This window comes from Ornithinimicrobium humiphilum (genome assembly GCF_006716885.1).
GTDB classification, from domain to species: Bacteria; Actinomycetota; Actinomycetes; order Actinomycetales; family Dermatophilaceae; genus Ornithinicoccus; species Ornithinicoccus humiphilus.
Genome location: NZ_VFPU01000002.1, coordinates 1 through 221,590 on the forward strand (window position 1 = coordinate 1; position 221,590 = coordinate 221,590).

At 72.8% G+C, this 221,590-nt stretch carries 211 protein-coding genes, 10 tRNA genes, 1 other RNA gene and 5 pseudogenes (1 of these 227 cut by a window edge); 101 read left to right on the forward strand and 126 right to left on the reverse strand.

Features of this window, described 5'->3' with window-relative positions; all coding sequences use genetic code 11:
• The 4 genes and pseudogenes from FB476_RS13570 to FB476_RS13585 all read right to left on the reverse strand — a co-directional run.
• Positions 1-264, reverse strand: a pseudogene (locus FB476_RS13570) (23S rRNA (guanosine(2251)-2'-O)-methyltransferase RlmB); the annotation flags it as partial.
• A 26-nt stretch (positions 265-290) separates the two neighbouring features.
• The gene (cysS, locus tag FB476_RS13575; protein WP_141820332.1) at positions 291-1,751 is read right to left on the reverse strand and encodes a cysteine--tRNA ligase; all 1,461 of its coding nucleotides are present in this window, start codon (positions 1,749-1,751) and stop codon (positions 291-293) included.
• Between the two features lie 53 nt (positions 1,752-1,804).
• Positions 1,805-2,659: a membrane protein insertase YidC gene (yidC, locus tag FB476_RS13580; RefSeq protein ID WP_141820334.1), complete on the reverse strand. Its 855-nt coding sequence runs from the start codon at positions 2,657-2,659 to the stop codon at positions 1,805-1,807.
• Between the two features lie 66 nt (positions 2,660-2,725).
• Positions 2,726-3,004 carry a hypothetical protein gene (locus tag FB476_RS13585; protein WP_141820336.1) on the reverse strand — a complete coding sequence of 93 codons (279 nt, stop codon included), beginning with the start codon at positions 3,002-3,004 and terminating at the stop codon, positions 2,726-2,728.
• A gap of 129 nt (positions 3,005-3,133) precedes the next feature.
• Between FB476_RS13585 and FB476_RS13590 the strand changes: the two genes are divergently transcribed.
• Complete coding sequence (locus FB476_RS13590; RefSeq protein ID WP_141820339.1) at positions 3,134-3,796, forward strand: GOLPH3/VPS74 family protein; 663 nt, start codon at positions 3,134-3,136, stop codon at positions 3,794-3,796.
• A gap of 109 nt (positions 3,797-3,905) precedes the next feature.
• Here the strand turns inward: FB476_RS13590 and FB476_RS13595 are convergent, their stop codons facing one another.
• Positions 3,906-4,532 (reverse strand): MBL fold metallo-hydrolase, encoded by a 627-nt coding sequence (locus FB476_RS13595; RefSeq protein WP_141820341.1) that lies wholly within the window; start codon positions 4,530-4,532, stop codon positions 3,906-3,908.
• Positions 4,529-5,659 carry an S-(hydroxymethyl)mycothiol dehydrogenase gene (locus FB476_RS13600; protein WP_141820343.1) on the reverse strand — a complete coding sequence of 377 codons (1,131 nt, stop codon included), beginning with the start codon at positions 5,657-5,659 and terminating at the stop codon, positions 4,529-4,531. Before FB476_RS13600 ends, FB476_RS13595 begins: the two co-directional genes overlap by 4 nt.
• 151 nt (positions 5,660-5,810) lie before the next feature.
• On the opposite strand from FB476_RS13600, the gene FB476_RS13605 reads away from it, so the two are divergent.
• Positions 5,811-7,604 carry an AMP-binding protein gene (locus tag FB476_RS13605; protein ID WP_141820345.1) on the forward strand — a complete coding sequence of 598 codons (1,794 nt, stop codon included), beginning with the start codon at positions 5,811-5,813 and terminating at the stop codon, positions 7,602-7,604.
• A 167-nt stretch (positions 7,605-7,771) separates the two neighbouring features.
• Here FB476_RS13605 and ispF read toward each other — a convergent pair whose 3' ends face one another.
• The 3 genes from ispF to FB476_RS13620 are packed head-to-tail and all read right to left on the reverse strand — an operon-like array spanning position 7,772 to position 10,094.
• Positions 7,772-8,257: a 2-C-methyl-D-erythritol 2,4-cyclodiphosphate synthase gene (gene ispF, locus FB476_RS13610; protein ID WP_141820347.1), complete on the reverse strand. Its 486-nt coding sequence runs from the start codon at positions 8,255-8,257 to the stop codon at positions 7,772-7,774.
• Complete coding sequence (gene ispD / locus FB476_RS17190) at positions 8,254-9,555, reverse strand: 2-C-methyl-D-erythritol 4-phosphate cytidylyltransferase (RefSeq protein ID WP_141820349.1); 1,302 nt, start codon at positions 9,553-9,555, stop codon at positions 8,254-8,256. The genes ispF and ispD overlap by 4 nt, the downstream gene beginning before the upstream one ends.
• A gap of 56 nt (positions 9,556-9,611) precedes the next feature.
• Positions 9,612-10,094 carry a CarD family transcriptional regulator gene (locus tag FB476_RS13620; protein WP_141820351.1) on the reverse strand — a complete coding sequence of 161 codons (483 nt, stop codon included), beginning with the start codon at positions 10,092-10,094 and terminating at the stop codon, positions 9,612-9,614.
• A 255-nt stretch (positions 10,095-10,349) separates the two neighbouring features.
• Here FB476_RS13620 and FB476_RS13625 point away from each other — a divergent pair, with 255 nt between their 5' ends.
• A complete protein-coding gene (locus FB476_RS13625; protein WP_141820353.1) occupies positions 10,350-10,901 on the forward strand; it encodes a hypothetical protein in 552 nt (183 codons plus the stop codon).
• A gap of 91 nt (positions 10,902-10,992) precedes the next feature.
• Here the strand turns inward: FB476_RS13625 and phoU are convergent, their stop codons facing one another.
• The gene (gene phoU / locus FB476_RS13630) at positions 10,993-11,685 is read right to left on the reverse strand and encodes a phosphate signaling complex protein PhoU (RefSeq protein ID WP_141820355.1); all 693 of its coding nucleotides are present in this window, start codon (positions 11,683-11,685) and stop codon (positions 10,993-10,995) included.
• A 194-nt stretch (positions 11,686-11,879) separates the two neighbouring features.
• On the opposite strand from phoU, the gene FB476_RS13635 reads away from it, so the two are divergent.
• Together FB476_RS13635 and FB476_RS13640 are read left to right on the forward strand one after the other, a co-directional pair.
• The gene (locus tag FB476_RS13635; RefSeq protein WP_141820357.1) at positions 11,880-13,148 is read left to right on the forward strand and encodes a sensor histidine kinase; all 1,269 of its coding nucleotides are present in this window, start codon (positions 11,880-11,882) and stop codon (positions 13,146-13,148) included.
• Positions 13,145-13,828 (forward strand): response regulator transcription factor, encoded by a 684-nt coding sequence (locus FB476_RS13640; protein ID WP_141820359.1) that lies wholly within the window; start codon positions 13,145-13,147, stop codon positions 13,826-13,828. The genes FB476_RS13635 and FB476_RS13640 overlap by 4 nt, the downstream gene beginning before the upstream one ends.
• Before the next feature lie 25 nt (positions 13,829-13,853).
• Here FB476_RS13640 and FB476_RS13645 read toward each other — a convergent pair whose 3' ends face one another.
• From FB476_RS13645 to mshA, 3 genes are read right to left on the reverse strand one after another with little or no spacing between them, the layout of a single operon-like run.
• Entirely contained in the window at positions 13,854-14,609 is a 756-nt protein-coding gene (locus FB476_RS13645) for a phosphoglyceromutase (protein ID WP_141820361.1), read from the reverse strand.
• Positions 14,610-14,619: 10 nt separating this feature from the next.
• Positions 14,620-15,195: a YbjN domain-containing protein gene (locus FB476_RS13650; protein ID WP_141820363.1), complete on the reverse strand. Its 576-nt coding sequence runs from the start codon at positions 15,193-15,195 to the stop codon at positions 14,620-14,622.
• The gene (mshA, locus tag FB476_RS13655; protein WP_141820875.1) at positions 15,192-16,472 is read right to left on the reverse strand and encodes a D-inositol-3-phosphate glycosyltransferase; all 1,281 of its coding nucleotides are present in this window, start codon (positions 16,470-16,472) and stop codon (positions 15,192-15,194) included. Before mshA ends, FB476_RS13650 begins: the two co-directional genes overlap by 4 nt.
• A 112-nt stretch (positions 16,473-16,584) precedes the next feature.
• Here mshA and FB476_RS13660 point away from each other — a divergent pair, with 112 nt between their 5' ends.
• Positions 16,585-17,421, forward strand: coding sequence for a class I SAM-dependent methyltransferase (locus FB476_RS13660; protein WP_141820365.1), 837 nt, complete (start codon positions 16,585-16,587; stop codon positions 17,419-17,421).
• Positions 17,422-17,471: 50 nt separating this feature from the next.
• On the opposite strand, the gene FB476_RS13665 is transcribed toward FB476_RS13660, so the two are convergent.
• The 7 genes from FB476_RS13665 to ygfZ form a co-directional block, all read right to left on the reverse strand.
• Positions 17,472-17,894 carry a phosphomannose isomerase type II C-terminal cupin domain gene (locus tag FB476_RS13665; RefSeq protein ID WP_141820367.1) on the reverse strand — a complete coding sequence of 141 codons (423 nt, stop codon included), beginning with the start codon at positions 17,892-17,894 and terminating at the stop codon, positions 17,472-17,474.
• A gap of 60 nt (positions 17,895-17,954) precedes the next feature.
• Entirely contained in the window at positions 17,955-18,761 is an 807-nt protein-coding gene (locus tag FB476_RS13670) for an alpha/beta fold hydrolase (RefSeq protein ID WP_238329794.1), read from the reverse strand.
• Complete coding sequence (locus FB476_RS13675) at positions 18,758-19,087, reverse strand: DUF2516 family protein (RefSeq protein WP_141820369.1); 330 nt, start codon at positions 19,085-19,087, stop codon at positions 18,758-18,760. The genes FB476_RS13670 and FB476_RS13675 overlap by 4 nt, the downstream gene beginning before the upstream one ends.
• A gap of 83 nt (positions 19,088-19,170) precedes the next feature.
• Positions 19,171-19,593 (reverse strand): D-aminoacyl-tRNA deacylase, encoded by a 423-nt coding sequence (dtd, locus tag FB476_RS13680; RefSeq protein ID WP_141820371.1) that lies wholly within the window; start codon positions 19,591-19,593, stop codon positions 19,171-19,173.
• Positions 19,590-20,591 carry an asparaginase gene (locus FB476_RS13685; RefSeq protein ID WP_141820373.1) on the reverse strand — a complete coding sequence of 334 codons (1,002 nt, stop codon included), beginning with the start codon at positions 20,589-20,591 and terminating at the stop codon, positions 19,590-19,592. The genes dtd and FB476_RS13685 overlap by 4 nt, the downstream gene beginning before the upstream one ends.
• Positions 20,588-21,430 (reverse strand): beta-keto acid cleavage family enzyme, encoded by an 843-nt coding sequence (locus tag FB476_RS13690; protein WP_141820376.1) that lies wholly within the window; start codon positions 21,428-21,430, stop codon positions 20,588-20,590. The genes FB476_RS13685 and FB476_RS13690 overlap by 4 nt, the downstream gene beginning before the upstream one ends.
• A 106-nt stretch (positions 21,431-21,536) precedes the next feature.
• Positions 21,537-22,586, reverse strand: coding sequence for a CAF17-like 4Fe-4S cluster assembly/insertion protein YgfZ (ygfZ, locus tag FB476_RS13695; protein WP_141820378.1), 1,050 nt, complete (start codon positions 22,584-22,586; stop codon positions 21,537-21,539).
• A gap of 117 nt (positions 22,587-22,703) precedes the next feature.
• Between ygfZ and FB476_RS13700 the strand changes: the two genes are divergently transcribed.
• Positions 22,704-23,897 carry an LCP family protein gene (locus FB476_RS13700; RefSeq protein WP_141820380.1) on the forward strand — a complete coding sequence of 398 codons (1,194 nt, stop codon included), beginning with the start codon at positions 22,704-22,706 and terminating at the stop codon, positions 23,895-23,897.
• 81 nt (positions 23,898-23,978) lie between these two features.
• Here FB476_RS13700 and FB476_RS13705 read toward each other — a convergent pair whose 3' ends face one another.
• Entirely contained in the window at positions 23,979-24,473 is a 495-nt protein-coding gene (locus tag FB476_RS13705) for a heme-binding beta-barrel domain-containing protein (RefSeq protein WP_141820382.1), read from the reverse strand.
• Positions 24,474-24,520: 47 nt separating this feature from the next.
• A complete protein-coding gene (locus FB476_RS13710) occupies positions 24,521-25,309 on the reverse strand; it encodes a hypothetical protein (protein WP_141820384.1) in 789 nt (262 codons plus the stop codon).
• Between the two features lie 36 nt (positions 25,310-25,345).
• Between FB476_RS13710 and FB476_RS13715 the strand changes: the two genes are divergently transcribed.
• The 3 genes from FB476_RS13715 to FB476_RS13725 are packed head-to-tail and all read left to right on the forward strand — an operon-like array spanning position 25,346 to position 28,009.
• On the forward strand, positions 25,346-26,065 hold the full coding sequence (locus FB476_RS13715; RefSeq protein ID WP_141820386.1) for a winged helix-turn-helix transcriptional regulator: 720 nt from the start codon (positions 25,346-25,348) through the stop codon (positions 26,063-26,065).
• Positions 26,066-26,087: 22 nt separating this feature from the next.
• Entirely contained in the window at positions 26,088-27,065 is a 978-nt protein-coding gene (gene mshD / locus FB476_RS13720; protein ID WP_141820388.1) for a mycothiol synthase, read from the forward strand.
• Positions 27,062-28,009, forward strand: coding sequence for an NUDIX hydrolase (locus FB476_RS13725; RefSeq protein WP_238329795.1), 948 nt, complete (start codon positions 27,062-27,064; stop codon positions 28,007-28,009). Before mshD ends, FB476_RS13725 begins: the two co-directional genes overlap by 4 nt.
• A gap of 367 nt (positions 28,010-28,376) precedes the next feature.
• Here the strand turns inward: FB476_RS13725 and FB476_RS13730 are convergent, their stop codons facing one another.
• The 9 genes from FB476_RS13730 to FB476_RS13770 all read right to left on the reverse strand — a co-directional run bounded on the left by FB476_RS13730 (position 28,377) and on the right by FB476_RS13770 (position 38,323).
• Positions 28,377-29,000 carry a hypothetical protein gene (locus tag FB476_RS13730; RefSeq protein ID WP_238329796.1) on the reverse strand — a complete coding sequence of 208 codons (624 nt, stop codon included), beginning with the start codon at positions 28,998-29,000 and terminating at the stop codon, positions 28,377-28,379.
• Positions 28,997-30,751, reverse strand: a complete 1,755-nt coding sequence (gene treZ, locus FB476_RS13735) for a malto-oligosyltrehalose trehalohydrolase (protein WP_141820391.1) — start codon at positions 30,749-30,751, stop codon at positions 28,997-28,999. The genes FB476_RS13730 and treZ overlap by 4 nt, the downstream gene beginning before the upstream one ends.
• Positions 30,748-33,213 carry a malto-oligosyltrehalose synthase gene (gene treY / locus FB476_RS13740; protein WP_141820393.1) on the reverse strand — a complete coding sequence of 822 codons (2,466 nt, stop codon included), beginning with the start codon at positions 33,211-33,213 and terminating at the stop codon, positions 30,748-30,750. Before treY ends, treZ begins: the two co-directional genes overlap by 4 nt.
• 114 nt (positions 33,214-33,327) lie before the next feature.
• On the reverse strand, positions 33,328-33,561 hold the full coding sequence (locus FB476_RS13745) for a lipoyl domain-containing protein (RefSeq protein ID WP_141820395.1): 234 nt from the start codon (positions 33,559-33,561) through the stop codon (positions 33,328-33,330).
• Positions 33,558-34,583, reverse strand: coding sequence for an alpha-ketoacid dehydrogenase subunit beta (locus FB476_RS13750; protein WP_141820398.1), 1,026 nt, complete (start codon positions 34,581-34,583; stop codon positions 33,558-33,560). The genes FB476_RS13745 and FB476_RS13750 overlap by 4 nt, the downstream gene beginning before the upstream one ends.
• On the reverse strand, positions 34,580-35,605 hold the full coding sequence (locus FB476_RS13755) for a thiamine pyrophosphate-dependent dehydrogenase E1 component subunit alpha (protein ID WP_141820400.1): 1,026 nt from the start codon (positions 35,603-35,605) through the stop codon (positions 34,580-34,582). The genes FB476_RS13750 and FB476_RS13755 overlap by 4 nt, the downstream gene beginning before the upstream one ends.
• Positions 35,606-35,698: 93 nt before the next feature.
• Positions 35,699-36,466, reverse strand: coding sequence for an IclR family transcriptional regulator (locus FB476_RS13760; protein WP_141820402.1), 768 nt, complete (start codon positions 36,464-36,466; stop codon positions 35,699-35,701).
• Positions 36,467-36,607: 141 nt separating this feature from the next.
• Complete coding sequence (locus tag FB476_RS13765; protein WP_141820404.1) at positions 36,608-36,895, reverse strand: hypothetical protein; 288 nt, start codon at positions 36,893-36,895, stop codon at positions 36,608-36,610.
• 168 nt (positions 36,896-37,063) lie between these two features.
• Positions 37,064-38,323 carry a hypothetical protein gene (locus FB476_RS13770; RefSeq protein WP_141820407.1) on the reverse strand — a complete coding sequence of 420 codons (1,260 nt, stop codon included), beginning with the start codon at positions 38,321-38,323 and terminating at the stop codon, positions 37,064-37,066.
• A 57-nt stretch (positions 38,324-38,380) separates the two neighbouring features.
• Between FB476_RS13770 and FB476_RS16520 the strand changes: the two genes are divergently transcribed.
• Complete coding sequence (locus FB476_RS16520; protein ID WP_170233660.1) at positions 38,381-38,521, forward strand: hypothetical protein; 141 nt, start codon at positions 38,381-38,383, stop codon at positions 38,519-38,521.
• A 54-nt stretch (positions 38,522-38,575) separates the two neighbouring features.
• Here FB476_RS16520 and FB476_RS13775 read toward each other — a convergent pair whose 3' ends face one another.
• Complete coding sequence (locus FB476_RS13775) at positions 38,576-40,387, reverse strand: LVIVD repeat-containing protein (RefSeq protein WP_170233661.1); 1,812 nt, start codon at positions 40,385-40,387, stop codon at positions 38,576-38,578.
• A gap of 170 nt (positions 40,388-40,557) precedes the next feature.
• Between FB476_RS13775 and metH the strand changes: the two genes are divergently transcribed.
• The 6 genes from metH (at position 40,558) to FB476_RS13805 (ending at position 49,089) form a co-directional block, all read left to right on the forward strand.
• Complete coding sequence (gene metH, locus FB476_RS13780; RefSeq protein WP_202877040.1) at positions 40,558-44,292, forward strand: methionine synthase; 3,735 nt, start codon at positions 40,558-40,560, stop codon at positions 44,290-44,292.
• Between the two features lie 222 nt (positions 44,293-44,514).
• On the forward strand, positions 44,515-45,765 hold the full coding sequence (locus FB476_RS13785) for a quaternary amine ABC transporter ATP-binding protein (protein ID WP_141820409.1): 1,251 nt from the start codon (positions 44,515-44,517) through the stop codon (positions 45,763-45,765).
• Positions 45,762-46,700, forward strand: coding sequence for an ABC transporter permease (locus FB476_RS13790; protein WP_141820411.1), 939 nt, complete (start codon positions 45,762-45,764; stop codon positions 46,698-46,700). The genes FB476_RS13785 and FB476_RS13790 overlap by 4 nt, the downstream gene beginning before the upstream one ends.
• Before the next feature lie 56 nt (positions 46,701-46,756).
• Entirely contained in the window at positions 46,757-47,689 is a 933-nt protein-coding gene (locus tag FB476_RS13795) for a glycine betaine ABC transporter substrate-binding protein (RefSeq protein ID WP_141820413.1), read from the forward strand.
• A 142-nt stretch (positions 47,690-47,831) separates the two neighbouring features.
• On the forward strand, positions 47,832-48,623 hold the full coding sequence (locus FB476_RS13800; RefSeq protein ID WP_141820415.1) for a methylenetetrahydrofolate reductase: 792 nt from the start codon (positions 47,832-47,834) through the stop codon (positions 48,621-48,623).
• 37 nt (positions 48,624-48,660) lie between these two features.
• On the forward strand, positions 48,661-49,089 hold the full coding sequence (locus tag FB476_RS13805) for an SRPBCC family protein (RefSeq protein WP_141820417.1): 429 nt from the start codon (positions 48,661-48,663) through the stop codon (positions 49,087-49,089).
• Positions 49,090-49,123: 34 nt separating this feature from the next.
• Here the strand turns inward: FB476_RS13805 and FB476_RS13810 are convergent, their stop codons facing one another.
• The gene (locus FB476_RS13810) at positions 49,124-51,799 is read right to left on the reverse strand and encodes a DEAD/DEAH box helicase (RefSeq protein WP_141820419.1); all 2,676 of its coding nucleotides are present in this window, start codon (positions 51,797-51,799) and stop codon (positions 49,124-49,126) included.
• A gap of 122 nt (positions 51,800-51,921) precedes the next feature.
• Here FB476_RS13810 and FB476_RS13815 point away from each other — a divergent pair, with 122 nt between their 5' ends.
• On the forward strand, positions 51,922-52,353 hold the full coding sequence (locus tag FB476_RS13815) for an aromatic ring-opening dioxygenase LigA (RefSeq protein ID WP_141820421.1): 432 nt from the start codon (positions 51,922-51,924) through the stop codon (positions 52,351-52,353).
• A 64-nt stretch (positions 52,354-52,417) separates the two neighbouring features.
• Positions 52,418-52,822 carry a hypothetical protein gene (locus FB476_RS13820; protein WP_141820423.1) on the forward strand — a complete coding sequence of 135 codons (405 nt, stop codon included), beginning with the start codon at positions 52,418-52,420 and terminating at the stop codon, positions 52,820-52,822.
• Between the two features lie 6 nt (positions 52,823-52,828).
• On the opposite strand, the gene FB476_RS13825 is transcribed toward FB476_RS13820, so the two are convergent.
• The 5 genes from FB476_RS13825 to FB476_RS13845 all read right to left on the reverse strand — a co-directional run bounded on the left by FB476_RS13825 (position 52,829) and on the right by FB476_RS13845 (position 56,901).
• A complete protein-coding gene (locus FB476_RS13825) occupies positions 52,829-53,236 on the reverse strand; it encodes a DUF3349 domain-containing protein (protein WP_170233662.1) in 408 nt (135 codons plus the stop codon).
• A 5-nt stretch (positions 53,237-53,241) separates the two neighbouring features.
• Positions 53,242-53,544 (reverse strand): hypothetical protein, encoded by a 303-nt coding sequence (locus FB476_RS13830; RefSeq protein WP_202877041.1) that lies wholly within the window; start codon positions 53,542-53,544, stop codon positions 53,242-53,244.
• Positions 53,541-54,782 (reverse strand): inorganic phosphate transporter, encoded by a 1,242-nt coding sequence (locus FB476_RS13835; RefSeq protein WP_141820427.1) that lies wholly within the window; start codon positions 54,780-54,782, stop codon positions 53,541-53,543. Before FB476_RS13835 ends, FB476_RS13830 begins: the two co-directional genes overlap by 4 nt.
• Positions 54,783-54,862: 80 nt before the next feature.
• Positions 54,863-55,393 carry a cysteine hydrolase family protein gene (locus FB476_RS13840; RefSeq protein WP_141820429.1) on the reverse strand — a complete coding sequence of 177 codons (531 nt, stop codon included), beginning with the start codon at positions 55,391-55,393 and terminating at the stop codon, positions 54,863-54,865.
• On the reverse strand, positions 55,390-56,901 hold the full coding sequence (locus tag FB476_RS13845) for a purine-cytosine permease family protein (RefSeq protein WP_420359368.1): 1,512 nt from the start codon (positions 56,899-56,901) through the stop codon (positions 55,390-55,392). The genes FB476_RS13840 and FB476_RS13845 overlap by 4 nt, the downstream gene beginning before the upstream one ends.
• Positions 56,902-56,989: 88 nt before the next feature.
• Here FB476_RS13845 and FB476_RS13850 point away from each other — a divergent pair, with 88 nt between their 5' ends.
• The 3 genes from FB476_RS13850 to FB476_RS13860 all read left to right on the forward strand — a co-directional run bounded on the left by FB476_RS13850 (position 56,990) and on the right by FB476_RS13860 (position 59,001).
• A complete protein-coding gene (locus FB476_RS13850) occupies positions 56,990-58,216 on the forward strand; it encodes an endonuclease/exonuclease/phosphatase family protein (protein WP_141820433.1) in 1,227 nt (408 codons plus the stop codon).
• Positions 58,217-58,283: 67 nt separating this feature from the next.
• Positions 58,284-58,865, forward strand: a complete 582-nt coding sequence (locus FB476_RS13855; RefSeq protein WP_141820435.1) for a hypothetical protein — start codon at positions 58,284-58,286, stop codon at positions 58,863-58,865.
• A gap of 63 nt (positions 58,866-58,928) precedes the next feature.
• Positions 58,929-59,001: transfer RNA gene (locus tag FB476_RS13860), tRNA-Lys, on the forward strand.
• A gap of 17 nt (positions 59,002-59,018) precedes the next feature.
• On the opposite strand, the gene FB476_RS13865 is transcribed toward FB476_RS13860, so the two are convergent.
• Both FB476_RS13865 and FB476_RS13870 read right to left on the reverse strand, forming a co-directional pair.
• Complete coding sequence (locus tag FB476_RS13865) at positions 59,019-59,222, reverse strand: site-specific integrase (RefSeq protein ID WP_141820438.1); 204 nt, start codon at positions 59,220-59,222, stop codon at positions 59,019-59,021.
• The gene (locus FB476_RS13870; RefSeq protein WP_238329798.1) at positions 59,219-60,472 is read right to left on the reverse strand and encodes an MFS transporter; all 1,254 of its coding nucleotides are present in this window, start codon (positions 60,470-60,472) and stop codon (positions 59,219-59,221) included. Before FB476_RS13870 ends, FB476_RS13865 begins: the two co-directional genes overlap by 4 nt.
• A gap of 27 nt (positions 60,473-60,499) precedes the next feature.
• Between FB476_RS13870 and FB476_RS13875 the strand changes: the two genes are divergently transcribed.
• Both FB476_RS13875 and FB476_RS13880 read left to right on the forward strand, forming a co-directional pair.
• Positions 60,500-61,303 (forward strand): IclR family transcriptional regulator, encoded by an 804-nt coding sequence (locus tag FB476_RS13875; RefSeq protein WP_141820440.1) that lies wholly within the window; start codon positions 60,500-60,502, stop codon positions 61,301-61,303.
• Between the two features lie 89 nt (positions 61,304-61,392).
• The gene (locus FB476_RS13880; protein WP_141820891.1) at positions 61,393-62,070 is read left to right on the forward strand and encodes a response regulator; all 678 of its coding nucleotides are present in this window, start codon (positions 61,393-61,395) and stop codon (positions 62,068-62,070) included.
• A gap of 322 nt (positions 62,071-62,392) precedes the next feature.
• Here the strand turns inward: FB476_RS13880 and FB476_RS13885 are convergent.
• Positions 62,393-63,807: pseudogene (locus tag FB476_RS13885) on the reverse strand (IS1380 family transposase).
• 16 nt (positions 63,808-63,823) lie between these two features.
• On the opposite strand from FB476_RS13885, the gene FB476_RS13890 reads away from it, so the two are divergent.
• Positions 63,824-65,013 (forward strand): IS3 family transposase gene (locus FB476_RS13890; RefSeq protein WP_141820442.1). Its coding sequence is split into 2 segments (ribosomal slippage): positions 63,824-64,102 and positions 64,105-65,013, totalling 1,188 coding nucleotides; the frame shifts between segments, so codons are not numbered across the junction.
• A gap of 82 nt (positions 65,014-65,095) precedes the next feature.
• Positions 65,096-65,191 (forward strand): annotated as a pseudogene (locus tag FB476_RS13895) (integrase core domain-containing protein); the annotation flags it as partial.
• Positions 65,192-65,204: 13 nt separating this feature from the next.
• On the opposite strand, the gene FB476_RS13900 reads toward FB476_RS13895, so the two are convergent.
• Positions 65,205-66,101 (reverse strand): isocitrate lyase/PEP mutase family protein, encoded by an 897-nt coding sequence (locus tag FB476_RS13900; RefSeq protein ID WP_170233663.1) that lies wholly within the window; start codon positions 66,099-66,101, stop codon positions 65,205-65,207.
• Between the two features lie 84 nt (positions 66,102-66,185).
• A complete protein-coding gene (locus FB476_RS13905) occupies positions 66,186-67,766 on the reverse strand; it encodes a sensor histidine kinase (protein WP_141820446.1) in 1,581 nt (526 codons plus the stop codon).
• A gap of 146 nt (positions 67,767-67,912) precedes the next feature.
• Between FB476_RS13905 and FB476_RS13910 the strand changes: the two genes are divergently transcribed.
• The 3 genes from FB476_RS13910 to FB476_RS13920 are packed head-to-tail and all read left to right on the forward strand — an operon-like array spanning position 67,913 to position 70,892.
• Positions 67,913-68,881: a Bug family tripartite tricarboxylate transporter substrate binding protein gene (locus tag FB476_RS13910; RefSeq protein WP_141820448.1), complete on the forward strand. Its 969-nt coding sequence runs from the start codon at positions 67,913-67,915 to the stop codon at positions 68,879-68,881.
• Entirely contained in the window at positions 68,878-69,393 is a 516-nt protein-coding gene (locus tag FB476_RS13915; protein WP_141820450.1) for a tripartite tricarboxylate transporter TctB family protein, read from the forward strand. Before FB476_RS13910 ends, FB476_RS13915 begins: the two co-directional genes overlap by 4 nt.
• A gap of 2 nt (positions 69,394-69,395) precedes the next feature.
• Positions 69,396-70,892: a tripartite tricarboxylate transporter permease gene (locus tag FB476_RS13920; protein ID WP_141820452.1), complete on the forward strand. Its 1,497-nt coding sequence runs from the start codon at positions 69,396-69,398 to the stop codon at positions 70,890-70,892.
• Between the two features lie 268 nt (positions 70,893-71,160).
• Here FB476_RS13920 and arsB read toward each other — a convergent pair.
• The 5 genes and pseudogenes from arsB to FB476_RS13940 all read right to left on the reverse strand — a co-directional run bounded on the left by arsB (position 71,161) and on the right by FB476_RS13940 (position 75,244).
• Positions 71,161-72,230, reverse strand: a pseudogene (arsB, locus tag FB476_RS13925) (ACR3 family arsenite efflux transporter).
• A gap of 93 nt (positions 72,231-72,323) precedes the next feature.
• Positions 72,324-72,590: a metal-sensitive transcriptional regulator gene (locus FB476_RS13930; protein ID WP_170233664.1), complete on the reverse strand. Its 267-nt coding sequence runs from the start codon at positions 72,588-72,590 to the stop codon at positions 72,324-72,326.
• Between the two features lie 109 nt (positions 72,591-72,699).
• Positions 72,700-72,876 (reverse strand): hypothetical protein, encoded by a 177-nt coding sequence (locus FB476_RS16525; protein WP_170233665.1) that lies wholly within the window; start codon positions 72,874-72,876, stop codon positions 72,700-72,702.
• A 56-nt stretch (positions 72,877-72,932) separates the two neighbouring features.
• A complete protein-coding gene (locus FB476_RS13935) occupies positions 72,933-73,796 on the reverse strand; it encodes a sulfite exporter TauE/SafE family protein (protein ID WP_141820895.1) in 864 nt (287 codons plus the stop codon).
• A 41-nt stretch (positions 73,797-73,837) separates the two neighbouring features.
• On the reverse strand, positions 73,838-75,244 hold the full coding sequence (locus FB476_RS13940) for an MBL fold metallo-hydrolase (protein ID WP_141820454.1): 1,407 nt from the start codon (positions 75,242-75,244) through the stop codon (positions 73,838-73,840).
• 187 nt (positions 75,245-75,431) lie between these two features.
• Between FB476_RS13940 and FB476_RS13945 the strand changes: the two genes are divergently transcribed.
• Both FB476_RS13945 and FB476_RS13950 read left to right on the forward strand, forming a co-directional pair.
• Complete coding sequence (locus FB476_RS13945) at positions 75,432-76,139, forward strand: GAP family protein (protein WP_141820456.1); 708 nt, start codon at positions 75,432-75,434, stop codon at positions 76,137-76,139.
• A gap of 58 nt (positions 76,140-76,197) precedes the next feature.
• Positions 76,198-76,773: a hypothetical protein gene (locus FB476_RS13950; RefSeq protein ID WP_141820458.1), complete on the forward strand. Its 576-nt coding sequence runs from the start codon at positions 76,198-76,200 to the stop codon at positions 76,771-76,773.
• A 48-nt stretch (positions 76,774-76,821) separates the two neighbouring features.
• Here the strand turns inward: FB476_RS13950 and FB476_RS13955 are convergent, their stop codons facing one another.
• From FB476_RS13955 to FB476_RS13975, 5 genes are all read right to left on the reverse strand, one after another.
• Positions 76,822-77,604 (reverse strand): YcnI family copper-binding membrane protein, encoded by a 783-nt coding sequence (locus FB476_RS13955; RefSeq protein WP_141820460.1) that lies wholly within the window; start codon positions 77,602-77,604, stop codon positions 76,822-76,824.
• Between the two features lie 195 nt (positions 77,605-77,799).
• Complete coding sequence (locus tag FB476_RS13960; RefSeq protein WP_141820462.1) at positions 77,800-78,837, reverse strand: glycosyltransferase family 4 protein; 1,038 nt, start codon at positions 78,835-78,837, stop codon at positions 77,800-77,802.
• Positions 78,834-79,517 (reverse strand): TVP38/TMEM64 family protein, encoded by a 684-nt coding sequence (locus tag FB476_RS13965; protein ID WP_141820464.1) that lies wholly within the window; start codon positions 79,515-79,517, stop codon positions 78,834-78,836. The genes FB476_RS13960 and FB476_RS13965 overlap by 4 nt, the downstream gene beginning before the upstream one ends.
• A complete protein-coding gene (locus tag FB476_RS13970; protein ID WP_141820466.1) occupies positions 79,514-80,725 on the reverse strand; it encodes a glycosyltransferase in 1,212 nt (403 codons plus the stop codon). Before FB476_RS13970 ends, FB476_RS13965 begins: the two co-directional genes overlap by 4 nt.
• 281 nt (positions 80,726-81,006) lie before the next feature.
• The gene (locus FB476_RS13975; protein ID WP_141820468.1) at positions 81,007-81,192 is read right to left on the reverse strand and encodes a hypothetical protein; all 186 of its coding nucleotides are present in this window, start codon (positions 81,190-81,192) and stop codon (positions 81,007-81,009) included.
• 285 nt (positions 81,193-81,477) lie between these two features.
• Here FB476_RS13975 and FB476_RS13980 point away from each other — a divergent pair, with 285 nt between their 5' ends.
• Entirely contained in the window at positions 81,478-83,286 is a 1,809-nt protein-coding gene (locus tag FB476_RS13980) for an LVIVD repeat-containing protein (RefSeq protein WP_141820470.1), read from the forward strand.
• Between the two features lie 112 nt (positions 83,287-83,398).
• Here FB476_RS13980 and FB476_RS13985 read toward each other — a convergent pair whose 3' ends face one another.
• Complete coding sequence (locus FB476_RS13985; RefSeq protein ID WP_141820472.1) at positions 83,399-84,067, reverse strand: DUF305 domain-containing protein; 669 nt, start codon at positions 84,065-84,067, stop codon at positions 83,399-83,401.
• 167 nt (positions 84,068-84,234) lie between these two features.
• The gene (locus FB476_RS13990; RefSeq protein ID WP_238329806.1) at positions 84,235-84,696 is read right to left on the reverse strand and encodes a MarR family winged helix-turn-helix transcriptional regulator; all 462 of its coding nucleotides are present in this window, start codon (positions 84,694-84,696) and stop codon (positions 84,235-84,237) included.
• A 93-nt stretch (positions 84,697-84,789) separates the two neighbouring features.
• Between FB476_RS13990 and FB476_RS13995 the strand changes: the two genes are divergently transcribed.
• Entirely contained in the window at positions 84,790-85,356 is a 567-nt protein-coding gene (locus FB476_RS13995) for a YceI family protein (protein ID WP_141820474.1), read from the forward strand.
• Between the two features lie 100 nt (positions 85,357-85,456).
• Here the strand turns inward: FB476_RS13995 and FB476_RS14000 are convergent, their stop codons facing one another.
• A complete protein-coding gene (locus tag FB476_RS14000; RefSeq protein WP_141820476.1) occupies positions 85,457-86,296 on the reverse strand; it encodes an aldo/keto reductase in 840 nt (279 codons plus the stop codon).
• 29 nt (positions 86,297-86,325) lie between these two features.
• Between FB476_RS14000 and FB476_RS14005 the strand changes: the two genes are divergently transcribed.
• A complete protein-coding gene (locus FB476_RS14005) occupies positions 86,326-86,682 on the forward strand; it encodes a hypothetical protein (protein WP_141820478.1) in 357 nt (118 codons plus the stop codon).
• A gap of 21 nt (positions 86,683-86,703) precedes the next feature.
• Here the strand turns inward: FB476_RS14005 and pabB are convergent, their stop codons facing one another.
• Together pabB and FB476_RS14015 are read right to left on the reverse strand one after the other, a co-directional pair.
• The gene (gene pabB / locus FB476_RS14010; RefSeq protein WP_141820480.1) at positions 86,704-88,779 is read right to left on the reverse strand and encodes an aminodeoxychorismate synthase component I; all 2,076 of its coding nucleotides are present in this window, start codon (positions 88,777-88,779) and stop codon (positions 86,704-86,706) included.
• 13 nt (positions 88,780-88,792) lie between these two features.
• Positions 88,793-89,785 (reverse strand): pirin family protein, encoded by a 993-nt coding sequence (locus FB476_RS14015; RefSeq protein WP_141820482.1) that lies wholly within the window; start codon positions 89,783-89,785, stop codon positions 88,793-88,795.
• A gap of 100 nt (positions 89,786-89,885) precedes the next feature.
• Here FB476_RS14015 and FB476_RS14020 point away from each other — a divergent pair, with 100 nt between their 5' ends.
• Complete coding sequence (locus FB476_RS14020) at positions 89,886-91,322, forward strand: NAD(P)/FAD-dependent oxidoreductase (RefSeq protein ID WP_141820484.1); 1,437 nt, start codon at positions 89,886-89,888, stop codon at positions 91,320-91,322.
• A 1-nt stretch (position 91,323) separates the two neighbouring features.
• On the opposite strand, the gene FB476_RS14025 is transcribed toward FB476_RS14020, so the two are convergent.
• Positions 91,324-91,761, reverse strand: a complete 438-nt coding sequence (locus FB476_RS14025) for a GNAT family N-acetyltransferase (RefSeq protein WP_141820486.1) — start codon at positions 91,759-91,761, stop codon at positions 91,324-91,326.
• A 36-nt stretch (positions 91,762-91,797) separates the two neighbouring features.
• On the opposite strand from FB476_RS14025, the gene FB476_RS14030 reads away from it, so the two are divergent.
• The 7 genes from FB476_RS14030 to fgd all read left to right on the forward strand — a co-directional run bounded on the left by FB476_RS14030 (position 91,798) and on the right by fgd (position 97,853).
• Positions 91,798-92,859, forward strand: coding sequence for a PHP domain-containing protein (locus FB476_RS14030; protein ID WP_141820489.1), 1,062 nt, complete (start codon positions 91,798-91,800; stop codon positions 92,857-92,859).
• An 83-nt stretch (positions 92,860-92,942) separates the two neighbouring features.
• A tRNA-Glu gene (locus FB476_RS14035) sits at positions 92,943-93,015 on the forward strand.
• A gap of 22 nt (positions 93,016-93,037) precedes the next feature.
• Positions 93,038-93,111: transfer RNA gene (locus FB476_RS14040), tRNA-Asp, on the forward strand.
• Between the two features lie 56 nt (positions 93,112-93,167).
• Positions 93,168-93,241, forward strand: a tRNA-Phe gene (locus FB476_RS14045).
• Between the two features lie 118 nt (positions 93,242-93,359).
• Positions 93,360-94,553 carry an acyl-CoA dehydrogenase family protein gene (locus FB476_RS14050; protein ID WP_238329808.1) on the forward strand — a complete coding sequence of 398 codons (1,194 nt, stop codon included), beginning with the start codon at positions 93,360-93,362 and terminating at the stop codon, positions 94,551-94,553.
• Between the two features lie 13 nt (positions 94,554-94,566).
• The gene (locus tag FB476_RS14055; protein ID WP_238329809.1) at positions 94,567-96,741 is read left to right on the forward strand and encodes a thiamine pyrophosphate-dependent enzyme; all 2,175 of its coding nucleotides are present in this window, start codon (positions 94,567-94,569) and stop codon (positions 96,739-96,741) included.
• 83 nt (positions 96,742-96,824) lie between these two features.
• Positions 96,825-97,853: a glucose-6-phosphate dehydrogenase (coenzyme-F420) gene (gene fgd / locus FB476_RS14060; RefSeq protein ID WP_141820491.1), complete on the forward strand. Its 1,029-nt coding sequence runs from the start codon at positions 96,825-96,827 to the stop codon at positions 97,851-97,853.
• Positions 97,854-97,886: 33 nt separating this feature from the next.
• On the opposite strand, the gene FB476_RS14065 is transcribed toward fgd, so the two are convergent.
• The gene (locus tag FB476_RS14065) at positions 97,887-98,405 is read right to left on the reverse strand and encodes a ferritin (RefSeq protein ID WP_141820493.1); all 519 of its coding nucleotides are present in this window, start codon (positions 98,403-98,405) and stop codon (positions 97,887-97,889) included.
• 27 nt (positions 98,406-98,432) lie between these two features.
• Here FB476_RS14065 and FB476_RS14070 point away from each other — a divergent pair, with 27 nt between their 5' ends.
• On the forward strand, positions 98,433-98,969 hold the full coding sequence (locus tag FB476_RS14070; RefSeq protein WP_141820495.1) for a DUF4442 domain-containing protein: 537 nt from the start codon (positions 98,433-98,435) through the stop codon (positions 98,967-98,969).
• 33 nt (positions 98,970-99,002) lie between these two features.
• Here FB476_RS14070 and FB476_RS14075 read toward each other — a convergent pair whose 3' ends face one another.
• Complete coding sequence (locus FB476_RS14075) at positions 99,003-100,874, reverse strand: chorismate-binding protein (RefSeq protein WP_141820497.1); 1,872 nt, start codon at positions 100,872-100,874, stop codon at positions 99,003-99,005.
• A gap of 46 nt (positions 100,875-100,920) precedes the next feature.
• A complete protein-coding gene (locus FB476_RS14080; protein ID WP_141820499.1) occupies positions 100,921-101,700 on the reverse strand; it encodes an endonuclease/exonuclease/phosphatase family protein in 780 nt (259 codons plus the stop codon).
• A 72-nt stretch (positions 101,701-101,772) separates the two neighbouring features.
• Here FB476_RS14080 and FB476_RS14085 point away from each other — a divergent pair, with 72 nt between their 5' ends.
• Positions 101,773-102,204: a Fur family transcriptional regulator gene (locus FB476_RS14085; RefSeq protein ID WP_141820502.1), complete on the forward strand. Its 432-nt coding sequence runs from the start codon at positions 101,773-101,775 to the stop codon at positions 102,202-102,204.
• A 22-nt stretch (positions 102,205-102,226) separates the two neighbouring features.
• Positions 102,227-104,497, forward strand: a complete 2,271-nt coding sequence (katG, locus tag FB476_RS14090) for a catalase/peroxidase HPI (RefSeq protein ID WP_141820504.1) — start codon at positions 102,227-102,229, stop codon at positions 104,495-104,497.
• A 90-nt stretch (positions 104,498-104,587) separates the two neighbouring features.
• Here the strand turns inward: katG and nagA are convergent, their stop codons facing one another.
• The 9 genes from nagA to FB476_RS14135 all read right to left on the reverse strand — a co-directional run bounded on the left by nagA (position 104,588) and on the right by FB476_RS14135 (position 114,672).
• Positions 104,588-105,763: an N-acetylglucosamine-6-phosphate deacetylase gene (nagA, locus tag FB476_RS14095; RefSeq protein WP_141820506.1), complete on the reverse strand. Its 1,176-nt coding sequence runs from the start codon at positions 105,761-105,763 to the stop codon at positions 104,588-104,590.
• A gap of 1 nt (position 105,764) precedes the next feature.
• Positions 105,765-106,550: a glucosamine-6-phosphate deaminase gene (gene nagB / locus FB476_RS14100; RefSeq protein ID WP_141820509.1), complete on the reverse strand. Its 786-nt coding sequence runs from the start codon at positions 106,548-106,550 to the stop codon at positions 105,765-105,767.
• Positions 106,550-107,245: an N-acetylmannosamine-6-phosphate 2-epimerase gene (locus tag FB476_RS14105; protein ID WP_141820511.1), complete on the reverse strand. Its 696-nt coding sequence runs from the start codon at positions 107,243-107,245 to the stop codon at positions 106,550-106,552. Before FB476_RS14105 ends, nagB begins: the two co-directional genes overlap by 1 nt.
• A gap of 28 nt (positions 107,246-107,273) precedes the next feature.
• Positions 107,274-108,224, reverse strand: a complete 951-nt coding sequence (locus tag FB476_RS14110; RefSeq protein WP_141820513.1) for an ROK family protein — start codon at positions 108,222-108,224, stop codon at positions 107,274-107,276.
• Between the two features lies 1 nt (position 108,225).
• Positions 108,226-109,143 carry a dihydrodipicolinate synthase family protein gene (locus FB476_RS14115; protein ID WP_141820515.1) on the reverse strand — a complete coding sequence of 306 codons (918 nt, stop codon included), beginning with the start codon at positions 109,141-109,143 and terminating at the stop codon, positions 108,226-108,228.
• Positions 109,144-109,169: 26 nt separating this feature from the next.
• Positions 109,170-109,985, reverse strand: a complete 816-nt coding sequence (locus FB476_RS14120; RefSeq protein ID WP_141820517.1) for an ABC transporter ATP-binding protein — start codon at positions 109,983-109,985, stop codon at positions 109,170-109,172.
• Complete coding sequence (locus FB476_RS14125; protein WP_141820519.1) at positions 109,982-111,991, reverse strand: dipeptide/oligopeptide/nickel ABC transporter permease/ATP-binding protein; 2,010 nt, start codon at positions 111,989-111,991, stop codon at positions 109,982-109,984. The genes FB476_RS14120 and FB476_RS14125 overlap by 4 nt, the downstream gene beginning before the upstream one ends.
• The gene (locus tag FB476_RS14130; protein WP_141820521.1) at positions 111,991-112,956 is read right to left on the reverse strand and encodes an ABC transporter permease; all 966 of its coding nucleotides are present in this window, start codon (positions 112,954-112,956) and stop codon (positions 111,991-111,993) included. Before FB476_RS14130 ends, FB476_RS14125 begins: the two co-directional genes overlap by 1 nt.
• An 84-nt stretch (positions 112,957-113,040) precedes the next feature.
• Positions 113,041-114,672, reverse strand: coding sequence for an ABC transporter substrate-binding protein (locus FB476_RS14135; RefSeq protein WP_141820523.1), 1,632 nt, complete (start codon positions 114,670-114,672; stop codon positions 113,041-113,043).
• A gap of 146 nt (positions 114,673-114,818) precedes the next feature.
• Between FB476_RS14135 and FB476_RS14140 the strand changes: the two genes are divergently transcribed.
• Positions 114,819-115,574, forward strand: a complete 756-nt coding sequence (locus FB476_RS14140) for a FadR/GntR family transcriptional regulator (RefSeq protein ID WP_141820525.1) — start codon at positions 114,819-114,821, stop codon at positions 115,572-115,574.
• A 52-nt stretch (positions 115,575-115,626) separates the two neighbouring features.
• On the opposite strand, the gene ilvD is transcribed toward FB476_RS14140, so the two are convergent.
• From ilvD to FB476_RS14160, 4 genes are all read right to left on the reverse strand, one after another.
• Positions 115,627-117,339: a dihydroxy-acid dehydratase gene (gene ilvD, locus FB476_RS14145; RefSeq protein WP_238329825.1), complete on the reverse strand. Its 1,713-nt coding sequence runs from the start codon at positions 117,337-117,339 to the stop codon at positions 115,627-115,629.
• A gap of 1 nt (position 117,340) precedes the next feature.
• Positions 117,341-118,372: a ketol-acid reductoisomerase gene (gene ilvC / locus FB476_RS14150; protein ID WP_141820528.1), complete on the reverse strand. Its 1,032-nt coding sequence runs from the start codon at positions 118,370-118,372 to the stop codon at positions 117,341-117,343.
• A gap of 61 nt (positions 118,373-118,433) precedes the next feature.
• Positions 118,434-118,775, reverse strand: coding sequence for an acetolactate synthase small subunit (gene ilvN, locus FB476_RS14155; protein ID WP_141820530.1), 342 nt, complete (start codon positions 118,773-118,775; stop codon positions 118,434-118,436).
• Between the two features lie 101 nt (positions 118,776-118,876).
• Positions 118,877-120,688 (reverse strand): acetolactate synthase large subunit, encoded by a 1,812-nt coding sequence (locus FB476_RS14160; protein ID WP_141820532.1) that lies wholly within the window; start codon positions 120,686-120,688, stop codon positions 118,877-118,879.
• 371 nt (positions 120,689-121,059) lie between these two features.
• On the opposite strand from FB476_RS14160, the gene FB476_RS14165 reads away from it, so the two are divergent.
• The 6 genes from FB476_RS14165 to FB476_RS14190 all read left to right on the forward strand — a co-directional run bounded on the left by FB476_RS14165 (position 121,060) and on the right by FB476_RS14190 (position 127,105).
• Positions 121,060-121,866, forward strand: a complete 807-nt coding sequence (locus tag FB476_RS14165) for a PadR family transcriptional regulator (RefSeq protein ID WP_238329810.1) — start codon at positions 121,060-121,062, stop codon at positions 121,864-121,866.
• 107 nt (positions 121,867-121,973) lie between these two features.
• Positions 121,974-123,368, forward strand: coding sequence for a dihydrolipoyl dehydrogenase (gene lpdA / locus FB476_RS14170; RefSeq protein ID WP_141820536.1), 1,395 nt, complete (start codon positions 121,974-121,976; stop codon positions 123,366-123,368).
• Positions 123,369-123,554: 186 nt separating this feature from the next.
• Positions 123,555-124,133 carry a PspC domain-containing protein gene (locus tag FB476_RS14175; RefSeq protein ID WP_141820538.1) on the forward strand — a complete coding sequence of 193 codons (579 nt, stop codon included), beginning with the start codon at positions 123,555-123,557 and terminating at the stop codon, positions 124,131-124,133.
• A gap of 137 nt (positions 124,134-124,270) precedes the next feature.
• Positions 124,271-124,744, forward strand: a complete 474-nt coding sequence (locus FB476_RS14180; protein WP_141820540.1) for a hypothetical protein — start codon at positions 124,271-124,273, stop codon at positions 124,742-124,744.
• Positions 124,741-126,321 (forward strand): multicopper oxidase family protein, encoded by a 1,581-nt coding sequence (locus FB476_RS14185; protein WP_141820542.1) that lies wholly within the window; start codon positions 124,741-124,743, stop codon positions 126,319-126,321. Before FB476_RS14180 ends, FB476_RS14185 begins: the two co-directional genes overlap by 4 nt.
• A gap of 106 nt (positions 126,322-126,427) precedes the next feature.
• Positions 126,428-127,105: a PspC domain-containing protein gene (locus tag FB476_RS14190; RefSeq protein ID WP_141820544.1), complete on the forward strand. Its 678-nt coding sequence runs from the start codon at positions 126,428-126,430 to the stop codon at positions 127,103-127,105.
• 32 nt (positions 127,106-127,137) lie between these two features.
• Here FB476_RS14190 and FB476_RS14195 read toward each other — a convergent pair whose 3' ends face one another.
• Positions 127,138-128,043, reverse strand: coding sequence for a hypothetical protein (locus FB476_RS14195; RefSeq protein WP_141820546.1), 906 nt, complete (start codon positions 128,041-128,043; stop codon positions 127,138-127,140).
• A 109-nt stretch (positions 128,044-128,152) separates the two neighbouring features.
• On the opposite strand from FB476_RS14195, the gene FB476_RS14200 reads away from it, so the two are divergent.
• The 8 genes from FB476_RS14200 to FB476_RS14235 all read left to right on the forward strand — a co-directional run bounded on the left by FB476_RS14200 (position 128,153) and on the right by FB476_RS14235 (position 138,454).
• Positions 128,153-130,177 carry a beta-propeller domain-containing protein gene (locus tag FB476_RS14200; protein ID WP_141820548.1) on the forward strand — a complete coding sequence of 675 codons (2,025 nt, stop codon included), beginning with the start codon at positions 128,153-128,155 and terminating at the stop codon, positions 130,175-130,177.
• Between the two features lie 394 nt (positions 130,178-130,571).
• Positions 130,572-131,915: a bifunctional o-acetylhomoserine/o-acetylserine sulfhydrylase gene (locus tag FB476_RS14205; RefSeq protein ID WP_141820550.1), complete on the forward strand. Its 1,344-nt coding sequence runs from the start codon at positions 130,572-130,574 to the stop codon at positions 131,913-131,915.
• Positions 131,916-131,918: 3 nt separating this feature from the next.
• Positions 131,919-133,106 carry a homoserine O-acetyltransferase MetX gene (gene metX / locus FB476_RS14210; RefSeq protein ID WP_141820552.1) on the forward strand — a complete coding sequence of 396 codons (1,188 nt, stop codon included), beginning with the start codon at positions 131,919-131,921 and terminating at the stop codon, positions 133,104-133,106.
• A 76-nt stretch (positions 133,107-133,182) separates the two neighbouring features.
• Complete coding sequence (locus tag FB476_RS14215; RefSeq protein WP_141820554.1) at positions 133,183-133,701, forward strand: nucleoside deaminase; 519 nt, start codon at positions 133,183-133,185, stop codon at positions 133,699-133,701.
• An 86-nt stretch (positions 133,702-133,787) separates the two neighbouring features.
• Positions 133,788-134,285: an NfeD family protein gene (locus tag FB476_RS14220; protein WP_141820556.1), complete on the forward strand. Its 498-nt coding sequence runs from the start codon at positions 133,788-133,790 to the stop codon at positions 134,283-134,285.
• A 92-nt stretch (positions 134,286-134,377) separates the two neighbouring features.
• Positions 134,378-135,679 carry an SPFH domain-containing protein gene (locus FB476_RS14225; RefSeq protein ID WP_141820558.1) on the forward strand — a complete coding sequence of 434 codons (1,302 nt, stop codon included), beginning with the start codon at positions 134,378-134,380 and terminating at the stop codon, positions 135,677-135,679.
• A gap of 139 nt (positions 135,680-135,818) precedes the next feature.
• The gene (locus FB476_RS14230) at positions 135,819-137,498 is read left to right on the forward strand and encodes an alpha-amylase family protein (protein WP_141820560.1); all 1,680 of its coding nucleotides are present in this window, start codon (positions 135,819-135,821) and stop codon (positions 137,496-137,498) included.
• The gene (locus FB476_RS14235) at positions 137,495-138,454 is read left to right on the forward strand and encodes a TIGR03885 family FMN-dependent LLM class oxidoreductase (RefSeq protein WP_141820562.1); all 960 of its coding nucleotides are present in this window, start codon (positions 137,495-137,497) and stop codon (positions 138,452-138,454) included. The genes FB476_RS14230 and FB476_RS14235 overlap by 4 nt, the downstream gene beginning before the upstream one ends.
• On the opposite strand, the gene FB476_RS14240 is transcribed toward FB476_RS14235, so the two are convergent.
• The 7 genes from FB476_RS14240 to FB476_RS14270 all read right to left on the reverse strand — a co-directional run bounded on the left by FB476_RS14240 (position 138,443) and on the right by FB476_RS14270 (position 146,398).
• Positions 138,443-140,170 carry an alpha-glucosidase gene (locus tag FB476_RS14240; RefSeq protein ID WP_141820564.1) on the reverse strand — a complete coding sequence of 576 codons (1,728 nt, stop codon included), beginning with the start codon at positions 140,168-140,170 and terminating at the stop codon, positions 138,443-138,445. The genes FB476_RS14235 and FB476_RS14240 overlap by 12 nt on opposite strands.
• Positions 140,171-140,207: 37 nt before the next feature.
• Complete coding sequence (locus tag FB476_RS14245) at positions 140,208-141,572, reverse strand: hypothetical protein (protein WP_141820566.1); 1,365 nt, start codon at positions 141,570-141,572, stop codon at positions 140,208-140,210.
• 88 nt (positions 141,573-141,660) lie between these two features.
• Entirely contained in the window at positions 141,661-142,200 is a 540-nt protein-coding gene (locus FB476_RS14250) for a gluconokinase (RefSeq protein WP_141820568.1), read from the reverse strand.
• Positions 142,201-142,225: 25 nt separating this feature from the next.
• Positions 142,226-143,662, reverse strand: a complete 1,437-nt coding sequence (locus tag FB476_RS14255; protein ID WP_141820569.1) for a GntP family permease — start codon at positions 143,660-143,662, stop codon at positions 142,226-142,228.
• Between the two features lie 65 nt (positions 143,663-143,727).
• A complete protein-coding gene (locus tag FB476_RS14260) occupies positions 143,728-144,471 on the reverse strand; it encodes an aspartate/glutamate racemase family protein (RefSeq protein WP_141820571.1) in 744 nt (247 codons plus the stop codon).
• Positions 144,468-145,727 carry a carboxylate--amine ligase gene (locus tag FB476_RS14265; protein WP_141820573.1) on the reverse strand — a complete coding sequence of 420 codons (1,260 nt, stop codon included), beginning with the start codon at positions 145,725-145,727 and terminating at the stop codon, positions 144,468-144,470. Before FB476_RS14265 ends, FB476_RS14260 begins: the two co-directional genes overlap by 4 nt.
• A gap of 29 nt (positions 145,728-145,756) precedes the next feature.
• Positions 145,757-146,398: an IMPACT family protein gene (locus tag FB476_RS14270; protein WP_141820574.1), complete on the reverse strand. Its 642-nt coding sequence runs from the start codon at positions 146,396-146,398 to the stop codon at positions 145,757-145,759.
• A 36-nt stretch (positions 146,399-146,434) separates the two neighbouring features.
• Between FB476_RS14270 and FB476_RS14275 the strand changes: the two genes are divergently transcribed.
• The 5 genes from FB476_RS14275 to FB476_RS14295 all read left to right on the forward strand — a co-directional run bounded on the left by FB476_RS14275 (position 146,435) and on the right by FB476_RS14295 (position 152,733).
• Positions 146,435-147,091, forward strand: a complete 657-nt coding sequence (locus FB476_RS14275) for a copper resistance CopC family protein (RefSeq protein WP_141820576.1) — start codon at positions 146,435-146,437, stop codon at positions 147,089-147,091.
• 191 nt (positions 147,092-147,282) lie between these two features.
• Positions 147,283-147,519 (forward strand): DUF3073 domain-containing protein, encoded by a 237-nt coding sequence (locus FB476_RS14280; protein WP_141820579.1) that lies wholly within the window; start codon positions 147,283-147,285, stop codon positions 147,517-147,519.
• A 91-nt stretch (positions 147,520-147,610) separates the two neighbouring features.
• Positions 147,611-149,320 (forward strand): ABC transporter ATP-binding protein, encoded by a 1,710-nt coding sequence (locus FB476_RS14285; RefSeq protein WP_238329811.1) that lies wholly within the window; start codon positions 147,611-147,613, stop codon positions 149,318-149,320.
• 117 nt (positions 149,321-149,437) lie between these two features.
• The gene (locus tag FB476_RS14290) at positions 149,438-149,971 is read left to right on the forward strand and encodes a hypothetical protein (RefSeq protein WP_141820583.1); all 534 of its coding nucleotides are present in this window, start codon (positions 149,438-149,440) and stop codon (positions 149,969-149,971) included.
• Positions 149,972-150,393: 422 nt separating this feature from the next.
• The gene (locus FB476_RS14295; protein ID WP_141820585.1) at positions 150,394-152,733 is read left to right on the forward strand and encodes an HNH endonuclease signature motif containing protein; all 2,340 of its coding nucleotides are present in this window, start codon (positions 150,394-150,396) and stop codon (positions 152,731-152,733) included.
• Between the two features lie 46 nt (positions 152,734-152,779).
• Here FB476_RS14295 and purM read toward each other — a convergent pair whose 3' ends face one another.
• Positions 152,780-153,901: a phosphoribosylformylglycinamidine cyclo-ligase gene (purM, locus tag FB476_RS14300; RefSeq protein WP_141820587.1), complete on the reverse strand. Its 1,122-nt coding sequence runs from the start codon at positions 153,899-153,901 to the stop codon at positions 152,780-152,782.
• Positions 153,902-153,991: 90 nt separating this feature from the next.
• Here purM and FB476_RS14305 point away from each other — a divergent pair, with 90 nt between their 5' ends.
• Entirely contained in the window at positions 153,992-154,633 is a 642-nt protein-coding gene (locus tag FB476_RS14305) for an AMIN-like domain-containing (lipo)protein (RefSeq protein ID WP_141820589.1), read from the forward strand.
• A gap of 4 nt (positions 154,634-154,637) precedes the next feature.
• Here FB476_RS14305 and purF read toward each other — a convergent pair whose 3' ends face one another.
• Positions 154,638-156,215, reverse strand: coding sequence for an amidophosphoribosyltransferase (gene purF / locus FB476_RS14310; RefSeq protein WP_202877042.1), 1,578 nt, complete (start codon positions 156,213-156,215; stop codon positions 154,638-154,640).
• Positions 156,216-156,297: 82 nt separating this feature from the next.
• Between purF and FB476_RS14315 the strand changes: the two genes are divergently transcribed.
• Entirely contained in the window at positions 156,298-157,029 is a 732-nt protein-coding gene (locus FB476_RS14315; RefSeq protein WP_141820593.1) for a DsbA family oxidoreductase, read from the forward strand.
• Between the two features lie 81 nt (positions 157,030-157,110).
• Here FB476_RS14315 and FB476_RS14320 read toward each other — a convergent pair whose 3' ends face one another.
• The 3 genes from FB476_RS14320 to FB476_RS14330 all read right to left on the reverse strand — a co-directional run bounded on the left by FB476_RS14320 (position 157,111) and on the right by FB476_RS14330 (position 159,052).
• Positions 157,111-157,377 carry a hypothetical protein gene (locus tag FB476_RS14320; RefSeq protein ID WP_141820595.1) on the reverse strand — a complete coding sequence of 89 codons (267 nt, stop codon included), beginning with the start codon at positions 157,375-157,377 and terminating at the stop codon, positions 157,111-157,113.
• Between the two features lie 70 nt (positions 157,378-157,447).
• Positions 157,448-157,813, reverse strand: coding sequence for a sterol carrier family protein (locus FB476_RS14325; RefSeq protein ID WP_141820597.1), 366 nt, complete (start codon positions 157,811-157,813; stop codon positions 157,448-157,450).
• A 3-nt stretch (positions 157,814-157,816) separates the two neighbouring features.
• Positions 157,817-159,052 carry an arginine deiminase gene (locus tag FB476_RS14330; RefSeq protein ID WP_141820599.1) on the reverse strand — a complete coding sequence of 412 codons (1,236 nt, stop codon included), beginning with the start codon at positions 159,050-159,052 and terminating at the stop codon, positions 157,817-157,819.
• A 177-nt stretch (positions 159,053-159,229) separates the two neighbouring features.
• Between FB476_RS14330 and FB476_RS14335 the strand changes: the two genes are divergently transcribed.
• Positions 159,230-160,279: a zinc-dependent alcohol dehydrogenase family protein gene (locus FB476_RS14335; protein WP_141820601.1), complete on the forward strand. Its 1,050-nt coding sequence runs from the start codon at positions 159,230-159,232 to the stop codon at positions 160,277-160,279.
• Here the strand turns inward: FB476_RS14335 and FB476_RS14340 are convergent.
• The gene (locus FB476_RS14340; protein WP_141820603.1) at positions 160,263-160,550 is read right to left on the reverse strand and encodes a hypothetical protein; all 288 of its coding nucleotides are present in this window, start codon (positions 160,548-160,550) and stop codon (positions 160,263-160,265) included. The genes FB476_RS14335 and FB476_RS14340 overlap by 17 nt on opposite strands.
• Between FB476_RS14340 and FB476_RS16530 the strand changes: the two genes are divergently transcribed.
• Positions 160,549-161,025 (forward strand): helix-turn-helix domain-containing protein, encoded by a 477-nt coding sequence (locus FB476_RS16530; protein ID WP_170233666.1) that lies wholly within the window; start codon positions 160,549-160,551, stop codon positions 161,023-161,025. The two genes, FB476_RS14340 and FB476_RS16530, sit on opposite strands and share 2 nt — an antisense overlap.
• Here the strand turns inward: FB476_RS16530 and ffs are convergent.
• From ffs to FB476_RS14375, 5 genes are all read right to left on the reverse strand, one after another.
• Positions 161,023-161,119, reverse strand: an RNA gene (ffs, locus tag FB476_RS14355) — signal recognition particle sRNA small type. The two genes, FB476_RS16530 and ffs, sit on opposite strands and share 3 nt — an antisense overlap.
• A gap of 46 nt (positions 161,120-161,165) precedes the next feature.
• Positions 161,166-161,849 (reverse strand): hypothetical protein, encoded by a 684-nt coding sequence (locus FB476_RS14360; protein WP_238329812.1) that lies wholly within the window; start codon positions 161,847-161,849, stop codon positions 161,166-161,168.
• Positions 161,849-163,276: a selenium-binding protein SBP56-related protein gene (locus FB476_RS14365; protein ID WP_141820608.1), complete on the reverse strand. Its 1,428-nt coding sequence runs from the start codon at positions 163,274-163,276 to the stop codon at positions 161,849-161,851. Before FB476_RS14365 ends, FB476_RS14360 begins: the two co-directional genes overlap by 1 nt.
• Positions 163,277-163,506: 230 nt before the next feature.
• Positions 163,507-163,591: transfer RNA gene (locus FB476_RS14370), tRNA-Ser, on the reverse strand.
• Between the two features lie 78 nt (positions 163,592-163,669).
• Positions 163,670-165,307: a helicase HerA-like domain-containing protein gene (locus FB476_RS14375; protein ID WP_141820610.1), complete on the reverse strand. Its 1,638-nt coding sequence runs from the start codon at positions 165,305-165,307 to the stop codon at positions 163,670-163,672.
• Here FB476_RS14375 and FB476_RS14380 point away from each other — a divergent pair.
• The 3 genes from FB476_RS14380 to FB476_RS14390 are packed head-to-tail and all read left to right on the forward strand — an operon-like array spanning position 165,306 to position 166,651.
• Positions 165,306-165,617, forward strand: a complete 312-nt coding sequence (locus FB476_RS14380) for a type II toxin-antitoxin system VapB family antitoxin (protein WP_141820612.1) — start codon at positions 165,306-165,308, stop codon at positions 165,615-165,617. The two genes, FB476_RS14375 and FB476_RS14380, sit on opposite strands and share 2 nt — an antisense overlap.
• 27 nt (positions 165,618-165,644) lie before the next feature.
• Positions 165,645-166,172 carry a LytR C-terminal domain-containing protein gene (locus FB476_RS14385; RefSeq protein WP_141820614.1) on the forward strand — a complete coding sequence of 176 codons (528 nt, stop codon included), beginning with the start codon at positions 165,645-165,647 and terminating at the stop codon, positions 166,170-166,172.
• A gap of 5 nt (positions 166,173-166,177) precedes the next feature.
• Complete coding sequence (locus FB476_RS14390; protein ID WP_141820616.1) at positions 166,178-166,651, forward strand: SRPBCC family protein; 474 nt, start codon at positions 166,178-166,180, stop codon at positions 166,649-166,651.
• Positions 166,652-166,665: 14 nt separating this feature from the next.
• Here FB476_RS14390 and FB476_RS14395 read toward each other — a convergent pair whose 3' ends face one another.
• Complete coding sequence (locus FB476_RS14395; RefSeq protein WP_141820907.1) at positions 166,666-166,998, reverse strand: MerR family transcriptional regulator; 333 nt, start codon at positions 166,996-166,998, stop codon at positions 166,666-166,668.
• Between the two features lie 179 nt (positions 166,999-167,177).
• On the opposite strand from FB476_RS14395, the gene FB476_RS14400 reads away from it, so the two are divergent.
• Both FB476_RS14400 and FB476_RS14405 read left to right on the forward strand, forming a co-directional pair.
• A complete protein-coding gene (locus tag FB476_RS14400) occupies positions 167,178-167,684 on the forward strand; it encodes an Hsp20/alpha crystallin family protein (RefSeq protein ID WP_141820909.1) in 507 nt (168 codons plus the stop codon).
• A gap of 689 nt (positions 167,685-168,373) precedes the next feature.
• Positions 168,374-168,757, forward strand: coding sequence for a hypothetical protein (locus FB476_RS14405; protein ID WP_202877043.1), 384 nt, complete (start codon positions 168,374-168,376; stop codon positions 168,755-168,757).
• Between the two features lie 7 nt (positions 168,758-168,764).
• Here FB476_RS14405 and FB476_RS14410 read toward each other — a convergent pair whose 3' ends face one another.
• Both FB476_RS14410 and FB476_RS14415 read right to left on the reverse strand, forming a co-directional pair.
• Positions 168,765-170,549 carry a lipase family protein gene (locus tag FB476_RS14410; RefSeq protein WP_238329814.1) on the reverse strand — a complete coding sequence of 595 codons (1,785 nt, stop codon included), beginning with the start codon at positions 170,547-170,549 and terminating at the stop codon, positions 168,765-168,767.
• 138 nt (positions 170,550-170,687) lie between these two features.
• Entirely contained in the window at positions 170,688-172,478 is a 1,791-nt protein-coding gene (locus FB476_RS14415) for an LVIVD repeat-containing protein (RefSeq protein ID WP_170233667.1), read from the reverse strand.
• Positions 172,479-172,703: 225 nt separating this feature from the next.
• Here FB476_RS14415 and FB476_RS14420 point away from each other — a divergent pair, with 225 nt between their 5' ends.
• Entirely contained in the window at positions 172,704-173,228 is a 525-nt protein-coding gene (locus FB476_RS14420; RefSeq protein ID WP_238329815.1) for a YdeI/OmpD-associated family protein, read from the forward strand.
• 95 nt (positions 173,229-173,323) lie between these two features.
• Here the strand turns inward: FB476_RS14420 and FB476_RS14425 are convergent.
• Together FB476_RS14425 and FB476_RS14430 are read right to left on the reverse strand one after the other, a co-directional pair.
• A tRNA-Ser gene (locus FB476_RS14425) sits at positions 173,324-173,410 on the reverse strand.
• A 90-nt stretch (positions 173,411-173,500) separates the two neighbouring features.
• Positions 173,501-173,935 carry a nucleoside deaminase gene (locus tag FB476_RS14430; protein WP_141820915.1) on the reverse strand — a complete coding sequence of 145 codons (435 nt, stop codon included), beginning with the start codon at positions 173,933-173,935 and terminating at the stop codon, positions 173,501-173,503.
• 95 nt (positions 173,936-174,030) lie between these two features.
• Here FB476_RS14430 and upp point away from each other — a divergent pair, with 95 nt between their 5' ends.
• The 4 genes from upp to FB476_RS14445 all read left to right on the forward strand — a co-directional run bounded on the left by upp (position 174,031) and on the right by FB476_RS14445 (position 176,979).
• On the forward strand, positions 174,031-174,669 hold the full coding sequence (upp, locus tag FB476_RS14435) for a uracil phosphoribosyltransferase (protein WP_141820622.1): 639 nt from the start codon (positions 174,031-174,033) through the stop codon (positions 174,667-174,669).
• Between the two features lie 8 nt (positions 174,670-174,677).
• Positions 174,678-175,841: an aminotransferase class I/II-fold pyridoxal phosphate-dependent enzyme gene (locus FB476_RS14440; RefSeq protein WP_141820624.1), complete on the forward strand. Its 1,164-nt coding sequence runs from the start codon at positions 174,678-174,680 to the stop codon at positions 175,839-175,841.
• A gap of 129 nt (positions 175,842-175,970) precedes the next feature.
• Positions 175,971-176,141: a hypothetical protein gene (locus FB476_RS16535; protein WP_170233668.1), complete on the forward strand. Its 171-nt coding sequence runs from the start codon at positions 175,971-175,973 to the stop codon at positions 176,139-176,141.
• A gap of 13 nt (positions 176,142-176,154) precedes the next feature.
• Positions 176,155-176,979, forward strand: coding sequence for a PH domain-containing protein (locus tag FB476_RS14445; RefSeq protein WP_141820627.1), 825 nt, complete (start codon positions 176,155-176,157; stop codon positions 176,977-176,979).
• Positions 176,980-177,010: 31 nt separating this feature from the next.
• Here the strand turns inward: FB476_RS14445 and FB476_RS14450 are convergent, their stop codons facing one another.
• Complete coding sequence (locus FB476_RS14450) at positions 177,011-177,631, reverse strand: YgjV family protein (RefSeq protein ID WP_141820629.1); 621 nt, start codon at positions 177,629-177,631, stop codon at positions 177,011-177,013.
• Positions 177,632-177,679: 48 nt separating this feature from the next.
• Between FB476_RS14450 and def the strand changes: the two genes are divergently transcribed.
• Entirely contained in the window at positions 177,680-178,249 is a 570-nt protein-coding gene (gene def, locus FB476_RS14455) for a peptide deformylase (protein ID WP_141820631.1), read from the forward strand.
• Positions 178,250-178,291: 42 nt separating this feature from the next.
• Here the strand turns inward: def and FB476_RS14460 are convergent, their stop codons facing one another.
• A complete protein-coding gene (locus FB476_RS14460) occupies positions 178,292-179,698 on the reverse strand; it encodes a sugar porter family MFS transporter (protein ID WP_141820633.1) in 1,407 nt (468 codons plus the stop codon).
• 157 nt (positions 179,699-179,855) lie between these two features.
• Here FB476_RS14460 and FB476_RS14465 point away from each other — a divergent pair, with 157 nt between their 5' ends.
• The 7 genes from FB476_RS14465 (at position 179,856) to FB476_RS16540 (ending at position 186,496) form a co-directional block, all read left to right on the forward strand.
• Positions 179,856-180,821 carry a 2-hydroxyacid dehydrogenase gene (locus tag FB476_RS14465; protein WP_141820635.1) on the forward strand — a complete coding sequence of 322 codons (966 nt, stop codon included), beginning with the start codon at positions 179,856-179,858 and terminating at the stop codon, positions 180,819-180,821.
• Positions 180,822-180,972: 151 nt separating this feature from the next.
• On the forward strand, positions 180,973-182,163 hold the full coding sequence (locus FB476_RS14470) for a sensor histidine kinase (RefSeq protein ID WP_170233669.1): 1,191 nt from the start codon (positions 180,973-180,975) through the stop codon (positions 182,161-182,163).
• 179 nt (positions 182,164-182,342) lie between these two features.
• Positions 182,343-182,873, forward strand: coding sequence for a TasA family protein (locus FB476_RS14475; protein WP_141820639.1), 531 nt, complete (start codon positions 182,343-182,345; stop codon positions 182,871-182,873).
• A 154-nt stretch (positions 182,874-183,027) separates the two neighbouring features.
• Positions 183,028-183,615: a signal peptidase I gene (locus tag FB476_RS14480; protein WP_141820641.1), complete on the forward strand. Its 588-nt coding sequence runs from the start codon at positions 183,028-183,030 to the stop codon at positions 183,613-183,615.
• A 94-nt stretch (positions 183,616-183,709) separates the two neighbouring features.
• Positions 183,710-184,450: an Ig-like domain-containing protein gene (locus FB476_RS14485; protein WP_141820643.1), complete on the forward strand. Its 741-nt coding sequence runs from the start codon at positions 183,710-183,712 to the stop codon at positions 184,448-184,450.
• 41 nt (positions 184,451-184,491) lie between these two features.
• Positions 184,492-185,250, forward strand: coding sequence for a response regulator transcription factor (locus tag FB476_RS14490; protein WP_141820645.1), 759 nt, complete (start codon positions 184,492-184,494; stop codon positions 185,248-185,250).
• Positions 185,243-186,496: an ATP-binding protein gene (locus tag FB476_RS16540; RefSeq protein ID WP_170233670.1), complete on the forward strand. Its 1,254-nt coding sequence runs from the start codon at positions 185,243-185,245 to the stop codon at positions 186,494-186,496. The genes FB476_RS14490 and FB476_RS16540 overlap by 8 nt, the downstream gene beginning before the upstream one ends.
• Before the next feature lie 105 nt (positions 186,497-186,601).
• Here FB476_RS16540 and FB476_RS14500 read toward each other — a convergent pair.
• A tRNA-Arg gene (locus tag FB476_RS14500) sits at positions 186,602-186,674 on the reverse strand.
• Positions 186,675-186,860: 186 nt separating this feature from the next.
• Here FB476_RS14500 and FB476_RS14505 point away from each other — a divergent pair.
• Positions 186,861-188,687: a phosphoenolpyruvate carboxykinase (GTP) gene (locus tag FB476_RS14505; protein WP_141820647.1), complete on the forward strand. Its 1,827-nt coding sequence runs from the start codon at positions 186,861-186,863 to the stop codon at positions 188,685-188,687.
• The gene (locus FB476_RS14510; RefSeq protein ID WP_141820649.1) at positions 188,688-189,020 is read left to right on the forward strand and encodes a hypothetical protein; all 333 of its coding nucleotides are present in this window, start codon (positions 188,688-188,690) and stop codon (positions 189,018-189,020) included.
• A gap of 64 nt (positions 189,021-189,084) precedes the next feature.
• Here the strand turns inward: FB476_RS14510 and FB476_RS14515 are convergent.
• Positions 189,085-189,179: transfer RNA gene (locus FB476_RS14515), tRNA-Ser, on the reverse strand.
• Positions 189,180-189,300: 121 nt separating this feature from the next.
• Between FB476_RS14515 and FB476_RS14520 the strand changes: the two genes are divergently transcribed.
• Positions 189,301-190,932, forward strand: a complete 1,632-nt coding sequence (locus FB476_RS14520; protein WP_141820651.1) for an LCP family protein — start codon at positions 189,301-189,303, stop codon at positions 190,930-190,932.
• Between the two features lie 642 nt (positions 190,933-191,574).
• On the opposite strand, the gene FB476_RS14525 is transcribed toward FB476_RS14520, so the two are convergent.
• A complete protein-coding gene (locus tag FB476_RS14525; RefSeq protein ID WP_141820653.1) occupies positions 191,575-191,778 on the reverse strand; it encodes a cold-shock protein in 204 nt (67 codons plus the stop codon).
• Between the two features lie 271 nt (positions 191,779-192,049).
• On the opposite strand from FB476_RS14525, the gene FB476_RS14530 reads away from it, so the two are divergent.
• Positions 192,050-192,137, forward strand: a tRNA-Ser gene (locus FB476_RS14530).
• 109 nt (positions 192,138-192,246) lie between these two features.
• Positions 192,247-192,651 (forward strand): YtxH domain-containing protein, encoded by a 405-nt coding sequence (locus FB476_RS14535; protein WP_202877044.1) that lies wholly within the window; start codon positions 192,247-192,249, stop codon positions 192,649-192,651.
• Positions 192,652-192,731: 80 nt separating this feature from the next.
• Here FB476_RS14535 and epsC read toward each other — a convergent pair whose 3' ends face one another.
• Both epsC and cysK read right to left on the reverse strand, forming a co-directional pair.
• Entirely contained in the window at positions 192,732-193,337 is a 606-nt protein-coding gene (epsC, locus tag FB476_RS14540) for a serine O-acetyltransferase EpsC (RefSeq protein WP_202877051.1), read from the reverse strand.
• Positions 193,338-193,351: 14 nt separating this feature from the next.
• Positions 193,352-194,287, reverse strand: coding sequence for a cysteine synthase A (cysK, locus tag FB476_RS14545; RefSeq protein WP_141820655.1), 936 nt, complete (start codon positions 194,285-194,287; stop codon positions 193,352-193,354).
• Positions 194,288-194,449: 162 nt separating this feature from the next.
• Here cysK and FB476_RS14550 point away from each other — a divergent pair, with 162 nt between their 5' ends.
• Positions 194,450-196,783, forward strand: a complete 2,334-nt coding sequence (locus FB476_RS14550) for a (Fe-S)-binding protein (RefSeq protein ID WP_141820658.1) — start codon at positions 194,450-194,452, stop codon at positions 196,781-196,783.
• A 100-nt stretch (positions 196,784-196,883) separates the two neighbouring features.
• On the opposite strand, the gene dcd is transcribed toward FB476_RS14550, so the two are convergent.
• Positions 196,884-197,465 (reverse strand): dCTP deaminase, encoded by a 582-nt coding sequence (gene dcd / locus FB476_RS14555; RefSeq protein ID WP_141820660.1) that lies wholly within the window; start codon positions 197,463-197,465, stop codon positions 196,884-196,886.
• A gap of 79 nt (positions 197,466-197,544) precedes the next feature.
• Between dcd and FB476_RS14560 the strand changes: the two genes are divergently transcribed.
• A tRNA-Gly gene (locus FB476_RS14560) sits at positions 197,545-197,618 on the forward strand.
• A gap of 50 nt (positions 197,619-197,668) precedes the next feature.
• On the opposite strand, the gene cutA is transcribed toward FB476_RS14560, so the two are convergent.
• The 3 genes from cutA to FB476_RS14575 all read right to left on the reverse strand — a co-directional run bounded on the left by cutA (position 197,669) and on the right by FB476_RS14575 (position 200,265).
• Positions 197,669-198,076: a divalent-cation tolerance protein CutA gene (gene cutA / locus FB476_RS14565; protein WP_238329816.1), complete on the reverse strand. Its 408-nt coding sequence runs from the start codon at positions 198,074-198,076 to the stop codon at positions 197,669-197,671.
• Complete coding sequence (locus tag FB476_RS14570; RefSeq protein ID WP_141820662.1) at positions 198,073-199,401, reverse strand: aspartate aminotransferase family protein; 1,329 nt, start codon at positions 199,399-199,401, stop codon at positions 198,073-198,075. Before FB476_RS14570 ends, cutA begins: the two co-directional genes overlap by 4 nt.
• Positions 199,402-199,473: 72 nt before the next feature.
• A complete protein-coding gene (locus FB476_RS14575; protein ID WP_141820664.1) occupies positions 199,474-200,265 on the reverse strand; it encodes an SDR family NAD(P)-dependent oxidoreductase in 792 nt (263 codons plus the stop codon).
• 168 nt (positions 200,266-200,433) lie between these two features.
• Between FB476_RS14575 and FB476_RS17005 the strand changes: the two are divergent.
• Positions 200,434-200,532, forward strand: a pseudogene (locus FB476_RS17005) (arginine deiminase family protein); the annotation flags it as partial.
• 9 nt (positions 200,533-200,541) lie between these two features.
• Here the strand turns inward: FB476_RS17005 and FB476_RS14585 are convergent.
• The gene (locus FB476_RS14585; RefSeq protein WP_202877045.1) at positions 200,542-201,651 is read right to left on the reverse strand and encodes a P1 family peptidase; all 1,110 of its coding nucleotides are present in this window, start codon (positions 201,649-201,651) and stop codon (positions 200,542-200,544) included.
• A gap of 93 nt (positions 201,652-201,744) precedes the next feature.
• On the opposite strand from FB476_RS14585, the gene FB476_RS14590 reads away from it, so the two are divergent.
• Entirely contained in the window at positions 201,745-202,635 is an 891-nt protein-coding gene (locus FB476_RS14590; RefSeq protein WP_141820670.1) for a DMT family transporter, read from the forward strand.
• A 21-nt stretch (positions 202,636-202,656) separates the two neighbouring features.
• Here the strand turns inward: FB476_RS14590 and FB476_RS14595 are convergent, their stop codons facing one another.
• Positions 202,657-203,310: a response regulator gene (locus FB476_RS14595; protein ID WP_141820672.1), complete on the reverse strand. Its 654-nt coding sequence runs from the start codon at positions 203,308-203,310 to the stop codon at positions 202,657-202,659.
• Positions 203,307-204,518, reverse strand: coding sequence for a sensor histidine kinase (locus FB476_RS14600; protein ID WP_141820674.1), 1,212 nt, complete (start codon positions 204,516-204,518; stop codon positions 203,307-203,309). The genes FB476_RS14595 and FB476_RS14600 overlap by 4 nt, the downstream gene beginning before the upstream one ends.
• Before the next feature lie 164 nt (positions 204,519-204,682).
• On the opposite strand from FB476_RS14600, the gene FB476_RS14605 reads away from it, so the two are divergent.
• Together FB476_RS14605 and FB476_RS14610 are read left to right on the forward strand one after the other, a co-directional pair.
• Positions 204,683-205,660 (forward strand): ABC transporter ATP-binding protein, encoded by a 978-nt coding sequence (locus FB476_RS14605; protein ID WP_141820676.1) that lies wholly within the window; start codon positions 204,683-204,685, stop codon positions 205,658-205,660.
• Complete coding sequence (locus FB476_RS14610) at positions 205,657-206,502, forward strand: ABC transporter permease (RefSeq protein ID WP_141820678.1); 846 nt, start codon at positions 205,657-205,659, stop codon at positions 206,500-206,502. The genes FB476_RS14605 and FB476_RS14610 overlap by 4 nt, the downstream gene beginning before the upstream one ends.
• Here FB476_RS14610 and FB476_RS14615 read toward each other — a convergent pair.
• Positions 206,469-207,155, reverse strand: a complete 687-nt coding sequence (locus FB476_RS14615) for an ArsR/SmtB family transcription factor (protein WP_141820680.1) — start codon at positions 207,153-207,155, stop codon at positions 206,469-206,471. The genes FB476_RS14610 and FB476_RS14615 overlap by 34 nt on opposite strands.
• Before the next feature lie 81 nt (positions 207,156-207,236).
• On the opposite strand from FB476_RS14615, the gene FB476_RS14620 reads away from it, so the two are divergent.
• Positions 207,237-208,556 carry an MFS transporter gene (locus FB476_RS14620; RefSeq protein WP_141820682.1) on the forward strand — a complete coding sequence of 440 codons (1,320 nt, stop codon included), beginning with the start codon at positions 207,237-207,239 and terminating at the stop codon, positions 208,554-208,556.
• 165 nt (positions 208,557-208,721) lie between these two features.
• Here FB476_RS14620 and FB476_RS14625 read toward each other — a convergent pair whose 3' ends face one another.
• Genes FB476_RS14625 through FB476_RS14650 form a run of 6 tightly spaced genes read right to left on the reverse strand, consistent with a single transcriptional unit; the run spans position 208,722 to position 214,457 of the window.
• A complete protein-coding gene (locus FB476_RS14625; protein ID WP_141820684.1) occupies positions 208,722-209,147 on the reverse strand; it encodes a methyltransferase family protein in 426 nt (141 codons plus the stop codon).
• The gene (locus FB476_RS17195) at positions 209,144-210,013 is read right to left on the reverse strand and encodes an ATP-binding cassette domain-containing protein (RefSeq protein ID WP_141820686.1); all 870 of its coding nucleotides are present in this window, start codon (positions 210,011-210,013) and stop codon (positions 209,144-209,146) included. Before FB476_RS17195 ends, FB476_RS14625 begins: the two co-directional genes overlap by 4 nt.
• Positions 210,006-211,025: an ABC transporter ATP-binding protein gene (locus tag FB476_RS17200; protein ID WP_141820688.1), complete on the reverse strand. Its 1,020-nt coding sequence runs from the start codon at positions 211,023-211,025 to the stop codon at positions 210,006-210,008. Before FB476_RS17200 ends, FB476_RS17195 begins: the two co-directional genes overlap by 8 nt.
• On the reverse strand, positions 211,022-211,903 hold the full coding sequence (locus tag FB476_RS14640; RefSeq protein ID WP_141820690.1) for an ABC transporter permease: 882 nt from the start codon (positions 211,901-211,903) through the stop codon (positions 211,022-211,024). Before FB476_RS14640 ends, FB476_RS17200 begins: the two co-directional genes overlap by 4 nt.
• Positions 211,900-212,847, reverse strand: coding sequence for an ABC transporter permease (locus FB476_RS14645; RefSeq protein WP_141820692.1), 948 nt, complete (start codon positions 212,845-212,847; stop codon positions 211,900-211,902). Before FB476_RS14645 ends, FB476_RS14640 begins: the two co-directional genes overlap by 4 nt.
• A gap of 29 nt (positions 212,848-212,876) precedes the next feature.
• Positions 212,877-214,457: an ABC transporter substrate-binding protein gene (locus FB476_RS14650; RefSeq protein WP_141820694.1), complete on the reverse strand. Its 1,581-nt coding sequence runs from the start codon at positions 214,455-214,457 to the stop codon at positions 212,877-212,879.
• Between the two features lie 69 nt (positions 214,458-214,526).
• Here FB476_RS14650 and FB476_RS14655 point away from each other — a divergent pair, with 69 nt between their 5' ends.
• On the forward strand, positions 214,527-215,456 hold the full coding sequence (locus FB476_RS14655; RefSeq protein ID WP_141820696.1) for an LLM class F420-dependent oxidoreductase: 930 nt from the start codon (positions 214,527-214,529) through the stop codon (positions 215,454-215,456).
• A gap of 54 nt (positions 215,457-215,510) precedes the next feature.
• Here the strand turns inward: FB476_RS14655 and FB476_RS14660 are convergent, their stop codons facing one another.
• A complete protein-coding gene (locus tag FB476_RS14660) occupies positions 215,511-215,939 on the reverse strand; it encodes a universal stress protein (RefSeq protein WP_141820698.1) in 429 nt (142 codons plus the stop codon).
• A 238-nt stretch (positions 215,940-216,177) separates the two neighbouring features.
• Here FB476_RS14660 and FB476_RS14665 point away from each other — a divergent pair, with 238 nt between their 5' ends.
• Positions 216,178-218,037, forward strand: coding sequence for an acyl-CoA dehydrogenase (locus FB476_RS14665; RefSeq protein WP_141820700.1), 1,860 nt, complete (start codon positions 216,178-216,180; stop codon positions 218,035-218,037).
• A gap of 77 nt (positions 218,038-218,114) precedes the next feature.
• On the opposite strand, the gene FB476_RS14670 is transcribed toward FB476_RS14665, so the two are convergent.
• The 5 genes from FB476_RS14670 to pdhA all read right to left on the reverse strand — a co-directional run.
• Positions 218,115-218,645 carry a GtrA family protein gene (locus tag FB476_RS14670; protein WP_141820702.1) on the reverse strand — a complete coding sequence of 177 codons (531 nt, stop codon included), beginning with the start codon at positions 218,643-218,645 and terminating at the stop codon, positions 218,115-218,117.
• Between the two features lie 129 nt (positions 218,646-218,774).
• Positions 218,775-219,014: a DUF6458 family protein gene (locus FB476_RS14675; RefSeq protein ID WP_141820704.1), complete on the reverse strand. Its 240-nt coding sequence runs from the start codon at positions 219,012-219,014 to the stop codon at positions 218,775-218,777.
• Positions 219,015-219,110: 96 nt separating this feature from the next.
• Complete coding sequence (locus tag FB476_RS14680) at positions 219,111-219,785, reverse strand: biotin/lipoyl-containing protein (RefSeq protein ID WP_141820706.1); 675 nt, start codon at positions 219,783-219,785, stop codon at positions 219,111-219,113.
• Positions 219,786-219,833: 48 nt separating this feature from the next.
• On the reverse strand, positions 219,834-220,868 hold the full coding sequence (locus tag FB476_RS14685; RefSeq protein ID WP_141820708.1) for an alpha-ketoacid dehydrogenase subunit beta: 1,035 nt from the start codon (positions 220,866-220,868) through the stop codon (positions 219,834-219,836).
• 14 nt (positions 220,869-220,882) lie between these two features.
• Positions 220,883-221,590: the 3' portion of a pyruvate dehydrogenase (acetyl-transferring) E1 component subunit alpha gene (gene pdhA / locus FB476_RS14690; protein ID WP_420359369.1), read on the reverse strand. Its footprint extends 522 nt past the window's final position; the window shows 708 of its 1,230 coding nt (coding positions 523-1,230); its start codon lies beyond the right edge, outside the window; its stop codon occupies positions 220,883-220,885.

Here is a 221,590-nt window from a genome sequence, read left to right on the forward strand (position 1 = left end):
GTGGGTGCGCAGCGCCTCCAGGACGCTGTTGCGCCCGGCGACGACCTCCGAGGACGCCTTGCCGGCGCGGCGGGAGCCGCCGCGCGGGTCCTTGGCCTTCTCGGCGCGGGCGGCACGGCGCGCGGCCGGGTGACCGACGCGCTCCTCCGCCTTGGGCGTGGGGCCCTTGCCCTTGAGCTGCTTGCGGCGCTGTCCGCCGGAGCCGACGAGCATGCCCTTCTTGTTGCTGGTGCGCGCGTTGCGGCGCTGCTGGTTACCGGCCATGGGCCTTCAGTCCTCCTGGTCGACCCTCATCGCAGCGCCCACCGGGCGCCGGACGGGGTGTCCTCGATGACGACGCCGAGCGCCGTCAGCTGGTCGCGGATGGCGTCGGCCGTCGCGAAGTCCTTGTCGGCCCGGGCCCGGGCGCGGGCGTCGAGACGCTCCTGCACCAGGGCCGCGAGCACCGTGCTGGTGCGGTTGTCGGTCGCGCCGGCGCTGCCGCCCCACCGCGGGTCGAGCGGGTTGACCCCGAGCACGTCGAGCATCGCGACGAGCTGCAGCACCGTGCGGCGCGTCCCCTCGCGGTCGCCCGCGTCGGGCGCCGCCTCGAGCGCCTTGTTGCCCTCGCGGACCGCGCCGAAGACGACCGCCAGCGCGCCGGGCACGTTGACGTCGTCGTCCAGCGCCTCGCGGAAGGCGGCCGGGAAGGCCTCGTCGACGGACAGCGCGCGGGACGCCTCGAGCAGCGCGTCGGCGGGCTCGCCAACGACCTCCAGGGCGCGGGAGAGGAAGCCCTCGATGCGCTCCACCGCGGCGAGCGCCTCCTCGAGCGAACCCTCGCCGTACTCGACGGTCGAGCGGTAGTGGGCGGCGCCGAGGTAGTAGCGCAGCACCAGCGGGCGCACCGTGCGGGTGAGCTCGGTGACCGCGAGCGCGTTGCCGAGCGACTTGCCCATCTTGGCGCCCTTGACCGTCACCCAGGCGTTGTGCAGCCAGAAGTTGGCGAAGTCGAGACCGGCAGCACGCGACTGGGCCTGCTCGTTCTCGTGGTGCGGGAAGCGCAGGTCGACGCCACCGCCGTGGATGTCGAAGGCGTCGCCGAGATACTTGCGCGCCATCGCCGAGCACTCCAGGTGCCAGCCGGGGCGGCCACGGCCGTAGGGCGTGGGCCACGAGGCGGTCTCGGGCTCGCCGGGCTTGTGCCCCTTCCACAGCGCGAAGTCGCGGGGGTCGCGCTTGCCGCGCGGGTCGGCGTCGCCGGCCGGCTCCATGTCCTCGAGCTTCTGGCGGGTCAGCTCGCCGTAGGCCGGCCAGGAGCGCACGTCGAAGTAGACGTCGCCGGAGCCGTCCTCGGCGACGTAGGCGTGGCCCTTCTCGAGAAGGATCTCGATGAGCTCGAGCTGCTCGGTGATGTGGCCGGTCGCGCGCGGCTCGTAGGTCGGCGGCAGCACGCCCAGCAGGTCGAGGGCGTGGGCGGTCTCGCGCTCGTGCAGGTAGGACCACGCCCACCACGGCCGCCCGGCCTCGGCCGACTTGGCGAGGATCTTGTCGTCGATGTCGGTGACGTTGCGGACCAGCGTGACGTCGTAGCCGTGCCCGCGCTCCAGCCACCGCCGCAGCACGTCGAAGGCAACCGCGAAGCGGACGTGCCCGATGTGCGGGCTGCCCTGCGTGGTGAGCCCGCAGATGTACATGCCGACCCTTCCGGGCTCGAGCGGCTCGAAGGGCCGCAGGGTCCGGGAGGCGGTGTCGAACAGGTGCAGGCTCACCCGACAAGGTTACCGGGGGCATGGGGTGCCGCCGGACCGCGCGACCGTGCCGGTCAGGCGGCCTCCGGGGTGCGGTGCCGGATGCGGCGCAGGCTGGCCCGCTCGAGGAGCCCCCAGCTGGTGCTGGTGACGAGGTAGAGACCGGCCGCCAGCGGCAGCGAGGCGACCGCGAGCACGGTGAAGAACGACATCATCGGCAGCACCTTGGTGACCTGCTCCATGCTCTCGGCCACCGCCTGCTGCTGGGCCGAGACCTTGGCGGACGAGGGCCGGGAGGCCTGCAGCCGCTTGGCCACCTCGCGGTCCTCGGCCATGTGCCGGCGCACCTGCCAGGCCGAGAAGGCGGCGACCGCCACGGTCAGGCCGACGAGGACGAGGAACACCCAGCGATCGCCCGCGGCGGCTCCGACGAGGTGCTGCGAGAGCGGCGTGCCGAGGAAGGTGTGGTCGAGCAGCCGGTTGTGCAGGCCGTCGATCTCGGGGGCGTTGAACAGCCGGTAGACGAGCCCGAAGACCGGCAGCTGCACGAGGACCGACAGGCAGCCGGGCGCGAGCGGCACGCCCTCCTCGCGGTGCAGCATGAGGATCGCCCGCTGCATGGCCTGCGGGTCGTCGGCGTGCTGGGCGCGCAGCTCGGCCAGTCGCGGCTCGAGGTCCCGGCGCCGCACCGCCTGGTGCGCGGCCCGGCGGTTGAGGGGGTGGAGCGCGAGCCGCAGCAGGAGGGTGAGGAGGACGACGGCGATCCCGGCCGGGATGACCGGTGAGAACGCGTCGAGGAGGTCGTGGAGGGGCAGGAGCAGAGGGTCGAGGAAGGCGAACACGGCGATCGGTCCTTGGCGTGCGGGCATCCGCGGCAGGCGCGGGTATGCGGCGGGCTGGGTCGGCAGGTCGACCCGGCCGGGCGGCACGCGCGTCCACGTCCGATCACCGCAGGACGGTGGTGCGGTCGGCGCGCTGCCGGGCGGCGGGTCGGCTCAGCCCAGCCCGGGTGCGCGCGGACGGACCTGGCCCGGGCGGTCCGGGTCGGCGGCCCGCACGCCGGTGGCACGGCATACCTCGCTGCGGTGGAGGACCGAGCCCGCGCGCACGGCCACGGGGACCGCGGTGGAGCGGGAGGCCAGCGCGGCCACGCCGGCGAGGGCGAGACCCAGCAGCAGGTGGTCGGGCGTCGAGAGCGCCGACAGCAGCGCCACGGTGGTGAGCAGCGGCAGCAGCAGGCCCAGGAGGGGCAGGTGCTCGGTGCGGGTGCTCACGTCGGTCAGGTTACCCTGGCAGGGCCTGGGAGGTCCTCCGCCTCGCGTCGGAGATCGGCCTCGCACCGCCGGCCGGACCTCCACCCGCGGTCGGATGTGGCCCCGCCGCCGCGGCCCTAGCGTGGGGTCATGCTCATCGCCGAAGAACTGCTCCTGGTCGGCACCGCCCCCGACGGCCGCAACCTGCTCGGCACGCAGCGGCAGATCGTCGTCGCCGGCGCCCTGCTCACCGAGCTCGTGCTCCGGGAGCGCCTCGACGTCGACGACCGGTCCCGCCTGCGGATGGTGGCCGGCGGGACGATCGGGGAGCCGTTGCTCGACGACGCCCTGGTGCGCTTCGGCGAGCGTCAGGGGAAGAAGCCCAAGGACGTCCTCGGGTCGATAGGCCGGAAGGTCGAGAAGCCGGTCTTCGAAAGCCTGGTGCGCCGCGAGCTCGTCCGGCCGGAGCCGGTGCGCGCCCTGGGGATGACGTGGATGACGCGCTGGCCGGTGCTCGAGGGCGGGCCGCGCGACACGATCGTGGCCGACCTGCTCCGGGTGGTGTGCCGGATGGAGGAGCCGAACTCCCGCACGGGCGCCCTGGTCTCGCTGCTCCAGGCCGTCGACGCGCTGCCCCGGGTGCTGCCCAAGGAGATGCGCCCGGGCGTGCCCAACCGCGACGTCCGGCGCCGCGGCAAGGAGATCACCAAGGGCCGCTGGGCCAGCGAGGCGGTCGTCAAGGCCGTCCAGGAGGCGACCGCGGCGACGATGGCGGCCGTCGGGGCCGCCACGGCGGCGAGCTCGTCGAGCTGAGCCCACCCGCCCCGACGACGCCGAGAGCCCCACCTCGGACCGCCAGATCTGCAGATCCGGGTCCCGGGGTGGGGCTCTCGGTGAGTTCCCCGCAGGGGTATGCCGTGGCTCAGTGGCCGCGGTCGATCCACTCCTGGCGGTGCGGCTTCTCCGTGCCGATCGTGGTGCTGCCGCCGTGGCCGGTCCGCACGACCGTCTCCTCGGGAAGCGTCAGCAGCTTGTCGGTGATCGAGGCGATGATCGTCGGGAAGTCGCTGAACGAGCGCCCGGTCGCCCCCGGCCCGCCCTCGAAGAGGGTGTCGCCGCTGAAGACCGTGCCCAGCTCGGGGCTGTAGAGGCTGCACGCCCCGGGCGTGTGGCCCGGCGTGTGCAGCACCCGCAGCGTGACCCCGGCGACGGAGATCTCCATACCGTCGGAGAGCTCGCCGGTCGGCGCCTCCTCGTGAACGCGGTCCCAGAGCATGCGGTCCTCGGGGTGCAGGTAGGTCGGGGCGCCGGTGCGGCGGGCGACCTCGAGCGCGGCGTCGACGTGGTCGTCGTGGCCGTGCGTGAGGACGAGGGCGGTCACCGTCCGGTCACCGACGACCTCCAGGATCGCGTCGGGGTCGTGCGGGGCGTCGATGACGACGCACTCGCTGTCGTCGCCGACGACCCAGACGTTGTTGTCGACCTCCCAGGTGCCGCCGTCGAGGCTGAAGGTGCCGGTCGTGACCGCGTGGTCGATCCGCGCGCTCATGCCGCCCCCTCCTCCGAGCCGGCGCCGTCGATCACGACGACCGAGCGCAGCACCTCGCCGGCGTGCATCTTGTCGAAGGCGGCCTCGACGTCGCCGAGCCCGATCGTCTCGGTGACGAAGCCGTCGAGATCGAAGCGGCCCTGGCGGTAGAGGTCGATGAGCATCGGGAAGTCGCGGCTGGGCAGGCAGTCGCCGTACCAGCTCGACTTCAGCGCGCCGCCGCGACCGAAGACGTCGAGCAGCGGGAGCGTGATCTCCATGTCCGGGGTGGGCACGCCGACGAGGACGACCGTGCCCGCGAGGTCGCGGGCGTAGAACGCCTGCTTGTAGGTCTCGGGGCGGCCGACCGCGTCGATGACGACGTCGGCGCCGACCCCTCCGGTGAGCTCCTGGATCGCCTGCACCGGGTCGGTGCCCGAGCTGTTGACGGTGTGGGTGGCGCCGAAGTCGCGGGCGCGCTCGAGCTTTCGGTCGTCGATGTCGACGGCGATGATCTTCGTCGCCCCCGCGATGGCCGCACCGGCGATCGCGGCGTCACCGACGCCGCCGCAGCCGATGACCGCCACGGAGTCGCCGCGGGTGACGTTGCCGGTGTTGACGGCCGCGCCGAAGCCGGCCATCACGCCGCAGCCGAGCAGGCCGGCGGCGACGGCGGAGGCCTCGCGGTCGACCTTGGTGCACTGACCGGCGTGGACCAGGGTCTTCTCGATGAACGCGCCGATGCCCAGCGCCGGGCTCAGCTCGGTGCCGGCCATCGGGTCGCCCTCGGCGAGCGTCATCTTCTGGGTGGCGTTGTGGGTGTTGAAGCAGTACCAGGGCTCGCCCTTGGCGCACGCGCGGCAGTGCCCGCAGACGGCGCGCCAGTTGAGGATGACGAAGTCGCCCGGCGCCACGTCGGTCACGCCCTCGCCGACGGCCTCCACGGTGCCAGCGGCCTCGTGGCCGAGCAGGAACGGGAACTCGTCGTTGATCCCGCCCTCGCGGTAGTGCAGGTCGGTGTGGCACACGCCGCACGCCTCGACGCGCACGACGGCCTCGCCCGGACCCGGGTCGGGCACCACGATGTCGACGACCTCGACGTCCGCACCCTTGCTGCGGGCGATGACACCCTTGACGATCTGGGACACGATAGACCCTCCTCGGTCGGTTGGTTGACCCTCACCGTATGCGGTGCGGCGCAGCGGGTCAGCCCGGGGGTGCGTCGCCGTCGGCCCGGGTTGTCGGGTGGTGGCGGGACCGACGCCCACCGCCCGACCTACGGAGGCGTAGGTTTGAGGCGTGCAGCCGAACCGTTCCGCACCGACGCCCCTGACCGTGGAGCCCGCCCCGACCACCTCGGCGCTGCTGGCCGGGGCCGCCCGCCGCTGGCCCGAGCGGGTCGCCATGGACTTCCTCGGCGCGACCACGACCTACGCGGAGCTGGCGGCCCAGGTCGACGCCGCCGCCCGCGTGCTCGCCGACCTCGGCGTCGGCCCCGGCGACCGGGTCGCCCTCGTGCTGCCCAACTGCCCGCAGCACGTCGTCGCCTTCTACGCCACGCACGCGCTCGGGGCAACCGTCGCCGAGCACAACCCGCTGGCGGCCCCCGAGGAGGTGCGCGCCCAGCTCGACCGGCACGGGGCGAAGGTCGTCGTCGCGTGGGAGCACTCCGTGGCCACGGTCGCCCCGGAGGGCGACACCCTCGGGCGGACCGTGCTGGCGGTCGACCTCACCGCGGCGATGCCGCGCCGCAGCCGCTTCCTGCTCCGTCTGCCGCTCAAGGCGGCCCGGGCGCAGCGGGCCGTGCTACGGGCATCGGTGCCCGAGACGGTCGGCTCGTGGGACGGCCTCGTGGCCGCGGCCCTGAAGAACGCGCCGGCGCAGCCCGCGGGCGCGCGGCCGGGACCGTCGCCCGAGGACGTGGCGGTCCTGCTGCCGACCGGCGGCACGACCGGCACCCCCAAGCTGGTGCCGCTCACCCACGCCAACCTCACCGCCAACGTCGCTCAGGGCCGCCAGTGGGTGCCCGGCCTGGAGGAGGGCGAGGAGACCTTCGGCTCGGTGCTGCCCTTCTTCCACGCCTTCGGCCTGACGCTGTGCCTGACCTTCGCCGTGTCGATGGGCGCGACGCAGGTGATCCTGCCCCGCTTCGACGTCGACCTGGTGCTCGCGGCGACCAAGCGGCGGCCCCTGACCTTCCTCGCCGGGGTGCCGCCGATGCTCGACCGGCTGGAGGCCGCGGCCCGCGAGCGCGACCCCGACCGGCTGCGCACCATCCGCTTCGCCATCTCCGGAGCGATGGCCCTCGACCCCGAGGTCGCCGCCCGCTGGGAGGCGACCACCGGAGGCCTGGTCATCGAGGGCTACGGCATGACCGAGTCCTCGCCGGTGCTGCTGGGCAATCCCTTCGGCGCCGAGCGCCGGCCCGGTGCCCTCGGACTGCCGTTCCCCGGCACCGAGATCCGCATCGTCGACCCCGAGGCCGTCGAGGAGGATCCCGACGCCCCGGACGTGCCCGACGGCGAGGTCGGCGAGCTGCTGGCCCGCGGCCCGCAGGTCTTCGGCGGCTACCTCGAGGACCCGGAGGATTCGGCCCAGGTGCTGCTGCCCGGCGGGTGGCTGCGCACCGGTGACCTGGTGCGGCGCGACCCGGAGGACGGCTTCGTCGTGCTCGCCGACCGCCGCAAGGAGCTCATCGTCTCCGGCGGCTTCAACGTCTACCCCTCGCAGGTCGAGGACGCCGTGCGGGAGATGCCCGGTGTCGTCGACGTCGCGGTCGTGGGCCTGCCCGACAGCTCGCTCGGAGAGCGGGCCGTCGCGGCGCTGGTGCTCGAGCCCGGCGCGACCGTCGAGCTCGAGGCGCTGCGGACCTGGCTGTACGGCAAGGTGTCGCGCTACGCCCTCCCCAACGCCGTGCACGTGCTCGAGGAGCTGCCCCGCAGCCAGCTCGGCAAGGTGCTGCGCCGCCACGTGCGCGAGCACCTGCTCGAGCGGGGGCGCGGTGGCAACGTCGGCGGCGGTGAGGCCGGTGCGGGCGCCGAGCCCACCGGGGCGGGCGTCGAGACCACCACCGAAGCCACCGACGAGCACTGACGGCGGGACCCGTCCCGCCGACACGCCCGACCTGACCGGCTCCAGCGAGCACGTGCTCGCTCCAGCCGGTCGCGACCGGCGAGTCGCCCGGACGTGCTCGGCGGTCGGACGAGAGGTCGGCGCACCACTCGGCGATCGGGCGGTGAGCGGCTGGGCTGTGAGTCCCTCTACACCCTCGCGACGAGCGCGGTGGCGAAGCCCGCGAGGCCCTCGGTCCGGCCCACGAAGCCGAGGCCGTCGGTGGTGGCCGCGGCGAGGGACACGGCCGCCCCGCCCAACGCGGCGGACATCGCCGCCTCCATCTCGGCGCGGCGCGGCCCGATGCGGGGGCGGCGGGCCACGACCTGGAGCGCGACGTTGCCGATGGTCCAGCCGTCTGCGTCGAGGAGGCTGCGCACGTGGCCGAGCAGCTGCGCGCCGGAGGCGCCGGCGAGCTCGGGACGGTCGGTGCCGAAGATCGCGCCGAGGTCGCCGAGGCCGGCGGCGGAGAGCAGGGCGTTGCAGGCGGCGTGGGCCGCGACGTCGCCGTCGCTGTGCCCGAGAATGCCGCGCTCCCCCGGCCAGGACACGCAGCCGAGCCAGAGGGTCCGGTCGTCGCCCTCGGGCGCCCAGGCGTGGACGTCGATCCCGATGCCGGTGCGGGGCAGGGTCATCGCAGGGCCTCCTCGATGCGTCGGACGGCGTCGTCGACGCTGTCCGTGGCGGTGTCGACGCGCATCTCGGCCTCGGGCCAGGGCGCGACGAAGCGGGTGCGGGTCTCCTCCCAGTCGGGCAGCCGGTGCCCGGGGATGTCGGCGGCGCGACCCTCGACGCGGCGGCGGTGCTCCTCGGGGTCCGAGCAGGTCACGACGACCCGGACCAGTCGGGCGCCGGCCTCGGACGCGACCCGCTCCCACTCCTCGCGGGCCTCGGGCACGCCGTTGACCATGTCGGCGACCACCGTCAGCCCGACCGCCAGCTGGTCGGCGGCCAGCGTCCAGCAGGCGCCGTAGCCCTGGGCGAACAGCTGGTCCTCGGGCAGCCCGCCGCGCATGAGCCCCTGCTCGACGGTGTCGACCCGGAGGTGCACGGCGCCGAGGCGGCGGCAGAGGGCGCGGGAGATCGTGGTCTTGCCGACCGCGGGGTGCCCGGTGAGCACGACCAGCGCGGGTGCCGCAGCACCAGAGCCCCCTGCCCCCGCGGCGGTCGAGACCCCTGCGTCCCGGCCAGCAGAGCCCTCCTCCTCGGCGAGCCACGCCGCGGCGACCGTGAGGTCGGCCGGGGTCGTCACCTTCATGGCGCGCGGGGAGCCGGGCACGACGGACACCGCACCTCCCGCGGCCTCGACCAGGCTGCAGTCGTCGGTGGCCAGGGCCGCAGCCGGCGCGGCTGCGTGCGCCCGCTCAAGGGTCGCCCGGTCGAAGCCCTGCGGCGTCTGCACGGCTCGGAGTCGGGACCGGTCCAGGGTGGCCACGACCGTCTCGACCCCGTCGGACGGACCCGGCCCGACCTCCTTGACGGTGTCGGTGACGGGCAGCGCGGGCGTGACCGCGGGCGAGCCCGCCCGGACGGCGGCCACCACGCGGTCGAAGACCTCGACGGGCGTGAGCGCGCGGGCCGCGTCGTGCACGAGGACGACGTCCACCTCGGGGGGTAGGGCGCGCAGCCCGAGGGCGACCGAGTCGGCGCGCTCCGCGCCGCCGGGCACCACGGTCAGCGGCACCGGGTCGCGACCCTCGACCTCGACGGCGCCCGAGCCGGCCCCGGGAAGGGCGACCTCCAGGGCCGCGGCGAGCTGCGCCATACCCTCCGCGTCGGGCGGGGCGACCACGACGGCGTGGGTGATGGAGTGGCAGCGCAGCGCGCCACGCAGGGCGTGCACGACGACCGGCTCCCCGTGCGGGGCCGCACCCAGCGGCACGAGGGCCTTGGGACGGCCGACACCCAGGCGGGTGCCACGACCGGCGGCCACCAGGACGAGCCCGGTGCCCGACCCGGCGTCGCTGCCGGACCGGTCTGGTGCGGTGCTCAGGAGGCGAGGACCTCGTCGAGGGTGGCCTCGGCGGTGTCCTCGTTGGTCTTCTCGGCGAGCGCGAGCTCGGAGACCAGGATCTGACGCGCCTTGCTCAGCAGCCGCTTCTCGCCCGTGGACAGGCCACGGTCCTTGTCACGGCGCCAGAGGTCGCGGACGACCTCGGCGACCTTGATCACGTCGCCCGAGGCGAGCTTCTCGAGGTTGGCCTTGTAGCGGCGCGACCAGTTGGTCGGCTCCTCGGTGTGCTCGGCGCGCAGCACGGAGAAGACCTTGTCCAGGCCCTCCTTGCCGACGACGTCACGAACACCGACGAGGTCGCAGTTCTCCGCAGGCACTTCGATGGTGAGATCGCCCTGGGCCACCTTGAGCTTCAGGTAGAGCTTCTCCTCGCCCTTGATGGTGCGTGTCTTCATCTCTTCGATGAGAGCGGCTCCGTGATGCGGGTACACGACCGTCTCGCCGACCTTGAACGTCATCTTGAGTTAGCCCCTTTCGCGGACCTCCAAGATATCACGTGTGGCCAGCGTCACGGAAGCACTTGCTTGACATTTGTGCAGGTCAGGGACTTGCAATCGGCTCCGGAGTATGCATCGAGGGCCCTTCTCCGACCCTCTCGAGATGCCGGAGAAGCGCCTGACGTGCAGGTCAGGCACGGTCCTACGGAATGTCGGACCCCGCGCGCGACACGCCTGCCCGGCCCGCCCGCGCGAGGCCCCGCTAGGCTGTGCCCCGTGATCACCGCACGCTCTTCCCGCACCCGCCGCCGCGCGACGATCCTCACCGCCACCGCCGTGGGCGTCCTGGCCCTCTCCGGCTGCCAGGTCACCAACCCGACCACGACGATGCTGCGCTACGCGCCCGCCGACGGCATCGAGCTGGACGGCGACAGCGTCGACGTGCGCGACCTGCTGGTCGTCAGCCACGGCGACGGTGCCCCGGCCGTGGTCTCCGGCTCGGTGGTCAACTCCGGCACCGAGGCGATCACCGTCACGGTGAGCGTCGAGGGCCAGGAGCTCTCCCCGCAGCTCACCGTCGATCCCGGCACCGCAGTGCGCCTCGACGGCACCCAGCCCGACGGCACCGAGGGCGAGCGGCTGATCCTCCCGGCCCTGGAGTCCCCGTCCGGGCAGAGCGTCGAGGTCCGCATCACCACCGACAGCGGCGAGACCCTCGGCGGTCGCGCTCCCGTCCTGCTGCCGCAGGGCCACTACGAGCAGTTCGCCGACGACGCGGGCGGCACCGTCGAGCCGCGGCAGGCCGAGGACCACGGCGAGGACCACTGACCTCCCGACCCCGATCACGCGAGAGCGCCGGCACCCCTGGAGGGGCGCCGGCGCTCTCGCGTTCCCGGACGAGCCGGGGGTGTGCCGTGCCTCAGGGCTCGGCGCGGTGCAGCCGGCCGGCGTCGGAGAGCGGCACCTGCTCGTCGTGCCAGCTGCCGGTGACGAGAAAGACCACCCGGATCGCGACCGAGACGGCGTGGTCGGCGAAGCGCTCGTAGTAGCGGCCGAGCAGCGTCATGTCGACGGCCTCGCGGGTCGGCCGGGTCGTGCCCTCGTCGAGCAGCAGGCGGAAGACCTCGCGGTGCAACCGGTCCATGACGTCGTCGCGCGACTGCAGCTCGGCGGCCCCGCTCGGGTCGTGGGCGGCGACGACCTCGCCGGCGCGGACGATCATCTGGGTCGCCAGCTCGGACATCTCGAGGATGACCGGGCGCAGGTCCTCGGGGACCGCGACGTGCGGGTAGCGCATGCGGGCGAGCTTGGCGACGTGCCGTGCGAGGTCGCCGCTGCGCTCCAGGTCCGAGCTCATCCGCAGCGCCGTGACGAGCTGTCGCAGGTCGGTGGCGACCGGCTGCTGGCGGGCCAGCACGTCGATCGCGCGGTTCTCCAGGTCGCGCCGCAGCGCGTCGATCTGCTCGTCGTCGGTGATGACCTGCTCGGCGAGGGCGAGGTCGGCCTCCATGAGCGACCTCGTGGCCCGCTCCAGGGCCTCCGCCGCGAGCCGGCTCATCTGCACCAGCTGGTCGGAGATGAACTCCAGCTCCTCGTGGAAGAGACTGCGCACCGGGCGTTCCCCTTTCGTCTCGCGTGCTCCGGTCCCGGGCCGTCCCGGGACACCGTCCCCGAGCCTGGCAGCGCCGGGTGAACGGAGGACGACCCCGGCGTGAACCCGTCGTACCTCCCGGGTGGCCGTCCGTCCACGGCGCCCACGTGCCGACCGGTGGTCCCGCCGGGGCACTGGCAGCCTAGTCTGAGCACGTGGATCCCGTCATCGCGGCACTCCTGGGCGCGCTCGCCGGCGCCGCCCTCATCGTGCTCGCGGTCCGGCTGCGCCGCCGGGGCTCGGCGGCCCCCGCCGCCCCCACCACCGCGCCACCACCCGGGGAGGTGCCGGTGCCCGACGGCGTCGGCGACGTCCTCGCGGTGCTGCGCGCGGGCGCGATCGTCGTCGACCGCAGCGCGCGCGTGCGCCTCGCCAGCGCCTCGGTCGCCCCCTTCGGGCTGGTCCGGGGCGACATGCTGGTGCGCCCCGAGCTCCGCGAGCTGGTCGAGGCGGTCCACCGCGACGGCATGGTGCGCGAGCGCGAGCTCGAGATCGCCCGCGGCCCGATCGGCGAGGGCCGGCTGGTGCTCGCCGCCCGGGTGGCCCCGATCCGCCCCGGCCTGGTGCTCGTCCTCGTCGACGACCGCACCCAGGCCCGCCGCGTCGAGGAGGTCCGCCGCGACTTCGTCGTCAACGTCAGCCACGAGCTCAAGACCCCCGTCGGCGGGCTGGCGCTGCTGGCCGAGGCCGTCCAGGGCGCGGCCAACGACCCGGAGGCCATCGCGCGCTTCGCCGGCCGCATGAAGACCGAGACCGAGCGCCTGACCCGGCTGGTCAGCGAGATCGTCGACCTCTCCCGCCTGCAGGCCAGCGACCTGCTCGCCGACATGACCGTCGTCGACGTCGCCGCCTGCGCCGAGGAGGCCGTGGACCAGGCGCACCTGCTGGCGGGCAACCGCGAGGTGCTGGCCGCCACCGCCGGCGACCCTGCCCGGCTGCGGGTCTACGGCGACAAGGACCTCATCACGACCGCCATCCGCAACCTGGTGACCAACGCGATCGCCTACTCCGAGGACAGCACCCGCGTCAGCGTCGTCACGCGCCGGACCGGCGACCTCGTCGAGGTCGCCGTCACCGACCAGGGTCGCGGCATCTCCCCCACCGACCAGGAGCGGATCTTCGAGCGCTTCTACCGGGTCGACGCCGCGCGCTCGCGCAGCACGGGCGGCACCGGCCTCGGACTCTCGATCGTCAAGCACATCTGCGACAACCACGGCGGCGACGTCACGGTCTGGAGCCAGGAGGGCGAGGGCTCGACCTTCACCATCCGGCTCCCCGCCGCGGACGACGACGCCCTCCCCGTCGGCGCCCTGGCCCCGCACCGTCCCGGCCAGCCGTCGAAGGTCGCCGACCCCGCGCACGGCGACTCCCCACCCTCGGAGGCGTCGGTCGCCTCCCCGTCCCGGAAAGGCAGGCACGCATGACGAGGATCCTCGTGGTCGAGGACGAGGAGTCCTTCTCCGATCCCCTCTCCTACCTCCTCGAGCGTGAGGGGTATGACGTGGCCGTCGCCGCGACCGGCCCGGACGCGATCGCCGAGTTCGACCGCAACGGCGCCGACCTCGTGCTGCTCGATCTCATGCTGCCGGGACTGCCGGGCGTCGACGTGCTGCGCGCGCTGCGCCAGCGCTCGGGGGTCCCGGTCATCATGCTCACCGCCAAGGACTCCGAGATCGACAAGGTCGTCGGCCTGGAGGTCGGGGCCGACGACTACGTCACCAAGCCCTACTCCGGGCGCGAGCTGCTCGCCCGCATCAAGGCGGTGCTGCGCCGGCTGGCCGAGCCCGAGGAGCTGGTGCCCTCGACGGTGGAGTCCGGCCCGGTCCGCATGGACGTCGAGCGGCACACCGTGCAGGTGCACGGCGAGCCGGTGTCGATGCCGCTCAAGGAGTTCGAGCTGCTCGAGATGCTGCTGCGCAACGCCGGCCGGGTGCTGACCCGGGGTCAGCTCATCGACCGGGTCTGGGGCAGCGACTACGTCGGCGACACCAAGACCCTCGACGTCCACATCAAGCGGCTGCGCGCCAAGATCGAGCCCGACCCGGGCAAGCCGGTGCACATCGTCACCGTGCGCGGCCTGGGCTACAAGTTCGACGCCGAGTAGCGGCCGCCACCACCCGCCGGCGCGCCTACTTCTTGCCCTGGTTGGCGACCTGCTCGATGGCCGCCGCCGCGGCGTCGGGGTCGAGGTAGCGGCCGCCGGCGGTGACCGGACGCAGGTCCGCGTCCAGCTCGTAGAGCAGCGGGATGCCGGTGGGGATGTTGAGGCCGACGATGTCGTCGTCGGAGATGCCGTCGAGGTGCTTGACGAGGGCGCGCAGGCTGTTGCCGTGCGCCGCCACGAGAACGGTCCTCCCGGCCCGCAGGTCGGGCACGATGCCGGACTCCCAGTAGGGCAGCATCCGGGCGATGACGTCCTTGAGGCACTCGGTGCGGGGCATCTCGTCGCCGAGGTCGGCGTAGCGGGGGTCGCCCGCCTGCGAGAACTCGTTGTCGTCGTCGATGGGCGGCGGGGGCGTGTCGAAGCTGCGGCGCCAGAGCATGAACTGCTCCTCGCCGTACTTCTCGCGGGTCGCGGCCTTGTCCAGACCCTGCAGGGCGCCATAGTGACGCTCGTTGAGGCGCCAGGAGCGGTGCACCGGGATCCAGTGCCGGTCGGCGACATCGAGGGCGGTGTGGGCGGTGGTGATGGCGCGGCGCAGCAGGGAGGTGTGGAGCACGTCCGGCAGCAGCTGCTCGGCCGCCATCAGCTCCCCGGCGCGCACGGCCTCCGCCCGGCCCTTGTCCGTCAGGTCGACGTCGACCCATCCGGTGAACAGGTTCTTGGCGTTCCAGTCGCTCTCGCCGTGGCGGAGCAGGATCAGGGTGTGGGCGGCTTCGCTCATGCCACCCAGCCTACCCAGCGCGGTCCGGCCCGTCCCCGGGGGCGAGCGCGCCGCCGGCGGGCTCCGTCGTCGCGGGGTCGACACCCTCCCCCGCCGCGTCGAGCGCCTCGAGCTCGGCCCGGAAGGCCTCCAGGTTGCGGGTCGACTCGCCATGCGTGCGGCGCCAGGTCCACTCGCGGCGGATCGAGGTCCAGAAGCCGAGCCGCAGCAGCTCGTCGAAGGGCTCGTCGCAGGCTGCGAGGACCGCACCCAGCAGCTCGTCGACAGCGCGGTCGTCCAGGCCCGCGAGGAGCACCCGGCCTGTGAGGAAGACGTCGCCGGAGCCGTCGATGGCGTAGGCCAGGCCCGGGAGCCGCAGGTTGCGGCGCAGCAGGCGGCGGTAGACCTCCTCGTGGTTCTCGTCGGGGTTGCGCACGACGAACGCCCGCACGTCGACCGCCCGGTCGCCCACGACGAGCGAGACCACGGTGCGCAGCTTGCGCTCGCCCGGCAGGGTGACGACCAGCTCGCCGTCACGGGCGCCGTCCTCGACCGGCACCTCGAGGGCCAGCAGCTGCCCGCGCAGCCGTTCCGCGGCGGCGCTCACGTGCCCGCCCCCGGCCCGCCGCCCGGCACGCCGACCGGCCCGGGCGAACCCAGCCGTCGCGCCGCGACGGCGCCGGAGTAGACCTCGACCAGCCGGTCGACCGTGTGCTCCCAGGAGAACTGCTCGGCGTGGGCGACCGCCCGGGTGCTCCAGGCCGCGCGCTCGGCAGGGTCCTCGAGCCGCTGCAGGGTGGCGGCGAGCTCGTCGGCCCAGACCTCGGGGTCGTGCCCGTCGACGAGGACGCCGGCACGGCCGACCGCCACCGGCAGTCCGCCCACGCGGGCCGCGACGACCGGGGTGCCGCTGGCCAGGGCCTCGACGGCGACCAGGCCGAAGGACTCGTTGTAGGAGGGAACGGCGACGAGGTCCGCGGCGCGGAACCACGTCGCCAGCTCCTCGCGCGAGACCGGGGGACGGATCTGCACGAGGTCCTCCAGACCCTCCTGGACGACCACCTTGCGCAGCGCCTTCGGGCGCGTCAGACCGGATCCGGACAGCCCGCCCAGCACGACCACCCGCAGCCGGTCGCGCAGCGCGGGGTCGCGGCGCACCAGCTCGCCGGCGGCGCGGACGAGCACGTCCGGGGCCTTGAGCGGCTGGATGCGGCCGACGAAGAGCAGCACGACGGCGTCGGGGTCGAGGCCCACCTCGGCCCGCGCCTCGTCCTGCGGGCCGGGCCGGAAGGTCTCCAGCGCCACGCCGGGCGGCACCACGTGCACGGCGGCGGGGTCGGCGCCGTAGAGGTCCACGAGCTCGCGTGCCTCCTCGGGGGTGTTGGCGACCAGGGCGTCGGCGCGGGCCACCACCTGCTCCTCGCCGATCTCCCGGCCCCGCGGCTCCGGCTGGTCGCCCTCGGCGAGCGCCCGGTTCTTGACCTTGGCCATCGTGTGCATGGTCTGCACGAGCGGGACGTCGAAGCGGTCGGAGGCGATCCAGCCGACCTGGCCGGAGAGCCAGTAGTGGGCGTGGATGAGGTCGAAGTGGCCCTCGGGGCGGCCGGCGAGGTGCGAGGAGAAGTCGGCCGCGAAGGCGCACAGCTGGCCCGGCAGGTCCTCCTTGCCGAGGCCCTCCAGGGGCCCGGCCGTCACGTGGTGCACGGTCACCCCCGGCGCCAGGGGCACGCTGCCGCCCTGCGACCCGGAGGTCGCCCGCGTGAAGACGTCGACGAGGACGCCGCGGCGCGCGAGCCGGGTCGCCGTCTCGACGACGTAGACGTTGAGGCCTCCGGCGTCGCCGGTGCCGGGCCGCTCCAGCGGCGAGGTGTGGACCGACACCATCGCCACGTGCCGCAGGCCACCGTTCGGCCGCTCGAGGCTGTCCGTGCTGGTCACCGCACCAGTCTGGCACGGGCCGCACGAGGTCTCCCCCGGGCCCGCCTACCCTGGACCGGTGACCCCACGACCCGGCCGCGCCGGTGGCCGGCCGCTCGGCACGGTCACCCGTGGCACGACCAACCCCAACCGGCTCCGCCGGGTGGACCGGTGGATGGCCTGGGCGCTGCGGGACGTGCTGCGGGCCCCGGCCGGCTCGCCGGTCGTCGTCGACCTCGGCTACGGCGCCTCGCCGGTCACCGTCCTCGAGCTCGCCGACCGCCTCCGGCAGGTGCGGCCCGACATCCGCCTCGTGGGGGTCGAGATCGAGCCGGAGCGGGTGGCCCGTGGCACCGCGGTGGCCGACCCGCCGGCGGTCGACTTCGTGCTGGGCGGCTTCGAGGTGCCGGTGCCCACGACCAGCGGCACGGACCCGGTCGTGGTGCGCGCCCTCAACGTGCTGCGCCAGTACGCCGAGGACGAGGTCGCCGACGCCTGGGCCCGCATGGTCGCGCGGCTGGCCCCGGGCGGTGCGCTCGTCGAGGGCACCTGCGACGAGGTGGGCCGGCTCGCGACCTGGGTCGACGTGCGGCGCGGCGCCGACGGCTCCCCCGACCCGCGGACCCTCACGCTGGCCTGGCGGCTCGCCGGCCTCGAGCGCCCCTCGGTCGTCGCGGAACGGCTGCCCAAGGTGCTCATCCACCGCAACGTCCCCGGCGAGGGCGTCCACGCCCTGCTGTCCGACCTCGACCGCGCGTGGGCGCGGCACGCCCCGCTCGCCTCCTACGGCGCGCGCCAGCGGCTGGTCGCCTGCGCCGAGGAGCTCCGAGGGGCGGGCTGGCCCGTGCGGCACGGGCCAACGCGCTGGCGCGAGGGCGAGCTGACGGTCGACTGGGCCGCCGTCGCACCTCACTAGCGTCACCCTCCCGGGTCAGCCTCGGTGCGAATAGGGGGCCGGACGAGACCTCAGGCCTCGAGGTCGTCCTCGTCCTCGCAGCGGGCGTAGTCGTCCTGGAGCCGGATGATGTCCGCCTCGTCGAAGGCGCCGAAGGCCAGCTCGAGGATCCGGACCGGCCGGTCGCCGGAGTTGCCGAGGCGGTGCACGGCGCCCGGCGGCACCCACACCATGTCACCCACGGAGGCGGTCCACGCGCGGTCGTCGACCTGGACGTCGGCGGTGCCGTCGAGCACGTGCCACATCTCGGCCCGGTGGCCGTGAGTCTGCAGCGACAGCCGCCGGCCGGGCTCGACCGTGATGGTCTTGACCGTCACCGGCTCGTTGGTCGTGAACTGCTGGAACCGGCCCCAGGGGCGCTCGACGACGAACACGTCCTGGGTGCGGTCACGCTGCTGCGCCTCGAACGAGGTGTCCTCGACGGACTGAGCCATGAAACTTCCTCCTCGCCGGGCGCCCTGCGCGCCCGGTCTGTGCGAACCCCCCAAACCCCCTCACGGTGCGGAGAGGAACTCCCCGACGAGCTCACGGGTGGCGCGCCGGTGCTCCCACATGATGCCACCCGGGGGCAGGATGCGCACCGTGACCGAGGACAGCACCTCCCCCAGCTCGCGGGCCACCGGGGCGGGGTGCAGGTCGTCGTCCTCCTGCCCGACCACGAGCACGGGGCAGGTGACCCGGGCGAGCACCGACCGGTCGATCACCGGGACGCGGTCGGGCAGCACGCGCAGCACGCCGGCGACCCCGGTGGTGACCAGGTGCTCGGCCTGCTCGCGGCACCAGGCCACGACCCTCGGGTCGGTGCGCACGGCGGCGGGCTGCTCGCCGAGGAGGTGGCGCGCCACCGGGCCGGGGTCGCCGGCCTCGACCCGGGCCGCGAGGCTCCCGAGACGGCGCATGGCCTCGTCGCCCCGCGGCCGGTCGATCAGGGCCGGCAGCACGAGCACGACCCGCTCGAACCGGTCGGGATCCTCGGCCAGCAGCGCCAGCAGGGCTCCGGCACCCATGCTGACGCCCAGGGCGCGGTCGGCCCCGAGCTGGTCGGCGACCGCGCGCACGTCCGCCGCGAGCTCGGCATACCCCCAGTCCTCGGTGGCCGGGGTGAAGGAGCGGCCGTGGCCGCGCTGGTGCACGAAGCTGCACGTGCCCCGGACCGCCGAGGCGTAGGGGCGGGTGGTGCTGATGGAGCCGGCCAGCCCGTGCACGAAGAGGGAGTGCGGGTCGCCCTTGCCGGTCGTCAGGACCTCGAGGTCGCCGCCGGGGGCCGCCAGCAGGCTGGTGCGCGGGCCGCTCAGGCTCACCACGGGCCGTAGGGGCCCATGTGGGTGCCCTGGCCTCCCCGTCCCTGGACCGCGCGCAGCGCCGGGCGGACGTCGGCGTGGTAGACCCCGGCCGCGACGATCGCCAGCAGGTTGAACAGGTTGAAGGGCGACATCACGAAGATGAAGCCGATCACGGTGGCGACGCCGGTGAGCGCCAGCCAGAAGCCCTTGGTCCGCTTCCCCGCCGCGACGAAGGCGTCGGGCCGGGTCCGGAGGCAGTCGACCAGCGCCCAGACCATCATCGCCAGGACACCGACGCCGATCGCCAGCTGCAGCAGGCTCTGGGCCTCGTAGATCGCGGACATGCGCCCCAGGGTATGCCGTGCCGCTGGCAGTCGCCCCCGGCACCGGGCGGGTGGCACCCGGCGCCGGGCGGGAACCCCCGCGGTCAGGTGTCGATGATCACCGTGAACGGACCGTCGTTGACGAGCTCGACCTGCATGGCCGCCCCGAACCGCCCGGTGGCGACCTCGATGCCGCGCGCCCGGAGCGCGTCGGCCACCGCGTCGACGAGCGGCTCGGCCACCTCGCCCGGCGCGGCCCGGCTCCACGAGGGCCGCCGCCCCTTGCGGGTCTCGCCGTAGAGCGTGAACTGGCTGACGACGAGGACGGCGGCGCCGGTCTCGACGACCGAGGTCTCCCCCGGCAGGATGCGCAGCTCGGCGATCTTGCGGGCCGTCGTCCCGACGTCGGTCGGTCCGTCGTCGTGGGTCGCGGCGACGAGCGCGAGCAGGCCGGGGCCGATGGCCCCGACGACCTCGCCCTCGACGGTGACGCTCGCGCGCGTCACCCGTTGCAGGACCGCCCTCATGCCGGGTCGGGCAACGGCAGCGCGTGGACGGCGCCGACCGGCTCGCCGTGGCCGCGGACGACCGCGCGGGCGTCGAGCCCGTCCAGCACGGCGGCGACGTCGGGGCCCAGCCCGGTCGCGCCCAGCCGGCGCAGCACGGCGGTGGTCAGCACCACACGCGCCCGGTCGGAGCCGTCGACGATCTTGACGGTGACGCCGCTGCCGTCGGGGAGGCCGACGGCGTAGACCGCCTCGGCCCCATCCTTGGCGATGAGCCCGGGCACGCCGCGCATGAGGTCGGTGACGTCGCGGCCCGTGCCGCCGACGTAGTCGGGGTGGGCGGACATGGCCGCGGCCACCCGGCCCTCGGGGGTGCCGGGGTCGGCCGAGGCGATCCGGCCGAAGGCGCGGGCCAGCCCGGCCGCGGAGACGGCGAGCGCGGGGGCGCCGCACCCGTCCACGGTGACCGTCGCCACGGGCTCGCCGGTCAGCTCCTCCACCGTCTCGACGACGAGCCGCTGGAGCGGGTGGTCGGGGTCGCGGTAGGTCGCGGTCTCCCAGCCCGCGGCGACGCACGCGGCGAGCATCGCGGAGTGCTTGCCCGAGCAGTTCTGCCCCAGGGACGACGGTGCGAGGCCCTCGGCGATCCAGCGGGCCCGCTCGGCCTCGTCGATCGGGCGGTCGGGGGTGTTCTGGAGCGCGGACTCGTCGAGCCCGACGGAGGCCAGGATGCGCCGCGAGCCGTCGAGGTGGAAGGGCTCGCCGGAGTGGCTCGCGCAGGCCAGGGCCAGCAGCTCGCCGGACAGGTCGGCACCGGCCCGCAGCATCGCGACCGCCTGCAGCGGCTTGAGCGAGGACCGCGGCAGGATCGGGGCGTCGACCGGGCCGACGGAGACGACCAGCTCGCCGTCGGCGCCGACCCCGGCGGCCACGCCGGCGTGCACGGACTCGACGAAGCCGCTGCGCACGACGTGCGCGACGACGGGGGCGGTGGCCAGCGGACTCTGCGCAGCGCTCATCGGGTGCGACGGTCCTTGACCGCCAGCAGCTCGCGCGCCTCGGTGGTGGTCATCGGCGGACGCTGCATGGTCGTGGCGAGCCCGGCGGCCCGCTCGACGAGCTCGGCGTTGTGCTGGACCTGCTGGCCGCGCGCCATCATGAGGTTGTCCTCCATGCCCACGCGCAGGTGGCCGCCCATCGCCAGCGCCGCGGCCGCGATCGGCAGGTGCGCCCGGCCGATGCCGGTGGCCGACCAGCTCGTCACCTCCGCCGGCAGCATCTGCACGCCCGCGACGAGGGCCTCGACGGTGCCGGGCATGGCGCCGGGCACGTTGGTGACGAAGTCGACGTGGACCTTGCCGCCGAAGGGCAGGCCGTGGGCGTCGATGAGCCTGCTCAGCGCCGCGAGGTGGCCCAGCTCGAAGATCTCGAACTCCGGCACGACCTCCTTCTCCTGCGCCTGCACGTAGAGGTCGCTCATGAAGCCGTGCGGGTTGAGGAAGACGTCGTCGCCGAAGTTCACGGTGCCGCAGGTCAGCGAGCACGAGTCGGGCTCGGCCTCGAGCACGGTCAGGCGCTTCTCCAGCGGGTCCTTGACCGAGCCTCCCGTGGAGAGCTGGACGACCAGGTCGGTCGCCTCGCGCAGGGCCTGAACGGTGTCGCGCAGCCGCACCGGGTCCAGCGTGGGCACGTGGCCGTTCTCGGGGTCGCGCACGTGCACGTGGATCAGCCCGGCCCCGACCTGCTCGCACCGCACCGCGGTCTCGACGAGCTCCTCCAGGGTCGTGGGCAGCTGCGGGAAGTCAGCCTTGGCCGTCTCGGCGCCCGTCGGCGCCACGGTGATGAGGGTCGAAGCCATGGCCCCGATCCTGCCAGCCCGGCCCGGGTATGCCGTCACGCACCCCTGCGGTCCCGCTCCGGCTCGCGTCCGGCACGGGCACCGCGGCCGGGCGCGGCAGGCGTCCCTACAGCCGCGGGCGGGAGGGGCGCTCGGTGCTGACCGGCACGATCGCCGTCTGCGAGGCCGCGACGTCGCCGGCGAGCAGCACGGCCTGCGGGTCGGTCGTGTACTTCACGACGGCCAGCGCGACCGGGCCGTCCTCGTGGTGCAGGGCCACGCTCGTGAGCTGCCCCACCGGGCGACCACCGTCGACGGGCGCCAGCTCGGTGCCGGGCTCGGGCAGGACGTGCCCCGACCCGTCGAGGTGCAGGAAGACGACGCGGCGCGGCGGGCGGCCGAGGTTCTTGACGCGCGCGACCGTCTCCTGGCCGCGGTAGCAGCCCTTGGCGAGGTGGACGGCGGTGCGGAGCCAGTCGAGCTCGTGCGGGATCGAGCGGTGGTCGGTGTCAACGCCGGCCCGCGGCCGCCAGGCGGCGATCCGCAGCGCCTCCGCGGCCCAGGTGCCCGCCAGCGGCCGGTCGCCGACGGCCGCCTCGAGCCGGTCGCGCGGCACGATCAGCTCGCGCCAGGCGCGGCCGGTGCCGGGGTGCTCGTCGCCCACGGGGCCGTAGGCATGGGTCTGCGGGCCGACCGGGCGGGGCCACGGGTCGACCCAGGAGAGGTCCTCGCCCTCGGCCGACTCGCTGCCGATCGGCTCGCCGAGCACGGCATACCCCTCGGTGACGTCGGCGACCTCGACGCGGAGCATGAACCGCATGCTGTCGAGCCAGCCGGCGACCTCCGGGGCGGCCCCGGGCTCGGTGGTGATCCACGTGGTGGTGCCGTCGTCGACGACGTGCAGCGCGTGCTCGACGTGCCCCTTGGGCGAGAGGATGAGCGCCTCCACCGACGTGCGCGGCGGCAGGTCGGCGAGCTGCTGGGTGGTGAGCGAGTGCAGCCAGGTGAGCCGGTCGGGGCCGGTGATCGTGACGACGCCGCGGTGCGAGAGGTCCACCACGGCCAGGCCCTCGGAGAGCAGCACCTGCTCCTTGTGCGGGGCGCCGTAGTGCGCGGCGACACCGGCGTCGACGCCGGTGCCGGCGACGGCTCCGGGACGGTCCAGCAGGACGCTCATGGGCAGCTCGCTCCTCGGGGGCGGGTGGAGATCGGTCCTTCCACGGTACGTCACCCCTGGTGCGCCGGCGCCGCGCTCACGGGAAGGGCGCAGTCCGGGCGCCTACACTGCGCTCCCATGGGGTACCAGGAGCACGGGAACGAGCAGGCCCGACCCGCGACGCGGCGCGAGCAGCGGCGTGCCCGACGGCACCGCCCGGTGCGCATCGCCGCGTGGACCGTCGGCGCCCTCGTGCTCGCCGCCGTGGTGGTCGTCGCGGGCTACGCCTTCATGCTGCAGCGCACTGTGGCGGACAACATCACCCACGAGGACCTCAAGGCCGACCGCGACGGCGTCATCACCATCGGACCCGACGGCGCCAACCAGCCCGGCGACGGCCAGGACGAGGGCGAGGGCGACCCGATCGAGGCCGACGACGAGGAGGCCGCACCGATCGTCGGCGAGGACGGCGAGCCCATCGACATCAGCGGGGTCGAGATCCCGGTCACCACGCCCGAGCGCGACGCCGCCGCGGGCGACGCCCTCAACTTCCTCGTCATCGGCAGCGACAGCCGCGACCTGTCGGTCGAGCGCGGCCGCTCCGACGTCATCGTGCTCATGCACATCAGCGACGAGCGCGACCGGGTCGACCTCATCCACTTCCCGCGCGACCTCTTCGTGCCGATCGCCGGCACGGGCGGCAGCTCGAAGATCAACGCCGCCTACTCCTACGGCGGCGCCCCGCTGCTGCTGCAGACCCTGCAGCCGCTCGTGGACGTGCCGATCGACCACGTCGTCATCGTCAACTTCGAGAGCTTCAAGGCGATGACCGATGCCATCGGCGGTGTCGACGTGCAGGTGACCGAGGGCGGTGGGGGCTTCGAGGCCGGCGTGCACCACATGAACGGCGAGCAGGGCCTGAAGTTCGTCCGCGAGCGCTACAGCCTGTCCCAGGGCGACATCTCCCGCGGCGAGCGGCAGATGCAGTTCGTCAAGGCCGTGATGCTCAAGGCGCTCTCGCGCGAGACGCTGACCAACCCCGGCCGGCTGGCGTCCTTCATCGACGCCGCGACGACCAACCTCACCGTGGACGAGAGCCTCCAGGTCTCCGACATGCGCAACCTCGGCTTCTCCATGCGCAACATCCGCGGCGGCGACGTGCACTTCTGGAGCGGCCCGTGGTGCGGCATCGACATGCACCCGGTCGCCGGCTCCATCGTCGTCATGGCCGAGCAGCAGATGCGGACGCTCAGCGAGCACCTGCGCAACGACACCATGGAGAACTACGCCGACGAGGTGTCGCCCCGGCAGGGCTTCGGCGGCAGCTGCTGAAGAGACGGGGTATGCCGTGGCCGGCGCGGGCACGGATCGCCCGGCCCCACCGCATACCCGGGGAGGGCGGAGCGCCGCCGGTCAGACGCGCCTGAGCTCGGCGGAGACGTGCGACTGGAGGGGGTGGCCGGTGGCCGCCATGTCCATGACCCACATCATCGCGCCGTTGACGTAGCCGTAGAGACGGTGCGCCGCGGAGTACTCCTTGGCGTGCGGGCTGCGGATGACGCCGTCGGTGCGCACCTCGACCTTCGCCGGGCTGGTGCGGCCGTGGTACATCTCGACGATCCCCGTGGGGTGCGTGAGCAGCAGCTCCACCTCGCCGTCGGGCAGGGGGCGCCAGAAGCCGGTCTCGATCGCCGCCTCGCGCTGCTTCTGGCCGTTCTCGTCGAGCAGCCAGGTGCGGGAGGTCCACTGCAGGAACGGTCGCCCGTCGTGCGTGACGTCGATCTCCTGGCCGAAGTGGCGCGACTCGATGGAGGGATAGCCGACGACGCCGGCGCCCGCCCACGAGCCGATCATCCACGCCAGGGGCGCGTTGTCGGGGTGCATGGTCGGATCGATCGTGATGGGCACGGGTCCATCGTAGGGGCCGAGGGGCGGGCGCCCGGCGGGAAGCGGGCTCAGCCGAGCAGTGCCCCGGGCTCGAAGGCCCGCGCGACGAGGTAGGGCACGGCGCCGACGACGAGGACCGAGGCCAGCGCCGCGACCAGGCGCGGGCGGGCCAGGGCGAGCGTCGGCAGCGGGGCCATCACGGTGCGCATCGCGTGGCTGAGCGCGCCCGCCGCGACGCCGACGAGGAGCCAGGTCGTCCAGACGTTGCCGCTGAGCAGCGCGACGACGACCGAGGCGAGGCCGCCCGCGGCCATGGCGAAGGCCGTGAGCCAGGGCTGCAGCGCGGGACGGCGCCCGAGCAGGTCGGTGGCGGCCGACGCGGCAGCCGCCGCCAGCGCGCCGACGATCAGCCAGACGCCCACGCGGGTGTGCGACGGCGGCACGAGCAGGACGCCGCTCGCGATCAGCGTCAGGGCGAGCACGACCGAGCTGACCGACTGCACCAGGCGGGGGCGGCCGTCGACGCGGAAGAGCTGGTGGGCGAAGGCCGCGATCATCGAGATGGCCAGGGCCGCCGGCACCCAGACCAGCCAGGGCTCGCCGGTCCGGAAGGCCACGCTGAGCACGAGGGCCAGGCCGCCCACGACGATCACGGTCAACGACCCGCGCGGGCTCGGCAGCGCGAGCGCCCCGGCCCAGCCCCAGGCCAGCACCGCCGCACCGGCCGCCAGCGCGAAGGCCAGCAGGCCCGGCGCGGTGAACGCGGCCACCCCCAGGACGACCACGACCGCGACCACCGACCCCGTCACGTAGGCCGACGGTGCGAGACGCGGGAGCAGCCGGGACGACGGGGACATGCGAGCAGTATCCCAGGCCGGACGTATCCTGTGGCGGTGGCCGACCTGGTCCTCCTCACCCCCCGCACCCCGGCCGACACCGCGGTGCCCGAGGTAGCGCCCAGTCTCGGCCTCCTGCCCCATACCGTCACGGCCCGCCCGATGGACGTCGGGCCCCTCGCCACCGGCGTCGAGCCGGACCTCGTCGTCGTCGACGCGGTCACCGATCTCGTCGCCGCCCGCGGCACGGTGCGCTCGCTGGAGACGGTCGGCCTGTCCTGCCCCGTGCTCGTCGTCGTCTCCGTCGACGGCCTGTCGGTGATCGACGAGCGCTGGCCGATGGACGACCTCGTGCTCTGCACGGCCGGCCCTGCGGAGATCTCGGCGCGGGTGCGCCTGCTGCTGGCCCGGCCCCGCCCGGGCGCGCCCGGCACGCAGGGTGCCGCCGAGGACGGCGCCGAGCCGGAGACCATCCGGGTCGCCGACGTCGTGGTCGACGAGGCCAGCTGGAGCGTGCGCGCCGGTGGCGTGCCGCTGGACCTGACGTTCAAGGAGTTCGAGCTGCTGCGCTACCTCGTGCAGCGCCCGGGACGCGTGGTCACGCGCGACATCCTCCTGCAGGAGGTCTGGGGGCTGGACTACTACGGCGGCACGCGCACCGTGGACGTCCACATCCGGCGGCTGCGGGCCAAGCTCGGGCCGGAGCGCGAGTCCCTCATCGGCACCATCCGCGGCGTGGGCTACCGCTTCAGCGGGCCACGCGGCGACGAGTCCTGACCTCCGTGCCAGACTGACCCCCATGTCTGGCCAGAGCCCCACCGTCGAGGAGCTGACCGCCCTCCCGCCCCGTCTCTCCGGAGACATCCTCGCGCTGGCCGTCCGGGCCGCGCAGCACGACGGGGTGCGCCCGCTGTCCGAACAGACGGTGCTGCAGGCCAGACGTCTGCCCGGCGAGGAGCTCGTGCCCACGTCCACCCACCTGGTGGTGCTCGACCGCCCGGGCGAGATCAACGCGCGGGTGCTGGCCTACGGCCACGTCGACGAGTCGGACCCGGACGCCCCGTCCGGCGAGATCGTCGTCGACCCCGAGCACCGCCGCCACGGCCTCGGCGGGCTGCTGCTCGACCACGTCCTCGAGCGCTGGCCGAACGTCCGGCTCTGGTCCCACGGGGACCTCCCCGACGCCCGTCGGCTCTACGAGTCGCGCCGCCTGACGGTCGTCCGCGAGCTGTGGCAGATGAGCCGCCCGCTCGCCGGCGAGTGGGCCGAGCTGCCCGAGGAGGTCTCGGTGCCGGAGGGCTTCGCCGTGCGCACCTTCCGCGTGGGCGAGGACGAGGAGGCCTGGCTCGCGGTCAACGCCCGCTCCTTCGCCTCCCACGCCGAACAGGGCCGGATGACCCTGACGGACCTCAAGGAGCGCCAGCAGGAGCCGTGGTTCGACCCCAACGGCTTCCTCCTCGTCGAGGACACCACCGACGTCGACCCCGACGGCCGGGCCCGCCTCGCCGCCTTCCACTGGACCAAGGTCGAGCAGGCCAACGGCGGCCCGCTCACCGGCGAGGTCTACGTCGTCGGCGTCGACCCCGACTACCAGGGCCGCGGGCTCGGACGGGCCGTCACCGTCCTCGGCCTGCAGCACCTGCGCAACGTGGGCGTCGACACGGCCACCCTCTACGTCGACGGCGACAACGCCGCCGCCATCGCCACCTACGGACGGATCGGCTTCGAGCGCTCCGCCGTGGACGTCATGTACGCCGCGGGGACGCCAGGGTCGTGAGCTCGCCGCCGCACGTGGTGAGGGCCGCCGGGGTCCTGCCCTACCGCCAGGTCGACGGCGTCCTGCAGGTCGCGCTGGTGCACCGGCCGAAGTACGACGACTGGTCCTGGCCCAAGGGCAAGCTCGACGCCGGCGAGGACTGGGCGGCGGCCGCCGCCAGGGAGACGCTGGAGGAGACCGGGCTCCGGGTCCGTCTGGGTATGCCGCTGCCCGAGTCCTGCTACCCGCTCTCCGGCGGCCAGACCAAGCAGGTCCGCTACTGGGCCGGCGAGGTCGTCGGGGGGAACGGCAAGCTCGAGCACGAGGTCGACGACGTCGCCTGGCTCTCCCCCACGCCGGCCGGGCGCCGGCTCTCGCACCGCCGCGACCAGGAGCAGCTCGAGGCGCTGGTGGGCCTGCACGACGCGGGGCTGCTGGCCACGTGGCCGCTGCTGGTCGTCCGGCACGCGCACGCCATACCCCGTGGGTCGTGGGGCCGGCCGGACCCGCTGCGCCCGCTCACCGACGTGGGCCGCCGTCGGGCGCGGCGGATGCAGGGCCTCCTCGACGCCTACGCCCCCACCCGGGTGCTGACCAGCCCGTCCGTGCGCTGCGTCGACACGGTCGCCCCCTGGGCGACCTCCCGCGGTGTGCGGCTGGTGGCCAAGAGGGGACTCTCCGAGGAGGGCCACGCCGAGGCGCCGGAGAAGGTGCTGCGCCACCTCGACCGGATCTGCCGGTCGGCCCAGCCCACGGCCCTGTGCACGCACGGCCCCGTCCTCGGCCCGCTGCTGGAGGGCCTGGCGGAGCGGGCTGCCCCGGACCTCTCCCGCGGCTCCAAGCGGCTGCTCGCGCGCCTGGTCGACGTCAAGCTCGACAAGGGTGAGGTGCTGGCCTGCACGATGCACGGCGTCGGCGCGGACGCCCGTGTGGTCGCGGTCGAGCGGCACCGCCCTCCGCGCTGAGGCCGAGCCGGCGGTAGTCGCCCGTGCTGCCGGGACCGTCCGGGCCTGGACGCACGAACGCCCGGACGCACGAATCCCCCGGGCGGGCGAGCCGCGCCGGGGGAAGTTGCGTGCCGGGCCGGGAGCGCCTCTCGGCGCGAGGCCGCTCGTAGCGGCGAATGTTGGAGCCCGGGGCTACCGCGGCCCGGCACGCGATGTGGTCCAACGAGGAACCACCCGGTCATTGTTCCTCATCGACGCCGATGTGGTCGTCCTCACAGCCAGAGGGTGTGGACGGTGGTCGTGGGCAGCCGTCGCAAGACTGGGACCGGTTTGTGTCGTCATGGCGACACGAAGTCGTCCCGGTATGCGGTGGGTCGGGTGGCCCCTAGTGCAGGTCGCCCTTGCGCCACAGCCGGGCGCAGGCCGTGAGGTCGTCGGCGGTGTCGCGCATGCGCCCGCCGCGACGCACCTGCTCGCCAGGCACGTCCTCGGCGCCGGGCTCGCTCAGGCCGACCGCCATGACGTGGCAGAACGCCGACGCACGCTCCAGCGCCACGGCCAGGTCGCCGGTGAAGACGCCGGTGAGGATCTGCTCGGTCATACGGCGCAGCCCCTCGGGGTCCGGCGGCTCGGCCACGCCGGCGATCGCCCGGTAGACCTCGGTGTGGCCGGCGCCCTCGGTCCAGAGCCGTCCGACCTCGTCGGGACGCCGCTGCACCCACTCGTGCAGGAGGTAGAGCCGCCAGAGCGCCCCCGGCAGCGTGCGCGCCGGGCGGTCGGACCACATCTCGGCGACGGTCGCCAGGCCCACCTCGCGGACCAGCCCCACCAACCGGGCGGTCAGCTCTGGGTCATCGGTGTCGCGGCCGCGGCCCACGACGAGCTCGGCCGTGCGGTGCGCCGCCTCGACGGCCTCCAGCGGGTCGATGCCTCCGGCGGCGTTCTCGAGCGCCTCGGTCGGGCGGTAGACGGGCCGGTGGAAGATCCGGCCCTCGTCGGGGCCGGTCACGGACGGACCTGCAGGATCGCCGCCGAGTCGGGGCCGACGACCAGCGTGCCGTCGCCCAGCGCCACCTCGCCGAAGGACGCGCGCAGGTGACCCTCCGCGGGTCGCTCCAGCCGTCCGTCACCCAGCACCACCACGACCTCCACGTCTCCTCGCCTCACCGTCACCACCTCGCCGTCGCCGGCAGGCTCGCGTCGCACCTCGCCCTCGCCGAGCGGCCCGCGCAGGGCGGGCAGCTCGCGCCGCAGCCGCAGCAGCGTGCGGTACCAGTCCAGCATCGTCGCGTGCGGCTCCCGCCGCACCTCGTCCCAGTCCAGCGTCGACGCCCGCACCGTCGACTCCGCCTGCGGGTCGGGCACCTCCTGCGACCAGCCGTGGGAGGCGAACTCGCGCCGCCGCCCCTCGCGGATCGCCGTCGCCAGCTCCTCCTCCTCGTGGTCGGTGAAGTACTGCCACGGCGTAGAGGCGCCCCACTCCTCCCCCATGAAGAGCATCGGGGTCCAGGGAGACGTCAGCAGCAGCGCGGCACCGGCCGCTTGCCGGCCCGGGGGTATGCCGTGCCCGATGCGGTCGCCCGCGGCACGGTTGCCGACCTGGTCGTGGGTCTGGAGCGCGGCGACGTAGCGCCAGCCGGGGGTGACCGCCGGGTCCACCGGCCGCCCGTGCACCCGTCCGCGGAAGGAGGAGTAGGTGCCGGCGTGCAGGAAGGGGCTGCTGCCCAGCACGGTGACCAGCGCGTCCGGGTCGGCTGCGAAGTCGCCGTAGTAGCCCTGGGACTCGCCCGTCAGCGCCGTGTGCAGCGCGTGGTGGACGTCGTCGGCCCACTGCCCGTGCAGCCCGAGCCCACCCGCGCCGCCGGTCGCGCGCGGCGTCACGGTCGCGGGGTCGTTGCGGTCGGACTCGGCCACGAGCATCCGGGGCACACCGGTGCGCCCGGAGATCTCGTCGGCGAGCGCCGCCATCTCCTCGAGCAGGTGGATCGCCCGGTCGTCGTGCAGCTCGTGGACGGCGTCGAGCCGCAGCCCGTCGAGGTGGTAGTCCTCCAGCCACATCCGCACGTTGTCGAGCAGGTAGGCGCGCACCTCGTCCGAGAGCGGCCCGTCGAGGTTGACGGCCTGCCCCCACGGCGTGTGGCGGCGGTCGGTGAAGTAGGGCCCCGCGAGCGAGAGGTAGTTGCCGCTTGGACCCAGGTGGTTGTGGACCACGTCGAGCCACACGGCCAGACCCGCCGCGTGCGCCGCGTCGACGAGCCGGGCGAGACCCTCGGGGCCGCCGTAGGGCTCGTGCACGGCATACGGTGCGACGCCGTCGTAGCCCCAGCCGTGCCGCCCGGGGAAGGCCGCGACCGGCATCAGCTCGATCACCGTGACCCCGAGGTCGCGGAGGTGGTCGAGGTGCTCGACGATCCCGTCGAAGGTCCCCTCGGGGCTGAAGGTGCCGACGTGCAGCTCGTAGACGACCGCGCCCTCGAGCTCCACCCCGCGCCAGCCCGAGTCGGTCCAGGAGAAGGCGGAGGTGTCGACGAGCGCGCTCGGCGCGTGCACCCCGTCGGGCTGCCGCCGCGAGCGCGGGTCCGGGATGGCGATGCCGTCGTCGACGCGGAAGGCGTAGCGCCCGTCGCCCGGGTCGGCCTCCGCCGTCCACCACCCGTCGGCCCCGCGCGTCATCGGCACCGTCGTCGAGGCGTCCGCCCCGAGCAGCAGCTCCACTCCCCCCGCGAGCGGCGACCAGAGCCGGTAGTGGTGCTGGTTCACCGTGGTCCCTCCTCCAGATCGGTGGCCCGCACGAGCACCGCGGCCGGTGCGGTGGCGAAGACGTCGACGGCGAGCACGCCCTCGTCTCCCACGTGGTGGTCGGCCCCGCTGAGCGCGTCGCGCCAGTGGCCCGGCGGCAGCAGGACGCGGGTCTGCCCCAGCCCGCCCGCGGCGCCCAGCGCCCGGGGTGCCCGCAGCGTCAGCGTGGCGGCGACCCCGCCCCGCAGGAAGCCCAGGACGTGCGGCGACGGGTCGGCCGCCACCGGCTCGTAGGAGGCGCCGGGCCCGTAGGCCTGGGGCAGCCAGCTGCGCAGCCGCAGGACCCGCGAGGTCACCCACAGCACCTCGTCGGAGAGGTCGGTGCGGTCGCCGGTCTCGTCCAGGCGGCGCAGCCGCTCGACCCGCTCGGCGTAGTCCACCGGCCGCCGGTTGTCGGGGTCGACCAGGCTGAGGTCGACGAGGCCGGTGCCCTGGTAGGTGTCGGGCACGCCGGGCAGCGTGAGCTGGATGACCTTCTGCGCCAGGGTGAGCGTGCGGATCGTCGGGTAGTTGTCGCGGACCGCGGCACCGATCGCCGTGCTCACCTCGCCGTCCTCGCCGACCATCTCGTCGGCGAGCGCGAGCACCCGCGCCTCGTAGTCCTCGTCGGGCTCGATCCAGGTGCTGTGGAGCTTGGCCTCGCGCACCGCCTTGATCAGGTAGTCGTGCAGCCGGTCGTGGGCGACCCGGCCGGCCCCGACCAGGGTCTGCCACACCAGGTGCGCGGTGGGTGCGTCGACGCCGTGCCGCGAGGCGGCCGCGGCCGAGGCGGCCGACAGCTCGCGCCAGGCGTCGGCGTCGCCGGCGACGGCGAGGATGCGTGCCCGCACGTCCTCGCTGCGCTTGGTGTCGTGGGTGGACAGCGTGGTCATGCCGAGGGGCCAGTGCTCGGCCTGGTGGCGGGCCCAGGTATGCAGTCGCTCGACCGCGTCCTCCGGGTGCTCCCCCACCGCGGGGTCGGCCCCGACCTCGTTGAGGGCGACCAGGCGGTGCCAGCGGTAGAAGGCGGTGTCCTCGATGCCCTTGGCCATGACCGGCCCGGTGGTCTGCTGGAAGCGGACGCACAGGTCCCGCGCGGCGCCCGAGCCCGGGCGGCGCAGCACCTCCGCGAGGTCGACCAGCTCGGTGTCGAGGTCGGGCCGGGTCAGGCGCGCCCGCGACAACGCCTCGAGCAGCGGGCGCTCGGGGTCGTCGGACGACGTCCGGTCGGCGGGGTCGTCGGGCCGGACGTAGGCGCGGTAGACGTGCACGCCGACGAGCAGCTCGCCCAGCGCGGCCCGCAGCCGGTGCTCGTCGTGGCCGGGCAGCGCCTCGCGGGCGCGGCGCACGAGCCGACCCACCTCCGGGCGCAAGAGCGTCTCCACGGCCAGGCGCTTGCAGCGCTCCACCTCGACCTCGAGGTCGGGCTCGCCGCCGGTGGCGAACCACGCGGTGCTCACGGCGGAGGCGGTCGTGGGGTCGACCATCGCCCCGAGCACGGCGGCGTTCGCGTCATACCCGGTCGTGCCGTGGCAGGCCCAGTCGGACGGCAGCCGCTCGGTGCCCTCGAGGATCTTCTCGACCCAGACGGGGCTGCCGGGGCGCAGCCGGTCGCGCAGCATCGCCAGGTAGCCCTGCGGGTCGGCAAGGCCGTCGGGGTGGTCGATGCGGAAGCCATCGACGACGCCCGCGTGGTGCAGGTCGAGCAGCTCGGCGTGGGTGGCCTCGAAGACGTCCGGCTCCTCGACCCGGACGCCGAGCAGGCTGCTCACCTCGAAGAACCGGCGGTAGTTGAGCACCTCGGGCGCCTCCAGCCAGCAGGCGAGCTGCCAGTGCTGGGCCTCGAGGAGTGCGGGCAGGTCGTCGGCGAGGTCGGCGGTGCCGGGCGCGAGCGGGAGCACGTGCTCGTAGTAGCGGAGCACCGGGGTCCCCGCGGCCGGGCCCTCGTCGTCCCGCCCGGTGCCGACCGTCAGCTCGCCGTCGGCGAGCACCTCCTCCAGCGGGCGACCGAGCACCGGCAGGCCGAAGCGACCGCCGAGGTGGTCCCAGTCGACGTCGAACCAGTGCGCCCGCGGCGCGTGACGGCCCCGGGAGAGCACCTCCCAGAGGGGGGCGTTGCGCCAGACCTCGGGCACGATCGCCATGTGGTTGGGGACGATGTCGACCACGACCCCCATGCCTCGGGCGTGGGTCTCGGCGGCGAGGCGCTCGAGCCCGGCGCGGCCGCCCAGCTCGGGGCTCACGGTGGTGTGGTCGAGGACGTCGTAGCCGTGCTCGGAGCCGGGCGTGGCGGTGAGCACCGGCGAGAGGTAGACGTGGCTGACGCCCAGCGCCTCGACGTAGGGCAGCACGCCGAGGGCGTCGGTGAAGGGAAAGCCGGAGTGCAGCTGCATCCGGTAGGTCGCGGTCAGCGGGCGGCGCCCGCTCGGGTCAGGATGCGTCATCGTCGTCCATCTTCCCAGGCTGGGCGCCCGACGCACCCCGACCCGGCAGGGCAGCGCCGCCCCGGGGAGCGGGACAGGGGGAGTCCCCGGGGCGGCGTCGGTGGCGGGCCGGACCTACGTGATCTCGGCGATCCGGGAGCCCTGGGCCACCTCCTCCCCTTCGGGGACCAGCAGCCGGATGGTCCCGGAGGCGGGGGCGAGCACCTCCGCGTCGACCTTGTCCAGCTGCACCTCGGCGACGAGCTGACCCTCGGCCACGGCATCGCCGTCGGCGGCGTACCAGGTGGCCAGGACCCCGGTGGCGTCCGGGCGCTCGGCGCTGAGCTGGGGGAAGTGCAGGTCGGTCACGCCAGCACCTCGCGGATCGCGGCCGTGATCCGGTCGTGCAGCGGCAGCACGGCCTGCTCCAGCCCGTGCGCGTAGGGGATCGGCGCGTCCGGGGTGGTGACGCGGCGTGGCGCGGCCCTGAGCAGGCCCGGGTCGGCCTCGACGACCGAGGCCAGGATCTCGCCCGAGAGCCCGAACGAGTGGTAGTCCTCGTCCACGACCACGAGCCGCCCGGTCTTCGCCACGGACGCCAGCACGGTCTCCCGGTCCAGCGGCACCAGCGAGCGCAGGTCGATCACCTCGACCGAGACGCCCTCGCCCTCGAGCTGCTCGGCCACGTCGAGCGTGTGGTGGACCGACAGCGAGAGGGTGACGACCGTGACGTCGCCGCCCTCGCGGGCGACGGCGGCCTTGCCGATCGGCACGACGTGCTCGCCCTCGGGGACGACGTCGATCGAGCGGCGGTTCTTGGCCATCCACGGCAGGCCCATGACGCCCTTGTGGAACATGTAGACGACGGGCGCGTCGTCCCGGATCGCCGAGGTCATCAGACCCTTGGCGTCGGCGGGGTTGGACGGCACGACGACCTTCATGCCCGGCAGGTGGGCGAAGGTGCCCCAGAGGGTCTGGGAGTGCTGGCAGCCGTCGGAATAGCCGCCGCCCACAGCGGTGGTGAGCACCATCGGGACCGTCACGTTGCCGCCGGACTCGAAGTGGATCTTGGCCATGTGGTTGTAGATCTGGTCCAGGCAGACGCCCATGAAGTCGGCGAACATCAGCTCGACGATCGGGCGCATGCCCTCGACGGCGGCGCCGATCCCCAGACCGATGAAGGCCGTCTCCGAGATCGGGGTGTCGATGATCCGCGACGGGCCGAACTCCTCGAAGAGCCCCGTGGTGGAGCCGAAGATGCCGCCGTAGGGCCCGACGTCCTCGCCCAGGTAGAAGACCTCGGGGTTGGCACGCATCTCCTGGGCGATCGCCTCGGCCATCGCCTTGGCGGTGTTGAGCCGGCGGGTGGTGGGTGCGGCGGTGGTCGTCATCGGGAGCCCTCCTCGGGGAAGACGTAGCGGGTGGCCTCGGCGGGATCGGGCAGCGGGCTGTCCTTGGCGAAGGCGATGGCGGCCTCGACGCGCTCCTCGGCCTCGCGGGCGACCTCGTCGCGGAGGGCGTCGTCGAGCAGGCCGGCCTCGCGCAGCCGGGCCTCGTAGCGCGGGATGGGGTCGTGCTCGTTCACCTCGTCGAGGTCGGTGCGGTAGCCCTGCGCGTCACCCTCGAAGTGCCCGAGGAGGCGCAGGGTCGAGACCTCCAGCAGCGAGGGGCCCTCGCCGCGTCGGGCCCGGGCGACGAGCTCGCCCGCGGCCTCGAAGACCGCGTCGACGTCGTTGTCCTCCACCCGCACCCCGGGTATGCCGTAGGCCGCGGCGCGGTCGGCGTTGGACGGGACCGCCGTCGAGGCGCTGCGCGGCACCGAGATGCCCCACTGGTTGTCCTCGACGACGAAGACCACGGGCAGGTGCCAGAGGGCCGCCAGGTTGAGCGACTCGTGGAAGGCACCCTGGTTGGCGGCACCCTCGCCGGTCACCGCGACGGCGATCCGGTCGGTGCCCCGGCGGGAGAAGGCGAAGGCCTGGCCCAGGGCCGGCGGGTAGCCCTCGGCGATGATGCCGGAGCAGGAGAAGTGGGTCTTCGGGTCGAACAGGTGCATGTGCCCGCCGCGGCCCCTGCCCAGCCCGGTCTCGCGGCCGAAGATCTCGGCGGTCATCGCCTCCAGGTCGATGCCGTGGGCGATCGCGAAGTGGTGCGGCCGGTGGGTCGCGGTCACGGCGTCGTCCTCGGTCAGGTGGGCGCAGACGCCCGCGGCGACCGGCTCCTGGCCGGCCGACAGGTGCATCTCGCCCGGGACCAGACCCTTGCCGATGTCGAAGCCCGGCCCCTTGTCCGCGTGGTACTCCCGCAGGATCGCCATCTCGTAGGTGCGGACCAGGACCATGGTCCGGTACAGGTCCAGGCGCACCCCGGACGAGGTGTCGTGGTCCTGCGGCGGTGTGACGGTGGTCGTCATGCCAACCTCCTCGTTGTCTCGACGTGATCCCACTCTCGGTGGCGTCGCGGAGGGGCACCAGCCCGCGCTTTTCAGATGGTGATAGAGGTCCGCTCAGGCCTCCGCCAGGTCCTCGGCGCGGGCCGGTCCGGCCCAGGCCAGGGCGACGCGGGAGGCGGCGCGGGTGAGGCGGTGGACCTCGCCGAGGACCTTCGGCAGCCGCTCGGCGGGCACCGACACCGCGACCGCGCCGAGCACGCCCGGCCCCTGGAAGGGCACGGCCACGCAGCCGGTGCCGAGGGCGTACTCCTGGCTGTCGACGACGACGCCCGGGTCGTCCTCGAGCTCGGCCAGGAGCGCCCGCACGTCGGTGTGGGTGCGCGGGGTCAGGTCGACCATCGGGTGGCGGGCGAGGTAGTCGCGGCGCGAGTCGTCGGGCAGCGCGCCGATGATGGCCTTGCCCAGGGCGGTGGCGTGGGCGGCGTCGTGCAGCCCCACCCACAGGTCGGTGCGGGGCGCCGCCGGCGAGTCGACGATGTCCGCCAGCTCGATCTCGCCGTCGGAGAGGACGGCCAGGTAGGTCGCGGCGCGCAGGTCCTCGTGCAGGGTGCGCAGCACCCGGCGGGCGCGCAGCGCGCCCGACCCCTCCTCGCCCGCGGAGGCGAGGTGGGCGGGCAGGTCCCCCACGACATACCCCTCGGCGGTGCGGACCAGGTAGCCCTCGTGGACGAGGGTGCGCAGCAGGTGGTAGGTCGTGGGCAGCGGGATGTCCGTCAGGCGCGCGAGCGCCTTCGCCTGGACCGGCCGTCCGTGCTCCGCCACCGCCTCCAGCAGGCTGAGCGCGCGCACGACCGATCCGATGAGCGTGGGACCGCCGGGCATCGTGGCACCTTTCACGGGCAGGTGGCTGGGACGCTAGCCCCCGCCGCTGCGGAGGGTCAAGGGCCTGGGGTATGCCGAAGCCCCGGCCCGCCGACCTGGGTCAGGTGCGGCGGGGCCGGGGCGTGCGGGGCAGGTGCGCCGTCAGCCGACGGGCTGCTGCGCCTGCAGGGTGAAGCCGACACCCTGCGGGGTCTGCGCGGCGTCGAGGGTCTGGTCGGCGAGGGTGCCGACGGTCTCCTGGGCCAGGTAGACGGGGGCCTCGGTGCCGGCGACGGTCTCGTCGGTCGGCTCGGGCTGCGGCACCAGGGCGACCTGCAGCTCGGTCTGGTCGGGGCTCAGCGACAGGCGCAGGCCCGCACTCTCGGGCATCCCCTGCTCGGCGGTGAGGCCCTTGACGACGGCCTGGGCGTTCTCGGTCACGGTCAGCATGCGGTGGTCTCCTGAAAAGGTCGAGGGGACCGGCAGCGGGGTGCCGGCCTCGACGCCCACGAGGGCGTCTCGGACTCCCCCACCCTCACCCAGGGACCGGGGGGTCTGGCAAACCGAGGCGCGTCGTCGCAGGTCAGGCGGTGCGGACGACGACCTCCTCGCCGGAGGTCACCACGGCCGCCAGGTCCGCGAGGCGCACGGAGACCCCGGCCCGGCGGTAGGGGTTGTCGAGGCTCTGCAGGGCCAGGTCCTCCCCTCCCGCCCGGACCGACTCCACCCCGTGCCCGAGGGGCCCCGCCTCCAGCCGCAGCCGGAGCGCGCCGAGCTTGGTGGGCACGGTGGCGCGCACCACGCCCGCCGCGGGGTCGAGCACCGGGTCGAGCTCGAGCAGCTCGCCCACGTGCCGCACGCCGAGGAGACGCTGCGTGAGGATCTCGAGGAAGAGCCCCGGACCGCTGGAGTAGACCGCCAGCCCGCCTCGAGCGGCACCTCGCCGGCGAGCGCCCGGTCGTAGTCCCGGGAGGCCTCGTAGCGGTCGGCGAAGGCCCCGTCCGAGGAGGAGCTGTAGGTGTTGGCCTGCCGGGGCGCGGCCGAGGGCACCAGCTCGGACAGGCCGACGGGCACCGCCCGGGCCAGCGCGCGCAGCAGCCCGGGGCCGTCGCCGACGCGGGCTAGCGCCTCGGCGTGGCGGAGGTGGGCGTGGACGTACATGATCCCGATCTCGCGCCCGAAGAAGCTGCTCGCCTCGGCCCGCTGGAAGATCTCGGTGGGGCCGCCGCGGTAGGCCACCGGGCGGTCGAAGAGCCGCGCCCCGTCCGGGCCGGTGAGGTGCTCGTCGACCAGCCGCAGGTGGGCGGCGGCCTCGCCCGGGGACAGCAGGTCGCCGGCGACGGCGTGGATCATCGGCAGCAGCGAGTAGCGCAGCCCGGTGCGACTGTCGCGGGGGTGGATCATCGGGGTGACGGTGCCGTCGTCACCGACGACGCCGTAGCCGCAGAGCACGCCGTCGACGAGCAGGTGACGCCGCAGGTCGGCGGTTCCACGCGCCGCCAGGTCGGCGGCCCGCTCCGCGAGGGAGGGCAGGGCCGGTCGGACGCCGTCGGCCAGCCGGTCCAGCGCCTCGGCCTGGAGGACGACGGTCCAGGTGGAGACCATGCGCCGGGCGAGGGCGGGGTCCGCGGGCTGCAGCGAGTCGTTCCAGTCGCCGTGGCCGTAAGCGGGCAGGGCCAGTCCGGGCACGAAGGACGCCTCGACCGCGGAGAGCGCCCGCTCGACGTGCTCGACGAGAGGAGCGACGGCGCCGGGCCGACCGTCCCCGGTGAAGGCGACCTCCTCGCGGAGCAGGTCGGTGTCCCCGGTCGCGGCGAGGTACTGGCCGAGGGCGAGCAGCGGCCAGTAGACGACGTCCCCGTGGGCCGAGGCCACCACGTCCCGGCGGAAGGAGGGCAGGAAGTCGAAGGCCTGCGGCCAGTCGCCACGCTCGTGTTGACCGCGGAAGACCTGGCCCGCGGGCGGCTGCCCTTCGACCTGCCGCGCTCGATGGACGACGTCCGCGCCCACGCCCCCGACCGGCCCGGTCTCGACGACCCCCTGCTCCCCTGCGGATACCGCTGGAACGACGAGTGAGGGGGGCGGCCCGAAGGCCGCCCCCCTCACCGGGACGTTCGCCGGATCAGGCGATCAGCGCAGCGAGCCCGCCAGGTCGGTCAGCGCCTGGTGCAGCGCGGCCTGGCTGGCGTTCTTCGTGTCGAGCTGGTTGCTCGCGGCCTGCAGCTGGGCCGCGGCCGCAGCGGTCTTGCCGGACGCCTGGAAGTCCCGGGCCTTCTCGACCATCTTCTCGACGTTGGCGGCCTTGTTCTTGGCCAGACCCTCGGTCAGCTCCCAGCGGTAGTCGACCATCTCGAAGGAGGCCGGCCACTCGATCTTGGGCTGGTGCTGGGGGTTGAAGGTCTCCAACGTGACCGTCTTCGCGACGGCCAGGGCGGCCGCGCTCAGGTCCGCGCTCGGGGTGAGCTCGAAGGTGTCGAAGCCACGACCGATCTCCGAGCCGTAGACGTAGCCGTTGTGCCAGTAGGTGGACCAGAACCCACTGGCCTGGAGGGACGTCCCGCTCATCGGGCCGCGGTCGAAGAACGCGATCTCACGCGGGTTCTCGGAGTCGGTGAAGTCGAAGACCGAGGAACCGCCCTGGTACCACGCCTGGACCATGATGTCGCGGTCCGGGACGGGGATCAGCGAGCCGTTGTGGGCGACGCAGTTCTCCGTGGTGGTCTGCGGGACCGGGAGCTTGTAGTAGCTCTTCCACTCCATCTTGCGGTCGACGATGTCGAAGATCGCGTTGGCGCCCCACTGCGGACGGTCGGTGACCCGGCAGCGCGCGCTGGTGCCGCCGCCCCACTCGTCGGTGAAGATCACCTTGGTGCCGTCGTTGTTGAAGGTGGCGGAGTGCCAGTAGGCGAAGTTGTAGTCCTCGACCGCGTCGATGCGCTTGGGGTTGACCGGGTCGCTGATGTCGAGCAGCAAACCCCAGCCCTGGCACGCGCCGGCGCCCAGGCCGATCTCCGGGTAGAGCGTGATGTCGTGGCAGCGGCTGGCCTGCGAGCGGGACTGGCCGCCCGGCGCGCGCGGGTCGTCGACCGGGTAGGTCGGCTGGAGGCCGCTGCCCGGGAGGCCGTTGAGCGCACCGGCGGCGTAGTCGCCCTCGCAGCTGTTGTCACCGCACACCGAGAAGATGCGGGAGTTGTTGACGACGCGAGCGGTCTCGGGCGCGGCGAGCGGGACCTCGATCACCTGGATGGCGAAGTTGGTCGTCGTCGGGTCCACAAGGCTGCTGTTGCCGTTGCAGCCCGCCAGCTCGCTGGCGGAGCGAATGCCCGCGGTGCCGGAGTTGTAGACGTAGATCGTCTCCGGGTCCTCCACCGGCGGGACCAGCAGGCTGTGCGTGTGCGAGCCGGCGCAGGTCTGCACGCCGGGCAGCTGCACAGGCTGCAGCGGGTTGCTGATGTCGAAGATGCGGACGCCGCGGAAACGGGAGGCGGCGTCCGGGGCCGCGGTGCCGCAGTCGATCCGGCCGCGGGTCTCCTCGACCGACATGAAGAGCAGGTTGCCGTAGACGGACAGGTCACCCTGGCCGCCGGGGCAGACGTAGGACAGCTCCAGCGACGGGGCGGCCGGGTCGGAGACGTCGTAGACCTGGAAGCCCTGGAAGTTGCCGACGAAGGCGTAGTCGCCCTGGTAGGCCATGTCCGAGTTGGCGTAGGACAGGCTGCCGGGGTTGGTCGGGCTGTAGAAGCCGTCGGGCTTCTGGCTGTGGGACAGCAGGGTCATGTTGCTGCTGGCCTCACCGGCGTTCTGGAAGCCGGGAGCCAGACCCTCACGAGGGTCGGTGTCGGCGACGGCCGAGGTGGCCGTCAGACCCGGGACGAGAAGCGCTGCGGCGACGATGCCGAGCCACTTCCCGGGGCGGCGGAGCCGCTGCGTCCGAGTGGACATCGATCACTACCTTTCGGGCACTGGGCAGGAGAAGACCGACGACCGCCCGGACCCCGGCGGCGGTGCCGGCTGTCGTGACACTAGTGGTCGTGCACCGAGCCTGTACATAGCCTGAGAAGAAAAAACGGACCAGTTCTCGGGACTCCTCGGCCGCCACCTACAGTGGTGAGGTGCAGCCCACCACCCTGGCCACCGAAGCATCCACCGACCTCCACCCCCTGCGCCGCGAGGCGCAGCGAAGGATCCTCGTCCTCGACGGCGGATACGGCTCGATGCTTCAGCAGGTCGAGCTGCACGAGGAGGACTTCCACGGGGTCGGGCCCGGGTGGGAGAAGCACCGGGACACCGCGCTCAAGGGCAACTTCGACCTGCTCGCCCTGACCCGCCCGGAGGTCCTCGCCGACGTGCACCGCGCCTACCTCGAGGCCGGGGCCGACATCCTCACGACCAACACCTTCAGCGCCACCGCGGTGGCGCAGGCCGACTACGGCACCCAGGACCTCGTGCCCGCGATGAACGTCGCGGCGGCACGCGTGGCCCGTCAGGTCGCCGACGAGGTCGCCGCGGCCACCGGCCGGCCCCGGTTCGTCGCCGGCTCGCTCGGCCCGACCAACCGCACGGCCTCCCTCTCCCCGGACGTCGAGCGTCCCGAGCACCGCACGATCACCTACGACCAGCTGCGGCAGGCCTACGCCGAGCAGGCGGCCGCGCTGCTGGAGGGTGGCGTCGACCTGCTCCTTGTCGAGACCGTCTTCGACACCCTCAACGCCAAGGCGGCGCTGCACGCCATCAACGACGTGCAGGCCGCCCGGGCCGCCGAGGGCGCCGTCCCGGTGCCGGTCATGCTCTCAGGCACGATCACCGACGCCTCCGGGCGCACGCTGTCGGGCCAGACGCCGGAGGCCTTCGCGGTCTCGACCGAGCACGTCGACCTCTTCTCGGTCGGCCTCAACTGCGCCCTCGGCGCCGAGGCGATGCGCCCGCACCTGCGCGAGCTGGGCGCGGCCGTCCCGACCCTGACCTCCGTGCACCCCAACGCCGGCCTGCCCAACGCCTTCGGCGGCTACGACGACACCCCCGAGCAGATGGCCGAGGTCCTCGGGTCGATGGCCGAGGAGGGGTTGCTCAACATCGTCGGCGGCTGCTGCGGCACCACCCCCGACCACATCCGCGCGATCTCCGCCGCGGTGGCGGGCGCGGCTCCGCGCACCCCGGCCGAGCCCACGCCATACCTGCGGACGAGCGGGCTGGAGGCCTTCACGCTCACGCCCGACGTCAACTTCGTCAACGTCGGCGAGCGCACCAACATCACCGGCTCGCCCCGCTTCGCCCGGGCCGTGCGGGAGGGCGACTGGGACGCTGCGGTGGCGATCGCCCGCCAGCAGGTCGAGGCCGGTGCCCAGCTCATCGACGTCAACGTCGACGAGGGCATGCTCGACGGCCCGGCGACGATGACGCACTTCCTCAACCTGCTCGCCGGGGAGCCCGACGTCGCCCGCGTGCCGGTGATGATCGACTCCTCCCGCTGGGAGGTGCTCGAGGCCGGGCTGCGCTGCGTCCAGGGCAAGGGCGTGGTCAACAGCATCTCGCTCAAGGACGGCGAGGAGGAGTTCCTGCGCCGAGCCGCGGTCGTGCGCCGCTACGGCGCCGCGGTCGTCGTCATGGCCTTCGACGAGCAGGGGCAGGCCGACACCTACGAGCGCCGGATCGCGGTCTGCGAGCGCGCCTACCGTCTGCTGACCACGCCGTCACCCGCCCTGCCGCACCCGTTCCCGGCGCACGACATCATCTTCGACCCCAACATCCTCACGGTCGCCACGGGCATGCCCGAGCACGACCGCTACGCGCTGGACTTCATCGAGGCGACCCGCTGGATCAAGGAGCACCTGCCCGGCGCACTGGTCTCCGGCGGCGTCTCCAACGTGTCCTTCAGCTTCCGCGGCAACAACGTCGTCCGCGAGGCGATGCACACCGTCTTCCTCTTCCACGCCATCCGCGCCGGCCTGGACATGGGCATCGTCAACGCCGGCATGCTCGGGGTCTACGAGGACATCGAGCCCGAGCTGCGCGAGGCGGTCGAGGACGTCGTCCTGGCGCGGCGCGAGGACGCCACCGAGCGCCTCATCACGCTGGCGGAGCGGATCAAGGCCGAGACCACCGACGGCCCGTCCGCGGCGGCCGGCGAGCGCGCGGCCAAGGCCCTCGCCTGGCGGGACCAGCCCGTCGCCGACCGGCTCCGGCACGCCCTCGTGCACGGCATCGACGCCTACGTCGTCGAGGACGCCGAGGAGGCCTACACCGAGCTCGGGTCCGCGCTGCAGGTCATCGAGGGGCCGCTCATGGCGGGTATGGACGTGGTCGGTGACCTCTTCGGCGCCGGCAAGATGTTCCTGCCCCAGGTGGTGAAGTCGGCGCGGGTCATGAAGCGCGCCGTGGCCCACCTCACCCCCTACCTGGAGGCCGCCAAGGCCGAGCAGGGGCTCGGCTCCGGCAAGGGCCGCATCGTGATGGCCACCGTCAAGGGCGACGTCCACGACATCGGCAAGAACATCGTCGGGGTCGTCCTCGGCTGCAACGGCTACGAGGTGCACGACCTCGGGGTGATGGTCCCCGCCGAGCGGATCCTCGACGCGGCCGCGGAGCTGGGCGCCGACCTCGTCGGCGTCTCCGGCCTCATCACGCCGAGCCTGGACGAGATGGTCTCGCTGGCCGCCGAGATGCAACGGCGAGGCCTGAGCACGCCCCTGCTCGTCGGCGGGGCCACGACCTCGGTCGCGCACACCGCGGTGAAGATCGACCCGGCCTACGACGGCACCGTCGTGCACGTCACCGACGCCTCGCGCGCCGTGGGGGTGGCGGCCGACGCCATCAACCACGAGGAGAAGCTGCGCGAGCGGATCGCCTCGGACTACGCCTCGCTGCGGGAGCGCCACGGCGAGAAGAACGTCCGGCTCGTCCCGCTCGAGGAGGCGCGCTCCCGCTCCCGGGCCGTCACCGAGCCCGTGCCGGTCGCCCCGTCCCTCGTCGGGACCCGCGTGGTCGAGCCCCCGCTGGAGGAGCTCGTCGAGATCGTCGACTGGACGCCCTTCTTCACCGCCTGGGAGCTCCGCGGCACCTACCCCCGCATCCTGGAGGACCCCCGGATCGGGGAGCAGGCCCGCACCACCTTCGAGGACGGCCGGCGCTGGCTGCGACGACTGATCGACGAGGGTGCGCTGCGCGCCCGCGGCGTCGTCGGCCTGTGGCCCGCGCACCGGGCGGACAACGGCGACGACATCGTGCTCGAGGGGCCCGTCGACGCCGACGGCCGGCCCGTGGTCCTGCACGGCCTGCGCCAGCAGCGCGAGCGCAGCCAGGGAGGCTACGCCTCCATCGCCGACTTCGTCGCGCCCGAGGGCGACCACGTCGGGGCGTTCGCCGTCTCCGTCCACGGCGCGGAGGAGCTCACCGCCCGGCTCCGCGACGAGGAGCACGACGACTACGGCGCGATCATGGTGCAGGTGCTCGCCGACCGCCTCGCCGAGGCCTTCGCCGAGTGGCTCCACCGGGAGGTGCGCCGCGACCTGTGGGGCTACGCCGCCGACGAGGACCTGCCGCTCGAGCAGCTCATCCGCGAGCGCTACCAGGGCATCCGTCCGGCGCCGGGCTATCCGGCCCAGCCCGACCACACCGAGAAGCAGACGCTCTGGCGGCTGCTCGACGCCGAGGCGCAGGCGGGCATGACGTTGACCGAGCACGGCGCCATGCGGCCCGGCTCGGCGGTGTCCGGCCTGCTGCTGGGGCACCCTGACGCACGCTACTTCTCGGTGGGCCGCATCGACCGCGACCAGGTCGCCGACTACGCGGCCCGGAAGGGCTGGTCGGTCGAGGAGGCCGAGCGTTGGCTGGGTCCGCTGCTGGCCTGATTCGTCGTTGTTGAAGCGTCACGTCATATAACGAAGTGATCACGGTGTGATCACGAAATGCATCTGGATTGGATTTTCCACGTCCCGTCTGTCTACTGTCGAGGACGACTCCTCCGCGCTTCCAGCGCCCTCCCACCGGGTCTGCTCCCGGCTGGGAAGGCGCAGTTCCGTGCTGCCCGGGGACCGTCGAGCCCGTGACCGACGACGGAGGGAATCCGTTTCGTGCCCGTCCTTTCCGCAGACCATCTCTACAAGATCTTCGGCCGCCGACCCGCCCGCGGCGTCGAGGCCCTCCGCGCCGGCGCCACTCGTGAGGAGCTGCGCGCCCAGGGCCTGACGCCGGCCGTGGTCGACGCCTCCTTCGACGTGCACGCCGGCGAGATCTTCGTCGTCATGGGCCTGTCCGGGTCGGGCAAGTCGACCCTGATCCGGATGCTCAACGGCCTTCACCCGGCCACCGCCGGCGACGTCGTGATCGACGGCCAGAACCTGGCGGGCCTCCGTGGGGAGGCGCTGCGCCGGGTGCGGCGCGAGAAGATCTCGATGGTCTTCCAGCACTTCGCCCTCCTTCCCCACCGCACCGTCGGCGAGAACGCCGCCTACGGCCTGCAGGTGCGCGGGGTCAACCGCTCCGAGCGCGAGGCGCGGGCGGCCAAGGCCCTGGCGATGGTCGGGCTCGAGGGCTGGGGCGGCTCGCTGCCCGGCGAGCTCTCCGGGGGTATGCAGCAGCGCGTCGGCCTGGCCCGCGCCCTCGCCGCCGGCACCGACGTGCTGCTCATGGACGAGGCCTTCAGCGCGCTCGACCCACTCATCCGCCGCGAGATGCAGGACCAGCTCGTCGACCTGCAGCAGCGCCTCGACAAGACCGTCGTCTTCATCACCCACGACCTCAACGAGGCGATGCGGCTGGGCGACCGGGTCGCGATGATGCGCGACGGCCGGATCGAGCAGATCGGCACCGCGCAGCAGATCCTCGACGACCCGAAGAACAACTACGTGGCGCAGTTCGTGCAGGACGTCGACCGCGCCAAGGTGCTGACCGCCGGTGCGGTGATGGAGCCCCCGGCCGTGACGATCGGGCCCGACCAGGGACCCCAGCTGGCGCACAAGCTCATCCGCGAGCACCAGCTCGACGCGCTCCCGGTCGTCCGTCGGGACCGCACCCCGGTCGGGGTCGTGCTCCCGGGCGAGGTGGCCGCCGCCGTCCGCGCGGGCCGTGACCGGCTCCCGCTGACCGAGCGCAGCGCGACGACCGTGACGGTCGGCACGCCGCTGGCCGACCTGCTCGCCGACGCCGCCCGCCGCCAGAGCCCGCTGCTCGTCGTCGACGACGAGGGTCGCCTCGCCGGGCTCATCCCCCAGGTCACCCTGCTCGCCGCGCTCTCGGGCGAGCCCACCGACGAGGTGCTGGCGCACGACATACCCGACTCCCCCGAAGAGCTGACCGACGACAGCAAGGTGGTGGCGCCGTGAGCTCGACCGACGCCCTGCTCCCCCGGATCCCGGTCGGCACCTGGGTCGACACCGCCTTCGACTGGGTCGACGACAACCTCGGCGTGCTGCTGGACCTCTTCCGCGACGTGATGACGGTGGTGGTCGAGGGCCTGGTGGACCTGCTCATGTGGCCCCCGCCGCTCGTCCTGGTCGCGGTGCTGGCGCTGCTCGCCTGGGTGGTCGCCTCCTGGCGGCTGGCCGTGGGCACCGCGCTCGGCCTGGCCCTGGTCGTCTCGATGGGCATCTGGCTGCCGGCGATGCAGACCCTGGCCCTGGTCGCCGTCGCGACGGTCGTCGCGGTGGCGATCGCGATCCCCGTCGGCGTGCTCGCCGCGCGCAACGACGCGGTGAGCGCGGTGGTCCGCCCGGTGCTCGACCTCATGCAGACGATGCCCGGCTTCGTCTACCTCATCCCGGCGGTGACCTTCTTCTCGATCGGGCTGGTGCCCGGCATCTTCGCCACGATCATCTTCGCGCTGCCCCCGGGCGTGCGGCTCACCGAGCTCGGCATCCGCCAGGTCGACCGCGAGACGGTCGAGGCGGGCGAGTCCTTCGGCGCCTCGCCCTGGCAGATCCTGCGCGGCGTCCAGCTGCCGCTGGCGGTGCCGACCATCATGGCCGGCGTCAACCAGGTGATCATGCTCGCGCTGTCGATGGCCGTCATCGCCGGCTTCACCGGTGCCGACGGGCTGGGCAAGCTCGTGGTCGAGTCCATCGCCCGCCTCAACACCCCGCTCGGGGTCGAGGCCGGGCTGGGCGTGGTGATCCTCGCGATCTACCTCGACCGCGTCACCGCCGCCCTCGGCGACCCCGGCAGGCACCCCCGCTCGCTGCTGGCGCTGGCGCGCGCCCGCCGGGCGGCCGCCACGCCGGCCCCGACCACGACCACCGCTCCCGCGGCGACCCCGCGGTGACCCCCCATCGCCCGCTGACCCACCCGTTTGATCCCCACCGAGAGGAACCCCGAACGATGAGGACCCACCCCCGCACTCCCCGCACCCGCGCCGGAGCGGTCGTCGCCAGCCTGGCCGGCGCCGCCCTCGTGCTCACCGCCTGCGGCGACGGCGGCTCCGACGACACCTCCGGCTCCGAGGGCTCCGGCGGCGACGCCGGCACCATCACCCTCGGCTTCCTGCCGTCCTGGACCGACGGCCTGTCGATGGCGCACCTGCTCGAGCACCAGCTCGGCGAGATGGGCTACACCGTCGAGATGGAGACGCTCACCGAGGCCGCGCCGCTCTACACCGGCCTGGCCAACGGCGACGTCGACATGTATCCCTCGGCCTGGCCGGAGGTGACCCACGCCGACTACATGGAGGAGTACGGCGACCGCATCGAGGACCTCGGCGCCTACTACGACGGCGCGGTCCTGACGATCGCGGTGCCGGAGTACGTCGACATCGACTCGATGGAGGAGCTCAAGGACAACGCCGACCGGTTCGGCAACCGCATCGTGGGCATCGAGCCCGGCGCCGGCCTGACCGGGGTGACGCAGGACAGCATGATGCCCGCCTACGGCCTCGAGGACTGGGAGCTCGTGACCTCCTCGACGACCGCGATGCTGAGCGAGCTGAGCAGCGCGGTGGCCGACGAGGAGGACATCGTCGTCACCCTGTGGCGCCCGTTCTGGGCCTACACCGAGTTCCCGATGAAGGACCTCGAGGACCCCGAGGGCGCCATGGGCGATCCCGAGGGCCTGCACTTCCTCGGCACCGACGGCTTCGCCGAGGAGCACCCCGAGGTCGCCGAGTGGCTCGGCCAGCTGACGCTGACCGACGAGGAGTACGGCTCCCTGGAGGACATGGTCGTCAACGAGTACGGCGAGGGCCGCGAGTCCGAGGCCGTCGAGGCCTGGCTCGAGGCCAACCCGGACGTGCTGCCGGAGCTGCCCGCGACCCGCTGACCAGCAGTCCCGGCGCCCGGCGCCTGCTCCCGTCCCGTGAACGTCCGTCGTGACGTCCATGGGACGGGTGCTTTCATCGAAGCATCTTCGACCGTGCGGCTGATTTCGCGACCCGCGTCGAAGGTTGACACACTGTACGTCGATGACGACACCCCAGCCCCGCACCGCCGAGACCCGCATCTCGGTCGAGCTCGTCCCCCGCAGCGCGGAGTCGCTCACCGCCGAGATGGCCGAGATCGCCCAGCGGCTGCCCGGGGTGACGACCATCAACGTCCCCGACCTGCTCAAGTTCCCCCTGCGCAGCTGGGACGCCTGCGGGGTGGTCCGGGGCGCTCCCGCCCGGGCCGACGGCACGGCATACCCCGTCATCCCGCACGTGCGCGCGGCCGACGTGGACCCCGACGCCCCGCTCCCGATGGCCGAGGCGATCCGTGCGCACGGGATCACGGAGGTGCTGGTGGTCTCCGGCGACGACGCCGACTACTTCACCCACCACACCTATCCCGTCGACGCGGTCGACGTCATCCGCCGCTTCCGCGCAGAGCTGCCCGAGGTGCGCGTCTACGCCGGTCTCGACCCCTACCGCAGCGGCATCGCCACCGAGATGCGCTATCTCGAGCGCAAGCTGTCGGCCGGTGCCGTCGGCGTCTTCACCCAGCCCTTCTTCGACACCTCCTACATGGCGACCTGGGGTCGGGTGCTGCCCTCCGACATCGAGGTGTGGTGGGGCGCGACGACCGTCACCACCCAGGCCTCGATCGGCTACTGGCGGCGCCGCAACCTGGTCGCCTTCCCCCGCGACTTCGAGCCCACGCTGGCGTGGCAGCGCGACTACGCTCGGCGCGCGATCGACGCGGCGGGGGAGCAGGGGCAGAACATCTACCTCATGCCGGTGCGCACCTCCGTGCTCGACTACCTGGAGGGCGTCATCTAGTCCGTCGGTCCGTGGCAGAGTGGCTCGAGGAGGTCTCATGGACGACACCGCAGAGCTCGTGGTCACCCAGCAGGTCGCCGCGCCCCGGGAGGAGGTGTGGGCGCTCTGGACGGACGCCGAGGTCTGGGCCCGGTGGTGGTGGCCGCACTGGCCCGACAGCAGGTATGCCGTGGACGCCCGGCCCGGCGGGGCCTACCACGCCCGCAGCGTGCAGGGGCAGGCCGGCGTGGAGGGCACCTTCGTCGCGGTCGAGGCGCCCCGCGCGCTCGAGCTGACGTGGCGCTGGGACGGGGCCGGGACCGAGGACGCGGTGATCGTCACGCTGGAGCCTGAGGGCGACGGCACGCTCGTCACCGTCCGACATCGCACGGACCCGACGAGCACCGACGACTACCGGACGGGCTGGGAGTTCGTGCTGGGCAACCTCGCGAGGGTGGTGGCCGAGGGCCGGGACGGGCACCACTAGGGCGCACCGGGGCAGCTCCCCCGAGGTCGGGGCCTCAGAGCCGTCGCATCGCGGTGGCCAGCAGCACCGGCTCGCCGACCTCGTCGGAGGCGTCCAGGTCGCACTCGGCCTCGATCACCCAGTCGAGGTCGCCCTCGGGGTCGGAGATCGTCTGCACGACGCGCCACACCCGGCCGGGGCGGCCCTCGGTGATCGCCGAGTGCTCGCCCGCGAGGGGCTCCACGCGCAGCCGCTGCGGCCCGCGGGCGTCGGCGTCGAGCAGCACCTCGTCGTGGTCCTCGTAGTAGGTCTCCAGCGCGTCGTCCCAGTCCGAGCTCGACATGAGCGGCTCCCGCGGCGGCTCGGGCAGGGCGGCGACCTGGGCCTCGAGCTCGCCCAGCGCGTTCCAGCCGTCGTCGGCGACCAGCTCGACCCGGCGCCAGGCGGCGTTGCGCACCATGACGCGGAAGGCCCGCTCGTTGCTCGTGATCGGACGGGCCGGTGGAGCCGGCGCACCGGAGGCCGCGCGCGCGGCGGCGGCCGCGACGAGCTCGGGGTCGGTGAGCGCCTCCCACTCCTCCAGCAGCGAGGAGTCGGTCTGGCGGATGGTCTCGCCGAGCCAGTGCACCAGGTCCTCCAGGTCCTCGGTCATCGCCGAGGAGGGCAGCGTCTGCCGGATCGTCCGGTAGCAGTCGGTGAGGTAGCGCAGCAGCACGCCCTCGGACCGGGAGAGCTGGTAGTAGCCGACGTACTCGGTGAAGCTCATCGCGCGCTCCCACATGTCGCGCACGACGGCCTTGGGCGACAGCGCGTCCAGCGGCACCCACGGGTGGCTCTGGCGGTAGGTCGCCAGCGCCTCCTCGAGCAGCTCGGCGTGCGGCCGCGGCCACGTGACGTCCTCGAGCAGCGTCATCCGCTCGTCGTAGTCGATGCCGTCGGCCTTCATCTGCCCGACGGCCTCGCCCCGGGCACGGTAGCGCTGGGCGAGCAGCACCGGCATCGGATCGTCGAGCACGGCCTCGACCACGGACAGCACGTCGAGGGGGTAGGCCGGGTCGTCGCGGTCGAAGAGCTCGACGGCGGCGAGCGCGAAGGGCGCCAGCGGCTGGTTGAGGGCGAAGTTGTCCTGCACCCCGGGGGCCAGGTCGAGGGTCCGCCCGTCCGGGCCCGGAGTCTCCCGGCGCACCAGGATGCCGCTGTCGAGCATCGAGCGGCCGAGCGCGATCGCCTTCCTGGCCAGTCGCGCCTGGGCCTTCGGCTGCTCGTGGTTGTCGCGGAGCAGCCTCGCCAGGTTGGTCACCGGGTCACCGGCGCGGGCGACGGTGTTGATGATCACCGAGTGGTCGACCTTCATCCGGGAGACCAGCGGCTCCGGGGCGGAGGCGACGAGCTTGTCGTAGGTCTCCTCGGTCCAGGAGACGAAGCCCTCCGGCGGCTTCTTCTTCTGGATCTTGCGCTGCTTCTTCGGGTCGTCCCCCGCACGCTCCACGGCACGCGCGTTCTCGATGACGTGCTCGGGCGCCTGCACCACGACATACCCCACGGTGTCGTAGCCCGCGCGCCCCGCCCGCCCGGCGATCTGGTGGAACTCGCGGGCACGCAGGATACGCGAGCGCGAGCCGTCGTACTTGGCCAGCCCGGTGAAGAGCACCGTGCGGATCGGCACGTTGATGCCGACGCCGAGGGTGTCGGTGCCGCAGATGACCTTGAGCAGGCCGTCCTGGGCGAGCTGCTCGACGAGCCGGCGGTAGCGGGGCAGCATGCCCGCGTGGTGCACGCCCACCCCGTGGCGGACCAGCTTGGACAGCGTCCGTCCGAAGCCCGCGGTGAACCGGAACGCCCCGATGCGCTCCCGCACCGCCTCCTTCTCGTCCTTGGTCAGCAGCTGCACCGACATCAGCGACTGCGCCCGCTCGAGGGCGTCCTTCTGGGTGAAGTGCACGACGTAGACGGGGGCCTGGCGCTCCTGGAGCAGGTCGGTCACGGTCTCGGGCACCGGGGTCATCGCCCAGCTGAAGTGCAGCGGGACGGGCCGCTCCACGCCGGTGACCTGCGCGGTCTCCCGGCCGGTCCGCCGGGTGAGGTCCTCGGCGATCCCCGAGACGTCGCCGAGGGTGGCCGACATCAGCACGAACTGCGCCTGCGGGAGCGTGAGCAGCGGCACCTGCCAGGCCCAGCCCCGGTCGGGCTCGGCGTAGTAGTGGAACTCGTCCATGACGACCATGCCCACGTCGGCCTGCTCGCCCTCGCGCAGCGCGATGTTGGCGAGCACCTCGGCGGTGCACACGATGATCGGGGCGTCGGCGTTGACGGAGGCGTCGCCGGTGAGCATGCCCACGTTGTCGGCGCCGAAGACGCGGCAGAGGTCGAAGAACTTCTCGCTCACGAGCGCCTTGATCGGCGCGGTGTAGAAGGTCACGCGCGGCTCGGCCGCTCCCCCGCCCGCACGGGTGCCGTCCTGACCCGCCAGGGCGAGGTATGCCGCGGCCGTCGCCACCAGCGACTTGCCGCTGCCGGTCGGCGTCGAGAGCACGAGGTTGGAGCCCTCGAGCAGGTGCAGGACCGACTCCTCCTGGTGCGGGTAGAGCGGTGTCCCCCGCTCCTGGGCCCACTCCGCGAAGACCTCGTAGAGGGCGTCGGGGTCACCGGCGGCCCGGCCCGGCGGGATGCGGTCGGTCAGCGTCCGGGGGTCGGTGGCGGGCGGGTGGGCGGCGGCGGGCTCGGCAGGCATCCCGTCCATTGTCCGTCATCGCGGCGTCGCGCGGGTCGACTCCGGGACCACCGGTGGCGACTTGGCAGGAACGGCCCCTCGGCCCTACTCTATTTCTGTCTCCGACGAAAGGTAGTAGGAAAATGCGCACCAGCCGCACCATGGGAACGATCCTCGCGATCCTCGGTCTCGTCTTCATCGTCGCGGGTGGTGTGACCTACGTGATGGTGAGCCAGGAGCTGAGCCGGGCCAACGTCACGGTGGCCGACGACGCCGCCTTCCTGGCGGGCGACCACGTGGACGGCCCGTTCTCGGCCTTCGCCCAGGCCCAGATCATCGACAAGCACGCGCTGGACTCGACCGGAGGCAAGACCTACGCCGAGCTCGACCGTGAGGACCCGCTGCGGGCCGTCGCGATGAACGCCTCGTTCCTGCGCGCCTCGCTCTTCACCTCGGTCGTCGCCTTCGGTGTCGCGACGATGGCCATGGGCGTCGGGGCCGGCATGATCGTCGGCGGCATCGGGCTGCGCGCCCGTCCCGCCGCGGTGCGCGACGAGGTCGCCGCGACCGTCTGACCTTCCCCCAGCACCCGCGAAGGGCCGGCCTGCTCACGGGCCGGCCCTTCGTCATACTGGGACGATGCTGTCGACCGACCTGGCCCGCCGCCTGCTCGCCGCGGGCCTGAACTGGTCACCGATGCCCGGCGACCGCTTCGTGGTCGACCGGCCGGGCCTGGCCGAGGAGGTCTTCTACCTGGCCGACATGACCGTCGAGGTCCACGAGTTCGTCGGCGGCAGCGTCATCGGCTTCAACGGCGTCGCCGAGTGGGCGCTCGACTCGGTCGCCCTCGAGGAGACGGTGTGGCTGCCGCGGGAGGACCAGCTGCGCGCGGTGCTCGGGCACGACTTCGTCGGGCTCGGCCGCACCGAGGAGGGGTATGCCGTGGTGGCGCTGGTCGGGGGGACACCCACGACGCTCGTCCACCGGGACGCCGAGGAGGCCTACGGCCTCGCGGTGCTCGAGGTGCTGCGCTCGCGCATCTGAGCGGGACTACGGCCGGTCGGCCCCGTCGGGGCCGGGCTCCTGCAGGTCGACCTCCGAGGTCTCGGCGTCGGGCTCGTCGTCGGGCTCGTCGTCCTCGGGGAACTCCTCGCCGTCGACCGGGTAGCCGGCCTCCCGCAGCAGCGCGGTGACGCGCTCCACGTCGGCCTCGTAGGGGTCCTGGAGGGAGTACTCGCGGATGAGCTCGCGGATGCGCTCGGAGGTCACGCCCAGCTCGCGCTGCTGGGCGAGCAGCTCGACGATCTCGGCGATCTCGTCCTCGTGCAGGCGGCGGCGGAGCACACCGAGCAGCGCGACGTAGTCACCGGTGGGGATGCCCTCGGGATAACCGGCGCGAAGCCACGTCACGACCCGGCCGATGACCCCTGGGCGACGACCCTGCCCCGTCTGCTCCACAGACCTCACTCCTCCCTCCGGACCGTGGGCACCATGCCCTCCAGCCCGAGCTCGACCCCGAACCCACCGCCGACGATGACCGCCAGCCCGAGCAGGACACCCAGACCCACCAGCGCGAAGCAGACGTAGGCCAGCAGGCGTCCCATCGGCTGGGGGCGACCCTGGACCACCTCGGCGTCGCCGCCGTCGCCCCACGCCAGCGCGCGGATGCCCAGCGCGAAGACGGCGGGCAGTCCCGCTCCCAGCAGTAGTCCGACGAAGAGTACCTGGGCCGCCCCCTCGAGGGCGTGACCGACCAGCGCGCTCACCGCTCCACCTCCGTCCGGGTCGCGGCGGACGACTCCTGGGCCAGACCGTCGGCGGTCCCGTCCTCCCACTCGGCGTTGACGTTGTGGCGGTTGACCGGACGGCGGCGCGAGTGCAGGAACATCCAGCCGCACGCGGCCACGAGGATGGCCGTCATGACGACGGCCGCCAGACCGCCCCCGCCGAAGAGCCGGCCGACCCACCAGGTGATGGCGCCCGCGATGGCGGCCATCGGCAGCGTGATGAGCCAGGCGATGACCATGCGGCCGGCGACGCCCCAGCGCACGTCGGCGCGACGCCCCACGCCCGAGCCGAGGATCGAGCCGGTCGCGACGTGGGTGGTGGAGATGGCGAAGCCCATGTGGCTGGCCGTGAGGATGACTGCGGCGGAGGCGGACTCGGCCGCCATGCCCTGCGGCGAGGAGATCTCCACGAGGCCCTTGCCCAGGGTCCGGATGATCCGCCAGCCGCCGAGGTAGGTGCCGAGGGCGATGGCCATCGCGCAGGAGGCCTTGACCCAGAAGGGGACGTTGCCGGTGTCGGCCCAGTGGCCCGTGGCGATCAGCGCCAGGGTGATGATGCCCATCGTCTTCTGGGCGTCGTTGGTGCCGTGCGCGAGCGAGACCAGGGAGGCCGAGCCGATCTGGCCCCAGCGGAAGCCGCGCTCACGGTAGCGCTTCGCGACGCCCTGGGTGATCTTGTAGACGAGCGCCGTGCCGACCGCGGCGACGATGATCGCGATCGCCGGGGACATCACCGCCGGGAGCACGACCTTGCCGACCACGCCGTCGAGGCCGGAGCCGTCACCGACCCACTTCACCCCGTCCCACCCGAGGGAGGCCACGGTCGCGCCGATAAGGCCTCCGAAGAGCGCGTGGGAGGACGAGGACGGCAGCCCGAGCAGCCACGTCACGACGTTCCACAGGATCGCGCCGACGAGGCCGGCCAGGATGACGACGAGGAGCGACAACCCCCCGTCGCCGATCAGCTCCGGGCGTGGGGATCCGTCCGGTGCCTGGATGTCGATGACCGAGTTGGTGACGGTCAGGGCCACCTCGATCGACAGGAAGGCGCCGACGAGGTTGAGGACAGCCGACAGGGCCACCGCCCTCCGCGGGGTCAGTGCCCCCGTGGCGATGGACGTGGCCATGGCGTTGGCGGTGTCGTGGAAACCGTTGGTGAAGTCGAAGGCCAGGGCCACGACGATCACCAGCACCAGGACGATCAGCTCGGCGCTCACGGGGCACCATTGTGCACCGTCCGGCGCCTCTTCCTGGCACGCCGACGGAAGCGCCCCCCGTCAGGGCGTGAAACCGCCGGTCAGCTGCGGACGACGATCTGCGGCGCGTAGAGACGCATCGCCGCCAGCGCCCGCTCGTGCGCCTCGTCGGTCGACCCGGCGCACGCTTGCGGCACGACCTCGACGAAGCAGCCTGCGTCGGCGGCCGCGAGGGCCGTCGAGAGCACGCAGCAGTCGGTGGCGACCCCGGCGAGCACCAGGTGGGCGTGCTCGCCGGTGACCGCAGCCAGGCCGGGGCCCCACTTGCCGAAGGTCGGCTCCGAGACCACGTGAGGGATCCCGAGGGAGGCCACCTCGGGCACCAGGTCGAAGATCGGGTCGTCGGGGTCGCGGTCGGCGAACGGGAAGGTCTCGAAGTAGGGCACCCACGAGCCCTGCTTCACCCGCGGGGGCACCCACCGGGTGGCTACCGCACGCTCGCCGTGCTCGGCGACGAGCTCGCGGACCGGATCCACGGTCTCGGCGAAGCGCGGGGCCACCCACTCCGAGGCGGGGTCGGCGAAGATCGCCTGGGCGTCGATGACGACCAGCCAGGGGTCGGGGGAGGTCACCGCGAGACCGCCGGGGCCTGCTCGTCGGCGGCGCGGGTCGGGCCGTCCTGCTCCTGTCGACGGACCGTGCCTCGGCGCGCCAGGAGGGTGACGACGAACCCGAGGACGAGGGCGACCAGGACGCCGATGTTGGCGAAGGCCCAGGTGCCGTCCTTGCCGCCCAGCGGGCCGAGCAGGTAGCCCTGCCAGTTGTTCCAGGCTGCGTCCTCGGCGAAGAGGTTGATGACCAGGCCCCACCCGATGACCGAGGCCACCGCCATCGTGCCGACCGAGGTCCAGTCCCAGGCGCCGTAGCGGCCGCGGGCGTCGAAGAGCGCGCGCTCGTCGTAGTCCTTGCGGCGCAGGGCGATGTCGGCCATGAGGATGCCGGCCCAGGCGGCGAGCGGCACGCCGAGGGTGATGAGGAAGCTCTGGAAGGGACCGAGGAAGCTCTCGGCGAAGAAGACGACCCAGATCGTGCCGACGGTGAGGATGACCCCGTCGATGCCGGCGGCAGCCGGGCGCGGGATGTCGATGCCGAGCGAGAGCAGCGTCAGGCCCGAGGAGTAGATGCCGAGCACGGCACCGCTGACGAGGGCGAGGACGGCGGCGACGAGGAAGGGCACGAGGAACCAGTTGGGCAGGATCGTGGCCAGCGTGCCGATCGGGTCGTTGGCGATGCCCTCCTCGAGGTCGGGACGGGAGCCGACGAGGAGCAGGCCGTAGCCGACGAGGAGCACCACGGGCAGCGCGCCGCCGAGGGTGTTCCAGAAGACGATCCGGCTGCCGGGCGTGCTGCGGCGCTGGTAGCGCGACCAGTCGGCGGCGATGTTGATCCAGCCCAGGCCGAAGCCGGTCATGACCATGACGAGGGCGCCGATGACCGACTCGGTCGAGCCGCCCTCGCGCAGGGTCACCGTCGACAGGTCGACGAGGTGGAAGGTCATCGCGATGTAGACGATCGTGATGACGCCCGTCACCCACGTCAGGATCGACTGCAGCCGCATGATCGTGTGGTAGCCGGCGACCGAGGCCAGCACGATGAGCGCGGTGACCACGAGGGTCGCGATGACCTTGGTCGAGGTGCCGCTGGCCCAGCCCAGCTCGCGGAAGACGGTGGCGGTCGCGAGCACGGCCATGATGGCGAGGAAGGTCTCCCAGCCGATCGAGACCAGCCAGGACACCACGCCGGGCACCTTCTGCCCCTGCACGCCGAAGGCGGCGCGCGAGAGCACCATCGTCGGTGCCGAGCCGCGCTTGCCGGCGATCGCGATGATGCCGCAGAAGAAGAAGGACAGCACGATGCCGACCACCGCGACGACGAGGGCCTGGCCGAAGGAGATGCCGAAGCCGTAGACGAAGGCGGCGTAGCTCATTCCGAAGACCGAGACGTTGGCGGCGAACCACGGCCAGAAGAGGTCCGCGGGGCGGGCGGTGCGTTCCGCCTCGTCGATCACCTCGATGCCGTTGGTCTCGACCAGGGCGCGCTCGGCTCTGGTGAGGGTGGTGCCGGCAGATTGTTCACTCATGAGCATAAGCGTGCCACAGGGGTGGTGGGCCGCGGTCGGCGCCGCGCGGAGGTGGCGCGGTGCGTCATACCGTGCCTAGGGTGCCGGGATGACGCACCCCACCCGCCGTGCCGTCGGGGCCGCCGCCATGGCCCTCACCCTCGCCGCCGCTCTCGGGGCGGCCCCCACCTCGGCCGCGCCCGGCCGACCCGAACCGCCGGGGAGGCCCGACATGGACGTCCGCTTCGCGACCTTCAACGCCAGCCTCAACCGGGAGGTGGAGGGCGAGCTGACGCAGCGGCTGCAGGCCGGGGACGACCAGCAGATCCGCAATGCGGCCGAGACCCTCCAGCGGGCGCGGCCGGACGTGGTGCTCATCAACGAGTTCGACCAGGCCCCCGGCAACGCCGAGCTCTTCCACGACAACTACCTGGCCGTGCCGCAGAACGGCGCCGAGCCCCTCGACTATCCCTACACCTACGTGGCGCCGGTCAACACCGGCGTGCCGAGCGGCCACGACCTCAACGGCGACGGCGTGGTCGGCGGCCCGGACGACGCCTGGGGCTTCGGGCTCTTCCCGGGGCAGTACGGCATGGTCGTCTACTCGCGCTACCCGATCGACGTCGACGCCGTCCGCACCTTCCAGCTGTTCCGCTGGGCGGACATGCCGGGCAACGTCATCCCCGAGGGCTTCTACGACGACGACGCACGGGAGGCGCTGCGGCTCTCGAGCAAGTCCCACTGGGACGTGCCGGTGACCATCGGCGGGCACACCGTCCACGTGCTGGCGGCGCACCCGACCCCGCCCACCTTCGACGGGCCGGAGGACCGCAACGGCCGCCGCAACCACGACGAGATCCGGTTCTGGGCCGACTACGTCTCGCCCGGGCAGCGCAGCTCCTACATCTACGACGACGAGGGAGGCCGCGGCGGGCTGGAGCCCGGCGCCCGCTTCGTCATCGTGGGTGACTACAACGCCGACCCCTTCGACGGCGACTCCCTCGACGGGGCGATCAACCAGCTCCTCGACCACCCCCGGATCAGCACGAAGGTCACCCCGCGCAGCCCCGGCGGGCCGGAGCAGGCGCTCGTGCAGGGCGGCGTCAACCTCGAGCACCGGGGCGACCCGGCCTTCGACACCGCCGACTTCTCCGAGCCACCGGGCAACCTCCGGGTGGACTACGTGCTGCCGAGCACGTCGCTGCCGGTCCTGGACGCCCAGGTGTTCTGGCCGCTGGCGAGCGACCCGCTCTTCCGGCTGGTTGGCACCTATCCGTTCCCGACCAGCGACCACCGGCTGGTCTGGGCCGACGTGCGGCTGCCCCACCGGCCCTGAGGCCGGCGACGGCCCCTCCCGGGAACTCTTTCGCACCGCAGGCGGCGCTGGCTCTAGGTTGGGACCCATGACCGGAGCACCTGACCACGCCCCCCGGCCGGACGAGCGCTGGGCCGGCGGCCCGGTGGAGGACACCACCGGAATGCGCCCGATCCTGCCCGACGCCGGCCTGCGCGGCCCCGCGGAGGACACGCCGGGGTGGTCACCCGCCCCCGTCGAGCCCACGGCGGTGCAGCCCGCGTCCACCCCCGCTCCCCCGGCGACGTCCGGCACCGCCGGCGCGTCGGTGGCGGGCTTCTTCAGCTCGGTCCGCCGCGCGGGCCGCTGGGAGGTCCCGCCGGTGCTCACCGTGACGCAGGGCTTCTCCGACGCCGTCCTCGACCTGCGCGAGGCGGTCGTGCGCTCGGGCACCGTCGAGCTGCGGATCTACGGCGGCTTCTCCGAGACGCGCGTCATCGTGCCGCCGGGCGTGGCCGTGGACATGGAGGGCGGCGTGGCGATCTTCGCCGACCAGAAGGTGCGGGTCGGCGAGGTCGACCCGTCCGCCTACCGGGTCCGCATCGTCAACTACGGCGTCTTCTCCTCGCTGCGCGTCGTCTCGATGGCGGTCGGCGAGGAGCCGAAGAAGTGGTGGAAGGGCCTGACCTGAGGCGCTGCCCCGGGTGCACCGGTGCCGCGGAGTACCCTGTGGGCTCGCGCGGTGCGCCGTGCAGGGCCTCTAGCTCAATGGTCAGAGCTGCGGACTTTTAATCCGTAGGTTGTGGGTTCGAGTCCCACGGGGCCCACCGACGGTCGTCGCAGGTCAAGCGCTGTCCCCCGGAGGATGTCTCACGGCGGCCATGCCGTCCAGCGCCTCGGGCAGTAGGTGCGTGTAGAGGTTGAGCGTCGTCGCCGGCGTGCTCTGACCCAGGATGCGCTGCACCTCCACGGGCGTCACGCCGACCTGGACACCGACCGACTCGGCGGCCCGGGACCACTCGACCCGGGCCCACGCGCGAGAGGTCACCCGACCGCTATGCCGGCGCGTCGTCGAGTGGCCCGGTTGGCGTGCTCGGAGTAGCGGGGCACCCAGCGACCAAGTCCCGCTGCGGCACCCAGACCCATCGCCCCGGTGACCCAGATGCCCGCAGCCAGCGAGCCGGCTGCCGCTCCTCCCGCGATGATGAGAGGGCCCACTGCGTCGCCACAGTCCTGGAGGAGACGCCAGACCCCGAGGAAGGCTGAGCGCTCGTCCGCCGGAGCGACGTCGGCGCCGAGGGTCATCATGAGCCCGGACCCGAGACCGTTGCCGATGCCGAGGAGCACGGCCACGAAGGCCGTCGTGGACGCTGTCGTGGCGGCCGGCAGCAGCACCATCGAGAGGGCCAGCAGGAGCATCGAGGGCACAGCGATCCACAGGCGGCCGAAGCGGTCCATGATCTTGCCCGAAGGGTAGAAGAGCAGCATGTCCAGGCCGCCCGAGATCCCGAAGATCACGGAGATCAGCTCGGCGTCCAGGCCCAGGTGTTCACCCCACAGAGGCAGCACGGTCGTGCGCGCGCCACGCACCGCACCGACGAGGACGGTCGTGACGCCGAGGGTCATGACGAGGGGGCGGTGTCGCCGGAGCAGGGACGACAGGGACACGGGGGCGCGCGGCGGTGCTGGCTGCCCCTCCCGCGCAGGATGAGTCCCGGCGCGGACCGCCAGGACGACGAGCGCCGATACGAAGGCGCACCCGGCAGCCAGCCAGTACGCGGGCCTCATGCTGTTGCCGATGAGGACGGCTGCGCCGAGGAACGGGCCGACGAAGTAGCCGACCCGGTGCATGCCACCGAGGGTCGAGAGAACCCGTGCCCGGTGGGCCGGCGGCGTGATCTCGGTCAGGTACGACTGTCGGGCGAGGTTGAACACCGCGATGGCCGTCCCCATCGTCAGGGTTGCGGCGCCGAGCACCCACAGTCCTGGCGCCCACGCCAGGGCGCAGGCAGACACGGCACCCAGCAGGGCGCCGACGAACATAGCCCTGCGGTCGCCGACACGGGCAGCGAAGAGGCCGGCAGGGACGTCGGCCAGGACCCGCCCCACAGGCATCAGGGCGGCGGCGAACCCTGCGACGGCAAGGCTGCCGCCGAGCCTCGTGGCGCTCAGTGGGATGAGCGGGAGGACCACGCCGATGGCGACACCGAAGAGCAGTGCCGGGGCGAAGGTGCCGATCAGCACCGTTCGCAGCGGAAACATCGTCTCGCGCCGACCGCCGGCCTGCTTGACACCCATCTGTACGCTCCCTACTCTGTTCACATCGTGAACAGTAACGATCGTTATATGAACGACTTTACACCGCCGGCGTTGCAGTCACTCCAGCGCGCGACGGACGTGCTGTTCGCCCTGGAAGGTGGGGTGGAGGCACAGACGCCCGCCCAGCTCGCGGCGCGCCTGGGTCTCAACCGGACCACCGTGTGGCGCTACCTGGTCACCCTCGCCGCTTCTGGGCTGGCGCGGGAGGTTCCCGGTGGCAGGTTCGCGCTGGGGCCTCGCACCCTGGGCTTGGCCGGGGCCTACGCCGCGCAGTGGGGTCGATTCGGCACCGCAGGGGGCGTGGTGCTGGAGCGTCTGCGGGACGCGACGGGCGAGACCGCCGGCCTGCACCTGCGGGAGGGATGGGCGCGCGTCCCCATCAGGCAGGCCGAGTCGCACCACGAGCTACGACGGACCTACGGGGACCTGGGCGCGTCCGTGCCGCTCCATGTCGGCTCGCCCTCCTTGGTCATCCTGGCTCATCTCGAGCCGCAGGAGCAGGACGCCTTTCTCGACTCGCGCACCGAATTCGCACCGCCCGAGCGCGAGCGGCTCTCCGGCGTCCTGGCCGAGATCCGTGCGCAGGGCTATGCCAGCTCGCAGGGGGCGCGGGTCGGCAACACCTGGTCGATCGCCGCCCCGGTGCGCGACCCGACGGGCCAGGTGGTGGGAGCGATCAACATCACCGGACCCGAGCAACGGTTCACTGCTAGCACCGTGCCCGGATTCATCGACGAGGTCGTCGGCGCGTCTCGCTGGCTGGAGGGACAACTGGGCGCCGGGGCGGCCTCACAGGCGCGTCCGCAATAGGTGGAATCCTCACTGGTAGGTTGCCATCACCCCTCGCAAGAACGTCAACACCTATCGCTACAGTCTCGATGCAGAGAAATAAGGAAAATATGGTAGATGTCCTTGTTGTCGACGATGATTTTATGATCGCCAACGTCCACGCAAAATTCGTCTCCTCGATCGCTGGATTTCGCGTCGTTGGGACCGCGAACACCGGTATGGACGCCATCGAGCAGGTCGCGAACAAGGGGCCCCAACTGATCCTCCTCGACGTCCACCTGCCGGACATCGACGGCCTCGAGGTGCTCCGCCGGCTCAGGCAGGCGGGGCACGACGTCGACGCGATCGTCATCACGGCCGAGCGGGACGCCGGATACGTGAAGACAGCGCTTCGGTGGGGCGTCTCGCAGTATTTGGTCAAACCCTTCGACCTGGTCGAGCTGGGAGACCGGATGTCCTACTACCGGGACTCGCTCCAGGTCATGTCGCCGGGCGGCCTGGACCAGGAATTCATCGACACCATCTTCCCCGCGCCCCATCAGAGGCGTCCCGCAAGCCCCTTGCCCAAAGGCCTGAGCAGGGAGAGTGCAGAAGTTGTTCGTGAAGTGGTGAGGGGGCGAGGTGAGATATCGGCTCAAGAATGCGCCGAGGCGACCGGAATGGCCCGTACCAGCGCTCGGCGATATCTCGAGCACCTGGCTCATATCGGGGAGCTCAGGGTCCGCCTCCAGTACGGCGCCGGACGGCCCACCCGGCTCTACTCGCTCCCGTCGACGACCGACGGGTGACCTTCGCGCCGTGGGACACCCCGGCGCGAAGGCGCCGCGAGCCTCACCCCGCGGGTGAACGCCCGCGGCGCCTGCCGGATGACGGGTGTCCGTAGGTGTACCCAGCCAGGACGTTGGTAGCGGCGAGCCTGGCTGAACGAAGGAGAACCTCCGAGTGGGATGTGGCTTGTCTAAGCCTCGCTCCACCGATGGACGTCGCTGAGCAGCGCGTTGCGGAGCGCGTAGGCGATTCGCGGAGGTGGGCGTAGGAGATCTCCCGACCTCGCTGTCGGGGTGTTCCACGTACAGGTTTCCTGGGGTCGCGCCGTCGCCGGCTGGGTGGTCAGGTCGTGGCCGGTAGGGGCGGTCCGCAGACGCTGGCGAACAGTGGCTTCCAGGCCTGCTGCCAGGGCCAGTTCGTGGGCAGGTGCAGGCGGAGTCGCCGCGCTGAGGACGCTGCCCGGGCGGGCACGGTGACCAGGGTCCGGCGGATGGTGGCGGTGGTCGCTCGGGCCAGCTGGGGGCCGGTCAGCGTGGCGGCGGCACGGGTGAGGTTGAACGCGGTAACCGCGAGCACGAGCCAGGCAGCGTTCGCGGCGAACTTGCCGGAAGGCAGGTGTGCCAGCGCAGAGTTCTTCAGGTCGGCGTGGACGTTCTCGATGACCGCGTGAGCGCGGTGGGTCTTGTCCGCCGCGACGGTGTCCAGGACGGCGGGTTCGGTGGTGGTGAAGAACGCGTGGAAGCGCCAGGTGTCGAACAACTGGTCCTGACCATCACCGTTCTTGGGGTTCAGGTCGGGGATGCGGCGCACGACCAGGCGGCCGGGCACGTGGCGCGAACGGGCCTGGGCGGTGAACGCGGTGAACGGGATCTCGGCGACCTCAGCGCGGGAGATCCACGCCCCTGTGGCCTCGTCCCGGATGGCGTCGGTGTACTCGATCGGCGTCCACGCGTCCTCGTCGATGGTGGCGATCGCGGCCCGGACGTCGCTGCTCAGGCGGACGGTGACCGAGACGTCCGCGCCGGCGCGGACGGCGGCACCGATGGTGGGGTGGCCGTAGAACGCCGAGTCAGCGCGCACCAGCACCGGCCGGCTGGCCCGGGTGCTGCGCATCCTGGCCACCGTCGCCAGGGCGTCGGTGACCAGCCGGCTCGCCCCGCGCGGGGAGCCGACCGAGCCCTTGCGCAGCCGCTGGCCACGATCACCGGAGCTGCCTGCTCGGTGGTCACGGTCGCCAGCAGCGCGTTCAGCCCGCGCACCCGGGTGTAGCCGAACCCGGCGCCCTGCTTGGCGTACCCGTGGACCTCGATGATCGTGTCGTCGACGTCCCCCACCGCGTACTCGTCCAGGCCCTTGACCACCGGGGTGGCGTGGGCCAGGTTGGTCAGCACCCGGGAGGCAACGGCATCCAGCTGGCGGACGTGGCCGAAGGTGAACGCCCGCAGGAACGAGCCCAGCGTCGAGGGTGCGTAGCAGGCGGAGAAGACCTTCTTCATCGCGCCGTGGCGCAGCAGCGCCATGTCGTCGATGCTGTCCGCGCCGGCGACCATGCCGCCCACCAGCGCGCACACCTTCGCTCCTGCGTTGGCGCCCTTGTCGGTGGGCACGCTGAGCCGCTGCTGCGCGAGCTCACCGAGCCCGGCCTGCTCGGCCAGTGCGATCACTGGCACCAGGCCCGCGGCCGACACCAGGTTCGGGTCGTCGAAGGGACTGCCCCGCGTTTGGTTGACACCTGACTTCTGAGGTTTCGGCCTCAGGCGGAAGGATGTCCCCGTGACAAAGCCCTACCCCAAGGAGTTCCGCGACGACGTCGTGGCCGTGGCCCGTCAGGGCCAGGCACCTCTGTCGCAGATCGCGAAGGACTTCGGCATCTCCGAAGGCTCGTTGACGAACTGGCTGAAGCGGGCCGACGTCGAGGACGGTCGGCGTCCCGGCCTGACCGATGCCGACCGCGCCGAGCTGCGCGAAGCGAAGAAGCGGATCCGGCTGCTCGAGCAGGAGAACGAGGTCCTGCGGCGGGCCGCTGCCTACCTGTCGCAGGCGAACCTGCCGGGAAAATAGCCTTCCCGCTCGTCCGTGAGATGGCCGCGGCCGGTGCCCTGATTCAGGTGCCGGTCGCGGTGGCGTGCAGGGTCCTGGGTCTTTCGACCCAGGGGTACTACAAGTGGCTCAAGGACCCCGTGTCCCAACGGGACTGGGACGACGCCCACCTCATCGACGTGCTGTACGAGGCACACGCCGACGACCCCACGCTCGGGTACAGGTTCCTCACCGACGAGCTGAACATCGAGTACGGCATCAACGTCGGGGAGAACCGCGTTCACCGGCTGTGCCACATCGCCGGCATCACCGCCTCCCATCACAAGAAGCGCTCCAAGGCCGGCACCGCTGGCCCGCCGCCGCACGATGACCTGCTCACCGTGGTCGATGAGCACGGCGTGGTCCGGCACGAGTTCAAGGCCGATGCCCCGAACAAGGTCTGGCTCTGGGATATCTCCGAGCACCCCACACGAGAGGGCAAGCTCTACCTCTGCGCGATCAAGGACGTCTTCTCCAACAAGATCGTCGGATACTCGATCGACTCTCGGATGAGGGGCAGCCTTGCCCGGGCCGCGATGCGCAACGCGATCGCGCTCCGCTCACCGCTGGGCACGATCTGTCACTCCGACAGGGGCGGTCAATTTCGTGCCAAACGCACCCAGCGGCTCCTCGTGAACAACGGCCTGGTCGGCTCGATGGGCCGCTCCTATGGCGCCGGCGACAACGCCAGCATGGAGTCCTTCTTCGCGCTGTTGCAAAAGAACGTCCTCAACACCAGGCGCTGGGATACCCGCGAGGAGTTACGACTGGCGATGGTCACCTGGATCGAGACGAAGTACAACCGGCGTCGTCGCCAACGGGGCCTCGGCAGACTCACCCCCGTCGAGTTTGAGATGATCTACACGACCGCACCCGCGGCCTGATCACCACAAACCCCGAGTGTCAACCAGACCGAGGGCAGTCCCTAGCCCGAAGCCCTCCACGATCTGGGGGGAACCGCACACCGCCGCCCTTGGGCCATGGCTCGAGCACTACAACACTGAACGCCGCCACAGCGCACTCGGAGGCAACCCACCCATCAGCCGCCTGTCACCAACGTGATGGCCGGGTACACCTAGGGGCGGGCCGTCTCGGCCTGGCCCTCACCCCTGACGAACCGACGCTCCACCTCGAAGTACTCCTCCAGGCCCATGAGCTGGTTCCACTCGTCCGGCGTGGCCATCAGGGGCCGCACGCTGGTGCTCTGGCCCTCGTCCTTGAGGGTGGCGAGGGCGCGGCGGGCAGCCCCGACCATGGAGTACCGGATGACGCCCGGGTAGAGGGCCAGAGCGAAGCCGAACTCCCCGATCTGCGAGACGTCCATGGTCGACAGGGGTCCCTTCTCCTCCACCAGGGTGAGCAGGGGCGCGTCCACCGTGTCCATGACGATCTTGATGTCGCTGGGCTCGCGCACACCGACCACCAACGCTGCGTCGGCGCCGAGCTCGATCGCGCGCTGCGCCCGCTGCGCGGCCGCGGCCACGCCGAGAGTGCTGGCGGCGTCGGTCCGGGCGATGATCGCGAAGTCGTCGTCCTTGCGGGCCCACAGCGCTGCTTCGATCTTGCCGAGGTACTCCCTCTCGGTCACCACCGGGATCGGTACATCCAGCACGCCGCACCGCTTGGGGGTGACCTGGTCCTCGAGCTTGATGCCCGCAACCCCGGCGCCCTCCATCTCCACGACCGTGCGGGTGACGTTGATGGCGCTTCCGTAGCCGGTATCGGCGTCGAAGATGACCGGGATGCTGATGGCGTTCGCGATGTTGTGCGCGACCTGGGCGCTCTCGGCCAGGGAGACGAGACCGATGTCAGGTTTACCCAGAAGGCTTGCGGAGACACCGTTGCCGGTCACGCTGACCGCCTCGAAGCCGGCGTCCTGAGCGAGCCGAGCGGTCAGTCCGTCGTAGACCGAGGGCACCTGCGTCACAGGGCCGTTGTGGAGGAGATACTTCAGCTTCTGGCGGGCGTTCACGGCGCTCCTTCTGCGTTGTCCGAGACTTGGGCACACCTTGGCCCAGGTCGGTGGCGCGGCGCGACCTTGAGGCGGCAACTAGCGTTATGGCCGTTGTGGCCACGGCAGTCGCGCCGTGAAGACGGCCCCCTCCTCGTTATGGGCTGAGATCTCCCCACCGCGCAGCACGCACACGTGGCGCGCAAGCGCTAGTCCGATGCCACGTGAGTCGTCGCTCGCTTTGGTGCTGATGCCGGCCTCGAACAGCGAGTTCGCGATGTGCCCGGGGATCCCCGGCCCCGAGTCCCGCACCTGCGTCAGGACGTGGTCGTCGTCCATCCGAAGCTCGAGCTCGACCCACGGATCCCGGCTCCCGGACACGGCGTCGAGGGCGTTGTCGACGAAGTTGCCGATGATGGTCTCGAGGTCGGCGGCGAGGTCCAAGGGGATCTCGTCGAGGTGTGTCGCGGGGGCAACCTGGAAGGGGACCCCCCTCTCCGACGCCAGGCTGCCCTTCGCGATGATCAGGGCCGCCAGGGTGGGGTCGAGTATCCGTGACGTGACGTCGTGGAGGAGCTGGTTGTGGGCTGCCCTGATCTTCGTCACGTAGTCCTGCGCCCGCTCCGGCTCCCCGATGGCCAGGAGGCCGGCGATCGTGTGGAGACGGTTGCTGAACTCGTGCGTCTGCGCCCGGAGCGCCTCAGCGGTATGCCGGGTGGTGTCCAGCTCCTGGCGGAGGGTGGTGAGCTCCGTCCGATCCCTGAGGGTCGTGACGGAGCCGATCAGGACTTCCCGCGCCATGACGGGCATCTGGCTCATGACGACGATGCGGGGACCGACGCTCAGCACCTGGTCCGTCACGCTGGTGCGGTCGGTGAAGGCACGAGCCACCGTCTCGGGCAGGCCGAGGTCGGCGACGTCCTTGCCGATGGCGTCCACGTCCAGGTCAAGCAGTTCGACCGCCTTGTTGTTGATCAGCGTGACCCGGTTGTTGGTGTCCAGACCGACGACGCCCTCGCGGATGCCGTAGAGGAACGCCTCACGGTTATCGATCAGGCCGACGATCTCGTGCGGCTCCAGGCCGAGCGTCTGACGCTTGATGCGTCGGGCGAGGAGGAACGAACCGATGACGCCGAGGGACGCGGCCAGGCCAAGGTAGAGGAAGATGTTGGGGACATAGGCCCGGATCTGGGAGCTGAAGCTCGGATACTCCTGGCCGACCACGACGTAGCCGAGGCGTTCGACCCGGTCTGCGGACAGCACGGGGACATGCGCCTGGACGGTGGGCTGGCCGTCGAGAGGATGCACCCCGACCCAGGCACGGCCCTCCCTGACAGTACTTCTCTCCAGGTCCCAGGGCTTGCCCAGATGGTCTGGCATCTGGGTGGCCGCCACTGTTCCTGCGTCCGTCAGGACCACCACGAAGTCTGCCCCCGAGACGGACTGGACACGCGTTGCTGCCGGGTTCAGGGCACCCTCGGGGATCACGCCTTCGAGCACGCCACGGACGGTCGAGTCGGTCGCGAAGGTCTCGGCCAGGTTCAGGACCCTGTTCCCGGCGGTCCGACGGGAGTCGGACGTCGACTGGACGTAAAGTGCGGGCGCAACCATGCCCAGGGTCACCACGGTCAGGATGACCTGGAGGACCAGGAGCTGTCTGGCCAGCGAGAGCCTGGGTAGCCGCACGGCCAGCGACTGTACCGGCAGGCTGACGGTTGGAGCGGCCCTCCTGAAGCCACAAGCAACACAAGGTGCATTGGTGACGCAAGCGTGACGTCCCGCCCCCTGGGGCCCCAGGATCCCGGCAACACACGACGACTGGAGGTCCAAAGATGAATCTTCGCTACATCCGCATCGCGGCGGCGCTCAGCGCCGTGGCACTTCTCGGCACGGCGTGCGGGGGAGAAAGCGGTGACGGGGCCCTGACCGAGCTGCGGTACATGGTGCCCAATGCGGCAGGGAGTGGGTGGGACATGACCGCCCGGACCGCTGCCCAGGCCATGGAGAAGGAGGGCATCGTGGAGCGCGTCGACGTCTTCAACGTCGATGGGGCCAACGGTGCTGTGGGGCTCGCGCGCCTCATCGAAGAGGACGGCAACGGTGAGCTCATCATGCAAATGGGCTTCGGCCTCGTGGCAGCGACCGTCTCCCAGGACTCTACCGTCACCTTCGACGACACGACACCGATCGCGAAGCTGATCGACGACTACCTCGCCGTCATCGTCCCCATGGACTCGCCCTACCAGAACCTCGACGACCTCATCGCGGACTGGCAGGCCAACCCAGGTCTCAATGTCGGCGGCGGTTCTGCCATCGGAGGGGCCGACCACCTGGCTCCGCTGCTGATCGCGGAGGCGAACGGCATCGACCGCGCGGCCGTGAAGTACGTGACCTTCGGAGGGAGCGGAGTCATCCCCGCCGTGCTCGGCGGTCAGGTCGACTTCGCCTTCACCAGTGCCGCGGACGTCCCCGAGCTCGCCGAGGCCGGCGAGCTCCGGGTCCTGGCCACGACGGGCCCGGAGCGCTTCGAGGGTTTGCCTGAGGTCCCTACCCTCACCGAGGAGGGCACCGACGTCGAGGTGGCGAACTGGCGCGGCGTGGTCGCACCCCCCGAGCTCTCCGAGGACCAGGTGAACGCTATCATCGAGGCCTTCGACCAGGTGTACGCGTCTGCCCCGTGGAAGGAAGCGCTGGAGCGGAACGGCTGGATCGACGCCTACATGACCGGTGACGAGTTTGGCGACTATCTGAACAACCAGCGGGAGCAGATCAGCAAGGCGCTGGAGGGGCTGGACTCGTGACCTTGGAGCGCTGCGAAAACACGTCGCGGTGGAAGGGCGCGTCCGAGTTCTGGGTCGCCGCGCTCCTGCTCGTGTGCGGCTGTGTCTCACTCTGGCAGGCGTCGACCCTGACGACCAACGCGGCGACCCAGGGCCCGCTGGGCTCGGGGGTCATGCCAGCGGCCGTCGGGCTCCTCCTGGTCGGGTGCGGCATCGCGCTCGCGATCGACGTATACCGGGGTGGGCGCGGAGAGGTCGAGGGCGGCGAGGACATCGACCTGGACACCCCGTCCGACTGGCGAGCCTTCGTCGGTGTGGCGGGTGCGTTCCTCTCCAACGCCGTCCTGATCGAGCCCCTGGGGTGGCCGATCTCCGGTGCCATCCTGTTCTGGGGAGCGGCGACCGCCCTCGGCAACCGGCACTACGCGCGTAACGCGGTGCTCTCCCTGGCACTCTCCTTCGTGAGCTACTTCCTGTTCGTCGAGCTGATGAGGATCCACCTGCCGGCCGGGATCCTGTCGGGGGTGCTCTGACCATGGAGTCGCTGTCTGCCCTCTTGGACGGTTTCCAGGCGCTGACGCCGATGTACCTCCTCTTCGCGCTCATCGGCGTGATCCTCGGCACAGCGGTGGGTGTCCTCCCCGGCATCGGTCCCGCCATGAGCGTCGCGCTGCTCCTGCCGGTCACCTTCTCGCTGGACCCGACGGGGTCCATCATCATGTTCGCGGGGATCTACTACGGCGCCATGTACGGCGGGTCCACCACGTCCATCCTGCTGAAGACACCGGGCGAGGCCTCGGCCGTCATGACCGCCATCGAGGGCAACAAGATGGCCAAGGCGGGCCGGGCCCCGCAGGCGCTGGCCACCGCCGCCATCGGTTCCTTCGTCGCAGGCACCATCGCTACGGCCCTTCTGGTCCTGGTGGCCCCGATCGTGGTCGACTTCGCGATCTCGATCACGCCCGCCGACTACTTCGCGCTGATGATCGTCGCCTTCGCCGCGGTCACGATGGTCCTTGGCAGCTCACGGATCAGAGGGCTGGCCTCCCTCGGCCTCGGCCTGCTCATCGGGCTCGTCGGCCTCGACATCACCACCGGCCAGGACCGCCTGACCTTCGGTGCGCCTGGTCTGCTCGACGGGGTCGACGTCGTGATCGTCGCGGTCGGCATCTTCGCCGTGGGAGAAACGCTCTGGATCGCGATGCATCTTCGTCAGAAGCCTGTCGAGGTCATCCCGGTCGGACGTCCGTGGATGAGCAAGGAGGACTGGCAGAGGTCGTGGAAACCGTGGCTACGGGGGGCCGGCATCGGATTCCCGTTCGGGGCTATGCCCGCCGGTGGGGCGGAGATCCCGACCTACCTGTCCTTCGTGACCGAGAAGCGGCTGTCCAAGAAGCCCGAGGACTTCGGGCACGGGGCGATCGAGGGCGTCGCCGGCCCCGAGGCGGCAAACAATGCGTCCGCCGCAGGAGTCCTCGTCCCGCTGCTCACCCTGGGCCTGCCCACGTCCGCGACTGCGGCGGTCCTCCTGGCGGCCTTCCAGCAGTTCGGCATCCAACCGGGGCCGCTCCTGTTCAACAACGAGCCGCAGCTGGTGTGGGCGCTGATCGCCAGCCTCTTCGTCGGCAACACCCTCCTGCTACTGCTCAACCTCCCCCTGGCACCGGTCTGGGCAAAGCTCCTGCGCATCCCCAGGCCCTACCTCTACGCCGGGATCCTGTTCTTCGCGGCCATCGGGTCCTACGCCGCGGACGGGACGACCATCGGCCTCTACACCCTCTTCGTGATGGGACTGCTGGGCCTCGTGATGCGACGCTACGGGCTGTCCGTCGTGCCGCTGATCATCGGTGTCATCCTGGGGCCGAGGGCGGAGATGCAGCTGCGGAGGGCGCTCCAGCTCTCGGACGGTGACGTCTCGGTGCTCGTCGCCACACCTCTGTCGATCGTGCTCTACTCCTTCGTCGCCCTCGCCGTCGCCGTGCCACTCGTGTGGAAGTGGTGGCGCGTCTCTCGGCCAGCCGCCTCGGTGTGACACCACAGACCCCCATCTAGACGTCACCCCGGTGCCACGAGGCACCGGGGTGACGCGTCTCCACCTGCTGTTCGACAGGTCTTCGGCCACGCATGCTTGTCGGGCCTCTCCTCCCCTGCAGCGGGATGCCGTCCGTGGCCCTGGCCGGTCGCCTCTGGAATGGCCGCGCGGAGTGCACTTCGTGGCGTCACGAGCGGGGTTTCCCCCACAGGGCCTGGGGTGGACGCACCCGCCGAGGCCTTCGACCTGGTCAGGTTCGCCTTCGCGCTCAGACGAAGCGGGAGCGCAGGGCGAGGGAGACGTAGACGAGGCCGACCAGGACCGGCACCTCGATGAGCGGTCCGACGATGGCGGCGACCGCCTCCCCGGAGGTGATGCCGAAGGTGGCGATCGCGACGGCGATGGCGAGCTCGAAGTTGTTGCCGGCTGCGGTGAAGGCGAGCGTCGTGGTGCGCTCGTACGACATACCCAGGACCGCGCCGAGCGCGAAGCCTGCACTCCACATCAGGCCGAAGTAGAGCAGCAGCGGCACCGCCAGGCGCGCGACGTCCAACGGCTGGGAGGTGATGCGGTCGCCCTGCAGGGCGAACAGCAGCACGATGGTGAACAGCAGGCCGCGCAGCGCCCAGGGGCTGACAGCCGGGAGGAAGCGCCCCTCGTACCAGGCCCGGCCACGGGCCCGCTCGCCCCAGACGCGCGAGAGCGCCCCGGCCAGCAGCGGGATGCCGAGGAAGATCAGCACCGAGGTGGCGATCTGCCAGGGGGACACGTCCAGCACCGCCTGGTCCAGGCCGAGCCAGCCGGGCAGGACGGAGAGGTAGAACCAGCTCAGGCCCGCGAAGGCGAGGACCTGGAAGAGCGAGTTGAGGGCGACCAGGACGGCAGCGGCCTCGCGGTCGCCGCAGGCCAGGTCGTTCCAGATGACGACCATCGCGATGCACCGGGCCAGGCCGACGATGATCAGCCCGGTGCGGTATGCCGGCAGGTCGGCCAGGAAGACCCAGGCCAGGGCGAACATCAGCGCCGGTCCGACCAGCCAGTTGAGGACCAACGAGCTGAGCAGGAGGCGGCGGTCGGAGACGACGGAGCCGAGCCGGTCGTAGCGGACCTTGGCCAGCACCGGGTACATCATCACGAGCAGCCCGAGAGCGATCGGCAGCGAGATGCCGTCGACCTCCACGGCCCCCAGCCAGGCACCCAGGCCGGGGACGAGTCGGCCGAGCAGCAGTCCCCCACCATCGCCGCACCGATCCACACCGGGAGGTACTTGTCGGTGGTGGACAGGTGCGTGACAGGAGCCGCTGCGGGCGACTCGGTGCCCGGTGCGCGGGAGCTCATGCCGATCCGATCCATAGACGAACGTCGATGGGAGCATTCTGACGGTCGGCCCCGCTCGAAGCCAATCTGGCCCGACCGGGACGGCGTCCCGGCTCATGCGAGCGTCAGGAAGAGCTTCTCCATCACCGCCTGGTCCTCGGGCTGCACGCCCTCCGGCGAGCTCAGGCACTGCTTGAGGCCCGAGGACACGATCGCGAAGCCGGCCCGGTCGAGGGCCTTGCTGGCGGCCGCGAGCTGGGTGACGACGTCCTTGCAGTCGCGTCCCTCCTCGATGAGGCGGATGACGCCGCCGATCTGCCCCTGGGCGCGGCGGAGCCGGTTGATCACGGGGGCCATCTCGTCCTCATTCAGCGTGACCATGGGTCTCCTTCGGTGGTCGAGGCGGCCCCTGTCGGAGCGACCTGCTCGCCAGGATACCGCCAGGGGTATGCCGTGGTGCGGCCCACGCACGGGGCTGAGCCGGGCACGGTCAGCGACGGCCCATGAGCCGCGAGAGGAACGAGCCGCTGCTCGCGGGCGCAGGGGTCTCGACGTGACCGGGGCAGCGCTGGCCCGCTGGCACGTTCTTCATCACCTCGTCGACGTGCTGGCCGCATCCGGCCCAGGTCGTCTTGCCGCAGCTCCTGCAGGTGGTGGGACGGCACATCGGAGTTCTCCTTCGGTGGTGGTGGTGGTGGGGTCGAGGGGATCGGACGGGAGCGTTCAGGCGGTGCGGGCGACGAGGCGGCGCAGGGGGCAGGCGGGCACGACAAACCAGCACGCCGCCGCCAGGGCCAGCACGGCCGCACCGGCGAGGGCGGCCGGCCAGAGCGGGACGCCGAGCTCCTGGACGAGCACGACGGCACCCATGGCGAGGACGAAGAGGCCGAAGCCGGCGCGCAGGGCCCGCTCGGGGACGACGCCGGCGAGGCGGGCCCCGAGGAAGGAGCCGACGACCGCGGCGGCGGTCACGCCGAGCACCAGCGGCCAGTGGAGCTGCACCGAGGCGAGGTAGCCGACCAGCCCGGCGAACGACTTCAGCGCGATGACGAGCAGGGAGGTGGCCACGGCGGCGGACATCGGCAGCCCGCCGAGCAGGACGAGCGCCGGGACGACGAGGAATCCCCCGCCGGCGCCGACGACGCCGGTCACGAGACCGATCACGAGGCCCTCGAGCACCACCGTGGGCACCGGCAGCTCCCGGACGACGGACTCGGGAGCACTCCGGCGCCCGCGGATCATCGCGACGGCCGTGGCGAGCATCATGAGCGCGAAGGCGATCATGAGCAGCGTCCCCGGGAGGTGGCCCCCGATCAGCCCGCCCAGGAAGGCGCCGGCCATGCCCGCGGCACCGAAGACCAGGCCGGTCCGCCACCGCACGCGGCGGGCCCGGGCGTGGGCGAGGACGCTCACGGCCGACGTCACGCCGACGACGAAGAGCGAGGCGGCGATGGCCTCCTTGGCCTCCAGCCCGGCGACGTAGGTCAGGATCGGGACGGTCAGGATCGAGCCTCCCCCGCCGAGCAGGCCGAGGGCGACCCCGACCAGGACGGCCAGCAGCAGCGTGAGTCCGAGGGTCAGGGACAGGGTCACGGGAGCTCTCCTCGTCGATCGAGCGCGTCGGCCGGTCAGCCGGCCGCGCCGGCGCGGCCCGCCGTCTCCTGCAGCCACCCGGCGTAGCTGCCCTCGAGCTCGACGACGTCGAGGCCGGCGCGGCGCAGCGCAGACGCGGCGACGCTGTTGCGGACGCCGGACTGGCAGAAGGTCACGATCTGGCCGTCGCGCGGCAGCCGGTCGGTGTGCCACAGCACGCGGCCGGCGGAGAGCTGCTCGGCGCCGGGGATGGTGCCGGCGGCATGCTCGGTCCTGGTGCGGACGTCGAGGAGGAGGGCGCGCTCCATACCCTCGAGGTCGGCGGGCGGGACGGTCGCGGGCCTCTCCAACGGGAGCCCGTCGAACGAGGTGACGTAGCCGGTCACGTCGTCCACGCCGACGCGCACCAGGTGGTCCCGGAGGTCCTGGGCGCTCGCTCGATCAGGAGCGAGGAGCACCAACGGGCGGTCGTCCGCCTCCGGGTCGTAGGCCCAGGCGCCGTAGGTGGCGGCCTTGTCGGGCACCGGGATCGACAGCGAGCCGGGGACGGTGCCCGCGTGCACCTCGTCGACCGGGCGGGTGTCCACGACGGTGATCGTGTCGGCCTCGAGGGCGGACCGGACCGCGGCGGGGGCCAGCTCGGTCAGCGGGTCACGCTGGCCCAGGACGGTCGGGCCGAGCTTGTTCTGCCGCTTCATGCGGGCGAAGTAGGCGTGCGCGTCGGGCTGCCCGTCGAGCAGCTCGGCCACGAAACCCTCCTCGTCGCCGGCGGCGAGGTAGGGCGCCCACCAGGCGTGGCGGCGCTCGTAGCCGACGGTCGTGGAGGGCAGCGCACCCAGGGCCTTGCCGCAGGCCGAGCCCGCGCCGTGCGCCGGGAAGACCTGGACGTGGTCGGGCAGCGTGAGGAAGGACTCCTGCAGCGAGCGGAACAGCTGCGTCGCGCCCAGGAACCGCGTGTCGACGCCCCCGGCCGCCTCGTCGAGGAGGTCGGGGCGACCCAGGTCGCCGGAGAAGACGAGGTCCCCGGAGAGCAGGTAGCCGGGCTCGGAGCTGAAGGCGCCGTCGGTCACGAGGAAGACGAGGTGCTCGGGGGTGTGGCCCGGGGTGTGGACGGCCTGCAGGGCGACGTTGCCGAGGGTGATGGTGTCGCCGTGGTGGAGGCGGGTCCCCTCGAAGCCGTACTGCCAGTCCTCGCCGCCCTCGCCCGAGACGTAGATCCGGGCGCCGGTGGCGGCGGCCAGCTCGCGGGTGCCGGAGAGGTAGTCGGCGTGGATGTGGGTCTCGGTGACCGCGACGATCCGCATCCCGTGCCTGGCGGCGAGGTCGAGGTAGGGCTGGACGTCACGGCGGGGGTCGACGACGACCGCCTCGCCCTGCGCCTGGCAGCCGATGACGTAGCTGGCCTGGGCGAGGTCCTCGTCGTAGATGCGCTCGAGAAGCATGCGGGTCGCTCCTGGTGGTGGGAGATGGGAGGTCCTGAGCCCGAAGATATACCCCCCAGGGTATATGGAACAAGTCCGGGTGCATCCCCCACCCCGGCCCACGCCCCTACCAAGGTCGGAGCCCCACGGGGCCGGTCGACCCGATCGGCCGATGTGCGGGTGGGTCCGTCCGGCCCAGCCTGGAGGTATGACGTTCGCCCTCGCCGCCACCCTGCTCGTCCTCGCCCTGGTCGACTCGACGAGCTTCGGCACGCTGCTGATCCCGGTGTGGCTGCTGCTCGCACCCGGCCGGGTGCGGGCCGGACGCGTGCTGCTCTTCCTGGGCACCGTCGCCGCCTTCTACCTGCTCGTGGGGCTCGCCCTGCTGCTCGGGCTGGGCGCAGCCCTGGCCGGTCTCGTCGACCTGCTCGAGACGCCGTGGGCCGTGCGGGCGCAGCTGGCGCTGGGGATCGGGATGCTCGTGCTGAGCCTCCTCCCGGGTCGTCGCAGGCAGGACTCGGGCCCCGGCCGGCTGACCCGGTGGCGCGAGCGGGCGACGGGCGGCGCCGGGGCGGGGGGGCTCGTCGCGCTCGCCCTCACGGCCGCGCTGGTGGAGGTCGCCACGATGCTCCCCTACCTCGGGGCGATCGGGCTGCTGCTGACCAGCGACCTGGCGCCGTGGGCACGCGTCACCACCCTGGCCGGCTACTGCCTGGTGATGGTGCTCCCTGCGCTCGTCCTCCTCGCCGCGCGGGTCCTCGCGCACCGGTTCGTGCAGCCCGTCCTCGAGCGCCTCTCGCGCTCGTTCGAGCGGACGGGCCCCGAGCTGACGGCCTGGGTCGTCGGCATCGTCGGCTTCCTGCTGGCGCGGGACGCCGTGGCCCGGATGCCCGAGCTGCTCGACCTGCTCGGCTGACGGGGCCGGGACCGGAGAGGGTTCGGCCGGTCGCGCCCCGGCGTGCGAGGGTGGGTCGATGAGCAGCGACGACGCCGCCCTGGTCCGCCCCATCTCCGTGCCCGGCCACCCGGTGGTCGTCGGCGGCCTCGTGGGGCTGTCGGGCGCCACCGCCTTCGTGCTGGTCAACGCCCCCGGCCTTCCCGACGTCTGGGCCCTGCTGGCCCGCGTCGCCTGGGCGCTGGCCCTGGTCGTGGCCGTCTGGCAGATGCTCCTCCGCCGCCGTCGGCTGACACCCGCCTCTCCCCCTACCCGCACGGGCGGGCTCGTCTACGTCGCGTCGGTGCTGGGCATGGTCGCGGCCATCGTGCTGGGCGCCCGGCTGCTGGTCGGGATCGCCCGCCCGGAGCTCGTCCCCGCCCTCGTCGTGACGGCTGTGGGGGCGCACTTCATCCCCTTCGCCCGGGCGTTCTCCGCCCCCGTCTTCGGCATCATCGGCTGGGCGATGACCGCCCTCGGGCTGGTCGGGCTGCTCGTCGGCTGGCAGGTCGCCGGCGGCCTCGTCGCGAGCGCCACCGCGACCACGGCCGGTCTGGTGATGCTCGTCGCCATGGCGCGCTGGACCCACCGGGACGACCCCACCGTCACCGCCTGAGGTCCTCGGGAGCGGGACCTCAGGCGGATCCTGGTCGGGCGGTGCGGCTCAGGAGGCGCGACGCCCGCGGGCGAAGGACAGCCCGCCGAGCACGGCGCCGAGCAGGCCGAGCGCCAGCGCGATCCACGCCACGACCGGCGTGCCCTGCTCCTCGACCCTGACGGGGGCCGGGGCGGCCGCCTCGACCTCGGTCTCCTCCTCCGCGGCGGCCTCGTCGTGCCCGTCCTCGTGGGCGGCGTCCTCGGTGGTGGCCTCGGCCTCGTCGCCGACCGACGCCTCGTCGTGCGAGTGCTCGCCGTCGCCCTCCTCGGTCACCGTGTAGGTCGGGGCGGGCGTGTCCATCTCGTGGGGGTCCTGGCCCTCGGGGACCGGGTCGGACCACTCGATCTCGCCGTCCTCGCAGGTCTGGACGGTCGGGAAGCTCAGCCGCTCGCCCGGCAGGTAGGGGTTGCGCATGGCGATCTCGAAGGCGACGCGGTAGCCGTCCTCGACCGGCTCCTGCGCGGTGTAGACGACCGCGGCGGTGTAGGTCTCGATCGTGGTGCCGTCGGACAGCTCCAGCGGGGTGCTCAGCTCGCCCTCGACCTTCTCGACGTCCCAGCCCGGGTAGAGCGTGGGCTGCACGTCGAGCACGATCTCGGGGACGGTGATGGTGAACGACGTGGTGGGCGAACCCTCGCACCCGTGGGTGGTCTCGAAGGTCAGCAGGGTCGGAGCCCCGGCCTCGGTCGTGCTGGGGGTGAGGTCGACGTGGGCAGAGGCCGCGGGCAGGCCCACACCCAGGAGGGCGAGGCCGGTGACGGCGGCGAGGACGGGGCGACGGAGGTGCATCGGCGGGGGCCTTTCGTGCGCCGCCCACGGGCAGCGCGAACAGGGGACGCGGGCAGGGTGCGGTGCCGGGCGCACGGAAGCCCGGCGGGCGGTGACCCGTCTCCACCCAGGGGTGGCGGGGGCGGATCGCTGGCCGAATCGTCACCGGTGCGCCGCAGGCCGTCAAGGGTGGCGCGCGCCAGTGTGACGCAGACCTCAGCGGGCGGCGAGCTCCCGGTAGAGGCCGGTGAGCCGCTCGGCGGCCGTGGAGCTGTCGAACCGCCGCGCGATCCGGGCGGCCCCCTCCCGCCAGCGGCGGGCCTCGTCCGGGTCGTCCCGCAGCCGCCCGACGGCGGCGGAGAAGCCGTCGTCGTCGCAGCGCAGCACGTCCTGCCCGAAGGTGTCGTCGTACTCCGGCAGGTCCCGCACGACGATCGGCAGCCCCGCCCCGGCCGCCTCGAGGACGCACATCGGGTGGTTCTCCTGCTCGGCCGGCAGGCAGAAGACGTCCGCCGCGTGCAGGTGGCGCCGGACGACCTCGTGGGGCACCACGTCGGTGACCCGCAGGTTGGGCGGCAGGTCGGCCATGAGCCGGCGCATCTTCCCCAGCTCGGCCGCGGCGTGGGCGAAAGGGATGCCGCCGACCCACACGAAGGTGACGTCCGGGTGCTCCCGGGCCATCCGCACGAAGAGGTCCACGCGTTTGCGCGGCTGGACCTGCCCGACCCCCACGACGACGAAGCCGTCGGGGTCCAGCCCCAGCTCGCGGCGCGCCGCCTCGCGGGCCCCCGGCTCCGGCGCGTAGGCCGGCATGTCGACGGTGTTGTGCAGCACCTGCACCCGCTCGGCGGGGATGCCCAGCTCCTCGCGCAGCACCCGCGCCACCGTGCCGGAGACCGCCAGCACGACGTCGGCCCGGGAGTAGAACCACCGCATGTAGCGGCTCGCGAGCGGACGCCACCAGCGGGCCAGGCGGATCGACCCCACCAGCGAGTCCGGTATGACGTGCGCCGAGACGACCGTGGGCACCCGCCGGTCGAGCACCTTGGGCAGCACACCGGGGCCGATCGTGTGGAGGTGGTAGACGTCGCAGGGGGTCCGCCGGTGGTAGTCGCCCCGGACGAGCCGCACGTCGTCGCGCCGCTCCAGGGCCCCGGCGAGCTCGACGTAGGCCGTGTGGACCCCGTGCCCCTGGACCGAGATGTCGCTCTCGCTGGCCATGTTGACCACGGGCACGGTCGGCGTGCCGGTCATGACGCCACCCACGGGAAGACCTGCCGCAGGACCGCCAGGACGCCCCACGTGTAGGCCACCAGGGTCACCGGCTTGAGCAGCAGGATGACGAGCAGGAAGGTGCGCAGCCGCATGGGGGTCAGCCCGGCGAGCGAGCACAGCAGGTCGTCGGGAGCGAGGGGCAGCGCGATCGCGACGGCGAACCACCGCGGGAAGGACGGGTGCCCCAACCACCCCAGGTAGCGCTCGACCGTGGCCGGACGGAAGCGGGCCGTGACGAGGTCGGCGCCGACGTGCCGGGTCAGCAGGAAGACCGCGGTGGACCCCAGGCAGGTCGCGACGTAGGCGGCCAGCGTGCCGACCACCGGACCGAAGATCAGTGGTGCGGCGACGAGCGTGGCCGAGCCCGGCAGCACGGGCACGAGCGACTCGCTGGCGCCCAGGAAGGCGTAGGCGACCGGGGCCCACGGGCCGAAGCCGTCGACGGTCTCCCGCAGCCGCGTCACCGAGGTGAGGGTGCCCGAGGTGATGCCCCAGACCACGAGCCCGGCCAGCACCAGCCAGCCGACGACGGCCGTGCGCCGCGACCAGCGCAACAGGGCGAGGGCCTGCGGCGTGCGCTCGCGGGTCGGGGACGGCGCCTCCTCCGTCGCGGTCTCCCGCTCCACGACGGTCGCGGCGCATCCGTCGGCCGCGCTCATGCCGCCCACCGTGCGGTCCCGACCGAGCCGCGGGCCCGGTCGTAGGCGGCGCAGACGTCCTGGGCGAAGGCGTCCCGCCCGAAGCCGGCCGCGGTGAGGGTGGCCCCGTGCGACCAGCGGCGGCGCAGCCCGGCGTCGCGCACCACCCAGGTGAGGGCGCGGGCGAAGTCGTCCGGGGTGCGGTAGCGACGGCCGTTGTGCCCGTCGCGGACCACACCGTCGAGCGAGGGGTCGTCCCGGCACAGGACCGGCACCCCGCTCGCGAGGGCCTCGAGGAAGGTCAGGCCCTGCGTCTCGCTGCGCGAGGCCGAGACGAAGAGGTCGGCGAGACGGTAGTAGTCCGGCACCCGGGCCGGCTCGACGGCGCCGACGAAACGGACGCGGTCGGTCAGCCCGAGCCGCTCCACCTGACCTCGGAGCGCTCCGGCCTGGGGTCCGTCCCCGGCGACGACGAGCTGCCAGGGCTCCTGCCGCACGCCGGCCAGCAGCTCGATGACCTCGGCGACGTTCTTCTCCGCCGCCAGCCGGCCCAGGCTGAGGATCACCGGCACGCCGGGCGCCAGGCCGAGCCGCGCCCGCAGCTCCTCCGACGGCGGGCCGGGGGTGAACCGGGTGAGGTCGACCCCTGTCGGCACCACCGCGACCGGCACACGGATGCCGTAGCCCCGCAGCAGGCGCTCGATCTTGGCCGTCGGGGCGATCACGGTGTCGGTCCGGTTGAGGGTCTGCCGCGCGAAGCGGGCGGCGAGGGCCCGCCCGGTCGGCTCGTGCGGGAAGAAGTAGTGCGTGTAGTCGGCGTAGAGCGTGTGGTAGGTGTGCACGTGCGGTGCGTCGAGCCGGCGCGCGAGGCGACGGGCCCACCAGAACGCCACGAACTCGGTGTGCGAGTGCAGCACGTCCGGCTGCCAGCCGACGAGGTCGGCGAAGGTGCGGGCGTCGACCGGCCGTCCGAGCCGGGCCGCGGGATAGATCGTGCTGGCGTCCAGCGACGGCAGGCGGTAGACGCCGTCGTCCACCGTGGTGCGGCGCCCGGGGCCGACCGTCAGGACGCGGACGTCGTGACCGGCCTCGAGCAGCCCCGACCGCAGCTCCTCGACCGAGGTCGTCACGCCGTTGACGGTCGGGCGGAAGGAGTCGGAGAGCAGCAGGACGCGACGGGGTCGCGCAGGTCGCCAGACCGCCGTCGGGCGCACGCCGGAAGGACACATGCGGCGATCGTGCAGGTCACCGGCGGCCGCTGTCGTCAGTCTGTGGTCCCGTCCCTGTCCGACCATGGTCGGTCCCGGGCGCCGTGGACGTGCTGCGACGGTCGATGTCTGGGTGGCGAGCGGCATACCCCGAGCCTGTCGGCCCGGCGTGCCGCGCACCATCGTGCGAACCGGCCGGTCGCAGGGGGGCTAGCCCCACCCCTCCGGCCGGGACGCGTGGGTCAGGCGGCGCGGGCCTCGGGGTCGGCGATAGAGCGGCCGCCTCGAGGACGCACTCGGGTCTATCTGTGCGCCGACCGGTCGGGCAGGTCGTTCCACCCGCAGACGGGGCAGATCTGGAACTTGGCGGGCTCCCGTGACAGCTCTCCACCGAGGGCTCCGCGCACCTCCTCGATCACCGCCCGGAGCAGCGTGCGCCGCTGGCACCGTGGGCACTCGCCCTGCTGGTCGTTCTCGGTCTCGGCCATGCCCCAGCATGGCACCGGCACGGCGCGCTGGGAAGGGCGTCACGCACCCGCGCCCGACAGTGGTTGTGGCGCAACCGATGAAAATCTTCCAGGAAAGGTTGCCGGAGACGGGTGTGCAGCCATAACGTACAGCCCGGCGCACTCTGCAAGAACCCTGCGAAGGAGCAGGGTTCGCGGTCTGGCCGGTCCCGCGGGACCGACGGGGCCACGGCGACACCGTGCGCCAGGAAAGGTTCGACTCTGATGGCCATCAGATCATCTGTGCAGCGCAAGTGGGCAGGGCCCATGGCCGCTGCTGCAGCGCTCGTCCTGAGCATGGGCGTGGCCCCTGCTACCGCCCAGGACGACTACCCCTCCACCACCGACCCGCGTGCGTCGCTCCAGCCCGGTGAGTCCGTGTCCTCGGGCATGAACCTCGTGGCGCACTTCCCGAAGTCCCAGCAGGCCTTCCCCGGGTCCGGCTCGTACAACTCCGACATGGCGTTCACCGGCAACCACGCCATCCAGGGCAACTACGACGGCTTCACGGTCTACGACATCTCCGACCCGAAGAACCCGACGATCGAGGTGTCGGTCTTCTGCCCCGGCAGCCAGAACGACGTCAACGTCTACGGCAACCTGATGTTCACCTCCGTGGAGGCCACCGGCGGGCGCGTCGACTGCGTCGCCGGCGGCGCCAACGCCCAGAACCGCGCGCGCGGCGTGCGCATCTGGGACATCAGCGACATCAGCAACCCGCAGCAGGTCGCCGTCATCCAGACCTGCCGCGGCTCGCACACCAACCGCCTGGTCGAGGACCCCAACGACCCCGACCACGTCTACATCTACAACAGCGGCACCTCGGGCCAGCGCTCCGCGTCCGAGTACGTCCACACCCCCGAGGGTTACGTCAACGGCCGCTGCCAGCAGACCAGCGCGACCAGCCCCAACCCCTCGCAGTGGATGATCGAGATCATCAAGGTGCCGGTGAAGAACCCCGCCGCGGCCTCGGTCATCAAGGAGTGGCGCCTGTTCGCCGACGAGGAGACCGGCGCGCCCAACGGCCTGCAGAACGGCCCGACCCGCTCCGGCCACCCGTGCAGCACCACGCCGAACCCGTTCAACCCCTCGGCGGCCAACTCGTGCTCGCCGGCCGGCAGCAACTACTCGCCGTCGCCGAACTCCACGACCTGCCACGACATCACGGTCTACCCGGAGATCGGGCTGGCCGCCGGCGCCTGCCAGGGCAACGGCATCCTGATCGACATCTCGAACCCGGCCGACCCGGTCCGGCTCGACCACGTGGCTGACGAGAACTTCGCCTACTGGCACTCGGCCAACTTCAACAACGACGGCACCACCGTGATGTTCACCGACGAGTGGGGCGGCGGCAGCGGCCCCCGCTGCGTCGCCAACCACCGTATGGAGTGGGGCGCCAACGCGTTCTTCACCATCGACCGCAGCGGCCCCAAGCCCAAGCTGGAGTTCCAGAGCTACTACAAGCTCCCGGCCGCCCAGGGCAACACCGAGAACTGCGTCGCCCACCAGGCGAACATCCTCCCGGTGCCCGGCCGTGACGTCATGGTCCAGGCCTGGTACCAGGGCGGCGCGACGCTGCTCGACTTCACCGACCCCGCCAACCCGCGCGAGATCGGCTACTTCGACCGCGGCGCGATCAACCCGACCGCCACGGTGCTGGGCGGCTACTGGTCCACCTACTGGTACAACGGCAACGTCTACGGCTCGGAGATCAACCGCGGCTTCGACGTCCACGAGGTGCTGGCGACCGCTGACCTGACGGCCAACGAGCTGGCTGCCGCCAAGACCGTCCAGCTCGCCGAGCACAACGCGATGTCGATGCGCCAGTACGAGTGGGCGCCCAGCTTCACCGTCGTCCGGGCCCACATGGACCAGGTCGCGCGTGACGGCGACATCAAGGCCAACAAGCTGGCCAACGTCACCAAGATGGTCGACAAGGCCGAGGACGCCTCCGGCAAGAACGCCAAGAACGCGATCGCGCAGCTGCGCGCCGCGTCCAACCAGCTCGACACCAACGACCCGTGGCAGGCCAAGCTGCACGCCGCGATCGTCGCGCTGATGGCCGACCTGGCCTGAGCTCCCGACCGGTGACGGGGTCGCCCTGCGGCCCCGTCACCGCCGGCCTCACGACGAACGGGGCGCCCGCGGTCCTTCCGGACCACGGGCGCCCCGTTCCTTCGTCTGCGGCTCAGCCCCCGATGGTGAAGGGCTGCGCCCCCCGCTCCGCGAGCATGGCGAGCATCCGGTCCATCTCGATGCGCTGGTCGGAGTCGACCTCCTTGGCGATGTTGAAGACCCAGGAGTCCTGCCCCGCCTCGGCCGTGAAGAGCTCGTCGACCATGACCAGTGCGCCCTCGTGGTGCATGTACATGTACTGCAGGAAGAGCGTGTCGAACTCCTCGCCCTCGGCCGCCCGCAGCTCGGCCATCTGCGCGTCGGTGAGGATGCCGGGCATCGGCTCCCCGTCGCCGTGCGCGTGACCGCCGGGCGAGCCGAGGTCGAAGACCGGCTCCCCCCGCTCGCGCAGCCAGTCCTGCATCAGCTCGATCTCGCCCTCCTGGGACAGCTGCATCCGCTCGGCGAAGAGGGCGACCTCCTCGCTCGCGCCGCGCTCGGGCACGAGGGCGGTCATCTCCAGCGCCTGGGCGTGGTGCAGCAGCATGCCGCGCAGGAAGTCCAGGTCCTCCTCGACGACGAGGTCGGGCATCTCCGGGAACGCGGTCAACGTGGTGTTGGCCTCACCGGGAGCACCGCCCTGCAGGATGCGGCCGGTGGGGGCCGCCTGGCCGGTGGGCCCGGCGTCGGCGGCGTCGCCGGTGCACCCCGCCAGGAGCACGCCGACGATGGTCACGGTCACGGGAAGCGCAGCGGCACGGGCTGCACGGGAACTGCTCGTCACGGTCTCTCCATCGAGGTCGTCGTTCGGGCGCCCACAGACGCCGGCGGCCAGTGTATGTTGCGGCTGCACAAAGACCAAGGGGTGCGGGCCACCGAACGAGGCTCGGCCGGAGGCGACCTCCGCGGTCAGACCGAGGCTCGCTCCAGCACCCGCGAGAGGAAGGTGCCGAGCAGCTCCAGCTCGTCGTCGGTCATCCCCTCGAGGAAGATGCCGCGCACCGCGCGGACGTGCCCGGGCGCGGCCGCCTCGAGGGCAGCGCGACCCTCGTCGGTCAGCATGACGAACGAGCCGCGGCCGTCCTCCTGGCAGTCCTGCTTGGCGACCAGCCCACGGGCGGCCATCCGGCGCAGGTGGTGCGAGAGCCGGCTGCGCTCCCAGTCCATCTGGTCGGCCAGTGCGGAGATCCGCAGCCGCTCGTCGGGCGCCTCGGAGAGCACGACGAGGGTCTCGAAGTCCTGGAGCGACAGCTCGCTGTCCTGCGCCAGGGCACGACCTAGGGCGGCCGGCAGCTCGGTCTGCACGCGCAGCCAGCGTCGCCAGACGGCCATCTCACGCTCGTTCAGCCAGGGCACCTCGGTCTCGGACATGACTCCACCCTAGCAGGTACTTGACACGTCATGCACTTGCGTTCTAACGTTGTTGACGGATCAACGACCACCCCCCGTTCCCAGGAGGAACCCATGACCGACGCTCAGACCACCACCGCCACCGTTCGCGACCTCGCCGGCACCTACACCATCGACCCGGCGCACTCGCGTCTCGGCTTCTCGGCCCGTCACGCGATGGTGACCAAGGTCCGCGGCGCCTTCAACGAGGTCTCCGGCACCGCCACCACCGGCCCGGACCTGGAGGGCGCCTCGGTCGAGGTGACCATCCAGGCCGCCAGCATCGACACCCGCCAGGCGGACCGCGACGGCCACCTGCGCTCCGCGGACTTCTTCGACGTGGAGACCTACCCGACGCTGACCTTCCGCTCCACCGAGGTCACCGCGGCCGACGACACCACCCTGCGCGTCACCGGCGACCTGACCGTCAAGGACGTCACCCGTCCCGTGAGCTTCGACCTGGAGTTCCTCGGCTCCGCCCAGGACCCGTTCGGCAACGTCCGCGTGGGCTTCGAGGGCTCCACCGAGATCAGCCGCAAGGACTTCGGCCTGACCTGGAACGCCGCCCTCGAGACCGGTGGCTTCCTCGTCTCCGACAAGGTCGTCCTCGAGTTCGAGATCTCGGCGATCAAGGCCGCCTGACCGAGGCACCGCGCCCGGGCCCCACGGCCCGACCACGCCACGGACCCCCACCGCTCGGACGAGCGGTGGGGGTCCTTCGCGTGCGCGAGGTATGCCGTCGTCAGCGCATCTGGGTGAACTCGGCCGTCCGCGGGTCGGGGAACATCCGCTCCTGCGTGTCCAGACCGGTGACGGCGGCCATCTGGGCCTCGTCGAGCTCGAAGCCGAAGAGGTCGATGTTGGTGGCGATGCGCTCCGGCGTCACCGACTTGGGCAGGACCACGCGGCCCTGCTGGAGGTGCCAGCGCAACACGACCTGGGCGGGCGTGACGCCGAGCTGCTCCGCGAGGTCGACCACGACCGGCAGGTCCAGGTCGGCCGCCTGGCCGATCGGTGCATAGGCCTCGACGACCATGCCGGCCTCGACGGAGGCGCGCTGGGCGTCGGGCTGCTGGAAGGAGGGGTGGACCTCGATCTGGTTGACCGCGGGGACGACCTCGGCCACGGAGAGCAGCTCGGCCACGTGCTCGGGCAGGAAGTTGGAGATGCCGATCGCGCGGACGGCACCCTCGGCGTAGAGCTTCTCGAAGGCGCGCCAGGTCTCGGGCGCCAGGCCCTTGGTCGGCACCGGCCAGTGGATGAGGTAGAGGTCGACCACGTCGACGTCCAGCGCCTTCCGGCTGGCCTCGAAGGCCCTCAGGGCCGCGTCGAAGCCCTGGTCGCCGTTGCGCAGCTTGGTCGTGACGAAGACGTCCTCGCGGGGCAGGCCGCTGGCACGCAGGGCGGCGCCCACCCCGGCCTCGTTGTAGTAGCCGGCGGCGGTGTCGATATGGCGGTAGCCGCTCTCCAGGGCGGTCTCCACGACGCGCTGCGTCTCCGCCTCGTCCACCTGGAAGGTGCCGAACCCGACCTGCGGGATCCGGACACCGTTGTTGAGCTCGAGCATCGGCTGGTTGGTCATCCTCCCAGCCTACGGTCGACACTGGAGGGGTGCCGTCCGAGTCCGGGGGCCCCGAGCGGGCCTGGGAGCAGGAGGCGGAGCGTGCGATCGCCGACCGCCTCGCGGTCCTGCTGCCCGGGCTGGTCGGGCGCCGCGTGCCGGTGCGCGCCGTCGACCGCGGCCCCCTCGAAAAGGTCGGCCGGCTGCGGATGGCCGACGGCACCACCCTGCTCGTCGCGGGGCTCGACGGCGGCCTGGCGCGGGTCGCCCGCGCCCTCCACGAGCGCCACGCGGTGGTCCTGACGGGCTGGTCGCGCGGCCCCGAGGGGGTCGTCGTCACGCTCGGCGGCGTGTCCGGTCAGACGGCCACCCACCTGCGGGTCCGTGGCCTCGACCAGCCCGACTGAAGGCATACCCCGCCCTGATCCTCAGGGGGCCGACGCGGCGGCCCGCTCGAGGGCACGCAGCACCCCGCGGGCCTTGGTGAGCATCTCCTCGTGCTCCTGCTCCGGGTCGGACAGGGCGGTGACCGCCCCGCCGACCCCGAAGGTGACCAGACCCGGCTCCCAGGTGGCGGTGCGGATGACGATCGAGGTGTCCATCGAGCCGTCGAGCCCGATCCACCCGATGGCACCGGAGTAGACCCCGCGGGCCGCGCCCTCCAGCCGGTCGAGGATCTCGGTCGTGCGCACCTTGGGGGCGCCGGTCATCGACCCGCCCGGGAAGCAGGCCCGGAGCACGTCCGTCGGCCCCCTCCCCTCGACCAGCTGGCCGCGCACGGTGGAGACGAGCTGGTGCACGGTCGCGTAGGTCTCGACCACGCAGAGCTCGGGGACGTGCACGCTGCCGGCGCGGCACACGCGGTGCAGGTCGGAGCGCAGCAGGTCGACGATCATGAGGTTCTCGGCGCGGTCCTTCTGGGCCGTGGCCAGGTCGGCGGCGAGCGCGGCGTCCTCCTCGGGCGTGGCTCCCCGGGGGCGGGTCCCCTTGATCGGGCGCGCCTCGACCCGGCCGGAGGCGTCGACCGAGACGAAGCGCTCCGGCGAGCACCCCAGCACGCTGCCGTGCGGGGTGCGCAGCCAGGCGCCGTGGGGCACCGGGCTGACCTCCCGCATGGCGCGGTAGAGGGCGGCCTCGTCGACGTCCCCCCGCGCCGACCAGGTGGTCGTCAGGCAGATCTCGTAGGACTCCCCGCGGGCGATCTCCTCCTGGCAGGTCCGCACCTTCGCCAGGTATGCCGCAGCGTCGTCCCGCGGGCGCGCTCGCACGGAGCGGGCGGGGTCGGCGTTGGCGCGGGGCGCCGTGACCTCAGGAGCACGCGCCCCCGGGCGGGACCGGGCGACGACCTCCGCGACGTCCTCGGCCCACGCCCGCTGCCGCCCCGCGACGGCCTCGTCGTCGAGCGGCTCCAGCCACACCGCCCAGACCTCGGCCGCGTCCGGCAGGACCACGACGCCCCGATCGGCGAAGGTCAGCCAGGCGTCGGGCCACGGCGCCCGGTGGGCGGGGGCCACGCCGAGCGTCTCCGCCTTGAGCTCGTAGCCCAGGTGCCCGACCCAGCCGGGCCGCCACGGGAAGGGCAGCTCCGGCGACCCCACGAGCCGCCAGGCGGCCAGCCCGGCGTCGAGCCGGTCCAGGAGCGGAGGGTCCTCCCCGACGCGGTGCACGAGCTCGGAGGCCAGCGGGCCGGTCGAGTCCGCGACCAGGGACCAGCCGGACCCGTCGGAGGCGTCCAGCCAGATCGACGTCGGGGAGTCGCCCACCAGCCGCTCCCGCAGCGCCCACGGGTCCACCGGCCCGGGCAGGCGGCGCGCCGCGACGCGCACCTCTCGACCGGGTCCGGCCGGCGCGTGCCAGGTCGGGTCGTCGTCCACGCCCACCGGGGTGTCGGCCGGCTCCTCGGTCGTGCCCGTCGGCAGGTCCGGCACGCCGGCGAGCCGCAGGAAGTTGGCGACGATCCGTTCGCCGTGCTCGGAGAGCACCGACTCGGGGTGGAACTGGACGCCCCAGCGACGGGACGTGCGGTCCTCGACGACCATGAGCGCGCCGTCGTCGGCCGCCCACGCCCGCGCGACGAGGGCGCCCGGCAGCCGGTCGACCACCTGGAGGGAGTGGTAGCGCACCACCCGGAACGGGCTGGGGACGCCCTCGAGCAGGCCGGTGCCGTCGTGCTCGACCTCGCTGACGATCCCGTGCCGCGGCAGCGCCATCTCGACGACGTCGGCGCCGTGCAGGTGCGCCAGGCCCTGGTGGCCGAGGCAGACCCCGAGCACCGCGACGGCGTCCTGGCGCAGGGCCAGGTCGGACAGCCCCATGTCCGCGGGCACCTGCGGACGCCCCGGACCGGGCCCGACGACGATCGCGTCGAAGCGGGTCAGCTCCTCGAGGGTCGCCCGCCGGTCGTGCCGCCACACGACGGGCGCCTGCCCGGCGACGCGGTGCAGCAGGTCGGCGACGTTGTAGGTGAAGCTGTCGACGTTGTCGATCAGCAGGATCTCGGGCATCCCCGGGGAGACCTCAGGTGCGCGGCCGGAGCCGCACGTGCGGCAGCACGGGGGCGGGCAGCGACTCCCCGCCGGGGTAGTCGAACGAGCCGAAGCGCCCGTGGGGGTCGTGCCCGAGCTCGGCCTGCCACTGCTCGCGTGCGGCGACGACGTCCTCGTGCGAGCGCCCGACGAAGTTCCACCACATGACGATCTGCTCGCCGAAGGGCGGACCGCCCAGCAGGACGAGCAGGGCCCCCTCGGCGCCGGCGCGCAGGGTGGTCGTGCTGCGCCCGGGAGCCGTGTGCAGCAGCGCGGACGGGGCGAGCGCCGTCCCGTCGACCTCCAGCTCGCCGCGGTCGAGCAGCACCCCGTGCTCGAAGGACGGGTCCAGGCCAAGCGTGAGGACGGCCCCCGGCTCCAGGCGCACCTCGGCCCCGAGCAGCGGGGTGTAGGTGCGCACCGGCGAGGACACGACCCGACCGTCCGCCAGCCCGAGCTCGCCGAGGAAGACGCTGACCACGCCACCGTCGACCGCCATCGGCTCGGCGTCGTGCCGGTCCACGTGCGGCGCGACGTCGGTGCTCCCGGACGGCAGCGCGGTCCACAGCTGCACACCGTGCAGGGTGGTCGGGGCGCCGGGCCCCGTCACGGACACCTCGCTGTGGCACACGCCGTGGCCGGCGGTCATGAGGTTGAGCTGGCCCGGACGCACCCGCAGCACGGCGCCCGTGCTGTCGCGGTGCTCGACCTCGCCGCTGAAGAGCCAGGTGACGGTCTGCAGCGCGGTGTGGGGGTGCGGCGGGACGACCATGCCGCCGGTCTCGGAGACGTCGTCCGGGCCGTAGTGGTCGAGGAAGCAGTAGGCCCCGATCATCGTCCGCCCGCGCGAGGGCAGCGTGCGGCGCACCGTCATCGCGCGCGGCCCGCCCAGAGGCACCAGGCGCGGCTCGATCACCGTGGCGCCCGCCGGCGGCTCCTGCCCGCCGCAGACCCGCTCGTCCGGGGCGGCCTCGAGGTTCGTCATACCGCCCAGTGTGCCCGCCCTTCGGCGGGCGCGGGCCGCGTGATCCACGTAACGTCGTCGTACCAGGAAGGTTGTCGCCGCGGAAAGCGCTGAAACAGTCATGAGCACCCAGCCCCCGACCACCCCCACGACCCCCGACCGGCCGCACCGCGTCCTCGTGATCGGGTCGGGGTTCGGCGCCCTCTTCGCCACCAAGCGCCTCGACGCCCCCGAGGTGCAGGTGACGATGGTGGCCCGCACCACCCACCACCTGTTCCAGCCGCTGCTCTACCAGGTGGCCACCGGCATCCTCTCCGAGGGCGTGATCGCCCCCGCCACCCGTGACGTGCTGGCCACCCAGCACAACGCCCGGGTGCTGCTGGGCGAGGTCACCGACATCGACCTCGACGCCCGCGTCGTCACCGCTGACACCATCGGCCGGGTCAGCACCTTCGAGTACGACAGCCTGATCGTGGCGGCCGGCGCCGACCAGTCGTGGTTCGGCAACGACCACTTCGCCGAGTTCGCCCCCGGCATGAAGACCATCGACGACGCGCTCGAGTTGCGTGGACGCATCTACGGCGCCTTCGAGATGGCCGAGATGGCGGCCGCCGCGGGCGAGCACGACCGCGTCCGCCGCCTGCTCACCTTCGTCGTGGTCGGGGCCGGCCCGACCGGGGTCGAGATGGCGGGCCAGCTCATCGAGATGTCGCGCCGCACCCTGGCCAAGGAGTTCCGGCACATCAAGCCCTCCGACGCCCACGTCGTGCTGCTCGACGCCGCCGAGCAGGTCCTCGGCAGCTTCGGCGAGGACCTGGCCGGCAAGACCCGGCGCAGCCTGGAGAAGCTCGGCATCGAGGTGCGCCTCGGCGCCAAGGTCGTCGACGTGGACGCCGACGGTCTCGTGGTCGAGGACCGCGAGGGCCGCCGGGAGCGCATCGAGGCCACCACCAAGGTGTGGGCGGCCGGCGTCAAGGCCAACCCGCTCACCCGCACGCTGGCGGAGCAGACCGGTGCCCCGCTCGACCGCGCGGGCCGGATCACCCCCAACCCGGACATGACGCTGCCGGGGCACCCCGAGGTCTTCGTGGTCGGCGACATGGTCGGCATGGAGGGTCTACCGGGCGTCGCCCAGGGCGCCATCCAGACCGGCCGGCACGCCGCCGACCAGATCCTGCGCCGGCTCCGCGGCAAGGAGACCGGGCAGGCCTTCGTCTACCACGACAAGGGCTCGATGGCGACGATCTCCCGCTTCCGGGCGGTCATGAAGCGCGACCGGATCGAGCTCACCGGCGTCCCCGCCTGGCTGGCCTGGCTGGCGGTCCACCTCTTCTACATCATCGGCTTCAAGACCCAGGTCACGACGCTGATGCACTGGGCGGTCAGCTTCTTCGGCCGCAGCCGTTCCGAGCGCACGGTGACCGAGCAGCAGGTGCTCGGCCGCCTGGCGCTGGAGTACCTCGGCGAGGACTTCCTCCGTCAGTCCCTGCGCGGCCCGCGCGACGAGGCTGCCGAGTCGCCCGAGATCCCCGAGGTGCTGCGCGACCGGCAGCGCTGACTCAGGGCTCCCGCCGCATCGGCAGGTGCGGGATCCCGTCCTCCACGAAGTCGGGGCCGGTGCGGCGGAAGCCGAAGCGGGCGTACCAGCCCTCCAGGTAGGTCTGCGCGTCCAGCTCCACGGGGGCGTCGGCGGTGCGCCGCAGCGCCTCCTCCACGAGCGCTGCCGCATACCCCTGCCCGCGGTGGTCGCGGGCGGTCGCCACCCGCCCGATCCGGTATGCCGTGCCCGGCCCCTCGAGGAGCCGCAGCGTGGCGACCGGGGCGCCGTCGACCTCGAGCCACAGGTGCAGGGTGCCCGGCTCGGCGTCGCGACCGTCGACTTCGGGATAGGCGCACTCCTGCTCGACGACGAAGACGTCGACGCGCAGGCGCAGCAGGTCGTGCAGGGTGAGCGGGTCGAGCTCGCGCAGCCGGGCGGCGCGCACGTCGGGAACCATGGCGCACAGCGTAGGCCGCCGGACTACGGTCGGAGCATGACCATCGAGCCCGTCGACGCCCTGCGCCGCATCGCCTTCCTGCTGGAGCGCAGCCGCGCCGAGAGCAGGCGCGTCGAGGCCTACCGCAACGCGGCGAAGGTCCTGCTCCCCCTCGGCGAGGAGGAGGTCCGCCGCCGGGCGCAGGACGGCACGCTGACCGAGCTCTCGGGCATCGGGCCGTCGACCTCGGCCGTCATCGCCCAGGCGGTCGCCGGGCAGGTGCCCGACAAGCTCGCCGAGCTGGAGGCCGCCGCGACGGGGCCGCTGGCCGAGGGAGGGCGCGAGCTGCGGGCGCTGCTGCGCGGCGACCTGCACACGCACTCCGACTGGTCCGACGGCGGCTCCCCGATCGAGGAGATGGTCGCCTCGGCGCTCGAGCTCGGCCACGACTACCTCGCGCTCACCGACCACTCCCCCCGCCTCACCGTGGCCCACGGGCTCACCGCCGCCCGGCTGCGGCGCCAGCTCGCCGTCGTCGACGCCGTCAACGCCCACGTCGGCGACGCCTTCCGGCTGCTCAAGGGCATCGAGGTCGACATCCTCGACGACGGCGGCCTCGACCAGGAGCCGGCCCTGCTCGCGGAGCTCGACGTGCGGGTCGCCTCGGTCCACTCCAAGCTCAGGATGGACAAGGAGGCGATGACCCGGCGGATGGTCGCCGCCGTGCGCAACCCGCTCACCAACGTCCTGGGCCACTGCACCGGCCGGCGCGTGATGCCGCGCAGGGGCGACCGGGCCGCCCGCTCGGGCTCGGCGATGCGGCCCGAGAGCGAGTTCGACGCCGAGGCCGTCTTCGCCGCCTGCGCCGAGACCGGCACGGCGGTCGAGATCAACTCCCGCCCCGAGCGCCAGGACCCTCCGGGGCGGCTGCTGCGGCTGGCGGTCGACGCCGGCTGCCTCTTCGCGCTCAGCACCGACGCGCACGCCCCCGGACAGCTCGACTTCCTCGACTACGGCTGCGAGCGGGCCGAGCGCCACGGGGTGCCCCCGGAGCGCGTCGTCAACACCTGGCCGCTGGAGCGGCTGCTCGCCTGGGCGGATCCGGACGCAAGCCCCTGACCTGCACAAAGACGCCAACGGGACCCCGGTTTTGGAAGTTGCGGCGTTCTGCCCGTATGCTCTTCCACGTCCTCAACGGATAGGCCCCCATCGTCTAGTGGCCTAGGACCCCGCCCTTTCACGGCGGTAGCACGGGTTCGAATCCCGTTGGGGGTACACAGGCCTCGCCTGAAAACGAGGCCCCGTGGCGCAGTTGGTTAGCGCGCCGCCCTGTCACGGCGGAGGTCGCGGGTTCGAGTCCCGTCGGGGTCGCAGAGAGTGCGGCGTGGTCCAGACCGAGAGGTCTGGACCACGCCGATCACTACTCTGGCCAGGTAGCTCAGTTGGTACGAGCGTCCGACTGAAAATCGGAAGGTCGGCGGTTCGACCCCGCCCCTGGCCACGGCGAGAAGCCGCGGGGCTGCCCTGATGCCCCCGCGGCTTTCGCGTTCTTCAGGGGCCTCCCACGTCTGCGCCCCTCCCACGTCGGCCGCGTGCCCCTCCCCCGGTATGTTCGGCGCGTGACCACCTCGATCCGCCGCCTGCCGCAGCCCGTGAGCCCGGACGACCTCCTGGACCTCGACTCCCTCCTCGACGACGAGGAGCGCGCCGTCCGCGAGACCGTCCGCCAGGTCGTCGACGAGCACGTCCGCCCGCACGTGGCCGGCTGGTACGAGGCCGGCGAGCTGCCCGCCCGCGAGCTGGCGCTCGAGCTGGGCAGGGTGGGGCTGCTCGGGATGCACCTGGAGGGCTACGGTTGCGCCGGGACCAGCGCCACCGCCTACGGGCTGGCCTGCCTGGAGCTGGAGGCCGGGGACTCCGGCGTCCGCTCCCTCGTCAGCGTCCAGGGCTCGCTGGCGATGTACGCGATCTGGGCCTACGGCAGCGAGGAGCACAAGACCACCTGGCTGCCCCGGATGGCCACCGGCGAGGCGATCGGCTGCTTCGGGCTCACCGAGCCCGACTTCGGCTCCAACCCCGGGGGTATGCGGACGCGCGCCCGCAAGGACGGGTCCGACTGGGTGCTCGACGGCTCCAAGATGTGGATCACCAACGGTTCGATCGCCGACGTCGCCGTGGTCTGGGCGCAGACCGACGAGGGCGTACGCGGCTTCGTCGTGCCGACCGGCACCCCGGGCTTCACCGCCACCGTGGTGCACCACAAGATGTCGCTGCGCGCCTCGGTCACCAGCGAATTGGTGCTCGAGGGCGTCCGGCTGCCCGCCTCGGCCGAGCTGCCCGGCGTGCAGGGCCTCAAGGGCCCGCTGGGCTGCCTCAACGAGGCCCGCTTCGGCATCGTCTTCGGCGCCGTCGGGGCCGCGCGCGACTGCCTGCTCACCGCGATCGACTACGCCCGCACCCGCGTCCAGTTCGACCGGCCGATCGGCGCCTTCCAGCTGACCCAGGCCAAGCTCGCGGACATGACGGTCGAGTACTCCACGGCGCTGCTGCTCGCCCTCCACCTGGGCCGCGCCAAGGACACCCGGGGCGTGGCCCCCGCGCAGATCAGCCTGGGCAAGCTCAACAACGTCCGCGAGGCCCTGCAGATCGCCCGCACCACCCGCACGATCCTCGGCGCCAACGGCATCACGCTGGAGTACCCCGTGATGCGGCACGCCAACAACCTCGAGTCGGTGCTCACCTACGAGGGCACGAGCGAGATGCACGCGCTGACGATCGGGCAGGCCCTCACCGGCGAGCAGGCCTTCCGCTGAGCGGGCGCCGGCCGTGACCGAGCAGGTCGACAGCGAGCTGCGGGCCCGGGCCGCCGGACTGTCGCGGCGCCCCGGCGCCGTCCTGCCCGAGGACCTTCCGGCCGAGGAGGCGCTGGCGCTGCTCGACGCCATGGTGACCAGCCGTCACCTCGACCTGGTCGCCCGCGAGCTGCGGGCCGGGGGGCAGGGCTTCTACACGATCGGCTCGGCCGGCCACGAGTCCAACGCCGCCGTCGCCGCCGCGCTCCGGCCCACCGACCCCGCGCTGCTGCACTACCGCTCGGGCGGCTTCTACCTGCGGCGCGCCGCCCAGGTGCCCGGCCACGACGGCGTGCGCGACGTGCTGCTCGGCCTCGTCGCGGCCCGTGACGAGCCGATGTCCGCCGGCCGGCACAAGGTCTTCGGCCACCCGGACCTGCACGTCATCCCCCAGACGTCGACGATCGCCTCGCACCTGCCGCGCGCGCTGGGGCTCGCCCTCGCGCTCGGCCGCGCCCGGCGCCTGGGCGTGCGGACCCCCTGGCCGGAGGACTCGGTCGTCGTGTGCAGCTTCGGCGACGCCTCGGCCAGCCACTCCACGGCCGCCGGCGCGATCTCGTCCACCATGCAGGCGGCCTACCGCGGCCTGCCGGTGCCCCTGCTGCTCGTCTGCGAGGACAACGGGCTGGGCATCAGCGTGCGCACCCCGACGGGCTGGGTCGAGCGCCTCTACGCCGACCGTCCGGACCTTCCCTACCTGACGGCGGACGGGAACGACCCGGCCGGTCTGGCACGCGCCGCCCGCGAGGCAGTGCGCCTCGTCCGCACGCGCCGCCGCCCCGCGCTGCTCCACCTTCGCACCGTCCGGCTCATGGGGCACGCGGGCACGGACCTGGAGACCGCCTACCGGACGCCCGCCGACATCGCCGCCGACCTGGCCCGCGACCCGTTGCTGGCGCTCGCCGACCTGCTCGTCGCCACCGGCACCCTGGCGGTCGAGGACGTCCTGGACCGCTACCGGCGCGCCGGGGAGCACGTGCGCGCGGTCGCGGCCGAGGTGGCCGGCTCGCCCCGGCAGACCGACCCCGTCGAGATCGCCGCGCCGCTGCGTCCCCCGGACGCCGCCCGGGTGCGCGAGCGGCTCCGGGCCGCCGGCGCCGCCTCCCCGTCCCCCGAGCCCGAGCAGACTCCTGCAACTCCCCTCACGGTCGCCCGCGCGATCAACCGAGCCCTGCTCGACGGCGCCGCCTGCCACCCCGGGCTGCTCGTCTTCGGCGAGGACGTCGGACGCAAGGGCGGGGTCTACGGCGTCACCCGTGGCCTGCAGCGGCAGCTGGGCGAGACACGCGTCTTCGACACCCTGCTCGACGAGCAGACGATCCTCGGGCTGGGCCTGGGGGCCGGCCTCGCGGGCCTGCTCCCCGTCCCGGAGATCCAGTACCTCGCCTACCTGCACAACGCCGAGGACCAGCTGCGCGGCGAGGGTGCGACGCTGCCGTTCTTCTCCGACGGCCGCTACCGCAACCCGATGGTGGTGCGCGTGCCCGGCTACGGCTACCAGCGCGGCTTCGGCGGCCACTTCCACAACGACAACGCCCTCGGCGTGCTGCGCGACGTGCCCGGCCTCCTGATCGCCTCCCCCTCGCGCCCCGAGGACGCCGCGTCGATGCTGCTCACCTGCCTCGAGGCGGCGGCCGGCGACGGCGCCCTGTCGGTCTTCCTCGAGCCGATCGCGCTCTACCACACCACCGACCTGCACGAGCCCGGCGACGGACTCTGGACCGCTCCCTATCCCGACGCAGGCGACGACCCCGGTCTCGGCCGCGCGCGGACCCACGGGGACGGCGAGGACCTGACGATCGTCACCTTCGGCAACGGCCTGCCCATGTCGCTGCGCGTGGCCCGGCGGCTGGCGCGCGACGGCATCGGGGCGCGCGTGGTCGACCTGCGGTGGCTGGCTCCGCTGCCCGTGGACGACCTGCTGCGCGAGGCCACGGCCACCGGGCGGGTACTCGTCGTCGACGAGACCCGTCGCACCGGGGGTGTCTCCGAGGGTGTCGTCACGGCCCTCGTCGACGCGGCCTACGGTGGGAGGGTGACCAGGGTCGCCAGCTCCGACAGCTTCATCCCCCTGGGCGACGCCGCGCAGGCGGTGCTGCTCTCGGAGGAGACCGTCGAGCGCGCCGCCCGGGCGCTCGTGGCGACCTGACCCGCGCGCACCACCGGACTCCCCCGCACGCACCCCGCACCGCACCGCACCGCAGACTCCCCACCGCCCCGACAGGAGACCCCATGACGAACCTGAGGATCGGCTACAAGGCCTCGGCCGAGCAGTTCGGCCCCCGAGAGCTCGTCGAGCTCGGCGTGGCCGCCGAGGAGGCGGGGATGCAGTCGGCCTTCGTCTCCGACCACTTCCAGCCGTGGCGCCACGAGGGCGGGCACGCGCCCTTCGCCCTGGCCTGGCTCACGGCCGTCGGCGAGCGCACCAGCTCGATCACGCTCGGCACCTCGGTGCTCACCCCAACGTTCCGCTACAACCCGGCCGTGGTGGCGCAGGCCTTCGCGACGATGGGCTGCCTCTACCCGGGCCGCATCATCCTCGGCGTCGGCTCCGGCGAGGCCCTCAACGAGCTGGCCACCGGCGGCGTCACGGGCGACTGGCCCGACTTCAAGGAGCGCTTCGCCCGCCTGCGCGAGTCGGTCCGGCTGATGCGCGCGCTGTGGGGCGGGGAGCGCACCACCTTCGAGGGCGACTTCTACCGCACCGACGGCGCCACCCTCTACGACACCCCCGAGGGCGGGGTGCCGGTCTACGTCGCTGCAGGCGGCCCGACCATGGCCCGCTACGCGGGTCGCGCGGGCGACGGCTTCATCTGCACCAGCGGCAAGGGTATGGAGCTCTACACCGACAGCCTGCTCCCCGCCGTGGAGGAGGGCCGGTCGCTGTCGAAGGACCCGGACCGCCCGATCGAGAAGATGATCGAGATCAAGATCTCCTACGAGCGGCGCCAGGAGCAGGCGCTGGAGAACTGCCGCTTCTGGGCACCGCTGTCCCTGACGCCGGAGCAGAAGCACAGCATCGGCGACCCGCTGGAGATGGAGCGCGCCGCCGACGACCTGCCGATCGAGCAGGTCGCGCAGCGCTGGATCGTCGGCAGCGACCCGGCCGAGATCGTCGAGCAGGTCCGCCCCTACGTGCGGGCCGGCTTCGACCACCTCGTGCTGCACGGGCCGGGCCACGACCAGCGCCGCTTCCTCGAGCTCTACGCCGAGGACCTGGCAGCCCCGCTGCACGCCCTCGCGGACGAGCTGCCGGCCTGAACGACGGCGGCGCCGGGACGGCCCGGAGCCGCGTCAGGCCCCGGGGCCGGCGGCCGCCGGGGGCTGCCGGGTGGCGAGCTCGGAGTCGAGGCGCAGCAGGCCGGTGCCGTCGTCGCCGATCATCTCCAGGCGCCCGACGATCTCGGAGACGGTGGCCTCCTCCTCGATCTGCTCCTCGACGAAGAAGTTGAGCAGCGGGATCGCGTCGATGTCGCCCTCGGCCTGGACGGCGCGGTAGAGGGAGCGGATCGACTCCGAGACCTTCTCCTCGTGCTCGAGCGAGGTACGGAAGGCCTCCAGGACCGTGCGGCCGACGTCGCCGGGGGCGGTCATGGCGCCGATCATCGGCCGGCCGCCGCGGTCGGTGACGTGGGTGATGAACCTCAGCGCGTGGAGGCGCTCCTCGTCGGACTGCACCCGCATCCAGTTCGCCATCCCCGGGAGGTTGTGGTCGTCCAGGGCGATGGCGAGCTGCAGGTAGACGATCGACGACTGCAGCTCGAGGGTGATCTGGTCGGAGAAGGCCTGCAGCAGGGACTCGCTCAGCTTCATGTCGGGACGGTAGCAGCGCGTGCGAGGATGCCGGGCGTGACCCCCGGCCCCGCTCCAAGGACCTCCTCGTCGCAGCAGGTCGGACGCCTCAAGGCCCTCGCCTCCGGCGCCCGGGCGCTGCGGCACGGCATGAACGCCTGGCCACCCTTCCTCTTCACCGGCGTGCGCGTCGAGCACCTGGGCGAGGACTTCCGCAGCGTGCGGGTGCGGCTGCACCACCGCCCGTGGACGAGCAACTACGTGGGCACCCTCTTCGGCGGGTCCGTCTTCGCGATGACCGACCCCTTCTGGATGCTCATGGTGCTCCGCAACCTCGGCCCGGGGTATGTCGTGTGGGACAGGGCCGCGGAGATCGAGTTCGTCTCCCCCGGGCGCTCGTCGGTCACGGCGACCTTCGAGCTGACCGAGGACGTCCTCGAGGAGCTGCGCGCGGCCGCCGTCGACGGCGCCAAGGTGCTGCGCTGGTTCGAGACCGAGGTCGTCACCGACGACGGGACGGTCGTCGCCCGGGTGCGCAAGCAGCTCTACGTGAGGCAGAAGCGGCAGGAGACCTCGCAGGCCTGAGGTGACCTGGCGGCCCGGCCGCCCGGTGCGCCCCTACCGGCGCAGCGCGTGCCGGATGAGGCCGTGCAGCGCGACGAGCCCGTCGCGCGAGAGCACCGACTCGGCATGCCCCTGGATGCTGGCGACGCCCGGCCCGCGGAGCGCGACGACGGCGTCGTCCGGCTCGTGCACGGCCATCTCCACCATCCGTCCCGCGACCGAGACCTCTCCGGCCGGGGGCCGGGCCACGAAGGTGTTGTAGAAGCCGATGCGGCGCACCTCGCCCCACAGGTCGACCGGCAGCTGGACACCCTGGTTTGGCGGCGCCAGCTTGGCGATCTCCAGCCCGGCGAGGTCGGCCAGCACCTGGTGCGAGAGGCAGACGGCGAGCACCGCCCGTCCGGCGTCGAGACGGGCCGAGATCAGCTCGCGCAGCCGCACGATGCGGGGGTCCTCGAGGTCGCGTGGGTCTCCGGGCCCGGGGCCGGACAGCAGCAGGTCGATGCGCTCGTCGAGGACGTCCTCGACGCCCACCTGCTCCCAGCGCCGGACCTCGGCGACCATCCCGACGTGGCGCACCATGTGGGCCAGCATCTGGGTCCACGTGTCCTCGGCGTCGACGATGAGCACCCGGCGACCGGCCAGCTCGGGGTCGGGCCGCGACTCCTGCGGCGACAGCCAGAAGGGCGAGAGCGACTCGTTGCGGGCCGCCAGGTCCTCGGCGACGCCGGGCAGGGAGGCGAGCTGCACGTCGTAGCCGAGGCTGCGGCGGGGGCGCAGGCCGAGCGCGGCGAGCATGCCCCGGGCCTTGGCCGCCGTCTCCGCCACCTCCGAGCGGGGGTCGGAGTGGCGCACCAGCGTCGCGCCGGCGCTCACGGTGATCGTCCCCTCGTCGTCGACGTGGGCGGTGCGGATGAGGATCGGCGCGTCCAGGCGCTCGCCCCCCTCGTCGTCGAGGTCGAGCAGGGCGAGCACGCCCGAGTAGTAGCCGCGGCCGTCCGGCTCGTGCCGGCGGATGACCGAGCAGGCGTTCTCCATCGGGGAGCCGGTCACGGTGGGGGCGAACATCGTCGCCCGCAGGACGTCGCGCACGTCGGCCTCGCTCGCGCCGTCGAGGAGGTACTCGGTGTGCGTGAGGTGGGCCATCTGCTTGAGGTAGGGCCCGGTGATCCGCCCGCCGTGCGCGCAGATCTGGGCCATCATCTTCATCTCCTCGTCGACCACCATGAAGAGCTCCTCGGTCTCCTTGGTGTCCTTGACGAACGCCCGGAACGACGGCTCGAGCTCGGCCTGGTCGGCCGGGTGGCGGAAGGTGCCGGAGATGGGGTTCATCCACACGCGTCCGTCGCGGACGCTGACGTGCCGCTCGGGGGTGGCCCCGACGAGGGTGTGGCCGGGCGTGTGGACGGCGAAGCTCCAGTAGGCACCCCGCTCGTCGACGAGCAGGGTCCGCAGCCAGGTCAGAGCGGCGGTGGCGGGGTCGGCGTCCGTCCGCGCGACGACATCGCGGCGGATGACGAAGTTGGCGCCCTCGCCCTCCCCGATCTCGTCCTCGATGACGCGCTCGACGGTCGCGGCGTAGTCGTCGTCGCTCACGCTGAAGTGCTCGCCGTCGACCTCCACCGGCACGTCCGGCAGGGCGGCGACGAGGTCCTCCACCGGCACGCGCTCGTAGCCCGTCGCCACGAGCACGCGCAGCGGCGTGCCGTCGTCGTGCACGTCGAAGCCGCGCTCGGAGATCTGCCGGTAGGGCACGAGGGCGAGCACCGGCGCGTCCGGCCGCGGCCGGGGCACGTCGGCGAGCAGGGCGAGGTCCGAGACCTCCCCCACCAGCACCTCGGCCTCCTGCTGCCCCTCGCGCCACAGCACGGCCCACGACAGCCCGGAGGGGTCGGCGAGGATCTGGTCGAGCAGGCGAGCGGGCATGCCCCCCAGTCTCCCATCCGAGGGGCCCCGGCCCGGCACTCGGTGCTCAGCCGAGAGGCTCGGCGAGGTCGACGACGACCGGCGCGTGGTCGGACACCGGCTGGCGCGGGGCTCCCGACGCCACGACGGGTGGCAGTTCGCCGTCCCCGAGGGCGTGGTCCACCTGCCAGACCGGCCGCGAGGGCGGGTAAGTGGCCTGCCGGGCGAGCAGCCGGGCACCGGTCAGGCGCCCTACGGCGGCGCCCGGCAGGTTGAGGTCGCCCAGCAGGACCCGCGGTCCGGGCAGGCCGCGCAGCCAGCGCACCGTGCGCCGCAGCTGACGGGCGTTGACCCCCGGCACGAAGGACAGGTGGGTGCAGGCGACGGTCAGCGGGCCGGTGGGGGTCTCGAGCTCGGCGGCGAGCACGGCCCGCGGCTCGTCGCGCAGCCAGAGCACCCGCCGCTGGCCCGGGACGGGGATCGGCGCGCGCACCAGCGGCGCGGGCGCCAGGCGGAGCAGGTGCCAGGCGCGCACCGGGTGCCGGCTCACCAGCGCGATGCCGTAGCCGAACGCGTCGACGTCGAGGTCCTCGTCCGTGGCCGCTCGCCACTCGCCCGCCGGGTCGCCCACCACGGTCGGCACGAAGCGCGCGTCGGCCGCCCCCGTCGCGGCCGCCGCCAGGGTCGTCACGTCGAGCATCCCGGAACGCGGCTGGCCGCGGTCGACCTCCTGCAGCGCGAGCACGTCGGCGTCCAGCCCGGCGACCGCGTCGGCGAGCCGCTCGGCGTCCACCCGGCCATCCTCGGGGCTCCTGCCGTGGAAGACGTTCCAGGTGACCAGCCGCATCCTCGGCACGCTACCCGCCTGCCCGATCCAGTCTTGACTCGTTCCAGAACAGTGCGACAGAATGTTCCCCCTATGGCGCACCAGGAACTCACCTCGGTGCTGCGATCGGCGTCCCTGCGCGTGACTCGACCACGCCTCGCCGTGCTCGGCGCCGTCCATGACCACCCGCACGTCGACACCGAGACGGTGATCCGGCTCGTGCGCGAGGACCTCGGCGCCGTGTCCCACCAGGCCGTCTACGACGTGCTGCGGGTGCTCACCGAGGCCGGCCTGCTGCGCCGCATCCAGCCCGCCGGCGCGACGGCCCGCTACGAGTCGCGCGTCGGGGACAACCACCACCACGTGGTCTGCCGCTCCTGCGGTGCCATCGCGGACGTCGACTGCGCCGTCGGCGACGCCCCCTGCCTCACCGCCTCCGACAGCCATGGTTTCGTGGTCGACGAGGCGGAGGTCGTCTACTGGGGCACCTGCCCCGACTGCGCGGCCGCTCCCACCACCCCATGATCCGCCCAGCCGGAAGGACGACATGACCGACAACGAGACCACTCCCGTCAGCCCCCAGGGGGTGGACCGCAAGGCCGAGGGCGGGTGCCCGGTGATGCACGACTCCGCCGCCGCGACCGGCAGCGAGAGCGAGAACCCGGCGATCCCCTCGCCCGAGCCCAAGACCGGCGGCCGTCCGCACGGCCTCAAGGACTGGTGGCCCAACATGCTGGACCTGTCGGTCCTGCACGCCCACTCCCCCGAGAGCAACCCGCTGGGCACCGACTTCGACTACCGCGAGGCCTTCACCGAGCTCGACATCGAGGCCCTCAAGGCCGACATCGTCGAGGTGCTCAACACCTCTCAGGACTGGTGGCCGGCGGACTTCGGCCACTACGGCGGCCTCTTCATCCGCATGAGCTGGCACGCCGCCGGCACCTACCGCATCTACGACGGCCGCGGTGGCGCCGGTGACGGCGGGCAGCGCTTCGCCCCGCTCAACTCCTGGCCCGACAACGCCAACCTCGACAAGGCCCGCCGTCTGCTGTGGCCGGTCAAGAAGAAGTACGGCCAGAAGATCTCCTGGGCCGACCTGCTCGTCTTCGCCGGCAACGTCGCGCTCGAGGACATGGGCTTCGAGACCTTCGGCTTCGGCTTCGGCCGCGAGGACGTCTGGGAGCCGGAGGAGATCTTCTGGGGCCCTGAGGACACCTGGCTCGGCGACGAGCGCTACACCGGCGAGCGCGAGCTCGACGAGGTCCTCGGCGCGGTCCAGATGGGTCTGATCTACGTCAACCCCGAGGGCCCCAACGGCAACCCCGACCCGCTGGCCTCCGCCCGCGACATCCGCGACACCTTCGCCCGCATGGCGATGAACGACGAGGAGACCGTCGCCCTCATCGCCGGTGGCCACACCTTCGGCAAGACCCACGGCGCCGGCGACGCCGCGCACGTGGGCCCCGAGCCCGAGGGCGCGCCGCTCGAGGACCAGGGCCTGGGCTGGAGGAGCACCTACGGCTCCGGCAAGGCTGGCGACACCATCACCTCCGGCCTCGAGGTCACCTGGACCTACCACCCGACCCGCTGGGACAACGAGTTCTTCCACATCCTCTACGCCTACGACTGGGAGCTCATGCAGTCCCCGGCCGGTGCGCACCAGTGGCGTCCGAAGCACGGCGCCGGCTCGGACATGGTCCCCGACGCCCACGACCCGGCCAAGCGTCGCGAGCCCCGCATGCTCACCTCCGACCTGGCCCTGCGCTTCGACCCGGAGTACGACAAGATCTCCCGCCGCTTCAAGGAGAACCCCGAGGAGTTCCGCCTGGCCTTCGCCAAGGCCTGGTACAAGCTGCTGCACCGTGACATGGGCCCGGTGGAGCGCTACCTCGGCCCGCTCGTCCCCGAGGTCCAGCTGTGGCAGGACCCGGTGCCGGCCCCCGAGGGCCAGCTGGTCTCCGAGGCCGACGTCGCTGACCTGAAGCAGCGCGTCCTCGACTCCGGCCTGAGCGTCTCCGAGCTCGTCTCGACCGCGTGGGCCTCCGCCGCCTCCTTCCGCACCACCGACAAGCGCGGCGGTGCCAACGGTGCCCGCATCCGCCTCGAGCCGCAGCGCGGCTGGGAGGTCAACCAGCCCGAGCAGCTCGCGAAGGTCCTGGACGTCCTCGAGGGCGTCCGGAGCGAGTTCAACGCCCAGGGCGGCGCGACCGTCTCGCTGGCCGACCTCATCGTCCTGGCCGGCTCGGCCGCGGTCGAGAAGGCCGCCGCGGACGCCGGCGTCCAGGTCGACGTGCGCTTCACCCCCGGCCGGGGCGACGCCACGCAGGAGCAGACCGACGTCGACTCCTTCAAGGTCCTCGAGCCGCGGGCCGACGGCTTCCGCAACTACCTCCGCCCGGGCGCCAAGCTCCAGCCGGAGCAGCTGCTGGTGGACCGCGCCTACATGCTCGACCTGTCGGCCCCGGAGATGACGGTGCTCGTCGGCGGCATGCGCGCCCTCGGCACCAACCACGGCGGCACCGCCCACGGTGTGCTCACCGACCGTCCCGGCGTCCTGTCCAACGACTTCTTCGCCAACCTGCTCGCCCCCGGCACGGAGTGGGTCAAGGGCGAGGACGGCGTCTACGAGATCCGCGACGGCGCCACCGGGGAGACCCGCTGGACCGCCACGGCCGTCGACCTGATCTTCGGCTCCAACTCCCAGCTCCGTGCGCTGGCGGAGGTCTACGCCAGCGACGACGCGCAGGAGAAGTTCGTCCGCGACTTCGCCGCCGCCTGGACCAAGGTCATGGAGCTGGACCGCTTCGACGTCCGCTGACGCTCCGACGCACGCGCACGCCCCCGGGCGGTCCGACCAGGACCGCCCGGGGGCGTCGTCGTTCGTCGGAGGAGCGTCCCGTGCGAGGCGTCAGGCGCCCGCGTCGGCCACGGGGACCCCGGCGAGCCACACGGCTCGCACCTGCAGGTCGTCGTCGAGCGCGACGAGGTCGGCGCGCAGGCCGGCCTCGATCCGCCCGCGGTCGGTCCACCCCATCGCGGCGGCCGGGGCGGCGGTGGCGGCGTGGACGGCCTGCTCGAGCGGGACGCCCGCCGCGACGGCGGTCCGCACCGCGCGGTCGAGGCTGAGCGTGCTGCCGGCGATCGCGCCGCCGTCGCGCAGCCTGGCGACCCCGTCCACGACGTCGACGTCGAGCGTGCCGAGCCGGTAGGAGCCGTCGGCGGACAGCGCCGCGGCCATGGCGTCGGAGACCAGCACCCACCGGTCCTCGGCGCGGCGGGCCGTGTCGCGCACCACGGCCGGGTGCTGGTGGACCCCGTCCGCGATCGTCTCGACGAAGACGCGATCGTCCTCGAGAAGGGCCACCGACGGCCCGGGCTCGCGGTGGTGCAGCGGCCGTGCGGCGTTGTAGAGGTGCGTGGCCACGGTGGCACCGGCCTCGACCGCGGCGCGGGTCTGGTCGTAGGTGGCGTCGGTGTGCCCGACGGCGACGCGCACACCGGCGGCGACGAGACGGGAGATCGCGTCGAGGGCTCCCTCGCGCTCCGGCGCCAGGGTCACCATGACCAGCGTGCCCGCAGCGGCCTCGAGCAGGGTCTCGACGTCCTCGGGGCGCGGGTCGGTGAGCAGCTTGGGCGGGTGGGCCCCGCACCAGCGCTCGGCCAGCCACGGACCCTCGAGGTGGACGCCGCCGAGCTCACCGGCCTCGACGAGCGGGCGCAGCGCGCGCAGCTGCCCGGCGAGGTCGTCGACCGTCTCGGTGACCAGGCTGGCCACCACCGTCGTCGTGCCCCGGCGCAGGTGGGCCGCCCGGGCGGTGAGCGCCGCCTCGGGGCCGGACCCGAAGGACGCTCCCCCGCCCCCGTGGTCGTGGATGTCCACGAACCCGGGGCAGAGCACGGCATACCGCGGCACGGGGCTGTGCGGGGTGTCGTCTCCGGTGACGTTCTCGGCCATCACGTTCGCGGGCGGGGCGCCCGTGCCCACCCCGGCGACGCGGCCGTCCTCCAGCACGACCCAGGCGTCCTCGAGCGTCGTGGTCGGCGTGAGGACCCGGTCCGCGCGGACCAGCCGGGGCGTCGTCATGTCACAGACCCTGCCACGGCGGCTTGGAGGCCCAGGTCTCACGGTAGTAGTCGCCCAGCTGCAGCCGGGAGGCCGCGGCCGGGTCGAGCAGGACCGTGACGTGGGGGTGGAGCTGCAGGGCGGAGGCCGGCCAGAGGGCGCTGACCGGGCCTTCCACCATCTGGTGCACCGCCTCGGCCTTGGCCCGCCCGAGCGCGACGAGGACCAGGTGCCGGGCGTCCAGGATGGTCCCGATGCCCTGGGTCAGGCAGTGGGTGGGCACGGCGTCGAGGTCGCCGTCGAAGAAGCGGGCGTTGTCGCGCCGCGTCTGGGCGGTGAGGGTCTTGATCCGGGTCCGGGAGGCCAGCGAGGAGCCCGGCTCGTTGAACGCGACGTGCCCGGTCGTGCCGATGCCCAGCAGCTGGACGTGGACGCCGCCGGCCCCGGCGATCGCGGCCTCGTAGGCGGCGCACTCGGCCGGCAGGTCGTCCGCCGTCCCGTCCGGGCCGCTCACCCGCGCGGGGTCGAGGTCGACGTGGTCGACGAGCTCGCGGCGGATCACCGTGCGGTAGGACTGTGGGTGGTCGGCGGGCAGGCCGACGTACTCGTCGAGGAGGAACGCACGGCACCGCGCGAGGCTCAGCTCGCCGCGCCCGACGCGCGCGGCCAGCTCGCGGTAGATGAGCAGCGGGCTGGAGCCGGTGGCCAGACCCAGCACCGCCTCCGGGTCGGCGGCGACGTGCTGGGCGATCGCGTCGGCCCCGACGCGGGCGATCTCCTCGGGGCTCTCGAGGATCACCACCTCCATCAGGCACCACCCGCCATCGCGTCGACGAACCACCGGGTCAACGAGGTGGGGTGGGTGATGGCGGTGCCCACGCAGACGGCGTGGGCACCGGCCGCGAGCGCGGCGCGGGCGTGCTCGTGGGTGTGGATGCGGCCCTCGGCGACCACGGGCACGTTCCCCACGGCGGCGACCACCTCGCGCAGCAGCTCCAGGTCAGGGCCCTCGGTGCGGGGCCGGGCCTGGGTGTAGCCGGCGAGCGTCGTCCCCACGATGTCGGCACCGGCCTCGGCGGCGGCGACCGCGGAGGCGAGGTCGTCGCAGTCGGCCATGACGAGCACGCCGTGCTCCTCGTGGAGCATGTGGACGGTGTCGGCGACCGTGCTGCCGTCCGGGCGGGGGCGGCGCGTGGCGTCGATCGCGACGACGTGGGCACCGGCCTCGGCCACCGCCCGTGCGTGCCGCAGCGTCGGGGTGATGTAGACGCCCGCGTCCCCGTCCTTCCACAGCCCGACCACGGGCACCCCCACCCTGGCGACGGTGGCGCGGACGTCCTCGACGCCCTGCACCCGGACGGCGGCGGCACCCCCCTCGACGACGGCGGCGGCGACCGCCGCCATGATCTCGGGCGAGCGCATCGGCTCGCCGGGATAGGCCTGGCACGACACCACGAGGCGGCCCCTCAGGGTCGCGAGGACGTCGGCGGCTGCGGTGGTCATGGTGCTCCTCGGGGAGGGTGCGGTCCGGTCAGGGTAGGAGATGCGAGCGGGCGTGGGCGGCCGCGCCGTGCAGGGCGGCCGAGACGCCCAGGTCGGAGAAGCGGACGGGGGTCCCCTGCGCGGGGTCCATCGCCTGCTCGGCGACCCCGGCGAGGAGGGCCGTGCGCCACGGCGCGCCGGCGGCGCTGAGGCCGCCGCCGACCACGACCACGTCCGGGTCGAGCACGTTGAGCAGCCCGCCCACGACGCGGCCGGTCGCACGGCCGGCCAGCGTGAGCACCTCGCCGGCGATGGCCACGAGGTCGCCGTCCTGGGTGGAGGTGGGCCCCTCGGCGGCGAGCGCGGCGATCTCCCGGCCGGACAGCCGCCGGCCCGTGCTGCGCGCGAACTCCGCCTCGACGCCGTAGCCCGAGGCGATCGCCTCGAGGTGGCCGCTCCGCCCGCAGCTGCACACCAGGCCGTCGGCCTCCGGCACGGGGACGTGGCCGACGTGCCCGGCGACGCCGTGGGCACCGAGGACGGGACGGCCCTCGAGCACGTGGCACCCGCCGATCCCGGTCCCGACGGCGACGACGAGGGCCGAAGGCGCGCCACGGGCCTCGCCGAGCAGGGCCTCGCCCAGCCCGTGCGCGTGCACGTCGTTGAGGACGGCGACCGGGGCGCCCAGGCCCTCGGCGAGCCGGTCGGCGAGCGGCATGCCCGCCCAGCCCCGCAGCGTGTCGGTCGCGTGGGTGACCCGCCCGGTGGCCGGGTCGATCGTCCCCGCCGACGAGACGCCCACGCGGACGGCCGGGGCGCCCGCCGCCGCGAGCACGGTGCGCGCCAGCTCGAGCACGGTGCGGACCACCGCCTCGGCACCCTCCCCCGCCGGCGTCGGCGCGGTCCGCAGGTGCTCGACCTCCGGGCCCGTCGCGTCGTCCGCGACGACCGCCGCCGCGATCTTGGTGCCGCCGATGTCGACGGCGAGGGTGCGCGTCACCTCAGGAGAGACCCGCGGCGCTGCACAGCTCGGCGATGCGGGCGGCGTCGTCGTCGCCGAGCGGCACCATCGGCGGGGCCATGACGTTGGTCTCGATGACGCCGAGGTGGCGCAGCGCCGTCTTGAAGGCGCCGATCCCCGCGGCCGGCCCGACGCGGCCGGCCGGCACGAAGACGATCTCGAAGAGCGCGGCCAGCCGGTCCTGCTCGGCGCGCACCGCCTCCCAGTCCCCCGCCCGGGCGGCGCGGTCCATGCGCACGTAGCCGGCCGGGTCGACGTTGCCCAGGCCGGGCACCGAGCCGTGGGCCCCGGCCAGGTAGGCGCCGTCGACGACGACCTCGTGGCCGGTGAGCAGCGTGAGGGGCTCGCCGGCGGCGCGGTTGAGCATGGCGAGCCGGCGGAAGCCGACGTCGTCGCCGGAGGAGTCCTTGACACCGGTGAGGACCCCCTCCTGCCCGAGCCGCACCAGCAGGTCGGCGGGCAGCTTGTAGTGGGTGCACACCGGGATGTCGTAGGCCCACACCGGCAGGTCGGTGCCGGCGGCCAGGCCGCGGAAGTGCGCCTCGACCTCGGCGGGCCCGGTGATCGCGTAGAAGGGAGCGGTCGCCACGATGCCGGCCGCACCGACCCGCTCCGCGACCCGGGCGTGCGCGAGCACGCGCTCGAGCTGGGTGTCGATGACGCCGGCCAGGACCGGCACCCGCCCGTCGGCGAAGCGGACCACGGCCTCGAGCGCGGCGGCGCGGCGGGCGTCGTCGAGGAAGGCGGTCTCGCTGCTCGAGCCGAGGGCGAAGATCCCGTCGACACCGCCGTCGAGCAGCCGGGCCACGAGGCGCTCGAGGGAGGCGAGGTCGATCTCGCCCTCCGCCGTGAAGGGCGTGAGGACGGGCGGGACGACGCCGCGGAGCTGGGCGGTCATGAGGGGTCCTTTCGAGGGGGTTCGGCTCAGAGCAGCGACGGCGTCGCGGCGAGCAGGGTGCGGGTGTAGGGGTCGGAGGGGTCGGCGAGCACGACGTCGGCCGGGCCGGTCTCCACGATCCGGCCGGCGTTCATCACCGCGACCCGGTCCGAGACGTAGCGCACCGTGCTGATGTCGTGGCTGATGAAGACCAGCCCCAGCCCGAGCTCGTCCTTGAGGTCGGTGAGCAGGTTGAGCACCTGGGCGCGCACCGACACGTCGAGCGCGGAGGTGGGCTCGTCGGCGACGACGACGTCCGGCTCGAGGGTGAGCGCCCGGGCGATGGCGACGCGCTGGCGCTGGCCACCGGAGATCTGGCGCGGCAGGACGTCGAGCGCCGACAGCGGGAGGCCGACGAGCTGGATGAGCTCGCGGACCCGCTCCAGCCGGGAGGCCTCGTCCCCCACGCCGTGGACCCGCAGCGGGTCGAGCAGCTGCTCGCGCACGACCATCCGGGGGTTGAGCGCGGTGGACGGGTCCTGGAAGACCACGGAGACGGCGCGACCGAGCTCGCGCCGGTCGGCGCCCCGGTGCCGCAGCGGGCGGCCGCGGAAGAGCACCTCGCCGCTCGTGGGGCGCTGCAGCCCGACCATCACGCGCGCCAGGGTGGACTTGCCGCAGCCCGACTCCCCGACGATGCCGACGGTCTCACCGCGGCTGATGCGGAAGTCGACGCCGGCGACGGCGTGGACCTTGTCGGGCCGCAAGAGGCTGCCGGTGCGGGCGCGGTGGACGACGTGCACGCCCTTGAGCTCGAGGAATGGCGAGTCGGAGGTCCGGTCGGGGGTGAGCGGCGCGGTCATCGCACGGCCTCCTGGGCCTTGACGGCCTCCAGCGCGTCGGTGGAGGCGTAGAGGTGGGTGGTGCCCGGCACCGTGCGCAGGTCGGGCCGGACGTCGGCACCGACGCCCGTCCGGCGGGAGCGGGGTGCGAAGCGGTCGCCGGGGACGAAGTCGCGCGGCGAGGGCACGGTCCCCGGCACCTGGTGCAGCCGCTCGGCGCCGGACTCGATCGAGAGCACCGAGCCCAGCAGGCCCCGGGTGTACTCGTGGCGCGGGTCGCGCAGCAGCTCGGCGGTGTCGGCCTGCTCGACCACCTGACCGGCGTACATCACCGTGATGCGGTGGGCGAGCCGGGCGACGAGGGCGAGGTCGTGGCTGACGAAGACCATCGCGAAACCCAGCTCCTCGCGCAGCTCGTTGAGCAGGTCGACGACCTGCTGCTGCACGGTGACGTCGAGCGCCGTGGTGGGCTCGTCGGCGATGAGCAGGCGCGGGTTGCGGGTCAGCGCCATGGCGATGAGCACGCGCTGACGCTGGCCGCCGGAGAGCTCGTGCGGATAGGACTTCAGGGTGCGCTTCGGGTCGAGACCGACGAGCTCGAGCAGCTCGGTGGCCGAGCGCTTGCCCCCGCGTCGCAGCAGCTGCTGCAGCTGGGAGGAGACGAGCATCGAGGGGTTCAGGCTCGAGAGCGCGTCCTGGTAGACCATCGCCATGTCGTGCCCCCGCAGGGCGTTGCGGCTGCGGGCGTCGAGACCGACGAGGTCCTGACCGGCGAAGCGCATCTCGCCGCGGACCCGCGCCGTGGGGGGCAGCAGCCCCATGATCGCCATCGCGGTGATCGACTTGCCGCAGCCGGACTCGCCGACCAGGCCCATGGTCTCGCCCGGGCGGACTCTGAAGGACACGTCGTCGACGATGTCCACGTCGCCGTGGGCCTGCGGGAAGGCGATGGAGAGGTTGCGCACCTCGAGCAGCGGCGCGGCCTGCGGGTCGGCGTAGACCAGCCGGTCGGCGCGGCGCTCCTCGGAGACGCGGAGGGTGCGGAGGTTCTCGGCCAGCAGTGCCTCGGCCTGCTCGGCGTCGGTCAGACCGAGGACGTGCGCCTCGTCCTCCGCCGCGGCCTCCACGACCTCGGCCTCGTCCGCCTCGACGTCGACGACGCGGCGCACCCGCGGGCTGGCCAGCGCGTCGGTCATGCCCTCGGCGAGCACGTTGAGGGAGAGCACCGTGAGCAGGATCATCAGGCCCGGGAAGAAGGTGGGCCACCAGTAGCCCGAGAGGAGCAACTGCTTGCCCTCGGCCAGGATGTTGCCCCACGACGGGTCCGGCGGCCGCACGCCGGCGTTGATGAAGGACAGCGAGGCCTCGAGCACGATGGCGTCGGCCACCAGCACGGTGGCGAAGACGAGGATCGGGGCCAACGTGTTGCGGGCGACGTGCTTGACCAGGATGCGGGGCGTGCCCGCACCCATGACCCGCGAGGCCGCCACGTAGTCCTCGCCGAACTGCGCGAGCACGTTGGCGCGGATCACCCGGGAGAGCTGTGGCGTGTAGAGGAAGCCGATCGCGAAGATGATGACCGGCAGGCTGGTGCCCCACACGGCCACGAAGACGGCGGCCAGCGCGATGCCGGGGAAGCTCATGATGATGTCGAGGATCCGCATGAGGACCTCGGAGACGACCTTGCCGCCGGTGGCGGCCACGGAGCCCAGCACGGCCGCCGCGAGCAGCGCCCCGCCGGTGGCGAACAGGCCGATGAGCAGCGAGGACCGGGCGCCGTAGACGACGCGGGCGAAGATGTCTCGGCCGCTGGCGTCGGTGCCGAACCAGTGCTCCGCGCCGGGGGGCTGCACCGGGGCGCCGATGGCGTAGGGGCCGGCCGGGACGAGCACCGGGGCGAGCAGGGCCACCAGCGCCAGGAGCAGCAGGAAGCCGAGCGCGACCTTGGAGGTGACCGGCAGGTCGCGCAGCGCGCCGAGGCGCGCGCCGGACACGGCGGTGAGGCGGTCGGAGAGGCGGCGGCGCATCAGATGCTCCGGATCCTCGGGTTGACCAGCACGTAGAGCAGGTCGACCACGATGTTGACGACGATGAAGGCGATGGCGACGACGAGGGTGACGCCCTGCACGAGGAAGACGTCGTTGCGGGTCACCCCGTCGAGGATGAGCTGGCCCATGGCGCGGATGTTGAAGATGATCTCGATGATCACCGCGCCGCCCATGAGGTAGCCGACGCGCAGGCCGAGGACCGTCAGGGGGGTGATGAGGGCGTTGCGCAGCACGTTGCGGGCGACCACCTCGCCGCGCGGGACGCCCGAGCCGATGGCCGTCCGGACGTAGTCCTTGTCGAGCTCCTCGACCATCGCGGTGCGCACCACCCGGGTGAGCGAGCCCGCGACGGGCACGGCGAGCGCCACGGCCGGCAGCACGATGTTCTCCGTGTACTGCCCCGGGTCCTGGGCGAAGGGCACCCACTGCAGGATGAGCGCCGGGAAGACGCCCCAGCCGCCCGGGACGGTGCCGAGCCACTGGATGAGCAGGATCGCCAGCCAGAAGGACGGGGTCGCCAGGGCGGCGATGGAGAGCACCCGGATCACCTGGTCGACGAGCCGGTCGCGGTAGAGCGCGGCCAGCACGCCGAGCACGAGGGAGATCACGATCGCGATGGCCAGGCCGATGAAGGTCAGCTGCAGCGTGATCGGGAAGGCCGCGGCGATGACCTCGGTCACCGGGGCGTTGCCGCTCGTGGTGCCCAGGTCGCCCCGGACCATCCCGGCGAGGAAGCTGACGTAGCGGGTCAGGAGGGGCTGGTCCAGGCCGTTGCGCTCCCGGTAGGCCTCGAGGGCCTCCGGGGAGGCCGACTCGCCCAGCGCGAGGCGGGCGGGGTCGGCCGGCGAGAGGGACATCACCAGGAACACCAGCAGGGTGACACCCAGGACCATGACCGGCAGCGCGACCAGGCGGCGGCCGATCAGTCTGAGCAGGTTGGACACGGGGTTCTCCTTCGGTGCGGTGCACCCTCGCGGGTTCCCCGCGGGCGGCGCTGTGTGGGGACCGCCGCCCGCGGGGAGATCAGGTCACTTCGTGGTGCCGACGCCCACGAACGACAGGCCGGTGAGCGCGATCGGGGCGAAGTCGACGAGCGACTCGTCGTCCCAGGCGGTCGGGGCCTTGCGGTGGAAGAGCGGGTAGAGCGGGACCTCCTCGGAGACCAGGTCGAAGATCTGGTGCCAGGCGTCCATCTGGGCCTGCTGGTCGGTCGCGCGCAGCCCCTCGTCGAGCAGCTGCTGCACGGTCTCGTAGCTCTCGGTGCCCTTCCAGTGCATGCGCGAGTCGGTCCACAGGTCCGAGCCGTACCACCAGCGCAGCAGCAGGTCCGCGTCGTTGCCGAAGACCGACGGGTCGCCGGGGGCGATGAGCACGTCGAAGGCCTCGGGGTTGCCGTCGATCGTGGTGTAGGCGTCCGCGGACTGCTTCTCCTCGAACTGCACGTCGACGCCGACCGCCTTGAGGTTCTCCACGATGATCGGGGTGCACTGCTTGACCCAGTCGTGGTTGGTGGCGAGCACGCGGAAGGAGGAGACGCCGGCCTCCTCGAAGAGGGCCTTCGCCTTGTCGGCGTCGAGGCTGTAGACCACCTTGGCGTCCTGGTGCGCCGGGTGCTCCTTGTGCACGAAGGAGGTCGCGGCGTCGGCCTGGCCGGTGAGGCCGGTGGCGATGATGGTGTCCATGTCCAGGGCGTAGAGGAAGGCCTGGCGCGCCCGCACGTCCGCGAACGGGTTGCCCTCGGTGCGGTTGAACATGGCGAACAGCAGGCCGAAGCCCTGCACCGACTCGACGGTGGACGAGGCCTTGAGCTGGTCGATCGACAGGTAGGGCACCGAGTCGATGGCCTGCACGCTGCCGGACTGCAGGGCGTTGGTGCGGGTGGCCGGGTCCGGGATGACCTGCCAGGTCATCGTCGCGGCACGGGCCGGGCGCGGGCCGGTGTAGGCGTCGTTGCGCTCGAAGGTGATGACCTTGCTGACGCCGCCGTTGTCGGTCATCTTCCACGGACCGGTGCCGACGGGGTTGGCGTCGAAGGCCTCGGCGTCGGCCGAGGCCGCCGCCCGGGGGACGATCTTGACGACGGAGAGGCGCTCGGCGAGCACACCGACGGGGTAGGCGAGCTCGATGGTGACGGTCTTCTCGTCCTTGGCGGTGACGCCGGAGACGAAGGGGATGAAGCCGGCGTAGAGGGAGGCGTTCTCCGGGTCGAGGACGCGCTCGAAGGAGTAGACGACGTCCTCGGCCGTGACCGGGGTGCCGTCGTGGAAGACCGCACCGTCGCGCAGCGTGACGTCCACGGAGGTCTCGCCGTCGCCCACGGAGGGCAGCTCGGTGGCGAGCGCCGCGTAGACCTCGCGGGTCGCGGGGTCGAGCTCGGTCAGGCCCTCCATGGTGTGCCAGTTGGCCGCCACGGTCAGGGCCGCGGTGGTGGTCATCGGGTCGTAGCCGTTGGTGCCCAGCTCGTAGGAGATGGCGGCGGTGATCGTGCCGTTCTCGTTCTCGCCGCCGCCGCTGCCCGCGGTGCCCGGGGCGGCGTCGGTGCCGTCCTCGTCGGGCGCGCAGGCGGCGAGGCTGGCCGCGAGACCGGCGGCGAGACCGATGGTGCCGGTCAGCCGGAGGAAGCCACGGCGGCTGGCCTGGTGCTGCAGTGCGTTCGTCATTGCTACGCATACCTCTCGTCGGGCGCTCACCGCGCGCTCACATGACATCGGACATCTGACGTCGGGCAGAGACTATAGTGGGGCCCCGACCGAGTCAACGACGGGGTTTCGGGGCCGACCCCGCCCAGCACCAGGAGGATGAGCGCGTGAAGCCAGCAGCCGGCCCGGCCGGGCGCCGCAAGGCGCAGTGGTCCACGGTCGAGGAGATCAAGCAGTACATCCTCGAGCTGGGCCTGCACCCCGGTGACCCGCTCCCCACCGAGAGCGAGATGTGCGCCGCGCTCGGGGTCTCCCGCTCCTCGGTCCGCGAGGCGATGCGCACCCTCGCCTCCCTCGACATCGTCGAGGTCCGCCACGGCCACGGCAGCTTCGTCGGCGGGCTCTCGATGGCCCCGCTCGTCTCCGGGCTGGTCTTCCGCAGCGTGCTCGACTCCGAGGGCGACCTGCGCACCCTGCGCGAGGTCGTCGACCTGCGCATCGCCCTGGACCTGGGTATGGCGGAGGAGCTCGTCCAGGTGCACCGCGGCGGCCCGGCCCGTCACGACCTGCGGGCGCTGGTGGAGCGGATGCGCGAGCACACCGCGCGGGGCGAGGCCTTCGCCGAGGAGGACGGCGAGTTCCACCGCGAGCTGCTCGCGGGGCTCGACAACACGATCGTCAAGCAGCTGGTCAGCGCCCTGTGGGAGGTCCACACCGAGGTGGTCCCCAAGCTCGGGCTGCCCCCGGCCAGGGACATCGACCGCACGGTCGAGGCGCACGCGGCGATGCTGGACGCCCTGGAGGCCGGCGACGTCGACGCCTACCGCGCGGCGGTCGTCGAGCACTACCAGCCGCTGATCACCGCGATCGAGCTCGCGGTCGCCGCCAACGGCGAGGCCCGGGCCGAGGACGCGACCGCCTGAGACGACGATCCCCCGCGTGCCCGGCCGAACCGGGCACGCGGGGGACGGTGCGTCAGTGGGTGACGGCTCCCGAGGAGGCCGAGCCCACGAGGCGGGCGTACTTCGCGAGGACGCCGCGCCGGGCCCGCTCGGGCGGGGGCGGGGCGGTCCACGCCTGGCGCCGCCGCTCCAGCTCCGCCGGGTCGACCTCGAGGTCGAGCCGGCCGGTGCCCACGTCGAGGGTGATCGGGTCGCCGTCCTGCACCAGGGCGATCGGGCCGCCCTCGGTCGCCTCCGGCGCGATGTGACCGACGCACAGGCCGGTCGTGCCGCCGGAGAAGCGGCCGTCGGTGATGAGCAGGACGTCCTTGCCCAGACCGGCGCCCTTGATGGCGCCGGTGATGGCGAGCATCTCGCGCATCCCCGGGCCGCCCTTCGGGCCCTCGTAGCGGATCACCACGACGTCGCCGGCGGTGATCGTGCCGTCCTCGAGGGCGTCCATCGCGGCCCGCTCCCCGTCGAAGACCCGGGCGGTGCCGCGGAAGACGTCGGAGTCGAAGCCGGCCGACTTCACGACCGCCCCGCCGGGGGCGAGCGTGCCGTCGAGGATCGTCAGGCCGCCGGTGGCGTGGATCGGGTTGTCCAGCGCCCGCAGCACCGTGCCGTCCAGCGGCGGCACGTCGAGGTCGTCGAGGTTCTGCGCCAGGGTCCGGCCGGTCACCGTCATGACGTCCCCGTGGAGCAGGCCCGCGTCCAGCAGCGCCTTCATGACCACCGGGATGCCGCCGACACGGTCGATGTCGACCATGACGTGCTGCCCGAACGGCTTGACGTCCGCGAGGTGCGGCACGCGCCGGCCGATCCGGCGGAAGTCGTCGAGGGAGAGGTCGACCTCGGCCTCGTGGGCGATCGCCAGCAGGTGCAGCACCGCGTTGGTCGACCCGCCGAAGGCCATCGTCACCGCGATCGCGTTCTCGAACGCCTCCTTGGTGAGGATCTGCCGGGCCGTCAGGCCCTCGCGCAGCATCCGCACCGCGGCCTCGCCCGAGCGACGGGCGAAGCCGTCACGCCGGCGGTCCGTGGCGGGCGGGGCCGCCGACCCGGGCAACGACATACCCAGCGCCTCGGCGGCCGCCGCCATGGTGTTGGCGGTGTAGAAGCCGCCGCACGCACCCTCGCCCGGGCAGATCGCCCGCTCGATGCGGTCGACGTCGTCGCGCGACATCAGCCCGCGGGCGCACGCCCCGACCGCCTCGAAGGCGTCGATGATCGTGACCTCGCGCTCGGACCCGTCCGACAGCCGCGCCCGACCCGGCAGGATCGAGCCGGCGTAGACGAAGACCGAGGCCAGGTCGAGGCGGGCGGCGGCCATGAGCATCGCCGGCAGCGACTTGTCGCAGCCCGCGAGCAGCACCGAGCCGTCGAGCCGCTCGGCCGACATGACCGTCTCGACCGAGTCGGCGATGACCTCGCGGGAGACCAGCGAGTAGTGCATGCCCTCGTGGCCCATCGAGATGCCGTCGGAGACCGAGATCGTGCCGAACTCCAGCGGGTAGCCGCCGGCCGCGTGCACCCCGTCCTTGACCGCCTTGGAGAGCCGGTCCAGGGACAGGTTGCACGGGGTGATCTCGTTCCAGCTGCTGGCGACGCCGACCTGCGGCTTCTCCCAGTCCTCGTCGCCCATACCGACGGCGCGCAGCATGCCGCGCGCCGCGGCCCGCTCCAGCCCGTCGGTGACGTCGCGCGAGCGCGGCTTGGGGTCGACCCCCGTGATGGGTGCGGTCACGTCAGCCACGCGCCGCCGAACCCTCGACGTAGTCCGAGTCGTGCGACTTCACCCACGCCATCATGCCGCGCAGCTCCTTGCCGGTCGCCTCGATCGGGTGGGCGGCGCCCTTCTCGCGCAGCGCGGTGAACTCCGGCGCGCCGGCGTCCTGGTCGTCGATGAAGCGCTTGGCGAAGGCACCGTTGCGGATGTCCTCGAGGACGGCCTTCATGTTCTCCTTGACCCGCTCGTCGACGACCCGCGGGCCGGAGACGTAGTCGCCGTACTCCGCGGTGTCGGAGACCGACCAGCGCTGCTTGGCGATGCCGCCCTCGTACATGAGGTCGACGATGAGCTTGAGCTCGTGCAGGCACTCGAAGTAGGCGACCTCGGGCTGGTAGCCCGCCTCGGTGAGGGTCTCGAAGCCGTACTGCACGAGCTGGCTCATGCCGCCGCACAGCACCGCCTGCTCGCCGAACAGGTCGGTCTCGGTCTCCTCGGTGAAGGTCGTCTCGATGCCGCCCGCCCGCAGACCGCCGATCGCGGCGGCGTAGGACAGCGCCAGCGCCTTCGCGCCGCCGGTCGCGTCCTGCTCGACCGCGACGAGCACCGGCACACCGCGCCCGTCGACGTACTCCCGGCGCACCAGGTGGCCCGGGCCCTTCGGGGCCACCATCGCGACGTCCACGTCGGCCGGGGGCTGGATGTAGCCGAAGCGGATGTTGAAGCCGTGGCCGAAGAAGAGGGCCTTGCCCGCGGACAGGTGGGGCTCGACCGACTCGGCGTAGACGTGGCGCTGCACGTGGTCGGGGACGAGCACCATGATCACGTCGGCCTCGGCGCTCGCCTCGGCCGGCGTCACCACCCGCAGGCCCTCCGCCTCGGCCTTGGCCCGGCTGCGGCTGCCCTCGGCGAGGCCGACGCGCACGTCGACGCCCGAGTCGCGCAGGGACAGCGCGTGCGCGTGACCCTGGCTGCCGTAGCCGAGGACGGCGACCTTGCGCCCCTGGATGATCGAGAGGTCGGCGTCGTCGTCGTAGTACATGGTGGCCATCTGCGGTAACTCTCCTGGTGTTCGGTAGGGGTTGTCGGGTCGTGCGGGTGGTGCGGAAGGGTCAGAAGGCGGCGGCGGCCATGGCGCCCACCGGGCGCGGACCGTTGTCGTTGATCTCCCACAGCTGGTCGCGGATCACGTCGGCGTCGGCCAGCTCCTCGATGTGGATGACCTCGACCAGCTTGTCGAGCTGGCTGGTGACCTTGTGCAGCTGCTCGGCGCTGACGTTCACGACGATCGTCATGCGGGAGACCTTGGCGTCCTCGGTCGGGCCGACGACCAGGTGGTCGATGTTGAAGTTGCGGCGGGCGAAGAGGACCGAGACACGGGCCAGGACGCCCGGGTTGTTCTCGACCAGGACGGACAGCGCGTGGCGGTTGGTGGGGCTCTTCGGAGGGTTCATGGTGCTGCCTTTCGGTGCGGTCGGGTCTGCGGAGGTGGGTCGGTATGGCGTGGGGGCCGTGGGCACGGTCGGTGCCGGTGGCGGGTAGTCGGACAGGAGGGTCATTCGTCCTCCCCGAAGTCGGGCTTGAGGTCGCGGGCGTGCTGGATGTCGTCGTTGCTCGTGCCGGCCGGGACCATCGGCCAGACCATCGCGTCCTTGCAGACGCGGAAGTCGACGACGACGGGCCGGTCGTCGACGGCCATCGCCTCCTCGATGGTGCGGTCCACGTCCTCCGGGGAGTCGCAGCGCAGACCGATGCAGCCGTAGGCCGAGGCCAGCGTGACGAAGTCGGGGACCTGCATGGAGGGCAGCTGGGAGGCGCTGAAGCGCTCGGCGTAGAACAGCGTCTGCCACTGCTTGACCATGCCCAGGGCGGCGTTGTTGACGACCGCGACCTTGATCGGGATGCCCTCGACCGCGCAGGTCGCCAGCTCCTGGTTGGTCATCTGGAAGCAGCCGTCGCCGTCGATCGCCCAGACGGTGGTGTCCGGCAGGGCGACCTTGGCGCCCATCGCCGCGGGAACGGCATACCCCATGGTGCCGAGGCCGCCGGAGTTGATCCAGTGGCGTGGGCGCTCGTAGCCGACGTACTGGCTGGCCCACATCTGGTGCTGGCCGACGCCGGAGGCGTAGACGGCGTCCGGGCCGGCGATGGCGCCCAGCCGCTCGATGACGTACTGCGGGGCCAGCGCGCCGCTCGGCGGGGTGTCGTAGCCCAGCGGGTAGCGGCGCTTCCACTCCTGGCAGCGCGCGACCCAGGCGTCGTAGTCGGGCGCGGCGCCGGCGGCGGTCCGCCGGGTCCACTCGGTGACCAGGGCCGCGATCGTGGCCCGCGCGTCACCGACGAGGCCGACGGCGGTCGGGAAGTTCTTGCCGATCTCCGCGGGGTCGATGTCGGCGTGGATGATCGTCGCGCCCGGGGCGAAGGTGTGCTTGGCGCCGGTGACCCGGTCGTCGAAGCGGGCGCCCAGGCTGATGATCAGGTCCGACTTCTGCAGGGTGGCGACGCCGGAGACGCTGCCGTGCATGCCCGGCATGCCCATGTGCTGCGGATGGCTGTCGGGGAAGACGCCGCGGGCCATGAGCGTGGTGACGACCGGGATGCCGGTCAGCTCGGCCAGCGTCCGCAGCTCCTCGGAGGCGCCGGCGTGGATGGTGCCGCCGCCGACGTAGAGGACCGGGCGGCGCGAGGTGAGCATCAGCTCGACCGCGTCGCGGACCTCCTCGGGGGCCGGGGCGGTGGCCTCGCGGTAGCCGGGCATCGGCAGCTGCAGCATGCTCTCGTCGGCCAGCGCCGTCAGCGCGTCCTTGGTGACGTCGACCAGGACCGGACCCGGGCGGCCGCTGCGCGCCAGGTGGAAGGCGGAGGCGACGGTCGCGGCGATCTCGTCGGGCCGGGTGACCAGGAAGGAGTGCTTGGTGACCGGCATCGAGATCGACCGGATGTCCGCCTCCTGGAAGGCGTCGGAGCCGATCGCGGTGCTGGCGACGTTGCCGGTGATGGCGACGATGGGCGTGGAGTCCATGTAGGCGTTGGCCAGCGGCGTGACCAGGTTGGTCGCGCCCGGCCCGCTCGTGGCCAGGCAGACGCCGACCTTGCCGGTCGCCATCGCGTAGCCCTCGGCCGCGTGGCCGGCGCCCTGCTCGTGGCGCACCAGGATGTGGCGGATGCTGGCCCCGTAGAGCGCGTCGTAGAGCGGGAGGACCGCGCCGCCTGGCAGCCCGAAGATGTGCTCCACGCCCACCCGCTCGAGGGTGGCCACGAGGGCCTCCGCGCCGGTGCGGCGCGGGCCCGGGGTGGAGCCTCCGGTGGTGCCTGGGGCCGTCGAGGTCGCTCCGTCGACGATCTGGTCGCTGTGCGTGGCGGTCATCTGCTGGTCCTGGTTCGCGAGGTGGTGCGGGGGGTATGTCGTGGGCCGGGAGGGCGGGTGCCGGGCGGGGCCGGCGGTGCTGAGGCAACAAAAAACCCCTCGGCCCGGAGGGCAAACGAGGGGAGGACGCGTCTCGGCTGGATGTCAGGCCGTGGCGCGTCCCGGGCTAATAAGTACGAGGGCAAGAGTGTGCATGTGGCCAACCTTCTCCCACGGATGCCGCCACGTCAACCCCCTGGCATGAAGATGTGAGGTAGTGCACATCTATCCACTTTTCGATATGTCGTTGACATATCTAGACCCATCACGTCATACTCATCGAAGAACGCGACCGTGATCCTGTGCGGTCGCCCTGGATGCAGGAGGCAGGCATGACCTACCGAGGCAGGGGCGGATTCGACCCCGAGCAGTTCTTCGGGCCCGAGGGCCCGTTCGGCCCCCGCGGTCCTCTCGGACCCGGCGGCATCTTCGGGCCCGCGGGCCCGTTCGGCACCGGCGGCGGCTGGGGCGGTGGCTGGCCCGGCGAGCAGCAGGGCCGTCACGGCCACGGCCCGCGCGGCGGCGGCCGCGGTCGTCCCCGCGCCCGGCGCGGCGACGTCCGCAACGCGGTCCTCAAGCTGCTGCTGGACGAGCCGCTCAACGGCTACCAGCTCATGCAGCGCATCGCCGAGGGCACCGAGGGCGCCTGGCGCCCGAGCTCCGGCGCCATCTACCCCGCGCTGGCCCAGCTGGAGGACGAGGGTCTGGTCCGCCAGACCGAGATCGACGGCCGCAAGGCCTACGAGCTGACCGACGCCGGCCGCCAGGCCGCCGAGGCGGGCCCCGACCTCTCCTGGTCGGCGCAGGCGGGCGCGGAGCCCGAGGACCCGTGGGCGGCCGACCGGTCGCACCGCGGTGGTCGCGGCCCCCGCGGCGCGGCGGGCTTCGGCCCCCGTGGCGGCGGACGCCGCTCCGCCGGCCAGCTCTGGAAGGCCCTGGGCAGCGTCGCGATGGCGACCCAGGCGGTCGGCCAGGCCGGTGACGCCCAGCTCTCCGCCACCGCGGCCGAGCTGCTGGAGAAGACCCGGCGCGAGCTCTACCGCCTGCTCGCCGAGGCCGAGGTCTCGCGCGACGACGACTGGGCCGACGCCACGGACGACGTCGACGAGGTCGCCGAGGGCGAGATCATGGAGGACTGAGACTCCATACCTCCCGGCGCCCCCGTCCCTCCCTCGCGGAAGGGGCGGGGGCGTCCGGGGGTCCCCGCCGGGCGCGACCTGCCCGGCCGTCCGCAATACTGGCCCTTATGGCCGATCACTTTGACGTTGTTGTCCTGGGCGCCGGCCCCGGTGGGTATGTCGCGGCGATCCGCGCGGCCCAGCTGGGCAAGAAGGTCGCCGTCGTCGAGAAGAAGTACTGGGGCGGTGTCTGCCTCAACGTCGGGTGCATCCCGTCCAAGGCGCTGCTGAAGAACGCCGAGCTCGCGCACACGCTGACGCACGAGAAGAAGAAGTACGGCATCGAGGGCGACGCCACGATGTCCTACGGACCGACCCACGCCCGCAGCCGCCAGGTGTCGGCCGGGATCGTCAAGGGCGTCCACTTCCTCATGAAGAAGAACAAGATCACCGAGGTCGACGGCTGGGGCACCCTCACCGGCCCGAAGACGATGGACGTCGCGCTCGACGACGGCAGCACCCGGCAGCTCGAGTTCGACGACCTCATCATCGCCACCGGCTCGGTGACCCGGATGCTCCCGGGCGTCCAGGTGAGCAAGAACGTCGTCACCTACGAGGAGCAGATCCTCGACGACGAGCTCCCCGGCTCGATCATCATCGCCGGCTCCGGCGCCATCGGCGTCGAGTTCGCCTACGTCATGGCCAACTTCGGCGTCGATGTGACGATCGTGGAGTTCATGGACCGCATGGTCCCGGCCGAGGACGCCGACGTCTCCAAGGAGCTCGCCAAGCACTACAAGAAGCTCGGCGTGAAGGTGCTCACCGGCACCAAGGTCGAGTCGGTGGAGGACACCGGCGCGGGCGTCAAGGTGAAGGTGTCGAAGGACGGCAAGGAGGAGACCCTCGAGGCCGACCGCCTTCTCTCGGCCATCGGCTTCGCCCCGCGCGTCGAGGGCTTCGGCCTGGAGAACACCGGGGTCGAGCTGACCGACCGCGGCGCGATCGCGATCGACGACTACATGCGCACCAACGTCGACGGCATCTACGCCATCGGCGACGTCACGGCCAAGCTCATGCTGGCCCACGTGGCCGAGGCCATGGGCATCGTCGCCGCCGAGGTCATCGCCGGCGCCGAGACCATGCCGCTGGACTACCGGATGATCCCGCGCGCGACCTACTGCCACCCGCAGATCGCCTCGATGGGTCTGACCGAGCAGCAGGCCAAGGATGCCGGCCACGAGGTCAAGGTGGCGACCTTCCCGTTCTCCGCCAACGGCAAGGCCCAGGGCCTCGGCGAGGGCGTCGGCTTCGTCAAGGTCGTCGCGGACGCCGAGCACAACGAGATTCTCGGCACGCACATGATCGGCCCGGACGTCACCGAGCTGCTGCCCGCGGTCAACGTGGCGCAGACCTGGGACCTCACCGCCGACGAGGTCTCCCGCGTCGTCTTCGCCCACCCGACCCTGGGCGAGGCGCTCAAGGAGGCCATGCACGGCATCTCGGGCCACATGATCAACTTCTGATCCCTCGCTCCCGCCCCGGCGGGGGTATGTCGCAGCGCCGTCGGGCGGTCCTCGGACCACCAGGCGGCGCTTCGTCGTGAGGCGTCGCGTGCGGCGAACCGGAGGCCCGTGGTGGGGTTGTCCCCCCTCCCGATCGGGGAGGTCGCTGGCTGCCTCGGGGCACCCCTCCCGGGAGAGCCTTGAGACATGCACGAGACGACCAGCACCAGCACCCCCGCGGGCACGCCCCGCGACGACGTCTGGGGCGTCAACCGCCCCCCGGCCCTGCCGCCGACCGCTCCCGGAGCCGGCCCGCAGGACACCTCCGTCCCCACCGGCCCGACCTCCGACGCCTCCGGCCGCCCCGGCCGCGGCACGTGGCTCGACCGCGCCCTCGCCGGCCTGAGCCGCTCGCCGCTGCGACGTGACCGCGCCTCCGGCGTGATCGGTGGCGTCAGCGCCGGCCTGGCCCGCACCCTCGGGGTCTCCCCCGCCGCCGTGCGCGTCGCCGCCGTCCTGCTCGCGATGTTCTTCGGCCTCGGCGTCGGCGCCTACCTCATCGCCTGGGCCCTCCTGCCCGACGAGCAGGGGCGCACCCACGCCGGGCAGGCCCTGCGCGACGGCGACCCCGGCTCGCTCGCGGTCGTCGCCCTGGCCTCGGTGCCCGTGCTCGCGACCGTGGTCGGCGTGCTCGGTGGCAGCTGGCCCCTCGTCCTGACCCTGGCCGTCGTGGCCTACGTGGTGGCGCGGAGGAAGGGACACCTCCCCCACCACACCCACGGCTGACGGGTGCGGGCCGCCCTACCGGCCCCCCGTCCGGCGCCGGTGAGCTCCGGGGACAGAGCTCACCGGCGCCCCGTCCTGTCCTCCGTCTCGCACCTGCCCCCGACACCTGCTCGACACGAATCCCCGCGAGGTCCGTCATGACGTCCACCGCCCTTCCCGTCACGGCTGTGGCTCCCCGGCCCCGCCCGACCGCCCGCACCGGCACCGCGCTGTGGATCTTCCGCGTGGTCTCCCTGGTGCAGGCGACCGGGATGGTGCTGATGCCCTATCTCATCGGCTCCTTCCTCCAGGGCCACTACCCGGCGCTGAAGATGCACGCCACGGTCGGCGGGCTGCTCATGCTGCTGACGATGCTCGAGCTGGCCGCCGCGGCGCTGCTGCGCTGGCCCGGGCGTCTGCCGCTCTGGCCCGCCCTCGCCGTGCTGGGCCTGCTCGTCCTGCTGCCGACCCAGCTGGGTCTGGGCTACCTCCGCGAGGTCGCCCTGCACGTGCCGCTCGGCGTCCTGCTGGTCGCCGGCAGCGTCGCGCTCGCCGGCTGGGCCTGGACGCCCGGTCGGGCCCGGCGCTCCACCCTCCCGGCCAGCCCGGCCCGCCCGGAGGTGCGCGCATGAGGGTCTCGCGCCGCTCCTTCCTCACCCTCGCGGGTGGGGTGGTCTCCGCCGGCGCCGTCGCCACGATCGCCGGCTGCTCCACGCTGCCCGGTGCCCCGCCCCGGACCGGCTCGACCGGGGCCCTGCTGCGCAGCGCGGTGCCGCTGCCGGAGCCCTACTCCGTGCCGCTGCCCCTCGTGCCGGTCGCCCGTCCCGAGGGCGGCGGGGCGACCTACCTGCTGCGGGCCGCGGCGGCCGACCTGGAGATCCTGCCCGGGCGCACCACCCGGGCGCTGACCTACGGCGGCTCCTTCCCCGGCCCGACGATCGCGGTGCGGGTCGGCGAGCAGACCACCGTGCGGCTGACCAACGACCTCGACCGGAGCACGGTGCTCCACCTGCACGGCGGCGTGACCCCGCCGGAGCACGACGGCTGGCCCACCGACCTCGTCGAGCCCGGTCAGACCCGGGACTACGTCTACCCGCTCGAGCAGCGCGCCGCGCCGCTCTGGTACCACGACCACACGCTCGACCACACCGGTCCGAACGTCTACGCCGGTCTCGCCGGCGCCTTCCTGCTGAGCGACCCGGCCGAGGACGACCTCGGCCTGCCGCGTGACGAGCGCGACGTGACGCTGGTCGTCTGCGACCGGGCGTTCGGGCCCGACGCCGAGCTGGCCTACCCCGCCCTCGACCCCGAGGGGCGTCTCGGCGGGGTCGAGGAGCGCTACCACGGCGGCGTGCTGGGCGACTGCGTCCTGGTCAACGGGGCTCCGTGGCCGGTGATGGAGGCCGACGCGGCGCGCTACCGCTTCCGCGTGCTCAACGCCTCCAACGCCCGGCGCTACGAGCTCGCCCTCGACTCCGGCGTCTCGTTCGTCCAGGTCGGCACCGACCTCGGACTGCTCGCGCGGCCCCGACCCCGGGAGACGGTCGTCCTGGCTCCCGGCGAGCGCGCCGACGTGGTCGTCGACCTCTCCGGGGTGGCCGCCGGCACCCGCGTGACGATGACCAACCGACTGGGGTCCGGCCGTGCCCGGGACGTGATGCAGCTCCACGTCGTCCGCCGCGCGGCCGACGACTCGCGCGTGCCCGAGGTGCTGTCCGAGATCGAGCACCTCGACCCCGCCTCGGTCGCGGTCACCCGGGACCTGCACTTCGCCCTGGGCCCGGTCGCGGCGATCGGCGAGGAGCGGGCGGCCGGCAGCGGTTCGCACGCCGGCTCCGGCGGCCACAGCGCCGGTGGGCACGGTGGCGGCCCGGACCACTCCGTCCACCCCGAGATGCGCGCGCGCGGGGTGTGGACGGTGGCCGGCGTCAGCTGGGCCGACGACCGCGACGTCGCGACCCCGGTGCTCGGGACCGTCGAGCGCTGGCGGCTGTCGAGCGACGTGCACCACCCGGTGCACGCCCATCTGCTCCACATGCAGGTCGACACGGGCGACGGCCCCGCCTGGAAGGACACCATCGACCTGGTGCCCGGATCCACGGCCGAGGTGCTGGTCCCGGTGCGCGGCTATCGCGGGCGCTACGTGCTCCACTGCCACAACCTCGAGCACGAGGACATGATGATGATGGTGCCCTTCCGGGTGGTCTGACCTCGGCGCCGTCGCACGGACGCACGGAACGACGGGGGCTGTCCCCCCGTCAGATCCGGGAGCCCACCTGCTGACGCAACCCTCCCCCGTGAGAGAGGCTGGAGACATGAGCGACATCCACCGCACCGACCCCGACGAGCCCCGTCCTCCGATCCCGCCGCAGCCGTCCGCCCCGGACGCGCCCGCCGAGGAGCCCCCGCCGCCCTCGGGTGCCCCCGTCGGTCCGCCCGCCGGCACCTACGGCGCTCCCCCGCAGCAGGACGTCTGGGGCGTGCGTCCGCCGTCCCTGGACAGCCCGGCGACCTACGGCGCCGCGGGCTCCCACGGCAGCACCGGCCCGGGCGGCTCCGCGACGGGCTCCCCGTCGGGCTCGAAGCTCGACAAGGGCTTCTCAGCGCTGCAGAAGTCGCCGCTGCGCCGTGACACCGACGACGGCATCATCGGTGGTGTCGCCGCCGGGGTCGCCAAGCAGCTCAACATCTCCCCGGCCGCGGCCCGCATCGGCACCATCGTGCTGTCGCTCTTCTTCGGCAGCGGCATCGCCGCCTACCTCATCGCCTGGGCACTCCTGCCCGACCAGACGGGCAAGACCCACGTCGAGCAGGGCGTCAAGGGCGGCAACGCGCAGTCGCTGATCATCACCGTGCTCGCCGGGCTGTCCGCCCTGGGCATGCTCGGCACGATCTTCGACGGCCTGGGCTGGCTGGTGCCGATCGCCCTGACCGGCGGCCTCGTCTACTACGTCGTCAACGCCGCTCGGAAGGGCGACGGCACGACGGGCTGAGGCTTCGCGGCGCCGACCCGCACCCGCCGACCTCAGCCCAGGCTCACGCGCAGCTCGTGCAGCCGCAGCATCGTGGCGTCCACCGCACGGATGGCGTCGGTGACCTGCCGCTTGGCCTTGCCGATGCGGTCGGCCACGAACAGGTCGGTGACGACGTTGTCGAACCAGATGTCGAGCCCCCGCGAGAGGCCGTCGACCATCGGGGCGTCGATCCCGGGCAGCTCGACGTCGGCCAGCTCGCGCGAGAACCGCTGCAACGCCACGCTCGCGGTGTCCAGGAGGTCGGCGGCCTTGTCGAGCTCGTCGTGCTTGAGCATCGAGGAGAACATCCCGCCGCCCATCACGTCCCAGGTCGACCAGCCCTCGGCGCTGTCGAGGCGCTTCCTGGCCTCCTGCAGCGCACCGTAGGCCTCGGATCCCGCGGCGAGCGCCTCGTCGAGCTCCCGACGCCAGCGCACGTCCTCCAGGAGGCGGCCCGCCTCGGCCGCGCGCTCGCGCAGCACGACCGCACCGGGCTCCTCGGCCGCCTGCCGGACCTCGACGAGCACCGCCTCGTAGCCCGCGTCGACGTCGCCGAGGGCGGCCCGGGCGGCCTCCAGCCGCTGGGCCTCCTGGACGACGACGTCGCGGTGCCGGCGGGCCCGCTCGTGGGCGAGCTCCGCCGCCTGCGCCTCGGCCTGCTCGGCCGTCAACCGCTCGGTGAGGTCCCCCCGCACCGACGCCCACACCCGGGAGGGCGAGAGCCCCCTCGACTCCAGGCGGCGCACGTCGGTCCGCTCCTTCTCCAGCGCCCGGCCCAGCCGGTCGAGCTCCTGCTCGGCCTCGCGCAGCTGCGGCTGCAGCGCGGCCAGCCGGCTGGTCAGACGCTGGTGCTCGGCACGCGCCGCGGTGGTCTCGTCGAAGCGGCGGGCGAGCACGGCATACCTGTCCTCGTTCATGCCCGTTCCGACGCCGGACCGGACGCGTGCGTTCCGCGGGAACCGGCCGGTCGGCACCGGCGTCAGATGCTCGACACCGCCGTCGACCGCACTCCCCCAGGAGGCCCCGATGCCTCGGACGCCAGCCCTCCTCGCGCTCTGCCTCGGCTCCGCGCTCGCCCTCGCCTCGTGCGCGGAGGCGCCGCCGAGAGATCCGGACCCGGCCCGGACGACCCCCTCCGGCCCCTGGGACGCTGCCGCGGCGAAGGCCGCCGTCACCGTCCTCCCCGTCGGCTACCTCGCCGACTTCGACGACTGCGCCGACCTGCTCACCTACTACCAGGCCAACGCCCTGGAGCTGGTCGGCCCCTACGGCCTCGGGGGCGGCTGGTACGGCGCCGAGGACAGCGCGGGTGGTGATGCCGGCACCGACATGGCCGCCTCCGAGGCCGACGGCGCGAGCCGGCCCGACCACTCCACCACCAACGTGCAGGAGGAGGGCGTCGACGAGCCCGACGTCGTCAAGACCGACGGCCGCATCATCGTCACCGTCGCCAACGGCTCGGTGCGGATCGTCGACGCCGCCGACCCGAGGATCCTCTCGACCGTCCCCCTGCCGGGCCGCGGTGACACCCTCTACCCCTCCGAGGTCCTGTTGCACGAGGGGACGCTCGTGGTGCTGAGCCAGGAGTGGAGCGGGGCGCCGCGCCCCGTCGACGACACCTTCGTCGCCTTCTCCCCCGAGCGCACCGTCGTGACCCGGGTCGACGTGTCCGACCCCTCCTCCCCCCGCGTGCTCGGCTCGGTCCGGCTGGAGGGCGGCTACCGCTCCGCACGGCTCGTGGGCGACGCCCTGCGCATGGTCATGGTCACCGAGCCCCCCGGCGTCGTGCAGACCTCTCCCCGCTCGGGCAGCATGAAGGCCGAGCAGGAGTCCACCGAGCGCAACCGCGAGCTGATCCGCGCGACGACCATCGACGACTGGGTGCCGCACGTCCAGGTCCTCGACGCCCGCGGTCAGGTGCAGTCGACCGACGCGCTGCTCGGCTGCGACCAGATCACCCGGCCGCGCGACCCCGCAGGCCTGTCGACGATGTCCGTGCTGACCTTCGACCTCGGCGCCGACTCCGCCGAGCCGGTCTCGGCCACCGGCCTGGTCGCCTCCGGCGGCACCGTCTACGCCTCTCCGGACCGTCTCGTGGTGGCCACCAGCGCATGGGACGTCTGGGCCTGGGCGGGCAGCCCCGCGATCGACACGATCTGGCCCGGCGGCCGCCCGGCCCACCGGACCAGCCTGCACGTCTTCGACATCAGCGACCCCACGACCACCACGTGGACCGCCTCGGGCGAGGTCCCGGGGCACCTGCTCAACCAGTGGGCGCTCGACGAGGAGGACGGCGTCCTCCGGGTCGCGACCACGCTCGAGCCGGCCGGCGCCTCCCAGAGCTCGTCCTCCTCGCTGGTCGTGCTGCGCGAGGACGACGGCTCCCTCGTCGAGACCGGCCGCGTCGACGGGCTCGGGGTCACCGAGACCATCCGCTCGGTCCGCTACCTGAACGCCGACCTCGCCGCGGTGGTCACCTTCCGCCAGACCGACCCGCTCTACCTGATCGACACCAGCGACCCGGCCGCCCCGCGGGTGGCCGGCGAGCTCAAGATCCCGGGCTACTCCGCCTACCTGCACCCGATCGGCGAGGGGCGGCTCCTCGGGGTCGGCCAGGACGCCGACGAGCGCACCGGGCGGACGAAGGGCCTGCAGATGTCCCTCTTCGACATCAGCGACCCGAGCGCCCCGCGCCAGCTGCAGGTGCTCAGCTGGCCTGACAGCTACTCCACCATCGAGCAGGACCACCGCGCCTTCACCTGGTGGCCGGCGACCGGTCAGGTCGTCCTGCCGGTCACCCGCTGGGGTGGCTGGGAGGGCACGAGCTCGGAGGATGAGGAGGCGTTCGGCGGCGTCACCCTGGTCACCGTCGACGAGACGGGTATGACGGAGGGCCGGTCGGTCAGCACCGCACCGAAGCACCGCGGCTGGGGCGAGGGCCCGCAGCGGACGGTCGTCATCGGCGACTCGCTGTGGACGCTCGACTGGCAGGGTCTGGCCCGCTTCGACCTGGCCACCCTGGAGGGCGGCTGGGTGCTCGACCTGCCGTAGGAGGTTCGTGGGCGACACGGGTTCGTCGACGCAGGAGACGCGGGAGGCGGAGACCTCCCGCGCCTCTCCTTCTGCCAGAGGCCGTCTTTCCCGCAGATCATCACCACAGCCACAGATTCATCGAAGAATCATCGACGACGCCGCTCCAGGCTGCCATCTCACCGAATTGACTTCGGAGAAGGAGCCCTGCTAGACATGCCCTCCATGAGCACCCCACGTCGCCGAATGCGCAGCTGCTGAGCCCTCCCTCCACAGCTGCTTCCGCGACGTCGCGAGGCACCGGCACCCCTCGGAAGGGGGCCGGGCACGCCATACCTGCGCTGTGCGAGACGGGCTCAGCAGTGTGACCCCACCTGCACCCCTCTCCACCTCTTCCCGAAGGACCAGCGCAGCCATGAGCACCTACACCGACTTCACCACCCGCCAGATCCACGCCGGCCAGACCCCGGACCCGGCCACCGGAGCCCGGGCCCTGCCGATCTACCAGACGACCTCCTACGTCTTCGACGACGCCGACCAGGCCGCCAACCGCTTCGCGCTCGCCGAGCTCGGGCCGATCTACACCCGGATCAACAACCCGACCCAGGAGGTCGTGGAGAACCGCATCGCCGACCTCGAGGGCGGTGTCGGCGCCCTGCTCGTCGCCTCCGGCTCCTCGGCGATCACGCTGGCCATCCTCAACGTCGCGAGCGCCGGCGACCACGTCGTGGCCAGCCCGAGCCTCTACGGCGGCACCCAGAACCTCTTCGCCCACACCCTGCCGCGGCTCGGCATCACGGTGACCTTCGTCGAGGACCCGGCCGACCCCGAGTCCTGGCGGGCCGCGGCCCGGGACAACACCAAGGCGTTCTTCGGCGAGACCATCTCCAACCCGAGCAGCGACGTGCTCGACATCGAGGGCGTCTCCACCGTGGCGCACGAGGTCGGCGTGCCGCTCATCGTCGACAACACCGTCGCCACCCCCTACCTGACCCGCCCGCTCGAGCACGGCGCCGACGTCGTCGTGCACTCCGCGACGAAGTACCTCGGCGGCCACGGCACCGCCATCGGCGGCGTCATCGTCGACGGCGGCACCTTCGACTACGGCGACCCGCGGCTGCAGGGCCGCTTCCCGGGCTTCGTCGAGCCCGACCCGAGCTACAACGGGCTGGTCTACGCCGAGGCGCTGGGCAAGGACGGCATCTTCGGCGTCAACCTCTCCTACATCCTCAAGGCCCGCGTGCAGCTGCTGCGCGACCTCGGCCCGGCGATCTCGCCGTTCAACGCCTTCCTGCTGGCCCAGGGCATCGAGACGCTGTCGCTGCGGGTGGAGCGCCACGTGAGCAACGCGCAGCGGGTCGTGGACTTCCTCTCCTCGCACCCGCAGGTCGAGAAGGTCATCTACGCCGGCACCCCCGACCACCCCTCGCACGAGCTGGCGCAGAAGTACCTGCCGCGCGGCGCGGGCGCCGTGCTCGCCTTCGAGATCGCCGGTGGCGCCGAGGCCGGGCGCGCCTTCGTCTCGGCGCTGCGGCTGCACAGCCACGTCGCCAACATCGGTGACGTGCGCTCCCTCGTGATCCACCCGGCGTCGACCACGCACAGCCAGCTCGACGCCAAGGCGCTCGCCGGCGCCGGCGTGACGCCCGGGCTGGTCCGCCTCGCGGTCGGCATCGAGGGCATCGAGGACATCCTGGCCGACCTCGAGGTCGGCTTCGAGGCCGCGGCCGCGACCGCCGGCGCCACCGAGGCGGCCTGAGCCATGACCGCCTCCCGACGCCGCACGCACGTCGTCGGGGACCTGCCCCTGGACTCCGGGGAGGTCCTCGAGGACGTGCGGGTCAGCTGGCAGAGCTGGGGCCGCCTCAACGAGGCCCGCGACAACGCGGTGCTCGTGCTGCACGCGCTCACCGGCGACAGCCACGTCGTCGGCGAGCGCGGGCCGGACCAGCCGACCCCCGGCTGGTGGCCCGGGCTCATCGGTCCGGGCGCGCCGCTCGACACCGACGAGTACTTCGTCATCGCCCCCGCCGTCCTCGGCGGCTGTCGCGGCACGACCGGCCCCTCGTCCATCGCCCCCGACGGACGCCCCTACGGCTCCTCCTTCCCGCAGATCACGATCCGTGACCAGGTGCGGGCCGAGGCCAAGCTGGCCGACGCGCTGGGGATCCGGACGTTCGCGCTCGTCGTCGGCGGCTCCGTCGGCGGGATGCGGTCGCTGGAGTGGGCGGTCTCCTACCCCGGACGGGTGCGGCGCTGCGTCGTGCTCGCCGCGGGCGCGGCGGCCACCGCCGACCAGATCGCGTGGTCGGTGCCGCAGCTGCACGCCATCCGGCTCGACCCGCACTTCCACGGCGGCGACTACTACCCCGGTCCCGGGCCGCGCCAGGGCCTCGAGCTGGCCCGGCAGATCGCCCACACCACCTACCGCTGCGCCGAGGAGCTGGCGCTGCGCTTCGGCCGCGACGCCCAGGAGGGCGAGGACCCGCTCCGCGGGGGCAGGTATGCCGTGCAGTCCTACCTCGAGCACCACGGCCGCAAACTGGCCCGACGCTTCGACGCCAACTCCTACCTCGTGCTCACCGACGCGATGAACTCCCACGACGTCGGACGAGGTCGCGGGGGTGTGGAGGCGGCGCTGCGCCGGATCACCGCCGAGCTCACCGTCGGGGTCGTCAGCTCCGACCGGCTCTTCCCACCCGCCGACGGCGAGCTGGTGGCGACCTCGCCGGCCTGCCGGGAGCTCGCGGTCATCGACTCCCCCTACGGCCACGACGCCTTCCTGGTGGAGACCGAGCAGGTCTTCGGCATCATCGGTCGGGCCCTGCGCAGCGCCCCGGTGCCGCGCGCCAACCGCCCCCTCCGAGCGGTCGCAGCCTGGTCGCGGGAGCCCGAGGCCGACCCCGTCCCGGTGGGTCGCGTCGTGGTCCCCAGCCCGGCCGCCTACTGAGCCGGACCTCCTCCTCCGGGGACGCCGCCCGTCGCACGGGGTGCGGGCGGCGGCCCCGGTCGCCTAGCCTGCCCGGATGGGGAACACACCTGCACCTCCTGACCCGTCCGTCCCGAACGCGGCCGAGGAGGTGCGGCGCGTCGGGCTCGCGATCGACGTGGCGGTGGCCAACATCGCCGCCGGCGGCGGCCCGTTCGGGGCCGTGATCGTCGCCGCCGACGGGACGATCGTGGCCACCGGCGGCAACCGGGTCACCGCCTCGCTCGACCCGACCGCGCACGCCGAGGTCACGACGATCCGGGCGGCCTGCCAGGCGATCGGCGACTTCGCGCTCCAGGGTCACGTCCTCTACAGCTCCTGCGAGCCGTGCCCGCTGTGCCTGGCGGCCTGCCTGTGGGCCCGGCTCGACGGCGTGGTCTACGCCGCGGACCGCCACTCCGCCCACCGGGCCGGCTTCGACGACCGCGTCTTCCACGAGCTCATCCGCACCGTGCGCGACGCGCCCTGGCCGATGCGCGTCGCCCGGGCGGAGCACCCGCGCGGCGAGGAGCCCTTCGACGTCTGGCGGCAGCACGAGGAGCGCACCGACTACTGACCTGCGGCAGGCCCCTGGGGAACCGGGCAGGGTCGCGGGCCGTCCACCCCGTAGGATCGGACGACCGACAGGGAAGGACGGCAAGGATGCTGGACTGGCTATCGAACAGCCCGCAGTGGTTGTGGTGGATCGGGGTCGCCCTCGCCCTCGGCATCGTCGAGATGACCACCCTCGACCTGATCTTCCTCATGCTGGCCCTCGGCGCGCTCACCGCGGCGATCGCGGCCGGCGCCGGGATGCCGATCGTGGTCCAGGTGCTGATCTTCGGGGTGGCCGCCGGCCTCTTCGTCTTCGCCCTCCGTCCGGTCGCGCTGCGCTACCTGCGCCTCGAGGGCCGCGGCGCCGTCCTGGGCGTCGAGGGCCACATCGGCCAGACCGCGACCGTCCTGACGGAGGTCACCGACCGCTCCGGCCTGGTCAAGCTGCGCGGCGAGGAGTGGACCGCCCGCGCCGAGCTCGCCGGCTCCACCTATCCCGTGGGCACCCTGGTCACCGTCGTCAAGATCGACGGCGCCACCGCGGTGGTGAAGGCCGCCGCGCCGGAGGACAAGCCCTTCGACGAGCACCCGCCGCTCGCCCACTGATCCTTCCCGCGCCGGGACGCAACCGATCCGGGCCGGCGCACGTCATACCCCCCGACCGACCGACGACCGACCGACAGCAAGGAGCACCAACCATGGATCCCACGAGCATCATCGTGTGGTTCGTCGTCGCCCTCATCGTGCTCTTCGCGATCACGGCCATCGCCCGCGCGATCCGCATCGTGCCCCAGGCGACCGCCGTCATCGTGGAGCGACTGGGCAAGTACGACCGCACCCTCGACGCCGGACTGCACTTCCTGGTCCCCTTCATCGACCGGCCCCGCTCGGTGGTCGACCTGCGCGAGCAGGTCGTCAGCTTCCCGCCGCAGCCGGTGATCACGAGCGACAACCTCGTGGTCTCCATCGACACGGTCATCTACTTCCAGCCGACCGACCCGAAGGCCGCGACCTACGAGATCGCCAACTACATCCAGGGCATCGAGCAGCTGACCGTCACCACGCTGCGCAACGTCATCGGCTCGCTCGACCTCGAGCAGACGCTGACCAGCCGCGACATGATCAACGGCCAGCTGCGCGGGGTGCTCGACGAGGCCACCGGCCGCTGGGGCATCCGCGTCAACCGCGTCGAGCTCAAGGCCATCGACCCGCCCGCCTCCGTGCAGGACTCGATGGAGAAGCAGATGCGCGCCGAGCGCGACCGTCGTGCGGCCATCCTGAACGCCGAGGGCGTCAAGCAGAGCCAGATCCTCACCGCCGAGGGTGAGAAGCAGGCCCAGATCCTGCGCGCCGAGGGCACCGCGCAGTCGGCGATCCTCGAGGCCCAGGGTGAGGCCCGCGCGATCCTGCAGGTCTTCGACGCGATCCACAAGGGCAACCCCGACAGCAAGCTGCTGGCCTACCAGTACCTCCAGATGCTGCCGCAGATCGCCCAGGGCGAGTCCAACAAGATGTGGGTCGTCCCGACCGAGCTCACCTCCGCGCTCGCCGGCATCGGCAACGCGCTGGGCGGCGGTGGCTCGAGCAGCGGCGGCGGCGCCAACTACCTCGACGGCCCGTCCTCGGGCCTGCGTGCGGACGCCGGCGACACCGGGCTCGACGACCTCGACGCCCCGACGCTGGAGGACCCGCGCGAGGCGCTGCGCCGGGCCCGCGAGGAGGCCGAGGGCGCGACCCGCGACGCCGAGGGCTCGAGCTCGCAGCGCTCCCGCCAGGACGCCGACCGGGCGATCCAGGAGGCGGCCGAGAAGGCCCGCCAGGCGGCCGCCCCGCAGGGCACGCCGTCCGGGGAGAGCCCCGCGCTCGACCAGCTGCAGCAGGAGGAGCCGATCGTCCCCGACCTGCCCACCGAGCCGCAGGCCGACTACAACCCTCAGACCTCCTGGCAGCGCCCGGAGGGCGAGCGCTCCTCCTGGGAGCGTCCCGAGGGCCAGGGCTGACGGCCTTCCTCGCACGCACGGCCGACGGGGCCGCGACCACCTGGTCGCGGCCCCGTCCGCGTGTCCGGGCCTCTTGGGGCACCGGCCCTGGGGGCGGCTGCGGTTGAGGGGTCAACCGGGTCGGGACAGGGTGGGGGCCATGCGGATCACCGACACGAGCGACCTGTGGTGGAAGAGCGCGGTGCTCTACTGCCTCGACGTCGAGACCTTCCTGGACGCCGACGGCGACGGGTGCGGCGACCTCGAGGGGCTGGCCCAGCGCATCGACTACCTGGCCGACCTCGGGATCACCTGCCTGTGGCTGATGCCCTTCTACCCCAGCCCGGACCGCGACGACGGCTACGACATCACCGACTACCTCGGCGTCGACCCCCGGCTGGGCGACCTCGGCCGGATGACCGAGCTGGTGCGGCTGGCCCACGACCGCGGGATGCGAGTCATCGCCGACCTGGTCGTCAACCACACCAGCGACCGGCACCCCTGGTTCAGGAGGTCACGCGCGGAGAAGGACCCGGTCAAGAACCCCTACCGCGACTACTACGTCTGGCGCTCCGACGACCCCGGCGACACCTCCGACGAGGTCGTCTTCCCCGACCAGGAGGACGCCATCTGGACCAAGGACGACAAGACGGGTGAGTGGTACCTGCACCACTTCTACCGTCACCAGCCCGACCTCAACCTCGACCACCCCGAGGTGGTCGAGCACCTGCTGCGCGCGATCGGCTTCTGGCTGCAGGTCGGCTTCGACGGCTTCCGGGTCGACGGGGTGCCATTCTTCGGCCAGGAGGCGGCGAAGGAGGGCGAGGACGACCTGGTCGACCCGCACGCCTTCATGCGCACGCTGCGCGACTTCATCTCCCTACGGCGGGGCGACGCGGTGACGCTCGGCGAGGTCAACCTCCCCTACGAGGAGCAGCTGGCGTTCTTCGGGGGCGGGTCCGCGGACGAGTTCCACATGCAGTTCGACTTCGTCGGGATGCAGGCGACCTACCTGTCGATGGCGCGGCAGGACGCCGGGCCGCTGGCCACCGCGCTGAAGGAGCGGCCGGTGCTCCATCGCACCAACCAGTGGGCGACCTTCCTGCGCAACCACGACGAGCTCACCCTGGACAAGCTCACCGACGAGGAGCGGCAGGAGGTCTTCGACGCCTTCGGCCCCGAGGAGCGGATGCAGGTCTACGGCCGCGGCCTCAAGCGCCGGCTGCCGACGATGCTCGGCGGCGACCCGCGCCGGGTCCGGATGGCCTACTCGCTGCTCTTCTCGCTGCCGGGCACCCCGACCCTCTACTACGGCGAGGAGATCGGCATGGGCGAGGACCTCGACGCCGACGGCCGGATGGCGGTCCGCACCCCCATGCAGTGGAGCGCGACGAAGAACGGCGGCTTCTCCTCCGCCGCCCCCTCGCGCCTGGTGCAGCGGGTCGTCGGGGACGGCTTCGGGCCCGAGCACGTCAACGTCATGGACCAGCTGCACGAGCCCGACTCGCTGCTGTCCTGGATCCGCTCGCTCATCCGGCTGCGGCACGCCTGCCCCGAGCTCGGGTGGGGCGCGCTCACGGTGCTCGAGCACGACGGCGGGCCGGCCCTGCTGGCCCACCGCCTCGAGCTCGAGGGCACCGCCGTCGTCGCCCTGCACAACCTCGGTGCCGACCCGGTCACGGTCACCGTCCCGGTCGAGGGCTTCGGCGACGCCCCGCGGGTGGTCGACCTCCTCACCCACGAGGTCCTGCCACCCGCGCCGGAGGTCTCCTCCGCCCTCGAGGGGTATGGCGTGCGCTGGCTCCGCGTGCGCCCCGCCGGCGACCTGGCGGTGCCGTGATGCGCATCGGCTTCCACGCCTCCCACGAGCAGATCTCCCCGCGGCAGCTGCTCGAGGACGTCCGGCACGCCGAGCAGGCGGGCTTCGACATGGCCATGTGCTCGGACCACATGGCGCCGTGGTCGCAGCGTCAGGGGCACTCGGGCTACACCTGGGCCTGGCTCGGGGCCGCGCTGGCGACCACCGACCTGACGCTGGGGTGCGTCTCGGCGCCGGGCCAGCGCTACCACCCCGCGGTGCACGCGCAGAAGATCGCGACGCTGGGGCAGATGTTCCCCGGCCGCTTCTGGGTCGCCCTCGGCAGCGGCGAGAACATGAACGAGCACGTCACCGGCGACCGGTGGCCGACCAAGGAGGTGCGCACCCGCCGGCTGGAGGAGTGCGTCGGCATCATCCGTCGGCTGCTCGCCGGGGAGGAGGTCACCCACGACGGGCTGGTGGCGGTCGACCGCGCCCGGGTCTGGGAGCGCGCCGACCCCACGCCCCTGCTGGTCGGTCCGGCCGTCTCGGTCGCCTCCGCCTCCCGGGTCGCCGCCTGGGCCGACGGCCTGGTCACGATCAACCAGCCGGTGGAGACCCTGCGCGAGCTCCTCGACGCCTACCGGGAGGCGGGCGGGCGCGGCCGTGCCTCGCTGCAGGTCCACCTGTCCTGGGCGCCCACCGAGGCCGAGGCGGAGGCCATCGCCGTCGACCAGTGGCGCAGCAACGTCTTCTCCGAGCCGGTCAACTGGGACACCGCGACGCCCGAGGGCTTCGACGTGGCGTCCGAGCACGTGGGCCCGGACGTCGTGCGGCAGCACTGCCTGGTCTCCTCCGACCTCGGGCAGCTCCGAGACCGGGTCGCCGAGCTGGCGGCGGTGGGCTTCGACGACGTCTACCTGCACTTCGTCGGCCAGCACCAGGCGCCCTTCCTCGACACCTTCGGCGAGCAGGTGCTGCCGGGGCTACGAGGCTAGCCGCAGGACGACCGACTCCCAGCCCGGCAGCACACCGTCCTCGAGCAGCGATCGGCCGGCCTCGTCCGAGGTCGCGAGCACCACGGTGGCCTGCCGCCAGCCTGCGAGCAGCTCCGCGGGCACCGGCACCGGCTCGCGGGTGAAGGCCGCCAGGGTGCGCAGCCGCACGCCCTCGTGCTCGCGCTCGAAGGCCCACAGGCTCGGGTGGTCCATCGCGAGCGGGGTGATCGAGCCGTGCGAGACGACAGGGTCGTCGTGCCGCAGCGCCACCAACCGCCGGTAGTGCTCGAAGACCGAGCCCTCGACCCCCACCTGCGCCTCGGCGTTGATCTCGACGTGATCGGGGTTGACGGCGATCCAGGGCTCGCCGGTCGTGAAGCCCGCGTGCCGGCCGGCCGTCCACTGCACGGGGGTGCGGGCGTTGTCGCGGCCGACCGCCCGGATCCCGGGCAGCAGGTCCTCGAACGACGATCCCGCGGCCGTCATCTCGTCGAGGTAGTTGAGGGCCTCGATGTCGCGGAGGTCCTCGCGCCCCGAGACGGGCGCGTTCGTCATCCCCAGCTCCTCGCCCTGGTAGACGTAGGGCGTGCCGCGCAGGGTGTGGAGCACGGTGCCCAGCGTCTTCGCAGACCGCTCGCGCCAGGCGGGATCGTCGTCGCCGAAGCGCGAGACCGCGCGCGGCTGGTCGTGGTTGTTCCAGTAGAGGGAGTTCCAGCCCGTCTCCGCGAGCGCCGTCTGCCAGCGCATGAGGCTCTCCCGGAGGTGCGGCATACCGCTGGGGACGCGGTCGAACTTGCCGCCCGGGCCGCTGCCCAGGTCGACGTGCTCGAACTGGAAGACCATGTCGACCTCGCGGCGCGCGGGATCGGTGAAGAGGGCGGCCCGCTCGGCGGTGACGCCGGGCATCTCCCCGACGGTGAGGAAGGCGCGGGGGTGGTCGGCGAACACCTGCTCGTGCATCTCGCGCAGATGGTCGTGCACCCGGGCGCCGTTGGCGATCATCGGGAAGCCCTGACCCCACAGGTCCCCGAGCCCCACCTCGGCGTCGACCAGCTCGTCGGGCTTGTCGATGAGGTTGATGACGTCCATCCGGAAGCCGTCGACCCCGCGGTCGAGCCACCAGCGCATCATCGCGTAGACCGCCTCGCGGACCTCCGGGTTCTGCCAGTTGAGGTCGGGCTGCTTGCGGCTGAACAGGTGCAGGTAGTAGTCCCCCGTCGCCTCGTCCCACTCCCAGGCCGAGCCGGAGAAGACCGAGCCCCAGTTGGTCGGCTCGGCGCCGGGCTCGCCGCCGACGGTCCCCGGGCGGGGCGGGCGCCAGACGTACCAGTCGCGGCGGGCGCTGTCGCGCGAGGAGCGGGAGTCCACGAACCACGGGTGCTCGTCGGAGGTGTGGTTGACGACGAGGTCCATGACGACGCGGATCCCGCGGTCGTGGGCCCGCGCGAGCAGCTCGTCGAGGTCGGCGAGGGTGCCGAAGAGCGGGTCGACGTCCTGGTAGTCGCTGATGTCGTAGCCGTTGTCGTCCTGCGGCGAGCGGTAGACGGGCCCGAGCCAGAGCACGTCCACGCCGAGGCGCTGCAGGTGGTCGAGGCGGGAGATCACGCCGCGCAGGTCGCCCACGCCGTCGCCGTCGCTGTCGGCGAAGCTGCGGGGGTAGACCTGGTAGACGACGGCGCGCTTCCACCAGTCCCGGGGGAGGTCGTCGGTCAGCATGCTCTGCAGGGTAGGTGGCCCGGCGGTCCGCCGCTCGTCAGCCGTAGGTGGCCCGCGCCCAGGCCGTCATCTCCCGCTGCAGGTCCTGCAGGCCCATCCCGGTCCGCTCCCGCAGCAGGGCGTCGGCCTCGTCGGTGTCCTGCCAGGTGTCGACGGAGGACAGCTCGACCCCCACGTCGCGCGCGGTGGCGAAGCCGAATCGCTGCTCGAGGAAGCTGAAGACCATCGCCGAGGAGGCGTAGGCGAGCTCCCCGGCCTCCTGGGAGTCGTAGTAGTACTCGTCGAAGGACTCCGGCAGCTCGAGGAGCCCGTCGCCGGCGTCCGCGACGACGAGGCGGAAGGACGCGTCCATGAGGTAGTCGCGACGGTAGCCGTACCACTCCGCCAGGCCCTCCCACACCCACACGGGCGGCGTGACCTGCGGGTCGGCGTCGAGCACGGCGTGCACCGCCTCGTGCCGCATCAGGCCCCACCCGCCCTCGGGTATGCCGTAGTCCAGCTCCTCGACGAGCAGGTCGAGGTCGAGCAGGATCCGGTCGGCGTGGTCGGGCGCGCTCGCCCGGCCCTCGCCCTCGGCGGGGGCCAGCGTCAGCGCGACGCCGGCGGGGTCGACGGCCAGGTCGTCGTCGCCGGCGATCTCGCGCAGCAGGTCCTCGTCGACGAGCTGCACGACGAGCCGTTCGCGCGTCCCCCGGCCGAAGTCGAGGAAGACGTTGGCCACGGCGTTCTCGAGGCCCTGGAGCACCTCGTCGACGTCCTCCTGCCGGTCCTCGGGCGTGAGGAGCACGAGCTGGTCGGTGACGGTGACCGAGACCGCGCCCAGGTCCCACAGCTGCGGGTGGGCCCGGTCGCCGTCCACCTCGGTGACCAGCCCGTCGGGGGCCACCGTCAGGAGGTAGCCCTCGGCCGTGGGTGCCGGGTCGGCGCCGGTGACCTGGTGGACGAAGAGGAGCGGCACCACCGCGTCCTCCCCCTCCTGCTCGACCTTGCCGTCCGGACGGAGCTCGCGGACGTCCATCGGCACGTCCTGGACGGCGCGGAACCAGGCGCGCTGCTGCGCGACGAGGTCGTCCCCGGTGAAGAAGGCGGCCCACTCGTCCTCGGAGCCGTCGGCCAGGACCGCGGCCATCCGCTCGACGAGCTCGGCCGCGCCGACGTCGTCGAGGGCGGGACCGTCCGCCTCGTGCGTGAGGGAGGAGGCGTCCGTCCGAGCGCTGCCGGCCGCGCTCGCGGCGGCGGCCGCCGCCTCGGGCGGGACCGTGGCGGAGGGCACCAGGCTGACGGGCCCGAGGCCGCCGCAGCCGCCCAGCGCGAGCACCACGGCGAGCGCCGCGGGGCCCCCGAGCCACGCGCGGGCAGCCCGGACGGACCTCGCGCCCGGGGGCGGGGTCACGGGCTGCACGGGGCAAGCCTGCCATCCCGGAGGCCCCGATGGCGGACGAGGGCGCCCGGACCGGGCCGGGCCCGGGCCGGACGACGCCGTCGGGTCGTCAGACGATGCTGTCGAGGTCGAGCTGGGCGAGGACCAGGCGGGCCGCCCGCTCGGGCGGGTTGGCGATGTCGACGAGCACGCCCGGCTCGTCGGGCTCGAGCATCTCCAGGGTGTCCAGCTGGGACTCCAGCAGGCTGGGCGGCATGAAGTGCTCCCGCTCCTCCATCCGCTCCAGGAGGATGCCCTTGTCGCCGTGCAGGTGGACGAAGAAGGTGCCGGCCCCGCCCTCGCGCAGCAGGTCGCGATAGCTGCGGCGCAGCGCCGAGCAGGACAGGATCGTCGACTCGCCGCGCTCGTCGCGCTCGCTGGTCCAGCCGGCGAGGATCCGCAGCCACGGCCAACGGTCCTCGTCCATGAGCGGCCGCCCGCTGGCCATCTTGTCGATGTTGGCCTGCGGGTGGAAGTCGTCGCCCTCGGCCAGCTCCCACCCCAGACGTTGCCGGAGCGCCTGGGCGACGGTGGACTTGCCGCACCCGGAGACGCCCATGACCACGAGGTGGACGGGTGCCCCGGGCGGGGTGTCGGTCAGCGGGGTCACGGCCGGGTCGTCCGTCGGGCCGGGCTCACGGGACCACGAACCACAGGAGCAGGGCGATGAGGAAGATCGTGACGCCCAGCGTGGTCTCCATGACCGTCCAGGTGCGCAGCGTGGTCTTGACGTCCATCCCGAAGAACCGGCTGACGAGCCAGAAGCCCGAGTCGTTGACGTGGGAGAGCACGGTCGCGCCGGCGGCGATCGCCAGCACGAGGCAGACGATCTTGAGGTCCGACAGGTCCGCGGCAGCGACGCCGGCGGAGATCAGGCCCGCGGTCGTGGTGAGGGCGACGGTGGCCGAGCCCTGGGCGACGCGCAGCGCGGTCGCGATGAGGAAGGCCGAGACGATGAGCGGCAGACCCAGGTCGGAGAGGCTGTCCGAGAGCGCCGCGCCGATGCCGGAGTAGCGCAGGACGCCGCCGAACATGCCGCCCGCGCCGGTGATGAGGATGATCGCGCAGATCGGTCCGAGGGCGTCGTTGAGCAGGCCCTCGACGGTGGCCAGGGAGCGGCCGCGGGTGCCGAGCACGTAGGTGGCCACGAGCAGGGTGATGAGGAGGGCCACCGGTGTCTGGCCGACGAAGGCGAGCGCGTCCAGGAGCGTGCCGTCGCCGAGGACCTCGGCCTTGCGCAGGGTGTCGATGCCCGTGTTGAGCGCGATGAGGACGAAGGGCAGCAGCAGGATGCCCAGCACCAGGCCGAAGGACGGCGGGTGGGCCGCGCCGTCGGAGCCGCCGGCAGGCGCGTCGTCGTCGGCGTCGTCGGTCGAACCGGAGGCACTGGCCGCGCCGCGCGCGCCCCGCAGGAACGAGTCGTCGATCGGGACCATGACCTTGCCGGCGTAGGCCTGGGTGAAGAGGTAGACGCCGACGTACCAGGCGACGAAGGCGACCGGCAGGCCGACGAGGACCGTGAGGCCGATCGACCCCTGGAGCTCGGTCGCCGCGGTGACGGGGCCGGGGTGCGGCGGCACGATGGCGTGCATCGCGGCGAAGGCGCCGGCGGCCGGGATCGCGTAGAGGAGCACCGAGCCACCGAAGCGGCGGGCCACCGAGAAGATGATCGGCAGGAAGACGACCAGGCCGGCGTCGAAGAAGATCGGGATGCCGAAGAGCAGCGCGGCGACGCCGAGCGCCAGCGGCGCCCGCTTCTCGCCGAACCGGGTGATGAGGGTGTCGGCCAGCACCTGCGCGCCGCCGGTCACCTCGAGGAGCCGGCCGATCATCGCGCCGAGACCGACGAGCAGGGCCACCGAGCCGAGCGTGGACCCGAAGAAGCTCGTGGCGACCCGGGCGATGTCGCCGAACGGGATGCCGGCCGCGAGCCCGGTGAGCAGGCTGACCAGGATCAGCGCCACGAAGGCGTGCATCCGCAGCTTGATGATGAGGACCAGCAGGACGGCGACGGCGACGGCCGCGATGGCCAGCAGCGTCCCCGCCCCGTAGACGGGTTCCATGGGATCCATCAGCGACCTCCTGGGGTCGTCGTCGGGCGTAGGCGCCCCACGCTATGTCCCCGGAGGCCGGCGTGCTAGCCCCGGAGCTCGGCGACGACCCGTTCGACCAGCGCGGCCTGCGCGTCGACCGCCCACGGGGGCAGGTCGGAGCTCGCCTGCTCGCCGAGCACGGACAGCTCGGTGCAGGCCAGCACCACGGTGTCGGCGTCGCCGCGGAGCCGGGCGAGGAGGTCGACGAAGGCGGCGGTCGGGACGTCCACGCCGGCCTTGACCCCGTCGTAGATGACCGACATCAGCTCGCGCTGGCCGGCCTCGTCGGGCAGCAGCGGCTCGGCACCGAGGGCGGCGAGCGCGTCCTGGTAGACGCCGCTGCTCACGGTGCCGTCGGTGGCGAGGACGCGGACCCGCGGGGCCCGTCCGGGGGCGTCGGCGCCGTCGACGGCGGCCTCGGCACCCACGCGCACGAGCGAGAGCAGCGGGAGCGGCAGCTCCTCGGGAAGGAAGGCGTGGGCGGTGTTGCAGGCGATGACCGCGCACGCGCAGCCCAGCCGGGCCAGCACCTCGAGGTCGCCCAGCAGGTAGGGAGTGGGGTCGGGCTGCTCGGGGTCGACGAGGTGGGCGGTGCGGTCGGGCACGCTCGCGTGGGAGAGCACGACCGTGTCGATGTGGTCCTGGTCCCGGCCCGCGGGGGTGCGGCGGGTCAGCGCGTCGAGGAAGGCGACGGTCGCGGCCGGGCCCATCCCGCCGACGACGCCGAGCACCGGGCGGGCCCAGGTCTCGGCGGGGAGCAGGCGGTCGCTCGCGGCGTCGGTGCTCATGCGGTCACCGGCCTGCGGTAGTGGGTGGCGAAGTTGCGGACGTAGCGCACGTCGTTCTTGAGCTGGGCCAGCCGGCGGTCGCGGCCCGGGTCGGCGTCGTAGCGCAGCGGGCGGACGACCCGCCCGGTCGACCGGATCGCGGCCAGGCGGCGGCGGGTGGCCGGGTCGGTGACGTAGCGGGCGAGCAGCGGCACCGGGACGATCGAGTAGAGCCAGTCGTCGGTCTCGGGCCCGACCTCGACGCCGTCGTAGGGGTCGCGGTCCTCGACGTGCTCGCGCACCATCGGCGCGACGATCGGGTGGCCGGCCGCGGACAGGTAGGCGTGGGAGCGGCCGAGCCGGGGGTTGAGCTCGAAGAAGTACTCGGTGCCGTCGCGCGGGTCGACCTTGATGTCGAAGTTGGCGTAACCGGTCCACCCCACGTGCTCGAGCATCCGCGTCGCCTCGCCGACCGCCGTGAAGCTGGCGCCGGAGATCACCGCGAGCGGGTTGCCGATCATCGCCGGGTCGTGGTCCTCGAGGAGGACGTGGCCGAGGCGGCCCCAGCGGACCGTGCCGGAGAGGTCGGAGTAGGTCGTGAGCACCCGCATCTGCTCGTCGCCGCCCGGGATGCGCTCCTGCACGACGAGGGAACCGGCATACCCCGCGGTGGTCATGGTGCGGCGCAGCTCGACGAGAGAGGCGAGGTCGTCGCAGTAGGCGACCTTCTTCTTGCCCTCGTAGACGAGGGTGCTGAAGGAGGAGTCGCCGGCCTTGACGACGAGCGGCCACCGCAGCCCCTCGAGGAGGTCCCCGAGGTCAGCCTCGGCCGCGTCGGCGGGGATCGCCCTGGTGACGGGATGGGCGACGCCCACCTCGGCGCAGAGCGCGGCGAAGCCCTCCTTGTCGGAGAGGCGCTCGATGAGCGGCAGCGGCGGGTAGGGGATCGCGAAGCGCTCGTCGAGCCGGTCGCGCAGCGCCGCGATGCGGGTGACCCAGGTGTCGACGGTGCCGAGGACGAGGACCCGGGCGCCGGGGTTGGCGTCGGCGATGTCGCTCAGGCCGGCCAGCAGCTGCTCGTCGTCGTCCATGCCGGGGAGCTGCACGTTGTCGATGATGGCCGAGCCGCGGACCGCGGAGGGCACCGTGCGGCTGATCACCGTGGTGCGGACGTCGAGCTCGGCGTGGAAGGCGCGGGCCAGGGTGTAGGTCGCCAGCTCCCCGCCGAGGACGACGGGCACGAAGGGGACGGTCGTGTCGAGCGGGGGCCGGACCATGGCCGGAAGCGTACCGGGCGGACCCTGGGTCAACCCTGCACGTCGAGCCAGCCCGAGCCCTCGCTGCCGGGCACGACCTCGGCCGCTCCCGAGGTCAGCGAGGCGAGCAGGCCGGGGAGCTCCTCGGCGTCGTCGGCGGGCACCTGGACGCGCAGGGTGACCTGCTCGCCGTAGGAGACGTCGGGCACCGCGATGCCCCGAGCACGGAGGTCGTGCTCGAGGCGCCCGGCGATGGCGTGATCGGCGCGGACGTCGACCTCGGTCACGCGCAGCCGGGTGAGGATCTCGGCCTCGGCGACCGAGGCGCGGACCGCGTCGCCGTAGGCCCGGACCAGGCCACCGGTGCCGAGCAGCGTGCCGCCGAACCACCGGGTCACGACCGCGACGACGTCGCTGAGGCCCGAGTGGGTGAGGGCCTCGAGCATCGGCGTGCCGGCGGTGCCCGCGGGCTCGCCGTCGTCGTTGCTGCGGACGGTGGCGCCGTCGGGGCCGAGCACGAAGGCGGAGCAGTGGTGGCGGGCGTCCCAGTGGGTGCTGCGCGCCTCCTCGACGACGGCGCGGGCGGCCGCCTCGTCGTCGGCCCGGCGCAGCCAGCACTCGAAGACCGACCGCTTCTCCTCGATCCGCGCGACGACGGGGCCGGCGACGGTGCGGTAGGACGAGGGCTGCATGCCCCGCAGCGTAAGGGGCTTCCTAGACTGACGGGCATGACCCGTGCACGTCACCCCTTCATGGCTGTTCTGATCGCCCTCCTCCTGCTCGCACCCGCCGGCACGGCCAGCGCGCACGACCAGCTCCTGGGGAGCGACCCGGAGGACGGTGCCGTCGTCGAGGCGCCCGACGAGCTCGAGCTGGAGTTCTCGGGCCAGCTGTCCGAGCTGGGCCTGCAGGTCGTGGTGACCGACCCCGACGGCCGCTCGGTCGTCGACGGCGAGCCCGAGGTGGACGGCCGGTTCGTCACGCAGGACCTCGTGGACGACCTGGGCGCCGGGACGTACGACGTCGTCTGGCGGGTCACCAGCGAGGACGGCCACCCGATCTCGGGCGAGCTGTCCTTCACGGTCGAGGTGACCGAGGAGCCCACGACGGAGGAGCCGACCACGGCCGCGCCGACGACGGTGGAGACCTCGGAGCCCGTCGAGACCTCGGAGGAGCCGACGGAGACCGCCGCCGAGGAGACGACGAGCGCGGAGCCGACGGCGACCGCCGAGCCGACCGAGGACGCGACCACCGGCGACGAGCAGGACGCCGTGGCGGACGAGGGCGGGCTGCCGGTGTGGGCGTGGGTGATCATCGGGCTGGCCGTCGTCGGCCTGCTGGGGCTGCTCGCACGCACCTGGGGCCGCGGCCGCACCGACGCCTGAGGCGTCGCCGCACGTCATACCCTCTGCGGCACAACGCTCCCGAGCCGGCCGCCAGGCACCGATGCCGGGGGCACCGTGTCTCTCATGTAGCCTAGGCCCCACGAACGCTCACATTCCCCGGGCCGGCTCCGCGACCTGATTCGTCAGCCAGCGATGCCGCCCCGGCAGACTCGACACAAGGGGGTCACGCCATGGGGCGCGGCCGGGCCAAGGCAAAGCAGATCAAGGTGGCCAGGAAGCTGAAGTACTCAGCTCCGTCCACGGACCTCACCGCACTGGAGCGCGAGCTCCGGGCCTCGCGCGGCGAGCACGTCTACGACGACGCTCAGGACGACGAGGACGGCGAGGAGGAGGACCCTTACGCCGCCTACGCGGCGCCGGACGACGAGGACGACGACGAGTCGTGGGCCTCTGACGGCCGACACTGAGGTGTCGGGGTCGACCTCGACTCCTCCCACCCCCACACACGCACATCCCCTGGCCGAGCTCTGGGTCAGGTACCGGCAGTACCGCGCCCGCGTGGTGCTCGCCTTCGTGCTGTCCACGATCCGCAAGGTCATGGACGTCATGCCCGAGCTGCTCATCGGCGCGGCCATCGACGTGGTGGTGCGAGGAGCCGACTCCTTCGTCGCCTCGCTCCTGGGGGTTCCCGACCGTCACCAGCAGATCCTGTGGCTGGCGGTCGTCAACGCGGTCGTGTGGGTGCTGGAGTCGACCTTCGACTACCTCGCCGCACTGACCTGGCGCAACCTCGCGCAGCAGGTCGAGCACGACCTGCGCCTGGAGACCTACGGGCACGTGCAGGGCCTCGACATGGCCTGGCACGAGTCGCGGTCGACGGGCTCGACGCTCGCCGTGGTCAACGACGACGTCAACCAGCTGGAGCGCTTCCTCGACACCGGGGTGGACCGGCTCTGGACGCTGGCGCTCAACGTCGTGCTCGTGGGCGCGGTCTTCGCGGCCAGCAGCTGGACGCTGACGCTGCTGGCGTTCCTGCCGATCCCGGTGATCATCCTGGGGTCGCTGTGGTTCCAGCGGCGGCTCGAGCCGCGGTATGCGGCCGTGCGGTCGACGGTGGCGCGCATCAGCGGGCTGGTCTCGGGCAACCTCGGCGGGATGGCGACGATCAAGTCGTTCACCGCGGAGGAGCGCGAGCTGGAGCGGGTGCGGGAGGCGTCGGACGCCTACCGGCTCGCCAACGCCGACGCGATCCGGGCCTCGGCGGCCTTCGTGCCGCTCATCCGGATGGCGATCCTCGTGGGCTTCACGATGACGCTGCTGCTCGGCGGGTGGATGGCGCTCGACGGCACGCTCGAGATCGGCCTCTACTCGGTGCTGGTCTTCATGACCCAGCGCCTGCTGTGGCCGCTCACGTCGGTGGGCGAGGTCCTCGACCTCTACCAGCGCGCGATGGCGTCGGTGCGCCGCATCCTGGCGCTGCTCGACGAGAAGCCGCTGACACTGCCGGGCGACCGGACACCTGACGCGGTGACCGGGCGGCTGGAGCTGCGCGGGGTCCGTGCGGGATATGCCGACGGCCCGGACGTGCTGCACGACGTCGACCTGGTGGTGCCCGCGGGCGAGGTGCACGCGGTCGTCGGTCCGACGGGCGCCGGCAAGTCGTCGCTGCTGCGGCTGCTGCTGCGCTTCACCGACCCGCGGGCGGGTCAGGTGCTGCTGGACGGGATCGACCTGCGCGAGCTGACGTGGGAGGGGCTGCGGGGCCGGATCGGCTACGTCGCCCAGGACGTCTTCCTCTTCGAGGGCTCGATCGCGGACAACATCGCCTACGGACGCCCCGGCGCGACCCGCGACGAGATCGTGCGGGCCGCCGAGCAGGCTCAGGCGGCGGAGTTCGTCGAGGCCATGCCGGACGGCTACGACACGCACGTCGGCGAGCGCGGCGTGACGCTCTCGGGCGGTCAGCGGCAGCGGCTGGCGCTGGCGCGGGCGATCCTGCGCGACCCCGAGGTGCTCATCCTCGACGAGGCCACGTCGGCCGTCGACAACGAGACCGAGGCCGCGATCCAGCGGTCGCTGGCGGAGGTCAGCAAGGGGCGCACGACCGTGATGGTGGCGCACCGGCTCTCGACCGTGCGGCACGCCGACCGGATCTGGGTGCTCGCCGCCGGGCGGGTCGTCGACGCCGGGACGCACGACGAGCTCGTGGCGCGGCCTGGCCCCTACTCCGAGCTGTGGTCGGTGCAGACGGGCGCGCTCGCGGACTGAGGCGGCGGCATACGGGGGCGCGCTCGCGGACCGGACCTGACCGCATACCCGCTCTGCGGGGACCGGACTCCCTGCTGCAGGGACTAGCCTTGACCACCGGTCAGGGAAGGGACGGACATGGCGCAACGGTCTCGGCACGAGGCGAGCTGGACCTCCGCGGACGCGACGGTGCGGGGACGCCGGTCCGGCCGCGGTGGGTGGATCATGCTGGCGCTGGGGTTCGTGGCGATCGCGGTCATCGCGACGGTGGCGTTCAACCGCTACATGAACTTCCAGACGGTGACCTTCGAGCTGCGCGAGTGCACCGCGCCGCTGACCGCCGTGTCGACGTGGCAGGAGGTGCAGGCCGCCGCCTGCGACCCCGCGCCGATCGACGGTGACGTCCTGACGATGTGGCACGAGGGCTCGCAGTCGAGCGCCGACGCGACGACCGAGACGTCGTGGACGTTCGAGGGGGTGCCGGTGAACACCGTGACCAACGCGCTCGAGATCAGGACCGTGGAGGCGTCCGAGACCGTCGTGCTGGCGGAGCCGGACAACCAGCAGATCCGCCGGGCGCTGACCAGCGACGCGGCCGGGCTGCGGTGGTCGGCGAACATCGGTGACCGCGGGCCGACGACGTACTGGGTGCTGGTGACGCCGGCGGGCTGATCCGCTTGGTGGCCGCGCGCTCCTTCGGATCAGACCACACGCGCTCTCTGGGTCGGGCCGCCGCTCACGCGCTCCGGACCGGGAAGTCGCTCACAGCCACTCTCGACCTGGCCGCCGCTCACAGCCACTCTCCGGACCGGGCCGCCGCTCACGGCACTCTCCTGCTCCTTTGGGCCGGCCAACGTCCACCCCTGCGGGCCACCCGGCTGCGCCACCAGCAACGCACCCTGGGCACGCGCAGGCCCGAGGCCACGACGCCCACATCCTGCCCCGCAGGTCACGGCCCCGCCCACCCGCTGCCAGCCCTGGCGCCCCCGTCCAGCGCCGACTCACTGTGGACAACCCTTCCCTTATTCGAACATATGTACTAGGATGGGTCTCATCCACCAGCACCGCAGCTGAGATCTCCCGGGGGTGAGGGCATGTCGCACAAGGACCGGGACGCCGAGCGCGCCGCGCAGCTCCTCGCCGCTCTGGCCCCGGACGGCACGGTGAACCTTCGCCGGCTGCGTTCCTTCGTCCCGGCCGAGTGGGCGCACAAGACCTCGGTCGGACTCGACGGCGTCATCCGCATCGCCGCCCCGAAGAACGGGTTCATCCGCCTGGAAGCACCCGCGCCCTGTGGTGCGCACCCGGCCCTGGATGCAGCAGCCGCCTCGGGACCGACCTCGGGACCGGCCTCGGACCCGGACCTCACCACCCCGCCCCTCCGCGAAGTCGTCGCCGACCAGCTCCGCGAAGGTCTCGAGGAAGGCCTCGAGGCTCTCGCTCCCTCGCTCTCCCGCCAGCCGCTCGCCGGCGAGGAGGCGGTCGGGGCGCTGGAGACCGTGCACGGGTTGTCCTCGTTGCTCGAGTCGGCTCGTCTCCATGCCGCACGAGAGCTGGCGGCGCGCACCGCCGAGAAGATGCTCCGGGTCAAGGGCGTCACCTCCCCCGACGAGCTCTCCCCCACCGCCCGTGAGCGCTGGCGTGCCCGCGCCAAGTCCGTCACCGCGGCCGAGCTGGCCACCGCGACCGGGATGGGCCTCGGGGCGGCACGCACCGTCGTCGCGATCGCCACGGCACCCGACGCGTGCGCGCGCCCGGTCCAGCAGGCTCTCGATGCCGGCATCGCCCGGTGGGAGCTGGTGGCCGCCTGGTGGCGGCGCTGCACCCACCTGCCGCACGAGTCGGGGGCGGAGATCGCTCGGACGCTCTTCGGCATGGACGTCCCGCTCGGCGAGGTCGCCCCCGAGCGGCTCACACCCGACGGAGAGCTGTCGACGGCGCCGTGGGCCAAGAAGCAGTTCCTCGACGCCCTGGAGCGCGAGGTGCGCCGCCAGGAAGGGGCCGACCCGCTGGCGCAGCGGGCCAGGCGGGAGGCGCAGCACCGCTCCCGTGACGCCTATGCGGTCGTCGACGACGACGGCAGCGCCCAACTGGTCGTCACGGGTGACGCCGCCTCGGTGACGGCATGCGTCGAGCGCCTGCACACCATCGCTGTCCGAGCCCGCCGCGAGGGCGACCCGCGCGGTGTCCCGGCCCTCCGCAGCGACGCCGCCCGCGCGCTGCTCCTGCACGGCACCCTGCCCCTGCCCGCCCTGGGCGAGGACGCGGACCTGCTGACGCCCGACGACATCGCCCGTCTCGTCGACGTCATCTCGGGCACCCCTGCCCACGAGCTGCACGTCGTCGTGCCCTGGGACGTCCTGGCGGGTCATGCCGCGGTCAACGCAGGCGCGCCATCGGATGGAGCGGGTGCAGGCCGCGCCAGGCCGTCCGCCACACCGGGCAGCGACGGAGCGGGCAGCTCTGCCTCGGACAGTGACGGCGCGACGGCATCCGCAGACCGCGATTCCCCCGACGCCGACGCCGACGCCGACGCCCATCATCTCCCCGGCGTCGCTCGCGTCCTGGCTACGCGGTCGACCTTCCTCACGGCCGACGAGGTGCGTCGCATCGCAGGTCGCCCCGGCACCACCATCTACCGACTGCTCACCGATCCCGCCGACGGCCGCTGCCTCGAGCGGTCGCTGACGCGATACTCCCCGGATCGCGCCATGCGCGCGCAGCTGCGGGCGGCCGACGTGATGTCGCGCGCCCCCGGTTCGACCCTCCCGTCCGGCCGCTGCGACCTCGACCACGTCGAGGAGTACCTGCTTGGCGGCCGCACCACCGAGTCCAACCTGCAGTCGCTCGACCGCACCTGGCACGCCCTCAAGACCGAGAAGTTCTGGGACGCCACGATGGACGAGAGCCGCAACGTGACGTGGGAGTCATTCTGGGGCCGGCCGCACCGGACCCGCGTTCACGACTACCGGCAGTACCTCGGCCGGGTCAGACCGCATGAAGACCCGTCAGTCCCCGCCGCGGCGAGATCTGCCGATGTGCCACCCGGCACCGGGCTCAGCCCTGACGAACGTCGCCACCTGGCGTCCCTGCTGGTCTACGCCGCGCTCGCCCACCGCGACCTCGGCGCCCGGCTCGAGGCCGATGACGACGACCCCGAGGCGGGGTCCGACCACGACGTGCGCGACGCCATCTGGCTGCGTTGCACGAGGCCGGACGGTCGTCGGACCACCGGGCCACGACCCGGGACGCCCTCGCCGGAGACGATGCGGGACCTGGACCCTCGGGCCGTCCTGGACAGCTCGGACTGGACGACGCTGGGGACCGCGGCGGACGGGGGCGGGGCGCACGACGCCACGCAGCGCGACGGCGCGGACGGGGACGTCGTCGATGGGCGCTGGGGCAGCCGGCACCCGGGCCCGCCGCCGTTCTGAATCGGCGGTTCGCGTGGGACGGAGCGACCGGCCGGTCCGGGGCCTCTCAGATGCTCCAGCCGAGGTAGGACCCCGTCATCTGCACCGAGCCACCGTCGACCCCCTTGGCGCCCTGGACCAGCGGCTCCCCGATCTCCGGCACGTCGGCGGCGTCGATCACCTCGCCGATGGGCCAGGCCTCGATGCCGTGCTCGGCAAGCACACCCATGGCGCGAGGTGCGTTGTGGGCGGAGACGATGGCGACGAAGCCGACACCCATGTTGAGCGTCTGCTCGAGGTCGGCCTGCGGCACCCGGCCGAGCTCCTGCACCAGCTGGAAGATCGCGGGCGGGGTCCAGTTGCGGTCGACGACGCCGCACAGTCCGCGCGGCAGCACGCGGGCGAGGTTGGCGGCCAGGCCGCCACCGGTCACGTGAGACAGCGCGTGCAGCCCGACCTGGGCGCGGATGAGCTCCAGCAGCGGCTTGGTGTAGATCCGCGTCGGCTCGAGGCACTCCTCCCCCAGCGTCCGTCCGAGCTCGTCGACGTGCCGGTCCCAGTCCCAGCCGGCAGCGCCGAAGACCCGCCGCACCAGCGAGTAGCCGTTGGAGTGCAGCCCGGACGACGGCAGCGCGATGATCACGTCGGTCTTCTCGACCAGGTGCGGGCCCAGGACCTCGCCGTGCTCGACCACGCCCGTGGCGGCACCGGCGACGTCGTACTCCTCCGGCCCGAGCAGGCCCGGGTGCTCCGCGGTCTCACCACCGACGAGCGCGACGCCCGCCAGCTCGCAGCCGCGCGCGATGCCCGACACGATCGCGGCGATGCGCTCCGGCACCACCTTCCCGCACGCGATGTAGTCGGTCATGAACAGCGGCTCGGCGCCCGACACCACGATGTCGTCGACGACCATGCCGACCAGGTCCTGCCCGATGGTGTCGTGCACGTCCATCGCCTGCGCGATCGCAACCTTGGTCCCCACACCGTCCGTCGACGTCGCCAGCACCGGCCGCTGCATGCCCTTGAGCACCGACGCGTCGAACATCCCCGCGAAGCCGCCGAGACCCCCCAGCACCTCGGGCCGGGTCGCACGCCGCACCGACTCCTTCATCAGCTCCACCGCACGGTCCCCGGCGTGGACGTCCACCCCGGCACTGGCGTAGGTGATCGGCTGGTCGGACGCAGTCATGAACGTTCCCTCGGTCTGGTGCGGGCGGGCGAGACAAGGGTATGCCGTGCCTTTCGGACGCGAGAAGGCCGAGGGGCGTACGGTCTGAGCATGAGCAGGCGCGCAGCGCAGAGGGCGTCCGCGACGGCGGCGGTCCTGGCCTCCCTGCTGCTGGCGGGCTGCCAGGGCGACGACGACCCCGACGCCGAGGGCCCCACGCCGACGGCACCCGCGACCTCGACGTCACCGGGCACCACCGAGACCCCCACCGACGAGACCAGCGACGACACGGAGGAACCCACCGGCTCCTTCCCGCCCTGGAGGTCCGACCCCTCCGACCAGCCGCCGGCCGACGCGGGTGCCGGTCAGGAGATCACCGACGTGCGCACCGGCCGGCACGACGGCTTCGACCGGGTGGTCCTCGACCTCACGGGAGACGAGGTCGCGCTGGGCTGGTTCGCCCGCCTCGTGGACGAGCCCGCCGAGGCCGCCTCGGGGCGGCCGGTGGAGGTCGAGGGCGAGCGCTTCCTTGAGCTCGGCATCGCCGGCATCGACTGGACCACCGAGGCCCCGGAGCGCTACGACGGGTCCACGGTCACGGGGCAGGGCACCGAGGTGGTGACCGAGGTCGTCCACGGCGTGCTCTTCGAGGGCCAGCAGCAGATCTTCGTCGGGCTGCGGCAGGACACGGAGTATCGCGTCTTCGCGCTCGACGAGCCCGCGCGGATCGTCATCGACGTCCGCCACCCCTGAGGGCCTACGGCCGACGAACCGCCTCCACGCCACCCGGCGACGCGCTCGTGGGCACGCCCTCGACGTCGAGCGTCCCCACGTCGGTCGGGTCCGCGCCCGACCGCACGGGGAACTGCAGCTCGAGCACGTCCTTGCCCAGCTTGTCGGCGTCGGGCAGCTCGATCGGGTACTGGCCCGAGAAGCACGCGGTGCACAGCGTCGACCGCTCCTGCGACGTCGCCTCGATCATGCTGTCCTCGCTGATGTAGCCCAGCGAGTCGGCCCCGATGGAGGCGCACACCGCGTCGATCTCGAGGCCGGTCGCGATGAGCTCGGCGCGGGTCGCGAAGTCGATGCCGTAGAAGCAGGGCCAGCGCACCGGCGGCGAGGAGATGCGCACGTGCACCTCGGCCGCGCCGGCCTCGCGCAGCATCCGCACGAGCGCCCGCTGGGTGTTGCCCCGCACGATCGAGTCGTCCACGACGACGAGCCGCTTGCCCTTGATGACGTCGCGCAGCGGGTTGAGCTTGAGCCGGATGCCCAGCTGTCGGATCGTCTGGCTCGGCGCGATGAAGGTGCGCCCGACGTAGGCGTTCTTCACCAGCCCGTGGCCGAACGGGATGCCCGAGGCCTCGGCATAACCGATCGCGGCCGGGGTGCCCGACTCGGGCGTCGGCATGACCAGGTCGGCCTCGACCGGGTGCTCCAGGGCCAGCCGACGACCCATCTCGACGCGGGCGTCGTAGACCTCGCGGCCGGAGATCGTGGTGTCGGGCCGGGCCAGGTAGACCCACTCGAAGACGCAGCGCTTGGGCGCCGGCTCGGCGAAGCGCTGGCTGCGCAGGCCGTTCTCGTCGATCGCGATGAGCTCGCCCGGCTCGACCTCGCGCACGACGGAGGCGCCGACGATGTCCAGCGCCGCGGTCTCGGAGGCGACCACCCAGCCGCGCTCCAGCCGGCCCAGGACCAGGGGGCGCACGCCCTGCGGGTCGCGAGCGGCATACAACGTCTGCTCGTCGCAGAAGACCAGGCTGAACGCGCCGCGCAGCAGGGGCAGCACCTCGAGGGCGGCCTGCTCCAGCGGCACGTCCTCGTCGGCCGTGAGCAGGCCGGTGACGATCGCCGTGTCGGTGGTGTTGCCGCGCGCGACCTCGCCGCGCGAGCCCGACAGGTCGCCGCCGTGCCGCTGCGCGAGCAGGTCACGCAGCTCGGCGGTGTTGATGAGGTTGCCGTTGTGGGTCAGCGCGACCGTGTGGTCGGCGGTGCCGCCGAGCGTGGGCTGGGCGTTCTCCCACGAGTTGCGCCCGGTCGTCGAGTAGCGGCAGTGACCGACCGCGAGGTGCCCCTGGAGCGAGGCGAGCGCCGCCTCGTCGAAGACCTGGCTGACCAGGCCGATGTCCTTGTAGACGACGAGCCGCCGGCCGTCGCTCGTCGCGATGCCGGCCGCCTCCTGCCCGCGGTGCTGCAGGGCGTAGAGGCCGAAGTAGGCGAGCTTGGCGACCTCCTCGCCGGGCGCCCAGACCCCGAAGACGCCGCAGGCGTCCTGGGGCAGCCGCTCGTCGGGCAGAAGGTCGTGCGAGAGCCGTCCGTCAGCGCGTGCCACGGCGCAATCCTCCCACAGCAGGCTGGACCCGCACTCCCGGGAGCACCGGAATGCTGACGCGTCACGTAGCGTTGGCCGCACTATGCGTATCGACGTCTGGTCCGACATCGCCTGCCCGTGGTGCTACATCGGCAAGCGCCGCCTCGAGTCCGCCCTCGCGAGCTTCCCGCACGCGGACCGGGTCGAGGTCGTCTGGCACTCCTTCCAGCTCGACCCGACGGCCCCCGTGCCGCCGGTGGAGACCTCCACGTCGGCGCTGGCGCGCAAGTACGGCGGCGGCCCCGAGCAGATCGCCGCGATGCAGGACCGCGTGAGCAGCCTGGCCGCGGCCGAGGGCCTCGACTACCAGCTCGAGCGCACCCTGCACCTCAACACCCGCGACGCCCATCGGCTCCTCCACCTGGCCCTCCACGAGGGCGGCCCGGAGCTGCAGGGGCGCCTCAAGGAGGCCCTGCTCGAGGCCTACTTCGTCAGGGCCGGCGACGTCACCGACGCCGCCCTCCTCGAGGAGATCGCGACCGGCGTCGGCCTCGCGGCCGAGGACGTCCGACGCGTGCTCGCGAGCGACGAGTTCGACGCCGAGGTCGCGGCCGACATCGACCAGGCCCGGGCCTACGGCGCGAGCGGGGTGCCCTTCTTCGTCGTCGACGAGCGCTACGGCATCTCCGGCGCCCAGCCGACCGAGGTCTTCGCCGGCGCCCTGGAGCGCGCGTGGTCCGAGCGCACCCCGACCCTCGCGACCGTGCCGGGCGCGGGCGACGCCGACGGCTCGGGGGTATGCGGTCCCGACGGGTGCGAGGTCCCGCAGGCCTGAGGGCTCGACCTCACCCGGGCTCCGCGGATCAGGCGCGCCTAGGCAGCCCGGGCCGTCTGGTGCCTGCCTACGTGTGCCTGGCTACGTGCGGTCCGAGATCTTGTCGGCGACGAGATAGGCGATCGCCGCCAGCAGCACGCCGAGCAGCAGCCCGACCGAGCCGAGCAGGATGATCTCCTGCGTCACCGAGCTGTCGGGGGCGTCGGGGCCGAGCCAGCCGAGCAGGCTCCCCAGCACGTAGCCGACCAGGCCCCCGACCACGAGGAAGCGCACGAGGTCAGGCCGCCGCCGCACGGGCACGTGCTCGGGGCCGGGCTCGTTGATGATCTCGATCTCGTCGCGTGCCACCCGTCCAGTGTCGCTCACCCGCGCCGGGCGGGCGGGCGGCGGGGTCACGGCGCGCGGGACGGCTGCAGCGTCACACCAGCGGCAGGTATGCCGTCAGGTCGGCCCGGGTGCCCGACGCACGGACGGCGCCGCTCGCCACGGCCTCGGCCCACGGCATACGCCCGGTGGCGAGCGCCAGCCAGGTCGCGGGGTCGGTCTCGACGACGTTCGGCGGCGTGCCGCGGGTGTGCCGCGGTCCCTCGACGCACTGGACCGCGACGAAGGGCGGGACCCGGACCTCGACGGACCGGCCAGGGGCCCGGACGGCGAGCTCCTCGGCCAGGTAGCGCACGGCGGTCGCCAGCGTCCTCCGGTCGACCTCGCCCTCGGGCGCGGCGAGCCAGGCCGCGAGGGCCTGCTCCCCGGCGGCGGGGTCGGTGCGGCGGCGGGGCGGCACGCCTCAGCCCAGCGGGTCGCGCTCGACCGGGCAGGACATGCAGCGCGGTCCGCCCCGGCCGCGGCCGAGCTCGGAGCCGGAGATCTCCAGCACCTCCACGCCCTGGGCGCGCAGGTAGTCGTTGGTCACGGTGTTGCGCTCGTAGCCCACGACCACGCCGGGCTCCAGCGCGAGCACGTTGCACCCGTCGTCCCACTGCTCGCGCGCGGCAGCGCGCGGGTCCTGGTCGGCGGCGAGCACCCGCAACCGCGGGACGCCCAGCGCGTGGCCGATGACCTTCATCATGTCCTCGGGCGCGTGGCGCTCCACGACCACGTCGAGCTCGCCGTCGCGCTCGTCGCCGGCGGTCAGGGTCCAGGAGGGCAGGTCGGGCAGGCCGAGATAGCGCGTGAAGGTCTCCTCGTCGATCATCGTCATGACGGTGTCGAGATGCATGACCGCGCGCGCCTTGGGCATGTCGAGCGCGATGACGCGGGTGACCTCGCCGTCGGCGAGCAGCGCGCGGGCCAGCCGCTCCACGCCCATCGCGGTGGTCCGCTCCGACAGGCCCACGAGCACGACGCCCCTGCCCAGCACGAGGATGTCGCCGCCCTCGGCGGTCGCGGGCCCGTCGTCGATGCCCTCGGTCCACCAGCGCACGCCGGCGTCGGCGAAGAGCGGGTGGTAGCGGTAGATGGCGGCGTAGTGCACGGTCTCGCGACGACGCGCCTTCTTGTGCATGGCGTTGACGGCGACCCCGCCGTGCACCCACGCGGACGTGTCCCGGGTGAAGAGGTGGTTGGGCAGCGGCGCCAGCACCGCGTCGTGCAGGTCCAGCTGCTCGATCGTCAGCGACTGCGGATGGGGTATGCGGTCCAGCACCTCGGCCTTGGTGATCCCGCCGACCAGGTGGCGGGCCAGCTCGTCGTCGCCCATGCCGTCGAACATCGACCGCAGCTCCTCGGCGCCCAGGGGCCCGACGTGCCGCTCGTCGAGGGAGTGCTCCAGCACGTGGCGGCGGGCCTCGGGCACGGCGAGCGTCTCGCGCAGCAGCTGGTCGAAGTGGTGGACGACGATCCCGCGCTGCTCCATGACCTCGACGAAGTGGTCGTGCTCCTCCTGAGCCTTCTCGACCCAGAGGATCTCGTCGAAGAGGTACTGATCCTTGTTGTCGGGGGTCAGCCGGTGCATCTCCAGGCCGGGTCGGTGCACGATGACCTGACGCAGGCGGCCCACCTCGGAGCCCACGTGGAACGGCATACCGTCCTCCTCCACTGACGTCGTCGACCCGTCGCGGCGCATGCGGCGGGAGACTCATCGTTGCACGTCGCAGGCCAGGCGAGGGGCCGTTCTGACCAGACGGACCAGCACTTCGCCCAAAGACTGAGCAGTCCGTCCAGCGCGCTGACCTCTTCGTCGGGCTGGTTGGATGGACCCATGCGCGCAACGATCCTCCACGCCACCCGTGACATCCGCCTCGAAGAGGTCCCCGACCCCACGATCCTGCGCCCCACCGACGCGATCGTCCGGGTCACCGCCACCTGCGTGTGCGGCTCCGACCTGTGGCCCTACCGCGGCATCAACGAGGTGCGGTCGCCCCGCGCGATCGGCCACGAGATGGTCGGCATCGTCGAGGAGGTCGGCCCCGAGGTCCGCACCGTGCGCCCGGGGCAGTTCGTCATCGCGCCCTTCCGCTACTCCTGCGGCGAGTGCGCCCACTGCCGCGCCGGGGTGCACACCTCGTGCGTCCGCGGCGGGCAGGGCTGGGGCGGCCTGGACGGCGACGGCGAGCCCACGCCGGCCTGCCAGGGCGAGATCGTCCGGGTCCCCTTCGCCGACGGCACGCTCGTGGCCACCCCCGAGGTCCCCGACGACGCGATGCTGCCCTCGATGCTGGCGCTCTCCGACGTCATGGCCACCGGCTGGCACTGCGCGGTCGCGGCGGGCGTGCAGCCCGGCGAGACGGTCGTGGTCGTCGGTGACGGCGCCGTCGGCCTTTCGGCCGTGCTCGCCGCCTCCCGCCTGGGCGCCGGCCGGGTCGTGGCGATGTCGCGCCACGAGCCGCGACAGGCGGTGGCCCGCGAGTTCGGGGCCACCGACGTCGTGGCCGAGCGCGGCGACGAGGGCGCCGAGCGCATCCGTGAGCTCACCGACGGCGTCGGCGCCGACCGCGTCCTCGAGTGCGTCGGCACCGGCGACTCGATGAGCCAGGCCTTCGCCTCCGCCCGCCCCGGCGGCACCGTGGGCTTCGTCGGCGTCCCGCACGGCGTCGAGGTGCCGATCGGCACCATGTTCCGCTCCAACATCGGCCTCGCCGGCGGCGTCGCCCCGGTCCGCGCCTATCTGGAGCAGCTGCGCGACGACGTGCTCGCCGGCGAGATCGACCCCGGCAAGGTCTTCGACCTGACCCTGCCGCTCGACCAGGTCGCCGAGGCCTACGCGGCCATGGACGAGCGGCGGGCCATCAAGGTCATGCTGCGTCCGTGACGGAGGGGGCGCCGTTCGTGCGGCGCCCCACCGTCGCGACCACCCACTCCGCGACGATCCGCATCGTGTCGGCGTCGACCGGCCTGCGCACCAGCTTCTTGTAGCGCGACAGCGACGGGGGCTCCTCGTCGCGGCGCAGGATGTGCGTCAGGTCCGGCACGAGCACGGTCTCGACCTCGCCCGGGACGAGCTCGGCGATCCGGGGCAGGTCGGCGGGGTCGTTGAGCAGCAGCTCACGGTGCCACTTCGCGTTGAGGCGGGCGCCGTCCATGCGCACGACGTCCTCGGTGCTCGCCTCGATCTACCGGCACGTGGCGCGGCTGGTCGAGGGCGGGGTGCTCCCTGTGGTCCGGGAGCGCGCGGTGCGCGGCACGACCGAGCGCACGTATGCCGTGGACCTCGCCGCGGCCCATCTCGACGCGAAGGCCGTGCGGTCCATGACCCGGGAGGACCACCTGCGGGCGTTCACGTCGTTCACCGCCGGGCTGCTCGGCCTCTTCGAGCGCTACCTGGAGCAGGACGACGTCGACCTGGCGCGCGACGGGGTGAGCTACCGGCAGACCGCCCTCTGGCTCACGGACGAGGAGATGGCCGAGCTCTTCGACGAGATGCGGGAGTCGGTCACGGCCCGCATGGCCCTGCGCCCGGGCCCCGGCCGGACGCGGCGGGTGCTGTCGACCATCGTGCTGCCCGACGCCGCGGCGGGACGCCACGAGGAGGCACAGGCAGAGGCTCCCAGGACGTAGAAGAACCCCTCGCGCACCTGGAAGAGCTCACCTGCCCTTGCTGCATTCCTGCCCTGGGGGAGTTCAGTGAGGTACCACCGCACGAGGGGTCCGGGGTCAAGTGTAGGTGGTGCCCCCGCCGGCCACCAAGCCGCGGCCGCTCAGCCCTGCCACCAGGCCAGCGCCACCCCGCCCGCGGCGACCAGGAAGGCCAGCGCCCACACCCGGTCCAGGTTGATCCAGTGCGTGCGCAGGATGCGCAGCCCGAAGACCTGGTGGACGACGAGAGCGACCACCCCGGAGGCGAACGCCATACCCGCGGCATGGACGAGCGCCACGACCGTGGCGGCGCCGAAGCCCTCCGCCAGACCCGCGGTCGCGTGGTGGCTCGCGCCGCCGGAGGTGTGCAGCAGCACCGGCGCCAGCATCAGCCCGGCCCCGGTGGCGGTCGACATGAGGAAGGACCACCAGGCCAGCTGCCACGGCTTCAGGCGCATCCCGACCCAGCGGAAGTGGCGCGGGCGCAGCAGCAGCCACGAGCCGAAGGCGAGCAGCGCGCCGGCGACGACGGCCATCGCGACGCCTCGCGACACCTGCCCGGCGAAGGCGGTGATGATGAGGGCGGAGGGCAGCACGGAGATCTCGTGGCCCAGCACGATCCAGGCCAGGGAGCGGCCGATCGCGGCACGGCTGCGCTCCTGCAGCCCGAAGGACAGCGCGAAGAGCCAGCCCATGGCCGGGTTGATCCCGTGGAAGAGTCCCAGCCCGGCTGCGGCGAGGAGGGCGGCGACATCCGCGCCGCCGCCGCTCCCCGCCGCGCCGTGCTCGAGGTGCGCGAGCAGCACTAGCTGAAGCAGTAGCTGTCGCTCGAGGCGTCGCCGCCCTCGAGGTGGGCCTGGTGCACCCGGTTGCCCCGGAAGTCGTCCCCGTGCGGGAAGAACCGCTCGTCCAGGGACATCGCGCCGGTCTCCGGGTCGATGTCGGCCTTGGCCATCCAGGCGCCGACGCCGTCGGGGTAGAACTGGTCGTCCCAGGCGCCGTAGAGGCTGTTGGTCCAGTAGACCCGGCGGCCGTCCCGGCTGACCTCGACCATCTGCGGGGCGCCCGAGAGCGGCAGGTCCGGCGCCGCCGGGTGGGAGGCCCGGGACATGATGCCGCCGAGGCGGATCTCGCCGACCTTCGTCGGGTTGAGCGGGTCGGACACGTCGAGCTGGATCGACTGGCCGGTGCCGAAGCACGAGACGTAGAGGAAGCGGTCGTCGACGGACAGGCCGATGTCGGTGATGAGCGGCGGCACGGCCTTGAACGGACGCAGCATCTCGGGCAGCTTGTCGACGTCCTCGTCGGCCACCGGCTCGGCCGGGATGTCGTAGACCTTGGTGATCGCGAAGTCGCCGTCGTCGCCGTCACGGTGCCAGCACCAGATGGACCCCGACAGGTCCTCCAGGCTGATGACGACGCCGATGAAGCCGTACTGGTGCTGCGGGTCGTGCGCGGGACGCAGCTCCAGCGCCATCTGGTACTGCGGGCCGAGCTCGAGCGCCTGGAGGTGGGTGCGCCTCACCATGTCGAAGACGTGCAGCTTGTTGCCGTAGCGGCCGGCGAGGAGCTCCTCGGGCAGCAGGCCCTCCTCCACCTGGCGGGGCGTGCCCCACTCGCTGGTGATCATCCGGTCGTGGTTGATGTGCCACCAGAAGTCGTAGGCGAGGTACTGCGGGCCACGGTCCTTCTCCCAGGTGCCCTTGACCTCGAGGGTGTCGTGGTCGAGCAGCGCGATGCCACCGGGGCCCTCGTCGCCCTCCGCGGTGCCGAGGTTGGTGATGTAGATGCCCTCGGGGCCGCAGTGGGCGGTGTGCGGGCGGGAGTAGCCGCTCTTGGCCTTGTACTCCTCCGGCTCGATGATCTTGTCGATCGTCGGGTTGCGCGGGTCCTGGCGCACGTCGACGAAGTGGATGCGCGAGGAGCGCAGCCCCATGAGGATGAGGTAGCGGCGCTCAACGTGCGGGTGGGGGTTGCCGGGGCAGAGGGCCGAGGAGCAGGCGTTCCACCCGTGGTGGTGCAGCTCGTCGCCGTGGTTGGGCATCTCGGTCCAACCGACGACCTGGCCGTAGTCGTCGGCAGCGGGGTCCACGGACACGACCGCGAGGGCGTCCTTCTGCGGCTCGCCCTCCCCGCGCCAGTAGGTCGCCACGTAGGCGTAGCGCTCCTGGGGCTCCTCCGCCGCGAGGGACGGGGACGGGTAGAAGGTCGGGTCGGGTCTCCAGCTGGCCATGCAGGCTCCTTCGCGTGCGGTGCGTTTGCTTATGATCTCCCCAAGCAGTGCTTATCAGAACATGGAGGACGCGGCGTGCGCAAGTTGCCGTCAGGGAAGGGAGCAGGGGGCGGGAAACGTTGGGGCGCAACGCAAATGGCGAGATCCTCTGCGCGAGCGCGCGAGTCGGCGACAAGGGAGCCGGGACATGACGAAGGCCCCCGCTCTGCACGAGCGGGGGCCTTCTCCGGCGGAGGATGGGGGATTTGAACCCCCGAGGGTTTTATCCCAACACGATTTCCAATCGTGCGCACTAGGCCACTATGCGAATCCTCCGCCGGGAAGGATACCCGAGGGCGGTGCCGGACCCGAAATCGTGGTCCGCGGCCTGTCTGCGGCGGCCGCGGCGGCGCCTCAGCGCTTGCTGCGCGTGCCGAAGATCGAGCGCGTGATTTCTCGCCCGATGACCGTGCCGGCGGACCGGAGCATCGACTTGAAGGCCGTCGACGTGACGACCTGCTCGACGATGCCCGAGTCCTCCTTGGCTCGAGACCGGCTGCGGGAGCCGCCCGAGCTCGTCGACCTGGCCCGCTCGCGCTCCTCCTTCTCGCGCGCCTTCTCGGCGGCGACGCGAGCCTCCTCGGCCGCGCGCGCCTCGGCCGCGGCCTTCACCCTGGCCCCGAGCAGCTCGTAGGCCGACTCGCGGTCGAGGGCGGTGCCGTACTTCGCCGTGAGCGGCGAGCCCGTGGTCAGCCGGTCGAGGACACTCTCGTCCGACGGGCCGATCTGGCCCTGCGGCGCCCTGAGCATGGTGCGGGCGACCGGCGTCGGCGCCCCCTTCTCCGAGAGCACCGTGACGACGGCCTCGCCGGTGCGCAGCGAGGTCAGCACCTCGGCAAGGTCGTAGCCGCTGGTCGGATAGGTCGAGACGGTCGCCTTGAGCGCCTTGGCGTCGTTGGGCGTGTGCGCCCGCAGCGCGTGCTGCACCCGGTTGCCGAGCTGGGCGAGCACGCTGTCGGGCACGTCGGTCGGCGCCTGGGTGACGAAGAAGACGCCGACACCCTTGGAGCGGATGAGGCGCACGGCCTGCTCGACCGCGTCGAGGAAGGCGTCGGAGGCGTCGTCGAAGAGCAGGTGGGCCTCGTCGAAGAAGAAGACCAGCTTGGGCTTGTCAGGGTTGCCGACCTCGGGCAGGTCCTGGAAGAGATCCGCCAGCAGCCACATGAGGAAGGTCGAGAAGAGCACCGGCTTGTCCTGCACGCCCGGCAGCTCGAGGCAGGTGATCACGCCCTTGCCGTCCGGGGTCACCTGCATGAGGTCGGCGGTGTCGAACGCCGGCTCGCCGAAGAAGCGGTCGCCGCCGGCGGCGGACAGCGCCACCAGCTCGCGCAGGATCACGCCCGCGGTGGAGGTCGCGAGGCCGCCCAGCGACTTCAGGTCGGCCTTGCCCTCGTCGGAGACCAGGTGCTGGACCACGGCCTGCAGGTCCTTGAGGTCGAGCAGCGCCAGCCCCTGCTGGTCGGCCCAGTGGAAGACGAGGCCCAGGCTGGACTCCTGGGTCTTGTTGAGGCGCAGCACCTTGGACAGGAGGGTGGGACCGAAGTCGGTGATGGTGGCACGCACGGGGGCACCGGCGCCGAGGCCACCGAGGTTGAGCAGCTGGACCGGGTATGACGTGCCCGTCCACTCCTGGGCGAGCTCGCCCATCCGCTCCTCGATCTTCTCCCCGCCGGCCGCGGGCGTCGCCAGCCCCGTGAGGTCGCCCTTGACGTCGGAGAGGAAGACGGGGACCCCGGCGTCGGAGAGCTGCTCGGCGAGCACCTGGAGCGTCACGGTCTTGCCGGTGCCGGTCGCGCCGGCCACCAGGCCGTGGCGGTTCATCGAGCCGAGCGGCAACCGCACCGGCGCGTCGGACACGATCTGGCCCTGGTCGTCGACCGCAGCCCCGAGCAGGATGCTCGGCTCGGTGAAGGCGTAGCCCTCGCGGATGAGGTCGATCTGGCTGCTGGCGCTCTGCTCGCTCACACCCGCAGACTCTAGACTGCGCCGCATGATCTTCAAGGGAGTAGGTGACGGACGCCCCTACCCCCCTCACGGGCTGGACGAGGCGCGGGACTGGGCGCACCTTCCCCCGCGCATGCTCCGGCTCGACGAGCTGGTCACCACGCGGGCCGAGCTCGACCTGCACGTGCTGCTCTCCCCCGACTCCACCTTCTACGGCGACATCTTCTGCCACGTGGTCAAGTGGGAGAACACGCTCTACCTCGAGGACGGCCTCCACCGGGCCCTCCGCGCCGCCCTGCAGGGCCGGCCCGTCGTCCACGGGCGTGTCCTCGACCTCGACGCCCCCGGCGCTCGCTAGCCTCTGACGCCGGAAAGGAGACCGTCTGTGGGATACGTGCGCACGGCCGGCATGTCCACCGCTGCCCGACGGGCGCGCCGGCGGGCGGCCCTGGTCATCGTCGCCGTGCTGCTCGGCCTGCTGCTGGTCTTCGGGTTCGCCCTGGCCTACATGCAGGGCTGGGTCACGCTGCCCGGCGGCGACCGCGGCGGCGACGAGGCGACGGCCACGTCCGCCCCGCCCGTGGCGACCGTCACCCCGGCCGAGGTCAGCGTCAACGTCTTCAACGCCGGGGGCATCCCGGGCGCCGCCGGACGGGCCGGCGAGGCCCTGCGGGCCCGAGGCTTCGCCGTCGCGACGGTCGCCAACGACCCTGAGGGGGCCGACGTGCCCGGCATCGCGATCCTGCGGCACGGCCCCACCGGCATCGAGGAGGCCCAGCTGCTGCAGGCCTCGCTGCCCGAGGGCGTGGAGCTGGTGGCGGACACCCGGTCCTCCTCCAGCGTCGACCTGGTGCTGGGCGAGCAGTGGGAGGACCTGCCCGCCCCCGACGCCGCCGCCACCGAGGAGGGCTGAGCGAGATGGCGCACGAGGTCACCCTGACCCGGCGGATCGCCGCACCGCGCGAGGTGGTGTGGGAGGTCCTCACCGACCTGGACCACGCGGCGCGTCGCCTGTCCCAGGTCACCGAACTGCAGGTGCTCACCGACGGCCCCTACGCCCTCGGCACCCGCTGGCGCGAGACGCGGCGCATGATGGGCGCCTCGGACACGCAGGAGATGGTCGTCGTCGAGAACGACCCGCTGCGCCGCACCGTCGTCGAGGCGGTGGACGCCAGCACGACCTACCGGACGGTCTACACGCTGGAGTCCCTCGAGGAGACGGGTGACACCCTGCTCACCCTGCACTTCGGCGCCGAGGTGGCCGACCCCACGCGGCTGCAGCGCCTCGCGCTCAGCGTGGTCGGGCCGCTCGGGCTCAAGCTCACCGAGAAGTCGCTGCGCACCGAGCTCGACGACATCGCGCGCGCGGCCGAGCAGCTGCACCGCGGCTGACGCGGGGGCGCGGGTCAGCGCTGACCCGCCCTCGCCCGGCGCCGCAGCCCCTCGACCTGGCCGCGCAGGCTCTCGACCTGACCGGCGAGCCGCCGGTTCTCGTCCTGCAGGGCCAGGATGCGTGCGACGCCGGCGATGTTGACCCCCGCGTCGAGCAGGCCGGCGATCTCCCGCAGGCGCTCGAGGTCGTTGGTGCTGTAGCGACGTGTGCCGCCGGGCGTGCGGTCCGGCTCGAGCAGGCCGTGCGCCTCGTAGAGCCGCAGCGACGGGGCGGCGAGCCCCACGAGCTCGGCCGCCACGGAGATGCCGTAGACGCCGCGATCGGCGTCGTGCACCCGGTCCGCCATCGTCACCGCACCTCCTTCCTTCACCCTTGCGCCCTGTGGCGGACGCCACGTCGAGCGTGGCGCCCATGACTTGAATCTTACGCCGATTAGAGTTATAAAATCTGTAGCGACGGATGCAGATTAGCAGCCGTCAGCACGAGAGGTTGATATCGAGAAGAGAGGAGCTGGTCATGACCTCGATGCTGATGCGTACCGACCCGTTCCGGGAGCTCGACCGACTGTCGCAGCAGATGTTCGCCGGTGTCCGCGGAACCCTCGCCCGCCCGTCGGTGATGCCGATGGACGCCTGGCGCGACGGTGACACCTTCCGCGTGGAGTTCGACCTCCCCGGCGTCCGCCCCGAGTCGATCGACGTGGACGTCGAGCGCAACGTCGTCACCGTGCGTGCCGAGCGCCCCGGCTTCGACGAGGACCGCGAGATGGTGGCCTCCGAGCGCACCCGCGGCGTCTTCAGCCGCCAGCTGATGCTGGGCGAGAACCTCGACACCGACCGGATCGAGGCGACCTACGACGCCGGTGTGCTGTCGCTGAGCATCCCGGTCGCCGAGCAGGCCAGGCCGCGCAGGATCACCGTCACCACGGGGACCGGCGGCTCGACCGTGCAGGGCCTGACCACCGGTGCCGAGGACAGCACCATCCAGGGCTCCACGGTGGAGCAGGAGCACCGCGAGCTGGTCAACGCCTGATCCGACCCCGAGGCGGTCGACGTGACGCTCGCTCCCGCAGCACCTCCTGACCGGGGCACGGTCCGTGGTGACGAGGACCTGGCCTTCTGGGACCTCGTGTGCCACGACGAGGACTGGCTGCGTGCCGAGTTCGACGCGATCGTCTCGGACTGGGACCCGGACCGGGGCGCCTCCGCGGCGCCCCCGGTCCTCCCCCGGCCGCGTCTCCCGTCCCGTGGGGCGCGGCCGGCGCGGGAGGACACCCTTCCCCGCGCCCTCGGGGCCCCGGTCCGACCTCCGGCCCGGGAACGGTCCCCGCCCCCCCTCCGATCCGGGACCCCGGTCCCGGATCCCCCCGTATCTCGGCCCCGCCGGACGGCGTGCACCCCGTGTCGCGCGCGTCCACCGGCCCGTGGGTCGGCTCGCCCACGGGGCCCGGGACGCGCCCTGGGCTGCGGTGCACGTCGCGCCCCGGCGAGGAGCCGCGCGCGTCCGGCCACGGCGGCACACCGCAGGCCCGCGCCACCTCCCCGCGTGCGCGCCGGAGGAGAGCCGGTCGACCGTGACCGTCCGCCCGAGCCCGACCGGCCCCCGGCGCCCCGGGGAGGCGCGGCCGGGAGCAGGAGCCGCCAGCCCTGCGGACGCACCGACACGGACGGGGCCGCGCGAGGGACTCCCCCTCGTGCGGCCCCTCGGCATACCCTCCAGGTATGCACCGCTTCGAGCCACCGCCGCTGCCGGGTCAGCAGGGTCAGGCCCCCGGCCAGGGGTCGACCCCCGGCTACGGCCTGGGGTCCCAGGCTCCGTGGGGACTGCCCGCCACGACCGCGCACCCGCGGGGCACGCTCGTGCTGATCCTCGGGATCCTCTCCGTCGCCCTGGCACCGATCCTCGGACCGTTCGCCTGGGCGATGTCACGGACCGCCCTCAAGGAGGCCGACGCCTCCGCCCTGCCGGTCAGCAACCGCGCGCAGCTGCAGGCCGGGCTCGCGCTCGGCATCATCGGCACGGCGTTCCTGGCCCTCGGCATCCTCTCCGTGATGGTCCTGCTCGTCTTCGCCATCGGTGTCGCCGGCGCGGCCTCGATGGGCTGAGCCCGCGTCAGTGAAGGTCGGCGCACCGGTCCTGCCGCGCGGGCCCGCCGGCCGGCACCCCCTCGAACCGCTCCGCCGTCCACGCGAGCAGCTCGGCCGTCGCCGGGGAGTCCGCCGCGACGAGCGACAGGTGGTCCCGCCCCGGATAGGTGCGGTAGTCCACCTGCTGCCCCTCGGCGCAGCGCGCCCGCACCCACTCCTGCTGCGCGGCCGGCGCGATCAGGGTGTCGGCCTCTCCCTGCCCGACGAGCAGGGGGACGGAGATCGGGCCGGGCGGCACGTTCTCGGCCAGCCGGCGCCCGAACGGGCCGGAGGTCGGGTCGCGGTCCCAGACCGGGCGGTCCAGCAGCAGCGCCTGGCCGGCCGAGACCAGCACCCCGCGCTCGGACAGGCACCGCTGCGCCATCTCCCGCACCAGCAGCTGGGCCCCCGGGCGCACGTAGTCCCCGAGCCGCACGTCGTCGTAGACGGAGGCGTAGGCCTGCACCACGTAGACGGCGAAGAGCGCCCCGACCGCGGACTCCTCGATGACCTGGACGAGGGCCTCGAGGTTGCTCGCCGGCGCCAGGGCGGCGACGCCGTCGAGGCGCAGCTCCGGCGCGTAGGTCGGCGCCAGGGCCCCGGTCCACAGGGCGGCGTGCCCGCCCTGGGAGTGGCCCCACACCACGGTGCGGTCGTCGAGCGTCACGCCGTCCGGCATCTCGTCGGCGACCTCGCGGGCGGCGCGGAGCGCGTCGAGCACCGACCGCCCCTCCCCCTGCCCGATGACGTAGGGGTGGGGCGACTCCGTGCCCAGCCCGACGTAGTCGCTCGCGACGAGCGCCCAGCCGCGGTCGACCACGTCCTCGAGGGCGAAGAGCGCGCCCGCCTCGAAGGGCTCGTCGAGCACCGACGGGGCGCAGCCGGGGGCCCACCCCGTCGTCCCGTGCGCCCACGCGACGACGGGTGCCGGGCCGTCCGCGCCGGTCGGCACGACCACCAGTCCGCTGGCGACGGCGGGTATGCCGTCGTCCCGAGTCGTCGTGTAGAGGATCCGCCAGGCCCGCGCCCCGGCCGGGACCTTCCGGTCGAAGGGCTCGGCGCGCAGGAGGCGCCCCGGCTCGGCGGGCACCTCCGCGGGGACGGCGTAGAAGCCGTCGGGCTGCGGGTGGCCCCGCTGCACCAGGACGCCGACGGTCGCGAGCAGCAGCGCGCCGACGACCGCGAGGACCGCACCGGTGAGGCGGCGGGCGGGTCGGGCGGCGCCAGGAGGGCCAGCGGTCCGCCGCCGCACCAACCGGAACCCCTGCACGACCAGACGCACGCCGAAGGCCACAGCCAGCACGAGCAGCGTGACGTCGCGCCAGAGCAGCGCGAGGACCCCGACGACGACGAGTGCTCCTGAGCCGAGGAGGGTGGCCCAACGGTCCGCGCCCCTTGACCGCCAGCCCTGAGCCAGCCCCAGGGAACCGTCGACCACGAGCGTCGCGGCCACGACCAGGGTGAGCACCCCCAGTCCCGGCCCCGGCCACAGCAGCAGCGCGAGCGCGGCGACGAGCTGGACCAGGCCCCGCAGCACGCCCCACGGGCGCCGGCCGCGCAGCAGGTCGCCCACGCCGGAGAGCACGAGGGCGCCGACGAGCAGCACGAAGAGCACCGCGAGCGACCGGAAGGGTCGCAGCGCGAGCACGGTCCCGGTCGCGACGAGCAGCACCCCGACGAGCACCCGCACGGCGGGGGGCCACCGGTCGGGGACGGCCCGCAGCCAGCCACGACTGCGACGCGCGCCCACGGGACCCTCTGCACTTTCCACGGTCAGACTCTAGGGAGTGCCCGTCCGCCGGCGCCGTGCACGTCCGCAGACGCAGAGGTGCCCGGTGACCATCGGCCACCGGGCACCCCTGGTGTCACGGGACGGTGTCACCCTCGGGCGAGGGTGTCAGCCTGCGGTTCAGCTCTTCGCAGCCAGGGCCTTGATCGCCTTGACGACGTCGGAGCCCGCCGGGAGGCCCGACTTCTTCACCGCGTTGTCGAACTGGGCCTTGACGGCGTTGCCGTTCGCACCCTTGCCCTTGACGTGCTCGGCCTGGTCGACGTGCTTGCGCACCTCGGTGAGGGCCTTGCCCGAGAGGTCGCCGCTGCGCTCGGCCTGGTCGACGTAGGACCGGACCACAGCGAAGCTCGGGGCGTGGGTGATCCGCGGCTGGGCCTGGGCGTTGAACTGCTCGAACCGGACCTCGGAGGCCGCCTCGATCTCGTTGGCGCTCAGGAACGCGCTCGGGGTCAGCGCGAGGCTGTCGAAGCCGCGCTGGATCTCGCTGCCGTAGGCGTGGCCGTTGTACCAGTAGGTCGACCAGTACCCGCCCAGGATGAGGCTGGTCGGGCTGTTCGGGCCGCGGTCGAAGAAGGCGATCTCGACCGGGTTGGCGCTGTCGGTGAAGTCGAAGACCGACGTCCCGCCCTGGTACCAGGCCTGGACCATGATGTCGCGGCCGGGGACCGGGACCAGCGAGCCGTTGTGCGCCACGCAGTTCTCCTGGGCCGTCTGCGGCACCGGCAGCTTGTAGTAGCTGCGGAACTCGAGCTTGCCGTCGACGATGTCGAAGATCGCGTTGGCGCCCCAGTCCATCCGGTCCTGCTCGCGGCAGCGAGCGCCGCTGCCGCCGCCCCACTCGTCGGTGAAGACGACCTTGGTGCCGTCGTTGTTGAAGGTGGCCGAGTGCCAGTAGGCGAAGTTGGGGTCGATCACGGCGTCGACGCGCTTCGGGTTGGTGGGGTCGCTGATGTCGATCAGGATCCCGTTGCCCTCGCAGGCGCCGGCGGCCAGCCCGATCTCGGGATAGGCCGTGATGTCGTGGCAGGCGTCGGTCGCCGAGGTGCTCTGCGTGCCCGGGCCGTGGGTGCCGCCGGGCCACAGGCCCGCCGGGCTGCCGGTCGCGGCGTCGGTGAACAGCCGAGCCTTGTTGACGACCGCCGCGTTCTGCGGGGCGTTCAGCGGCACCTTGATGACCTCGACGAGGAAGCGCGACCCGAGGATCGGGTTGCCGTCGGCGTCGAGCTGCGACTCGAGGGTGTTGCCGTTGACGTTGGTGCAGCCACCGGGGACGTTGGGGCTCGTCGTGCGCGCCCCACCGGTGCCCGAGACGTAGACGTAGACGTTCTGCGCGTCGTCCGGGTCCTCGACGACGGTGTGGGTGTGCGAGCCGCGGCAGGTCTGGACGGCCTGGACCTGCACGGGGTTGGCGATGTCGCTGATGTCGAAGATCCGCACCCCGCGGAAGTTCTGCGGGTCGTTGGTCGGCGTGCTGGAGGCGGTGCCGCAGTCGAGGCGGCCGGGGGCCGACTCGACCGACATGAACAGCAGGTCGCCGTAGACCGAGACGTCGCCCTGGCCTCCCGGGCAGACGTAGCTCAGCGTGCGCGCGGGGGCGGCCGGGTCGCTGATGTCGTAGATCTCGAACCCGAAGTAGTTGCCCTGGATCGCGTAGTCACCCGTGAAGGCGAGGTCCGAGCTGTATGCGGTCGAGCCCGCGAAGTCGCCCTGCTTGGGCGTCGCGGACAGCAGCGCGAGGTTGCTCGCGGCCTGCTCGGCGTCGTGGAGGCCGGCGCCCAACCCGATGCGTGGGTCGGTCTCGTCGGCTCCGGCCGTGGCGGCGCTCATCATCGAGAGCCCGACTGCCATCGCGCCGACGGCGGCGAGCGTGCGGGTGCGCCACGGGGACTTCTGGAGTGGTCGTGTCATGCGGGTATCGCCCTTCGGATCATCGTTGATCGGGTGGTCGTGCCCTGCACGGGCGGAGGCGCACCCAGCGACCCCTCAGGGGGTTGCTCGATGCACTCCCCCCGCCGGTATGCAGTTGTGCAGTCTGAACGTAACGGTGATCACAGTCCTCGCGCCAGGGGCAGCGGGGCGGACGGTCAGAAATCGAGAAGCGGGCCGCGCCGCGGCATGGCTAGCGTGAGGGACATGACGATCTCGTTCCGCTCCTCCGCCCGGCTGGTCAACGGGCGGTGCATCGTGCAGCTCCCCGAGGACGCCAGCGCCGCGCTGCCCTCGCGGGGCCAGGTGGCCGTCGACGCCGTGATCGGCGGACGCCCCGTCGCGACGGTGCTGGAGCCCGACGGCCGCAAGGGGCACTGGATCTCGGTCGCCGAGGACCTGCAGGACGGCCTCGGCCTGACCGACGGCGACCCGGTCGCGGTCGACCTCGAGATCCGCAGCACCTGGCCCGAGCCGCAGCTGCCCGACGACCTCGCCGAGGCGCTGGCGGGGGCGCCGGACCTCGCCGACGTCTGGCAGGACATCACCCCGATGGCCCGCTGGGAGTGGGTCCGCTGGGTGGGCGCGACCCGCAACCTCGCGACCAGGCAGCGCCGCGTCGAGGTCACCCTCTCCAAGCTGCGCGACGGCAAGCGCCGCCCCTGCTGCTTCGACCTCGCCTCCTGCACCGACCCCGAGCTCTCCCGCAGCGGCAAGCTCGTCGTGGGCTGAGGCACCCGGCCACGGGCGACGTCCCCGCGCACGACGAAGGGGCCGGACCTCGTGGAGGTCCGGCCCCTTCGTCCCGGCGTCGGGCGCCGGCTGCGCGGTGGCGGTGGGATTTGAACCCACGGAGGACTTGCGCCCTCACACGCTTTCGAGGCGTGCTCCTTAGGCCGCTCGGACACGCCACCGCCGGACAGGTTACCCGACGGTGCAGGACAGCCTGAAATCGCGTCCGGGGCCGACCACGGACCTCTCTCCCGAGCCCGCCGCCTGGCTCGTCAACCCCGCCGCCGCCCGAAGAAGTCCACCAGCAGCCGCCCGCACTCCTCCTCGAGGATCCCGCCGACGACCTCCGGGCGGTGCAGGGCGCGGCGGTCCCGGGGCAGGTCCCACACCGACCCGCAGGCGCCGGCCTTCGGGTCCCAGGCCCCCAGCACGATCCGGTCCACACGGGCGAGCACGGCCGCGCCGGCGCACATCGCGCACGGCTCGAGCGTGACGACGAGGCTGCAGCCGTCCAGCCGCCACGCACCCAGTGCCGCGCCGGCCCGGCGCAGGGCCACCACCTCGGCGTGCCCCGTGGGGTCGTGCTCGACCTCACGCAGGTTGTGCCCCCGCCCCAGGACCGAGCCGTCCGGACCCACCACGACGGCCCCGATCGGCACGTCGCCGGAGGCGCCCACGGCCTCCGCCTCGCCGAGCGCGAGGCGCATCCAGGCGGCATACCCCTCCTGGGCCCAGGCGGTCCCGGCCGGATTCGGCCCGGGCAGGGTGTGCTGCGGATCGGTCACGACCTAGAGTCTGTCCCATGCGCGTCCACGTTGCCGACCACCCGCTCATCGCCCACAAGCTGACCTACCTGCGGGACAGGCGGACCGACACGCCGACCTTCCGCCGGCTCACCGACGAGCTCGTGACGCTGCTCGCCTACGAGGCGACGCGTGACGTCCGGGTGACGCCCTTCGACATCGAGACCCCCGTGGCGCCGACCACCGGCATCCACCTGTCGACCCCCAAGCCGCTCGTCGTGCCGATCCTGCGCGCCGGCCTGGGGATGCTCGACGGCATGATGCGCATGCTCCCCACCGCCGAGGTCGGCTTCCTCGGCATGCTGCGCAACGAGGAGACGCTGCAGGCGCACACCTACGCCAACCGTCTGCCGGACGACCTCGACGCGCGCCAGTGCTACGTCCTGGACCCGATGCTGGCCACCGGCGGCACCCTGGCCGCGGCCATCCGCTACCTCGTGGAGCGCGGCGCCGACGACATCACCGCGATCACCCTGCTCTCGGCCCCCGAGGGCATCGAGCGCCTCCAGGCCGACCTCGCCGACGTGGGCGCCCCCGTCACCGTCGTCACGGGGGCCATCGACGAGCGCCTCAACGACCAGGGCTACATCGTCCCGGGCCTCGGCGACGCCGGCGACCGCCTCTACGGCATCGTCTGAGGAGGAGCATGCGGGTCTCGCAGCGGTCCTCCGTCGAGCCCTTCCACGTGATGGAGGTGCTCAAGGCCGCCGCCGAGCGTCAGCGGACGCACGGCGACGTCATCATGCTGTGCGCCGGGCAGCCGTCCACCCCGGCGCCGGAGCCCGCCCTCGAGGCGGCGGTCGCGGCGACGACCACGCAGGTGCTCGGCTACACCGAGTCCAACGGCATCCTGCCGCTGCGCCACGCGATCGCCGACCACCACCGTGACACCGCCGGCGTCGACGTCTCCCCCGACGACGTCGTGGTCTTCCCCGGCTCCTCGGGCGCCTTCACCGCGCTCTTCCTCGCCGCCTTCGACGTGGGCGACACGGTGGCGATGACCCGCCCCGGCTATCCCGCCTACCGCAACACCCTGCAGGCGCTGGGCTGCGAGGTGCTCGAGCTCGACTGCGGGCCCGAGACCCGCTACCAGCCGACCGTGGAGATGCTCGACGCCCTCGACGAGCCGCCCGCCGGCCTCATCGTCGCCTCCCCGGCCAACCCGACCGGCACGATCATCGACGCGGACGTCCTGGCCGACCTCGCCCGGTGGTGCGAGGAGCACGGCACCCTGCTCGTCAGCGACGAGATCTACCACGGGCTCTCCTACGGCCGTCCGACCGCGAGCGCCTGGCAGACCTCCCGCGAGGCCGTCGTGGTGGGCTCGGTGAGCAAGTACTTCTCGATGACCGGCTGGCGCATCGGGTGGCTGCTGGCCCCCGCCGCGCTGCGTCGGCCGCTCGAGGTGCTCACCGGCAACCTCAACATCTGCCCGCCCACCGTCGCGCAGTACGCCGCGCTCGGTGCCTTCACCCCGCAGGCGGGCGCCGAGCTCGACGGCCACCGTGAGAGGTATGCCGCCAACCGCGAGCTGCTGATCCGCCGGCTCCCCGAGATCGGGCTGCGCGACTACGCCCCGCCGGACGGCGCCTTCTACGCCTGGTGCGACATCGGCCACCTCACCGACGACTCCGTGCGGTGGTGCGCCGACCTGCTGGCCGACTGCGGCGTCGCCCTCACCCCCGGCGTCGACTTCGACACGGTCGAGGGCCACCGCAAGGTGCGGCTGAGCTTCGCCGGGTCGACCGCCGAGGTCGACGAGGCGCTGGACCGGATGGCGGCCAGCCCGTTGCTGCGCCCGCGCGGCTGAGCGCGTCACCGCTGCAGGCCGAACCACCCAGCGCCGACACGCGCGGGGTGGCGGTACCGCATACCCGGTCACTTCTGTCACACTGGCACCAGACCTGTGACCCCTCACCCCTTCCGACTGGAGGACTGCATGCCGCCCACGGTCAAGAAGGTGCTGCACTGGATCGTGTGGGGGTTCCTGATCTACGCGATCATCACGAACCCCGACCGGGCGGCCGACATCGTCGGTGCCGTGTGGGACATCATCAGCCAGGGCGTGCTCAACATCGGTCGGTTCTTCAACAACCTGCTGGGGAGCTGACGGGGGGACCGGCGTGACCTCCCCCGCCCAGGTCCGCATCAGCCGGCGGATCCTCGACCGCTACCTCCTCGACGAGGAGACACCGGTGGTGGCGACGCGCTCCCACTGGGCCAAGCTCACCGAGCCCTTCCTCACCGCGTTCGTGGCGCTGCTGGCGGTCGGCGCGCTGACCGCGACCCTCGACGCCCGCACGGAGATGCTCGGCACCGTGCTGTGGTGCCTGTGGTTCGTGGTCGCCGGGCGGGCGGTGTGGCGGCTGCTGGAGTGGCACAACGAGTGGTTCGTCGCGACCGACCGGCGGCTGCTGCTCGTCTACGGCCTGCTCACCCACAAGGTGGCGATGATGCCGCTGCGCAAGGTGACGGACATGAACTACGGCCGCTCCATCCTGGGCCGGATGCTCGGCTACGGGCAGTTCATCATGGAGTCCGCCGGCCAGGACCAGGCGATGCGGGTCATCAGCTGGGTGCCCAACCCCGACGAGAAGTACCGCCGCATCTGCGCGACGATCTTCGGCCCGGAGGGGGCCGACGAGGACGACGCCGGCCCGCGGCGGGTGCACGAGGCCTTCGACCAGGAGGTCGAGCCGGACCCGTGGGAGATCTCCTACGACGACCAGGAGCCCTCGGTCGTCGACCGCTTCGACCCCGACGTCGTCCACGTCCAGGTGCGGCGGCGGCAGGCGGCCCCGCGGCGCTCCCGCTGGGAGGACGAGGTCGGGCCCGAGGACCTGCCCTCGGACTGGGAGTGGGTGGGTCGGGAGGCGCAGCGCGCCCGCGGCGCGACCCGCCGGCGCAGCGTCGCCGTCGACCCCGACCCGACGCCGCCCTGGCGCTGAGCCCTGCCCCGACCGGGGCGTTGACCGAGGCCTACGCCGGGTCGACGTCCAGCACCCAGCGCTCGCCCTCGGGGCGGAAGCCGATCCGCCCGTAGTAGGGGTTGCGCATGCCGGCCGGCGAGAGCACCCGGCGGATGCCGCGCCCGGAGAACAGCCCGGAGTCGCGGAAGACGAACTCCCCCGGCGAGAAGTCGCGGTAGGGCGGAGCGACCCAGTCCAGCAGCACCTCGGCGGTGTCCTCCCCCGCGCTGCGGGCCAGCACGACACCGACCGTGGCGTCGTCCTTCATCACGAGGTAGGACGCGTCGACCGACTCCGGGTGGAAGCTGAAGGTGGGCTGCGTCCTCGCGATGTCGTCGCGGTAGCGGTCGAGGACGTAGCGGAGGTAGGCGTCGTCGGGGCGCACCTCGACGACGGCGTAGTGGCGGTCGTCGTGGCGGGTGCGCAGCATCCTCCAGAGGAAGACGACGTTGATGAGGGCCAGCACGACGTTGAGCCCCACCATGGGCCACACGCCGACGGTCGAGTTGTACACCAGCAGCACCAGGCAGCCCACGAGGTTGACCAGCCGCAGGCGGAGCAGACGGGTCTGCAGCAACGAGACGACGAGGATGGCCGAGCCGGTCCAGCCGAGGACCTCGATCCAGTTCACGGCCTCACATTAGGGCCAGTCGGGCCGGCGTCCCTAGAATCTCGCTCCATGGCAGTCCGTCCCATCACCGTCATCGGTCACAAGGCCCTCCACTCCCCGACCAAGAAGGTCAAGGAGGTCACCGACGAGGTCCGCACCCTGGTCGCCGACATGTTCGACACGATGGAGGCGGCCGACGGCGTCGGTCTCGCCGCCAACCAGGTGGGCTCGCGGCTGCGCATCTTCGTCTACGACTGCCCGGTGCCCGACGGCCCCAACGCCCGCGGCGTCGTGGTCAACCCGGTCCTGGAGCGCCTCGGCACCCCGCCGCCGCTCGAGGACGAGGAGCACGGCGAGGGCTGCCTCTCGGTGCCCGGCGAGTGGTTCCCGCTCGCCCGCCACCCGCGCGCCCGCGTCACCGGTACCGACCTCGACGGCAACGAGGTCGTCGTCGAGGGCGAGGACCTGCTGGCCCGCTGCCTGCAGCACGAGACCGACCACCTCGACGGCTACCTCTACGTCGACCGCCTCACCGGGCCGGTCAAGGAGCAGGCCCGCGAGGCGATCAAGGACCGCGGCTGGCAGGCCGACGGCGTGCTGCGCTGGGACCCCTCGACGCAGAAGGCCGACGAGGTCTGAGGTGCCGGGCCCGGCTGTCGGGCCCGACGAGGCCGCTGCGGCCTACATGTCCTCCAGCTCGCGACCCTTCGTCTCGGGCACCCACCTGAGGACGAAGAAGAACGACAGCAGCGCGAACGTCGTGTAGAAGCCGTAGGCGAAGCCCAGGCCGACGTCGGCCATGACGGGGAACGACGTGGAGATGGCGAAGTTCGCCAGCCACTGCGCCGCGGCCGCGATGCCGAGCGCGGTCGCCCGGATGCGGTTGTTGAACATCTCGCCCAGCAGCACCCAGACGCCCGGGCCCCACGACATACCGAAGAAGACGACGAAGGCGTTGGCCGCGACGAGGGCGACCGGGCCCATGGTGTCGGAGAGCACCGGCACCATCTCCCCGCCCTGCTCGACGACGTCGGCGGTGGCGAAGACCCAGGCCATGACCCCGAGCGAGACGGCCATGCCCGCCGAGCCGACGAGCAGCAGCACCCGGCGACCGATCCGGTCGATGAGGGCGATGGCGACGACCGTCACGACGATGTTGGTCACCGAGGTGATGACCGTCTGGGTCAGCGCGTCGGACTCGGTGAAGCCGACCGCCTGCCACAGCGTCGAGGAGTAGTAGAAGATCACGTTGATTCCGACGAACTGCTGGAAGACCGACAGCGCGATGCCGATCCACACGATCGGCAGCACCTTGCCGGTGTCGCCACGCAGGTCGGCGAGCGAGGCCTTCGCCTCCTGGCGCACGGTGCGCTGGATCTCCTTGATCCGCTCGGGTATGCCGCGCAGCATCACCCGGCCGAGCACCTCGCGGGCGTCCTCGACGCGGCCGAGCGAGACGAGGTAGCGCGGGGACTCGGGGATCGTCAGCGCGAGCACGCCGTAGGTGACGGCGGGGATGACCTCCGCCCAGAACATCCAGCGCCAGGCGGTGCTGCCCCACAGCGGTTCGCCGGACCCACCGGCGACCCCGGCGAGGAAGTAGTCGGAGAGCAGCGCGATGAAGATGCCGACCACGATCGCCATCTGCTGCAGCGAGCCGAGGCGCCCGCGGATCGACGCGGGCGAGATCTCGGCGATGTAGGCCGGGGCGATGACCGAGGCGGCACCGACGCCGACACCGCCGACGACCCGCCAGACGATCAGGTCCCAGGCACCGAAGGCGAAGCCGGAGCCGATGGCCGAGAGGGTGAAGAGGATCGAGGCCAGCACCATGACGCGGATGCGGCCGATGCGCTCGGCCAGGCGGCCCGCGACGTAGGCGCCGAGGACGCACCCCAGCAGCGCCGAGCTGACGACGAAGCCGGTGAGCCCCGAGCCCAGCTCGAAGTCGTCCCGGATCGCGGTGACCGCACCGTTGACGACCGCGGTGTCGAAGCCGAACAGGAAGCCGCCGAGCGCGGCGACCGAGGTGAGCTGGATGGCCTTGCCGAGCACGTAGTCACGTTGCGCGGTGTCCGTGCCTGTCATGTCCTCCCCCTCCGACGGTGGCTCCACCGGTCGGCGGACCCAGGTGCTGCCAGTGTGCTCCGGTGCCCTGCGGGCCGCACTCCGGACGGGCCGGGGGGGCGTGGGCGGTGGCCGGGTGGGGCCGTCGGGGCAGCTGGTCGGCGACTAGCCTGCCGCCATGGCACAGGTCGTCGTGACGGGCAGGATCCCCCGGGCCGCGCTGGACGCGCTGACCTCGGCGGGGCACCAGGTCGACGCGTGGGAGGAGTCCGGGCCCATCCCCCGCGACACCCTCCTGGAGCGGGTGCGCGGGGCGCAGGCCGTGGTCACCCTCGTCACCGAGCGGGTCGACGCGGAGCTGCTGGACGCGGCGGGCGACGGGCTGCGGGTGGTGGCCAACGTCGCGGTGGGCTACGACAACGTCGACGTCGCGGCCTGCCGCGAGCGCGGCGTCGTCGTGACCAACACCCCTGGCGTGCTCACCGCCGCGACGGCCGACATCACGATGGCCCTGGTCCTCATGGTGACCCGGCGGCTGGGCGAGGCCGAGCGGCTCGTCCGCTCCGGCACCCCCTGGCAGTGGGGCATGGAGATGATGCTCGGCCGGGGCCTGCAGGGCCGCACCCTCGGGATCGTCGGGCTGGGCGGCATCGGCCGGGCCACCGCCCGCCGGGCCCGGGCGTTCGGGATGGAGATCGTCTACACGGGGCGCCGCGACGCCCCGCCCGAGGTCGAGGCCGAGCTGTCGGCGCAGCGGCTGCCGCTGGAGGAGCTGCTGACGGCCAGCGACGTCGTGTCGCTGCACCTGCCCTACTCGGCGCGGACGCACCACCTGGTCGGGCCGGAGCAGCTGCGCCTGATCGGCCCCACGTCATACCTCGTGAACACGGCACGGGGCCCGATCGTCGACGAGTCGGCGCTGGTCGCGGCCCTGGAGGCGGGCGAGATCGCCGGTGCGGGGCTGGACGTCCACGAGCACGAGCCGCGGGTACACCCGGGCCTGCTCGGGCGCGAGGACGTCGTCCTGCTGCCGCACGTCGGCTCGGCCACCGTCGAGACGCGGACCGCGATGGCGACCCTGGCGGCCGACAACGTCGTGGCCGTCCTCGCCGGCGAGGAGCCGCGGACCCCCGTGGAGGGCTGACCTCGGGGAGGGGGCATCCTCGCAGGTCACGGCGCGACGAGTGCCCCGCACCGGGTTACAGTGAGCCTCAACGAGGAGGTGACGGGTGGGGATCGGGGGGTCCACAGGCGGTCCGGCGACCCCGGCGGAACGCGCGATAGACCGCTACGGCGTGCTCGACGCGCCCGCCGGCAACGAGCTCCAGGCGTTGTCCGACCTGGCGGCGCGGGTGTTCGACGTGCCGACGGCGGCGATCAACGTCCTGACCAGCACGCAGCAGCACCAGGTCGCGGCGACCGGCTTCGAGGCGTCGGTCTGCGACCGCGACGACTCGCTGTGCGCGCGGGTCGCCGACGTGGTCGAGACGGTCGTCGTGCCGGACGCGCGGCAGAACCCGCTGCTGGCGGACAGCACGTTCGTGAGGGACGTCGGCGTGCGCTTCTACGCCTCGGCCCCGCTGGTCACGCCCGACGGCGTCACCCTGGGCCGGCTGTGCGTCTTCGACATGCAGCCGCGGGAGACCACCGACGAGCAGCGCGACGCACTGGCCTTCCTGGCCGCCCGGGTCACCGACGTCCTGGAGCTGCGGCTGCGCAGCCGCCAGCTGGAGGAGTCGCTGGCCGAGCTCACGCACGCCCGCGACGAGCTGGCGCGCTCCAACGAGGCGCTCTGGCACTTCGCGAGCCAGGTCAGCCACGACCTGCGCAACCCCCTCATGGCCGTGCGGGCCAACGCCGAGCTGCTCACGGGCGAGCCGGCGATCGCCGACGACCCAGAGCTGCTGGCGGTCGTCGAGCGGATCACCGACGCGGCCCGAGGCATGGGGCGGATGATCCAGGAGGTCCTGGCCCACGCCAAGGAGGGCGGTCGGCCCCAGCGGGACTGGTTGGACCTCGAGGAGGTCGTCGACCGGGCGCTGCTCGACCTCAGCCCGCTCATCCGCGAGACGGGGGCGGAGATCCACGTCGCGGACCTGCCCACGCTCCCCGGCGACGGCGAGCTCCTCTACTCCGTGGTCCTCAACCTGCTGAGCAACGCCCTGAAGTACACCGCTCCCGGCGTGCCGCCGCGCGTCTCGCTGGCCGCCCGGCTGGTGGGCGGCAGCTGGCGGGTGACCGTCACCGACAACGGCATCGGGGTGCCCCCGGGGCTGGAGGAGTCCGTCTTTCTGCCCTACGTCCGGGGCGACGTCGACCTCGACGGCCCGCCGCGCGAGGGCTGGGGCATCGGACTGGCCACGGTGCACCGCGTGGTCACCGCGCACGGGGGGCGCGTCGGCCTGGCCCGCCGCCCAGGCGGCGGCAGCGAGGTCTGGATCGAGCTGCCCGCGCGGCCGGTCAGCGCGCCCCAGCACGCCCGCTGACGGGGCCCGGTGCCCCGGCGCGGGCGTCTCGGGAGAACGTCCTCGCACCCGTGTCGAGATTGTGGAGATCTCGTGGAACTCGTGTGGGATTCCCGTGGAATGCGCCTCCGTAATGTTTTAAGCGTCAACCGGCAAGCACGCCGGACCGGCACCCTCTGACGCACACAGGAGTCGTTGAAATGAACCGCTCGTCCCGCTCCGCCAAGGTCCTCGCCCCGCTGGCCGTCCTCCTCGCCGCCGGCGCTCTCGCCGTGGGTTCGGGCGCCACCTTCACCTCGACCAGCAGCAACAGCCTCAGCTCGGTCGCCTCGGGCAGCCTCGTGCTGACCAACAGCAAGGACGCCAAGGCGGTCTTCGACGTCACGAACATCAAGCCCGGCGACACCGTCACCGGTTCCCTGACCCTGAGCAACACCGGCACGCTGCCCGCGACCTTCTCGCTGACCGAGGCCTCCTCGACCAACACCTTCTCGGCGTCCAAGCTCACGCTCAAGATCACCGACTCCAAGGGCGGCGTCGTCTACAACGACGAGTTCGGCGGCCTCGAGGACGATGCGAAGAAGGGCCTGGGCGTCTTCCAGCCCGGCGACGCCGAGACCTACACCTTCGTCGTCGGCCTGGACACCACCGCCGGCAACACCGACCAGCTCAAGGCCGCCTCTGCGACCTTCGTCTGGGACGCGGTCCAGCTCGCCGGTGAGTCCCGCTGAACCTCCCGCACGTGGGGCGCCCGTGAGCGCCCCATGACCCCGGCCCGGCGGCTGGTGCCGCCGCCGGGCCACCGGGCAGGACCCTGACCCGGACCCCACCGCGCCCCTCCCCTCACGCACACCCTGACCGCACACCCTCGAAAGGACGGCTCCCATGCAGCGCTTCCCGCTCTGGGTCCGGCGACTCGCCCGGATCACCGGCAACCTCGCCCTGGCCACGGTCGTCCTCGCCTGTGCGGCCTACCTCCTGCCCCACTTCCTCGGCTACGAGCGCTACGTCATCACCGGCGGCTCGATGTCCGGCTCCATCGAGAAGGGCTCGGTCGTCTTCGAGAAGGCCCGTCCGGTCGAGGAGCTGGCCGTCGGCGACGTGATCACCTACCTGCCTCCGGCCGGCAGCGGGGCGACCACGCTGGTCACCCACCGCATCGTCGAGATCGACACCGACGACGCCGGCCAGCTGGTCTTCCGCACCCAGGGCGACGCCAACGCCGACGTCGACCCCTGGACCTTCTCCCTCGTCGACGACACCCAACCGGTCGTCGAGCACACCGTCCCCTACCTCGGTCACGCGCTCATCGCCCTGGCCGACCGCGGGACCCGCATGATCCTCATCGGGGTGCCCTCGGGCGCCATCGCCCTGCTGGCACTCGTCGAGCTCGTCCGCGCCCTCCGGGAGCGCACCGAGACCGACGACGAGCCGCACGAGGCGGCACCGCCGATGGCCAGACCTGTCCCGTGACAGGCGTGGCTCCACGGGGGGACCCCCCGACCCCCGTGGAGCCACGATTTACCTCTCCCGCCGCACCGCCCGCATCACCTTCCGAGGAGTCCTCGTGCCCGACCTGCGCCGCACCGCACCGGTCCTGCTCCTGGTCTCCCTCGTGGCCCTGGTGCTGGCGGTGCCGACGGGTTTCTCCTCCGCCGCCTTCACCGCCCGTTCGACGAGCACCGCGACCGTCACCTCGGGCGACTGGGTGGCTCCCGTCGTCCGCGTGGCCGACCTCTCCGAGGGAGTCGCCGGCACCGTGCCCGTGCAGGTCACCGCGACCGACGAGCACGGCAGCGGCGTCGCCTCGGTGGTCGTGGAGTACCGCGCCCAGGGCGCGAGCACCTGGACCCGCATGTGCGTCGACGACTCCGCACCGTGGTCCTGCAGCTGGGCGACGGCGTCGCTCACCGACGGCAGGTATGACGTGCGCGCCCACGCCACGGACCGCGCCGGGCAGCCCGGGTACTCCCCCGTCGTGACCACGGTCGTGGTCAACAAGGCTCCCTCTGCACCGGCCTCGGTGGTCGTCACCTCACCCAACAGCTCGGTGAAGGGCAGCACCACCTTCGCCGCCTCGGTCTCCTCCCCGGTGGGTGTCACGAGCGTGACCTTCTTCGCCAAGCGCGGCAACAGCAATGTCTGGATCCCGGTGTGCACCGCCACGGCTGAGCCCTGGAGCTGCGTGGTGAGCGTCAACTCGATCCTCTCGAACGGCTCCAACGTCGTCCGGGCGGTCATGGTCGACGGCAACGGCGTCAGCAAGGACTCGCTGGAGCCCCACGTGGAGTTCCAGGTGGGCGGGTGAGCCGCCAGCCGGGCACCCTGACCGCCCGTATGCTCGCTGCCATGACCACCGTCGTGGTCGTCGAGGACGACGACAAGATCGCTGCCCCGCTGGTCCGGACCCTCGAGCGGGACGGCTACCAGGTCGAGCGCTTCGCCGAGGGCCTGCCCGCGGTGCGTCGCCTCGCCTCGCAGGAGGACCCCGTCGACCTCCTCATGCTCGACCTCGGGCTCCCCGACGTCGACGGGATCGACGTCTGCCGGGCCGTCCGCGACGGCGGCTTCGCCGGCGGCATCATCATCCTCACGGCCCGCGACGGCGAGCTCGACCGTGTGGTCGGGCTCGACCACGGGGCCGACGACTACCTCGCCAAGCCCTTCGGCCTCGCCGAGCTGCAGGCCCGCACCCGGGCGCTGCTGCGGCGGCTCCACGGCAACCGGGGGCCCGCCCCGGCAGCCCCGGCGAGCGCCGCGTCGGCGGGCAGGCCGGCGTCCGCCGCGCCACCCCATACCCCCGCTGCGGACGGGAGCCGCCTGCGCGTCGACGTCGCCGCCCGACGCATCTGGGTCGGCAGCACCGAGGTGCAGGCGACGACCAAGGAGTTCGACGTCCTCGCCCTGCTGGACTCGCAGCGTGGCGCCGTCGTCGCCCGCGACACCCTCATCAACGAGGTGTGGGACGAGAACTGGTTCGGCTCCACCAAGACCCTCGACACCACCGTCGGACGCCTGCGGCAGAAGCTCGAGGACGCCGCGGCCCCGGTCCGCATCACGACGGTCCGCGGGGTGGGTTTCCGCCTCGAGGACGCCGGGGATGCGTAGGCAGATCATCGCCACCCTGGTGGCGATGGTCGTCGGGGTGGTCCTGCTCTACGGGGTCCCCCGCGCCTACTGGCTCTCCGAGCTGGTCCACTCCACCGAGCAGCGCGAGACCCACCGGGCCGCGGACGTCCTCGCCGTCGCCGTGGACGAGCGCCGCGCCGGCGGCGGTCAGGTGGAAGAGGACTTCCTCGCCCAGCTGGTGCACACCGGTGAGGCGGTCACGGTCACCGTCGACGGCGGCACGCTGCGCGTCGGGACCGACGCGTCCCAGGACTCCCCCGACGACATCGTGGCCGTGCGCGGCCTGGCGGGCGGCGGCGAGCTCTCGCTGCGCCGGGCGGACGAGCTCGTCTCCGACCGGGTCGGCGAGGCCCTGGTGCCGGTCGGCCTCCTCGGGCTGGTGCTGATCGTCGCGGCCGGGCTCCTGGTGAAGGTGCTGGCCGACCGGCTCTCGCGGCCCTTCCGCGAGCTCGCGGGCATCGCCGACGCCGTCGGGCGGGGCCACTTCGACGTGTCCATCCCCCATTACCGGGTGCCCGAGGCCGAGGCCATCGGCGGCTCGATGCGACGGGGCATCTCCCGCCTGGCCGAGCTGCGGCGCCGCGAGCGCGACATCGCCAGCAACGCCTCGCACGAGCTGCGCAGCCCTATCAGCGCCCTGCGGATGGAGATCGAGGACCTCGCCTCCTGGCCCGAGACCCCGCCCGTCGTCGCGGCCGAGCTGCACAGCTACCTTCCCCAGCTCGACCGGCTCAACGCCGCCGTGCGGACCTACCTCGACGCGGCGGAGGCGCAGCGGCTGCTCGACGTCGACGTCGTCGACCTCTCCGCACTGGTCCGCGAGTCCCTCGACCGCTGGCGCAGCCGCCTGCGCGGACCGTCCGCCCCACGCCTCGTCGTCGTGGACGAGCCGACCGAGGCCGTGCACGTGTGCGCCTCGGACTCCGCTGTGACGGAGGTCCTCGACCACCTGCTCACCGACGCCGTCCACCGGCTGCCCACCCACGTCCTGGTCGAGATCGACAGCACCGACGGCTACGGCCGCGTCCGCCTCGAGCTGGAGGGTGCCCGCGCCGACGGCGGGGGCGGGGTCCGCGAGGGCACCGAGGTGGCCGACGGCCGGGCCGCCGCGGCGGAGACCGCCCTGGCCGTGGGCGGTCGGGTCATCTCGGTCGACGGCCAGACGGTCGTCCTGCTCCGCCTCGCCGGGGAGGACGAGGACGACTCCCCCACGACCGACGCCTGAGGGGTCTGCCGGCGCACGGCATACCCCCGGGGTCATGACCTCCCCCGGGAACAGCAGAAGGCCCCCTCCGAGGAGGGGGCCTTCCCAACTGTCTCAACACAGTCGCGCGCCCGAAGGGATTCGAACCCCTAACCTTCTGATCCGTAGTCAGATGCTCTATCCGTTGAGCTACGGGCGCAACGAGGGAAGACAATACCGGATCACCCCGGCTGCGACGAAATCCGCGCCCCCGGTGTGACCAATGCCGCAGCCGCGCAACCGTTCCGGGCTCGGGCGCCCGCAGGTGCGGACGCTACGGTGGAGACAGCAGGACACACGCCCTCTCGCGACCGACTGGCACCGCCGCCAGAAAGGGATTCGGCACATGCAGCAGCAGATGCAGACCACCGGTGGGACCACCCACGCCGAGCTCGACGCCTGGGTGAAGGAGGTGGCCGCCCACACCCGACCGGACCGCGTCGTCTGGGTCACGGGGTCTGACGAGGAGATCGAGCAGATCAACGCCGAGCTCGTCGCGGCCGGCACCTTCACCAAGCTGGCCGAGGACAAGAAGCCCAACAGCTATCACGCCCTCTCCGACCCGCAGGACGTCGCGCGGGTCGAGGACCGCACCTACATCTGCTCCGTGGAGGAGAAGGACGCGGGCCCGACCAACAACTGGATGGACCCGCAGGAGATGAAGGACCTCCTGTGGCCGCTCTTCGAGGGCTCGATGGCCGGCCGGACGATGTACGTCATCCCGTTCGTCATGGGCCACCTCGAGGCCGACGACCCCAAGTTCGGCGTGGAGATCACCGACTCCGCCTATGTCGTCGCCTCGATGCGGATCATGGCCCGGATCGGCACCAACATCCTGCGGGTCATGGAGGAGAAGCAGGCGCCCTACGTCAAGGGCCTGCACTCCGTCGGCGCCCCGCTGGCCGAGGGTCAGGAGGACGTTCCCTGGCCGTGCAACGAGACCAAGTACATCGTCCACTTCCCCGAGGAGCTGGCGATCTGGTCCTACGGCTCGGGCTACGGCGGCAACGCCCTGCTGGGCAAGAAGTGCTACGCGCTGCGCATCGCCTCGGTGATGGCGCGCGACGAGGGCTGGCTCGCCGAGCACATGCTCATCCTCAAGCTCACGAGCCCGCAGGACGAGGTCCACTACATCGCGGCGTCCTTCCCGTCCGCCTGCGGCAAGACCAACCTGGCGATGATCCAGCCCACCATCCCCGGCTGGAAGGCCGAGCTGGTCGGTGACGACATCGCCTGGATGCGCTTCGGCGAGGACGGTCGCCTGTATGCCGTGAACCCCGAGTTCGGGCTCTTCGGCGTCGCCCCCGGCACCGGCCGCTCGACCAACCCGGTCGCGATGGACACCATCGAGAGGGGCAACTCGATCTTCACCAACGTCGCCCGCACGCTCGACGGTGACGTCTGGTGGGAGGGCATGACCGACGAGCCGCCGGCCGAGCTCGTCGACTGGCACGGCGAGCGTTGGACGCCGGAGTCCGAGGGCCCGTCCTCCCACCCCAACAGCCGCTTCTGCACCCCGATCCGCCAGGTGCCGACGATCGCCGACGAGTACGACGACCCGCGCGGCGTGCCGATCTCGGCCATCATGTTCGGCGGTCGCCGCAAGACGACGATCCCGCTGGTGACCGAGTCGCGCGACTGGCAGCACGGCACCTTCATCGCCTCGACCCTGTCGTCGGAGACCACCGCGGCCGCCACCGGCGCCGTGGGCGTCGTGCGCCGCGACCCGATGGCGATGCTGCCGTTCATGGGCTACAACGCCAGCGACTACTTCGCGCACTGGCTCGAGCTCGGCAAGTCGGCCGACGCGAGCAAGCTGCCCAAGATCTTCCTGGTCAACTGGTTCCGGCGCGGCGACGACGGCCGCTTCCTGTGGCCGGGCTTCGGCGAGAACTCCCGCGTCCTGAAGTGGATGGTCGAGCGCATCGAGGGACGCGTGGACGCCACGGAGAGCCCGATCGGCTACCTGCCCCACCCCGAGGACCTCGACATCGACGGCCTGTCGCTGCCGGAGGAGGACGTCACGGCCGCGCTCGCGTTCGACCCGGAGGAGTGGGAGGCTGAGGTGCCGCTCATCAAGGAATGGTTCGAGAAGTTCGGTGAGGAGCTGCCCGCCGCCCTGCGCGACGAGCTCGCGATCCTCGAGCAGCGCCTCGCCGGTCAGGAGGTCTAGATGTCGATCGTCCCCGGCCAGGATCCCGTGCCGCAGTCGGAGCCGTTGCTGGCCGACGAACCGCTGCCGCCCGGTGTCGAGGACTGGTCCGACGACGTGGACGCGCTGGAGCAGCGCATCCGCCAGCGCGGGCCGTCCGAGGTCGAGCGGGCGGACGAGCAGGCCGACGCCGTCGAGGGTGAGGGCGGCGCGCAGCCGCAGGAGTCCGTCGGCGAGGGCGGGGACGGCTCGGGGGCGGACGCCTCGTCGGACCCGACGTCCGACGAGGGCGCCGACGCCGAGGACCCCGAGGCGCAGTCCGGGGACGAGCCCTCCGGCGACGCCCAGGACTGAGCCCCGGCACCAGCCAGACGCAGCAGAACCCCCGGCCGGGAGGCCGGGGGTTCTGTCGTCGATCTGGCGGAGGCGGAGGGATTTGAACCCTCGATGGGGCTCTAAACCCCAAACCCGCTTAGCAGGCGGGCGCCATAGACCAGACTAGGCGACGCCTCCAGATCGCAGACAATGTACCTTCCCCCTGTCGCTGCGCCCAAACCGGGTTCCCAGCCCGTCACCAGCGTACGTTGATAGGACATGATGGTTTCGACCGCGCTGGAAAGGTGCACCCCAGCAGATGAACGACCGTGACCGCGCCACCGAGGGCGCGCACACCCCTCCTCGGTCACGGACCGAGTGGGTGGAGAAGCAGGAAGGCCGCGAGCGCGAGACGCTCGGCCGTGCCTTCGGGCTGACCGCGCTCAGCGCCGTCCTGCCCGGCTCCGGCCTGCTCGCCACGCCGCGCCGCTGGCTCGGGGCCGTCGTGGTGGCGCTGGCGCTCGGGCTCGCGGTCGTCGTGGGCGTGACCGTCCGGCGCGAGGGCCTGATCGGCACCGCGCTGTCGACCGCGTCCGACTCCGACCTGCTGCGCACCATCATGTGGGGGCTGATCGCCGGCACCGTGGTCTGGGTGGGGGCCGTCGCGCTCACGGCGCTCATGACCCAGCCCAGCCGCAGCACCGGCCGTCAGCGTGGCGCCCTGGCTGCCTTCACCGCCGTGCTCTGCCTGCTGGTCTCCACCCCGGCCGCGCTCGGGGTGCGCTACATCGACAGCCACCTCGACGCCATGGACAAGGTGTTCACCAGTGACGGCGGGAGCCGGGCGCCCGGTCCGGCGACCCCCGGCGGGGCGGAGCCCACGTCCGCGCTCGGGCCGCCCGAGGACCCCTGGGCCGACCTGCCCCGGGTCAACCTGCTCCTGCTGGGCTCCGACGCCGCCGAGGCGCGCGAGGGCACCCGCACCGACACGATGATCGTGGCGAGCATCGACACCCACACCGGCGAGTCCGTGCTCTTCTCGATCCCGCGCAACCTGCAGAACGTCCCGATCCCCCGCGACAACCCGCTCCACGACCTCTACCCCGAGGGCTACAACTGCGGCGACCAGTGCCTCATGAACGCCATCTGGACCGAGGCCGAGCTGGCCGCCTCCGAGCACCCGGAGTGGTTCGCCGACGACCCTACGCCGGGCCTGACGGCCACCCGCCAGGTCATCGAGACCGTGCTCGGGCTCGACATCCACCACACGGTGATCGTCAACCTCGAGGGCTTCAAGGACCTCATCGACGCGATGGGCGGGGTGACCGTCACGGTCAAGGAGCGCATCCCGATCAACGGCCGCACCTTCACCGGCGCCGATGGCAAGCTCCACCTCGATCCCAACTCGCCCAACCTGGAGTGGCTGGAGCCGGGCACCCACAAGCTCACCGGCTTCCAGGCCCTCGGCTACTCGCGCTCGCGCGTCATGTCCGACGATTACGACCGGATGCGCCGCCAGCGGTGCATGGTCGCCGCCGTCATCGACCAGGCCAACCCGGTGACCCTCCTGCAGCGCTACCCGCAGATCATCACCGCGGTCGGCGACAACGTCGTGACCGACATCCCGCAGGAGGACCTGCGCGTCTGGGCCGAGCTCGTCATGCTGGTCCAGCAGAGCACGCTGCGCAGCCTGCCCTTCACCGCGAGCAACACCAACACCGCCAACCCCGACTTCTCCGACATCCGCGCGCGGGTGTGGGAGGCGACGCACCCGGCGCCCGAGACCACCCCTCCGCCGTCGAAGGACAAGGACGACGACGAGACGGTCACCGCGGCCCCCACCCAGGACACCGAGGCGCCGGAGCAGACCGCCACCGAGGGCGAGGACCCGGCCACCGAGACCGGGCCCGCCGACGACGAGCTGCAGGACATCGGCGCGGTCTGCGGCTGAGGCGGCGCGGCGCCGGAGGTTCGACACACCTTCTGCGACATCTGCGCGTGCTCGAGCACAGGCGTATGCCGCACAACCGGTCTCGAGGGCCGGCGGCTGGTCCTTCTGACCGGCAGACAAGGTTCTGCCGCTCGGGCAACGTTCGCAACGGCGTCTGACCCGCGCAACGTTGCCTGGGAAGGGCCCCGGGTCGTCCGACCGGCACAACCTTGCTCGGCCCTCGAGCTCGACACACCTTCTGCACCATCTGCACGTGCTCGACCACAGGCGTATGCCGCACAACGGCGTGTCGAGGGCGGGCGGCTGGCCCTTCTGACCGGCAGACAAGGTCCTGCCGCTCGGGCAACGTTCGCAACGGCGTCTGACCCGCGCAACGTTGCCTGGGAAGGGCCCCGGGTCGTCCGACCGGCACAACCTTGCTCGGCCCTGGAGCTCGACACACCTTCTGCACCATCTGCGCGTGCTCGAGCGCAGGCGTATGCCGCACAACGGGTGTCGAGGGCGGGCGGCGGGTGGGGCGCGAGACGACGGGCAAGGTTCTGCCGCTCAGGCACCGCAGACGTGAACGGCCCCCGTCACCGGTGGGTGACGGGGGCCGTCGTGCTCGGCGCCGGGGCGCCGGGCGTTCCTGCCAGAGCGGCGTCAGAGCGGACGGACCGCGTCCGCCTGGGGGCCCTTGGGGCCCTGGGTGACCTCGAACTCGACCCGCTGGGCCTCGTCGAGGGTCTTGTAGCCGTTGGTCTGGATGGCCGAGTAGTGGACGAACACGTCGGGACCACCGCCGTCCTGGGCGATGAAGCCGAAGCCCTTCTCCGCGTTGAACCACTTCACGGTTCCCTGAGTCATGCGCATTCTCTTTCTGTCCTGCCGGTGCCCTCGCCCGCACCTCGCGGACGAGACGGTGGGAGCGAAGAACCCCCCAGCCAACCCGGACCAGCCCGGGGTCGTGCTCACCGCTCCCGCCCGGCCCCCAGGCCCGGCGGGTCCGACCGTCACTGCGCAAGGAAATGCCACGTCCAACCGGCTTTCACCGTAGCAGGAGGGGGTTCGCGGCCCTCGGCCCGACGTGCGATCATCAGGTCGGACGCACCGGTGGCGGAGACGCCCCGGAGCCTCTGGAGGGTTCGCATAGTGGCCGAGTGCAGGCGCCTTGAAAGCGCCCGAGGTTGACGCCTCCGTGGGTTCAAATCCCACACCCTCCGCCATCTCCGCAGGTCGGACGGGGGTGCTCTGCGCCCTGTCGCGCTCGGCATGCCGGTCCGCCCCTGCGCGTGTAGCGTCGATGGAGAACACGATGACCCATCGGAAGGAGTCATGATGAACAAGCTGCTGCTGCTCGTCGGCGCGGGGATCGGCTACGTGCTGGGTGCGCGCGCCGGTCGTGAGCGTTACGACCAGATCGCCGACCAGGCCACCAAGCTGTGGACCGACCCCCGGGTCCAGACCAAGGTCGACGAGGCCAAGACCAAGGCTCCCGAGGTCGCCCAGAAGGTCGGCGAGCAGGCCAAGGCCAAGGTCGACGAGGCCAAGGCCAAGGTGACCGGCGACTCGAGCTCGTCCTCCAACGGCTCCAGCTCCTCCGGCTCCGCCTTCGGCGGCTCCGGCTCGAGCTCGAGCTCCGGCACGGTGCAGAACGCGACCGGGTCCTACGACCCGGAGAGCGGCACCGCCACGGTGGACACCACCGGCTTCGGCCCGGGCGGCGACAAGTTGCCCTGACCGGCCAAGCACCACAGCCTCACGACGAAGGCCCACCCCCTGCCTCGGGGGTGGGCCTTCGCGCTGTCCGGGGTATGCCGTCAGATCCAGAGCGCGGGCTCGTCGTAGAGCGCCTGCTGCGGGTCGATGCCCGCCTCCGGCATCCGGATCTTGGCGGGGATGCCGGTCGCGACCGCCATCGACGGCACGTCCTTGGTGACCACGGCGTTGGCACCGACCTGGGCGCCGTGGCCCAGCACGATGTTGCCGAGCACCTTGGCCCCGGCGCCGACGGTCACGCCGTCGCCGAGGGTGGGGTGGCGCTTGACCGGCTCCATCGACCGGCCGCCGAGCGTGACGCCGTGGTAGAGCATCACGTCGTCGCCGACCTCGGCGGTCTCGCCGATGACCACGCCCATGCCGTGGTCGATGAAGAACCGCCGGCCGATGGTGGCCCCGGGGTGGATCTCGACGCCGGTCGCCGCCCGCGCGGCCTGCGAGAGCAGGCGCGCGGGCAGCTTGTGGCCCGAGGTCCAGAGCCGGTGGGCGACCCGGTGCGTCCAGATCGCGTGCAGCCCGGGCGAGGCCAGGGCCATCTCCACGCGGCTCGAGGTGGCGGGGTCGCGCTCGATGGCGGCGTCGAGGTCCTCCCGGATGCCCCCGGCGAGCCGGGACACCGCCCCGGCGATCTTCGTGGGTGCAGACAGGAGAGCCACGGCGATCAGTCCCGCAGGTCCTCGAAGAGGACGGTGGACAGGTAGCGCTCGCCGAAGGACGGGATGATCACGACGATCGTCTTGCCGGCGCTCTCGGGGCGCTTGGCGATCTCCAGGGCGGCCCAGACGTTGGCGCCGGAGGAGATGCCCGCGAGGATGCCCTCCTCGGTGGCCAGCGAGCGGGAGATGCGGATCGAGTCCTCGAGGGTGGCGTCGAGGACCTCGTCGTAGAGCTCGGTGTCGAGGATCTCCGGGATGAAGTTGGCGCCCAGGCCCTGGATCTTGTGCGGGCCGGGCTGGCCGCCGTTGAGGATCGGGCTGTCCTTGGGCTCGACGGCGACCAGGCGCACGTCCGGCTTCTGCTCGCGCAGGTAGCGGCCGGCACCGGTGATGGTGCCGCCGGTGCCGACGCCGGCGACGAAGACGTCGACCTGGCCGTCGGTGTCGTTCCAGACCTCGGGGCCGGTGGTCGCGTAGTGGACCTTGACGTTGGCCGGGTTGGCGAACTGGCGGGCGCGCACGGCGCCGCGCTCGGCGGCGATCTCGTCGGCCTTGGCGACGGCGCCCTTCATGCCCTCCGAGCCGGGGGTGAGGACGAGCTCGGCGCCGTAGGCGCGCAGCAGGGCGCGGCGCTCCAGGCTCATGGTCTCGGGCATCGCCAGGACGACCTTGAAGCCGCGGGCGGCGCCGACCATGGCCAGGGCGATGCCGGTGTTGCCCGACGTGCCCTCGACGATCGTGCCGCCCGGCTGCAGCTCGCCCGACTCCACCGCCGCGTCGATGATGGCGGCGCCGATGCGGTCCTTGACCGAGGCGGCGGGGTTCTGCGACTCGAGCTTGGCCAGCACCTGGGTGCCTTCCTGGATACCCTCGGTCACGCGGTTGAGGCGGACGAGGGGGGTGCGGCCGATGACCTGGGTCACGTCGTCGTAGACAGGCACAGGGGAAACCTTTCCGTCGGGGGCGAGGCATCAGCCTCGATCGTTATGCATTCTGCTAGTGAACGTTATTGCATAACAAGACCTTCCCGCACGAGGGGATCTTCTTCGCCCCGCCGTCGCCCTGCCGCCGCCGATGCCCTCCCCGGGCACTACCCTGCCGCTATGGACGTGGGAACCCTGCAGGTCGTCGCCATCGTCGTCGCGGCACTCATCACGCTGGCCGCGGTGGCGCTCTTCGTGCGCACCATCGCCGGCTTCGTGACCAAGTTCCGGCTCGGCCAGCCCGTGAAGGGACGCACCGACGACCCGGGCGAGCGCACGGTCACGCTGGTCCGGGAGTTCCTCGGCCACACCCGGATGGCGCGCAAGCCCGTCGTGGCCGTGGCGCACTGGTTCGTCATGGTGAGCTTCGGCCTGCTGGTGCTCACCCTGGTGACCGCCTACGGCCAGCTCTTCGATCCCGAGTTCGCGCTGCCGCTCATCGGCCACTGGGCGCCCTACGAGTGGATCTCCGAGATCTTCGGCTGGGCCGCGATCCTCGGTATCCTCGCGCTCGTCGTCGTCCGTCAGCTGCGCCACCCGCGCGGCGAGGGCCGCCGCTCCCGCTTCTGGGGCTCGAACTTCTGGCAGGCCTACTTCGTCGAGGCCGTCATCCTCGGGGTCGGCATCTGCATCGTGCTGCTGAGGGGTATGGAGTACGCCATCGGTCGCCAGCACGGCGAGGAGTGGGCCACGATGGGCCACTTCCCCCTGACGGCCTGGGTCGGCGGCTTCTTCTCCGGCGCCTCCGTGGGGGCCCTGGAGACCGCGATCGTCGTCGTCGCGCTGGTCAAGATCCTCATCTCGATGACGTGGATGCTCACGATCGCTCTCGTCCCGACGATGGGCGTGGCCTGGCACCGGTTCCTGGCCTTCTTCAACATCTGGCTCAAGCGCCACGCCGACGGCAGCACCAGCCTCGGCCCGCTGCAGCCCATCACGGTCGCCGGCGAGCCGGTCGACTTCGAGGACGTCGAGAACCTCGACGAGGACGCCGCCCTGGGCGTGGGCAAGGTCGAGGACTTCACCTGGAAGGGCCTGCTCGACTTCTCCACCTGCACCGAGTGCGGTCGCTGCCAGGAGCAGTGCCCGGCCTGGAACACCGACAAGCCCCTCTCGCCCAAGATGGTCGTGCTCAACCTGCGCAACCACCACCACGCGAAGGCGCCCTGGCTGCTCGCCGACGCCGAGCACCGCGACGCCGCAACCGAGGCCTTCTCCGCGCTCGGTGACGGGCCGCGCCCGGAGCAGCTGCACGGCATACCGCTGTCGGCGGTCGCCGAGGCCCAGCGCGAGCTGGTCGGCGGCACCGAGGGCGACCCGACGATCCCCAGCGGCGGCGCGGTCATCGACCCCGACGTGCTGTGGTCGTGCACGACCTGCGGCGCCTGCGTCGAGCAGTGCCCGGTCGACATCGAGCACGTCGACGCGATCGTCGACATGCGGCGCTACCAGACCCTCATCGAGTCGGCCTTCCCGTCCGAGCTGGGCGGCCTGTTCAAGAACCTCGAGAACAAGGGCAACCCGTGGGGCATGAACGCCCGGCTGCGGATGGACTGGGCCAAGGACCTGCCGTTCGACATCCCGATGGCGGGGGCTGACGTCGAGGACCTGGCGGAGGTCGACTACCTGTTCTGGGTGGGCTGCGCCGGCGCCTTCGAGGACCGTGCCAAGAAGACCACCCGCGCCGTGGCCGAGCTGCTGCACACCGCCGGCGTCTCCTTCGCCGTGCTGGGCGACGGCGAGACCTGCACCGGCGACCCGGCCCGCCGCGCCGGCAACGAGTTCCTCTTCCAGATGCTCGCGATGCAGAACGTCGAGGTCCTCAAGGAGGTCAACGCGACCAAGATCGTCGTGACCTGCGCCCACTGCTTCAACACCATCAAGAACGAGTACCCGCAGGTCGGCGGACAGTTCGAGGTCGTCCACCACACGCAGCTGCTCAACCGCCTGGTGCGCGAGAAGCGCCTCACCCCGGTGCACCGCCCGGCCGACGCCGACACCTCCGGAGTCGCCTCGACCGCCGAGAGCGTGACCTACCACGACCCGTGCTACCTGGGCCGTCACAACCAGGTCTACGCCCCGCCGCGCGAGCTGCTGGGCGCGCTGCCCGGCGTGGAGCTGCGCGAGATGCCCCGCTCGGGCGAGAAGTCCTTCTGCTGCGGCGCCGGCGGCGCGCGCATGTGGATGGAGGAGAAGCTCGGCACCCGCATCAACCTCAACCGCACCGAGGAGGCCATCGCCACCGGCGCCGACCGGATCGCGATCGGCTGCCCGTTCTGCCGCGTCATGCTCTCCGACGGCCTGACCCAGAAGCAGTCCGAGGGTGCCCGCGAGGAGATCGAGGTCGTCGACGTCGCCCAGATGCTGCTCGCGGCCGTGCGCCGCGGCCAGGAGGGCGAGGAGGCGGCTGCGGCCGACGCCGCGCCGCAGCCCGACCCGGAGCCGGCCGTCTAGGCCACCGGGCACCACGAGAAGGGCCGACCTGAGGGATCAGGTCGGCTCTTCTCGTTCACCGGGGGTGTGCCGTGCGCCGCCGGGGCGGCGCCCCGCCCCGTCAGTCCTGGATCTGCGTGCGGTAGAAGTTCTGGAACGACCGGCTGGCCGTCGGGCCGCGCTGCCCCTGGTAGTGGCTGCCGCGGGGCGAGGAGCCGTAGGGGTGCTCGGCCGGGGAGCTGAGCTGGAAGAAGCAGAGCTGGCCGATCTTCATCCCCGGGTGGAGCACGATCGGCAGCGTCGCGACGTTGGAGAGCTCGAGCGTGACGTGCCCGGTGAAGCCGGGGTCGACGAAGCCGGCGGTGGCGTGGGTGAGCAGGCCGAGACGGCCCAGCGAGCTCTTGCCCTCGACGCGCGCGGCGATGTCGTCGGGCAGGCTCACCTGCTCGTAGGTCGAGCCCAGCACGAACTCCCCCGGGTGCAGCACGAAGGACTCGTCGGCGTCGACCTCGACCAGGCGGGTCAGCTCCGGCTGCTCCTGCGCGGGGTCGATCACGGGGTACTTGTGGTTGTCGAACAGCCGGAAGAAGCGGTCGAGCCGCACGTCGACGCTCGACGGTTGCACCATCTCGGGGTCCCAGGGGTCGAGCACGACCCTGCCGGCGTCGATCTGGGCACGGATGTCGCGGTCGGAGAGGAGCACGCAGACACCCTAACGGGGGGAGTTGGAGACCGTCGACGGGCCGCGTTAGTATGGCCGCCCGACCCCGAATCGGGGTCCCGCGGGCGTAGTTCAATGGTAGAACATCAGCTTCCCAAGCTGAATACGCGAGTTCGATTCTCGTCGCCCGCTCCACACGACGAAGGCCCCCTCCGAGGAGGGGGCCTTCGTGCGTCCCGCCGGACTCAGCCGGGTATGCCGTGCAGGCGCCTGCCCTCGGCCCCGTCCTCGTCGCCGTCCCCGGGGGAGTCCGGCGCGGCGCCCGTGCGCACCCAGTCGGCGTAGGAGGACAGGGCGTGCGAGACCGGGACGGCGATGATCTCGGGCACGTCGTAGCGGTGCAGGTGGACGACCGCCTCGGCCAGGCCCGGGAAGGCGTTCTCGGTGGTCTTGGCCAGGAGCAGCCACTCCTCGTTGCTGTGGACCTCGTCCTCCCAGGTGTAGAAGGAGAGCATCGGGCCCAGGACCTGGACGCAGGCGGCGAGCTTGCGCGCGATCAGCGTGTCGGCGATGGTGCGGGCCGACGCGACGTCGGGCACGGAGATCCGGGCCTCGACGAGGGGCAGCTCCACGGCGGCGCGGGGGTCCGTCACGCTGTCGCCCCGGCGAGGGCCTCGTCGAGCAGCGTCAACGCCTCGCCGGCCTCCTCGGAGGTGATGACGCACGGCGGCACCACGTGCATCCGGTTGCCCATCATCAGCGGCCAGACGCCGCGCTCGACGCAGGCCCGGTGGATCGCCTTGACGCGGTCGGCCGGCAGCGGCTCGCGGGTCTCGCGGTCGGCCACCAGCTCGAGGGCCCAGAAGACCCCCAGACCGCGGACGTCGCCGATCACCTCGTGCCGCTCGGCGAGGTCGCGCAGGCCGGGGCCGAGGGTGCGCTCGCCGACCTCGGCGGCGTTCTCGACGACGCGCTCCTCGCGCATGATCCGGATCGAGGCCACCGCGGAGGCGGTCGCGAGCGCGTGGCCGGAGTAGGTCAGCCCGCCCGGATAGGGCGTGTGGGCGAAGGTGTCGGCGATCTCGTCGGAGAGGATCACGCCGCCGAGCGGCACGTAGCCGGAGTTGACGCCCTTGGCGAAGGTGACGAGGTCGGGCCGCACGCCCCAGTGGTCGAAGGCGAACCACGCGCCGGTCCGGCCGAAGCCGGCCATGACCTCGTCGAGGACCAGCAGGATGCCGTGCTCGTCGCACAGCTCGCGGACGCCCTCGAGGTAGCCCGGCGGCGGCACGAGGACGCCGTTGCTGCCCACGACGGTCTCGAGCACGATGGCGGCGACGTGCTGCGGGCCCTCGGCGGCCACGGTGTGGCGCAGGTGGCGCAGCGCGCGCTCGGCCTCCTCCTCGGGCGTGCTCGAGTGGAACTCGCTGCGGTAGAGGTAGGGGCCCCAGAAGTGGACGACACCGGGGATCGAGGGCTCGGCGCCCCAGCGGCGCGGCTCGCCCGTCAGTGCGATCGCGGCCGCGGTGGCGCCGTGGTAGCTGCGGTAGGCGGCCAGCACCTTGTGCCGGCCGGTGTGCAGGCGGGCCATCCGGACGGCGTTCTCGTTGGCCTCGGCGCCACCGTTGGTGAAGAAGACCTTCTCCAGCCCGGCGGGCGCGAGCCCGGCGACGGCGGCCGCGGCCTCGGCGCGGGACTCCTCGGCGAAGCTCGGGGCGACGGTGACCAGTCCCCCGGCCGCCTCCCGGATCGCCTCGACGAGCCGCGGGTGCTGGTAGCCGAGGTTGACGTTGACGAGCTGGCTGGTCAGGTCGAGGTAGCGACGCCCCTGGTGGTCCCAGAACCACACGCCTTCGCCGCCGGCCAGCGGCAGCGGGTCGATCTCCGCCTGCGCGGACCAGGAGGTGAAGACGTGGGCGCGGGTGAGCTCGCGGACGCGGGAGTCACGGGCAGCGTCGACCGACGGAAGAGCAACCATAAGAGGAAGTATGCCTTCAGGCGGGCGCCGGAATCACCCTGGGACCCCTGACCTGCGCAACTAGATGAACGGTCAACCGAAAGGCGGCGTGAAGCGCCCGTCCACGGCCGTCCAGCCACCGTCGACCATGACCTGGGAGCCGGTCACGAAGCTGGCCGCGTCGGAGGCCAGCCAGCAGACGGCACCGACCATCTCCTCGGGGCGCGCCCACCGGCCCAGCACCGACTTCTCGGCATAGGCCCTGTTCCAGGCCTCGTCGGCGCGGATCTGCGCGGTGAGCGGGGTCTCGACGACGCCGGGGGCGACGGCGTTGATCCGCACGCCCGAGGGCCCGAGCTCGGCGGCGAGCGTCTTGACGAGCTGGGCGACGCCCGCCTTGGTCGCGGCGTAGACGCCCTGACCCGGCTCGACGACCAGCGCCCGGATCGAGGTGAGCGCGACGATCGAGCCGGTGCCGCGGCGCTGCATGTCCGGCGCGAAGGCCCGCACCGCGTTGAAGGTGCCGCGCAGGTTGAGCCCGACGACCCGGTCGAACTCCTCTGCGGAGTAGTCGAGCAGCTTCTTGCGCACGTTGATCGCCGCGGTGAGCACGAGCACGTCGACGTCGCCCAGCCCGCCCACGAGGTCGGCGAGCGCGGCCTCGTCGAGGACGTCGACCGCGTGCGCGGCGTGCCCCGGGTCCTCCCCGGCGGCGAGCCGGTCGCGCACCGCCGCCGCCGTCGCCGGGTCCTTGTCGAGGCAGGACACCCGGGCGCCCTGGGCCGCGAGACCGGCGGCGATCTCGGCCCCGATCCCGCCGCAGCCCACCACCACCGCGTGGCGGCCGTCGATCCGGAACATCTGCGCGTAGTCGAGCGACGTCATACCCGCAGAGTCTGGCACGCGTCACGACCCTTGCCCCGTCTCCCGGGGTGCGCTATACCGGGACGGTCGGGGAGAGTCCCCGGCACGCGCCCGCCCGAGGGGGCCCATGGCGTCCGGCACCACGGAGCAGACGGCGGCCTGGAGGTCACGGCCGAGTCGGCGCCCTTCATCGACGTCGTCGAGATCGTCGGGGCCGAGCCGGGGCGCGGCCGGGGCGGCGGCCACTGCATGACCTGCCCGCTCGTCCGCGACCCGGTCGACCTCTGAGGGGCAGCGTCAGGCGAGCGCGCTGGGGAAGGCCTCCCGGTAGGACCGCCAGGTGCCCTCGGGCGTCGTGACCGAGTCGGCCGCCAGCGTGGCGCGCACGATCGCGCGGGTGACGACGTCGGCTGCGGCCTCGAGCATCTGGTGGAAGCCGAGCGGGTCCGGCGCGGGACGGCCGCCGGTGGCGAGCCCGAAGAGCGTGTCGCCGTCGAACATCGAGTGCGCCGGCAGGATCGCCCGGGCCAGCCCGTCCTGCCCCGACATCGCCAGCCGCCGCGCCTGCGCGCAGCCCAGCGTGGCGTCGGTGGCGACGACGCCGATGGTCGTCGCCAGCGTGCGCGGCAGCGCCTCGGCGCCGAGCTCGACCGCCCGGGCGCGGGCGGCCTCCACCTCCTGCGGGTATGGCGTGCGCAGCCCCGCCCCGGAGGGCACCCCGGGCAGGCCCTCCAGGTCGCCGGGCAGCAGGCGGGAGGCGCCGTAGAGCTCGCCGGTGCGCGGGTCGACCGTCGACCCGACGGCGTTGAGCACGACGAGGGCGGCGACGGTCGAGCCGTCGGGCAGGACGACGCTGGCGGAGCCGAGGCCGCCCTTGAGACCACCGGCGACCTGGCCGCCGGTGCCGGCGCCGACGGCACCGAGGGCGGGCGGTGCGGCATACCCGTCGGAGCCGGTGTCGCGGGCCCGCTGCGCGTCCTCGCAGGCGGCCGCGCCGAAGGTGGCGTCCGGGGTGGCGTCCCAGCGGCCGCCGCGTCCCAGGTCGAAGATCACGGCGCCGGGGACGATCGGGACCAGCCGGTCGGGCGCGCCCATCGGGAAGCCGCAGCCCTGGCCCAGGAGCCAGCGCATCACGCCGTCGGCGGCCGCCAGCCCGAAGGCCGAGCCGCCCGACAGGCTGATCGCGTGCACGCGGTCCACGAGGTTGCAGGGGTCGAGCAGGTCGGTCTCGCGGGTGCCCGGGCCACCACCACGCACGTCGCCGCCCGCGACCGCGCCCTCCGGCGGGGCGAGGACGACGGTCGAGCCGGTGAGCCAGCCGTCGCCCACCCGCGAGGTGGAGCCGACGGCGAGCCCGGCGACGTCGACGACGGAGTTGGTGGGGCCGGGGACGAGGTCGTGCAGCATGGGGCCCATCGTGGCACTGACCGGTCTCCTGACCTGCGGCGGCACGGCGCAGGACGGCCCCGTGACCGGCGCGGATCTGGCAGCATCGCGTGGGTGCCCCGCCCGACCGGCGCCCCCGCCGCCCTCGCCGCCCGCGACTGGGGAATGCTCGTCGCGGTCGCGCTGATGTGGGGCAGCTCCTACTACTTCATCCTGCTCGGGCTCGAGGCCTTCCCGCCGGCGACCGTCGCCTGGCTGCGGCTGCTCCTCGGCGTGGCGGTGCTCCTCTGCGTCCCCGCCGCGCGCGCTCCCCTGCGTCGGCGGCGCGACCTCGGGCCGACGGCCGTCCTCGGCCTGACCTGGATGGCGGTCCCCTTCCTGCTCTTCGCGCTCGCGCAGCAGGAGATCGCCTCGGCGCTGGCCGGGATGGTCAACGGGGCCGCGCCGCTCTTCACCGCCGCGATCGCCACCGTCTGGCTGCGCCAGCGCCCGGACCGCGCGCTCGTCGTCGGGCTCGTCGTCGGCTTCGTGGGTGTCGTCCTGCTGGGCCTGCCCAACGTCGACGGGCGGGCGAGCGGGCTCGGGCTGCTCATGGTGCTGCTCGCCACCTTCCTCTACGGCGTCTCCTTCAACCTCACCGGTGTCCTCCAGGCCCGCAACGGGGCGCTGTCGGTCATCCTGCGCGCCGAGATCGTGGCGATGCTCGTGCTCACGCCGTTCGGGGCGCCCGGCCTCGTGGGGGCCCGACCGGGCGTCGCGGTCGTGCTGGCGATGCTGGCGCTGGGCGCGCTCGGCACCGGGCTGGCGTTCGTCCTCTTCACGTCGCTGGTCGGCCGGGTGGGCGCCCCGCGGGCCTCGATCACGACCTACCTGGTGCCGGTCGTCTCGCTGGTCCTCGGTGCCGGGCTGGCGGGCGAGCGGGTGGCGCTCCTCTCGCTCGCCGGGGTGGCGCTGGTCCTCGTCGGCGCGTGGCTGGCGTCGGGGCGGCGGCGGTCGCCCGCCTGAAGGTCGGTCGGTCCCCGGGCCTCAGCGCTCGACGAGGCCGTCCTCCAGCGCCCGCAGCACCGCGCGGGTGCGGTCGCGCACGCCGAGCTTCAGAAGGATCGCCGACACGTGGTTCTTCACGGTGCCCTCGGCCAGGTGGAGTCCGGAGGCGATCTCGCGGTTGCTCCAGCCGGCCGCCATCAGGCGCAGCACCTCCTGCTCGCGGCCGGTGAGCTCCTGGGGCGGCAGGGTGTCGGGCGAGCGCCGCGGCTCCGACCCGGCGGCCAGCCGCTGCACCAGGCCGGCGCTCACGGCCGGCTGGATGAGGCGGCCACCGTCGGCCAGGGTGCGGATCGCCTCGAGCAGGGCCTCCAGCGTGACGTCCTTGAGCAGGTAGCCCCGGGCCCCCGCGCGCAGCGCCTCCAGCACGTCCTCGTCGTCGTCGAAGGTGGTCAGCACCAGCGTCGCCGGCCGGTGCTCGGCCTGCGCCAGCTCGCGCAGCGTCCCGAGCCCGTCGAGCACGGGCATGCGCAGGTCGAGCAGCACGACGTCGGGCCGGGTCTGCCCGATGACGGCGAGCGCGGCCCGGCCGTCGGCGGCCTCCCCCACGACCTCGACGTCCTCGCCCAGGGCCAGCAGGCTGCGGATGCCCTGCCGCACCAGGGTCTGGTCGTCGACCAGGACGACGCGGATCACCGGGCGACCTCCCGGTCGGCGGTGGGCGCCGCGGTGGCCGACGGCCCTGCTGCGTCGGGCGGCGGCGCGACCACCTCGGCCGGCACGACCAGCCGCACCCGGAAGCCGTCGGAGCCGTCCACCTCGACGGTGCCGCCGACGGCCTCGATGCGTTCCCGCATACCCGTGAGGCCGTTGCCCGGACGGAGGGGGTCGGCCCCGGCGCCGTCGTCGCGGACGACGACCTCCAGCCCCTCGCCGGTATGCCGCACCCCCACCCAGGCGGACCCCGCGCCGGAGTGCCGGACGGCGTTGGTCAGCGCCTCCTGCACGCCGCGGACGAGGGCGTCGCGCACCGGTGTTGACGGCACCGTGAGCTCGTCGGGCAGGTCCAGGTGGACCACGGGGCGGGGGATCTGGGCTGCCATCCGCTCCAGCGCGCCGCGCACGTCCGGGCCGTCCTCGCGCAGCCGGCCGACGACCTGGCGGACGTCGGCGAGCAGCTCCTTGGCCAGCTGGCGCGAGCGGTGCACCTGCTCGGCGGCCGGCCCGTCGACGACGTGCGAGGCGACCTCGAGGTTGAGCGCCAGGGCGCTGAGCTGGTGACCCACCAGGTCGTGCAGGTCGCGCGAGATCCGCAGCCGCTCCTCGGTGCGGCTGGTCTCGGCGAGGCGGGCCTGGGCGGCCTCCAGCTCGGCGTGGGCCTCGCGCAGACTCGCGTGCACCTGCGCCAGCCGCTCGCGCGCCCGGCTCTCCCGCTGGGTGATCTGCCCGGTCATCACGGCGAAGACCTGCAGCCCGACGTAGAAGAGCGCACCGAGCAGGCCGCCGTCGGACAGCGCACCGTAGCCGAGGGTCAGGAGGGCGGCGGACTGCACCGCGACCACGCCGAGGGCGGTGGGGAGCGGCAGCACCAGTCCCGCGCTCGCGGCGGTGATGACCATGGGCACGCCGCCGAAGCCGTAGAGCGGCTCCACGGCATAGAGGGCTGTGCCGAGCAGCATCATCGGCAGGACGAGCAGCCGGGCGGTCCGCGGCGACAGGTCCACCAGGACGTCGACGACGAAGAGCGGCAGGCCGACCGCCCAGAGCACCCACCACAGGCTCGACATCGGGATGTCGGTGACCACGGGCAGCAGCCCGACCAGGGCGTAGGTGAGCGCGCCGGTGACGCCGGCCGTGCGGTCCAGGCCGGGATGGCTCCGGGCGGCGGTCTGCCTCTCGCTCACGCGTCCACCCTAGGACGGCGCCCCCGCCCCGCACCCGTGCCGGAAGTCATGCCCGACCCGTGCCCGCGGTCACGGTCGACCCGTGCTGATCCGGTGCCGTCCGGCACTGACCCGGCCCTCCCGTCCGCTCCTAGCGTCGAAGGACCACATCGAGGAGGTAGGCGATGAACGCCATCGACACGCAGGGCCTGGGCAAGGACTACGGCGACGTGACGGCCGTGGGGGCGATCGACCTGAGCGTCCCGACCGGGCAGGTGACCGCGGTGCTGGGGCCCAACGGCGCCGGCAAGACGACCACGATCGAGATGCTGCTCGGCCTGCGCCGCCCCACCCGGGGCAGTGTGCGGGTGCTGGGCGGCGACCCGCGCAGCCCCGCCGTCCGCGCCCGCGTCGGCGCGATGCTGCAGGACACCGACGCGCCCGAGAGCCTGACCGTCCGGGAGATGGTCGACCTCGTCGCGTCCTACTACCCGAGCCGGCTGCCGGTCGAGGAGGTGCTGGCGCGCGCCGACCTGGCAGCCCGGGCCGACCGCCGGGTGACCCAGCTCAGCGGCGGGCAGCGCCAGCGGCTGTCGTTCGCGCTGACCATCGCCGGCGACCCCGACCTGCTCTTCCTGGACGAGCCGACCGCGGCGCTCGACGTGGGTGCGCGACGGGAGTTCTGGGAGCAGGTCTCCGGCTTCGCCTCGCTCGGCAAGACCATCCTGTTCTCGACCCACAACCTGGCCGAGGCCGACGAGTTCGCCGAGCGGGTCGTCGTCATCGCCGCCGGCGCGGTCGTGGCCGAGGGCAGCCCGGCACAGATCAAGCAGCTCGTGGCCGGACGCACCGTCACGCTGCGCACCGACGCCCCCGAGGGCTGGCTGCGCAGGCTCCCCGGCGTGCGGGAGGTCACGCGACCGGAGACGGCCGGCGTCGTCGACGGTGCCCCCGCCACGCCCTCGCGCGCCCTCCGGCTGCACGTGGTCGAGGCCGAGCCGGTGCTGCGGGCGGTCTTCGCCGCCGGGCACGACGTCACCGACCTCACCGTAGCCGAGGCCTCGCTCGAGGACGCCTTCGTCCACCTCACAGGCGCCGCGCCGGACCCGACCCACGACCGCCCGGCCAGCCCGGCGGCATACCCGCAGGAGGCTCTCCGATGACCACCGTCACCGTCCCCAGCTCCCCCTCGCCGACCGCCGTGCCCGGCCGCGGGATCGTGGCCGCGCTGCTCACCCAGGTGCGCGCCGAGGTGGTGCGCTACCGCCGACTGCCGGAGTACTTCATCGGCGTCGTCGTGCTGCCCATCCTGCTCTACGCGATGTTCGGGCTGCCCAACGCCGGCACCGTGCTGCCGGACGGCACCACCGTCACGGCGCTGATGTTCGTCTCGTTCAGCTGCTACGGCGTGGTGTCGCAGGCGCTCTTCTCCTTCGGCGCAGAGCTGGCGACCGAGCGGCAGAAGGGCTGGCTGCGGCGGCTGCGGGCCACCCCGATGCCGATGTGGCTCTACTTCACGGGCAAGCTCGCCCTCAACCTGGTCTTCATCGGCATCATCGTCGCGGGCATCGGGCTGCTGGCCGCCCTCGCCGGCGACGCCGACTTCGACCTCGGCCGGCTCGCGCTCACCGTCGGCGTGCTCCTGCTGGGGACCGTCGCCTTCTCGCCGATGGGCTCGGCCATCGCCTACTGGGTGCGGCCGCGGGCGGCGACCACGATCGTCAACCTGGTCTTCCTGCCACTGGCGTTCCTGTCGGGCTTCTTCTTCCCGCTCGCCGGGCTGCCGCCGGTGCTGCTGGACGTCGCGCCCTACCTGCCGACCTACCACTTCGGCCAGCTCGCCTGGGCGGCGATGGCGCCCTCGGCGACCGACCGGCTCGCCTTCGGCCTGATGGAGGAGGGCGACCTGGCCGTCAGCGCCGTCGTCGTCGCCGGGTGGTTCGTGCTCTGCTGCGTGCTGACGGCGGTCGGCTACCGCCGCGAGCTGGACCGCGAGCGCGGCTGAGGGGGCGCAGCCGTCGCCGTTGCCCCGTCCGGGTCCTCCCCCGGGCGGGGCAGCGCGTCGTCGGCGAGGATGTTGACCATCCGCCAGAGCTGGCGCGGCTCCTCCGACGGCTGGCGCGAGCGCTCGATCGCACGGTCCATGAGCTCGCCGAGCTGCTCGGAGAGCCAGCGGACGTCGGCCTCGGTCAGCTCGAGCAGGCCCGTCAGGATCGTGGCGCGGGGCCGCGGCTCGCGCCCGCTGGCCCAGGTGGGTGCCCAGGCGGTGACGCGGGCGACGAGGTCCTGCAGGTCGAGGGCCTCCTGGTCCATGAAGGACCGGATGACCAGCTCCTCCTCGGCGTCGACGGGCGCGTCGGGCGCCGGGATCGTGAAGCCGCTGCCGGCCGCCTTCCAGACCCTGTCGCGCCGGTCGCGCGCGTGCTCGGGCGCCTCGACGATGAGCCCGGCCTTGGCGAGCTGGCGCAGGTGGAAGCTCACCGCGTTGGCCGGCACGTCGAGCAGCCGCGCCAGGTCGGTCGCGCGTCGCGGCACGTCCTCGTGCATGAGCTCCAGGATGCGGCGGCGCACCGGGTGCGCCACCGCCTTGAGCATCGGCGAGGAGAGGCGGACCGGGGCGTGCCCGGCGGCGCCGGTCAGGGAGTCGTCGGCGGTCATGTCCCCCACCCTAACGGATCCGCACCTTCAGTTGCGCAAGAATAGTTGCGCAACTTCTCTTGCGGGTCTATCGTTCCTGTCATGACCACGACCTCCACCCCCGCCGACACCGCCGTCGCCGGTCCCGAGACCGCCCTCGACACCGCTCCGGAACCCGACGCCACCGAACCCGCGGGCCCCCGCCCCTCACTGTGGCGCACCGGGTCCTACTGGGCCTGGCTCGCCAGCGACACCGGCCAGGCGCTCGGCTCCTCGCTGCAGTTCTTCCTCGTGCCGCTGCTCGTCGTCCTCGTCAGCGGCAACGCCGCGGCCGCCGGCACCGTCGCCGCCCTCGGCCTCGGCGGCCGCCTCGCCACCACGCTGCTCGGTGGCGTGCTCGCCGACCGCCACGACCTGCGCCGCCTGATGATCCTCAGCGGCACCCTTGCCGGCTGCGTGATGCTCGGCCTCGTCGCCGTCGTGGGCCTCGACCTCGGCCTGGTCGCGCTGGGCGCGCTCAACCTGCTGGCCGGCGTCCGCGCCGGACTGCTGGGCAACGCCTCCGACGCGGCCCTCAAGCAGGTCGTCCCGCCCTCCCTGCTGCCCACCGCCTCGTCGGCCAACCAGGCCCGCGACGCCGCCGTCTCCATGGGCGCCCCGCCGCTCGGCGGCCTGCTGCTGGGCCTCGGTGCCGTGCCGGCGCTGCTCACCGCGGCTGCCGCATACCTCGTCAGCGCGCTGGGCGCCCTCGTGCTCCGCGGCGACTTCCGCCCCGCCCCCGCGAACGGGAAGACGTCGATCCGCGCCGAGGTCGGCGCCGGGCTCGCGTGGCTGTGGCAGCGCTCCGAGCTGCGCCGCGTCATGGTCGTCGCGCTCCTGCTCAACCTCGGTCTCAACGCCGCGATCGCGACCCTGCTCTACTCGCTCGCCGGCGACGGTGAGTCCCCCGCCCGGATCGGCCTCGTCTCGACCGCGCTCGGCCTGGGCATGCTCGCCGGCGCGCTGCTCGCCGGCCCGGTCGTGCAGCGCGTCCCGTCCGGATGGGTCGCGATGATCGGCATGTCGATCACCGGCGCCGCGATGGCCGTCCTGCCGCTGGTCCCCGGCTTCTGGGCCACCCTGGCCGTGCTGACCGTCGGGACGCTCGGGGCACCGGCGACCAACGCTGCGATGTTCAGCTACCTCATGCACCAGACCCCGCGCGCCGTCCTGGGCCGGGTGATGAGCGCGACCGAGCTCGTCGGGGCCGGCGCGACACCGCTGGCGCCGATCATCGCGGGCTTCGGCCTGAGCCTGATCGGTCTGCGGGGCACCCTGCTGGTCTGCGCGGCGATCTGCCTGCTGGCCGTCGCCGCGGTCCTCACCAGCCGCGCGCTGCGCACCCTGCCGCGCCCCGACGCCTGGGCGCCGGCCGAGGAGTGAGGGGGCTGGTCGGCGGCTGACGGGGTGAGGTCGCTGGTCAGCCCGGCCCGGCTGGAGTGGGACGACTTGGTGTCGCTATGACGACACGAAGTCGTCCCACTCTTCCGGACACCCGACGTCACCGCACGCACGACGTCACCGGGAGCGCTCCCCGGCGCCCGCGCCTCAGAGCCAGCGCGGCACGCTGGCGACGTAGCCCGCGTAGTCCTCGAAGCGTTGCGCGAGCGCCGCCTCCTCCGCCGGGATCTGCCAGTGGTCGAGCGCGGCGACGAGGCCGGCGACGGGCAGCAGGGCCAGCGGGGAGCGGCGGGCGACGGCGTGGCCGGTGAGGAGGACGGCCATGCCGAGGTACATGGGGTTGCGGGTCACGGCGTTGGGGCCGGTCCGTACGAGCGTGGAGGCGCGGTCGACGGTCATCGGGTCGACGGTCGTCCCGCGCCGGACGAACTCCCGCACCGCCCCGCCGGCCAGCCAGCCCGAAGCGGCCACGAAGGGCGCGGAGGCGAGCAGGCTGCCACGCGTGGGAGGGCGGCCCACGGTGCGCTGGGCGAGCGCGGCACCGGCGAGATGGACGACGGGCGGGACCCTCATGGCTGCTCCTCCACCGCTCGCCCCGCCACCCCGGCCGCCAGGTCCGCCGCGGTGCGGCCGGCGAGCGCCGAGTGCAGGTCGGGCACCGCCGCCAGCAGCGAGCGGGTGTAGGGGTGCTGCGGGTCGGTGAAGAGCCGTTCGGTGGGGGCGACCTCGACGACCTGTCCGCGCTGCATCACCGCGACCCGGTCGCAGACGTGCCGCACGACCGACAGGTCGTGGCTGACGAAGACCAGCGTCAGCCCGAAGGCCTCCACCACCTCGTCGACGAGGTTGAGCACCTGGGCGCGCACCGAGACATCGAGGGCCGAGACCGGCTCGTCGGCGACGAGGATGTCGGGCCCGGGGGCCAGCGCCCGCGCGATCGAGATCCGCTGCCGCTGACCGCCGGAGAACTGGTGGGGATAGCGGTCGGCGGCGTCCGCCGACAGCCCCACCCGCTCGAGCAGCTCGACGACGCGCTCGCGGTTGCCCGCGCGCCGACCCTGCGCCACGAGCGGCTCGGCGACGATGTCGCGCACCCGCATCCGGGGGTCGAGGCTGCTCATCGGGTCCTGGAAGACCAGCTGCAGCCGCTGCCGCAGCCACCCCAGCTGGCGCGCGGACCGGTCGTGGATGGGCCGACCCTCGACGAGGATCTCCCCCGACGTCGGCTGGTCGAGGCCGCAGATCAGCCGCAGCAGGGTCGACTTGCCCGAGCCCGACTCCCCCACGACGCCGAAGCGCTCGCCCCGACCGACCGACAGGGTCACGTCCTGCACGGCCCGCACCACCGGGGCGGGCTGGGTCAGCGAGGTGCGGCGGCGACGGAAGTCGCGGCATACCCCGCGCAGCTCGATCGCGGGACCGTCCTGGTGCTCAGCCACGTTGGCCCTCCCCCGCCGGGTGCACGCACGCGTGACCGTATGCCGTCTCGCCCGCCGGGTGGTCCCCGCGCGGGAACCACGGGGGCGGGGTCTCGCAGCGGGCGGTCGCGTGGGCGCAGCGGGTCCGGAAGACGCAGCCGTCGGGGAAGCGCCCTGCCGGCGGCACCGAGCCCGGGATGGTCGGCAGGGCCGCACGGCCGCGGCGACCCTCGGCGCCGACGAGGTCGCTGGCCCCGATGAGGCCCTGGGTGTAGCGGTGCCGCGGATCGGAGAAGACCTCGGCGACGGGACCGGCCTCGACGATGCGGCCGCCGTACATGACGAGCACCCGCTCGCAGACGGTCGCCACCACCCCGAGGTCGTGGGTGATGAAGAGCATGGCGGCGTCGCGGGCCTCGACGCCGCGGACGACGAGGTCGAGCACGGTGGCCTGCACGGTGACGTCGAGGGCGGTCGTGGGCTCGTCGCAGATGAGCAGCGCGGGGTCGTTGGCGAGGGCGATCGCGAGCACGACCCGCTGCCGCTGCCCGCCGGAGAGCTCGTGCGGGTAGGAGCGCGCGAGATGCTCGGCGTCGGGCAGGTCGACGCGCTCGAGCAGCTCGACGACGCGGCGGCGGGCCGCGGCCCGGGAGGGCTGGGTGCGGTGCAGGAGCATGACCTCGGCGACCTGGTCGCCGACCTTCATGGTCGGGTTGAGCGCGGTCATCGGCTCCTGGAAGACCATCGACATGCCGTCGCCGCGCAGCCGCGCCATCTCGCGCTCGCCGACCTCGAGCAGGTTGCGGGTGGCCGGGGTGCGGGCCGAGAGACGCACGTCTCCGGTGGCCGTCAGCCCCTCGGAGAGCAGGCCCATGACGGCGAGCGCGGTGAGAGACTTGCCCGAGCCGGACTCGCCGATCAGGCCGACGCGCTCGCCCCGCTCGATCGAGAACGTCACGTCGTGCAGCAGCGGGGTGTGCCGGGTGCCGACGGACAGCCCGGTGACGTCGAGGACGGTGCGGTCGCCGCTCATCGCCCCTCCAGCTTGGGGTCGAGCCAGTCGCGCAGGCCGTCGCCGAAGAGGTTGAATCCCAGCACCGAGAGCGCGATGGCGGCGCCGGGGATGAGCGCCAGGTGCGGGGCGGAGCGCAGCGTGGTCTGGGCCTCGTAGAGCATCCGCCCCCAGGAGGCCTGGCCGGTCGGGGTGCCCAGGCCGAGGTAGGCCAGCGCCGCCTCGGCGAGGATCGCGATGGCGAAGGAGACCGAGGCCTGCACGATGACCAGGCCGGCGACGTTGGGCAGCACGTGCCGCCAGGCGATGCCCAGCGGCGAGCGCCCGGCCGCGCGGGCGGCGACGACGTACTCGGACGTCATGACACCGAGTGCCCCGGAGCGGGTGATGCGGGCGAAGGCCGGGATGGTGGCGATGCCGATCGCGATCATCGCGACCCGCGTGGAGCCGCCGTAGAGCGCGGCGAACATGATCGCCAGCAGCAGCGCGGGGAAGGCGAGCAGCACGTCGTTGGCGCGCATGACCAGCTGCCCGAGCCAGCCGGGTGACATCGCCGCGAGGATCCCGAGCGGCACCCCCACGAGCGCGGCCACCCCGACGGCGACCAGCCCGACGTAGAGCGTCGTGCGGGCGCCGACGAGGATCTGCGTGAAGACGTCGCGCCGCAGCTTGTCGGTGCCGAGCCAGTGCTCGGCGTTGGGGGTCTGGTAGGGCTCGACCGGCAGCACGCGCATCGGCGGCCACGGCGTCCACACGTAGGAGATCAGCGCGAGCAGCACGATGGCGGCGACGATCGAGCCGCCGATCACCAGGCTCGGGTTGAGCTCGCGGCCGCGGCGCGCGGCCAGCTCCCCCGCCGGGGTCGCGGCGACGGCGGGGATGCCCTGGATCTCGCTCATCGGGCCGTCCTCAGGCGCGGGTCGATGACGAGGTAGAGCACGTCGACGACGAAGTTGATGACGAGGACCGCCACGACGAGCACCATGACGACCGCCTGCACGGTGAGCAGCTCGCGCTTGGCCACCGAGTCGAGCAGCAGCGAGCCCAGACCCGGGATGACGAAGACCCGCTCGATGACGACGGCGCCGATGAGCAGGGTCGCCAGCTGCAGACCGAGCACCGTGACGACCGGCACCGCGGCGTTGCGCAGGCCGTGGCGCACCAGCGCCTGCATCGGCCGCAGGCCCTTGGCGCGGGCGGTGCGCAGGAAGTCCTCGCGGAGCACGTCGAGCACCGCGGAGCGTATGTAGCGCGCCAGCACCGCGGCCTGCACCAGCGACAGCGAGATCACCGGCAGAGCCAGTCGCTTCACGAAACCTGCCGGGTCCTCGGCCGGCACCACCCAGCCGCCCGAGGGCACCCACCGCAGCCGCACCGCGAAGACCGAGATGAGCACGATGCCGGCGAGGAAGGCCGGGACCGCGACGCCCACCTGCGAGAGCGCCGAGAGCAGCACGCCGTCCCAGTGGCGGTGCCGGACCGCCATCCAGATGCCGACCGGCAGCGCCAGCACGAGCGCGAGGATCATCGCGCAGACCACCAGCCACAGGGTGACCTGCAGCCGGTCGGCGATCTGCGGGCCGATCGGCGCCCGGCTGACGAACTCGATGCCGGGGTCGAAGGTGATCAGCCCGCGCACCCAGTCGAGGTACTGCACGACGACCGGCCGGTCGAGGCCGAACTGCTCGCGCAGCTGGGCCACGGCCGCGTCCGAGGCGTTGATGCCCAGGGCCACGCGGGCGGGGTCGCCGGGCAGCACTCGCATGAACGCGAACACCACGACCGAGGCCGCGAGCACGCTCAGGACCAGCACCATCAGGCGGTGCAGGAGTCTCAGCAGCATGGGATCAGGTCGGACCTCGGTCGGGCGTCTCAGCCGCGAGCCAGGGCGGCCAGCGGGAAGGACTCCTTGATGGCGTTCTCGGGCAGGCCGGTGATGTCGGGGTCGGCCACCATGAGGTTGGGCAGCAGGAAGAGGAAGTCCGCGGCCGCGTCCTCGCTGATGAGGGCCGCCGCCTCCTTCATCTTCGCGACCTGCTCCTCCTCGGAGGCGGTGTCGGCCTCGTCGAGCAGAGCGCGGATCTGGTCCGTGCCGTAGGTCGTGTAGTACTCCGGGTTGCCGAAGACGTTGCCCATGTCGCGCGGCTCCACGTGGGCCACGATCGACATGTCGAAGTCCTTGTTGGTGAAGACCGTCTCCAGCCAGGCGGAGGGGAACTCCAGCTCGTCGACCTCGACCTGCAGGCCGACCTCCTCGAGCATCGACTCCACGACGGTGCCGCAGGCCACGGCATAGGGCAGCGTCGGGATGCGCAGCCGCAGCGTCTCGCCCTCGGCGCCGGCCTCGGCGATGAGGGCGCGGGCCTTGTCCTGGTCGAAGGGGTAGTCGCCGGTGCGGTCCTCGTACCACGGGTCGGTCGGCGGCACCATCGAGCCGATGAGCGTGCCGCGCCCGGCCCAGCAGGTGTCCATGAGCGACTGGTGGTCGATCGCGTGCCGGACCGCCTGGCGCAGCGCGAGGTCGGCCAGCGGCGCGCCCTCCTGCTGGTTCATCGACAGCACGACCTCGCCGTTCGTCGTGCCCTCGACGATCTGGTAGTCGCCGGTCTCGAACTCGGCCAGCGACTCCGGCGCCTGCACCGTGGAGACGACGTCGATCGCGTCGGTGAGCATGGCGTTGTTGAGTGCGTTGGCGTCGCGGAAGTAGTGCATCTCCACGGTGCCGAAGTAGGGCGCGTCACCGTGGTAGTCCTCGTTGCGCTCCAGCACGATCCGGGAGCCACGGTCCCAGCTGACGAAGGTGTAGGGACCGGTGCCGATCGGGGTGTTGGCCAGGTCGTCGGTGCCCTCGGTGTCGAACATCGCGCCGACGCGGGTCGTCAGCGCGTAGAGGAAGCTGTTGCTCGGCTCCGTCAGCGTGACGACCAGGGTGGTGTCGTCCTGCGCCTCGACGCTCTCGACGACGTCGAGCTGGGCCTTGAGGCTGGTCGTCCAGGCGTCGGTGGAGACCCGCTCGAGCGAGAACTGCGCGTCCTCGGCCGTGAAGTCCGAGCCGTCGGAGAAGGTCACTCCGTCCTTGAGGGTGAAGGTGTAGGTCAGCCGGTCGTCGCTGACCTCCCACTCCTCGGCGAGAGCGCCGACGATCTCGCCGGACTCCTGGTCGACGGTGACGAGCGTCTCGTAGACGTTGTCCAGGAGCAGCTGCGGGATCGCGGCCCCGTCGGTGGTCGTGAAGTCGAGGCTCGCCGGCTCGGCGACGAGGCCGACGCGCACGGTCTCGTCGCTCGGCCCGCCCGCGTCCCCGCCGGTGCCACCGCTGCTCGTGGCGCCGTCGCCGTCGGGCGTGGTGGGGTCGGAGCTCGTGCCCGAGCCCGCGCTGCAGCCCGCGAGGAGGACGGCGGTCGCGAGGGCGGCCACCCCGGCGCGGGAACGTGTCTTCGTCGACGTCGTCATGGTCGGCATCATCGCCCACCGGCCGGGGGCGACGCCAGCCGCCCCGCCCGTGGCTGCAGACTGGGGCGCATGGACCTCCGGATCTTCACCGAGCCCCAGCAGGGCGCCACCTACGACGACCAGCTGCGCCTGGCGCGCACCGCCGAGGAGTGCGGCTACTCCGCCTTCTTCCGCTCCGACCACTTCCTGGCGATGGGGCGCGAGGGCAGCCCGGGGCCGACCGACTCGTGGATCACCCTGGGAGCGTTGGCGCGCGAGACCAGCACGATCCGGCTCGGCACGCTCGTCACCTCGGTGACCTTCCGCCACCCCGGGCTGCTGGCCGTCTCGGTCGCGCAGGTCGACGAGATGAGCGGCGGCCGGGTCGAGCTCGGCATCGGCGCCGGCTGGTTCGCGCAGGAGCACGCCGCCTACGGCATCCCCTTCGCCGACGCGCCGGGCCGCTTCGACCAGCTCGAGGACGCCCTCGAGGTCGTGACGGGTATGTGGAGCACGCCCGCCGGCGAGCGCTTCGGCTACCAGGGGCGGACCGTGACGATCACCGACTCCCCCGCGCTGCCCAAGCCGGTGCAGGACCCGCGGCCGCCGATCATCCTCGGCGGGGGCGGCAAGCGGCGCACGCCCGCGCTGACGGCCCGCTTCGCCGACGAGTTCAACATGGCGTTCCCGACGATCGAGGACACCGTGGCGCAGTTCGCCCGGGTCGACCGGGCCTGCGAGGCGATCGGCCGCGAGCCCTCGTCGGTGCTGCGCTCGGTCGCGCTCGTCGCCTGCGTCGGCCGTGACGAGGCCGAGGTGCGGCGGCGCGCCGACGCGATCGGCCGGGACGTCGACGAGCTGCGCGCGAACGGGCTCGCCGGCACGCCGGCCGAGGTCGTGGACCGGCTCGGCACCTGGCGCGAGCGGACCGGGGCCGAGCGCTACTACCTGCAGATGCTCGACCTGTCCGACCTCGCCCACACCGAGCTGGTGGCCGCCGAGGTCCTGCCCCAGCTGTAGGGGCAGGACGCCCGCCGGGCTGGTCCGACGGCCCCGTCGGACCCGCCCGCCGCGTCAGGCGGTCGGCTTCTCGCGCAGCACGTGCACCGAGCAGTGCGCGTGCCGCACCACGCCGGACGCCGTCGACCCGAGGAAGAAGTGCTTCCACCCGGGCTGCGACGAGGCGATGACGATGCAGTCGTAGCCGCCCTTCTCGGCCTCGTCGAGGATCTCCCGCGTCGGGTGCCCGTAGGCGACCTGGACCTCCAGGCCCTGCCCCAGGAACTCGTCGACGACGGCCTTCGCCACCTCGCGCTGGCTCTCCATCAGGCCGGGGTCGACCGCGTAGGCCTCGGCCGTGAGGTAGCGGGGCAGGTCCTCGACGACCGTGATGATCGTGACCGTGCCCTCGTCGCCGGCGAGCGAGCGCGCCACCTCGACGGCCCGCCACGCCTCCTCGCCGTGCCCGGGGACGACCGGAACCAGCACCTTGGAGTACGACATCGCAAACTCCTCTCCCCCGATGCCGGCCCGGTGCGGAGGGCGCCCGGCCGGCGCCGGGACTCGTTGCACGACCTAGTGTAGTAGTTATCGGGTGGGAAGGACAGGCCGCGGCGCGAGGCGCGCGGCCGCACCGCATACCCCGGCCCGGCACCACCACCCTTGCCTTCCGCGAGGGGGCGGGTGCACACTTGTTACCGAGAAGTAGATACTCCGAGTACCGCATACCTGAGAGGGCGTCGTGGGCCACTACAAGAGCAACGTGCGCGACATCGAGTTCATGCTGTTCGACGTGCTGGAGCGGGGAGACATCCTCGGCTCCGGGGCGTTCGAGGACATCGACGCGGAGACCGCGCGGGACGTGCTGCACCAGGTCGCCGAGCTGGCCGAGGGGCCGGTCGGCGACTCCCTGCTGGAGTCCGACCGCACCCCGCCCGTCTTCGACCCGCAGACCGGCACCGTGACGATGCCGCAGTCCTTCCAGAACTCCTACAAGACCTGGATCGACAACGAGTGGTGGCGCCTGGAGGTCCCCGAGGAACTCGGCGGCACCACCGCGCCGCCCACCCTGGCGTGGGCCGTCGCCGAGATGGTGCTCGGCGCCAACCCGGCGGTGAAGATGTACGCGGCGGGCTTCAGCTTCGCCACCGTCCTCTACCGCCTCGGCAACCCCGCGCAGCAGCAGCTCGCCCAGCTCATGGTCGACAAGCGCTGGGGCGCCACGATGGTGCTCACCGAGCCCGACGCCGGCTCCGACGTCGGCGCCGGCCGCACCAGGGCGGTGCAGCAGGCCGACGGCACGTGGCACATCAGCGGCGTCAAGCGCTTCATCACCAGCGGCACCGCGCCCTTCTACGACAACGTCATCCACTTCGTGCTGGCCCGCCCCGAGGGCCACGGCCCGGGCACCAAGGGCCTGTCCCTGTTCATCGTCCCCGGCCGCCACGTCGACCTCGAGACCGGCGAGCTCGGCGAGGAGAACGGCGTCCAGGTCGCCAACATCGAGCACAAGATGGGCCTGAAGGTCTCGACGACCTGCGAGCTGCGCTTCGGCGAGGACCCCGACCGCCCGGCCGTCGGCTGGCTGCTCGGCGACGTGCACGACGGCATCGCGCAGATGTTCCGCGTCATCGAGTACGCCCGGATGCTCGTCGGCACCAAGGCGATCGCGACCCTGTCGACCGGCTACCTCAACGCCCTCGACTACGCCAAGCAGCGCGTGCAGGGCGCCGACCTGACCCAGATGACCGACAAGAGCGCCCCGCGGGTGACGATCACCCACCACCCGGACGTGCGCCGCTCGCTCATGCTGCAGAAGTCCTACGCCGAGGGCCTGCGGGCGCTCATGCTCTACACCGCGAGCTTCCAGGACACCGTCCGCGCCGCCCAGCTGGCCTCCGGCGAGGAGGCCCTCGAGGCCGACTCCCCCGCCGCGCTGGCCGCCCGCGTCAACGACCTGCTGCTCCCGCTCGTCAAGGGCTGCGGCTCCGAGCGCGCCTGGGTGCTGCTCGGCACCGAGTCGCTCCAGACCTTCGGCGGCTCCGGCTTCCTGCAGGACTACCCCGTCGAGCAGTACGTCCGCGACGCCAAGATCGACTCCCTCTACGAGGGCACGACCGCGATCCAGGGCATGGACTTCTTCTTCCGCAAGATCCTGCGCGACAAGGGCGTGGCCCTCGGCTACGTCGCCCGCGAGATCATGGGCACCGCCTCGGCGCAGGTCGAGGACGGCCTCAGCGAGGTCCGCGGCGCCGTGCTGCGGGCGCTGGGCGAGCTCCAGCAGATGGTCGAGTTCATGACCGGCAAGGCGATGGCCGCCCAGCAGGATCCGAAGCAGGTGTATGCCGTGGGCCTGCACAGCTCCCGGCTGCTGCTCGCCGCCGGCGACCTCGTGGTGGGCTGGCTGCTGCTGCGCCAGGCCGAGGTGGCCGCCCGCCTGCTGGAGTCGGGCGAGCGTCCCGGCGACACGGCATACCTGCAGGGCAAGGTGGCCGCCGCCCGCTTCTTCGCCTCCGAGGTGCTGCCCCGGCTGGGCGCCGACCGGCGCGTCGTGACGGCCGACGACATCTCGCTCATGGAGCTCCCGGAGGAGGCCTTCTGACGTCCTGACGGAGGTGCGACGGCACCGCCCCGGGGAGGGATCTCCCCGGGGCGGTGGCGTGTCCGGACGCCGCCCGCCTACGCGCGACGGAAGACGACGAGCCGCATCATGAGATACATGAACACCGCCTCGCAGGCCCCCGCGATCAGGCGGGCCAGCAGGTAGTTGGTCGCGACCGCCTCGAGCACGCTCGAGAGCAGCAGGATGAAGAGCAGGTAGTTGACGACGACGGTGGCGACGTAGCGGGCGGACTGCCGCCCCACGTGGTCGGTCGACCGGAAGTTGAGGCGGCGGTTGAGCACGAACGCCAGCCCGAAGGCCACGACGTAGCCCACCGTCACGGCGAGGGGGTAAGGCACGCCGAGCCCGTCGAAGAGCACGGCCAGGAGCGTGAGGTCGACGGCGTAGGTGAAGGTGCTGATGGCCGCGAAGCCGACCGCCGTCGCCGGGACCACGAGGCGCAGCACCGCCGGCAGCAGGCCGTGGACGCGGTCGCGCGCCAGGGTGAATCGGTCGGCCGCGGGGGTGCCGCGGCGTCGTGCGGTCTCTCGGTGCCTGGCGCAGCCAGGCGCCGTGCCGGTCGCGGTCAGGTGCGAAGCGGATGCCATCGGGAAGGGCCTCGGGACGGGGTCGGGGGACGTCTCGACGCTAGGAGGACTGCCTGGGAGCGCGCTGCGGGGGAGCCGCCGGTCGGCCGGAGGGCCGTGGCGAGCTCCCCCGAGCAGCGCGGAGAGGGATCAGCCCTCGATGTCGCGGCGGCGCACGTCGACGTCGTCGCGGCGCTCGACCACCTCGCGGTGCGTGGTGTTGGCGCGCTGGGTGTTCATGACCAGGCCCAGGATCAGGGCCAGCACACCGGCCGCCATGAGGATGTAGCCGACGGTCGTGATCTCGATGCCTCCCGCCATGGTGAAGTTCACCGCGAACGCGAGGATCGCGCCGATCACGAGGAGAACGATGCCAAGTCCGATGCCCATGGGAGGACGCCTTTCGTCGGGGACGCCCTCAAGGTAGCCGAGCCCGGCGCGCCCGTCCTGCGGAACGAACCCGCCCGTCAGGGGGGCGCGACGCGCTCAGAGGCGGCGGTCGTCGAGCACCGGGAAGCTGCTCCGGGCCCGCTCCACCTCGTCGGTGTCGAGCTCGACCGTGAGCACCTCCTCGCCGGTGCCGGCCTCGGCGAGCACGGTGCCCCACGGGTCGGTGACCACGCCGTCCTCGCGGGTCGGGGTGACCTGGGTCAGGTCGACGCCCTTGTCCTTGGCGTACTTGCGCACCGGCGGGGCGGCCTTGGCCCGGCGCGGGGCTCCGACCTCCTCGGCGGCCTCGGCCGCGGCCTCGGCGCCCCGGCGACGGCGACGGGTGGTCGCGGTCTCGATCGCGCCGTAGCCGACGAGCACGGCCTCGCGGGCCGGCTTGGCCTCGGCCTCGCCACCGGCGGGGGCCTCGGGCACCAGGTCGGCCGCGGCCGCCTCGGCCTCGTCCGCGCTCGGGGCGCTGGCCTCGCCGCCGCCGTCCCCGGTGTCGATGACGATGATCGGGGTGCCGACCTCGACCTCCTCGCCCTCCTGGGCCAGGATCTTGGTCACCGTCCCGTCCCACGGGATCGGCAGCTCGACGAGCGACTTGGCGGTCTCGACCTCCACGACGATGTCGTTGGTCTTGACCGTGTCGCCGACGCCGACCTTCCACTGGATGATGGTCGCCTCGACGAGCCCCTCGCCGGGGTCGGGGAGCTTGAACTCAGGCACGACAGTCTCCTCGCAAGAGCAGGTGGGACGGAGGGTGGGCGGGGCCCGTCAGTAGGACAGGACGGTGTCGACGGCGTGCAGCACGCGGTCGAGGTCGGGGAGGAAGACCTCCTCGTGCCGGCTGGGCGGGTAGGGGATGTTGACCCCGCCGACGCGCAGGACCGGCGCCTCCAGGTGGTAGAAGCAGTGCTGCTGGACGTGCGCCGCCAGCTCGCCGTGGATGCTGGTGAAGGTCTGGGCCTCCGACAGCGTGATGCAGCGGCCGGTCTTGTTGACCGACGCCTCGATGACCTCGGTGTCCAGCGGCGACAGCGACCGCAGGTCGACGACCTCGATCGACGGGCCGTCCTCCAGCTCGGCTGCCTGGGCCGCGGCGAGCGCGACCTTGACCATCGGGCCGTAGGTGAGGACGGTGACGTCGGTGCCCTCGTGACGGACGGCGGCCTCGTGCAGCCCCATGGGAGCGTCGGCCAGGTCCGGCGTGGCGCCGCCCAGGTCGAGCACGCCACGCTCGTGGTAGCGGCGCTTGGGCTCGTAGAAGATCACCGGGTCGTCGGAGGCGATCGCCTGCTGCATCATCCAGTAGGCGTCGTCGGTCGTGGAGACCGTGACGACGCGCAGACCGGCGGTGTGGGCGAAGTAGGACTCGTTGGACTCGCTGTGGTGCTCGACCGCGCCGATGCCGCCGCCGTAGGGGATGCGGATGACCATCGGCAGGCGCAGCTTGCCCTGCGAGCGGTAGTGCATCTTGGCGACCTGGCTGACGATGTGGTCGAAGGCCGGGTAGACGAAGCCGTCGAACTGGATCTCGACGACCGGGCGGTAGCCACGCAGGGCCAGGCCGACCGCGGTGCCGACGATGCCGGACTCGGCCAGCGGCGCGTCGATGACGCGGTCCTCGCCGAAGTCCTTCTGCAGGCCCTCGGTGATGCGGAAGACCCCGCCGAGCTTGCCGATGTCCTCACCCATGAGGAGGACCTTGGGGTCGCGCTCCATCGCGGCGCGCATGCCCGCGTTGAGCGCCTTGGCGATCGTGGTGCGCTGCGCCGTGCTCGTGGCCGGGGCAGAGGTGGTGGACGTCATACCGATGCTCCTTCTCAGTCCTCGAACCCGGCCATGTAGGCGGCGAACTCCGCCGCCTCGCGCTCCACCAGCGGGTGGGGGTCGGCGTAGACGTGCTCGAACATCTCGCTGTGGGGCGGGTTCGGCATCGTCTGGCAGGCGTGGCGGATGCGCTTGGCGAGCTCGTCGGCCTCGGCGGCCACGGCGTCGAGCCAGGCCTGGTCGACGAGCCCCTCGGCGGTGAGGTACTTCGTCATCCGGTCGATCGGGTCCTTGGCCTTCCAGATGTCGACCTCGGCGGAGATGCGGTACTTCGTCGGGTCGTCGGAGGTGGTGTGGGCACCCATCCGGTAGGTGAACGCCTCGACCAGCGTCGGGCCCTCGCCGGAGCGGGCGCGCTCCAGCGCCGCGCGGGAGACGGCGTAGGAGGCGAGGACGTCGTTGCCGTCCACGCGCACGCCCGGGAAGCCGAAGCCGTCGGCGCGGCGGTAGGGCGGCACGCGGAACTGGCGGTCGTTGGGCTCGGAGATCGCCCAGTGGTTGTTCTGGACGTAGAAGACGACCGGGGCGTTGGCGACCGCGGCGAAGACGAGCGCCTCGTTGTAGTCGCCCTGGGAGGTGCCGCCGTCGCCGGTGAAGGCCATGACCGCGGTGTCGCGGTCGGGGTCACCGGTGGCGACGTCGCCGTCGCGCTGCACGCCCATCGCATAGCCGACCGCGTGCAGCATCTGGTTGCCGATGAC

What these genes read in the sequence shown, in the direction of transcription:
- FB476_RS13590 (WP_141820339.1), top strand. Translation starts at nt 3,134, where the DNA reads ATGCTCATCGCCGAAGAACTGCTCCTGGTCGGCACCGCCCCCGACGGC.
- FB476_RS13595 (WP_141820341.1), bottom strand. Translation starts at nt 4,532, where the DNA reads ATGAGCGCGCGGATCGACCACGCGGTCACGACCGGCACCTTCAGCCTC.
- ispF (WP_141820347.1), bottom strand. Translation starts at nt 8,257, where the DNA reads ATGACCCTGCCCCGCACCGGCATCGGGATCGACGTCCACGCCTGGGCG.
- FB476_RS13620 (WP_141820351.1), bottom strand. Translation starts at nt 10,094, where the DNA reads ATGACGTTCAAGGTCGGCGAGACGGTCGTGTACCCGCATCACGGAGCC.
- FB476_RS13640 (WP_141820359.1), top strand. Translation starts at nt 13,145, where the DNA reads ATGACGAGGATCCTCGTGGTCGAGGACGAGGAGTCCTTCTCCGATCCC.
- FB476_RS13645 (WP_141820361.1), bottom strand. Translation starts at nt 14,609, where the DNA reads ATGAGCGAAGCCGCCCACACCCTGATCCTGCTCCGCCACGGCGAGAGC.
- mshA (WP_141820875.1), bottom strand. Translation starts at nt 16,472, where the DNA reads ATGGTGTCGGTCCACACCTCGCCGCTGGAGCGGCCCGGCACCGGCGAC.
- FB476_RS13665 (WP_141820367.1), bottom strand. Translation starts at nt 17,894, where the DNA reads ATGGCTCAGTCCGTCGAGGACACCTCGTTCGAGGCGCAGCAGCGTGAC.
- FB476_RS13675 (WP_141820369.1), bottom strand. Translation starts at nt 19,087, where the DNA reads ATGTCCGCGATCTACGAGGCCCAGAGCCTGCTGCAGCTGGCGATCGGC.
- dtd (WP_141820371.1), bottom strand. Translation starts at nt 19,593, where the DNA reads ATGAGGGCGGTCCTGCAACGGGTGACGCGCGCGAGCGTCACCGTCGAG.
- FB476_RS13685 (WP_141820373.1), bottom strand. Translation starts at nt 20,591, where the DNA reads ATGAGCGCTGCGCAGAGTCCGCTGGCCACCGCCCCCGTCGTCGCGCAC.
- FB476_RS13690 (WP_141820376.1), bottom strand. Translation starts at nt 21,430, where the DNA reads ATGGCTTCGACCCTCATCACCGTGGCGCCGACGGGCGCCGAGACGGCC.
- ygfZ (WP_141820378.1), bottom strand. Translation starts at nt 22,586, where the DNA reads ATGAGCGTCCTGCTGGACCGTCCCGGAGCCGTCGCCGGCACCGGCGTC.
- FB476_RS13700 (WP_141820380.1), top strand. Translation starts at nt 22,704, where the DNA reads ATGGGGTACCAGGAGCACGGGAACGAGCAGGCCCGACCCGCGACGCGG.
- FB476_RS13710 (WP_141820384.1), bottom strand. Translation starts at nt 25,309, where the DNA reads ATGTCCCCGTCGTCCCGGCTGCTCCCGCGTCTCGCACCGTCGGCCTAC.
- mshD (WP_141820388.1), top strand. Translation starts at nt 26,088, where the DNA reads ATGTCTGGCCAGAGCCCCACCGTCGAGGAGCTGACCGCCCTCCCGCCC.
- treY (WP_141820393.1), bottom strand. Translation starts at nt 33,213, where the DNA reads ATGACGCATCCTGACCCGAGCGGGCGCCGCCCGCTGACCGCGACCTAC.
- FB476_RS13750 (WP_141820398.1), bottom strand. Translation starts at nt 34,583, where the DNA reads ATGACGACCACCGCCGCACCCACCACCCGCCGGCTCAACACCGCCAAG.
- FB476_RS13755 (WP_141820400.1), bottom strand. Translation starts at nt 35,605, where the DNA reads ATGACGACCACCGTCACACCGCCGCAGGACCACGACACCTCGTCCGGG.
- FB476_RS13760 (WP_141820402.1), bottom strand. Translation starts at nt 36,466, where the DNA reads ATGCCCGGCGGTCCCACGCTCATCGGATCGGTCGTGCGCGCGCTCAGC.
- FB476_RS13765 (WP_141820404.1), bottom strand. Translation starts at nt 36,895, where the DNA reads ATGCTGACCGTGACCGAGAACGCCCAGGCCGTCGTCAAGGGCCTCACC.
- FB476_RS13775 (WP_170233661.1), bottom strand. Translation starts at nt 40,387, where the DNA reads ATGTCCACTCGGACGCAGCGGCTCCGCCGCCCCGGGAAGTGGCTCGGC.
- FB476_RS13795 (WP_141820413.1), top strand. Translation starts at nt 46,757, where the DNA reads ATGAGGACCCACCCCCGCACTCCCCGCACCCGCGCCGGAGCGGTCGTC.
- FB476_RS13800 (WP_141820415.1), top strand. Translation starts at nt 47,832, where the DNA reads ATGACGACACCCCAGCCCCGCACCGCCGAGACCCGCATCTCGGTCGAG.
- FB476_RS13805 (WP_141820417.1), top strand. Translation starts at nt 48,661, where the DNA reads ATGGACGACACCGCAGAGCTCGTGGTCACCCAGCAGGTCGCCGCGCCC.
- FB476_RS13810 (WP_141820419.1), bottom strand. Translation starts at nt 51,799, where the DNA reads ATGCCTGCCGAGCCCGCCGCCGCCCACCCGCCCGCCACCGACCCCCGG.
- FB476_RS13815 (WP_141820421.1), top strand. Translation starts at nt 51,922, where the DNA reads ATGCGCACCAGCCGCACCATGGGAACGATCCTCGCGATCCTCGGTCTC.
- FB476_RS13820 (WP_141820423.1), top strand. Translation starts at nt 52,418, where the DNA reads ATGCTGTCGACCGACCTGGCCCGCCGCCTGCTCGCCGCGGGCCTGAAC.
- FB476_RS13845 (WP_420359368.1), bottom strand. Translation starts at nt 56,901, where the DNA reads ATGAGTGAACAATCTGCCGGCACCACCCTCACCAGAGCCGAGCGCGCC.
- FB476_RS13850 (WP_141820433.1), top strand. Translation starts at nt 56,990, where the DNA reads ATGACGCACCCCACCCGCCGTGCCGTCGGGGCCGCCGCCATGGCCCTC.
- FB476_RS13855 (WP_141820435.1), top strand. Translation starts at nt 58,284, where the DNA reads ATGACCGGAGCACCTGACCACGCCCCCCGGCCGGACGAGCGCTGGGCC.
- FB476_RS13870 (WP_238329798.1), bottom strand. Translation starts at nt 60,472, where the DNA reads ATGGGTGTCAAGCAGGCCGGCGGTCGGCGCGAGACGATGTTTCCGCTG.
- FB476_RS13880 (WP_141820891.1), top strand. Translation starts at nt 61,393, where the DNA reads ATGGTAGATGTCCTTGTTGTCGACGATGATTTTATGATCGCCAACGTC.
- FB476_RS13910 (WP_141820448.1), top strand. Translation starts at nt 67,913, where the DNA reads ATGAATCTTCGCTACATCCGCATCGCGGCGGCGCTCAGCGCCGTGGCA.
- FB476_RS13920 (WP_141820452.1), top strand. Translation starts at nt 69,396, where the DNA reads ATGGAGTCGCTGTCTGCCCTCTTGGACGGTTTCCAGGCGCTGACGCCG.
- FB476_RS13930 (WP_170233664.1), bottom strand. Translation starts at nt 72,590, where the DNA reads ATGGTCACGCTGAATGAGGACGAGATGGCCCCCGTGATCAACCGGCTC.
- FB476_RS16525 (WP_170233665.1), bottom strand. Translation starts at nt 72,876, where the DNA reads ATGTGCCGTCCCACCACCTGCAGGAGCTGCGGCAAGACGACCTGGGCC.
- FB476_RS13940 (WP_141820454.1), bottom strand. Translation starts at nt 75,244, where the DNA reads ATGCTTCTCGAGCGCATCTACGACGAGGACCTCGCCCAGGCCAGCTAC.
- FB476_RS13945 (WP_141820456.1), top strand. Translation starts at nt 75,432, where the DNA reads ATGACGTTCGCCCTCGCCGCCACCCTGCTCGTCCTCGCCCTGGTCGAC.
- FB476_RS13950 (WP_141820458.1), top strand. Translation starts at nt 76,198, where the DNA reads ATGAGCAGCGACGACGCCGCCCTGGTCCGCCCCATCTCCGTGCCCGGC.
- FB476_RS13955 (WP_141820460.1), bottom strand. Translation starts at nt 77,604, where the DNA reads ATGCACCTCCGTCGCCCCGTCCTCGCCGCCGTCACCGGCCTCGCCCTC.
- FB476_RS13960 (WP_141820462.1), bottom strand. Translation starts at nt 78,837, where the DNA reads ATGACCGGCACGCCGACCGTGCCCGTGGTCAACATGGCCAGCGAGAGC.
- FB476_RS13965 (WP_141820464.1), bottom strand. Translation starts at nt 79,517, where the DNA reads ATGAGCGCGGCCGACGGATGCGCCGCGACCGTCGTGGAGCGGGAGACC.
- FB476_RS13970 (WP_141820466.1), bottom strand. Translation starts at nt 80,725, where the DNA reads ATGTGTCCTTCCGGCGTGCGCCCGACGGCGGTCTGGCGACCTGCGCGA.
- FB476_RS13975 (WP_141820468.1), bottom strand. Translation starts at nt 81,192, where the DNA reads ATGGCCGAGACCGAGAACGACCAGCAGGGCGAGTGCCCACGGTGCCAG.
- FB476_RS13980 (WP_141820470.1), top strand. Translation starts at nt 81,478, where the DNA reads ATGGCCGCTGCTGCAGCGCTCGTCCTGAGCATGGGCGTGGCCCCTGCT.
- FB476_RS13990 (WP_238329806.1), bottom strand. Translation starts at nt 84,696, where the DNA reads ATGTCCGAGACCGAGGTGCCCTGGCTGAACGAGCGTGAGATGGCCGTC.
- FB476_RS13995 (WP_141820474.1), top strand. Translation starts at nt 84,790, where the DNA reads ATGACCGACGCTCAGACCACCACCGCCACCGTTCGCGACCTCGCCGGC.
- FB476_RS14000 (WP_141820476.1), bottom strand. Translation starts at nt 86,296, where the DNA reads ATGACCAACCAGCCGATGCTCGAGCTCAACAACGGTGTCCGGATCCCG.
- pabB (WP_141820480.1), bottom strand. Translation starts at nt 88,779, where the DNA reads ATGCCCGAGATCCTGCTGATCGACAACGTCGACAGCTTCACCTACAAC.
- FB476_RS14015 (WP_141820482.1), bottom strand. Translation starts at nt 89,785, where the DNA reads ATGACGAACCTCGAGGCCGCCCCGGACGAGCGGGTCTGCGGCGGGCAG.
- FB476_RS14020 (WP_141820484.1), top strand. Translation starts at nt 89,886, where the DNA reads ATGAGCACCCAGCCCCCGACCACCCCCACGACCCCCGACCGGCCGCAC.
- FB476_RS14025 (WP_141820486.1), bottom strand. Translation starts at nt 91,761, where the DNA reads ATGGTTCCCGACGTGCGCGCCGCCCGGCTGCGCGAGCTCGACCCGCTC.
- FB476_RS14030 (WP_141820489.1), top strand. Translation starts at nt 91,798, where the DNA reads ATGACCATCGAGCCCGTCGACGCCCTGCGCCGCATCGCCTTCCTGCTG.
- fgd (WP_141820491.1), top strand. Translation starts at nt 96,825, where the DNA reads ATGACGAACCTGAGGATCGGCTACAAGGCCTCGGCCGAGCAGTTCGGC.
- FB476_RS14065 (WP_141820493.1), bottom strand. Translation starts at nt 98,405, where the DNA reads ATGAAGCTGAGCGAGTCCCTGCTGCAGGCCTTCTCCGACCAGATCACC.
- FB476_RS14070 (WP_141820495.1), top strand. Translation starts at nt 98,433, where the DNA reads ATGCCGGGCGTGACCCCCGGCCCCGCTCCAAGGACCTCCTCGTCGCAG.
- FB476_RS14075 (WP_141820497.1), bottom strand. Translation starts at nt 100,874, where the DNA reads ATGCCCGCTCGCCTGCTCGACCAGATCCTCGCCGACCCCTCCGGGCTG.
- FB476_RS14080 (WP_141820499.1), bottom strand. Translation starts at nt 101,700, where the DNA reads ATGCGGCTGGTCACCTGGAACGTCTTCCACGGCAGGAGCCCCGAGGAT.
- FB476_RS14085 (WP_141820502.1), top strand. Translation starts at nt 101,773, where the DNA reads ATGGCGCACCAGGAACTCACCTCGGTGCTGCGATCGGCGTCCCTGCGC.
- katG (WP_141820504.1), top strand. Translation starts at nt 102,227, where the DNA reads ATGACCGACAACGAGACCACTCCCGTCAGCCCCCAGGGGGTGGACCGC.
- nagA (WP_141820506.1), bottom strand. Translation starts at nt 105,763, where the DNA reads ATGACGACGCCCCGGCTGGTCCGCGCGGACCGGGTCCTCACGCCGACC.
- nagB (WP_141820509.1), bottom strand. Translation starts at nt 106,550, where the DNA reads ATGGAGGTGGTGATCCTCGAGAGCCCCGAGGAGATCGCCCGCGTCGGG.
- FB476_RS14105 (WP_141820511.1), bottom strand. Translation starts at nt 107,245, where the DNA reads ATGACCACCGCAGCCGCCGACGTCCTCGCGACCCTGAGGGGCCGCCTC.
- FB476_RS14115 (WP_141820515.1), bottom strand. Translation starts at nt 109,143, where the DNA reads ATGACCGCCCAGCTCCGCGGCGTCGTCCCGCCCGTCCTCACGCCCTTC.
- FB476_RS14120 (WP_141820517.1), bottom strand. Translation starts at nt 109,985, where the DNA reads ATGACCGCGCCGCTCACCCCCGACCGGACCTCCGACTCGCCATTCCTC.
- FB476_RS14125 (WP_141820519.1), bottom strand. Translation starts at nt 111,991, where the DNA reads ATGCGCCGCCGCCTCTCCGACCGCCTCACCGCCGTGTCCGGCGCGCGC.
- FB476_RS14135 (WP_141820523.1), bottom strand. Translation starts at nt 114,672, where the DNA reads ATGACGAACGCACTGCAGCACCAGGCCAGCCGCCGTGGCTTCCTCCGG.
- ilvC (WP_141820528.1), bottom strand. Translation starts at nt 118,372, where the DNA reads ATGGCCACCATGTACTACGACGACGACGCCGACCTCTCGATCATCCAG.
- ilvN (WP_141820530.1), bottom strand. Translation starts at nt 118,775, where the DNA reads ATGAACCCTCCGAAGAGCCCCACCAACCGCCACGCGCTGTCCGTCCTG.
- FB476_RS14160 (WP_141820532.1), bottom strand. Translation starts at nt 120,688, where the DNA reads ATGACCGCCACGCACAGCGACCAGATCGTCGACGGAGCGACCTCGACG.
- FB476_RS14165 (WP_238329810.1), top strand. Translation starts at nt 121,060, where the DNA reads ATGACCTACCGAGGCAGGGGCGGATTCGACCCCGAGCAGTTCTTCGGG.
- lpdA (WP_141820536.1), top strand. Translation starts at nt 121,974, where the DNA reads ATGGCCGATCACTTTGACGTTGTTGTCCTGGGCGCCGGCCCCGGTGGG.
- FB476_RS14175 (WP_141820538.1), top strand. Translation starts at nt 123,555, where the DNA reads ATGCACGAGACGACCAGCACCAGCACCCCCGCGGGCACGCCCCGCGAC.
- FB476_RS14180 (WP_141820540.1), top strand. Translation starts at nt 124,271, where the DNA reads ATGACGTCCACCGCCCTTCCCGTCACGGCTGTGGCTCCCCGGCCCCGC.
- FB476_RS14185 (WP_141820542.1), top strand. Translation starts at nt 124,741, where the DNA reads ATGAGGGTCTCGCGCCGCTCCTTCCTCACCCTCGCGGGTGGGGTGGTC.
- FB476_RS14190 (WP_141820544.1), top strand. Translation starts at nt 126,428, where the DNA reads ATGAGCGACATCCACCGCACCGACCCCGACGAGCCCCGTCCTCCGATC.
- FB476_RS14195 (WP_141820546.1), bottom strand. Translation starts at nt 128,043, where the DNA reads ATGAACGAGGACAGGTATGCCGTGCTCGCCCGCCGCTTCGACGAGACC.
- FB476_RS14200 (WP_141820548.1), top strand. Translation starts at nt 128,153, where the DNA reads ATGCCTCGGACGCCAGCCCTCCTCGCGCTCTGCCTCGGCTCCGCGCTC.
- FB476_RS14205 (WP_141820550.1), top strand. Translation starts at nt 130,572, where the DNA reads ATGAGCACCTACACCGACTTCACCACCCGCCAGATCCACGCCGGCCAG.
- metX (WP_141820552.1), top strand. Translation starts at nt 131,919, where the DNA reads ATGACCGCCTCCCGACGCCGCACGCACGTCGTCGGGGACCTGCCCCTG.
- FB476_RS14215 (WP_141820554.1), top strand. Translation starts at nt 133,183, where the DNA reads ATGGGGAACACACCTGCACCTCCTGACCCGTCCGTCCCGAACGCGGCC.
- FB476_RS14220 (WP_141820556.1), top strand. Translation starts at nt 133,788, where the DNA reads ATGCTGGACTGGCTATCGAACAGCCCGCAGTGGTTGTGGTGGATCGGG.
- FB476_RS14225 (WP_141820558.1), top strand. Translation starts at nt 134,378, where the DNA reads ATGGATCCCACGAGCATCATCGTGTGGTTCGTCGTCGCCCTCATCGTG.
- FB476_RS14230 (WP_141820560.1), top strand. Translation starts at nt 135,819, where the DNA reads ATGCGGATCACCGACACGAGCGACCTGTGGTGGAAGAGCGCGGTGCTC.
- FB476_RS14240 (WP_141820564.1), bottom strand. Translation starts at nt 140,170, where the DNA reads ATGCTGACCGACGACCTCCCCCGGGACTGGTGGAAGCGCGCCGTCGTC.
- FB476_RS14255 (WP_141820569.1), bottom strand. Translation starts at nt 143,662, where the DNA reads ATGGATCCCATGGAACCCGTCTACGGGGCGGGGACGCTGCTGGCCATC.
- FB476_RS14260 (WP_141820571.1), bottom strand. Translation starts at nt 144,471, where the DNA reads ATGAGCACCGACGCCGCGAGCGACCGCCTGCTCCCCGCCGAGACCTGG.
- FB476_RS14265 (WP_141820573.1), bottom strand. Translation starts at nt 145,727, where the DNA reads ATGGTCCGGCCCCCGCTCGACACGACCGTCCCCTTCGTGCCCGTCGTC.
- FB476_RS14270 (WP_141820574.1), bottom strand. Translation starts at nt 146,398, where the DNA reads ATGCAGCCCTCGTCCTACCGCACCGTCGCCGGCCCCGTCGTCGCGCGG.
- FB476_RS14275 (WP_141820576.1), top strand. Translation starts at nt 146,435, where the DNA reads ATGACCCGTGCACGTCACCCCTTCATGGCTGTTCTGATCGCCCTCCTC.
- FB476_RS14280 (WP_141820579.1), top strand. Translation starts at nt 147,283, where the DNA reads ATGGGGCGCGGCCGGGCCAAGGCAAAGCAGATCAAGGTGGCCAGGAAG.
- FB476_RS14290 (WP_141820583.1), top strand. Translation starts at nt 149,438, where the DNA reads ATGGCGCAACGGTCTCGGCACGAGGCGAGCTGGACCTCCGCGGACGCG.
- FB476_RS14295 (WP_141820585.1), top strand. Translation starts at nt 150,394, where the DNA reads ATGTCGCACAAGGACCGGGACGCCGAGCGCGCCGCGCAGCTCCTCGCC.
- purM (WP_141820587.1), bottom strand. Translation starts at nt 153,901, where the DNA reads ATGACTGCGTCCGACCAGCCGATCACCTACGCCAGTGCCGGGGTGGAC.
- FB476_RS14305 (WP_141820589.1), top strand. Translation starts at nt 153,992, where the DNA reads ATGAGCAGGCGCGCAGCGCAGAGGGCGTCCGCGACGGCGGCGGTCCTG.
- FB476_RS14315 (WP_141820593.1), top strand. Translation starts at nt 156,298, where the DNA reads ATGCGTATCGACGTCTGGTCCGACATCGCCTGCCCGTGGTGCTACATC.
- FB476_RS14330 (WP_141820599.1), bottom strand. Translation starts at nt 159,052, where the DNA reads ATGCCGTTCCACGTGGGCTCCGAGGTGGGCCGCCTGCGTCAGGTCATC.
- FB476_RS14335 (WP_141820601.1), top strand. Translation starts at nt 159,230, where the DNA reads ATGCGCGCAACGATCCTCCACGCCACCCGTGACATCCGCCTCGAAGAG.
- FB476_RS16530 (WP_170233666.1), top strand. Translation starts at nt 160,549, where the DNA reads ATGCGCACGACGTCCTCGGTGCTCGCCTCGATCTACCGGCACGTGGCG.
- FB476_RS14340 (WP_141820603.1), bottom strand. Translation starts at nt 160,550, where the DNA reads ATGGACGGCGCCCGCCTCAACGCGAAGTGGCACCGTGAGCTGCTGCTC.
- FB476_RS14365 (WP_141820608.1), bottom strand. Translation starts at nt 163,276, where the DNA reads ATGGCCAGCTGGAGACCCGACCCGACCTTCTACCCGTCCCCGTCCCTC.
- FB476_RS14380 (WP_141820612.1), top strand. Translation starts at nt 165,306, where the DNA reads ATGATCTTCAAGGGAGTAGGTGACGGACGCCCCTACCCCCCTCACGGG.
- FB476_RS14375 (WP_141820610.1), bottom strand. Translation starts at nt 165,307, where the DNA reads ATGCGGCGCAGTCTAGAGTCTGCGGGTGTGAGCGAGCAGAGCGCCAGC.
- FB476_RS14390 (WP_141820616.1), top strand. Translation starts at nt 166,178, where the DNA reads ATGGCGCACGAGGTCACCCTGACCCGGCGGATCGCCGCACCGCGCGAG.
- FB476_RS14395 (WP_141820907.1), bottom strand. Translation starts at nt 166,998, where the DNA reads ATGGCGGACCGGGTGCACGACGCCGATCGCGGCGTCTACGGCATCTCC.
- FB476_RS14400 (WP_141820909.1), top strand. Translation starts at nt 167,178, where the DNA reads ATGCTGATGCGTACCGACCCGTTCCGGGAGCTCGACCGACTGTCGCAG.
- FB476_RS14405 (WP_202877043.1), top strand. Translation starts at nt 168,374, where the DNA reads ATGCACCGCTTCGAGCCACCGCCGCTGCCGGGTCAGCAGGGTCAGGCC.
- FB476_RS14415 (WP_170233667.1), bottom strand. Translation starts at nt 172,478, where the DNA reads ATGACACGACCACTCCAGAAGTCCCCGTGGCGCACCCGCACGCTCGCC.
- FB476_RS14420 (WP_238329815.1), top strand. Translation starts at nt 172,704, where the DNA reads ATGACGATCTCGTTCCGCTCCTCCGCCCGGCTGGTCAACGGGCGGTGC.
- FB476_RS14430 (WP_141820915.1), bottom strand. Translation starts at nt 173,935, where the DNA reads ATGCGCCTCGCGCTCGGCGAGGCGGAGGCCGTGGGCGCCTCCGGCGAC.
- upp (WP_141820622.1), top strand. Translation starts at nt 174,031, where the DNA reads ATGCGCGTCCACGTTGCCGACCACCCGCTCATCGCCCACAAGCTGACC.
- FB476_RS14440 (WP_141820624.1), top strand. Translation starts at nt 174,678, where the DNA reads ATGCGGGTCTCGCAGCGGTCCTCCGTCGAGCCCTTCCACGTGATGGAG.
- FB476_RS16535 (WP_170233668.1), top strand. Translation starts at nt 175,971, where the DNA reads ATGCCGCCCACGGTCAAGAAGGTGCTGCACTGGATCGTGTGGGGGTTC.
- def (WP_141820631.1), top strand. Translation starts at nt 177,680, where the DNA reads ATGGCAGTCCGTCCCATCACCGTCATCGGTCACAAGGCCCTCCACTCC.
- FB476_RS14460 (WP_141820633.1), bottom strand. Translation starts at nt 179,698, where the DNA reads ATGACAGGCACGGACACCGCGCAACGTGACTACGTGCTCGGCAAGGCC.
- FB476_RS14465 (WP_141820635.1), top strand. Translation starts at nt 179,856, where the DNA reads ATGGCACAGGTCGTCGTGACGGGCAGGATCCCCCGGGCCGCGCTGGAC.
- FB476_RS14475 (WP_141820639.1), top strand. Translation starts at nt 182,343, where the DNA reads ATGAACCGCTCGTCCCGCTCCGCCAAGGTCCTCGCCCCGCTGGCCGTC.
- FB476_RS14480 (WP_141820641.1), top strand. Translation starts at nt 183,028, where the DNA reads ATGCAGCGCTTCCCGCTCTGGGTCCGGCGACTCGCCCGGATCACCGGC.
- FB476_RS14490 (WP_141820645.1), top strand. Translation starts at nt 184,492, where the DNA reads ATGACCACCGTCGTGGTCGTCGAGGACGACGACAAGATCGCTGCCCCG.
- FB476_RS16540 (WP_170233670.1), top strand. Translation starts at nt 185,243, where the DNA reads ATGCGTAGGCAGATCATCGCCACCCTGGTGGCGATGGTCGTCGGGGTG.
- FB476_RS14505 (WP_141820647.1), top strand. Translation starts at nt 186,861, where the DNA reads ATGCAGCAGCAGATGCAGACCACCGGTGGGACCACCCACGCCGAGCTC.
- FB476_RS14510 (WP_141820649.1), top strand. Translation starts at nt 188,688, where the DNA reads ATGTCGATCGTCCCCGGCCAGGATCCCGTGCCGCAGTCGGAGCCGTTG.
- FB476_RS14520 (WP_141820651.1), top strand. Translation starts at nt 189,301, where the DNA reads ATGAACGACCGTGACCGCGCCACCGAGGGCGCGCACACCCCTCCTCGG.
- FB476_RS14525 (WP_141820653.1), bottom strand. Translation starts at nt 191,778, where the DNA reads ATGACTCAGGGAACCGTGAAGTGGTTCAACGCGGAGAAGGGCTTCGGC.
- FB476_RS14535 (WP_202877044.1), top strand. Translation starts at nt 192,247, where the DNA reads ATGATGAACAAGCTGCTGCTGCTCGTCGGCGCGGGGATCGGCTACGTG.
- FB476_RS14550 (WP_141820658.1), top strand. Translation starts at nt 194,450, where the DNA reads ATGGACGTGGGAACCCTGCAGGTCGTCGCCATCGTCGTCGCGGCACTC.
- FB476_RS14570 (WP_141820662.1), bottom strand. Translation starts at nt 199,401, where the DNA reads ATGGTTGCTCTTCCGTCGGTCGACGCTGCCCGTGACTCCCGCGTCCGC.
- FB476_RS14575 (WP_141820664.1), bottom strand. Translation starts at nt 200,265, where the DNA reads ATGACGTCGCTCGACTACGCGCAGATGTTCCGGATCGACGGCCGCCAC.
- FB476_RS14585 (WP_202877045.1), bottom strand. Translation starts at nt 201,651, where the DNA reads ATGCTGCACGACCTCGTCCCCGGCCCCACCAACTCCGTCGTCGACGTC.
- FB476_RS14605 (WP_141820676.1), top strand. Translation starts at nt 204,683, where the DNA reads ATGAACGCCATCGACACGCAGGGCCTGGGCAAGGACTACGGCGACGTG.
- FB476_RS14610 (WP_141820678.1), top strand. Translation starts at nt 205,657, where the DNA reads ATGACCACCGTCACCGTCCCCAGCTCCCCCTCGCCGACCGCCGTGCCC.
- FB476_RS14615 (WP_141820680.1), bottom strand. Translation starts at nt 207,155, where the DNA reads ATGACCGCCGACGACTCCCTGACCGGCGCCGCCGGGCACGCCCCGGTC.
- FB476_RS14620 (WP_141820682.1), top strand. Translation starts at nt 207,237, where the DNA reads ATGACCACGACCTCCACCCCCGCCGACACCGCCGTCGCCGGTCCCGAG.
- FB476_RS14625 (WP_141820684.1), bottom strand. Translation starts at nt 209,147, where the DNA reads ATGAGGGTCCCGCCCGTCGTCCATCTCGCCGGTGCCGCGCTCGCCCAG.
- FB476_RS17200 (WP_141820688.1), bottom strand. Translation starts at nt 211,025, where the DNA reads ATGAGCGGCGACCGCACCGTCCTCGACGTCACCGGGCTGTCCGTCGGC.
- FB476_RS14640 (WP_141820690.1), bottom strand. Translation starts at nt 211,903, where the DNA reads ATGAGCGAGATCCAGGGCATCCCCGCCGTCGCCGCGACCCCGGCGGGG.
- FB476_RS14645 (WP_141820692.1), bottom strand. Translation starts at nt 212,847, where the DNA reads ATGCTGCTGAGACTCCTGCACCGCCTGATGGTGCTGGTCCTGAGCGTG.
- FB476_RS14650 (WP_141820694.1), bottom strand. Translation starts at nt 214,457, where the DNA reads ATGACGACGTCGACGAAGACACGTTCCCGCGCCGGGGTGGCCGCCCTC.
- FB476_RS14655 (WP_141820696.1), top strand. Translation starts at nt 214,527, where the DNA reads ATGGACCTCCGGATCTTCACCGAGCCCCAGCAGGGCGCCACCTACGAC.
- FB476_RS14660 (WP_141820698.1), bottom strand. Translation starts at nt 215,939, where the DNA reads ATGTCGTACTCCAAGGTGCTGGTTCCGGTCGTCCCCGGGCACGGCGAG.
- FB476_RS14670 (WP_141820702.1), bottom strand. Translation starts at nt 218,645, where the DNA reads ATGGCATCCGCTTCGCACCTGACCGCGACCGGCACGGCGCCTGGCTGC.
- FB476_RS14675 (WP_141820704.1), bottom strand. Translation starts at nt 219,014, where the DNA reads ATGGGCATCGGACTTGGCATCGTTCTCCTCGTGATCGGCGCGATCCTC.
- FB476_RS14685 (WP_141820708.1), bottom strand. Translation starts at nt 220,868, where the DNA reads ATGACGTCCACCACCTCTGCCCCGGCCACGAGCACGGCGCAGCGCACC.